Genomic DNA, 225,851 nt, shown 5'->3' with positions numbered 1-225,851 from the left:
AGGGCCGCCGCACGCTTGAGTGGCATCTCTGCCAACAACAGGTCCAGCACACGCATCGCCTCACTACTGACGGCCTGCTCCTCTTGCGCAGCGATCCAGCCGGCGACCAGCACCACGCACTCGCCGCGCTGCTGGTTGCTGTCTGCCTCGACAAAGGCCCGCAGCTCACCCAGCGGCAAGCCCTTGAGGGTTTCGAACGTCTTGGTCAACTCACGCGCGAGCAAGGCGGGACGCTCGGCGCCAAATACCTCCTCCATATCCTGCAGGCACTCAAGGATACGATGCGGCGCCTCGTAAAAGATCAGGGTGCGCGGCTCTTCCTTGACCTGGGTCAGACGCGCCCGGCGCCCCACTGCCTTGGCAGGCAAAAAACCTTCGAAAATGAAGCGATCCGATGGCAGGCCCGCCGCCGACAACGCCGCAATCAGTGCGCAGGCGCCAGGTACCGGCACCACCGCGATACCCGCTGCACGCGCCTGACGCACCAGGTGATAACCCGGATCAGAAATCAGCGGAGTGCCGGCATCGGAGATCAATGCCACGCTATCTCCAGCCAGCAAACGAGTCAGGAAGCGATTCCCCTCGTCACGCTCGTTGTGCTCATGGCAGGCCGCCAGCGGCGTATTGATGCCAAAGTGTTGCAACAATCGAATGGAGTGACGCGTGTCCTCGGCTGCAATCAACGCGACGCTACCGAGTATTTTCAGCGCTCGCGCACTCATGTCATCCAGGTTGCCGATGGGCGTGGCTACCACGTAAAGCGTGCCAGCAGTGGAAAGGGAAGCCCCTGGAGCATCAGTCACAACACACACCTGTCGTCTTGAACAAAGCGCCATTGTAGCCCGACTGACGGCAACAATGCGTAACCTGCGCGGCCTGCACATCACCCGTGACGACCTATATTGAAGGATTAACACCAGCAACATCGCGCCCCGGCCAACGCTTGGGTACAATTGCCAGTTAATTTGATCGAGTAACAGGACCATTACATGATCGCTTGCCTGCGGCTGCTCACAGCCCTTTGCCTCGCCGCCCTGCTGGCAGCCTGCGCCAGTTCGCCCTCGTCGAGCCTCGGCGAACTGCCACGCACCCCGGACGCCAGCATCGAGCAACTGCTTGAACAGGCCGCCACCAACAAGAATCCGGACGAGGCAGCCCTGCTGCGCCTGAGCGCCGCTGACCTTGCGTACCGGCAAAAAGACAACGTGCGTGCCGCGCGAATCCTCGAGCAGGTGCCGGTTGATCAACTCAAACCAGCGCAGCAAATCTTCGCCAGCACACTGAGCGCTGAGCTGGCCATGAGCCGCAACCAGCCCAAGGCTGCCCTGACTGCCCTGAGCCACCCAAGTCTGGCACGCCTGGGCGAGTTGCCCGACGAACAACAACGACGCACCCGCAGCGTGCAGGCCAGCGTCCTGGAAGCCAACGGCCAGACCCTCGCCGCCGCCCAGGCACGCGTCGACCTGGCACCGCTGCTCAGCGGTGATGTAGCCAGCGCCAACAACGACGCCATCTGGAATCTGGTCGCCGCCCTGCCCAGCGATCAATTGCAGACTGCCAGCACTGGCACCGGCACGCTCGCCGGCTGGACCAGCCTGGCCCTGGCAGTAAAAAATGCCGGCACGCTGGAGCAGCAGCAAGCAGCCATCGACAACTGGCGCAAACAGAACCCAGATCACCCAGCCGCCGTGCAATTGCCCCTGCCGCTGGTCAAGCTCAAGGAGCTGGCTAGCCAGCCACTGACCAAGATCGCCCTGCTGCTGCCACAAGAAGGCCAATTGGCCGGCGTGGCCCGTGCCCTGCGTGATGGCTTCATGGCTGCGCACTTCCAGGCTCAACAAGCCGGACAGAAGCCACCAGCAATCGAGGTATTCGACAGCTCGCGCCTGACCTCTCTGGATGACTTCTACCGTCAGGCCCAGGCAGCCGGCGCCCAATTGGTCGTAGGCCCGCTGGAAAAAAACCTGGTCAAGCAACTCGCGGCGCGCCCACAGTTGCCGATCACCACGCTTGCCTTGAACTACAGCGAAGCTGGCCAAACCGGCCCGGCCCAGTTGTTCCAGTTCGGCCTGGCCGCCGAAGACGAAGCCCGCGAAGTATCCCGCCGGGCTCGAGCCGACGGCATGGTTCGCGCTGTTGCCCTGGTACCTCGTGGCGAATGGGGTGACCGCGTCCTCAAGGCATTCCGCCAAGATTGGGAGGCCAACGGCGGCACCCTGCTGGCTGCCGAGCATATCGGTCAACCTGTGGAGCTTGCCCAGCAAATTGCAGATCTGTTCCAACTACGCCAGAGCGAAGGCCGCGCAAAAAGCCTGCAGAGCACTGTTGGCGGCAATGTTTCGGCCCAGCCTTCGCGCCGCCAGGACATCGACTTCCTGTTCCTAGCCGCGACCCCACAGCAAGGCCAGCAAATCAAGCCGACCCTGAACTTCCAGTACGCCGGTGACGTTCCGGTCTACGCCACCTCGCATCTGTACAGCGCCAGCGGTGACGTGAACCAGTACAACGACCTGAACGGTGTGCGCTTCTGCGAAACCCCTTGGCTGCTCGATACCAACAACAGCCTGCGCCAGCAGGTCGTCACGCAGTGGCCGCAAGCCGCCGGCAGCCTCGGCCGCCTGTACGCCATGGGCATCGACGCCTACAGCCTGGCGCCACGCCTGGGCCAACTCAAAGCACTGCCGGATAACCGTATCGAGGGCCTTTCCGGCAGCCTGAGCATGAACCCCAACCAGCGCATCGAGCGTCAGCTGCCATGGGCCGAGTTTTCCGGCGGACAAATCAAACGCCTGCCCGACACCCCACACTGATGCCTCACAATTCACGCCAACAAGCAGGTCAGGCCGCCGAGCGACACGCCCTTGAGTACCTTCAAGGGCAAGGCCTGAGCCTGCTGGCGCAAAACTGGCGATGCAAACGTGGCGAGCTTGATCTGGTCATGCTCGACAGCGATACAGTAGTATTCGTCGAAGTTCGCTATCGGATGCACGCGGACTTTGGCGGTGCGCTCGGCAGTATCGACGGGCGCAAGCAGGACAAACTGGTGCTAGCCGCCGAGTCTTTTCTGCACAAGGAAACCCAGTGGGCCAACTCCCCCTGCCGTTTCGATGTGATCGCCGTGCAAGGCAGAGGCCACTCGGGCCAAGCATTTCAATGGCTGAAGAACGCCTTCGAATGCTGAGCCCGCCCTGACCCAGCACGTTTACCCCCACAACTTTTTTGCTCTTTGCTTCGCGGGCCGCACAGTCATGTGCCGGGATCTTTTGTGTAGTGTCCCGACACGCCCGACCAGCCGCCCTACTTAAGGTCTTACTGATGGACATGCAATCCCGAATTCGCCAGCTTTTCCAGGCCAGCATCAACACCAAGCAACAGGCGATGGAAGTCCTTGCACCACACATCGAGCAAGCCAGTCAGGTGATGGTCAACGCCCTGCTCAACGAGGGCAAGATGCTCGCCTGTGGCAACGGCGGTTCGGCCGGCGATGCGCAGCACTTTTCCTCCGAGCTGCTCAACCGCTTCGAACGCGAGCGCCCAAGCCTGCCGGCGATTGCGTTGACCACCGACAGCTCAACCATCACCTCGATTGCCAACGACTACAGCTACAACGAAATCTTCTCCAAGCAGATTCGCGCCCTCGGCCAGCCAGGTGACGTTCTGCTGGCGATTTCGACCAGCGGTAACTCGGCGAACATTATTCAAGCGATCCAGGCCGCACATGATCGCGAAATGATTGTCGTAGCTCTGACCGGACGCGATGGTGGCGGCATGGCCTCGTTGCTGCTGCCTGAAGACGTCGAGATTCGCGTTCCGGCCAACGTCACTGCACGCATCCAAGAAGTCCACCTGCTGGCGATCCACTGCCTTTGCGATCTGATCGACAGCCAATTGTTCGGGAGTGAAGAATGACCCCTAACCGCCTCGGCCTGATGGCCCTGACCTTGTGCCTGAGCCTGACTGGCTGCAGCTCGGTCCTTACCGCCACTCGCGATACGCCGATCGAGGACGATCGCGGCACCCGCACCTTCGGCAGCAAGATCGACGACTCGCTGATCGAAACCAAGGTGGCGGTTAACGTTGCCAAGGCCAGCCCTGACCTGGACAAGAACTCGCACATCGTTGTCAGCAGCTTCAACGGCATTGTTCTGCTTGCTGGGCAAACGCCACGCGCCGACCTCAAGAGCCTCGCCGAGCAGGCTGCAGGCCAGGTCCAGCGGGTGAAAAAGGTTCACAACGAACTGCAGGTGCTGCCACCCTCCTCGTTGCTGGCGCGCAATAACGATGCTTGGCTGACCACCAAGATCAAGACTCAGATGCTTACTGACAGCAACATTCCCGGCTCACGCATCAAGGTCATTACCGAGAACGGCATCGTCTACATGCTCGGCCTACTGACCCAACAGGAAGCCACTCGTGCCACCAACCTGGTGCAGGGCGTGTCGGGCGTGCAGAAAATCGTCAAGCTGTTCGAATACATCGACTAACCACCGCGGCCTGCACGCGCAGGCCATCGCGGTTTTATTCGCGAAGGATCGCGCGACGATCCCATTTTTCTCTACACCTACCTTAGGAAGACCCCATGAAAAACGGCCTGCTGTCGACCCTACTGATCGGCGCTTTCGCTACCTTGGCCGGCTGCTCCAGTCCCAGCCTCATCACCCTCAATGATGGACGCGAGTTCCAGGCCGTGGACGCTCCACGCTACGAGCGCAGCTCCGGCTTTTACGAGTTCGAGCAACTGGATGGCAAAGTGACCCGCGTCAACAAGGACCAGGTCCGCACCATCTCGGACCTGTAAGCAGGCAGACAGAAAAAAGGCGATCCATGTGGATCGCCTTTTTTTTACTTCACAACCTTCAGACTAGGACGCCCGCTTGGCCGCGGCGGCTGACCACCTGCAGGTGGGCCATCGTCATCCGGCTCGACCGTGTCATCGTCGTCTTCATCTTCGTCAAGCAATGGTGGCTCAAGCTCGAAGACCATGCCCTGACCGTTCTCACGAGCATAAATACCGAGGATCGCACCCGCAGGCACGAACAGCGTATGGGCAACACCGCCAAAACGCCCCTCGAAGCTCACAGCGTCGTTATCCATGTGCAGATGACGTACGGCACTGGGTGAGATGTTCAAAACGATCTGACCATCACTGGCGAAGCTCTGGGGCACTTGTACTGCCGGGTACTCGGCATTGACAAGCATATGCGGGGTGCAGTCGTTGTCCACGATCCACTCATAGAGTGCACGTACCAAATAGGGGCGACTGGAGTTCATCGACAGCTCCTTAAAACCTAGCGCATTTCACGTTCAGCAGCGGACAGACTTGCCTGGAAAGCCTCACGGGCAAACTGTCGCTCCATATAATCGAGCAACGGCTTGGCCGGCCGCGGCAGTTCAATTCCCAACACCGGCAAACGCCAGAGTATGGGCAGTAGACAACAATCAACCAGACTTTGCTCCTCACTGAGGAAACAAGGCTTGTCAGCAAACAATGGTGACACACCCGTCAGGCTTTCGCGTAGCTCCTTGCGCGCCTGAGTGCGAGCGGCTTCCTTGCTGCGCGGATCGAGGATCAAATCAACTAACGCGCACCAGTCACGCTGGATGCGATGGATCAACAGGCGACTGTTGGCCCGCGCGACTGGATAGACCGGCAACAGTGGCGGATGCGGGTAACGCTCATCGAGGTATTCCATGACCACGGTTGATTCGTACAGCGCCAGGTCGCGATCGACCAGGGTCGGTACACCGCCATAGGGGTTCACTTCGACCAGCTTGGGCGGCAAGCGTCCGGGATCGACATTGATGATCTCGACGCTGACGCCCTTCTCGGCGAGAACGATGCGCACCCGATGAGAATAATGGTCAGCGGGGTCGGAGTAGCAGGCTAACCGGTTGGTCACGCCCATAGTGGTCCTCCTCGCAGATGAAATTATAGAAGCTACAAATGCAAACGCGCCCTGCGGGAACCTCCGTTATCCAGAGGCCCCCCAGGGCGCGTTCAACTACCAGAAACTACTGCGTGATCAGTGCACGTCCTTCCAGTATTCGCGCTTGAGCAAGTAGGCGAATATGAAGAAGAAGGCCAGGTACAGAAGCACGTAGGTACCGATACGCTGACTTTCCAGTTTGACCGGGTTGGCCGAGTAGGCCAGGAAGGTCACCAGATTCTTGACCTTCTCGTCGAACTGCTCTTCGGTCAGGGTACCGGATTTCGGCTCCACGGTCAGCTGGTCACATGCTTCATGGGTCAATGGCGAGCCAGTCAACGGATCGAACTGCTTCTTGCCATCGACTACGGTTTGCACCTGCTTGCAGCCAATTACCTGGTTGCCTTGCAGGCCCACCAGAACGTTAGGCATACCAACGTTGGGGAACACTTTGTTGTTCACCCCGTACGGACGCGACTTGTCCTCGTAGAAGCTGCGCAGGTAGCTGTACAGCCAGTCGGTACCACGTACGCGGGCAACCAGGGTCAGGTCAGGCGGCGCGGCGCCAAACCAGGTCTTGGCGTCGTCAGGCTTCATGCCGATCTTCATGTGGTCGCCAATTTTGGCGCCGGTGAATACCAGCTTCTCGAGCATCAGCTCGTGAGGAATACCCAAGTCGTCCGCGACGCGCTCGTAACGCTGGAACTTGGCGCTGTGGCAACCCATGCAATAGTTTGCAAAGGTGCGCGCGCCGTCCTGCATGGCGGCCTTGTCGGTCAGATCGATATCAACCTTGTCCAGTTCCAGACCGTGCTCGGCCGCGAAGGTCAACGAAGGCATCACTGCCAGAATCAATACTGCAAATAGCTTTTTCATCAGCCAGTCACCCTTTCCGGAACCGGTTTGGTCTTCTCAAGCCTGGTGTAGAACGGCATCAGAATGAAGTAGGCGAAATACAGGAAGGTGCATACCTGCGACAACAACGTACGCCCTGGGGTAGGCGCCAATACGCCCAGCACACCGAGGATCACGAACGAAATGCAGAACACCACCAGCCAGGCCTTGCTCATCCAACCCTTGTAGCGCATGGACTTGACCGGACTGCGGTCGAGCCAAGGCAGGACGAACAGCACGGCAATCGCAGCACCCATGGCGATAACGCCGAGGAGCTTGTCCGGAACCGCGCGCAGAATCGCGTAGAACGGTGTGAAGTACCAGACCGGGGCAATGTGCTCAGGGGTCTTGAAGGCGTTGGCCTGTTCGAAGTTAGGTTTCTCCAGGAAGTAACCGCCCATTTCCGGGAAGAAGAACACCACGGCACAGAACACGAACAGGAACACGACCACACCGACAATGTCCTTCACGGTGTAGTACGGATGGAATGGAATGCCATCGAGCGGCACACCGTTCTCGTCCTTGTGCTTCTTGATATCCACGCCGTCAGGGTTGTTCGAACCCACTTCGTGCAGTGCCAGGATGTGCAGCACCACCAGCCCCAGAATGACGATCGGCAGGGCTACAACATGCAAGGCGAAGAAGCGGTTCAGGGTAATACCGGAAATCAGGTAGTCACCACGGATCCACTGAGTCAGGTCATCGCCGATTACCGGAATCGCACCGAACAACGAGATGATCACCTGGGCGCCCCAGTAGGACATCTGACCCCAAGGCAGCAAGTACCCCATGAAGGCTTCGGCCATCAGCGCCAGGTAGATCAGCATGCCGAATACCCAGACCAGCTCACGAGGCTTCTGGTACGAGCCGTACAGCAGGCCGCGGAACATGTGCAGATAAACGACGATGAAGAACGCGGAAGCGCCGGTGGAGTGCAGGTAGCGCAGGATCCAGCCGTACTCGACGTCACGCATGATGTATTCGACCGAGGCAAATGCCTCTTCGGCCGAAGGCGTAAAGCTCATGGTCAGCCAGACGCCAGTGACGATCTGGTTAACCAGCACCAGCAGTGCCAGGGAGCCGAAAAAATAGAAGAAGTTGAAGTTCTTCGGAGCGTAATACTTGCTGAGATGGTCTTCCCACATCTTGGTCGCGGGGAAGCGGGCGTCAACCCAATCCATGAACTTACTCATCACGCGTTCTCCTGATCGACGCCGACAACGATGATGTCGTCCGACTCATACGAGTGCGGCGGCACTGGCAGATTGAGCGGCGCCGGCTGGGACTTGTAGACGCGGCCAGCCAGGTCGTAGTGGGAACCGTGGCATGGGCAGAAGTAACCGCCGACCCATTTGGGCCCCAGATCGACCGGAGCGACCTCGGGACGGAAGGTTGGCGAGCAGCCCAAGTGAGTGCACAGACCGACCAGCACCAGGATTTCCGGCTTGATGGCGCGGTTTTCCGGGTTGACATAGGTAGGTTGAACCGATGCCTTGGATTCAGGATCGGAGAGGTCACCAGCGATCTTCTTGAGGTTACCAAGGATCTCTTCGGTGCGGCGGACGATGAAGACCGGCTGACCGCGCCACTCAGCAATCATCTGCTGGCCTGGTTCAACCTTGGCGATATTGACCTTCACCGGTGCACCTGCGGCTTTCGCCTTGGCACTGGGGAACCATGACCCCACAAACGGGACCGCAGCCCCCACCGCTCCTGCAGCACCCACCACGGATGTGGCTGCTACGAGGAAGCGACGCCGGCCTGCATTGACGCCGTCATTGCTCATTCAGTCCTCTCCCATCAGCTTTATGGCCTGTTACAACAGGCATCTACTAAGTAATTTCTGAACTGCTAAAAATTTGCCGCATGGTAATGAAAAGACCCTTCTCTGACAAGGTGATTAGCCCGGTTCCAAGGCGCAATCCCTTGTAGCTCTTGACTTGCGTCTATGCGGCAAGTTGTCACAGTAAAGACCAACATACTTATTCAAGACATAAAAAAAGCCCGGTTCCACCAGGAACCGGGCTTTTTTTGAACGCCGAAGCGAATTAACGCTTGGAGTACTGAGGACGCTTACGTGCTTTACGCAGACCCACTTTCTTACGCTCAACTTCACGAGCGTCACGGGTAACGAAGCCAGCTTTGCGCAGAGCGCTACGCAGGGTTTCGTCGTAGTCCATCAGTGCACGGGTGATACCGTGACGGATTGCACCGGCCTGGCCGCTGACACCACCACCGATAACGGTGACGTAGATGTCGAACTTTTCGGTGGTCTCGGTCAGTTCCAGCGGCTGGCGTACTACCATGCGCGCGGTTTCACGACCGAAGAACACGTCCAGAGAACGGTTGTTGATGGAGATGTTACCGGTACCTGGACGCAGGAAAACGCGAGCGGTTGCGGTCTTGCGACGGCCAGTGCCGTAATTTTGAGTCGCCGACATAATGAACTATTCCGTTAAATCTTCAGTTCTTGGGGCTGCTGAGCAGTATGAGGGTGGGTAGCGCCCGCATAGACTTTCAGCTTACGGTACATGTCGCGACCCAGTGGGTTTTTAGGCAGCATGCCTTTAACCGCGGTCTCGATCACGCGCTCTGGGGCCTTGGCGATCAACTTCTCGAAGTTGATTTCCTTGATACCGCCCGGGAAGCCGGAGTGGGAGTAGTACATTTTGTCCGAAGCTTTGGCGCCAGTAACACGGATCTGCTCGGCGTTGATGACAACGATGTAATCGCCGGTGTCAACGTGAGGAGTGTATTCTGGTTTGTGCTTGCCACGCAGACGGCTAGCGATTTCGGTAGCCAGACGACCCAGGGTCTGACCAGCGGCGTCAACTACGAACCAGTCGCGCTTTACTGTTTCCGGTTTAGCAGTAAAAGTTTTCATTCTTTATAGCCTCAGGGGCCGCCCAGCGAAAATAAGACGGCAGATCTTACTGGATAGTGCGTACCTTGACAAGACAAGGACACAGCCGCACACGGACGCTATCGGGGGCTCGGGTCAGCGCGTCCAATATTCGGCAGGGTTCTTCTGTGAGCGGGGCATCACTCCCACACGCAGAGAGGGGCTGAATTATCCAGATTGCGGAAAAAATTTCAACCTGCTTTTATGCTTCTTTTATCAGGGAGAAGCCGATGGACTACCGCCAACTGGGTCGTACCGACCTCAATGTCAGCGCGTTGTGCCTGGGTACCATGACCTGGGGCGAGCAGAATGATCAGGCCCAAGCCTTTCTCCAGATCGAACGCGCCAAGGCGGCCGGCATCAATTTCATCGATACTGCCGAGATGTATCCGGTGCCACCGCGCCCAGAGACCTGCACCGCAACCGAGCGCTTCATCGGTAACTGGTTCAAGACGCATGGCGATCGCGCCGACTGGATCCTGGCGAGCAAGGTCGCCGGCCCCGGCAACGGCATCAGCCATATCCGTGATGGTCAGCTCAAGCACAACCGCCAGCATATCGTTGCGGCCCTGGACGCCAGCCTCAAGCGCCTGCAAACCGACTGGATCGACCTGTATCAATTGCACTGGCCGGAGCGCAGCACCAACTTCTTCGGCAAGCTGGGTTACCAGCACTTGCCACAGGATCACTTCACCCCGCTGGAAGAAACCCTGGAAGTGCTCGACGAGCAGGTAAAAGCCGGCAAGATCCGCCACATTGGCCTGTCCAACGAAACGCCATGGGGCACCATGAAGTTTCTGCAACTGGCCGAGAGCCGTGGCTGGAGCCGTGCGGTGTCGATACAAAACCCCTACAACCTGCTCAACCGCAGTTTCGAAATAGGCCTGGCGGAAATTGCCATACGCGAGCAATGCGGCTTGCTGGCCTACTCGCCACTGGCCTTCGGCATGCTTTCAGGCAAGTACGAGAACGGTGCCCGACCAGCAAACAGCCGCCTGACCCTGTTCAGTCGCTTTTCGCGCTACTCCAACCCGCAGACGGTCGCGGCCTGCAGCCGCTACGTGAAGCTTGCGCGTGACCATGGCCTGGACCCGGCGCAAATGGCCCTGGCCTTTGTTACCCGCCAGCCCTTCGTCACCAGCAACATCATTGGCGCGACCACTTTGGAGCAACTGCAAAGCAACCTGGACAGCTTTGCGCTGACGCTTTGCGATGAGTTGCTGGCAGGTATAGAAGCCATTCACCAAGATCATCCCAACCCCGCTCCCTGAGCCGCTTCACAGGTTCCCGTGCCACGCGCGGGAACCGGGGTAGACACAACGGCCAAAAAATAAGACGATCCAGCCGGTGATTGACCACTCTACCCTATAAGAATAACGAAAATGATGTTTACCCAACCTACAACGCCCTTGCGGCGCGTCAGTATCCTGGCCATCGACAACGTCTTCGCGGCGACACTCATGCAAGCCAAGGATTTCTTCCATCTGGCCAGCCTGCGCTATAGCAAGCAATTGGGCCTGGGCCTGCAACCGATGTTCGAAACCCGGCTGGTGAGCCCCGACGGCCTGCCTGCACGTAGTTTCAGTGATGTGCTGATCCCGGTTGACGGCCCGTTGGAACAAGCCGACGTGATCATCCTCCCAGCCTTCTGGGACGATTTCGAAACCCTTTGCCAGCGCTACCCCCAGGTCTTGCCATGGCTGCGCGAACAACACGCCCGTGGCGCCGTGCTCTGCGGTGAAGCGAGTGGTGTGTTCTGGCTGGCCGAGTCCGGCTTGCTCGACGGCAAGGAAGCGACCACCTACTGGCGGTTCTTCAATCAGTTTGCCGAGCGCTTCCCCAAAGTCACCCTGAATCAGGACAAGCACCTGACCGACGCCGACAACCTCTATTGTGCAGGCGGTACGACCTCGGCCTGTGACCTGTACATCTATTTGATAGAGCGATTCTGCGGCGCCAATGTGGCCCAGGCGGTCGCCCGCGACACCCTCTATGAAGTGCAGCGCAACTACACCCCAGGGCGCATCGGCTTCGGCGGACAAAAGCTGCACCAGGACTTGATCATTCTGCAGATCCAGCAATGGCTTGAAGAACACTTCGCCGACAAATTCCGCTTCGAAGACGTCGCGCGCAATCACGGCATGAGCATCCGCAACTTCATGCGCCGCTTCCAGACTGCAACCGGTGATAAACCGCTGCACTATCTGCAACGGCTACGGATCGAAACGGCCAAGGGATTGCTGTCGGGCTCGCGCAAAAGCATCAAGACCATCAGCTACGAAGTGGGCTACGACGACGCGAGCTTCTTTGCGCGACTGTTCAGGCAGCACACCGAACTTTCACCGAACCAGTATCGGCAACAGTTCGTCCAGGAAGCTGGATAACGGCTGCGAGCTTCAAGCTATAAGCGGCATGTAAGAGCAGGCGCCTGGCACAACACGCTCTTACTTGCCGCTTGCAGCTTTAGGGCTTGTGCGCGCGGGAGAGGAATTCGTGGGATTGCATTTCCAGCAGACGGCTAAGGGTACGCTGGAACTCGAAGGTCAGACGACCACCGGTGTACAGGTCCTTGAGCTCTACTTCAGCCGAGATGATCAGCTTGACGTTGCGGTCGTAGAATTCATCGACCATGTTGATGAAGCGGCGGGCGATGTCGTCGGTGGCCACACTCATCTGCTCGACGTCACTGAGCAACACGGCATGGAAAATCTTGCCTAGCTCGATGTAGTCGTTCTGGCTACGGGGGCCATCGCACAATTCACGGAAATCGAACCAGGCCACGTCGTCACAGGTACGCAGTGCGCGAATCTCGCGATTCTCGACGATCAGTACGTCGTTCTCCACCGCCTGGGTGCACTCTGGCGTCAGCGCGCGGAAGCTCTTGCGCAGGCTCTCGTGGGCAGCTTCGTCCAGGGGGAAGTGGAACAGCTCGGCCTGCTCCAGGTGACGCAAGCGATAGTCGACGCCGCTATCGACGTTGACGATTTCGGTGTTCTGCTTGATCAGGGCGATCGCTGGCAGGAAACGCGCACGCTGCAGACCATCCTTGTACAAACCATCCGGCACAATGTTGGAGGTGGCGACCAAGGTCACGCCGTTCTTGAACAGCTCCTCCATCAGGGTGCCAAGGATCATCGCGTCGGTAATGTCGGAAACGAAGAACTCGTCGAAGCAGATCACCCGCGCCTCATCGGCGAAGCGTTTGGCGATAATAGTGAGCGGGTTCTTCTCCCCCTTGAGGGTTTTCATTTCTTCATGCACGCGCTTCATGAAGCGGTGGAAGTGCGTGCGCACTTTCTGCTGGAACGGCAGCGCTTCGAAGAACGTATCGACCAGGTATGTTTTACCGCGCCCTACCCCACCCCAGAAGTACAAGCCTTTGACCGGTGCCTGCTCTTTCTTGCCAAACAACTTGCCGAACACGCCCGGCTTGTTGTTTTGCGCCGCGATCAGATCGTCGTACAGGCGCTGCAAATGACGCACGGCAGTTTCCTGCGCCGCGTCATGGAAGAATTCGGGACGTTTCAGATCTGCTTGGTATCGTTCTAGGGGCGTCATAATTCGTTAGCAAGGTAACAAAAACGGGCCGTCACTGTAGCGACGGCCCTGGAGAATGGCAATCAGACTTGCGTCAGACCGTTCAGTCCTGCTGAGGTTGCAAGGCAGCGCGCAGGCCCTCGATTGCAGCGTCGCGAGCAGCTTCGTCGGCCAGTTGCGGGCCCTCGGCAACACGCTCGCCTTCCAGCCACAGGCTAAAGCCCAGGCCTTCGCTACGCACGTCCAGTTCGCCGCCCTGCTGCAGCTGCTTGCTGACTGCGCCAGCGGTTTTGCCATCGGCGAAATTGCGCGACAGCAGCAGTTGCTCACCGTCGGCTGCCAGCAGACGGAAACGGAAACTGCCATCGTCTTCACGGAAACTGACAAAGCGCGCCGCCTTGACGGCCTTTTTCTTGGTCTGGACAACCCCCAGCTCGATACTGCGGAACGAGCGCAGGCCAACGGCCTCGCGCAGTTGCTCGAGAAATGGTGTGGCAACCTTGCGGGCTTTTTGAGCACCGGCCAGCAGAATATCTTCCAGATCTGCCGGACGGCTGATCAGTTGATGATAACGCTCGCGCGGCTCGCTCAACTGGTTGTCGAGCAGCTGGAACAGGCGTTGCTTGGCTTCACCCCACCCCAGTCCCTGCAACAACTCGCCGCGGAACACCTCGGCTTGGTCCGGCGTTGCGAATGCCTGGAACAACGTGAACAGGTGCGAGTTGTCCGGATCCTTCGCTTCGCCAGGCGCGCGGGAGTCGGTGACGATGCGCGAGATGGCATCCTTCATGTCCTTGGCGCTGGTGAACAAGGGGATGGTGTTGTCGTAGCTCTTGGACATCTTGCGTCCGTCCAGGCCAGGCAACGTCGCCACGCTTTCTTCGATCAGTGCTTCAGGCATGGCAAAGAATTCCTTGCCCTGGCCAAACAGGTGATTGAAGCGCTGGCCGATATCACGCGCCATTTCCACGTGCTGGATCTGGTCGCGACCGACCGGCACTTTGTTGGCGTTGAACATCAGGATGTCGGCAGCCATCAGTACCGGATAGCTGTACAGACCCATGCTGATACCGGCATCCGGGTCTTCACCGTTCTCCAGGTTCTTGTCCACCGACGCCTTGTAGGCGTGTGCGCGATTGAGCAGGCCTTTGGCCGCCACGCAAGTCAGCAACCAGGTCAACTCAGGAATTTCAGGAATGTCGGACTGGCGATAGAAGGTCACGCGTTCCGGGTCAAGGCCACCGGCCAGCCAGGTCGCGGCGATTTCCAGACGCGAGCGCTGAATGCGCTGCGGGTCATCGCACTTGATCAAGGCGTGGTAGTCGGCCAGGAAGTAGAACGAGTCGACACCCGGCTCACGGCTGGCGAGGATCGCCGGGCGGATGGCACCGGCGTAGTTGCCCAGGTGAGGCGTGCCCGTGGTGGTGATACCGGTAAGGATGCGCGTAGTCATGGGTAATCGCTTATCAGGCTTGTTTCAGTTCGAAAGGCGCGGCAACACCAGATCCTTGAGGTCGGTGAGCTTGCCGTGGAAAAAGTGTCCGCATTCTGCCACTTTCAGCAGCTCATGGGGGCGTGGCAGTGCATCGGACCAGGCATAGACGATCTGTGGGTCGATCACTTCGTCGGTTTCTGGCTGTATTACACTCAAGGCGCAGGCCTGTGGTAAGGCGTCGTGATCTTTCAAACGCATCACTGCCGGGGCAACCATGAACAGGTGCTTGAGCGCTGCGCCTTGCGCTTCGAGACGGCCGCCCAGGCTGGCAGCGACAAAACCACCAAAGGAAAAACCCATCAGGGTGAGCGGTAGATCAGGATGCTTTTCCCGCAGCCAGGTTGCTGCGGCCTCGGCATCATCCACTTCGCCACTGCCCATGTCGTGGCTGCCAGCACTGGCACCTACACCCCGGTAGTTGAAACGCAGGGTAATATAGCCGGCATCGCGGGCGGTGCGCTGGAGCATCGACACAACCTTGTTGGTCATGGTTCCGCCCTGAACGGGGTTCGGGTGACACAGCAGCACCACACCTCGGGCGTCGGCAACGTCCAGGTACAAAGCTTCCAATTGACCGACTGGGCCATCGATGAATACGGGGGTTTCGCGGATAAGCAAGGATAAACTCCGTGACCTCGGAAAGGGTCGACTCGTCTAGCTGAATGATTCTGTCTGAGATATTTGCGATCGTTCGCGGTATACAGCGCAGGTCCGAGCCGTTAACGTAAAGCAAAGCCGTTTATAGAGGAAGGACTCGTGGAACTCTCGCTCTTAGTTTGGTTGTTGCCGACCCTGGCCCTCGTCGTGGGCGTTGTCGTTGGTTTCCTGGTCGCGCGCTTGCTGCCCAATGCTGCGCCAAGCAGCACTCAGCGGCAGCTGGATGATATTCAGGAACGTTTCGATAGCTACCAGAATGAGGTGGTTACCCACTTCAACAGCACGGCTGCATTGGTCAAGAAACTGACCCAAAGTTACCAGGAAGTTCAGGACCATCTGGCCGATGGCGCCAACCGCCTGGCCCTGGACGAATTGACCCGTCAGCGTCTGCTGGCCTCTTTGCACTCTGAAGCGGTGCAGGCCCCTCGTGACCGCCTGACCCCACCGAAGGACACTGAAGTACCACGAGACTACGCGCCAAAGGCACCTAACTCGCCGGGCATGCTCGATGAGCACTACGGGCTAAAGCGCAACTAAGCTCAAGCCTCCGACAATGCGTGGGAGCGGAGCAATCCGCTCCCATTTTTTTTGCATCCCCCTTAGCTGTGCCAGGGCGCATCTGCTTCCCGATGACCATAGCGCTCCAGTGCTTGATCCAGCACCCCGCGTTCGATCCCACCCTGGCGTACCAGACTATGCAGACTGGCCAGGACGATACTGAAGCGATCTACTTCGAAAAAGCGCCGTAACTGCTGACGGGTATCGCTGCGTCCAAAACCATCAGTGCCCAAAGTAACGTAGGGAGCCTGTACATATTCGGCAATCAACTGCGGCCAGGCACGCACATAGTCGGTGGCGGCGATGACCGGCGCATTGCCGCGCAGGCAACGTTGCAAATGACTGGTATTTTCAGCGATCTGCCCCAACCGGCTGCTGCGCTCGATACCCCGCGCCTCACGCGCCAGCTCACTGAAGCTGGTGACGCTGAACACCTCACTTTCTACCTGCCAATCAGCAGCCAGCAACTCACTGGCGGCGATCACTTCACGCAGAATCGCGCCTGAACCCAGCAGGCGAACCTGTCCTTTGGCATCGGTCACGCGCTGCTCTAGGTAACGGTACATGCCGCGCAACACCTCTTGATGCACCTGCTCAGGCAGGGACGGCTGTGGATAGTTTTCGTTCATCAGCGCAACGTAATGGAACTCGTCTTGCTGTTCGGTGAGCATGCGCCGCGAGGCATACTCGAGAATCACCGCCAGCTCGCCGGCAAAGCACGGCTCCCAGGCCCGACAGTTGGGCACCATCGAAGCCATGACCAGGCTCGAACCGTCCTGATGCTGCAGCCCTTCGCCGCCCAGGGTCGTACGACCGGCCGTAGCCCCCAGCAACAGGCCGCGGGCACGTTGGTCGGCGGCAGCCCAGATCAGGTCGCCAACACGCTGGAAACCGAACATCGAGTAGTAGATGTACACCGGCAGCATCGGCTCGCCATGCACCGCATAGGAAGTTGCCGCCGCCACCCAGGAGGAAATCGCGCCCGCTTCGGTGATGCCCTCCTCCAGCAATTGTCCGTCCCGGGACTCCTTATAGGACAGCAGAGAGCCAGCATCTTCAGGTTCATAACACTGTCCCTGAGGTGAGTAGATGCCGATCTGGCGGAACAGGCTGGCCATGCCAAAGGTTCGCGCTTCGTCGGCAACGATAGGCACGACCCGCTGCCCCAGTTCGGGCGCCTTGAGCCAGGCACTGAGCATGCGCACAGCCGCCATGGTGGTAGACATTTCCTTGCCTTCGGCCTGCAAAGCGAAGCCACCCATGACCTGCAGCGCAGGCACCGGCACCGCAGGCACGTCACTGCGTCGCGCGGGCAAAGGCCCGCCCAGAGCAGCGCGACGCTCGCGCAAGTAACGCATTTCGGCGCTCTCATCGGCGGGGCGATAAAACTGCAACTGCTCTACCTGGCTGTCACTGAGGGGCAGGTGGAAACGATCACGAAAAGCCAGCAAGGCCTGGATATCAAGCTTCTTGGCTTGGTGCGCGGTCATCCTCGACTCGCCGGCGCTGCTCATGCCATAGCCTTTCTTGGTCTTGGCCAGAATCACGGTTGGCCGCCCCTTGCAGGCCTTGGCCGCGGCAAAAGCTGCATACAGCTTGCGAAAATCATGACCACCACGCTTGAGCGCATTGATCTCATCCGAGCTCATGTGCTCGACCAGTTTCTGCAAGCCAGGGTGTTGATTGAAAAAGTGCTCTAAGTTGTAGGCCCCATCCTTGGCCCCCAGGTTCTGAAACTGTCCATCCGGAGTGGCGGCCAGTTGACGCAGCAACACGTGCTGGGTGTCGCGGGCAAACAGCGCATCCCACTCGGTGCCCCAAAGCACCTTGATCACGTTCCACCCAGCCCCGGTGAACAAGGATTCGAGTTCCTGAATGATCTGCCCGTTGCCGCGCACGGGGCCGTCCAGCCGCTGCAGGTTACAGTTGACTACAAACGTGAGGTTATCCAGTTGCTCGCGGGCAGCCAGGGTCAGGCCAGCGATGGATTCCGGCTCGTCCATTTCACCATCGCCGAACACACCCCAGACATGCCGGGTGCTGGTATCGAGAAGTTGGCGGTGATGCAAATAGCGCATGAATCGCGCCTGGTAGATAGCATTGAGTGGGCCTATGCCCATGGACCCTGTGGGAAATTGCCAGAAGTCGGGCATGAGCCAGGGGTGTGGATATGAACACAAGCCCTTACCCGCCACCTCCTGGCGGTAGTTGGCCAATTGTTCCTCACTCAAGCGACCTTCAAGAAAAGCCCGCGCATAAATTCCAGGCGCCGAATGCGGCTGGAAGAACACCAGGTCGGCACTGCGCCGCTGCGCCCCGGATTCACCTTGAAAGAAATGCTGGAAACCCACTTCGAAGATTTCTGCCGCCGACGCATAACTGGCGATGTGCCCGCCAAGATCGCCATAGGCATGATTGGCCCGCACGACCATAGCCAGAGCGTTCCAGCGCAGGATACTGGTGATGCGCTCATCCATCTCAAGGTCACCTGGATAGGCGCCCTGATGCTCCACCGATATTGTGTTGCGATACGCCGAGAAGGGCTGGGCACCACGCTCCAACCCCAACTCACGGGCGTGCACTTCCAACTGTTCGAGTAAAAAGCGTGCTCGCTCAGGGCCACAGTGCTGCAGGGTCGAATCCAGCGCATCAAGCCACTCGGCAGTCTCGCCGGGGTCACTGTCGGCCTGCGCATCACTGTCACGGCGCTGCACGCCTTCACCGGGTACCAGGCTCATCATTGCCACCATTGCATTGACCTCATCCTTGGCGGTTCAGGCACAGGCCTTCAGGGCCTGCTCGATATCGGCCAGCAGGTCGTCGATATCCTCAAGACCAACCGACAGCCGTACCAGTCCTTCGGAGATGCCGTACTGGGCACGCTCTTGGGCGGTATAGCTGGAGTGAGTCATGCTTGCCGGGTGCTGAGCGAGGGATTCGGCATCGCCAAGGCTCACGGCGCGGCTGAACAGTTGCAGGGCATTCATGAACCGACGTCCGGCATCGATCCCTCCCTTGAGCTCGAACGCGATCATGCCGCCGGGCAAACGCATCTGCCGCTTGGCCAACTCGTATTGCGGGAAGCTGGACAGCCCGGGGTAGTTGATCAGCTCCACGGCGCAATGTGCCTGCAGATACTGCGCGACTGCCTGGGCGTTACTGCAATGGCGCTCCATGCGCAAAGTCAGGGTTTTCATCCCGCGCATCAGCAAGGCTGCATCCTGGGGTGACATCACCGCACCGGTCATGTCCTTGAGACCTTCGAGTCGAACCCGGTCCACCAGTGCCTTGCGCCCGACCACCAGGCCGGCCGTGATGTCGCCATGGCCGCTGAGGTACTTGGTAGCTGAATGCACCACCAGATCGGCACCCAGCTCCAGCGGACGCTGCAGGTACGGTGTGCAGTAGGTGTTATCCACTACTACGGTGATATCGCGCTGGTGGGCAAGCTGCGCCACTGCAGCAATATCGGCCATCTGCATGTTCGGGTTGGCCGGGGTCTCAAAATAAATCACTTTGGTCTGCGCACTGATCGCCGCCTCGACTGCCTGCAGATCCGTCATGTCGACATGTCGGACCTTGACCCCGAACTCGCCGATGCCGTGATGTAAAAAAGCAAAGGTGCAACCATACAAGGTGCGCCCGACCAGCACCTCATCACCGGGGCGAAGCAGGGTCCATAGCGTGGCCGTGATCGCGCCCATGCCCGAGGCCAGTGCCAGCCCCGCCTCTGCCCCTTCCAGAGAAGCCATGCGCTCTTCCAGCAGGGCCAGGGTAGGGTTGGAAATACGCGTATAAAAGTGCCCACCCTGCTCCCCGGCAAAACACGCCGCGCCGTACTCGACGGTAGGAAAGGCGAAGGTGGCGGTCTGGTAGACAGGCGGAACCAAAGACCCCTGATGGGCCAATGGATCGTAGCCGTGATGGATGGCGCGGGTGGCAAAACCTGAGAATTTGGTGGAGCCGCTCATGACAACAGCCTCTTGTGATTTGTTATAAGCTTATGCCACTGAGGTGCTGATTTTTTTCCAAATATGACCACTGCCAAGCAGGGTTATTAACAAAAAAACAATGAATTCAGGCCACGGAGGGCAAATCATGCCTACCGCCATCGACCGTACCGACCGCGCATTACTCGCCGCCTTGCAAGACAACGCCCGACTGACTGTTTCCGAACTGGCCGACAAGGTCGCGCTGACCACCTCGCCCTGTTGGCGGCGGGTCAAACTGCTCGAAGAGAATGGCTACATCACCGGCTATCAAGCCATCCTTTCACCCAAGGCATTGGGCTTTGGCGTAACGGCGTTCGTCAGCATCATGATGGATTCGCACTCCAAGGAGATGGCGCGCGCCTTCGAGCAGCGGCTGATGGAGATTCCAGAAATCGTCGCCTGTCACAACATTTCCGGACGCTATGACTTCCTGCTGGAAATTCTTGCACGGGACCTGGAGTCGTTCGGCGAGTTCGCCAGGGAGGTGCTGCAGACACTGCCGGGAGTGAAGGAGATCTACTCGAGTTTCTCGTTCAAGGCAGTAAAGGAGAAACGGGTGATACCGGTTTCGGAAAAACATATTTGAAAGCCGAAACGAAAGAACGGATCAACTTCATCGCATTATTAATCACTGAACGTCGCGCCTCACGCACAGACCATAATTATCCTACAAGACTATCGGACGGCAAATACACATAGAGCAATTGTGCCGAGAGATAATCTCGTATCTCTCGGCACAAGGAAATCAAGCATGAAGTACATAGTTATAGTCTTTACCGTTACGCTAGCCAGTTGCAGCAACGGAACTTTCTACCTAGCCGACCCATCCCATGAACGACAGTTCAAATGCGATATGGATCCCCACCTACAGATGTGCAATAGGAAATAATTTTAAAAATCCCACTTAAATATTTGAAAATTGAAAAGCTCTTTGTACGGCTTTGGCTTTGGCATTCGTCCTGGCACAAAGCCCCTCCTAGCCCAGCGAACCGCGCCGGTGCGTTGATCATAAATGACTAGATTCCCATCATCAGAAATTACCAAGCAGTTGTTGTACCAAAATGTCTTATCGGTCGTGTGTGTGCTTTCAGCTATCCATAACCTTCCTCTAGCAGGGTCATAGAGAAAGCCAGAATTACTCACGACAAAATGTGATATTTCACGCATTTTCTTTTTCTTTATTGTGAGACTAAATGACTGATTTCCATCTGCAGCCCAAATCGACCTACCATCTTGCTCCACTACTTTCTAGCAACACAGGCCAGAAAGCAGATTCCATGTTTGCCACTCTCCCTGAAGTCAAAAGAGCGTTGGATTACCCTTGCCCATATAACAAAAAACCCCACCGACGTGGGGTTTTTGTTCGTACGCAGTACTTAGATCGCGCCCCGCGTGCGCAGTAACTCCAACACCTGCTTGACGCCCTCTTCCAGACTGACGTTCTGAGTATCGACCACCAGGTCGGCATCCAGTGGCACGTCATACGGGAAGCTTTCGCCCGGGATGTTATCGCCGCCCGCAGCATACAAGCCTTGCGGGTCACGCTCGCGGCAGGCCATCGGTGAGGCCTGGACGTAAACGGTGAGCAAGCGCTCCTTGCCGATCAATGCCTTGGCCTGTTCACGGCCTTCGGCATCCGGGGCAACAAACGCTGCCAGGGTGAGCAAGCCCGCTTCGTTGAACTGACGCGCCACGTGAGCGGCACGACGCCAGTTCTCGGTACGCCCGGCACGGTCCTGTGGCAGACCTTTGTTCAGGTCGTGGCGCAGGTTCTGGCCATCGAGTACATACACGGCACGGCCCATGTCGAACAGCTTGCGCTCCACGGCATACGCCAGGGTGCTCTTGCCTGCGCCCGACAGGCCGCTGAACAGCACGGTGGCCGGTTGCTGGCCGAAGCGCAGGGCGCGTTCGGCGGTGTCGACGTGGGCCAGCTTGCCGTGCTGGCCAACAGTGCCGTGTGGCACCACCGGGGGCGCGATGATCATGCCGGCACCTACAGTGCCGTTGGTCAGGCGGTCGATAACGATAAAGGCGCCCGTGGTGCGGTTGCTGTCGTAGCCATCCAGCGCGATTGGCGCGTCGAGGCTGACCTTGACCTTGCCGATTTCGTTCAACTGCAGGGCGCTGGCCGCGCCCTGCTCCAGGGTGTTCACATCGACCTTGTGGGAAATGCTGGCAATCGAACCCGGCACGTAGCTGGTGGCGCGCTTGATGTCGTATTTCTTGCCCGGCAGCATCGGCTCTTCAGCCATCCATACCAGCATCGCCTCGAACTGGTCGGTCACCGGCGGGACGTTATCGGCATGCACCAGCAGGTCGCCACGGGAGATGTCGATTTCATCTTCCATGGTCAGGGTAACGGCCTGGCCAGGACCGGCGTTCTCCAGTTCACCTTCGAAGGTGACAATGGATTTGACCCGGCTGCTCTTGCCCGATGGCAGCACAACGATTTCGTCCCCCTTGTGCACGACACCACTGGCCAAGGTGCCAGCAAAGCCGCGGAAGTTCAGGTTCGGACGGTTGACGTACTGCACCGGGAAACGCAGATCGGTGAAGTTGCGGTCGGCCGCCACTTCAACGGTTTCGAGGATATCCATCAGCGCAGGGCCGGTGTACCACGGCGAACGCTCGCTGCGGTTGACCACGTTGTCACCCTTGAGCGCCGACATCGGCACGAAGTGCAGGCTGCTCGGGGCCATGTTGATCGCTTCGGCGAACTTCAGGTAGTCGGCCTTGATGCTCTCGAACACATCTTGGTCGAAGCCCTTGAGGTCCATCTTGTTCACTGCCACGACGATGTGCTTGATGCCTAACAGTGAAGCGATGTAGCTGTGACGACGGGTCTGGGTCTGCACGCCGTAGCGGGCATCGACCAGGATGATCGCCAGGTCGCACGTAGACGCACCGGTTGCCATGTTGCGGGTGTACTGCTCGTGGCCCGGTGTATCGGCAATGATGAACTTGCGTTTAGCGGTAGAGAAATAGCGGTAGGCGACATCGATAGTGATGCCCTGCTCACGCTCTGCCTGCAGACCGTCCACCAGCAATGCCAGGTCGATATCGTCACCGGTGGTGCCGACTTTCTTCGAATCGCGAGTAATGGCTTCCAGATGGTCTTCATAGATCATCTTCGAGTCGTGCAGCAGGCGCCCGATCAGGGTGCTCTTGCCGTCATCGACGTTGCCGCAGGTCAGGAAGCGCAGCAGTTCTTTACGTTCGTGCTGGGCCAGGTAAGCGAGGATGTCCTCGCTGATCAATTCGGATTGGTGGCTCATTGCGTTCAAGCTCCGAGTCGTAAGCTTCAAGCGGCAAGCTTGTCGGCATACAACTAGTCAGAAATTTTGTTGATCAACCCGCTTGGCGTTCTTCAGCAATACTTGACGGTATCAACAGCGCGGATGGGATGATCTTTGAAACCAAGATCACCCGCCCTCTCCAAGCATCTGTAGATCGCAACCGTCAACGCCTTGCTTTTCTGCCTTAAAAGTAACCTTGACGTTTTTTATCTTCCATCGAGCCTGCACCATCGTGGTCGATGACTCGGCCCTGGCGCTCGGAAGTGCGCGTCAGGAGCATTTCCTGAATGATGTCGGTCAGGCTCTCGGCCTCGGACTCGACAGCGCCCGTCAACGGGTAGCAGCCAAGGGTGCGGAAACGCACTTTCTTTTTGACGATTCGAGCCTTTTCTTCATCCGAGAGATGCTCGAGGATGCGCTCGTCGTCGATCATGATCAGGGTGCCGTTCTTCTCGATCACTTCACGCTCCGCGGCGAAGTACAGCGGCACGATCGGGATGCCTTCGAGGTAGATGTACTGCCAGATGTCCAGCTCGGTCCAGTTCGACAGCGGGAACACGCGAATCGATTCGCCTTTATTCACTTTGCCGTTGTAGACGTTCCACAGCTCCGGACGCTGGTTCTTCGGATCCCAGCGGTGCTTGCTGTCACGGAACGAGTAGACACGCTCCTTGGCCCGGGACTTTTCTTCGTCGCGGCGCGCGCCACCGAAAGCGGCATCGAAACCGTACTTGTCGAGGGCCTGCTTGAGGCCTTCGGTCTTCATGATGTCGGTGTGCTTGGCACTGCCGTGGGTGAACGGGTTGATGCCCTGGGCAATGCCGTCCGGATTCACGTGAGTGATCAGCTCCAGGCCCATTTCCTCGACCATCTTGTCGCGGAAGCTGTACATCTCCTGGAATTTCCACTGGGTGTCGACGTGCATTACCGGGAACGGCAACTTGCCCGGGAAGAAGGCTTTGCGCGCCAGATGCAGCATCACGGCCGAATCCTTGCCGATCGAGTACAGCATCACCGGGTTATCGAACTCAGCGGCCACCTCACGAATGATGTGGATGCTTTCCGCCTCCAACTGTTTCAAATGCGTCAGTTTGTCGACCATAACTACTCACGGGAAAACGATCTTATGGACGGCCAGCGGGCCGTGTTCGAGCGGGTCACTCTATCACAGCGCCCGATTATATTTAGACGCCCAACTAGATCGAAACAGTATAAGAATATACCCTCCCGTTTTAGCCTCAGATCGGGTTCGGACAGTCGATGAACAGGTGCTCCAGCGCAAAGCGCCGGGCTAAGTATTCACCCAGCGCCTGCACGCCGTAGCGCTCGGTAGCATGATGACCGGCGGCGATGAAGCTGATGCCGTTTTCCCGCGCACTGTGGAACGTCTGCTCGGACGCCTCACCACTGAGATACAGATCGACCCCGGCGGCAATTGCCTGGTCGATATAGCCCTGCCCACCGCCCGTGCACCAGCCCACCCGGCGAATGATGTGCTCGCCCTCGATCAGTAGTGGCTCGCGGCCCATGACCTCTTGGATCTTGCGGGCGAAGTCGCGCGCCGACATCGGTTCGGCCAACGAGCCGACCAGACCGACGACGCGCGGGTTTTCCGGGTCCAACGGGCCTTCGACGGTGATATCGAGCTGGCGCGCCAACTGCACGTTGTTGCCAACCTCGGGGTGCAGGTCCAGGGGCAGGTGATACGACAACAGGCTCAGGTCATTCTTGAGCAGGGTTTTCAAGCGGCGCTGCTTCATGCCGGTGATGCACGGGTTCTCGCCCTTCCAGAAATAACCGTGATGCACCAACACCAGGTCGGCATCGGCTTCGACCGCGGCATCCAGCAAAGCCTGGCTTGCAGTGACACCGCTGACGATGCGGGTGACCTGCGGACGCCCTTCGACCTGCAGGCCATTGGGGCAGTAATCCTGGATTTTTGCACTGCCAAGGTAGCGTTCGGCTTCTTCAACCAGGGTGCTCAGGGCAACAGCCATGAAAAGACTCCTCAATTCAGCAGTTCAGTGCGGCGCAAGGCCCCGTATAATGACCGCCATTATGGGCTGTCACCGGGTTTGGGGAAACCAACGGTGGTTGCCTGGGGGCCATAGGCGATATTCATCGCACATTCATTGATTTAACTGTTTGTGCACATCGTGTGCCGCAGTATCATCGCGCGCTTTCGCTCCCATGCAGTTACAGCGGCCCTCTGCCCTCTCCCAGGATTCGTTAAATGTTCAAGGCTTTGCGTTATTTTGGCTGGCCATTGCTGGTCGGCGTGCTGATCGCCCTGCTGATCATCCAGCGTTTTCCGCAATGGGTCGGCCTTCCCAGCCAGGACGTCAACCTGCAGCAGGCGCCACAAACCACGCGCATCATGCAAGGCCCGGTGTCGTACGCTGATGCCGTGAGCATCGCAGCGCCTGCGGTGGCCAACCTCTACACCACCAAAGTGGTCAACAAGACGGCCCACCCGCTGTTCGAAGACCCGCAGTTCCGCCGTTTCTTCGGTGACAACCTGCCCAAGCAACGACGCTGGGAATCAAGCTTGGGCTCGGCGGTAATCATGAGTCCGGAAGGCTACCTGCTGACCAACAACCATGTAACCTCCGGCGCCGATCAAATCGTGGTAGCGCTCAAGGACGGCCGGGAAACCCTGGCTCGGGTCATCGGCAGCGACCCGGAAACCGATCTCGCCGTGCTCAAGATCGACTTGAAAAACCTGCCATCGATCACCATCGGCCGCTCCGACAATATTCATATCGGTGACGTCGCCCTGGCCATTGGCAACCCTTTCGGCGTGGGCCAGACAGTAACCATGGGCATCATCAGTGCCACTGGCCGTAACCAGTTGGGCCTGAACAACTACGAAGACTTCATTCAGACCGACGCGGCGATCAACCCAGGCAACTCCGGCGGCGCACTGGTCGATGCCAACGGCAACCTGACCGGTATCAACACCGCGATCTTCTCCAAGTCCGGTGGCTCACAAGGCATCGGTTTTGCCATCCCGACCAAACTGGCACTGGAGGTGATGAAGTCAATCATCGAGCACGGCCAGGTAATCCGCGGCTGGCTGGGTATTGAAGTGCAACCACTGAGCCAGGAGCTGGCAGAGTCGTTCGGCATGCAAGGGCGGCCAGGCATTGTGGTCGCGGGAATCTTCCGCGACGGCCCGGCGCAAAAGGCTGGTTTGCAGTTGGGCGATGTGATTCTTAGCATCAACGGCGAACCGGCCGGTGATGGTCGTCGCTCGATGAATCAGGTGGCGAGAATCAAACCCAATGACAGGGTCGCGATCCAAGTGATGCGCAACGGCAAGGAGTTGAAACTCAACGCCGAGATCGGCCTGCGTCCACCGCCAGCACCGGCGACCAAAGAAGAACAGTAACCACCTCCGCCAGGAGCGGGCTTACCCCTCGATGCGATGCAACTGACAGCTCGCAATCGCGGGGCAGGCCCGCCTCCAACGGGGCAGGTTCGGTTAGTGCAGGATCTGGCTGAGGAACAGCTTGGTCCGCTCGTTCTGCGGCCGGTCGAAGAAGTCGTCCGGCGCCGCTTGCTCCACAATCTCGCCCTTGTCCATGAAGATCACCCGGTTCGCCACGGTCCGGGCAAAGCCCATTTCATGGGTCACGCAGAGCATGGTCATGCCATCTTCAGCCAGGCCGACCATGGTATCGAGCACTTCCTTGACCATTTCTGGATCGAGCGCCGAGGTCGGCTCGTCGAACAGCATGATCTTTGGCTTCATGCACAGCGCACGAGCAATCGCCACGCGCTGCTGCTGACCACCGGACAGTTGCCCCGGAAACTTGTTGGCCTGCTCCGGAATCCGCACCCGCTCCAGATAGTGCATGGCAATTTCCTCGGCCTTGCGCTTGGGCAGCTTGCGCACCCACATCGGCGCCAACGTGCAGTTCTGCAGGATGGTCAGGTGCGGGAACAGGTTGAAGTGCTGGAACACCATGCCGACTTCACGGCGAATCGCTTCGATCTGCTTGAGGTCGTTGGTCAGCTCGACACCATCGACCACGATGCGCCCCTGCTGGTGTTCTTCCAGGCGGTTTAGGCAGCGGATGGTGGTGGACTTGCCCGAACCCGACGGCCCGCACAGAACGATACGCTCGCCCTGGCGCACATTCAGGTTGATGTCCTTGAGCACGTGGAACTGGCCGTACCACTTGTTCACGCCCTGCATCTGAATAATGCCTTCAGGGCTCACAGGCTGTTTGATCGCTTCACTCATGGGAATACTCCTAACGCTTGTGGCCTGTGTCCAGCTTGCGCTCCAGATGCATGGAGTAGCGGGACATACCGAAACAGAAAATCCAGAAAACCAGGGCGGCGAATACATAGCCCTCGGTCGCCATGCCCAGCCAGGCAGGGTCGGCGGCAGCTTGCTTGACGCTGTTGAGCAGGTCGAACAGGCCGATAATGATCACCAGGCTGGTGTCTTTGAACAAAGCAATGAAGGTGTTGACGATGCCGGGAATCACCAGCTTGAGCGCTTGCGGCAAAATCACCAGGCCCATGGCTCGCCAGTAGCCCAGGCCCATCGCCGCAGCCGCTTCGTACTGGCCCTTGGGAATGGCCTGCAAGCCGCCGCGTACCACTTCGGCGATGTACGCCGACTGGAACAGGATGACCCCGATCATCGCCCGCAGCAGTTTGTCGAAGCTCATGCCCTCAGGCAGGAACAACGGCAGCATGACCGAAGACATGAACAGCACGGTGATCAATGGCACGCCGCGCCAGAACTCGATGAAGGTCACGCACACCACCTTCACTGCTGGCATTTTCGAACGCCGGCCCAGGGCCAGCAAAATGCCCAGTGGCAAGGCGCCGACAATGCCGACGGTGGCGATCACCAAGGTCAGCATCAAGCCGCCCCATTGACTGGTCGGTACCGTGGTCAGGCCCAGGTAACCACCATGCAACAAGGTGTAGGCAATGACTGGGTACAGCACCAGGAAGCCTATGCCATACATTGCCTTGCGTGGAAAACGCGCGATGAACAATGGTGCAGCGCCGATGACCGCCAGCCATACGGTCAGGTCGACTCGCCAGCGCAGTTCGGTCGGGTAGTAGCCGTACATGAACTGACCAAAACGCTGCTGGATGAACACCCAACAGGCGCCTTCCTTGGTGCAGTCGGCACGTGTAGTACCCACCCAGTTGGCATCGAAAATCGACCATTGCAACAGCGGCGGCACAATCAACCACACCAGGTAAAAGGCAAACAGCGTAAGCAAGGTATTGAGCCAACTGGAAAACAGGTTGGCGCGCATCCAGGCCAGTACGCCGACGGTTTTCACCGGTGGCGGCATATCAGGTTTGAAAACATGGGAAGTCATGCGCGTGTCCTCACCGCTCGATCAGCGCAATGCGCTTGTTGTACCAGTTCATCAGCAGGGAAATGCTGATGCTGATAGCCAGATAGACGCTCATGGTGATCGCGATCACCTCGATCGCCTGGCCGGTCTGGTTAAGCACAGTGCCCGCGAACAACGACACCATTTCCGGGTAGCCGATGCCTGCTGCCAACGAAGAGTTCTTCGCCAGGTTGAGGTACTGGCTGGTCAGCGGAGGAATGATGACTCGCAACGCTTGGGGAATGATCACCTTGCGCAGCGTCGGCCCTTCACGCAGCCCCAGGGAACGGGCGGCTTCGGTCTGGCCGAAGCTGACCGAGCGAATGCCCGATCGAACGATCTCGGCAATGAACGCTGCGGTGTAGATGGTCAACGCCAGGGTCAGGGCCAGCAGCTCGGGTATCAGTACCCAACCGCCGACGAAGTTGAAGCCCTTGAGCTGCGGCATCTCCCAGTGCACCGGGCTGCCGGCCAACAAAACGCTGAGTGCAGGAATACCCAAGAACAGGAACAATCCCACCCAGAACTTGTGAAACGGCTCGCCGGTGGCTTCAAAGCGTCGATTGGCCAGGCGCACCATTACCACAATGGCAATGACGGCCAGCACCAGGCTGACGACGAATGGCCAGAATCCTTCGGCCATGGCAGCACCCGGCATGTTCAAACCCCGGTTGCTGATAAAGAAGGCGTCGTTGAGGTTGATGCTTCCCCGCGGTCCCGGCAGGGTCAGGAACACCGCGAAGTACCAGAATAGAATCTGCAAAAGCGGTGGGATGTTACGGAAAGTCTCGACATACACCGTGGCCAGCTTGTTGATCATCCAGTTCGGTGACAACCGGGCCACACCGATGATGAACCCCAACACAGTCGCCAGGACAATACCGATAAAGGTCACCAGCAGCGTATTGAGCAGGCCAATGACAAATACCCGGGCATAGCTGTCCTGCTCGGTATAGGGGATCAAGTGCTGCGCGATACCGAAGCCGGCGCTGCGCTCAAGAAAATCGAAGCCCGAGGTAATGCCCCGATGCTGCAAGTTGGTCTGGGTGTTGTGAAACAGATACCAGCCCAGCCCCACTACAAAAGCGATGGTAAGGATCTGGAAAAGCCACGCACGCACACGTGGATCGTTCAGGGACAAGCCCTTGGGTGCGCCGATTTGATTTTGCATGTAATGCCCCGAAAGAAAGGGAACCGAACAACCTGCGGCAGCCGTTCACTGCCGCAGGCCGCCGCTATCAGCGCACCGGTGGAGCGTACTGAATGCCGCCGTTGTTCCACAGGGCGTTCAGGCCGCGATCGATTTGCAGTGGGGTTTCCTTGCCCAGGTTCTTCTCGAAAATTTCGCCGTAGTTACCGACCTGCTTGACGATCTGCACGACCCAATCCTTCGGCAGTTTCAGGTCTTTGCCGTACTCGCCGTCAGCGCCGAGCATACGCGCCACGTCAGGGTTCTTGGTGGACTTGGCTTCGGCTTCGACGTTCTTGGAGTTGATGCCCATTTCCTCGGCATTGAGCATGGCGAACAGGGTCCATTTGACGATGCTGAACCACTCTTCATCGCCTTTGCGAACCACTGGGCCGAGCGGTTCCTTGGAGATGGTTTCCGGCAGCACCACGTAGTCAGCAGGCGATGCCAGCTTGGAGCGCTGTGCATAGAGTTGCGATTTATCCGAGGTCAGTACGTCGCAGCGGCCGGATTCCAGCGACTTGGCGCTTTCATCGGAGGTATCGAAGGTGATCGGGGTGTACTTCAGGCCGTTGGCGCGGAAGTAGTCGGAGACGTTGAGCTCAGTAGTGGTACCGGCCTGGATGCAGATGGTTGCACCATCGAGTTCCTTGGCGCTGGATACACCGAGTTTCTTGTTGACCAGAAAACCGATGCCGTCGTAATAGGTGACACCGGCGAAGACCAGGCCCATGCCCGCATCGCGAGAGCTGGTCCAGGTGGTGTTACGCGAGAGCACATCGACTTCACCCGACTGCAGCGCAGTGAAGCGTTCCTTGGCGTTGAGCTGGCTGAATTTGACCTTTTTGGCGTCGCCGAACACGGCCGCAGCGACGGCGCGACAGACGTCTGCGTCGATGCCGACAATATTGCCCTTGGCATCAGGTACCGAAAAACCTGGCAAACCATCACTCACGCCACACTGAACGAAGCCCTTTTTCTGTACTGCGTCCAGGGTTGCACCCGCCTGTGCGAAACCACTGATACCCAGTACGGTGGCAGCGGTAACCACTGCCAGGGTGGATTTCAACATCTTCATTCAAACCTCCAGTTTGCTCTTGTTGTGTGAGCCGGGATTGCACCGCACCCTTATGAGGCGCATCCGACCCTTGTTGGCTTGTTATTGGGTCAATTGGCGCAAAGCGCTGTTCTGTGACAGCCTTGGGGACAGCTAACGGGTGTTACCGTCCAAAACGTGTAACCTCGCATCAGAAAATTCTTAGCAAAGCGCGTACCACACTGAGCAGCTAAAGCGATTCAGTAATCGTCAAGGGGAAAACTTTCAGCGTTGCGACAGGTTTTTTCCAGATTCACTCAACGCGCCTTCATTTCATGCACGCAAACAAGAGCGCGCGCACTATTTCGGAGCAGTCATGACCCATCCGCTGATTCTCGAGCCACAAAAAAACGCAGACGCTTGTGTGATCTGGTTGCACGGCCTGGGTGCCGATCGTTACGACTTCATGCCTGTGGCCGAAGCCCTGCAGGAGGTCCTGCTGACCACGCGCTTCGTGATGCCCCAGGCGCCTACCCGCCCGGTGACCATCAACGGTGGTTATGAAATGCCCAGTTGGTACGACATCAAGGCCATGACCCCGGCGCGCGCTATCGACGAGGACCAACTGGAGGCATCGGCCGAACAGGTCATCGGGTTGATCAAGGCCGAGCAGGCCAAGGGCATCGACTTGGCGCGCATCATCCTTGCCGGTTTCTCCCAAGGGGGTGCGGTGGTGCTGCACACTGCTTATATAAAGTGGCAAGAAGCGCTGGGCGGCGTAATTGCCCTGTCGACCTATGCACCGACCTTTACCCAGGAACGCCAACTGAGCGCCTGCCAGCAACGTACCCCGGCCCTGTGCCTGCACGGTATCTACGATCCGGTCGTTCAGCCGGCAATGGGACGTAGCGCTTATGAGCACCTCAAGCAGTGGGGCATCAGCGTCAGCTGGAAGGAGTACCCGATGGAACATGCAGTGCTGCCCGAGGAAATCAACGATATTGGCGTCTGGTTGATCGAACGCCTGCGGTAAAAGCGCACTTCCCTATAGTTGTCGGTGCAATCCGCTACGCCGCGCTCGTTTCTTGCATTACACTGGCCGGCGTACATTCCTTAACCAATTGATGAGATCACCGTGCTCAAAGCACTCAAGAAGATGTTCGGCAAGAGCGAGGTTGAGCAACTCGCCACCGAAACCGCTGCCCCCGTGACGCAGCCACCTGCAGCACCCAAGGCCCCCGCCCCGGCCGCCCCGCTCAAGCCCGAGGCCGCCAAACCGGCGCGCGCCGAAAAACCGGCTGAGCCCAAGCCGCGCCGTGAGCGCAAGCCAAAACCTGCAGCCTCCACCTGGAAGCTGGAAAATTTCGTTGTCGAGCCGCAAGAAGGCAAGACCCGTTTCCATGACTTCAAGCTCTCACCGGAGCTGATGCATGCCATCCACGACCTGGGATTTCCCTACTGCACGCCGATCCAGGCACAAGTGCTGGGCTATACCCTGCGTGGCAAAGACGCTATCGGCCGCGCCCAGACCGGCACCGGCAAGACTGCGGCCTTTCTGATTTCGATCATCTCCCAGTTGCAGCAGACGCCACCACCCAAAGAGCGCTACATGGGCGAGCCACGGGCCCTGATCATCGCTCCGACCCGAGAATTGGTGGTGCAGATCGCCAAGGACGCCGCAGCACTGACCAAGTACACCGGTCTGAACGTGATGACCTTCGTCGGCGGTATGGACTTCGACAAGCAACTCAAAGCCCTCGAAGCACGCCACTGCGACATCCTGGTTGCCACCCCTGGCCGTCTGCTGGACTTCAACCAGCGCGGTGAAGCCCACCTGGACATGGTCGAGGTGCTGGTGCTGGATGAAGCCGACCGTATGCTCGACATGGGTTTCATCCCCCAGGTACGACAGATCATCCGCCAGACCCCACCCAAGAGCGAACGCCAGACGCTGCTGTTCTCCGCGACCTTCACCGAAGACGTGATGAACCTGGCCAAGCAGTGGACCACCGACCCCGCCATTGTCGAGATCGAGCCGGAAAACGTTGCCAGCGAAACCGTCGAGCAGCACGTCTATGCCGTTGCCGGCAGCGACAAATACAAGCTGCTGTACAACCTGGTAACCGAGAACAAGTGGGAACGGGTAATGGTCTTCGCCAACCGCAAGGACGAAGTACGCCGCATCGAGGAACGCCTGGTGCGCGATGGCGTCAACGCCGCCCAGTTGTCGGGTGATGTACCCCAGCACAAGCGTATCAAGACCCTGGAAAACTTCCGTGAAGGACGCATTACCGTGCTGGTCGCCACCGATGTGGCCGGGCGCGGCATCCACATCGATGGCATCAGCCATGTGATCAACTTCACCCTGCCGGAAGACCCGGACGACTACGTACACCGTATCGGTCGTACCGGCCGTGCAGGCACCAATGGCGTGTCGATCAGCTTCGCTGGCGAGGATGACTCGTATCAATTGCCCGCGATCGAAGAATTGCTGGGCCGCAAGATCAGCTGCGAAATGCCGCCGACCGAGTTGCTCAAGCCGGTGCCGCGCAAGCATCACTGATCGTTGCGGCATTGAACCGCGGGGTAAGCCGCTCCTATTGAGTTAGGAGCGGCTTACCCCGCGCTGTTTTCCAGCGATCAAATGTTGATCAAATATACAAAGAGTCCATAATAGACAAAACAGTTTATATGGAGTCTCGTATGTCCGCGCCTCTCGTCATCGATCAACCGCTCGCCCGCCAACTACTCGCGCAAGTGGATGTGCCTCAGATTCTGCGCAACCTGTTCCGTGACCTGGCCGCCGGGCAAGCCGTACAGCCACCGCAACAACTGGTCGAGTTCCCAGGGGGCCAGGGCGACTTCATCAACTACGGCGGAGTACTGGCCAATGAGCGCGTGTATGGGGTCAAGACTTCACCCTACATCGTGCGCGAACAAGGCCCGCTTATTACCGCCTGGACCCTGCTGATGTCCATGGACAGTGGCCAGCCGCTGCTGCTGTGCGACGCTGGCGAACTGACGACTGCGCGCACGGCGGCCACCACGGCAGTGGCCGTCGATGCCCTGGCCACCACCAGCGCCCGGCGCCTGACCCTGATCGGCAGCGGCCCTATCGCCCGCGCCCACCTGCGCTATGTTCGCGCCCTGCGTGAATGGCAGGACATCCGCCTGTACTCACCCAGTCTGGCAAGACAAAGCGCCGAGCAGCGTCAGTCGCTGCTCGATCTCGACCCACGCCTGTGCCTCTGCGACAACCTCGAGCAGGCCGTGGACGACGCCGACGTGATCATGCTGTGCACCTCCTCGGCAACCCCGGTCCTGGATCCGACCACCCTGAACAAACCGGCGCTGATCACCTCGATCAGCACCAACGCGCTACGAGCCCATGAAGTACCACCGGCCAGCCTGGCCGGCATGGATGTGTACTGCGACTATCGGCTGACTACACCCGGCAGCGCGGGTGAAATGCGCATTGCCGCGGAGCAACATGGCTGGCAAGCCGAGGCGATCGTCGGCGATCTGGCACAACTGTTGAGCAACCAGGCCGCTACTCCAGACTATCAGCGCCATGCCTTTTTCCGCTCCATTGGCCTGGGTCTTGAAGACATCGCCGTGGCCAACGCCCTGTACCGCCTGCAGCGCGCCGACTGAGGAAACTGTCATGCAACACGCTGATTTCATCATCATCGGGGCTGGTATTGCTGGCGCGTCCACCGGTTTCTGGCTGTCCAGCCACGGCCGCGTACTCCTGCTCGAACGCGAGTCGCAGCCTGGGTATCACTCGACCGGCCGCTCGGCAGCGCTCTACACCGCGGCCTACGGCACCCCGCAAGTGCGCGCCCTGACCCTCGCCAGCCGCGCGTTTTTCGACCAGCCACCGCCAGGCTTTACCGAGCATCCGCTCTTGAGCCCACGCGGCGAAATGACCGTCGATCTGACTGGCGACCCCGAAGAGCTGCAGCGCCAGTACCTGAGCGCCAAGGCCTGCGTGCCGGACGTTGAATTGCTCAATGCCGAGCAAGCCTGCGCGCGCTTGCCGGTGCTGCGCCGCGACAAGGTTCGTGGCGCCCTGTACGACCCCAGCGCCAGCGACATCGATACCGATGCCCTGCACCAGGGTTACCTGCGCGGTATTCGCCGCCAGCAGGGTGAAGTACACAACGACTGTGAAGTCCAGCGACTGAGCCGCGGCAATGACGGCCTGTGGCAAGTGCAGACCAGTCGTGGCACCTTCAGCGCCCCCATACTGATCAACGCCGCTGGCGCCTGGGCCGACCACATCGGCATACTGGCCGGCGCACAACCGCTTGGCCTGCAACCCAAGCGTCGTGCCGCATTCATATTTGCCGGCCCCGAGGGCATCGACAGCCATGCCTGGCCGATGCTCGTCAGCCTCGACGAGTCGTTCTACATGAAACCCGATGCCGGCATGCTGCTCGGCTCGCCAGCTAATGCCGACCCGGTTGATCCCCACGATGTTCAGGCCGAAGAACTCGACATTGCCATGGGCATCTACCAGATCGAGGAAGCCACGACCCTGAGCATTCGCCGCCCCACCCGCACCTGGGCCGGGCTGCGCAGCTTCGTTGCCGACGGCGACCTGGTGGCCGGCTTCGATCCGCAGGTGCCCGGCTTGTTCTGGGTGGCAGCACAAGGCGGCTATGGTATCCAGACGTCTCCGGCGATGGGGCAGGCCAGCGCCTCCCTGGTGCGTGGTGAAGACTTGCCACAGGCCCTGACGGACTTCAACCTCAGCGCGCAGATGCTGTCCCCGCGCCGCCTGCAGGGATGACGCGCCGCCGCGATTGCGGCACACTCGCAGCGCCCTTGCCCCAAGGGCGCTGACACCGCTTGGAGCTTGCCTGAATGTCGACACCTCGCCGCGACCCTGACCTGGACAACTACCGGGCCATTGCCGATGCCATCGCCACCCTGTTTTTTCCCCATGCCGAGGTGGTACTGCACGATTTGCGCAGCCAGAAAATCGACTACATCGCCAACAACCTGTCCAAGCGCGAAGTGGGTGATGACGCGGCGCTCGAAGACATGCTCGAAACAGGCACCGACGAAACCAATATCGGTCCCTACGAGAAGCTCAATTGGGATGGGCAGAAAATCCGCTCGCTGAGCACGGTGCTGCGCAATGAAGCGGGGCGACCACTGGCGGTACTGTGCATCAACCTGAACATTTCCCTGTTCGAAAATGCCAAGGCTGCGCTCGACCTGTTCCTTTCGCCGAGCAAGCTGATAGCCCAACCCGATGCACTGTTTCGCGATGACTGGCAGGAACGTATCAACACGTTCCTCAACAATTGGTTACGCCAGCGCCAACTGAGCCTGAACCTGCTGACCCGCGATCACAAGCGCGAACTGGTCCTGGCCCTGCACGCCGAAGGCGCATTCAAGGGCAAGAGTGCAGCCAACTACGTGGCCAATGTGCTGGGGATGGGACGCGCGACGGTGTACAAACACCTGAAGGAAATCAAGGCCTGAAAAGCTCCAGGCCTTGATGCCGGCGATCAGTCGCCGTAGATATCCGACTTGAAGTACTTAGACTGGATCTTCTGGTACTCACCATTGGCGCGAATCGCGTCGATGGCACTGTTGAGCTGAGAGACCAGCTCGCCATTACCCTTGCGCACTGCGATCCCGGCACCCTCGCCAACATACTTCGGATCCTTGAGCTCCGGCCCCACGAAGGCATAGGCGGCGCCGCGCGGCATCGACAGGAAGTCGTCGAGCGGAATGGTGTCGGCGAAAATCGCATCTACGCGACCCGAAGCCAGATCCATGTAGATCTCTTCGTTGTTGCTGTAGCGCTTGATGATAATGCCCTTGGGCTCAAGCACCTCGGTGGCGTAACGGTCAGTGGTGGTGGCGCGCTGCACACCAACGGTCTTGCCCTTGAGGCTGGCGTACTGATCATCGACTTCGGCGCCCTTCTTCATGACCAGGCGCGAAGAAGTGAAATAGTACTTGTGGGTAAAGTCCACCGACTTCTTGCGCTCATCGGTAATGGTCATCGACGACAAGGCCGCGTCAATTTTCTTCACTTTCAACGATGGAATCAGACCATCGAACTCTACCTCGTTCCACACGCACTTTACCTGCATTTGCGCACACAAGGCGTTGCCGATGTCGTAGTCGAAACCGACAATTTCACCCTTGTCGTTCTTCGACGCGAAGGGAGGATATGCAGCCTCGATACCGATGCGCAGAGTTTTCTCGGCAGCGAACAGGCTACTGCTAGCCAACAGGCTCAGGGCCAGACCGCTGATCAGGGTGAGTTTTTTCATGAGGGTCTCTCTCGCTCGTTATTGGAGGTGTGTTGCAAGACAGAGGGAAAGGAATCAGGCATGCACAAGCCTGGAATTATTTTGTACTTATAATTCCATACTGGACTTTATTGTATTAAAACTCAACAGGCAAAAGCATCGCGGGGCAAGCTCATTCCCAACCAAGGTCACACGGCCTGGGGTGGTCAGCTTGGCCCGCGAGAAGCGCGACTACCAGCGCCCTGCCGCCTCTTCGTCACTCTGCTTGCCCTCGACCCAGCGCGGGCCGTCACCGGTCTGTTCTTTCTTCCAGAACGGTGCGCGGGTCTTGAGGTAATCCATGATGAAGTTGCAGGCATCGAACGCAGCCTGTCGATGGGCACTGGCGATGCCGACGAAGACTATCGGCTCACCCGGTTCAAGCGCGCCGATGCGGTGCAGCACCTCGACCTTGAGCAACGGCCAGCGTTGCTCCGCTTCGACCACGATCTTGGCCAGGGCTTTTTCGGTCATGCCCGCATAGTGCTCGAGGAACATGCCGGCCACATCCTGACCATCGTTGAAATCACGCACATAACCGACAAAGCCAACCACCGCACCGACGCCAACGTTGGCCGCGTGCATGGCATTGACTTCAACACCCGGATCAAAAGCCTGGTTCTGTACTCGAACGCTCATTTCAGCCTCCGGTCACGGGCGGAAAGAACGCCACGACATCACCCTCGGCCACCGGCTCGTCGAGTTTGCACAAGTCTTCGTTGCGCGCGCACATCAGGTTCTGCTCGGCAAGCACGGCATAGTTGCCGCCCTTGGCAACCAAGGCCTTGCGCACATCGTCCAACGTTGCAAACACGCCTTCGAGCGTTTCGCCGTCGGCCTCCAGGACTTCGCGGTAACGGGCGAAATACATCACATTGATGTTCATTGCACGTCGTCCGCCTGATAGTGGCCGCTCTTGCCGCCAAGCTTCTCCAGAACCCGCACGCCATCGATGATCATGCCGCGATCAACCGCTTTGCACATGTCATAGATCGTCAGTGCGGCGACGCTGGCAGCCGTCAGCGCTTCCATCTCAACACCAGTCTGGCCGGCCAGCTTGCAGCGGGCGACGATATAGACCGTGTCTGTACCTTCGGCACTGAGCTCGACCTTTACACTGGTAAGGAGCAACGGGTGGCACAGCGGGATCAGATCGCTGGTTTTCTTCGCGGCCTGGATACCGGCAATTCGCGCCACGGCGAAGACATCACCCTTGGGGTGCTCGCCTTCGACAATCATCTGCAGGGTTTGCGGGAGCATGCGCACCCGCGCTTCAGCCACAGCCTCACGCGAGGTCACGGCTTTTTCGGTGACGTCGACCATATTGGCGCGACCTTGGGAATCGAGATGAGTCAGCACAGCCTTCCTCCTGTTCAGGAGTAAAGAGTGTAAACCCATGGCTGTGGATATCGCAGCGAAAAAAACCGGGCGGCATGACCGCCCGGTTGTTGCAAGGGGTTACAGGTGAGCTTCGGCGTATTCGGCCAGGATAGAACGCGGCACACCCTGCAGGGTGATGTGCACGCCGTTGGGGAAGTCCTTGAATCGCTCGGTCAGGTAGGTCAGTCCCGAGCTGGTCGCGGACAGGTAAGGGGTGTCGATCTGCGCCAGGTTACCCAGGCAGATCACCTTGGAGCCAGCACCGGCACGGGTGATGATGGTTTTCATCTGATGCGGCGTGAGGTTCTGGCATTCGTCGATCAGAATCAGACTCTGCTGGAAACTGCGACCACGAATGTAGTTCAGGGATTTGAACTGCAGCGGTACCCGCTCAAGGATGTAGTCGACACTACCGTGGGTGTTTTCATCATCCATGTGCAGTGCTTCAAGGTTGTCGGTAATTGCCCCGAGCCAAGGCTCCATTTTTTCCGCTTCGGTGCCCGGCAGGAAGCCGATCTCCTGGTCCAGCCCCTGCACGCTGCGAGTTGCGATGATGCGCCGGTAGCGCTTGCTGACCATGGTTTGCTCGATGGCAGCGGCCAGCGCCAGAATGGTTTTACCCGAACCCGCAGCGCCGGTCAGGTTGACCAGGTGGATATCCGGATCCAGCAGCGCGAACAGTGCCAGGCTCTGATGGATATCCCGCGGCTTGAGGCCCCAGGCTTCCTGGTGCAGCAGTGGCTCCTGGTGCAGGTCGAGCAGTAGCAGCTCGTCTTCCTTGATGCCTTTGATCCAGCCGACAAAGCCCTGCTCGTCGATGATGAACTCGTTGATGTGCACCGCTGGCAGGTTGTCGATCATCTGTACCCGATGCCAGGTGCGACCGCGTTCCTGGCGGGTCTCGACCTTGCTGACGCGGTCCCAGAATGATCCGCTGACGCTGTGGTAGCCCTTGGAGAGCAGGGATACGTCGTCAACCAGTTGGTCAGTACTGTAGTCCTCGGCCGCGATCCCACAGGCGCGTGCCTTGAGGCGCATATTGATGTCTTTGGTTACCAGCACCACGTCCAGGTCTTTGCGGCGACTACGCAGCTCAAGCAACTGGTTGATGATGATGTTGTCGTTGAGCGTTTCCGGTAACAGCCTATTTGGCTCGTTGCGCGGGCTCATCAGAATAGACAGCAAGCCCTTGGGCCCACTCTTGCCACGCTGGATCGGTACTCCCTGTTCGACGTCAGTTGGCGAGGCATCGCCCAATGTCTGATCAATCAGGCGGATGGCCTGACGGCATTCGGCGGCGATGGTGTGCTTTCCGGTCTTGAGTTTGTCGAGCTCCTCCAGCACCGTCATCGGTATGGCGACGTGGTGCTCCTCGAAGTTGAGCAATGCGTTTGGATCGTGAATCAGTACATTGGTATCGAGCACATAAAGGATTGGCTGGTTGGAGGAATTGGTGCGTCCTTGATCATCCATACTCGGTCACCTTTGTGGAAGCCATACAACGCAATACCTGGACGGTGCTGCGCCGTGAAGTGGCCGCCGGTTCTCTCCTGGTCCGCGTCGTTACGGGTGGAGAGCTGCCCTCACATAAATGGTGCCCAATGACGCCACCTGTGATGCAGGGTTCGGCGGTCTGTCTTCTTGATACCGCAAAAACCATGACCGGAAAAAGCATTTTTACGTATTTTTGAATTTATTTTTTTTGATGACACTTAGCCCTTGGCGCGAGGTCAAAGCACCGCTAAAGTCATAAATCAGGTCGAGTAAAATTCGCCTCGCCGCCTTTTGCTGAATTGGGCACTTCTCGCCTGATATCAACTTTTTCCCGCAAAATGCCGGCAATCTTCCCAACCAATTCCACTTTGTGCGGTGTGCTTGAGCAACCAGGTCAGCGCCTCCTGCGCCTTGGGTTGAGCATCGTGAAACTGGATCACTCCGCGTCGCCAGATCAACATCAGGGTCAGCACCCGCTGAGCCGATTGCTCGGCGTTGAGCGACGTCTGATCCTGCGCATCGATGTTCCAGAGCAGCACCTGCAAGCCTTGGCTGGCGAAGAATGCCTGACTGTCGGCACGCCGCTGGCCATAGGGCGGCCTGAACAGCGGCACATATTGATCGGGCAAGTCTGCCTGGACGCGGGCCTGACTGCGCAACACCGAATCCTGCCAGTCCTGCCATTGGCCGTGAGAGCGATACTGCCAGCCCTGAATTCCCACGCATTGGCCTTTGTAGAGCGCGCGCACGTCTGCGAGCGAGGTCTTGTCACGGCGGGACTGCAAGCTGTGGCCCAACACGAAAAAGGTTGCACCGAGCTTCTGCCGGCGCAGGTAGTCGGTCAGCGAATCGGTGCCGCCACCAACGGCGCTGGGGCCTGAATCGAAAGTAAGCATGAACAGTCTGTCGTTGAGCTCATCACCATTGCGCTCAAGGTCCGAAAAGCGCTCGATTTCGCTGGGGTTCTGCGGGAACAACGCAGCTTTGCGCAACAGCTCATTCAGGTAGCGCTCATGGAACTCGCGACTGGGTTCGGCCCAACCGCCATAGAAGGAATCACCGGCCACTTCGAACTTCGCTGCCTGCTGGCGAAACTCAGTCGGGGTGTCGATGGCATAACAGAACGACGCGTCCTGATCGCAACTCTGCTGGGCCAAAGCGTAATTGCGCCACAGCTGCTGCCACAGGCGCGAACGCAGCTGATTGATCGACAGCAAATTGATCTGCTTGAGTCCCAGGCGTGCTGCAAGGCTTGGCTCGTCCAGGGCTTCACTGATTTGCAGGGCGTTGGCGAAGGCAAGAACCTCAGCCCGCGAGGCGACATCGAAAAGTGCCGGGTTATCGAGTTGCTCTGGCCAGTTCGCGCGGTCGAACGTGGTCGGCGGCACGGGCGCCGCTTGCGCGGTGACACTCAACAGTCCAGTCAGTAGTAGAAAAGCAATGCGCACAATCGGGCTCTCCGGTTTCCTCGCCGCGCACTATAGCGTCAAGCGTCGGGATGGTCTGTGGCTATCAATGTCATAGCTGGAGATCAGCGCCCTCGCCCCGTAGAATCGGCCCCACAAATTAAGGAGCCCGACCGATGCTGACGGTGATATCCCCCGCCAAGACCCTCGACTACGACACCCCGCCTGTGACCCAGCGCTACACCCAGCCGCAATACCTGGACGACTCCCAGGAGCTGATCGTACAGTTGCGCGAGCTGTCGCCAGCGCAGATCAGCGAGCTGATGCACCTGTCCGACAAACTTGCCGGCCTCAATGCCGCCCGTTTCGGTTGCTGGAACCCGGCGTTCACCCCCGAGAACGCCAAGCAGGCGCTGCTGGCCTTCAAAGGTGACGTATACACGGGGCTAGATGCCCAAAGCCTGAGCGAAGACGACTTCAGCTATGCCCAGGACCACCTGCGCATGCTCTCCGGGCTGTACGGCCTGCTGCGCCCGTTGGACCTGATGCAACCCTATCGCCTGGAAATGGGCACCAAGCTAGCCAACGCCCGCGGCAAGGACCTGTACGCCTTCTGGGGCACGCGCATCAGCGAATGGTTGAACCAGGCCCTGGCCGAACAGGGCGACGACCTGTTGCTCAATCTGGCCAGCAACGAGTACTTCAGCGCGGTCAAGCGCACGGCCCTCAAGGCGCGCATCATCAATACCGAGTTTCGCGACTTCAAGAACGGCCAGTACAAAATCATCAGCTTCTACGCCAAGAAAGCCCGAGGCATGATGAGCCGCTTCGTGATCCAGGAACGGATCAACGATCCGCAGCTGCTCAAGCAGTTTGACGTGCAAGGCTACTACTACAGTGCCGAGCAATCGAAGCCGGATAACCTGGTGTTCCTGCGCGACCATCCGGACGAATAAAACCGCGACAGGCATAGCAAGCGCTCCCACAGCAATTGTGGGGGCGTCGCCCCTCAAAAAAGCCATTAAATTGGCGCCTCAAATTTGACGGCTATTTTCCATCAACGATACCGCTCAGACCATTCGTAATTTTTTGACGTTTTTCGAAAATTATTTTTCGATGCTGGCATAAAAACATCCCTGCGCAACTTCATCCTTTGTATATAGGGACGAAACTGTCGCGTGCCATCAATATGAAAGTACTGGCACTTGAAGAATTATTTAAAAATCTTTCACGTCCGCTGAACCCTTCCCGGAACTTATGCCTGCGCATACGGCTCATACCACCCGTAACGATTTTCCATCCTGTTGTGAGAAATGACCTACACCACTGTTGGGAGAAAACCCAACAACTACCTTGAGTTTCAGTCAGGAGATCCGCGCCCGATAAATTCGTCCTAGTGGTTGATTTCAAAGGATTTATCCACTTGAAAGAGCAAGCACTGCAGTATCTGAACACAGAACTGCAATAAAGACGGCTGCATTAAAGGGCACGTCCACAACTATTGGCCACTGGCTACTAACTTCGAGTACAGGAACATTTTGTACTCCCTATTTATATGCCTGCGATCGGTGAAGTGACATCTTTTTGCCACAACTCCGTTCGCCCGGAAAACTGTTGGTTAATCAACCCGGTCTGGCTCTGAAAGTTGAGCCGGCAAGATAAACACATGAGGTGATAGCGATGCGTATCAGCATCTTTGGTTTGGGTTATGTAGGTGCAGTCTGTGCTGGCTGCCTGTCCGCACGGGGTCATGAAGTGATTGGCGTGGATGTTTCCAAGACCAAGATCGACCTGATCAACCAGGGCAAATCGCCAATTGTCGAACCCGGGCTGGAAACACTCTTGCAACAAGGCATCGACACGGGTCGCTTGCGTGGCACCACCGATTTCGCAGCGGCCATCCGCGACAGCGAACTGTCGATGATCTGCGTCGGTACGCCGAGCAAGAAAAACGGCGATCTGGGCCTGGAATACATCGAGTCGGTGTGCCGCGAAATCGGCTACGTGCTGCGCGAAAAAGCCACCCGCCACACCATCGTGGTGCGCAGCACTGTACTGCCGGGCACGGTGAAGAACGTGGTCATTCCGATTCTCGAAGATTGCTCGGGCAAGAAAGCCGGGGTCGATTTCGGCGTGGCGGTAAACCCTGAGTTCCTGCGTGAAAGTACCGCGATCAAAGACTACGACCAGCCGCCCATGACTGTAATCGGTGAACTGGACAAGGCCAGCGGCGACGTTCTGCAGTCGCTGTACGAAGAACTCGATGCGCCGATCATCCGCAAGGACATCGAAGTGGCCGAGATGATCAAGTACACCTGCAACGTCTGGCACGCCGCGAAGGTGACCTTCGCCAACGAGATCGGCAACATCGCCAAGGCCGTGGGTGTCGATGGTCGCGAAGTGATGGACGTGGTCTGCCAGGACAAGTCGCTGAACCTGTCGCAGTACTACATGCGCCCAGGTTTTGCCTTCGGAGGTTCGTGCTTGCCCAAAGACGTGCGCGCCCTCACCTACCGGGCCAGCAGCCTGGACATCAAGGCGCCGCTGCTCAACTCGTTGATGACCAGCAACGACTCGCAGGTGCAAAACGCCTTCGACATCATCGAAAGCCACGACAAGCGCAAAGTCGCCCTGCTCGGCCTGAGCTTCAAGGCCGGCACCGATGACCTGCGCGAGAGCCCGCTGGTCGAACTGGCCGAGCGCCTGATTGGCAAGGGCTACGAGTTGAACATCTACGACAGCAACGTCGAATACGCCCGCGTCCACGGAGCGAACAAGGAATACATCGAATCGAAGATTCCGCATGTCTCCTCGCTGCTCAATGCCGACTTCGACCAGGTCATCAAACACGCCGACGTCATCGTACTGGGCAACCGCGACGAGAAGTTCCGCGCCCTCGCCCAGCAAGCGCCTGAAGGCAAGCAGGTCATCGACCTGGTTGGCTTCATGAGCAAGGCCACCTCCCCGGCCACTCGCACCGAAGGTATCTGCTGGTAAACCCGGCAGGCTGCGCAGGGCCTACGGGCCCTGCACATCACCCTCCTCATCTCTGGATACGGATGCAGAACATGCAAAGGCTCAAGCACGGCCTGCTACAGGTCGCCGGTTGGCTGTTCTACGTGAGCCTGCTCATGTTGATCGCCCTGGCCTTGCCCAAGTCCATTTTCGACCCCGACTCGAAGGACTTCATTTTCCTCGTCGGCGCCGTCGGTATCTGGCGTTACTCCATGGGTGCCATTCACTTCGTGCGCGGCATGCTGTTTCTCTATGTGGTCTACCCACTGCTGCGCCGCAAGGTACGCAAGCTGGGTAGCGCCGCCGATCCATCCCATGTCTACCTGATGGTCACCAGCTTTCGCATCGATGCCTTGACCACCGCCCAGGTCTACAGCTCGGTGATCCGCGAGGCCATCGCCTGCGGCTATCCAACCACTGTGGTCTGCTCGCTGGTGGAAATGTCCGACGAACTGCTGGTGAAAAGCCTCTGGGAAAAATTCAATCCGCCCGATCGCGTCACCCTCGACTTCGTGCGCATCGCCGGTACTGGCAAGCGCGACGGCCTGGCTTACGGCTTTCGAGCCATCTCCCGCCACCTACCGGACGACAATGCGGTGGTTGCGGTGATCGATGGCGACACCGTGCTCGAAGAGGGTGTGGTACGCAAGACCGTGCCTTGGTTCAAGCTGTTCGGCAATGTCGGTGGCCTGACCACCAACGAATTCTGCGAAGTGCGTGGCGGTTACATCATGAGCGAATGGCACAAGCTGCGCTTCGCCCAACGCCACATCAACATGTGCTCGATGGCCCTGTCCAAACGCGTACTGACCATGACCGGACGCATGTCGGTGTTCCGCGCCGCCGTGGTCACCAACGCCGAGTTCATCGCCGACGTCGAGAACGACTCCTTGCAGCACTGGCGACTGGGCCGTTTCAAATTTCTGACCGGTGACGACAAGTCCAGTTGGTTCAGCCTCATGCGCCTGGGCTACGACACGTTCTACGTGCCGGATGCAGCGATCAACACGGTCGAGCACCCACCGGAAAAAAGCTTCATCAAGGCCAGCCGCAAACTCATGTACCGCTGGTACGGCAACAACTTGCGCCAGAACTCACGGGCCCTGGGCCTGGGCATTCGCCGCCTGGGGCTGTTCACCAGCGTGGTGCTGTTCGACCAGCGTGTATCGATGTGGACCAGCCTGCTCGGCCTGACCGTGGCGGTCATTGCCAGCCTCAAGTTCGGTCCGGCGTTCCTGCTGGTGTACCTGCTGTGGATCGGCATCACCCGCTTGATCCTCACTCTGATGCTGCTGTGCTCTGGCCACTCCATCGGCCCGGCCTACCCGCTGATTCTTTATTACAACCAGATCGTCGGCGCGATCATGAAGATCTACGTGTTCTTCCGCCTCGACAAGCAGTCCTGGACCCGCCAGCCCACTGCACTCAAACGCGACCTCGCCAGCTTTCAACAATGGTTCAACACCTGGTCCTCCCGGACCATGACCTTCTCGGCGGCCAGCATCTTCGTTGCTGTGCTGTTCATGGTCGTGTGAGCCGGAACCCGATTGGATTAAACAGGAACAAATTGCCATGAATACCGCCGTGAACGTCAATGTCGTGCATGAGTCCGAAGCCCAGCGCCAGCACGCCCGGGTGCGCATCCCCGCCAAGTTGCGTTACCTGGGGAGTAACCGCGAAACCCTGGAGGTGAAGGTCGACGACCTGTCCGCCGGGGGCCTGAGCTTCCATGCCAAACACCCGCTGAAAGTGGGTGAGGTACTGCGCGGCCGCTTGCAGTTCACCGTCGACAAACTCGGCCTGGCGATGGACATCGAGTTCCAGGTGCGCTCCTACGATTCCTCCAGCGGCCGCACCGGCGTGCAGTTCCAGAACCTGGAACCGCGCGATATCGCCACCTTGCGCCACATCATCACCTCGCACTTGTCGGGCGAGCTGATCACCATGGGCGACGTGCTAAGCACCCTGCAGCGCGACAACTTCACCAAGGCGCGTAAACAGAAAGACGCCAGCGGTGGCATGAGCGCCTTGGGTCGCCTGCGGGCCGTGACGTTCAGCCTCGGCGTGTTCGTGGTTGGGGTCGCCGCCTTCGGCTTTATCGCTAAATCCGTGTATGGCCTGTATTTCGTCAGTCACGCCCAGGCCGGTGTGGTCAGCGTGCCGACCACCAACGTCACCATGCCTCGCGACGGCACGGTGCAAAGCCTGATCGAAAGTGGTGGCAATGCAGTCAAGGGCGCCCCGCTCGCTTCGTTCAGCACCAGCATGCTGGACATGCTCAAAGGTCACCTGGACGACCAGCAACTGGAACCGAGCAAAGTCGAAGAGCTGTTCGGCAAACAAATGAGCGGCACCCTTACCAGCCCCTGCGATTGCGTGGTCGCCCGCCAACTGGTGGATGACGGCCAGTACGCGAGCAAAGGCCAAGTGATTTTCCAACTGATCCCGCGCACGGCCAACCCAACCATCGAGGCGCGTTTCAGCTATCGCCAGTTCGACGACGTCAAGCCAGGCACCCGGGTCAACTTCCAGATTGCAGGCGACGATCAATGGCGCAGCGGTGAAATCGTCAGCAGCACCAGCCTGAACAGCGAAGACTTGTCTTCCGACATTCGTGTGCAGATCAAGCCAGAAGGCGCACTGCCTAGCGAACTGGCCGGGCGCCCGGTAGCGGTCGACAGCGACAGTGGTCCATCGCTGGACTGGTTGATCGACAAAGCAGTGGCCCGTGGGCTCTAAGAGGATCCGCCCATGACCCTTACTCACTCCCATTGTTGTGCTGCGTTGGGCCTGGCGCTGGCCATCAGCCTGGCCGGTTGTGCAGGGTTGCCCGACCAGCGCCTGGCCAACGAAGCACTCAAGCGCGGCGACACGGCCCTGGCGGAGCAGAACTACCGGCAACTGGCCGACCTCGGTTACAGCGAAGCCCAGGTTGGCCTGGCCGATATTCAGGTAGAAACCCGCGACCCGGCCAAGCTCAAGGAAGCCGAAGCAACCTACCGCGCAGCCGCCGACATTTCGCCCCGCGCCCAGGCGCGCCTGGGTCGTCTGCTGGCCGCCAAACCGGACGCCTCTGCAGCCGAGCGCCAGGAAGCCGAAACCCTGCTCAAGAAAGCCTTCACCAACGGTGAGGGCAATACCCTGATTCCGCTGGCGATGCTCTACCTGCAATACCCACAGAGTTTTCCGAACACCAACGCCCAGCAACAGATCGATCAATGGCGCGCTGCCGGCTACCCGGAAGCGGGCCTGGCGCAGATCCTGCTGTACCGCACCCAGAACACCTACGACCAGCATCTGGACGAGGTTGAGCGGATCTGCAAAGCCGCGTTGACGGCAACCGATATCTGCTATGTCGAATTGGCAACCGTTTACCAGAAACGCGGTCAGGCCGATCAACAGGCTGCGCTGATTGAAAGTGTAAAAAGCGCCTACCAACGCGGCACGATTCCCGCCACCCGGGTCGACAGTGTGGCCCGCGTGCTGGCCGATCGCAGCCTGGGACAGACCGACGAGAAAACCGCCCAGGCGCTGCTCGAACACGTGGCTCCGGTGAACCCCGGCTCCTGGGTCAGCCTGGCACAGTTGCTCTACGACTTTCCCGAACTCGGCGACACTGACAAGTTGATGGAGTACATCGACAAGGGCCGGGCCACCGAGCAGCCTCGGGCAGAGCTTTTGCTTGGTCGCCTGTACTACGAAGGCAAGACCGTGCCGGCCGATGCACACAAGGCCGAACGCCATCTGCTCAGTGCCGCCAATGCCGGTGAAATCAGCGCTCATTACTACCTGGGCCAACTTTATCGCCGCGGCTACCTGGGCAATGTCGACCCACAGAAAGCGGTCGACCACCTGCTCACCGCCGCCCGCGGTGGCCAGCTCAGCGCCGACTACGCCCTGGCCCAGCTGTTCAGTGAAGGCCACGGCATCCGCAAGGACCTGGTCAATGCCTGGGTGTTCAGCCAACTGGCGCAGGCCAATCCCAGCGAACAGTCGCAAGCGTTGAGCGCCGAGCTCGACCAGCAACTCTCCCCAACGCAAAAAGCCCAGGCCGAGCGCCTGTTGCAGCAAGAGCGCCAGTCTCGTGGCGCCATCGGCCCAGGCGCAGGCGCCTTGGCCCTGCAAGCTGTGCAAGCACCTGAACAAGGCGAGGATTCCCTATGACACTCAATCCGTGGATGAAAGCCGGCCTGGGCCTTGGCTTCGCCGTGCTCTGGTCATGCCCGACCCTGGCCGCAATGACTGCCGAAAAGAATTTTGGTCTGGACGTGAAAATCACCGGCCAGTCCGAAGACGACCGTGACCTGGGCACCCGCTCCGGTGGTGACGTCAACGGTCTGGGCCTGGACCTGCGTCCTTGGGTCTACGGCGAACGTGGCAACTGGAGCGCCTTTGCCATGGGCCAGGCGGTAGCGGCCACCGACATCATCGAGACCGACACCCTGCGCCAGTCGGGCGATGAAGCCGAAACCGACACCGGCCGCGCAGACGGTCGCGAGGCAGACAAAAGCTACCTGGCGATGCGCGAGTTCTGGGTCGGCTACAGCGGCTTGACCGCCTACCCCGGCGAGCAACTGCGCTTCGGCCGCCAGCGCCTGCGCAACGACGACGGCATGTGGCGCGACACCAACATCGAAGCGCTGAACTGGACCTTCGACACCACTTTGCTGCGTGCCAACCTCGGCGTGGCCGAACGTTTCAGTGAATACCGCACTGACCTCACCGAGCTGGCTCCTGAAGACAAGGATCGCCTGCATGTCTATGGCGACATTGCCACGCAATGGACACCGGGACACTGGGTCGGCTTGCGTGCTCATCACACCCATGACGACGGCAACCTGAAGAGCCCGGGCGAAACGGTCGATGCACTGGACAAGACGCGCACCGGTGACCTCACCTGGTTGGGCCTTGAAGCCAACAGCGACGCCTACAACTGGCGCAATCAGAATCGCGTCAACTACTGGGGCAGCGTGACCTGGTTGAGCGGTGATCGCGACAGCCTCAACACCACCACCGTCAACGGCGAGCAAGTGGCCAGCGGCAAGCAGAGTGGCGACGTCAACGCCTGGGCCACCGACCTCGGGATCCGCTTGCGCCTTGATCCCAACTGGCAGGTCGGTGCTGCCTATGCCCGCGGCAGCGGCGGCGGTGGCAGCGACGGTTCGAGCAACTACGAGCAAACCGGCCTGGAAAGCAACCGCTCCAACTTCACTGGCACCCGCTCGCGGGTACACCGCTTCGGCGAAGCGTTTCGCGGTGAACTGGGCAACCTCCAGGCGGCCACCTTGTTCACCTCCTGGCAGTTGCGCGACGACTACGACGCCAGTTTGATCTACCACAAGTTCTGGCGTGTGGACGGCAACCAGAACATCGGCAGCAGCGGTATCAACGCGGTTGTCGAAGACAACGGCATCAACCGTCCGCTGGTCCAGGGTGAGAAAGACCTTGGTCAAGAAATGGACGTAGTGGTCACCAAGTACTTCAAGCAGGGCTTGTTGCCAGCCGCCCTCAGCCAGTCCATCGACGAACCTTCGGCGCTGGTGCGCTTGCGTGCTGGTGTATTCAAGCCGGGCGACGCCTATGGCAAGGAAGCGGACTCCTACATGCACCGCGCCTTCGTCGACGTTATCTGGCGCTTCTGATGCCTGGAGTGCACTGATATGAGCCTTCAATCGAACACCTTCCAGTGCATGCTGGCCGGCACCTTGCTGCTGGCCAGCAGCATCGCCCTGGCCAACAGCCAGGCACCGACCACGGTGGCCAAGGAACTGCAGCAGGCCAAGACATACACCGTGAGCAGCGCGCCGATCGAGCCGTTGCAGATTCCCGCGCCGACCCTGCCCGACCTCTCCGGCTACACCGCCGAAGCCGTGCAGAAAAAGCTCCAGCGCACCCACAAGGGCAAGGTCACGGTGCGGCGCATGCTGCAGGAAGACGCGCTCAAGGAGTTCATCGGTGGCGACAACAAGATGGCCGAATGGGTAGCGCGTCAACACGGCATCCCCCAGGCCATTTTTATCGATGACGGTCACGTCGACTTCACCGAGCTGAGCAAGCACGTACCCAAGCAGTACCTGACTGAAACCGCGCCCGGCGTTTACCTGGCGCGCCTGCCCATCGTGGTTGGCGCCAAGGGTGTGCTGGAGATTGACGCCAAGGTCAAGGAACTGCGCCTGTCCCAGGAAGGCGGATCATTCCTGGTCAACGACGGCAAACTGTTCGTCACCGACAGCAAGGTCACCGGCTGGCGCGAGAAGGACAATGGCCCGGCCACTTTCCGCTCCGCCAACGAATTCCGCCCGTTCCTGCTGTCGTGGGGCGGCACCGAGACTTACATCGTCAACACCCAGATGGCCAGCTTCGGCTACGCCAAAAGTAAGTCCTACGGGGTGAGCATTTCCCAGTACACGCCGAACATGGCCAAGCAGATGGGCCGCGCCGAACCCACCGGCTGGATCATTGGCTCGGAATTCAGTGACATGTGGTACGGCTTCTACTGCTACGAAACCAGCGATTTTGTGGTCAAGGACAGCACCTACCGCGACAACATCGTCTATGGCATCGACCCCCACGACCGTTCGCACCGACTGATCATCGCCGGCAACACCGTGCATGGCACCAAGAAGAAGCACGGCATCATCGTTTCCCGTGAGGTCAACGACAGTTGGATCATTAATAACAAGAGCTATGACAACAAGCTCTCGGGCGTGGTGATCGACCGTAACAGCGTCAACAACCTGATCGCCTACAACGAGATTTACCGCAACCATACCGACGGTATCACCCTGTACGAGAGTGGCGACAACCTGATCTGGGGTAACAAGCTGATCAACAACCGTCGCCACGGTATTCGCGTACGCAACAGCGTGAACATCCGCCTGTATGAAAACGTCGCCATGGCCAACGGCCTGGTGGGTGTCTATGGGCACATCAAAGATCTCTCCGACACTGACCGCGACATTGCCCTGGACCCTTTCGACACCAAGGTCTCGCTGATCGTCGTTGGTGGCGAGCTGGCGGCCAACGGCAGCGGCCCGTTGTCAATCGACTCGCCATTGAGCGTGGAACTCTACCGGGTCTCGATGCTGGCCCCGAGCAAGGCCAGCGGTATCAGTTTTTCCGGTGTACTGGGTGAACGTCAGGACGAGATCCTCGACCTGATGGTGCGCCAGCAGAAAGCCGTTTTGATCGATCCGGTCGAACGCCAGACCGAAATGGCGGATTGAGGAAGCCACGACATGACCCCACATTTGATCAAACTGCTTGGACTCAGTGCTGCGCTCATGGCGATCAGCAACGGTGCCCATGCAGACGCCGTAACGGCCCCGACCTTCAGCGCCGAGCCGTGCTGCCAGCTGTGCCCCGAGGCACACGATGCCAGCCGTTACACCACCCGCTACCAGCAGAACTTCACCACCCTGGTACAGGCTCAGGGCGACTGGCTGTTCCGTACCCGCGAAGACCTGCGCACCGAGTTCCAGACCACCCCCGCCGGCTACAAACGCCTGCAGCAAGTGCACGATGCGTTCAAGGCACGCGGTATCGAACTGGTCGTGGTTTACCAGCCGACCCGCGGCCTGGTTAACCGCAACATGCTCAATCCAGCAGAAAAAGCCGCGTTCAACTACGAGAAAGCCCTGGGCAACTACCAGGCGATGCTCACGCGCTTCAGCAAGATGGGCTACAACGTGCCCGACTTGTCGCCGCTGACCAACGAACAATTGGCCGCAGCCGACCAGGGCAAGGACTTCTATTTCCGTGGTGACCAGCACTGGACGCCGTATGGCGCCGAGCGCGCCGCGAAGATCGTGGCCGAAACCGTGCACAAGATGCCGGCCTTCGCCGATGTGCCAAAGCGCGAGTTCGAAAGCCACAAGTCCGGGCGCATGGGCAAGACCGGTACCCTGCACAACGTGGCCGGGCAACTGTGCGGCACCAGCTATGCAGTGCAATACATGGACCAGTTCACCACCGAGCCCAAAGGTGAAAGTGGCGGTGACGACCTGTTCGGCGATTCCGGCAACCCGCAGATCACCTTGGTGGGTACCAGCCACAGCGGCAAGAACTACAACTTCTCGGGTTTCCTTGAACAATACATCGGCGCCGACGTGCTCAACGTCGCCTTCCCTGGCGGTGGCCTGGAAGGCTCGATGATTCAGTACCTGGGCAGCGATGACTTCAAGAACCATCCACCGAAGATTCTTGTCTGGGAATTCTCGCCACTGTATCGCCTGGATCAGGAAACCATCTGGCGGCAGATACTCGCACTGCTCGACAACGGTTGCGAAGGCAAGCCGGCGCTGATGCACGCCAATGCCACGCTCAAACCGGGCAACAACGAACTGATGGTCAACGGCAAGGGTGGCGTGATCAAGGATCTGGTCAACGGCCGGCACCAGTTGGACATCAAGTTTGCAGACACCTCGGTAAAGGTCTTGCAGGCCAAGCTCTGGTACCTCAACGGCCGCCATGAAAACGTGAAGATCGAAAAGCCGGAGACGTCCGATACCGATGGCCGTTTTGCCTTCCAACTGCGCGAGGATGAAGACTGGGCCAGTCAGACCTTGCTGGCAGTGGAGGTCCAGGGCCCGGAAAACGGTACGCAGAAGGTCGAAGCCACACTCTGCAAACGGAGCCGCTCATGAACACACACGCCACATTCACCCACGCCCACAAGGGCCGGGCCAAGGTGCTTGCATTAGCACTGATGCTGGTCGGCCCGGCGGTGCAGGCCGCCGGCCTGGTGCCGCCCCAGGGTTACTACGCGGGTATCGAAAAACTCAAGACCGGGCCCAGCGACTACAAATGCGAAGCCATCCCCAAGCCATACACCGAAAAGCTGCAGTTTCGCAGTAAGTACGAAGGCTCGGACAAGGCCCGGGCGACCTTGAACAAAGCCTCGGAAAAAGCCTTCCGCGACTCCACCGCGAGCATTACCACGCTTGAACGCGGGGTCAGCAAGCAGGTGATGCAATACATGCGCGATGGCCGCCCACAGCAACTGGATTGCACGCTCGATTGGTTGAGCACCTGGGCACGTGCCGACGCGCTGATGTCCACCGACTACAACCACACCGGCAAGTCCATGCGCAAATGGGCACTGGGCAGCCTGAGTTCTTCCTGGCTGCAACTGAAATTCTCCAACTCCCAACCCCTGGCCGCCCACCAACAGCAAGCCGAGTTGATCGAAAAGTGGTTCGCACGCCTGGCCGATCAAGTGGTCAAGGACTGGAGCGACTTGCCGCTCGAGAAGATCAACAACCACTCCTACTGGGCCGCCTGGTCGGTCATGGCCACCGCCGTGGCGACCGACCGCCGCGACCTGTTCGACTGGTCGGTGAAGGAGTATCGGGTGGCGGCCAATCAGGTCGATGCCCAAGGCTTCTTGCCCAATGAACTGCACCGCAAGCAGCGCGCCCTGGCCTATCACAACTATGCCCTGCCGCCATTGGCGATGATCGCAAGTTTCGCCCAGGCCAACGGTGTCGATGTCCGCCCGGAAAACAACGCTGCACTCAAACGCCTGGGTGATCGAGTGCTGTCCGGGGTTAAAGACCCGAGCCCGTTCAAGAGCAAGAGCGGTGAGAAACAGGACATGGATGACCTGAAAATCGACAGCAAATACGCCTGGCTCGAACCCTGGTGCAGCCTCTACAGCTGCAATGCCGATGCGCTGAAGAAAAAACACGACATGCAACCGTTCAAAAGTTTCCGCCTTGGCGGTGACCTGACCCGGATCTACGAAAAGAAATAACGCATCACCTGTAGGAGCGGGCTTGCCCCGCGAAGCGCAAAAAATCTTGCTCCGCATCGCGAGGCAAGCCCGCTCCCACAGGGTTGGTCGATTTGGTTTCCCCGGTGATTTTTCACGGGGGGTTTGGGGGGCTGCTGCCCCGATTGTGGATAACGACAAGGAGAGATCGGGATGGTGTTCTCGTCCAACGTGTTTCTGTTCCTGTTCCTGCCGATCTTTCTCGGCTTGTACTACTTGAGCGGGCAACGCTATCGCAACGCACTGCTGCTGCTGGCCAGTTACCTGTTCTACGCCTGGTGGCGGGTGGACTTTCTGGCGCTGTTTGCCGCAGTCACCCTGTGGAATTACTGGATCGGCCTGAAAGTAGGTGCTGCCGGTGTGCGCACCAAACCGGCACAACGCTGGCTGCTGCTCGGGGTAGCCGTCGACCTGTGCATCCTGGGCTACTTCAAGTACGCCAACTTTGGCGTCGACAGCATCAACGAGATCATGACCTCGTTCGGTCTTGAGCCGTTCATCCTCACTCACGTGCTGCTGCCGATCGGTATCTCCTTCTACATTTTCGAGTCGATCAGCTACATCATCGACGTGTACCGCGGCGACACTCCGGCAACGCGCAACCTGATCGACTTTGCCGCGTTCGTGGCAATTTTCCCGCACCTGATCGCGGGTCCCGTCTTACGCTTTCGCGACCTGGCCGACCAGTTCAACCACCGTACCCACACCCTCGACAAGTTCTCCGAAGGCTGTACGCGCTTCATGCAGGGCTTTATCAAGAAGGTCTTCATTGCCGACACCCTGGCGGTGGTCGCCGACCATTGCTTCGCCCTGCAGAACCCGACCACAGGCGATGCCTGGCTCGGTGCCCTGGCCTACACCGCACAGCTTTACTTCGACTTTTCCGGCTACAGCGACATGGCCATCGGCTTGGGCCTGATGATGGGGTTCCGCTTCATGGAGAACTTCAAACAGCCCTACATCAGCCAGTCGATCACCGAGTTCTGGCGGCGCTGGCACATCAGCCTGTCGACCTGGCTGCGCGACTATCTGTACATCACCCTGGGCGGCAACCGCGGCGGCACCTTCGCCACCTATCGCAACCTGTTCCTGACCATGCTCTTGGGCGGCCTGTGGCACGGCGCCAACTTCACCTACATCATCTGGGGTGCCTGGCACGGCATGTGGCTGGCCATCGAGCGGGCCCTGGGCCTGGACACCAACCCGCAGCGATTCAACCCGATCAAATGGGCATTCACCTTCCTCCTGGTGGTGGTCGGCTGGGTGATCTTCCGTGCTGAAAACCTCAACGTGGCCGGGCGTATGTACGGCGCCATGTTCAGCTTCGGTGACTGGCAACTGTCAGAACTCAACCGCGCCAACCTCACCAGCCTGCAAGTGGCAACCCTGCTGCTGGCCTACGCCACCCTGGCGTTCTTTGGCCTACGCGACTTCTACCGCAACGCTAAGCCAACGCCCAAGGCCAGCCCGGTGGCAGTCCATGCCGACGGCAGCCTGAGCCTGGACTGGGGGCTGTACGCCACCCGCGCCCTGGTGCTGCTGCTGTTCGTCGCCTCGATCCTCAAACTCTCGGCACAAAGCTACTCGCCGTTTCTCTACTTCCAGTTCTGAGTGAGCCGACCATGACCCGATCATTACGCAAACTCTACGCCGTGTTGTTTCTCGTCCTGCTCCTGGGCCTTGGGGTGTGGTCACTGGGCGGCCTCAGCAGCTTCCAGCGCACGGCACAAATGAGCGTGCTCGACGGCAAGCTGGCCAAGGCCGCGGAAACCCATTACGACGCGCAATTTCCGCTCAAGCGCATCGGCACCAACCTCTGGGCAGCGCTGGACTTCAAACTGTTCAACGAAGGCCGTCCCGGTGTGGTGCTGGGTCGAGACAACTGGCTGTTCAGCGACGAAGAGTTCAAGCCGGTCGCCAACAGCGACCAGTTCGAACAGGAAAACCTGGCGCTGATTCGCGGCGTGCGCGACACCCTGCAACAGCATGGCGTGCAGTTGGTGCTTGCCATCGTGCCGGCCAAGGCGCGCCTGTACAGCGAGTACATCGGCGAACAGACTCCGGCCAGTCTGCACACCGACCTGTACAACGAGTTTCACGCCCAGGCCCGTCAGGCGGGCGTGTTCGCCCCCGACCTGCTGGCTGCACTGCAAAGCGCGAAAAGCCGGGGCCAGGTGTTTTTGCGCACCGACACCCACTGGACGCCGATGGGTGCCGAAGTTGTCGCCCAGCACCTGGCAGAAGCTGTCAGCCGTCAGAACCTGCTCAATGGCGAGCCGCAGCATTACGTTACCGAACAGCGCCAGAGCGCACCGTACAAAGGTGACCTGACCAACTTCTTGCCGCTCGACCCACTGTTCAGCAACTTGCTGCCACCACCGGACACCCTGCAAGCGCGCAACACTCGCCCGGCCGAAGGCGCAAGCGCGAGCGACGATGCGCTGTTCGCCGACAACGAAATCCCCGTGGCGCTGGTCGGCACCAGCTACAGCGCCAACCCCAACTGGAACTTCCTCGGCGCCCTGCAACAAGCGCTGCGCAGTGACGTGGTCAATTACGCCGAAGACGGCCATGGCCCGCTGCTGCCAATGCTCAAGTACCTGCAGGGCGGCGCCTTCAAGGACAGCGCCCCACAGGTGCTGATCTGGGAGTTCCCGGAACGCTATCTGCCAATGAAGAACGACCTCAGCGATTTCGATCCGCAGTGGATCGCCCAGCTGAAGAAAACCCGTAATGCCAATCAAGACCTGGCCCTGTCGTCCAATCGGACGGAACACTGAGAGGTAACGCACATGACCACCAAGCACCGTATTGCCAAAGCCTTTGCCCTGACCGCCGGTATGAGCCTGCTTTCACTGCAGGCCTGGGCCGGCGCCGATGCCGCCCTCTATGGCCCGAGCGCGCCGAAAGGTTCGACCTTCGTGCGCATCTACAACGCCGACAACCAAGCGGTAAGCGCCAGCGTCGGCAACACCCAGATCAACGATGTGGGCGCGCAGGCCAGTAGCGACTTCAGCTTCATGCCGCAAGGCGACTACAGCGCCAAGCTCGGTAGCCAGAGCCTGCCGGTCAAGCTCGCCTCCGATCATTACTACACCCTGGTCAACAACGCCTCGGGCAAGCCGCAACTGGTCGAGGAACCGCCGTTCAAGAACAAACAGAAATCCCTGGTACGGGTACAGAACCTCAGTGACCAGGCCCTGACCCTGAAAACCGCCGACGGCAAGACCGAAGTGGTCAAGCCGGTGGCCGCCAAGGCCCGTGGCGAGCGCGAGATCAACCCGGTCAAGGTCAGCCTGGCCCTGTATGAAGGCGACAAAAAAGTCAGCGATCTGAAGCCGGTGGCCTTGGAGCGCGGCGAAGCAGCGGTGCTTTACGTCACTGGATCCGGCAGCAACCTGTCGCCGGTCTGGGTCAAGCGCCCGGTATCGACCCGTTAATCAACTGCCTATTTCAATCTTCGGAGAACACTCATGATTCCAGTCATTCTGTCCGGTGGTAGCGGTTCGCGTCTGTGGCCCCTGTCGCGCAAGCAATTTCCTAAACAGTTTTTGGCCCTGACCGGCGAACACACCTTGTTCCAGCAAACCATCGAACGCCTGGTGTTCGAAGGCATGGACGCCCCGATGGTGGTCTGTAACAAGGACCACACTTTTATCGTCCAGGAGCAACTGAGCAGCCTGAAACTGCAAACCCAGGCCATCCTGCTTGAGCCCTTCGGGCGTAACACTGCGCCAGCGGTTGCCCTGGCAGCCATGAAACTGATCAACGAAGGCCGTGACGAGCTGATGCTGGTGCTGCCTGCCGACCACGTGATCGACGATCAGAAAGCCCTGCAACGAGCCCTGGCCCTGGCTACCGTCGCCGCAGAGCGTGGCGAAATGGTGCTGTTCGGCGTGCCGGCAACCAAGCCGGAAACCGGTTACGGCTACATCCGTTCCAGCCAGGACGCACTGCTGCCGGAAGGCGTCAGCCGGGTTGCCCAGTTCGTCGAGAAACCTGACGAAAAACGTGCCAAGGAGTTCGTCCAGGCCGGTGGCTACTTCTGGAACAGCGGCATGTTCCTGTTCCGCGCCAGCCGCTTCCTTGAAGAGCTGAAAAAGCACGACCCGGACATCTACGACACCTGCTTGTTGACGCTGGAGCGCAGCCAGGAAAACGAAGACACTCTGAACATCGATGAGGCCACGTTCGCCTGTTGCCCGGACAACTCCATCGACTATGCCGTGATGGAAAAGACCCAACGCGCCTGTGTTGTACCGCTCAGCGCCGGCTGGAGCGATGTCGGTTGCTGGTCGTCGCTGTGGGATGTGCACGAGAAAGACACCAATGGCAACGTCACCAAAGGTGATGTGGTGGTCCAGGACAGCCACAACTGCATGATCCATGGCAACGGCAAACTGGTTTCGGTGATCGGCCTTGAGAACATCGTGGTGGTCGAGACCAAGGACGCCATGATGATTGCCCACAAGGACAAGGTTCAGGGCGTAAAACAGCTGGTCAACACCCTCAACGAGCAGGGCCGCAGCGAAACCCAGAACCACTGCGAAGTGTATCGCCCGTGGGGCTCCTACGACTCGGTGGACATGGGCGGACGCTTCCAGGTCAAACACATCACGGTCAAGCCTGGTGCCTGCCTGTCGCTGCAAATGCATCACCACCGCGCCGAACACTGGATCGTGGTGTCCGGTACGGCCGAGGTGACCTGTGATGAAAACGTGTTCCTGCTGACCGAGAACCAATCGACCTACATCCCGATCGCCTCGGTCCATCGCCTGCGCAACCCGGGCAAGATCCCGCTGGAAATCATCGAAGTCCAATCGGGCAGCTACCTGGGCGAAGACGACATCGAGCGCTTCGAAGACATCTACGGTCGCTCGACACCTATCGAGCGAGGTATCTCGATCAAGACCATCGCCCAGTAAAATCATGCCCGGCTCCTATCCTTCTCAATAGGGGCCGGGCATGCCGGCGATGCTTTTGAGGGCAAGCATTTTTACGGTTAGGATAAAGGCACACCCGCATTCAAGGCTGTGTCCATGCTTATCGGCGCCCTGCTCGTCCTCACCTGGCTGGTTCTGCTGCTGCGTTACCCCGCCAAAGCCCTGCCCATTTCCGTAGCGGCCGTTTTCGGCCTCGGCCTGGTGGCGCTGTGGGTAGTCTGGCAGGATAACCGCGAAACCCGCCAACTGGCCCGGCTCGAACTGCGCCTGAGCTATGCGCCACAAACCTGCCCGGCCGACCGCCCCCTGCGCGTCGAGATGAAAAACGGCAACGAAGTACCCCTGCAAACTTTGCGCTGGCGGGTCGCCGCTTATGCCCCCGGCGATAGCGTCAACCTCAGCGAAAACACCTACAGCGCACCGCGTTACCGTGGCCCAGGCGCGTTGCAGCCTGGCGCCGAATGGAGCGACTGCCTGCCGCTGCCGGCGTTGCGCCCGGGTTATCGTCCGCAGTCTCTGGAGTTCAGGGCCGAACAACTACGCGGCAGCTTTTCCAACTAGCGTTTCCGTCTGCCAGTGAGCTGGGTATGATCGGGCTCTCTTCTTCTGCGCTGCGAAGGATCGTCCATGCCCATCGTCCTTATCACCGGTTGTTCCAGCGGCATTGGCCGCGCCCTCGCCGAACGTTTCAGAGATGCCGGTTATGAAGTCTGGGCAACGGCACGTAAAGCTGAAGATGTCTCACGTCTGGACGCTGCCGGTTTTACCGGCCGCCAGTTGGACGTCAACGATGCCCAGGCGCTGCAAGGCCTGAGCGAGGAAATTCAGGCGCTGCATGGCGGCCTCGACATGCTTATCAACAACGCAGGTTACGGCGCCATGGGTCCTTTGCTCGATGGTGGCGTCGAAGCCATGCAGCGCCAGTTCGAAACCAACGTCTTTGCCCTGGTTGGCGTCACTCGCGCGCTGTTCCCGGCGCTGCGTCGCAACAAAGGCCTGGTGGTGAACATCGGCAGTGTTTCCGGGGTTCTGGTAACCCCTTTCGCGGGTGCCTACTGCGCGTCAAAAGCTGCGGTACATGCGCTGAGCGACGCCCTGCGCCTGGAGCTGGCGCCCATGGGCATCCGGGTCATGGAAGTGCAGCCAGGCGCGATTGCCACACAGTTTGCCGACAACGCCCAGACTCAGGCCGAGCAGGTGCTGGCAGCCGACTCGCCTTGGTGGCCGCTGCGCGAACAGATCCACGCCCGCGCCCGCGCCTCGCAGGACCGCCCAACTTCAGCAGCAGTGTTCGCCCAGGGCCTGTTGGCGGCCGTGGAAAAACAGCCCACCCCATCGCTGGTACGCCTGGGCAACGGCAGTCATGCCTTGCCGCTGCTGGCCCGCTGGCTGCCGCGTTCGCTGTTGGACAACGTGTTGAAGAAGCGCTTCGGCCTCAATCGTCCGTTGTAACCGCGGCCGTCATCGCCGGGTCGAATGCTTGCCAACCGCCGCCCAAGGCCTTGTACAAACCCACCAGGGCCTGTGACACCGCGGCCGAGCTCTCGACCCACTGCTCCTCGCTGGCCAGCAAGGCGCCCTGAACACTGAGCACATTGAGAAAATCCACCGCGCCTTCGACGTATTGCTGCTGCGCCGTCTGCAAGGCAACACGGTTCTGGCGCACGGCTTCAGCCAGCAGGTCGCGGCGCAGCTGGCTGGCGTTGTACAGCCGCAGGACATCGTCGATCTCATGCCAGGCACGCAACACCACTTGTTGATAGTGCAACGCGGCTTCCTGCTGCTGGGCCTCGCGCAACTTGAGCACGCCACTCAAGCGTCCACCTTCGAATATCGGCAGGCTCAACTGCGGCCCGATGCCGAATCGGCGCGAATCCCAGCCTCCGAAATCGGACAATTGCATCGACTGAAAGCCGACATTGCCCGACAAGCGAATGCTCGGGTAGAAATCAGCCTTGGCCACACCGATGTTGGCAGTGGCGGCATGCAATTGAGCGTTGGCCTGGAGAATATCCGGGCGTCGCTGAGCCAGCTCCGAGGGCACGCCAATCGCAAAGCGCTGCTGCGGCGCCGGCATCTCGGCCGGCGCCTGCAATTGGGCCTGCAAGCTGCGCGGCGGCTCGGCGAGCAACAGGCTCAGGGCATTGATCAATTGCGCCTGGCGCTCCTCCAGTGTTGGCAGGCGCGCCTCGATCGACGCCACCTGAGCGCTGGCCTGGGCAACGTCCAGCGTGGTGGCGACACCATCACGCAAGCGCATTTGCGACAGGCGCAGGCTATGCCGCGAGACCTCGAGGTTTTCCCGGGTGACCTTCAAGTTGCTCTGTACCGCGCGCAATTGAATGTAGTTGCCGGCGGTCTCGGCCAGCAATGACAGCAGCACGCCACGCCGGTCATTCTCGGCGACTTCCACCACGGCATCAGCGGCTTCGACCTGACGGCGTACCCGGCCCCACAGATCCAGCTCCCAGCTGGCGGTCAGGTCACCTTGCCAGAGGTTGAACGCCGACTTTCCGCCTTTGCCCGAGGGATCGCTCAGACCTTGGGCGCTGTTGCGGCCACGGCTGTAACCGGCGTCCAGGTCGACCGCTGGGGTTTGCTCGGAAGCAATGCTGGTACGCAGCGCACGGCTTTGCAGCAATCGCGCGCTGGCGATCTGCAGGTCGAGGTTGCCTTGCGTGGCGCGCTCGATCAGGGCAGTGAGTTTGGCGTCGTGAAAGCTCTCCCACCAGCGTTGCTCCAGCGGCTCGGCCTGAGCCTGGCTCGGCGCTGGCATCTCCTGAAGCGCAGGCCAATGGGCCGGGGCCTTGCCCGAAGGCGCGTGAAAATCGGGGCCTAAGGTACAACCGGCGAGCAGGCTCAGCAGCAATGGGCACAAGGCGAACGCAGGTTTCATCGGGCGCTGACCTCTTCACCGACGGCGAGCTGGGCACCGGTATCAATTTTCGCCACCACCGACATGCCCACGCGCAGGCGCTGCAGCAAAGGTTGGTCGGCATCGAAAACAATCTTCACCGGAATCCGCTGCACCACCTTGGTGAAATTACCGGTGGCATTGTCCGGTTTGACTGCCGCAAAGGTCACCCCGGTGGCAGGCGCGATACTCTCGACATGCCCCTTGAGGTATTGGTCGGCAAAGGTATCGACCAGGATCTGCACCGGTTGCCCAGGCTGCACATGGGTCAGTTGGGTTTCCTGAAAATTGCCGACCACATAGGCATGCTCCAAGGGCACCACCGACAACAGCCGAGCCCCCGGATTGACATAGGCACCGACGCGCACGGCACGCTCGCCAACCATGCCCTCTATGGGGGCGACGATGCGGGTATAGGAAAGATCCAGCTGCGCTCGCTCAAGGCTTGCCCGGGCATGCTTGAGCCCACCCTCGGCGCTGTCGACCTGCGCGGTAAGGATATCCACTTGTTTGCGTGTCGCGGCCAACGCTGCTTGCGAATTGGCCAGGCGGGCACGCGCCTGATCCACTCGACTGCGCGCCTGCTGGGCGTTCTGTACGGTGCCGGCGCCCTGCTCGGCCAGACGGCTGTGACGGGTCAGCTCATGATTGGCAAACGCCAGTTCAGCCTGGTCGGCGCTTACCGCCGCCTGCGCCTGAGCGATCAGGGATGCCTGGCGTTCAAGAGTCGCCCCGGCATTGTGCTGCTGGGCGGTGGACACCAACAGTTGCGCCTGGGCCGCCGCCAGTGCGGCCTGATAATCACGGTCGTCGATCAGCGCCAGCACCTGGCCGGCCTTGACCTGCTGGTTGTCTTCAACCAGCACTTGTTTGATAAAACCCGCCACTTTCGGCGCAACCACGGTGTAATCGGCAGATACATAGGCGTCGTTGGTGCTCTGCTCGGTATCGCGGCCCAACAGCATCGGGCCGACCACACCTGCCAGCCCTGCAACCACCAACGCGGCAACAATCAAGGCGGTTTTTCGATGCGTCGTTATCGTCGTCATATCTTTCTCTCAGAACAGGCGCCTAGGCCACCGCACGCGGTGGGTAGATTCGTGTAGGCACAAAAGGAATCAGCAGGATCAGCGCCGCAGCCAGCACCGCCATGCACAGGTAAAGATCAGCCGAGGTCAGCACCAGCGCCTGTTCGTGAATGCGCTTGGCCAACCCGGGCATCTGGCTGTCGATCAACGGCGAGTTGCCCAGATTGTCGACCAGCGTGTTGGAATGAAAATGTCGGCGAACCGTGGTCAATGCCTCGAGCACGCCGGTCGCCACTACCGAAGCCAGGCCCTTGACGGTGTTGAACCAGGCCGAAGCAAACGGACCGTCCTGCGGGGTCATGCCACCAGTGGCAAGCATCAGCAAGGGCAATACCGCCATGGGTTGGCCAAAAATGTGCAGCATCTGCAGCAGATAGAAATTGTCGCGTATCCACTCACTGGTGAGCTGGCTGCCCAACGCGCTGGACAGTGCCAGCATGCCCAGGCCGGTGGCCAGAACCCAGCGACAGTCCACGGCGCGGATGTTGCACAACGCCGCGGTCAATGGCAGCGCCAGCAGTTGCGGCAAGGCCACCAACAGCATCAACGGAGCGGTCTGTGCCGGACGATAACCCTGGATCTGAGCGAGGTAGCTCGATGGGATGAGAATCGCTGCGGTCAGCACGATCAGCACACCGAACAAGGTGACCAGCGCATGGGTGAGGTTACGGGTCTTGAGCATCTGCAACTTGAAGAACGGCAACGGCTCGGACCATTCGTTGAGCATGAACAGCACCAGCAGCACCAGGCCACCGCCCAACAACCAGCAAATCAACGGCGAGCTGAACCAGCCCATGCGATCGCCCAGGGTGAGGCCGATCACCAGTGAGCAGATCGCCGGCAAACCAAGCAACAAGCCCCGCCAGTCGAACTGCTTGAAGCGCTCCAGGCGTAGCGGATCCTGCGGCAAGCCCCAGGCGACACAAACCATGGCCAATAGAGACGGCAGAATGATCTGCCAGAACGCCCACTGCCATCCGACATACTCGGTCCACAACCCTGCCAACGGCGTGCCCAGGTTCGGCCCGAAAGTGGCGGTCAGGGCATACCCGGCAAGGCCATAAACCTTGATGCCGGGGGGTAAAAAGCGCAGTGCGACACTCATCAGCATCGGCGGCAAGGCGCCCGACCCAAGCCCCTGCAGGGTGCGCAACAGCATCAGGCTGGACAGATTCGGCGCATAGGGTTGCAACAGCCCAAGCAGCGCAAAGGCACCGATCGCACAGAGGGTGAAGCGCCGCAGGGAAAACGTCGCGGCCATCCACGGCGAAAAGGCCATGGCCGACACCGACGCCGCGGCATACACCGCGATCAGCCAGGCCCCCTCATCGGCACCAATGAACATACCGCCACGAATATCGGCAAGTGACGCCTTGGTGACCATTTCGTTGAGGCCGGCACACAACACTGCCAGCAATACACCAAGCAACCCGACCACGATGCGCAGGCCGAATGCGCTCGGCGCGGCGGCTCCAGCCACAGGCGGAGGCGCGACAGCAGGGGGCAACGCAGTCAACGAACTCATTACAGACATCTCCGGGGGAACAAACTACCGGCAGAAGTCTATGAAGCGGCAATGATGACGAAAACTGACATATTGGCAGTTTACGAGTGCAGCAAACGCAATCCGCCGATCACGTCCTTTCGCTGCAGCACGCCTTGAGGGTCTGGCGCAGCCAGCGATGGGCCGGATCGTTGTCAAAGCGTGGGTGCCAGGCCTGCATCACCGTGACCCGCTCCATCGGTAACGGAATGCGGAACGAGCGCAGCGGCAAGCCCAACTTGGTCACGCTGGTGAGGATGTTGGCCGGCATCGGCAGCAACAGGTCGGACTCCGGCAGGGAAAACATTGCCGAGTGAAAACTTGGTGTGATTAGCGCTACATGGCGCTGCACCTTGTAATTGGCCAGCTCCAGATCAATCGGTCCGTTGGCACGCCCCCGGCGGGACACGCTGATTTGCGGATAGGCGGCAAAGCGCTCCGGAGTGATTTCAGCATCGAAGATCGGATGCCCCTCGCGCGCCAGGCCGACATAGATCGTGTTGAACAAGCTCTGCACCTTGATTTCCGGCCCCAGGTCAACGGTCGAGCTGACGATCAGGTCGGTGCGCCCATCACGCAGCACAGCATCGTCGTCACCGCCGCTTTCCGGAACGAAACGCAGCACGGTACGCGGTGCCTGCTCGTGCATGGTACGCAGCAATTGCGCACCGTAGAGCGCAATGAACAAGTCATTGGTGCGAATACTAAACACCCGATCCAGGGTGGCCAGCTCAACTTCCTCGCGGCTGCGAAACACCAACCCGGCCTGCTCGACCAGCGCCCGTACCTGGTCGTGCAGTGCCAGCGCACGCGGCGTCGGCACCAGCCCGCGCCCGGCGCGCACCAGAATCGGGTCACCAATTGCCTCGCGGATACGCCCCAGGGTTCGACTCATGGCCGCAGGACTCAGGTTCATGCGCCGTGCAGCGCCCACCACACTGCCCTCATCGAGCAACGCGTCGAGGGCGACCAACAGGTTCATATCCGGGATCTGCATTGCCAGGCATCCAAAGGCTGGGAAGGCCTCATGTTAACAGCTCGACAGTAGCCTTCGAGTTGCGCTGCACACAACTACACAGTGCATGCCAAGCCATTTATCCGCCCGACCCTATGGCCAACAATGACCGGCTCGCAACTTGCCCCGTGGAGCCCTGCATGCTCAGCCCCGTCCTGATTGCCATTGATGGTTCCAGCGCCTGCCAAGGACTGCTGGAACTGGCCCGACAGTACTGCCAGCCCAACCGCCACCGCCTGCATGTGCTACTGGCCATCGACGGAGCCTTCTCGCTCAGCGATGGCCCTGGGGCGATAAGCTTATACGAGCAACAGGAGTTTCCGGCCGCCACCGAAGAACAGCGCCACGCGGTTGGCGCAGTCCAACGGGCACTGAAAAGTTTGCGCGGCTTTGGCTTCGAAAGTGAAGGCAAGCTGGCTCAGGACGACCCCGTGGCGGCGATCGTCAGCGAAGCCCAGCGGCTCGATTGTGCGTTGATCCTTATGGGCCATCGCCATTTGAATCGACTGGGGCGCTTGCTGGACCCGTCGATCAGCAACAAGGTCATTGATCAAGTGAACTGCCCGGTGCTGGTGGACTCGCGCAAAGCCTGAAGAAATTCCCCCGCCCCTACAGGCTATCGACAGGATTGTTTCAGCCTGGGTCCTGCTGCGGTTTGACCACCACGGTGCAGGTGGTCCCCGCCGCCAGCAGGAAGCCTTCCGGCACTTCATCGATGTGAATCCGCACCGGCACCCGCTGGGCCAGGCGCACCCAGTTGAAGGTTGGGTTGACGTCAGCGATCAGCTCACGGCTTTCGGGGTTATCGCGGTCGTAGATGCCGCGGGAAATACTCTCCACATGGCCCTTGAGCACTTCACCGCTCATCATTTGCAGCTCAGCCTGGTCGCCCACTTTCACATGGGGCAGCTTGGTCTCTTCGAAGAAGCCGTAGACCCAGAACGAATCCTTGTCGACCACCGCCATTTTCGGCTCACCGGTCCGTGCGTAGTCACCGCGATGCACATTGAGGTTGGTGACGTAGCCATCGACTGTGGCGAGAATCGTGGTGCGTTTAAGATCCAGCTCGGCCGCTGCCAGTTGCGCCTGGGCGTGTTGATAATCGGCCAGCGCCGAGTTGGCAATGTTGCTGGCGTCGTCGCGGTTCTCGCGGGAAATCACCAGGTTGTCCATATCGGCACGCCGATGTGCGTTGACCTTGCGCATCTCCCAGGTGGCCTTGCGGGAGGCGACCAGGGCCTGGGCCTGCTTGACCGCCACTTGATAGTGTTCGGGGTCGATCTGCATCAGCACATCGCCCTTCTTCACCAACTGGTTGTCGCGCACCGGTACGTCAACGACATAGCCCGGCACATCGGCGGCCACATTGATGATATCGGCGCGTACCCGCCCGTCACGTGTCCAGGGCGTGTTCATGTAGTGCACCCACAGCTGGCGGCCGATGGCCACGGCAGCAGCCAACACGAGCAAGGTGGCGATCAGGCTGAAAAACTTTTTCATCAACAGGGGTCTCAACGGTAGAGAGTCAGGGCCATGGAACCGAACAGGCAGATAAATAGGCACAGGCGCAGCAGTGCCGGATGCCAGAAGAAGCGATAGCCGTCGTAGCTGGCGATAAACCGATCCAGGCCCCAGGCAAGCCCGGCGGCAAGCACAAACATCAGGGTCATGGTCGGCATATAGACGCCATGGAAGGCGATTTCACGGGGCATGGTGCAGTCCTTGGGCCGGAGCCATTGCGGCCAGCGGCGACTGGGGGTCGAGCAGCGAAGTACGGATGAAATGCAGGTAGCTCTGCACGCGACGCAAAGCCGAGGTGTCAAAGTGCCGGGCAAAGGGTTCGTCGGTGGCCTGCACGCGGCTGATGGCGTGGTCGACGGCGACTAGCGCCCGCTCGTGATTACTCGCGTTCGGTTGCAGGAACAACCGTGCCAGGGCACGCCCCATCACACGGATTGCCAGGCGCCAGGACTGCGACTCGGCGTAGCAAGGATGCACCGGCAAAATGGCCTGTTCCTTGCGCAGCTCGATGATCGCGTGGCCGACTTCCAGCACCAGGAACATCCAGCCCAACAACTTGCTTTGCACCTGCGGCTTGCCCACCGCCAGGCCATAGGCCTGGTGCAGCAGGTCGCGGGTGCGGCTTTCGAAGGCCGAGCCCAGGCCGCGCAGGCGGCCGCTAATGGCAAACAACACCTGGCTGCGCAGATCGAGCTCCAGCCGGCTCCACAGCCAACGGCTGTTCGGCGGCAGGATGATCGCCCCGGCAGCGGCACACACCAACATGCCGATGACCATGGCGATGTAGTCATTGATGAAGTCGTACGGGTTGTACACGGTCAGGTTATTCGGCACTGAGCCGGTGGCAAAGAAGATCAGCAAGCCCAGGCCGACACCGGCATAAGCCGGGCGTGAGGCGAGGAAAGCGCCGAGCACGAACACCGGTGCCAGCACCACGCACAACAATGCAAAGCCATCGATCCAGGGAAACACAAAGAAGGTTTCGAAAAAGCCGATAAAGGCGCCGATCAAGGTTCCGCAAGCCATCTGGAACGACATACGCTTGGGGTTCGGAGACGCGGCCGACAAGCCCACCGTGGCGGCGGCAATCAAGGTCATGATCGCACCACTGGGCCAGGCCGTGAGAATCCAGAAACTGCCCAGCACCAACAGGATGAAGGACGCACGCAGCCCCGCTGCCAGCGACACCATCCAGTCAGTCTGCGCCACATAAGGCTCGTCCCACTGCTCGCGGGCATGGTTGTGTTCGGCCAGCGAGGCATGCGTCAGGGCATAGCTGTGCAGGTCGTCGACAAAGCGGTAGAGCAACTCGTAGGCGGTGTGGAAGTCGAGCAAATCGGACTCGCTCGGCCCCGTCTCGACGTAGGCGGCGCGCATGCTGCGTACCCGCTCCGGCAAGCCTTCCTTGAAGGCCGCCAATTGCTCGGCAAGGCGCGCAGCATCGGCGTTGGTCAGCGCCCGTCCGGCATAGACATCGAGCAGCTCGGTCAACGCCTGCAGGCCCGGCTCAATAGCCGTGGTGATTTGCAGCGGACCGCGCAGACGCAGGCGCTCGAGCAATTGGTGCAGTGCATTGAAACGCGTGGTAATGGCCATGAACTCGCTATTCATGCGCCCCAACCGACCGTTGCGTCGGCGCATGTGCGGGTCTTCGAAGGCGGTGACATTGCGCAGGCTTTCCAGGCCCACGGCCTCGGCGATAAAGCGCACATTGCTGCTTTCGAAACGATCGCGCTGACTGTCACCGCGCAAACCTTCGACGACAAAGCTGGCAAACACACCAAAGCGCTGGTACAGGGCGTTGCGCATTGCCGCGCTGGCCGACTGTGGCAGGATCGCGGCGCTGACCAGTGTCGATACCAATATCCCCAAGGAAATTTCCAGCACCCGCCAAACCGCGGCCATGAACGCTCCGTCGGGGTGTTGTAGCGCCGGCAGGCCGACCATTGCCGCGGTGTAGCCCGCCAGCACAAAGCCGTAGGCGCGGAAGGTTCGATAACGCATCGCGCCCGCCGAGCACAAGCCAACCCACACCGCCAGGCTTGGCAGGAACAGTTCGGTGTTCTGCGGGAACAGCGCGATCAAGGCGACCATCATCGAGGAGCCGGCCAGGGTGCCGAGCAGGCGCCAGAAGCTCTTGGCAAAAACATGCCCACTCTGCGGCTGCATAACGATGAACACGGTGATCATCGCGGTGCGCGGCTGCGGCAGCTCCAGGCGCATGGCCAGCCACAAGGTGAGGAAAGCGGCGCTCAGGACCTTGAAAATATAGACCCAGGTGACCCCGTCGGTGCGCGCCCACTCAAAGAAGCCACGGCGCCATTCAAGGGAGCCCAGCCAGCGAAACGGCAGTGTCAGAGCGCTCATTCGGCAGAGTCCGGCTTGTCGAAGAGCGCTAGGGTCGCCGGGGTTTTCGGCGCCTGTTGTTTATCTTCGCTCGGCACATCGTTGCCGGCGCCCAGGCCACCGCCGAGGGCCGTGACCAACTCGGCGTGCGCAGTCAGGCGAGCAGCCTGGACCTGCTGCTGAATCTGCTGCTGGCGAAACAGCAAGGTTTGCGCATTGAGCACATTGAGGTAATCGGTAAGACCCCGTTGAAAGGCAATCATGGCGATGTCGTAGGTTTTCTGCGCCGAGGCCACCGACTCGGCAGCAAAGTGCTGCTGCTCTTTCATCGACTCGCGACGAATCAACTGATCGGAAACATCCTTGAGCGCCTCGACCACAGTCTGGTTGTAACGCGCCACTGCCATGTCATAACCGGCCGATGCCACACCCAACTGCGAGCGCAGACGACCGCCGTCGAACACCGGCAGGCTGATGGCCGGGCCGACGTTGTAGTTGAACTTGCGCCCGGTGAGAAATTCCAGCGCACCACCGCCTGTGGCCATGAAACCCAAACCACCGACCAGATCGACATTGGGGAAGAAGCCGGCATGGGCGACATCGATACCGCGCGCCTGGGCCGCGACCTGCCAGCGACTGGCGACCACATCTGGACGCTGGCCGACCAACTCGGCGGGCATGGCCGAGGGCAGTTTCAACGCCGCCCCGAGGGACAATTGCGGACGCTGCAATTGCGCGCCCTCCCCTGGACCTTTGCCCGCCAGTGCCGCCAGCTGGTTTCGCGCCAGGGCGATTTCTTCATGCAGGGCATCGAGCTGACGATGGGTTTCCGGCAGCGGCGTCTGCGCCTGGCTGACTTCGAAGTGCGTACCGATACCCCCGGCCAGGCGCCGTTGCGCCAGAGCCAGAATCTGCTCCTGCTGCTCAAGTTCGGCTTTGACAATGTCGTACTGGGCGAAGTGCAGGGACAGTTGGATGTACACCTTGACGATGTTGTTCTGTAGCTCCAGCTGCGCCTGGCGCAACTGCGCGGCACTCATATGGGCCATGTCCACGGCCTGTTCACTGGCATTGCGTTCGCGCCCCCACAGGTCCAGGGCGTAACTGAAGCCCAGCGCGGCATTGTTGTCCCAGGTGTTGGCCCCGGACAGTGCCCCTGGCCCGTAGAACTGGTCTTGCGGCCAATTGTGGCGCTTGAGCGTCGACTCGCCGTTCACTTGCAGTTTTTCGGCAGACTCGACCACGCCAGCCATGGCCTTGGCCTCACGCACACGCGCCGCGGCCATGGCCATGCTCGGGCTGTCGTTTACGGCCAGCGCTATCCAGCGGTCCAGTTGTGGGTCGCCATAGGCGCGCCACCACTGCTGGTCGGGCCAGTGGGCATCGCGGGCGGCCTCGCGGATCGCCTCGTCGGTGGTGAGGGTATTGGCTTGCAGCGTCTTGCTTTGCGGGGCAATGCCCCAAGTTCCGATACAGCCGCTCAAGGTCAAGCTAAGGGCACAGACACTGAGCGCATTCAGCGCTCTGATGATGCGACGCGGCACAGCTGCGAATTCCCGACATAGAAGGTGGATGACGCTTGGAGACGCAATTCTATGGGGCGGCTGTGCTGGCGATAAGCGTGTATTACTGCGAATCTTTGTTACGAAAACAGTGATAATCCGGCTTTAGTCTGAAGACCGGCCCGGCAACTTCATGTCACAATTTGTCGTCTACTTTGAGAGCGACCCATGGACACCCTGCAAAACATGCGTGCTTTTAGCTGTGTAGCCCAAGTCGGCAGCTTTACCGCCGCGGCTGTGCAACTGGATACAACCACCGCCAACGTCTCACGGGCGGTTTCCAATCTTGAAGCCCATCTGCAAACCCGCCTGCTCAACCGCACCACCCGCCGCATCGCCTTGACCGAAGCTGGCAAGCGCTACCTGATGCGCTGCGAACAGATCCTTACGTATGTCGAGGAAGCCGAAGCCGAGGCCAGCGATGCCCATGCCCGTCCGGCAGGGCAATTGAAAGTGCATTCGATGACCGGCGTCGGCCAGCATTTTGTCATCGATGCCATTGCTCGCTACCGCGAAACCCATCCGGACGTCACCTTTGACCTGACCATGGCCAACCGCGTGCCAGACTTGCTCGACGAAGGCTATGACGTCTCCATCGTGTTGGCCAGCGAGCTGCCGGACTCGGGCTTCGTGTCTCAGCGCCTGGGCATCACCTACAGCATCGTCTGCGCCTCGCCCGAGTACGTGAAACGCCACGGCGTGGCGCACAAGCCCGGCGATCTGCTCAATCATGCCTGCCTGCGCATGGTCAGCCCGGTGATTCCCCTGGAGAAGTGGCTGTTCGACGGTCCGGAAGGCCAGGAAGTGGTCAACATTACCCAGGCACCGTTCCAGGTGAACTCGGCCGACGCGATGAAAGCCGCCATCCGCAGTGGCATGGGGGTTGGTGTGTTGCCGATCTACTCGGCCATAGACGGGCTGCGTGACGGATCGCTGGTTCGGGTAATGCCCGACTACCGCCTGCAGGAATTGAACCTGTACGCGATCTACCCATCGCGCCAATACCTGGATGCGAAGATCAAGACCTGGGTCGAGTACCTGCGCAATTCGCTGCCGGAAATCCTTGCAGCCCACGAGGCCGACCTCAAGACTCACGAGTTGCTGATCGCCAACTGAAATCTTGCTGCACAGAGGCGGCGGGGAATGATAGCGTGCTACCCATTCTCCACCGCCAGCAGAGATTTCGCCGATGAAAAAGACCGTCCTTGCCTTCAGCCGTATTACCCCGGCGATGGTCGAACGCCTGCAGCAAGACTTCAACGTAATCGTCCCCAATCCCAAGCTCGGCGACATCAGCGCCCAATTCAACGAAGCCTTGCCCGAGGCCCACGGCCTGATCGGCGTCGGTCGCAAACTCGGTGAAGCGCAACTGGCCAATGCCAGCAAGCTGGAAGTGGTGTCGAGTGTGTCGGTGGGCTATGACAACTACGACCTGAACTACTTCAATCAGCGCGGCCTGGCCCTGACCAATACCCCCGACGTACTCACCGAAAGCACGGCCGACCTGGGCTTTGCCCTGCTCATGGGCTGCGCCCGCCGTATTGCCGAACTGGACGCCTGGACCAAGGCCGGGCACTGGCAGGCCACGGTCGGGCCGGCGCAGTTCGGTAGCGATGTACACGGTAAAACCTTGGGGATCGTGGGCCTCGGCAACATTGGCGCGGCAATTGCCCGGCGTGGACACTTCGGCTTCAACATGCCGATCATCTACAGCGGCAACTCGCGCAAGACGGCATTGGAACAGGAACTCGGCGCCCAGTTTCGCAGCCTTGACGAGCTGTTGGCTGAAGCCGATTTCGTCTGCCTGGTGGTGCCGCTCGGCGCCCAGACCAAGCACCTGATCAGCAGCCGTGAATTGCAATTGATGAAATCCAGCGCGTTTTTGATCAACGTGTCCCGCGGGCCGGTGGTGGATGAAGCGGCTCTGGTCGAAGCCCTGCGCGAGGGCACCATTCGCGGTGCCGGGCTGGACGTCTACGAGAAAGAACCGCTGACTGAATCAGCGCTGTTCCAACTGCCCAACGCCCTGACCCTACCGCACGTCGGCTCCGCCACGGCTGAAACCCGTGAGGCCATGGCCAACCGCGCCATCGACAACCTGCGCAGCGCCTTGCTGGGCGAACGTCCACGGGACCTGGTCAATCCGCAGGTGTGGAAATCATCCCCCAGCAACCCTTAAGCGCTAGGCCCGGGCAATACTTTACCTCAAGGCAACCGCAGCAGCGGTTGTCTTGGGCTTGGGTTTTCTGAACACCAACACGTTCCCCAGCATCACCAACACCAGACCAAACAGGGCCGGTGCCGTCCACTGGTACCCTTCGTAGAACGCCGAGACATTCAACGCCACCAACGGAAACAGCACCGTGCAGTACGCTGCCCGCTCCGGTCCCATGCGCCCGACCAAGGTCAGGTAGGCGGTAAAGCCGATAACCGACCCCGGAATCACCAAGTACATCAACGAGCCGATGTAGCGTGTATTCCACTCCATCTCGAAGGGAATTCCCTTGAGCAGGCAATACACCGCCAACATCCCGGCCCCGTAGAGCATGCCCCAGGCGTTGGTGGTCATCGGCCGCAAGCCGGCTTTCTGTTGCAGGCTCGAGAGCATATTGCCCGCCGAGAAACACAAGGTCCCCAGCAGCGCCAAGCCCAGACCGATCAGGGTTTCGGGACTAGCGGCATGCCCCGACAGCTCCGGCCAGAACAGCAGACCCAGCCCAGCCAAACCCAAGGCGCCGCCACCGAGTACATTGGCCGCGATCTTCTGGCCAAAGAACACCCGCGCGTTAAGGGCATTCCACAAGGTCGCGGTGGAGAACACCACAGCGATCAAGCCGCTGGGAATCCACTGACTGGCCGTCAAAAAACACATGAAGTTAACGCAGAACAGGCAAAAGCCTTGGGCCAGACAAATGCCGTGGCCGCGCCGGCTCATCGGTTGCAAGCGGCGGCTGAGCAGCAAAATGGCAAACAGAATCAGCCCCGCGAGGGCAAACCGATAGACAATCGATACCGGAATCGCGACAACGCCCAATTGAAGTTTCAAGGCGATCCAGGTGGTACCCCAGATCAATACGGTCAACAGGTACAACGACAGGTTCATGACAGCGCTCCTCGCATCCAGGCCTTCAGTCTCAGGCCTCTCCCCGGAGGTGCGCTTGCAGATTCTTGCGCTTTTACCGCGCGTGCTGCTGTCAGTCATTGCACAGCAGCGTAGGATGATGCCCAGAGGTATCGATCATGAACGCGTTGGATCAGCTGCAAGTCTTCAAAGCCATGCACGAATCACCCCATTCCCGCCTGGAACACAGCGCGGACCTCGGTGATGGCCTGGCTGCAGCCCTATGGAACAACCGTCACGACGCCCGCGACTACGAAGCCCCCAGCCACCACACACTGTCTTGCTATATCGCCGACGGCACCGGCACTTTCCGCCGCGATCAGCCCAGCCACAAAGGCGCGCCCGACAAGCTTTGCATCATGCCTGCAGGTTCGGCTTCACATTGGGTGGTGAATGGCTCTATTCGCCTGGCGCACCTGTATATCAGCCAGGAGCAATTCGCCCTCGGCTGCATCAGCCTACTCGACCGCGAACCCCGCGAACTGCAATTGCAGGAAGCCACGTTCCTGGACGATCCCGAGCAAGCCCAGCGCTTTCGCCAATTGATCGCGATGAACTGGGACGAACCCGGCGAACGCTTGCTGACCAGTACCCTGGCCCATGAAATTCTCGATCATGCTGTGCTCAGCCAGGTTGGCCAGCGCCACGGCCTGCGCCTTAAAGGCGGATTGGCCGCGTATCAACGGCGGCACGTAAGCGAATACATCGAAGGCCACCTGGAGCAGCCGCTGAGCCTTGGCGAACTGGCGTCGCAGTGCAATTTGTCCGAATACCACTTCGCGCGGATGTTCCGTGAGAGCTTTGGCCTTCCCCCCCATCAATACCTGCTGGCCCGACGTCTGGCCATGGCCCGGCACCTGCTGCGCTTTGGCGACTTGGCCTTGAGTGAAGTGGCCTTGCAATGCGGCTTTGCCAGCGCCAGCCATTTCAGCAATCGCTTTCGCCAAGCCGTGGGCGCAACACCTGGGGCGTACCGGGCTGCATTCAGACGCTAGGCTTTTGTCTTGAAAGTACCGGCGCAAACCCACTCGACCTATGCAATTTGCCGCGCCCGCGACTTACATCAAGCCTGCACCTTCCGACTGAACAAGTACCTAGTAAAAATGATAGGTTTTTGCCCGTTTTTCGTTGTTTTCGTAACCGTTCAGCGAAAAAAGCTCTCCTTCGCCAATTAATTTGAACCGTTGGAGAACGCTAGCGCTCAAGTTCATTGAAGCCAGGCCCTTACCGAGTAAGCGCCATCCGCTTCACCTATGAACTTGACTGTTATCTGGAGACTCACATGGGCTTGTTAAGCAAGATTATGGAAAAACTGGGCATCGGCCGCGATGACAATACCCACACCACTGCCGCCGCACCTGACGTGCAAACGCCGGCAGGCACCCCGCCGACGCCGGTACCGCCTTCCACTCCCACCTCCACTCCGACTCCCGCCTCCACAACCCCTCAGGGTTCAGCGCAGTCGACCCTTCAGCCTGTCGATGTCGGCGCCAAGCTCGACGCCTTGGCAGCGCAGCACTCAGAAACACTGAATTGGAGAACGTCGATTGTCGATCTGCTCAAGCTGCTCAACATCGACAGCAGCCTGGACAATCGCAAGGAACTGGCCAAAGAGCTCAACTACAGCGGTTCTACCGATGACTCGGCGACCATGAATGTGTGGCTGCACAAAGCGGTAATGACCAAGCTTGCAGAAAATGGCGGCCAGCTTCCCGCCGATCTGCATAACTGAAAATCGATGTGTTCAAGCGCTGCACAGTGAGAGAAAAGGAGTTTCATCATGATCAGAGACGACAATAACAGCACCGCTGTCTACCCCGAGACGCACTTGACCGCAGCTCCGCTGCTTAAACGCATTTCATGGAGTGCGATTCTCGCAGGCGTTGCTTTAGCGATGGTCGCGTCGCTGATTCTGAATCTACTGGGCACCGCCATCGGCTCTGCCTCCATCGACCCGTTGCAGGAAGCCAATCCCCTGGACGGCCTGGGCAAGGGAACGGCCATCTGGGTGGTGGTCAGCGGGATTGTTTCAGTGTTCGTCGGTGCTTGGATTGCCGGGCGCCTGGCGCAACGTGAAGGAGCATTGCACGGGCTGCTGGTGTGGGCGACCACATCATTGGTGTCCCTCTATCTTGTGTCCAGTGCTGTAAGCGGGATCGTCAGCAGCGGCCTTAACCTTGCCGGCAGTGGGCTCTCGGCTGCGGGTAGCACGATTGCCCAGGCCGCCCCGCATATCGGCAACACCGTGCAGGATCAACTGCGCCAACAAGGCATCAACTTTGATTTAAGCGATATCCAGAACGAACTCGAAACCGCCATGCGTCAAACAGGAAAACCTGAACTCAATCCGGAGAACGTAAAAAGAGAAGCACAAGCCACGGAGCAGGATGCGCAACAGACCGCAAAAAACAGCGCGCAACACCCACAGGCGGCCGATGAGCAACTCAGCGGATTGCTTGACCGTATCAAAGCCAAAGGTGAAAAGGCGTGGGATGCCGCCGATCGTGAAGCCATGGTCAACCTGATCAAGGCACGCACCGGGAAAACCGATGCTGAAGCCAACCAGATGGTCGACCAGGCCCAACAGGCCTACCAACAGGCTTACGCCAAGTATCAAGAGCTCAAGGCAGAAGCTGAGCAAAAGGCTCGCGAAGCTGCGGAAGTTGCAGCCAAGCGTATTTCCCAAGGCAGTTGGTTGTTGTTGATCACCCTGATCGTATCCGGCCTGGTAGCTGCGGGCGCCGGCATGATGGGGCGTCGCACCCAACCTGAAACCAAGGTCGTCGCTGCAGTGTAGGCAGGACGCACGATAAAAAAATGCCCCTACTCCGGGGCATTTTTTTGGTTCTTCACGGAATCCCGGGAACTGCGGAACTTGGCTCGATTGTCGATGGGCATATCCGTTTGATGTGGTGGCGCTACTGGCTGGTTTCGCCTTTACGGCGACCCACTTTTGTCGGGGCAAAAGTGGGCAAAACCCCTTGTCCCTGCATCCGGCCCTGCGCTGCGCTCCGGGTTCCCTCATTCCACCCTTGCTCCCGTGGGGACCGCGCCGAAGGGCCGTCCTGGCCCTGCGGCGCTCGCCGGCCATCCATGGCCGTCGCCCCACTACGCAAGGGTTCCATTCGGCCTACTGAAGGGACGGTTTGTGGCGTCTGCACGATTTGTGTAATTGAAAGCACAGCAACAGCAACAGCAAGGCGCTGGTGTTCAGCTTTTGATGTTGATCTGGCTCTTCATACATCGTCAGCCCAGACACCCTGGATCGTTCCTTCAGTAGGCTGAGTGCAGGTATTGCGTAGTCGGGTGCAGGCCATGGATGGCCCTCCGGTGCGGTCCCCGCGGGAGCAATGCCGGAGCGAAGGGATCCGTGCCGACGAAAATCGACCGGGCACCTAGTGAGGAAATATCAGCAGTACCGGCCCAAGCACCAGGCTCAACCCCACCAGCCCCAGCAACAAGCGTGGCTGATAGGGCAACAGAAATACCCACAGGGTCACCCCTGCCATCAACACTGCGAACAACTCCACCAGCCCCATGGCCCAGCCACTGCCCTGCACCGCCAGGTACAGTGCCAGCAGTTGCAGCAACCAGCCTGCGATGCGCAAGACGCGCAAGCGCGCGGCGCTGGGTGCGCTGCCAAGCAAGTCCTTGTAATGCTTTTCCATGGCCAGGCACAGGCAGGCAAAACCAACAAAACCAAACAGGGTAACCGCCAGCATCAGCTCACCTCGCTTTCAATCAGGTTGGCGCTCGGTGCTTTTGCAGCTTTGGGCGCACGCTTGGCCGCTACTACCGGTGGGCGCCACATTTTGGCTGCCAACCAGGCCAGGAACAGGCCACTGCCCAAGGCCGTCAGGTCGAAACCTGACATGGCCCAGTCACCCACCGAAACGGAGTGGATCAAGCCCTGGCCTGTGGTGAGCTGATTGAGCAGCGGCAAGCCGGCCCACAGCAACGCCGCCAATCCCAACTGTTCGGCCCAGGCTTTGCGGCCCGGACGCAGCGCCGCATGCAGCACCGACAACGCCCAGAGCAGGAAGAAGCTGTTCACTTCCCAATCGGCCCGGCCTTGCATACTCACCGGCAGCAAGCGGTTGGCCCAGAAGAACGCCGCAACCCCCAGTAGCAAACCGCTCATGCTGGCAATGTTCAGCACTTCCACCAGCCGCAGCTCGAAAGGTTGCGTGCCGCTCTTGGCATGCTTGAGCTGACGCTTGCCCAGCCACAGCACCAGGCCCGTACCAATAACCGCCGTGCCAGCCAGGCCGAAGAAGAAGTACAGCCAGCGCATCCAGGGACCGGCGAACATACCCATGTGCAGACCGTACATGCCGGCGGAGATCACCACGGGCGTCGACTCGGCTTTGCTACCGGACTGCAGCGTGCCGTTGACGCCATCAAAGATCCAGCTCTGGCCACGCTGGTAGGCAATACGGTCGCCCCCATGGCGGGAGAAGCGCACGCGGGCATTCTGATCACCCGCGTTCTGCACTTCGATCCAGCCCAGACGCGCGTCCGGTTGTTGCTCGCGGAACTTCTCGTAGAGCGCTGGCAACGGCATCAATGGCGCCGCGACACCGGCCACCTTGACCTGCTCGGGGGCCCCGAACAGATCATTGAAAAAGCCCCGGGTGTTGTCGCCATAGCTGGCGATGATGCTCGCCGGCATGACCAGCGACATGAAAATCACCAGGCTGCTGTAGCTGATCATCAAATGAAATGGCAGCACCAGCACACCAATGGCATTGTGGCCATCCAGCCAGGAGCGCTGGCCCTTGCCGGGGCGGAAAGTGAAGAACTCCTTGAAGATCTTCTTGTGCGTAATGATACCGGTCACCAAGCCCAGCAGCATGATGAAGGCGGCAAAGGTCGACAGCCAGCGGCCCCATGGATGAGGCATTTCCAGCTGAAAATGGAATCGGTAGAAAAAGTCGCCACCGCGTGTTTCGCGAGCCTGCACCTCGGTGCCCGTGAGCGGGTCGAGGGTTTTGTCGATAAAGCCGCGCCGCCCGGCGCCTTCTGCACGCCAGCCGACACTCAGGCCCGGCTCGCGCGCTTCAGGCAAGCGAATGAACCAACTGCCCGCATCGGGTGCATGCGTTTGCAGGTAATTCTGCGCCACAGCCAGGTTTGCCAGCGGGTCCAGGGGGCGCGCCTGTACTTCGGGCTGGGCCCAGTGATTGATCTCTTCCTTGAAGTAGGACATGGTCCCGGTGAGGAAAATCGCAAACAACAACCAGCCGAAGATCAGGCCCGTCCAGGTGTGCAACCAGGCCATGGCCTGGCGAAAGCCCTCTTTCATGAGTTTTTCATCCAATAGGCCAATCCGTTGACCGCGCCCAGAACCAAGCTCGGCACCAACACGCCCCACCAGGCTTGCCAGGCACTGCGACATGCAAAGCACCAGAGAAAGGCCACCAGGTAGAACAGGAACGACAGCATCATGCCGCTGATCACTGCCTCAGCCTTGGGGATTGGTGCCAGCAAGGTGATACAGACGCTGGCCATGGCTGCCAGCAGATATCCGCCAAACACGGCAGCCAGGCAACGTGATGTCACAGCCAGGCGATAATTCAGGGGCAGCCCGGCGGCTTTGCTTTTCATGGCATCCATCCATTGTGAAGAACCACTAATAATAATGATTTATATTCTCACAAGCAAAGCCGCTGGCAGCTTGATCAGAACGACAGGTCGACGCCAACGGTATAGCGACGACCGTCCAGCACGGTCTGATACTCCTGGTAGTCCACTTCCTTGTTGAACACGTTGTACACACCGGCCAGCAATTTCACGTTCTTGGTCACCCGATAAGTGCCACCAAGGTCGACAAAGGTGTAGGACGGAGTGCCATCAGACATGGTGGTGCGCCCCAGGTAGTCCGAGGTTTTGCCGCGATAGTTCATTCGCGCCCACGTGCCCAACTGGTCGGTCGCCTGCCAGTCCAAGGTGGCGTTGAACATGTGCCGAGGCATCTGGTTCAGCGCTTTGCCTTTCTGCGGACCACTCTTTTGCTCAGAGGCGGTAAAGGTGTAGTTGGTAGCAAGTTTGACGCTCTGGGTGATGTCCCAGTCCAGCGTTGCTTCTACGCCTTGCATCTGCGCTTCGTCGACGTTCACCCGATCACTGATGAACTTGTACGAAGTACCGCCGATCTGGCACTGGCCCGAAGCATTGCCGGTGCTGTCGGTGCAGCGGCGGGTCTCGGTGATCTTGTCTTTGAAGTCGGTGTTGAACACGGTCAGGCCAGTGGAGAAGCCTTCGAGGTTATCCCAGATGAAACCGATTTCCTGGCTCAGGCTTTTCTCCGGCTTGAGGCTAGAGTTGCCTACGATGATTGCCGGATCGCCACCGCCACCGGTGATCTGCCCCCAATCATCCACTGCCGCGCGAATGTCTGGCGAACGATAACCACTGGACACACCCCCTTTGACAGTCCAGTTCTCGGTCAGGTGATACACCCCGTACAACCGTGGCGACCAATGCGTACCGTAGTTTTCGTCACGGTCCATACGAATGCCGCCAGTCAGGGCGAAGGCTTCGGTCAAGCGCCATTCATCCTCAGCGAACAATGCCCACGACCAGCGCGTCAGTTGGTTGACGTCGGAGGCTGCAGCCAACTGGTTGCCTTCGTCACTGAGGTCTTCGTACTTGTACTGGCCACCAAAGGTGGTGATGTGCGAGTCGCTGAAATACGACATCTGCGTATTGAGCACGGTGTTTTCCAACTCCATGCGCCGACCCGGGTTCTCGATTTTCTCGCGTTGCAGGTAACTGTCGGTGGTGATGCTTTCCCAGCGGCCGGAATGGCTGATGGCGAAGTTGGTACGCTCATAATCGCTGAAACTGTCAGTGGAGCGCGCCGAACGCCCTTGGTGGGCATAGCGATCCTGTTCGGATTTGCCCGCCTCGAAGGTAATGTCGTTGTGCTCATCAGGGGTGAACGAAAGCTTGGCGGTACCGCTGTCGGTGCTCTGCTCGTTGAAGCCGTTGACGATGTGGTCTTCGTCGCGACGCGAACGCTGCCCGTAAAGCTGCAAGCCCACGAGGTTCTCGATCAACGGCCCGGAGACAAAAGCGCTGGTGCTGTTGTAGTCGCCCGAATCGGAGCGGTCCTGGAAGGTCGCTTCAGTGCGCACGCCGCCATACCAGGTCGGCGTCACTTTACGGGTGATGATGTTAATCACCCCGCCCATGGCGTCGGAGCCATACAGCGACGACATTGGCCCACGCACCACTTCGATGCGCTCGATGGCCTCAAGCGGAGGCATCCAGCCTTGTTCGATCCCGGCACCGTCGCTGTTGGGACGGGTTGCCCGCGAGTCCTGGCGCTTGCCGTCAACCAGCATCAGCGTGTACTTGGAGGCCATGCCCCGAATACTGATATCGCTGGAACTGGCGCCACCGGTAACCACGACACCCGGCACATCCTTCAGCGCGTCGGTTACGTCACGGTAAGACTTGTTCTCGATCTGCTCGCGAGTGATCACCGAAATGGACGCCGGCGCGTCCTTGATTTGCTGGGAAAAACCAGACGCGGTAACCACGACGTTTTCCAGTTCCAGGGCGTTCTGATTGGCAGCGCTGGCCTGGGCGGTGTAAATCGAGCAGAGGGAAAGAGCAAGGCAGGATCGAGTGAAAAGCGGGGACACGTGGAGCTCTCCCTGAGATATGTAAAGGTTTGGTAAAGCGTCTTAGGGAGCGAATGCTATTTATTCTCAAATGAGAGTAAAGATTATTTACGTTTTTTACACTTTCATGGGCCATTGCGCTGCCAGTCAGCAGCGGATTGCCGACCGACCCAAGAAAACACTACAATGAGAACAATTCTTATTATGTTGCGCATTCTGGCGCCGGAGAGTTCACGGTGCCCAGCGCCTCTTCCACTTCGCTTGAAGGCCTCTATCACGCCCATCACAACTGGTTGACCGGCTGGTTGCGGCGCCGTCTGGGCTGCCCGGACAATGCCGCCGACCTGGCCCAGGACACCTTTATGCGCCTGCTGCAGGCCCGGGAAACACCGGTGCTCAATGAGCCACGGGCGTTCCTCACCACCGTGGCCAAGCGGGTGTTGTGCAACCACTACCGGCGTCAAGATCTGGAGCGCGCCTACTACCAGGCACTGGCGCAGTTACCGGAAGCACTGGCGCCCTCGGAAGAACACCGGGCGATCATTTTCGAAACCCTGCTGGAGCTGGACCGTCTGCTCGATGGCCTGCCTACGCTGGTCAAGCGTGCGTTCCTGCTCGCTCAGATCGACGGCCTTGGCTACGGTGAAATTGCCGCGCAATTGAACATCTCGCTGGCCACGGTAAAGCGCTATTTGAACAAGGCAGCCATGCGCTGTTACTTCGCCCTGTGAACAGCGCACATCAGGAATTTTCGCCGCAGGTCGCCGAACAGGCTGTGCACTGGTTGATCGAGCTACAGGGCGGTGCGCTCGACCCGCGCCAGCAGCAGGCCATGCAGCAATGGCTGCAAGCCCATGAAGAGCATCGCCGTGCCTGGGAGCACATTCAGCGGGTCAACCAGCGCCTGCGCGGGTTGTCGTCACCGCTGGCCCATGCGGCATTGCAGGCACCGCGCTCGGCCAGTCGCCGGCGCGCGCTCAAGACCCTGTTGATTCTGGGCGTGGGGGGGGCTGTCGGCTTGACCGTGCAGCAGCACAATCCCCTACCGACCCTGCTTGCCGACTACCGCAGCCCGGTGGGCGAACGTCGTCGCCAGCGATTGGAAGATGGCAGCCAACTGCACCTGAACACGCGCAGCGCCGTTGATGTGCGCTTCGATGCACAACAGCGCCTGGTGCGCCTGCTCGAAGGTGAAATACAGCTCGCCGTCGCCGCAGATGCTCGCCCATTGAATTTGCTCACCGACTTCGGCCAGCTGCAGCTCGCCGAAGGTCGCTACAACCTGCGCCAGTTCCCGCGCTACAGCCAGCTCAGCGTTCACCAGGGCAGCGCCAGCCTTGCCGGCGATGTGCTCGCAGCCGGTCGTCAGGCGCGTTTCAACGGCCCGCAGTGGCAAGCCCTGCAACTGCTCGACAGCAATGCCGGGGCTTGGGTCGACGGCATGCTGCTGGCGGCGCACATGCGCCTTGGCGATTTTCTCGATGAGCTTGGCCGCTACCGACGCGGCCAACTCAACTGCGCGCCCGAGGTTGCCGAACTGCTGATTTCCGGCAGCTATCCATTGGCTGACAGCGAGCGAATTCTCGACCTGCTGGAGATCGCCCTGCCAGTGCGCGTACGGCGTTTTACCCGCTACTGGGTGACAGTCGAAGCCCGAGTCTGATTTTTTTCACATTACCTGAGCCGATTTTTCATCTCGCGTGACAGAGAAGGCAGAACCCTTTGCTTTGACCTTCTCAAGGACCCCTTGCATGCCCCTTCGCCCGAGTCCACTTGCCCACGTTCTACGCGCTTTGTTATTCGGTACAGGCCTTAGCGTTATTGCTATCCCTGCCTTGGCTGAGCAGCCCGCAGCACGCAGCTACCACATCGCGCCGATGTCGCTGGAAAACGCTCTGAACCAGTTTGGCCGAGAAAGCGGCGTACTGATCTCGTTTGGCTCGCAGGTCACCAGTGGCGTGCAGAGCCCAGGCCTTGAAGGCCAGTACAGCCCGCAGCAGGCACTCGACATCCTCCTGCAAGGCAGTGGTTTGCAAGCCCGTGCCGAAGGTGACAATGCCTTCAGTCTGCAACCACAAGCAGCGCTCGGCGCGCCGGTGGAGTTGGGCGTTTCCACCGTCGTCGGCGACTGGCTGGGCGCAGCCCAACAAGACAATGTGTTCGAACATCCCGGCGCCCGTGATGTGATCCGCCGCGAAGAATTCGAGCGCCAGGGCGCGATCACTGCCCGCGAAGTGCTCAACCGTATTCCTGGCGTCAACGCCCCGGAAAACAACGGCACCGGCAGCCATGACATGGCGTTGAACTTCGGTATCCGTGGCCTCAACCCACGCCTGGCCTCACGCTCCACGGTGCTGATGGATGGCATTCCGGTGCCCTTCGCGCCCTATGGCCAACCGCAGTTGTCGTTCGCCCCGGTCAGCATGGGCAATATGGACGCAGTGGATGTGGTGCGCGGTGGCGGCGCCGTGCGCTACGGCCCGCAGAACGTTGGCGGCATCGTCAACTTCGTGACCCGGGCGATCCCGGACGAGCCCACCGTCAAGGCCGGCTTCCAGACCCAGACCAGCCCGTCGTCCAGCCATGATGGCTTCAAAACCAGCGCCAACCTGCTTGCTGGCGGCACCAATGACAATGGCCTCGGTGGCGCCCTGCTCTACTCCGGAACCCGCGGTGGCGATTGGCGCGAACACAGCGACACGCAGATCGACGACCTGATCCTCAAAGGCAAATTGCAGCTAGACGAGGCCAACAGCCTGCACGCCATGGCCCAGTACTACGAAGGTGAAGCACAAATGCCCGGCGGCCTGAGCGTAGCCGACTACGATGCCGACCCGTACCAATCGACGCGCCTTCAGGACAAGTTCTGGGGCCGTCGCAGCATGTTCAACTTCGGCTACGACTACAAGGAAGATGCCCGGCAATTCAGCGTCAACAGCTTCTTCACCAAGACCCTGCGCAGCGGTTACCTGAACCAGGGCAGCTTCGTTTCGCTGTCGCCACGCGAGTACTGGGTGCGCGGTATCGAAACCCGCTTGTCTCAGGGCTTTGCCCTCGGCGAGAGCTGGCATGAAGTGGGCGTCGGTTATCGCTACATCAACGAAGCCGGCCACGAGCTGCGCTACCGCGAGCCGGTGGCCGCCAACCAACTGCCGACCACTGCCAGCCGCAACGACCGCGACACCCGCGGCAGCACCGAAGCCCATGCAGTTTTCCTCGATGACCGTATCGACATCGGCAAGTGGACCATCACCCCGGGCATTCGCTACGAGATGATCGACTCCGAGCAGTCGAACAAACTCAACGGCCAGCGCTATCAGGGCGACTACAACACCGCGCTACCGGCGCTGAACGTGATGTACCACCTCACCGACAGCTGGAACCTCTACGCCAATACCGAAGGCTCCTTCGGCAGCGTGCAGTACAGCCAGATGCCCAATCGCGTCAGCAGCGGCGAAGTCAAACCGGAAAAAGCCCGTACCTGGGAACTGGGTACGCGCTACGACGATGGCTTGCTGCAAGCGGAAATCGGCGCCTTCCTGATCAACTTCGATAACCAGTACGAAAGCAACCAGACCAACGATTCGGTGATCGCCCGCGGCGAGACCCGTCATCAAGGTATCGAGACCAGCGTGAAGTACGCGTTGGAGGGTTTGAATCCCGCACTGGCCGGTTTCGACGTGTATGCAACCTATGCCTTTGTCGACGCAAAAATCCGCGAAGATGGGCCGAACAAAGGCAATCGTGTGCCCTTCTCCTCTCGGCACAAAGGCACCCTCGGGATTGGCTACACGGAAGGAAAATGGAAGCTGAACCTGGACAGCACCTACCAGAGCGACCAGTTCGCCGACAACGCCAACACCGCGACGGAAAGTGGCGACGGCAGCAACGGACGCATCCCTGGCTACATGCTGTTCAGCAGCCGCGCGGCCTATGATTTTGGCCCGCAATTGTCGAACCTGAACGTTGCCGTTGGGGTGAAGAATATCTTCAATCACCAGTACTACACGCGCTCGTTCGATGACAACAACAAGGGCAAGTATGTCGGTGAACCCCGTACGGTATACCTGCAGACATCTGTCGCGTTTTGACCCAGCGCATGCAAAAGCCCGGCCGGTGCCGGGTTTTTGCAACAAGAAATTTATCTTTCAAAAGGACTTGAAAAGTTGCGCCAAGTGCCTGACCTTGTAGTCAAGAGGCGATGGTTTCCACAGGCCGAAAGGCCCCATCGATTCTCTTGCGAGCTAGCTGAATAAGGGATTGAACTATGCAAATCCAAGTCAATAGCGACAACCATATTCAAGGCAACATTCGACTGGAAGAGTGGGTCCGCAGCACCATCGAAAGCATGCTCGAACACTTTGAGGAAGATATCACCCGGGTCGAGGTTCACCTGCGAGACGAGAATGGCGACAAGCCAGGTCCGCACGACAAACGCTGCCAGATGGAGGCACGCCCAAAAGGCCATCAACCGATTTCCGTAAGCCACAAGTCTGCATCGCTCGACCAGGCTGTCGAGGGAGCAGCACTGAAGCTCAACCATGCCCTGGAGCATTTCTACGGCAAGCTACGCAGCAAACGCGCCGTCACTCAACAAACCGCCAATGAGGCCCAGAATGACGGCCTGCTACAGGAAGAATTCCTGGAAAACGAGCAAGCTCGCAGCATCAGCTGAATGACATAACGCAGACGGTAAAAAGGCGAGCCAGGGGCTCGCCTTTTTTATCGGCATTGTCTACGAGATCGACTGCATCCCTTCAGTGCCCCATCGCAGCAACAGCCACCGAGTTACTTACCCTCTTCGATTTCCTTTCCACTGGCATCGATAGCCTTGGTCGACGGGTACTGGTAAGAGGCATAACGCACCACCAGAATCGCGAACGCCAACAGCAGAATCCCACCACACACATACAGCAGACCGACATCCGGCGCCTTGTGGTGCGAGACATCGCCGATCAATAGGCGGGTCAGCGCCGTGATCGCCACATACAGCAGGAAGCGAATCGGCATGTGGTTGGTCTTGAAGTAAATCCCGACCATCGCCCCCAGCTCGAGGTAGATGAACAACAGAAGAATGTCATCAACACTGACGCCACCCTTGCTGAGCATATCGATGAAGGTCGCGACGGCTGCATAAGCGGTAATCGCACCAATGCCGAACAGGGCCAGGTAGTGAAACGCTTCGACGCAGAGATTGCCCAGCGAGTCGGCCGAGCCATGCAGGCCCTTGCGCAGTTTGTCTGCCCATTTGATGTTCACGATTGCGGTTTCCTTGATACGGCTGGGAGGATGATGCGCCACGCGCATGACGCTTTTTCTGCATGCAGTAAAAAGGCCAGGCACCCTCTCTGAGAAGGCGACCAAACGTCGCAAGGCACAGCCATTGCTGGCTGTGCCTTGCGATTGCAACCGTAGGTGGGGAAAACCGGTTATTCGAGCGCCGAGGCCGGGCCGAAGAACTCGTAGCGGCTCTGCGCCTCAGGTACGCCCAGCCCCTTGAGGTGCCCCTTGACGGTAGCCATGAAGCCTTTCGGACCGAGGAAGTAGGCGTCTACGTCACGCTCCTGTGGCAACCATGCGTTCAACTGTTCGGCAGTCAGCAGGCCGACAGCATCGGCAGGCTCGCTGACGCCATCGTCTTCGGCGTAGCAGTAGAAGCGCTTGACCTGTGGATGACGCGCCGCCAGACCATCGACCCAGTCACGGAACGCATGCACCGCACCGTTGCGCGCGCAGTGGATGAAGTGCACCAGACGACCGCTTTCCAGCGCCGCTTCGAGCATCGGCAGGGTCGGGGTAATGCCCACACCACCGCTGATCAGCACCAAAGGTTTGTCGCTGGCGCTCAAGGTGAACTCGCCCGATGGCGGGAACAGTTTGATGCTGTCGCCCACAGCCATTTGCTCATGCAGGTAATTGGAGACCTTGCCACCGGCTTCGCGCTTGACGCTGATACGGTACTGACCGGCATCGCTCAGGGCCGACAGCGAATAGTTGCGACGCTGTTCGGTGCCATCGATGATCAGTTGCAGGCCGATGTATTGACCCGGCTCGGCTTGGAGAATGGCGCCGCCATCGACCGGCGCGAAATAGAAGGAAACGATCTCGCTGCTTTCGTCGATGCGCTGCACCAACTTGAATTCCCGCGCACCGCGCCAGCCACCAGGAGCTGCTTCTTTCTGCGCATAGACATCGGCTTCGGCGCCGATGAGGATGTCAGCCAGTTGTTGGTAGGCCGCGCCCCAGGCAGCAATGACCTCGGGGGTGGCGATTTCCTTGCCGAGTACTTCTTCGATGGCGCGCAGCAGACAGCTACCCACGATCGGGTAATGTTCCGGAAGAATCTGCAAGGCCACATGCTTGTTGATGATCTGGCCGACCAAGCCACCGAGCTGTTCGAGTTGGTCGATGTGACGGGCATACATCAGTACACCATTAGCCAATGCACGTGGCTGGTCGCCGCTGGCCTGGTGGGCCTGGTTGAACAGTGGGCGCACTTCAGGGTATTCGCTGAGCATCAATTTGTAGAAGTGAGTCGTCAGTGCTTCGCCACCGCTTTCGAGCAGGGGAACAGTGGCTTTGACGATCGCACGATCCTGGGCATTAAGCATTAAGTGACTCCTGAGCCTATGGCTTCTGATGAATACGTTCGCTAATTCAGTTTTCGTGCCAACTTTTAAACCCTTTAAAATCAATGAGTTAAAAATAACAGAGTCATAAAGACCACATCTGATATATAGTCATTAAGACCAACAGGAGTCTTTATGACCGCAAAATCCCTGCTAACCGCCCTGCTGCCACTGGTCAGCGATCTGTCCCGCGACTTGCCCGAGCGCGAACGCTATCGACGTCTGCTCGAAGCCATGCGCAGCCTGTTGCCGTGCGACGCTGCCGCGCTTCTGCGCCTGGATGGTGATTGGCTGGTGCCATTGGCAGTCGATGGTTTGAGCACGGACACGCTGGGGCGACGCTTCAAGGTCAACGAACACCCGCGCTTCGAGATCATTCTCAGCCATAACGCCCCTACCCGCTTTGCCAGCGACAGCGAGCTGCCAGACCCCTACGACGGATTGGTCGAAGGCCTGCACCAGCACCTGGAAGTTCATGACTGCATGGGTTGCCCGCTGTTTGTCGACGAACAACCCTGGGGCCTGATCACCCTCGACGCACTCGACCCGGAGCAGTTCCAGCAAGTCGAACTGGACGCCCTGCAAGCCTTTGCCAGCCTGGCCGAGGCCACAGTCAATGTTGCCGAACGTATCGCACGCCTGGCGCTGCGCGCCGAGGATGAGCACGAACGCGCCGAGGTGTATCGCCAGGCCAGCGGCCAGCAGTACAAGGAACTGATCGGCCAGAGCAAACTGCACAAGCGCCTGCTGGAAGAGATCCACTTGGTCGGCAGCAGCGACCTGACCGTGCTGATTACGGGTGAAACCGGGGTCGGCAAGGAACTGGTAGCGCAGGCCATTCATCAGGCTTCGGGCCGCGCCAACAAACCGATGATCAGCCTCAACTGCGCGGCGTTACCCGACACCCTGGTAGAGAGCGAACTGTTCGGCCATGTGCGGGGTGCCTTTACCGGCGCTGTCGACGAACGACGCGGCAAATTCGAACTGGCCAACGGCGGTACGCTGTTTCTCGATGAAGTCGGTGAGCTGTCGCTGACGGTGCAAGCCAAGCTTCTGCGTGTGCTGCAGAGCGGGCAATTGCAGCGCCTGGGTTCAGACCAGGAACACCGCGTCGACGTGCGCCTGATCGCTGCCACCAATCGCGACCTGGCTGATGAAGTGCGGGCTGGCCGTTATCGTGCCGATTTCTACCACCGCCTGAGCGTTTACCCGCTAAGGGTGCCGCCGTTGCGTGAGCGTGGGCGCGATGTGTTGCTGCTCAGTGGCTACTTTCTCGAACACAATCGCTCACGCATGGGTCTGGGCAGCCTGCGCCTGAGCGCGGAGGCCCAGGCCGCCCTGCTAGCGTATGACTGGCCAGGAAATGTGCGAGAGCTCGAACACCTGATCGGGCGCTCGGCGCTCAAGGCTCTGGGCCAGCACCGTCAGCGTCCGAAAATACTTACCCTCAATGCCACGGACCTGGACCTCAAGCCCATCGAAGCAGCGCTCAGCCAGGAACAGGCGCCGCTCACCGCGACGGCTGACTTGCCGGTGGGCGACCTGCGCCAGGCTCTCGACGTTTATCAGCGCCAACTGATCCAAGCCTGCCTTGAGCGTCATCAGGGCAATTGGGCCAGCGCCGCCCGCGAGCTAGGCCTGGATCGGGCCAATCTCAGTCGCCTGGCCAAGCGCCTGGGTCTACGCTGATTTACGCAAGCCATTAAAGCCCCGGGCTGTCGGGTCGATAACCCGGCATCTCCCCCGTTCAACCTGACCTGAAGGTACCCATGGCCACGCAAAATGCCCGCGCGGACTCGTTGTCGCTGCTGCTGTTCACCCTGCGCAGCGGCAAGCTGATGGCTATCAACCTGCTCAAGGTCAGTGAAATCATTCCTTGCCCTGCGCTGACCAAACTGCCGGAGTCACATCCCCACGTCAAAGGCGTTGCTACCCTGCGTGGCAACTCGCTGTCGGTGATCGACCTGTCCAGGGCCATTGGCGAGCGGCCGCTGGAAGATCCCCAGGGCGGCTGCCTGATCGTTACCGATATCAGCCGCTCCAAGCAGGGCCTGCATGTGCAGGCGGTGAGCAAGATCGTTCATTGCCTGACCACCGACATCAAGCCACCGCCTTACGGTTCGGGCAGCAAGTCGTTCATTACTGGCGTGACCCGGGTCGACAATACCCTGGTCCAAGTGCTGGATATCGAGAAGGTCATTCACGGTATCTCCCCGCCCCCTCACGAGGTCGCGGGCAGCGAATTGAGCGCCGATGATGCAGCGGTGCTGGCCGCCACCAACATTCTGGTCGTCGACGACAGCCTGGTGGCCTTGCAGCAATCGGTGCACACCTTGCGCGGCCTCGGTATCGAATGCCACACCGCGCGCAGTGCCAAGGATGCGATCAACACCCTGCTCGAGCTGCAAGGCACCGAGCAGGAGATCAACGTGGTGGTCTCAGACATCGAGATGTCCGAAATGGATGGCTACGCCTTCACCCGCACCCTGCGCGAAACCCCGGACTTCAAGCACCTGTACGTGCTGCTGCACACCTCGCTGGACAGCGCGATGAACAGCGAAAAAGCCCGGCTCGCCGGGGCCAACGCGGTGCTGACCAAGTTCTCTTCACCGGAGCTGACCGACTGCCTGATCGTTGCGGCGCGCTCAGTAGCCTTCGAAGAGCACTGACATCAATGACAGCGCCGCCAGAACTCCGCAGCCAGGCGGCGCAAGTCTTCGGCAATCGACGCCACATCGCTGGCACTGAGATGGCTTTGCTGGCCTACCTGCACGGTTGATTCGCTGGCCTGGCGGATGGTGATGATGTTGCGGTTGATGCTCTCGCTGACCTGGCTTTGCTGCTCCACCGCCGCTGCAATCTGCAAGCTCATCTCACTGATCTGATTGACCCGCAAGCTGATACCGTCCAGCGCCGTGGCGGCGCGCCGGGCCTGATCGACACTGTGGCCAGCGTGTTCGCTGCTTTGCTGCATCACCTGCACAGCGTCGCGCGCGCCATTTTGCAGCACGCTGATCATGCGCTGAATCTCATGGGTCGATTGTGCCGTGCGCTGCGCCAAGCTGCGCACCTCATCGGCGACCACCGCAAAGCCGCGACCCTGATCACCCGCCCGGGCCGCTTCGATAGCGGCGTTGAGCGCGAGCAGGTTGGTCTGCTCGGCAATCCCACGGATCACTTCCACCACACCGGTGATCTCACTGCTGTGGCTCTGCAGGTTGTGGATAACTTCAGTGGCGGCATCCAGCGAGTTGGCCAATTCCTGAATCGCACTGCGATTGAGGTCGACCAACTGATGCCCGGCACGGGTTTCATCTTCGGCTTGATCGGCCGCTTGCGAGGCTTGCTGGGCGTTGCTGGCGACCTCGGCCACGCTGGCCGCCATCTGATTGATCGCGGTGGCGATCTGATCGGCTTCGCCCTGCTGCTCCAGGCTGGTACTGTGACTGCTTTGCAGCGACTGCGCCAACGAACCACTGTGCCCGGCCAGACGCCGCGAGGTGTCGCTGATTCGCCCAACCACCGCGCCGAGCTGGCCCTTGAGCATGCGCAGGGCAAAATCGATCTGGCCGATGCCGTCGCGACGGCCAGTGTACAACTGCTGGCTCAACGGATTGTCGGCAATCGCCTTGGCTTCAGCACACAAACGCTGGAAGGGCTTGAGCACCGCCAGGATCACCAGCGCACTCAGGCCGCTGGCCAACAACACTTGTACTGCCCCTTGCCAGGGTATCACCGGCAACAACAGGTGGCTGAGCACCGAGGCCAGCACCAACCCCAGGGTTACGCCCGCCCACAATTGCCCGCCAAGGCCGACCACCGGCAAGCGTTGCCACCAGGCCTTTCGACCGCTGCGTAAATCGCTGTAGCAGCGCTCGGCGGCTTCGACCTGCTCAGCACTTGGCTTGGTTCGGATCGACTGATACTCCACCGTTTTCCCTTCACTGGCGATGGGCGAAACGAAGGAACTGACCCAGTAGTGATCACCATTTCTACAGCGATTCTTCACCAAGCCCATCCATGACTGACCGTTCTTGAGGGTCTGCCACATCTGTTCGAATGCCTGGGGTGGCATATCGGGGTGACGCACCACATGGTGAGGACTGCCCAGCAGTTCTTCACGACTGAATCCACTGATCTTGACGAAGTCGTCATTGGCGTAGGTGATTACGCTTGAAAGGTCGGTGGTAGAAAGGATATTGGCGTCACCGGGATAATCCACATTGCGACCGGTCACAGGCATATTGCTCTTCATCGGAGGCACTCGTTGTTTTTCGGGAGAATCGGCAGGGCGTACGACTTTAGTGACAAACCGGCTGATTTCCTTGATCCAGCTCACGTATTTGGCAATTTGCCATCACTGGCTTTCAGCTAGCTGTCAGCGCTGTCAGTTAGCGGTCACGCTGCTGACCTGATCGAGCCGCTATAAATTAGGCATTGCCCTGGAATTTCACCTATGCGTATTCAGCCCCGCTCTGTTGTGATCTGCGTCGGCCTGTTGGTTCTGGCCGGGATTGGCTTTTGGTTGTTGGGTCGCTCGGGTGAAGAGAAAGTCGCTCACAGCCCCGCTATCCCGGTGCGCGTCGTTGCCGTCAAACAACAAGACGTGCCACGTTTTGCCAGCGGTATCGGCTCGGTGCTGTCACTGCACAGCGTGGTGATTCGGCCTCAGGTCGAAGGCGTATTGACCCGCCTGCTGGTCAAGGAAGGACAATGGGTCAAGCAAGGTGACTTGCTGGCTACCATCGACGACCGCGCCATTCGCGCTACCCTCGAACAAGCCAAGGCGCAATTGGGGCAAAGCCAGGCACAACTGCAGGTTGCCGGTGTCGATCTCAAGCGCTACAAGCTGCTCAGCACCGACAACGGCGTATCGCGCCAGACCCTCGATCAGCAGCAGGCACTGTTCAATCAACTGCAAGCCACGGTGCTCGGCAACCAGGCCGCTATAACCGCGGCCCAGGTGCAGTTGTCCTACACCCAGATTCTTTCGCCGGTGACCGGCAGGGTGGGTATTCGTAACGTCGATGAAGGCAATTTTTTGCGCGTGGCCGATACCCAGGGGCTGTTCAGCGTCACCCAGATCGACCCGATCGGGGTGGAGTTTTCCTTGCCGCAAAACATGCTGCCGACCTTGCAGGGGCTGCTCAAGGCGCAACCTGCCGCGGTGGTTCAGGCTTACCTGGAAGGCGATGGTGACAACAGCGGCACCTTGCTTGCCGAGGGTCACCTGACCCTGATCGACAATCAGGTAGCCGCCAACAGCGGAACCATTCGGGTCAAGGCTGAGTTCGCCAACCCCGACGCCCGCCTCTGGCCGGGACAACTGGTCACCCTGAAGCTGCAGACCGCGCTCGAGCAGAATGCATTGGTGGTACCGCCACAGGTGGTGCAACGCGGCATCGACGGCCATTACGTCTACAAACTGGTCGGCGACAAGGTCGAAAGCGTGCCGGTCACCGTGGTCTATCAGGACAGCACCCTGAACATCATTGCCGGGGTCGGCCAGGGTGACAAACTGGTCTCCGATGGTCAGTCGCGGCTCCGGCCTGGCGCCACCGTAGAAGTGGCGGCTGAAGCCGCTGCGCCAGAAGAAGTGGCTAAACGTCGGGAGCAGCCATGAAAGCCCGCGGCTCGATTTCGGCCTGGTGCATCGACCGCCCGATTGCGACCCTGCTGCTGACGTTCGCCCTGGTACTGCTCGGCGTTATCGCCTTCCCGCGCCTGCCGATTGCGCCATTGCCCGAAGCCGACTTCCCGACCATTCAGGTCTCCGCCCAACTGCCCGGCGCCAGCCCGGAAACCATGGCCTCGTCGGTGGCCACACCACTGGAAGTCCAGTTCAGCGCCATCCCCGGCATGACCCAGATGACCTCCAGCAGCGCCCTGGGATCGACCAACCTGATTCTGCAGTTCAGCCTGGAAAAAAGCATCGACACCGCTGCCCAGGAAGTTCAGGCGGCCATCAACACCGCCACCGCCCGCCTGCCCCAGGACATGCCCAGCCCGCCCACCTGGCGCAAGGTCAACCCGGCCGACAGCCCGGTACTGATCCTCACGGTCAGCTCGTCGCAGATGCCCGCCAACGAATTGAGCGACTACGCCGAAACCCTTCTGGCTCGGCAACTGAGCCAGATAAACGGCGTCGGCCTGATCAACATCACCGGGCAACTGCGCCCCGCTATCCGCGTGCAGGCCCAGCCGGAAAAACTTGCAGCGTTGGGGCTGACCCTCGCCGACCTGCGCCAGGCTATCCAACAGACCAGCCTGAACCTGGCCAAAGGTGCGCTGTATGGCGACAGCAGCGTTTCCACCCTGGCCACCAACGATCAGTTGTTTCATCCCGAAGAGTACGCACAACTTATCGTCTCTTACCGTGACGGCGCCCCGGTGCACCTGAAAGATGTCGCCAAGGTTATCAACGGCGCCGAGAACGCCTACGTCAAGGCCTGGTCCGGCGAGCAGCAGGGCCTGAACCTGGTGGTGTTCCGCCAGCCTGGCGCCAACATCGTCGAGACAGTCGACGGCATCATGGAGGCGTTGCCGCGGCTCGAACAGATGCTGCCGGCAGCGGTCGAGGTCTCGGTGCTCAATGACCGCACGCAGACCATTCGCGCGTCCCTGCATGAAGTAGAAGTAACCTTGCTGATTGCCGTAGCGCTGGTGATCGGGGTGATGGCGCTGTTTCTGCGCCAATGGTCGGCGACCTTGATTGTATCGAGCGTGCTCGCCGTATCGCTGATCGCAAGCTTTGCGCTGATGTACCTGTTCGGTTTCAGCCTCAATAACTTGACCCTGGTCGCCATTGTCATCGCCGTGGGCTTTGTGGTCGATGACGCCATCGTCGTGGTGGAGAACATTCACCGTCATCTGGAGGCCGGCGACAGCAAGCGCGAAGCGGCAATCAAGGGCTCCGGCGAAATCGGCTTTACCGTGGTCTCGATCAGTTTTTCCCTGGTGGCCGCGTTTATTCCGTTGCTGTTCATGGGCGGCGTGGTGGGTCGCTTGTTCAAGGAGTTCGCCCTCACCGCGACCTCGACCATCCTCATTTCGGTGGTGGTCTCGCTGACCCTGGCGCCGACCCTCTGCGCCCTGTTCATGGAGCGCCCCGAACACAAGGAGCAGCACAGAATTACGTTCGGTGAGCGCCTGCTGGCGTGGTACGAGCGCGTGCTGGTCAAGGCCCTGGCGCACCAACGCTTGATGATGGCGATTTTCGCCGTGACCCTGGCCCTGGCCGTAGCCGGTTACGTCGCCATCCCAAAGGGCTTTTTCCCGGTTCAGGACACCGGGTTCATTCTCGGCACCTCCGAGGGCGCTGCCGATATCTCCTATCCCGACATGATCAAAAAGCACCAGGCGCTGGCCAAGGTCATCGAGGCCGACCCGGCAGTACGCGCGTTTTCTCACGCTGTCGGGGTAACCGGCAGCAACCAGACCATCGCCAACGGCCGTTTCTGGATCGCCCTCAAGGACCGAGGTGATCGCGATGTGTCGGCCAGTGAGTTCATCGATCGCTTGCGCCCAAAACTGGCCAAGGTGCCAGGCGTGGTCCTGTACCTGCGCGCCGGCCAGGACATAAACCTGAGTTCCGGACCCACCCGCAGCCAGTATCAGTACGTGCTCAAGAGCAACGACGGCGCGGCGTTGAACGAATGGACGCAGCGCCTTACCGAGCGCCTGAAGACCAACCCGGCGTTTCGTGACCTGTCCAACGACTTGCAACTGGGTGCCAGCGTTACCCGCATCGATATCGACCGCCGCGCCGCAGCCCGTTTCGGCCTGACCACCACCGACATCGACCAGGCGCTGTATGACGCTTTCGGCCAGCGTCAGATCAGCGAATTCCAGACCGAGACCAACCAGTACAAGGTCATCCTCGAACTCGACGCCCGTCAGCGCGGCAAGGCTGAAAGCCTCAACTATTTCTACCTGCGCTCGCCACTGACCAATGAAATGGTACCGCTGTCAGTGCTGGCTAAAGTCGCGCCACCGAGCACCGGGCCATTGTCGATCAGCCACGATGGCCTATTCCCGGCCGCCAACCTGTCATTCAACCTGGCGCCCGGAGTAGCCCTGGGCGATGCCGTGCAGATCCTTGAGCGCACCCAGCGGGAACTGGGCATGCCCGATTCGATCATCGGCAACTTCCAGGGCGCGGCCCAGGCCTTCCAGAGTTCGCTGTCGAGCCAGCCCTGGCTGATCCTCGCGGCGCTGGTGGCGGTGTACATCATTCTCGGCGTGCTCTACGAGAGTTTCGTGCACCCATTGACGATTATCTCCACCCTACCCTCGGCCGGCCTTGGCGCACTGGCGCTGCTGTGGCTGACGGGGCAGGACTTCAGCATCATGGGCCTGATCGGCATTGTGCTGTTGATCGGTATCGTCAAGAAAAACGGCATCCTGCTCATCGACTTCGCCCTCGACGCCCAGCGCACTTTGGGGCTAAGCCCGGAAGAGGCGATCCACCAGGCCTGCCTGACGCGCTTTCGACCGATCATGATGACCACCCTCGCCGCCCTGCTCGGTGCCGTGCCCTTGATGTTCGGCATGGGTGCCGGCGCCGAACTGCGCCAGCCCCTGGGGATTGCCGTGGTCGGCGGCTTGCTGGTCAGCCAGGCGCTGACACTGTTCACCACGCCAATCATATACTTGGCCCTGGAGCGTCTGTTCCATCGGCGCAAGACGCCGCAAAGCGTGGCGCAGCCCACTGGCAGTTGAGAACCGATCATGCGTGTGCTGATTATTGAAGATGAAGAAAAAACCGCCGACTACCTGCACCGCGGCTTGAGCGAACAGGGCTTTACCGTGGACCTGGCCCGCGACGGTATCGATGGCCTGCACATGGCCCTGGAAGGCGACTACGCCGTGATCGTGCTCGATGTGATGCTGCCCGGCCTGGACGGTTACGGCGTACTGCGCGCCCTGCGCGTGCGCAAGCAAACCCCGGTGATCATGCTCACCGCCCGCGAGCGCGTCGAAGACCGAATTCATGGCCTGCGCGAAGGCGCCGACGATTACCTCGGCAAGCCGTTTTCGTTCCTGGAACTGGTCGCCCGCCTGCAAGCCTTGACTCGCCGCAGCAGCAGCCAGGAGCCGGTGCAGATTCAGGTCGCGGACCTGTGGGTCGATTTGCTCAGCCGCAAGGCCAGTCGTGCCGGGCAACGCCTGGACCTGACCGCCAAGGAGTTTTCCCTGCTCAGCGTACTGGCCCGGCGGCACGGCGAAATTCTCTCCAAGACAGCCATCGCCGAGTTGGTCTGGGACATCAATTTCGACAGTGATGCCAACGTCGTCGAAGTAGCGATCAAGCGCCTGCGCGCCAAGCTTGACGGGCCATTCGAAACCAAACTGCTGCACACTATCCGAGGCATGGGCTATGTTCTGGAAAACCGTGCCGACTAACTCCATCGCCCTGCGCTTGAGCGCATTGTTCACCCTGGTGGCGCTCGGCGTGTTCCTGTTGATTGGCAGCGCCCTGTACAAGCAGGTCGATCGCAGCCTGGATTTGCTGCCGGCTGCGGAACTGGAGGCGCGCTTGAGTGTGCTGGAGTCATCGCTGACGCGTTACGACACCACCGAGCACTGGGCCAAGATCACCAACAAACTCAACCTGCTCAGCGAAGAAGATCGGCGGATTCGCTTCTGGGTGGTGAGCGGCCACAGCACGTTTGAATACGGTCACCCCGATGACAACCTCCGCGCCTTCGCCCTCGGGCCGCTGGGCATGCGCGACCTGCGCCTGGCCAACAACCCTTACCCGTACAAGGTACTGGTCAGCGAGCTGCCAGCCATGGGCGCGCGGCCGTCCATGCGCTTTTTAATCGCCATCGATACCGAAGCCTTCTGGCAGACTCAACACACCTTGCTGGTGGCCATCGTCAGCCTGTCGGTGTTCGGCGTACTGCTGGCCTCGGTGCTTGGCTACTGGGTCGCGAGGGTCGGGCTGAAGCCGCTGCGCACACTATCTGCCGAAGCGCAGAAACTTGCGCCACCGCGCCTCAGCGGACGCTTGCAGCTATCGGACCTGCCACCGGAAGTGGCGCAATTCGCCAGCGCCTTCAACTCCACCCTGGAACGGGTGGACCAATCCTATACCCGCCTTGAAGCGTTCAACGCCGACGTCGCCCATGAACTGCGTTCGCCGTTGACCAACCTGATCGGCCAGACCCAGGTGGCCCTGACCCGCGGGCGCAGTGCCGAGCACTACTTTGAAGTGCTGCAGTCCAACCTGGAAGAACTTGAACGCCTGCGCACTATCATCAACGACATGCTGTTCCTGGCCAGCGCCGATCAGGGCAGCAAGGCCACGGCCCTGACCTGCTCCTCGCTGGCCGAAGAAGTGGCCGCGACCCTCGACTACCTGGACTACATCCTTGAAGACGCACAAGTGCGTGTCGAGGTCAGTGGCGATGCCCAGGCGCACATCGAAAAGGCCCAACTGCGTCGGGCGCTGATCAACCTGTTGAACAACGCCGTACAGCACACCGCCGCCCGTCAAGTCATCCAGGTGCATATCGAGCAGCAGGACGGCCAGATCAGCATTGCCGTGAGCAACCCGGGGCCGGCGATTGACCAGGAACACCTGCCGATGCTGTTCGAACGTTTCTACCGGGTGGATGCTGCGCGCAGCAGTGGTGGTGGCAACCATGGCCTGGGCCTGGCCATCGTCAAGGCCATTGCCCTGATGCATGGCGGTAGCGTGTTTGTACGCAGCCAGGCCGGGGCCAACACCTTCGGGATTGTGCTACCGGCTTGATCCAACTGCCACCCATTGGGTGGGCGCGGATTCATCCACGAAGGACTACGACGCAATCCTATCGCCGCGTTGACTATTGCTTTTAACGCAACAGTACTTCTCGAAAAAGTCACTGTTTCTTGCCTGTGTTTCCGACTAATTTAGTCGGACCTACTTAACACTTGCACCGCAAGAAGGCTGTTTCAAAATGTCCAACAGTATGGGTGTTGCCAGCGTATTCGTCCTGTCTTCCCTGTTATTGTCCCCTCTGGCCATGGCCGAGGAATCCCAGGCGTTCGTCGCTCGCAATGCACAACTTGCCGCCGTCCACGAGCAGGCTCGCGAGGCCTTCGCCGCCGAGCGTGACCAGTCGTCACAGCCCGCAGAACAGACCGCCTCCAAGGTTTCTTCGAGTGACGCAGCAGAGAGCTGATAGACCCCTCGTTTGTCTCTTTGACTCCCTTGGTAACCGCACAGGTGACTTGAGCGCCTGTGCGGTTGTCTTTCAAAGCCGCTAATGATCAGCGGCTTTTTTTTCGCGTGTCGAAAAGTGCCAGTCCGCGGGTGCGTTTGTTCATAACAAGATCACGATTCGCACAATAAAAAATTGCCTTACCGTCACCTCAAGGAGTCCACCCGGTGAACACTGCTTTACGCTTCACACCCCTCTTCGTTGCACTGGCTGCAACGATCCCTTTCAACGCCCAGGCCGATGAGGAAAAAGCCGAAGGTTTTGTCGAAGGGTCCAGCCTTAACGTGCATTCACGCAATTACTACCTGAACCGCAACCAACTGAACCGCGGCGTGCGTGACAACCGGGAATGGGGACAAGGTTTTATCGGCAAGTTCGAGTCGGGCTACACCCAGGGCACGGTCGGATTCGGCCTTGATGCCCACGCCATGCTCGGCCTGAAACTCGACGGCGGCGCCGGCACCTCCGGCAGCAGCATTCTGCCGATCAATACCCAGGGCGATAACGAGCCGGGAAAAGCCCCTGATGCGTTTTCGACCGCTGGGGCAGCGCTAAAACTCAAGGCGTTCGATACCGAGCTCAAAGCCGGCGACTTATTCTTGACCAACCCGGTAATTGCCGGTGGCGAGTCGCGCATGCTGCCGCAGACCTTCCGTGGTGTAAGCCTGACCAACAACAGCTTCAAAGGGCTGATGCTCGAAGCCGGCCAGGCCAGTTTCACCAAGCCGTACAACCAGAGTGGCCACCGGCGCATCGACACCTTCTACGGGGCCTTGCCGGATGATCGCGAAAGCCGTCACCTGAACTGGGCCGGGATGGCCTGGAGCGGTGTACCGAACCTGACATCGAGCCTGTACGCCTCCGAGCTCAAGGATATCTGGAACCAGTACTACTTCGACCTCGACTACACCTATGAAGTGAATGACCTGCTGAGCCTCAACCCTGGCCTGCACTTCTATCACACCCAGGACACCGGCCAGGCGCTGCTTGGCAACATCGACAACAACACCTACAGCCTGCACTTCACCGTGAACATCGGCTACAACAGCCTTACTGCGGTGTACCAACGGGTCAACGGCAACACCCCGTTCGACTACATCAACCAGGGCGACAGCGTGTTCCTCGACAACTCGCAAATGTACTCGGACTTCAACGGCCCCAACGAGCGCTCGTGGAAGCTCAAGTATGCCTATGACTTCGCCGGCCAGGGCATTCCCGGGCTGACTTCGGTCGTCTCCTATTCACGCGGTGAGTTGGACCTGACCAAGGTTGACCCGAACAGCGTCGGCTATGGCGAACACTGGTACAACGCCGAAGGTCAAAACGCCCAGCACTGGGAGCGGGACTTCGACTTGCAGTACGTTTTCCAGCAAGGCAACCTCAAGGACCTTTCGGTGCTGCTGCGCTGGGCCAGCCATCGTGGCAGCCAGGGCTATTCGCAGATTGACAATGACGTCGACGAATACCGGGTAATCATCGACTACCCGCTGAACGTATTCTGATACGTTGCCCGCGCTAGAGCTGGCTCTAGCCAGCTCTAGCGCGGGCTGCCGAGCAAAGCGCTTGTCCGACAATCCGCGGCACCCTAGAATATTGCCGCCGCGTAATCACGCCGCGACACTTTTGAAGGTCTTCGGCTGCTGCATCAATGACTTTGCCCTCTCGATCCAAGCGATCTGTTCTGTACAAGTCTCATCCGGAGCTGATCCTGAATCTGGGCAGTTGTTTGGCGGTGCTCGCCATAGTGAGCATTGTCAGCTACCTGGTGATGCGCGAACGCAGCAACATCGAGCAAAGCGCCGCGCGCTCGGCAAGCAACATCGTCCAACTGATCGAAAGCGACATCGTGCGCAATGTCGAACTCTACGACCTGTCGCTGCGCAGCTTGATCTGGGCAGTGAAGCAGCCGCAGCTACGCGCCTTGTCGGCCGACATGCGCCAACAGGTGTACTTCAACCAGGCCTTTACCAACTCGGCACGGGGCGACATTCTCTGGCTCGACGCCCAGGGTGATGTGACGGCCGATTCCGCCAGCGTGATACCACGCCAAGCCAATTTCGCTGACAGCAAAGTGTTCCAGGCCCATCGTCAGAATGCAGACCTGGGACTGATTATCAGCCCACCGTTCAAGGCACGCCTGGGCAATCCGGACTGGTGCATCAGCTTCAGCCGTCGCATTGACGGCGCCAACGGGGAGTTTGCCGGCATTGCCGCCGGAGCCTTGCGCCTGTCGTACTTCACCGAGCTGTTCCGGCGCCTGGACATCGGCAATGAAAGCAGCATCAGCTTGATGAACACCGACGGCGTGCTGCTGGCCCGCCAATCAAAAGTCGCCGAAGACACGCTTGTTGGCATCAACTTCTCCGACCGCCCGAATTTTCAGCGCCTGCGCGCCGACGGCAGCGGCAGCTTTACCAGCTTCTCCGCACGCACCGGCCAATCCAGGCTCTACACCTTTGCACGGGTGGCCGACCTGCCACTGATCGTGGTGGTGGCGCGTTCCAGCAATGAGGTTTTCGAGTCGTGGCGACGCACGGTGATACTGGTCGGTGTTGCCACCGGGGTGCTGTGCATCGGCATTCTTTGGCTGACCTTGCTGCTGGGCCGCGAATTGCGTCGACGTCAAAGTGCCGAGCAGGACCTGGCGGAGTTGGCAGCCACCGACAGTCTCACCGGCCTTGCCAACCGGCGTCAGCTCGATCAGGTATTGCGCCGCGAATGGGCGCGCGCCCAGCGCAACCACCGGCCATTGGCGGTGTTGATGGTCGATGTAGACCACTTCAAGGCATTCAACGAACGTCATGGTCACCAAGGCGGGGATGAAGCCCTGCGCAAGGTTGCCGATGCGATTGCCCGCAGCATTCGCCGTCCGGCAGATCTGGCAGCCCGCTACGGTGGTGAGGAGTTTCTGGTGGTGTTACCGGAAACCGAGCGCCAAGGCGCGCAGGTACTCGCAGAGCGCATACGCCGCAGCGTCGAGGCATTGCCGATGTTTGCCGAAGACACCCAACCGGTGACGGTGAGCATCGGTATTGGCTGCTACACGCCAGGCGCCCAGCAAGATCTGGCGACCTTACTGGGCAGTGCGGACGATGCGCTTTATTGTGCTAAACGCAACGGTCGCAATCGCGTTGAAACCGCAGATTAAGACTGCGCCCGAGCTCGGTCGCGCAGCGCCTTCACCTGATCATGGTTACGCTGCACACCGTGATACTGGCGCTCGACCATCGCATAGACTTCATTGCCAGGCACCATATGCAACTTGCCGAGTTTTTCCAGCGCATCCTTGTAGGCTTTAAGGGCATGGTCCTCGCCGCGCTCGACTTCGTTGAGCACTGCTTCTTCGTCCTTACCGGTTAGCGCCGACTTGATGTTTACCCAAGTACGGTGCAGGTCACCACTCACGCTGGTAGAGGTTTCCGGATCGCCATCCAAGGCGCGCACCTGATGCTGCAACTCGGAAGCGGCACTAGCGCATTCCCCAGCGCGCTGCAGGAAGTAAGTTTTGAGCTCAGGATTCTTCACATCCTCAGCGGAGGTTTTGAAGCCTTTCTCACCATCTTTGCTGTACTCGATCAGTTCGTTGAGCACCGAGATAACATCTTTATTGGTATCGGTCATGACACTGCTCCTTTGCATGAGGGAAGATGCATAGAGATAGAGCAGTGTTCGTGCCAGTCTTGATAACAAAAATAAATCTATGTTTATCAAAGGCTTATGATTAATTGAACTATCAGAACCCAAGCGTTCTGCATGAACTGGGCTTTGGCCTTCATGCAGATTGCATGTATGTTCGGGCCATCCCTTTGCAGAACTCCATGGCATGAATCCTGAAACGCTCAAACTGCTGGTTACCCGCGAAATGCCGTTCGGCAAATATAAAGGCCGGCTGATCGCCGACCTCCCCGGCCATTACCTGGCCTGGTTCGCGCGCCAGGGTTTTCCCAATGGCGAGCTTGGCGGGCTTCTGGCGCTGATGCACGAGATCGACCACAACGGTCTGGGCGATCTGCTGGTGCCCCTGCGCCGCGCCCAGCGAACCTAGACCTTGACCGGTTGCACGGCCAATTCCACCCCTTCGCTTCGTTTGAGCACGGCATAGACCACCGCCGTGAGCAGACTGCCCGCCACAATTGCCAGCAAGTACAGCAAGGCATGGTTGATGGCATTAGGGATGAGCATGACGAACAACCCGCCATGCGGCGCCATCAGTTTGCAGCCGAAGTACATCGACAACGCGCCGGTCAATGCTCCCCCGGCAATACTGGCTGGAATCACCCGCAGCGGATCTTTAGCGGCAAAGGGAATCGCCCCTTCCGAGATGAAGCACAAGCCCAATACAAAAGCCGCCTTGCCCGCTTCGCGCTCGCTCTGGGCGAACTTGCGTCGGGCAATGAAACTGGCAATGCCCAGGCCGATTGGCGGCACCATGCCAGCGGCCATGGTTGCCGCCATCGGTGCATAGCTCTGCGAGGCCAGCAGGCCGACCGAAAATGCATATGCTGCCTTATTGATCGGGCCACCCAGATCGACGCACATCATCCCGCCCAACAGCACGCCGAGCAGGATGGCATTAGTGGTGCCCATGCTGTCGAGAAAGTGCGTAAGGCCTTCGAGCATGCCCGCCACCGGTTTGCCAACCACATAGATCATCACAAGACCGGTGAACAGACTGGCCAGCAAGGGAATGATCAAAATCGGTTTGAGCGCATCCAGGCTGGTGGGTAAACGCACCCAGCGGCTGATGGCCTTGGCGCTGTAACCAGCCAGAAAGCCTGCGACGATGCCGCCGATAAAGCCGGCACCCAGGGTGCTTGCCAGCAACCCACCGATCATTCCCGGCGCCAGTCCCGGACGGTCGGCAATCGAGTAGGCGATATAGCCTGCCAGCAACGGCACCATGAGTTTGAACGCCGCCTCACCGCCGATCTGCATCAACGCAGCGGGCAAGGTGCCGGGCTCTTTAAAGGCCTCGATGCCGAACACGAAGGACAAGGCGATCAACAAACCGCCCGCCACCACCATCGGCAACATGAACGAAACCCCGGTGAGCAGATGCTTGTACACCCCGGTTTTTTCGCTGCGTGCAGCGGCACTATTGGCGCCTTGCGCCGCCGACTCCTCGCGGCCTTCGGCCAGGGCTTTGTTCAGCGTGGCCTGGGCCTGCTTCAAGGCCACGCCGGTGCCACAGCGATAAATACGCTTACCGGCAAAACGTTCGGTAGGCACCTCGATGTCTGCGGCCAACAACACCACATCTGCTTCGGCAATGGCAGCAAGCGGCAATGGGTTGCGCGCACCGACCGAGCCCTGAGTTTCCACCGTCAGTTGGTAACCCAGTTGCTGCGCCGCCTGTTGCAAGGCTTCAGCCGCCATGAAGGTGTGGGCCACGCCGGTTGGGCAGGCGGTGATGGCGACAATTTTTGCGCTGCGTTCGCCAGCCTCGGGCGGGGCATCGGCAAGCGGCTGGTAAACATCTGCCTGCTCCGCCGCCTGGCGCAAAAAGTGCTGAACATCGCTGAGCGCCTGGGCCGGGGTGCTTTGGAACAAGCGCTTTCCGGCAAAGCGTTGCAAATCCAACGGGCCACTGTTGACCACCAGCACCCAGTCTGCAGCAGCAATCACCGCTGCAGACAATTGCTGCTGCGGATTCTGTGGGTCATGCACTTCAACACTGGTGCTCCAGCCCAAACGCTGGGCAGCGGCTGCCAGCAAACGCGCACTGAGCACACTGGAAACCTGGCCGTTTGGGCAAGCGGTGACGATGGCAATGTTCATCTGCAACCCTCTTGTTGTGGCTGGCCCACACGCACGTCGCACTCCAACTGCGCCAGCTGCGCGCGGTCGTTGATGCCAAAACCGATTTGGGTTACCGCCTGGGCGGCAATCGCAGTGGCCAGGCGCAAGGTGTGTTCGCCAGTGGTTGCGCTGAGCAAGCCATGAACCATGCCCGCCAACAGTGAATCACCGGCACCGACCGTGCTGGCCACCTTGACCGTTGGCGGCACCGCGGTAAGCGCCCCGCCTGCCTGGAACCAGTTGACCCCATGCTCCCCCTGGGAAACCACAACATGCTCCACACCCTGGGCAAGCAGTTGGCCGGCCGCTGCGTGTTGCTCGGCAAAAGAGTGCACGCTGCTGCCCAGCACTTCACCCAACTCATCGGTATTGGGCTTGACCAGCCAGGGCGCACTTTTCAGCCCTTCTCGCAGGGCTTCACCGCTGCTGTCCAACGCCACCTTCAGGCCCATGGCCTTGAGCTGCGCGAGCAGTTGCTGCAGCCACTGCGGGCTGAGCCCACGCGGCAGACTGCCTGCGACCACCACGGCGTCGTGACCGGGCGCAATGTGGCTGAGCTTGCTCAGCAATTGCTCACAGGCGTGGGCATCCACCTGCGGTCCCGGACCGTTGATATCGGTGACACGACCGTCGGCTTCGACCAGCTTGATGTTGCACCGGGTTTCCCCCGGTACGCGGACAAAGCAGTCGGCAAAGCCACGCCGGGCGATCAGGCTTTCAAAAGGCTGAAGATTATCGGCCCCCAGAAAGCCGCCGACGGTAACGCTGTGGCCAAGGTCCGCCAGCACCTGCGCAACATTCAGGCCCTTGCCCGCCGCATGGCTGTGCTGGGCCTGGCTGCGGTTGACCACACCACTGTGCAGAGTCTCCAGGCTAACCGTGAGATCCAGCGCCGGGTTGAGGGTAAGGGTGAGTATCTTGGCCATTCAGTTTTTCTCCACCAACGCGCGTACGGCGCTGGCACTGCCCTGTAGCAGCGCTTGCTGGGCAAGCTGCCGGGCGTGTTCATAATTCAGTTCACGGACCTGGGCCTTGACCTCGGCAATGCTGCGCGCAGCAATGCTCAGTTCATCGACACCCAACCCCAACAACACTGCAACCGCCTGCGGGTCCGCCGCCAGCTCACCGCACACGCCCACCCACTTGCCATGGGCATGGGCGGCACGCACGGTGATGTCGATCAGTTGCAACACCGCCGGGTGCAAGCCATCGGCCTGGGCCGAAAGGCTGGGGTGACCACGGTCGATGGCCAAGGTGTATTGGGTCAGGTCGTTGGTACCAATGCTGAAGAAGTCCACCTCGCGGGCCAGCACTGGCGCCAGCAGCGCCGCCGATGGCACCTCGATCATGATGCCGACCTGCAAATCAGTGACGCTGATTTCTTCGCGCAAGCGATCGACCATCGCCTTGGCCTGTTGCCACTCTTCAAGCTGGCCGACCATCGGAAACATGATGCGCAGCGGACGATCATCAGCGGCGCGCAACAACGCCCGCAACTGACTTTCCATTACCTGCGGACGTTGCAGGGTAAGGCGAATACCGCGCACACCGAGAAACGGGTTCTCTTCCTTGGCAATCGGCCAATACGGCAACGGTTTGTCGCCGCCCACATCCAGGGTGCGCACCACCAGTGGCCGTCCCTTCAGCCCATCGAGCACCCGGCGGTACTCGGCCTCTTGCACCGCTTCATCCGGGGCTTGCTGGTGGGCCATGAAAATCAGTTCGGTGCGCAGCAGGCCGACGCCTTCGGCGCCGTGATCAACCACGGCATCAATACCTTTGCTATCGCCTATGTTGGCGAACACTTCGATGGCATGCCCATCGCGGGTGACTGCCGGCTCCAGGCGATGCTCTCGAGCCAGTTGCAAGCGCTGCTCGCGGCGTTCGCGTTCAGCCAGGGCGCGCTGCAACTCATCGGCGGGCGGCGCCACCTGCAGGCGCCCGCGCTGACCATCGAGCAACAACGTGGTGCCCGGAGCAATCAGCAACACCGCATCGCCAGCCCCGACCACCGCCGGAATGCCGAGCGCACGGGCGACAATCGCGCTATGGGCGGTGGCCCCACCACGCGCGGTAAGAATCGCGGCGACGCGGGTTGGGTCGAGACGGGCAACATCCGACGGTCCCACCTCCTCCATCACCAACACATAAGCTTGCTCTGGCACTGGCGCATCCGCTTCACCACAGAGCTGGGCCAACACCCGCCGACCAATGTCGCGCAGGTCGGCAGCACGCTCGGCTAACAAAGCATCCTGCAAGGCTTCCTGTTGACGCGCTGCAGCGTCGATCACGGCCATCCAGGCCGCTGGCGCACTCTCGCCCTGGCGCAGACGCTGATCGACTTCGTCGCTGAGTTCGGGGTCGGCAAGCATTTCCTGGTGGGTGATGAAAATTTCGCCAATGGCCTTGGCCTGGCTGCGCTGAATCAGCGCTTCGATCTCTGCATTGACCGTCGCCAGCGCCTGCTGCAAACGCTGGCGTTCAATTGGCAGCGACTCACCGCGCAGGGGATAGTCGAATTCACGCACGACCTGAATATGCGCCGGGCCACAGGCGATGCCGGGCGCAGCAGCCACGCCCTGAATCACCGCACCCGCCACAGGGGCGAGCAGTTCAGGTTCGGCCAGTGGCGCCGGCGCGGCTTCAACCACCGTCGCCAGCGCCTCGACCTCCTCACCCAAGCCTTCCTCGATAGCCGCCTGCAAAGCTGGCAGAGCATCGGCGGCGACACTGGGCTCGGCAATAATCTCCAGCACCTGACCACGTCGGGCGCCGAGGCTGAGCAACTTGCTAAGGCTCTTGGCCGACACGGCCGGCTGGCCGCTGTCGAGCACACGCAGGCGAATCTCGCCCTCAAAGGCCTTGGCCAATTGCGCCAGCACCTTGGCCGGACGCGCGTGCAAGCCATGGGCGTTGGCAAGGCCAATGCGTACGCTCGGCCAGTCGCCTGGCAACTCGCCCCCCAACACTTCCAGCACTGCACGGCTGCTGGTGGCACGGCCCAGTTCCTGACCGCGGCCTTCTATCAACAGCGAGCATAAACGCTCAAGCAACGCCTGATGCGCAGCGCCCAGGCTGGCCAGGCAAAACAGCCCCAGCAGCGGCTGGTCGCGATAACGCAGTGGTTGTTGTGGCGTAACAAACGCCAGCCCTGGCTGACGCACAGCCTGCTCGCTATGCAGCCACCACAAGCCCTCGCCCAGCGGCAGCGGCTCGACCTTGTGCAACACCCCGGCAAAGCTGCCGTTCACACATTCAGCGCGGTGCAACAAACGCGCAGCCCGCCAGACCAGTTCGTCAAAGTCTTCAGCGGGCACGCCCAGGCCAATCATTTGTGCATCCAGGGCCAGTTCCTGCGGGGCGCCTTGCAGCAACTTCAGCAGGGCCTCGGCGGAACTCGCCCGGCGCAACGCCTCGGCCAGATCGGTTTCACCCAGGGCACGGGTGAGCAGTTGCAGCAAACGCAGGTGTTCATCGGAGCGGGCGGCGATACCGATCGCCAGGTACACCCGATGGCCATCACCCCAGTCCACGCCGTCGGGAAACTGCAACAGGCGCACACCCGTGGTAAAAACCTGGTCGCGGGTTTGCGGGGTGCCGTGGGGAATCGCAATACCTTGGCCAAGAAAGGTCGAGCCCTGCGCCTCGCGGGCTTGCAGGCCCGCCAAGTAGCCCTCGGCAACCAGGCCGTCACGGACCAGGTGCTCGGCCAGAAGCTGCAGCGCCGCCGACTTATCCACAGCCGTCTGGCCCATGGATATCTGCTCCACAGTGAGCTCGAGCATGACCTTCTCCTTTACAGCACCAAATGGGTGCTGAGGTATTGTTGTGAATTTTTCAGCATAGGGCCAGTTGCTCGCGGCCCACGGCAGGCGGTGGTTCGGCAGAAAAATCGCCTGCTGAAACGTTTAATCTGCAATTGTGAGCACGTTACTCGATAATCTTCGATCAATGAAGCCCCATCTTGTCGGACAATTGCGACAATGGTCGTCTGCGCCGTGAACACAGGATCGGCGACAATTCCCGGTCAGGCTGTGCAAGCAGCCCCGGTATAACAAGGAATTTGCGGTGAAACTCAGCGATATAGCCCGTCTGGCCGGTGTGTCCGTAACCACTGCCAGCTATGTCATCAATGGCAAGGCCGAACAGCAACGTATCAGCAACAGTACGGTAGAGCGCGTGCGCGCGGTGGTTGAGGCCCATGGCTTCACGCCTAACCCGCAGGCGGCAGGCTTGCGTAGCCGTCACACCAAGACCCTGGGGTTCATCCTCCCGGACCTGGAAAACCCCAGCTACGCACGCATTGCCAAGCAACTGGAACAAGGTGCGCGGGCCAAGGGTTATCAACTGCTGATTGCCAGCAGCGACGACCAGCCAGACAGCGAGCGCCAGTTGCAGCAGCTGTTTCGCGCCCGTCGCTGCGATGCACTGTTCGTTGCCAGCTGCCTGCCGGCTGGCGACGACAGCTATCGCCAGTTGCAGGCCAAGGGCCTGCCGATTATCGCCATCGACCGTGGCCTGGACCCGGAGCACTTCTGCTCGGTGGTCAGCGATGACCGCAACGCCAGCCTGCAACTGACCCGCAGCCTGCTCGCCAGCAAGCCGGCGCACATTGCCCTGATCGGCGCCCGCCCGGAGCTGAGCGTCAGTCAGGCACGCGCAGGCGGTTTCGATGAAGCCCTGCAAGGCTTCAGCGGCAACGTCAGCCATTATCAGGGCGAAGCCTTCAGCCGCGAATGCGGCCAACGCCTGATGAACCAATTGCTCAGCGAACTGGGCGGCTTGCCCGATGCCCTGATCACCACCTCCTATGTGCTGCTGCAGGGCGTGTTCGACGTACTGCAAACGCGTCCGGCCGACTCGCGCAGCCTGCAACTGGGCACCTTTGGTGACAACCAGTTGCTCGACTTCCTGCCGCTGCCGGTCAACGCCATGGCCCAACAGCATGGGGTAATGGCTGAAACCGCACTGAAACTGGCCCTGGCCGCCGTGGAAGAAAAACAATACGAACCCGGCGTGCATGCCGTAAGTCGAACCTTCAAACAACGAATCATCAAGGCCTGACCATGCGCCTGATCGACACCCACACTCATCTGGATTTTCCAGACTTCGACCCTGACCGTACGGCGCTGTTGGCCAAGGCCAGGGCCGTGGGTGTCGAACGCATGGTGGTGCTGGGCGTGTACCAGGACAACTGGCAGCGGGTTTGGGAACTGGTCAGCAGCGACCCCAACCTGTTCGCCGCTTTCGGCCTGCACCCGGTGTACCTCGACCAGCATCGCCCGCAACACCTGCAGGAGCTGGGCGACTGGTTGAGCCGGCTGCGTGGCGAGCGCCAACTGTGCGCCGTGGGCGAATTTGGCCTGGACTACTACCTGCCCGAGCTTGATCGCGAGCGCCAGCAGCATTGGTTTGAAGCGCAACTGCAACTGGCCGTCGACTTCAACCTGCCCGCCCTGCTTCACGTGCGGCGCAGTCATGCTGCGGTGATTGCCACCCTCAAACGCTACAAACTCCAGCGCGGCGGCATCATCCATGCGTTTGCCGGCAGCGTAGAAGAGGCCCGCGAATACCACAAGCTTGGCTTCAAACTGGGCCTGGGCGGCGCCGCAACCTGGCCGCAAGCCTTGCGCCTGCACAAAGTACTGCCGCAACTGGCGCTGGAAAGCCTGGTACTGGAGACCGACGCCCCGGACATGGCCCCGGCAATGTTCGCCGGCCTACGCAACAGCCCGGAGCATTTGCCACACATCGCCGAGGCACTGGCGCAAATAATCGGCATTACGCCGGAGCGCTTGGCCGAGGTGAGCACGCGCAATGCGTGTGAGTTGTTTGGTTGGACGCAAGTCGTCTGACGCAAGGCTCTCACTTAGGCGCTGGCTTTTCGTGACGCTGGCCGGGCACCGCGCTTCTTGATAATCACCTGCTCTTGCGCGCCTTGGATCGGGGCACTGATGATTGCGCCTAAGGTCATCCTCATGCCGAAGATGCGCAAAATGCCATTGAGCGTATTGATCGTGGGATTACCCCTGTCAGTTTCCAACTGATAAAGCGCTTTCGTCGACATTTTGCACATAGTGGCAAAAGTCGCCTGATCGAGCCCGGTCACCTCGACGCGCAAGCGACGAATCGAAATCCCCAGGGTTTCCCGGCCGGTTATATTCTGCTGCGTGATGTCCTCAATCAGCCTCTGGCGTTCTTCGATCGAGATGGTTTTCATCGCAGCCCCCATTCACCTAAACGGACATCCAAATTGTTCAAAGGAATTGACTGCGCGGTACGTACACTCTCCGGCATCTCGCTGAGCAGACCAGGAAGCGCACGGAAATCCTCAGCTGCACGCCTTAATCGGCTCATCAGGTAATTCGAGTCGAGCAGGCCATCAAATGAGGCGCACACAGAGTGCCAATCAGGGGCGCCAGCGCGCTCACTCTGCCACTTTGTTACTCGAGTAACGCCTTCAGGATCAAGCACCATCGGTGCCAGGTCATAGATAGGTGCCAGTTGCAGCCGACCCTTGTGATGAAAGATCGATGTATTGCGGCCATGGTTGTCAGAGTTGCCCAAAATTCGGTTGAGCAGATCGCGACGTACGTATTCGAAAACAAGGTCTTCGATCTCATCAGCTTGCTGATTGGCTTTCCACAACTGGCACAGGCGCTTTATCACGTTTTCATGCCTCATAGCAGAGCCAGGCACGGTATTTGCGCACACTGAATAGATCGACTCCATTGCGATGCGCTCTACCTTGCCGTCCTCTACACATCTATCGAAGCGCGGCATCCAAAGACTCGGTTTCTCGGCTTCCTCCAGCGCCAACCCATTGGTTGAGACGGTATCAAGGCCCAGTGCCGCAATCGCCCGATAATAATGGAACTCGGCACGCAGGATGTCTCTGTCGCGCTCGGTGACTTTGTTGCGAGCGAACTTCACCAGCCAGTGACGATAAGCCTGGTTGTCTGCGAGCACTGCATCAGCGTGCAAACCGCCATCCACATCCTCGGTCATGAGCAACTTCGGCGCCTCTCCCTGAGCACCCGTTGCACCGCCCATTGCCGCACCTAGTTCATACGCGTATTCGAGAAAATCGTTGGATCGCTCTACGACGTTTTGCCGAGCAAAGGCTATGTCTCTGGCAGAGTCGATCAGTTCGGCCGACTCTTTGATCCGTAAATGGCCAATGGGCGCCGGCGTGCACCGTTTGAACAGGAACAACTCCATGTCCATTCCCTCAGGCTTCTCGTGCCCGAAACGCGCTTCGAGGGATCTGCGCGCCGCACCGGCGGGGACGATGTCATAGACAAATGCCGGATAGCCGACGGTGTCCGTGTTCGTCCAGCTCAACGGTAGATTCACACTTACCGCGGGCTCGAAAATGGACTCAATGCTTTCGATGAACGCCAGCAAATAGCCTTGGTCATAGGCAGCGGAGAAGCGCCCTTCAGCCACACGCGTACCATTTTGAGCGGTAAGAATCAAAGCGTCATGCCATCGTCCCTCTACGTAGGTTTGTAGAGTAAGTTGCTCTGCCATGACGCCCTCGAAAGTCGGTACTTTAGTACTGCTTAATATAGTGCACCGGCCGTTAGTCGGCAATAAAGTTCTTATTACCTCTATTTTCAATACATAATAGGTAATTTAGTGCTGATTACTAGGATTAACGTGCTCTGCTATCTGGTGTGAAGCGGCAGCAACGCCTGGCTTTACGGTGAGCCAGGAACCTTGCCGTGAGGCACGCCCATCACTGGCGGTGCACCACGACTTCGTACGATCGTATGAGCACCCGGTACTAATTCCTAAAAGCGTCTAATTGTCGCACCGCATGCCCCCGTTGACACTGGCCCGCATTCCACTAGCCAGGGGCTCACAATGAAACTAACGCTTACCCCTCCGCTGAAACCCAGCCACTGGATGTCAGCCACCGATCTGCTCGCCAACAGTACAGCCCCACTCACAGGCAACCATGACGCGGATGTCGTGATTATCGGCGGTGGTTTTGTCGGGCTGTGGACGGCCATGACCATCAAAGAGCTTGAACCGGACGCCCGCGTCATGGTGCTCGAACAGCATGTGTGCGGCGGCGGCGCTTCCGGGCGCAATGGTGGTTTCGTCATGTCATGGTGGCCGAAGATCGGCACCTTGCGCGGCTTCTGCAACAAAGAGCAAGCCTTGTTCCTCGGCAACAATGCTGAGCAAGCGATCACAGAGCTGGGTGAGTTCTGCAAACGCCACGGCATCAACGCCCATTTTCAGCAAAGCGGTTGGTTATGGACGGCAACTACTTCGCAGCATATCGACACCTGGAACGGCACCCTTGCAGCCTGCGAACGCTTGGGCGTGCAGCCTTTCGAGCGGCTTGATGCCAAGGAAGTAGCGCAGCGCACCGGGTCAGCGGTACACCTGGCCGGTGTATTCGAGCGCAGCAATGCCACGGTACAGCCCGCGTTGCTGGTCGAAGGCATGCGTCGCGTGGCGTTGACCATGGGGGTCGAGATTCACGAAGGCACGGGCGTGAGCGACATTGAACCCGGCCAACCCGCCTTGGTGAAGACCGCCCAGGCTAACCTGCGGGCCCGCTCTGTGGTGCTGGCCGTCAACGCCTGGGCGGCAACGATCCCGGCACTGGCGAAGCTGATTGTGCCGGTCAACAGCTCCATCGTGACCACCGAAGCGATGCCACAGCGTTTGGCCGACATCGGCTGGACCGGTGGCGAGGCCATCACCGACTCACAACTGATGGTGGATTACTACCGCACCACCCGCGACGGCCGTATCGCCTTCGGCAAAGGCACTGGCGCTCTGAGTTTCGGTTCAAAAATTGGCGAAGTGTTCAGCGAAGATGCCGCTAGCCTGGCGCTGACCGAGGCCGACCTGCGCCGCACCTACCCCATGCTCGGTAAAGCATCGATTGCCGCGCAATGGTCCGGCCCTATCGACAGAACATACGACAGCTTGCCGGTGTTCGGGCGCTTGAACGCCCACGACAACATTCATTACGGCATTGGCTGGAGCGGTAACGGTGTCGGCCCCAGTCGCCTGGGTGGGCGCATTCTGGCAAGCCTGGCCCTCGGCCGTGCAGACGCGTGGAGCAATTGCCCGCTGGTTGAGCGCAACTGCCGCACCTTTCCGCCCGAGCCTATCCGCTACTGGGGCGGCTCGTTGGTGCGCAACGCCGTCATCCGCAAAGAACGTTCGGAACTGGCCGGCGCTGCGCCTGCCGCCCTGGACCGCTTTCTGGCCAGCCTTGCGCCGGCCGGACTCGAAGACAAAGCCTGAGGACTTCAATCATGTCGATCGTTCGTATTGCCACCCATGCTCCGCTGACCTTTGGCGAGGCAACCGCCCTCGGCGACCCGCTGCACTCACCCGTTGCCCGGGCGCGTACCGCAGCACACCAGCAACTGCCCGACGGGCGCGGCACCACGGGGGTTTGGGAATGCAGCCCAGGCAGCTTCCGGCGCCAGGTAGCACAGGCCGAATACAGCTACATCGTTAGCGGCAGTGGCCGCTTCGCACCCGATCAAGGCGAGCCGGTGGCCTTTAGCGCCGGAGACGCCTTGTACTTCCCTGCCAATACCCAAGGCACCTGGACCATTGAGCAAACTGTTCGCAAAACCTACGTGATTCTTGAGTGAGCTGTTGACCGGCCACGCTTCCCACATACAAAACGAGGTAACAATAAGTGGGTGTACAACAACCTATCGAAGCGCCTTCGGGACTGAAGGCCCACGCCCTTGGGCGAATGGAAACCATCGGCATCATCATCGGCACGAACATCGGCGCCGGTGTGCTGAGCATGGCCTTCGCCGCGCGCAAGGTCGGCTACATACCCTTGCTGGCGTGCCTGGCCATCACCTGCCTGTTTTGCATTATCACCATGCTCTACGTGGCCGAGACCTGCCTGCGCACCCGTGAAAACAAACAACTGAGCGGCCTGTCACGAAAATACCTCGGGCCGTTCGGCGGCTGGCTGATTTTCATCGCCGTGGCCGCCAATAGCTACGGCGCGCTGATCGCCTACATGACCGGCAGCGGCAACATCCTTACCGACTTCTTCGGCCAGTTCGGCTTGAGTCGGCAAATGGGCAGCCTGATCTTCTTTGTCCCCTCAGCTTTGGTGCTGTACCTGGGCCTCAAAGCCTTGGGCGTGGCGGAAAAGCTGATCAGCGCCGGCATGGTGATGATTGTCTGCCTGCTGATTGGCGCGACGGTAATGCATGAAGACACGCAACTCATGCACCTGTGGCAGAGCCAGTGGCAGTACGTGGTACCGGTGTTCAACCTGGCGGTCTTTGTATTCGGTGCGCAGTTCCTGGTACCTGAGCTGGTGCGCGGCAACCTGGACACTCCCAAGCGCCTGCCACGTCTGATCATCGGCGGCATGCTGCTGACCTTCGTGCTGGTGGCCGCTATCCCGGCATCGGTCATTGCCCTGGTGGGCACCGAAAACCTCAGCGAGGTTGCCACCCTCAGTTGGGGCCGTTCGTTGGGCCAGTGGGCCTACTACGTTGCCAACACCTTCGCCCTGCTGGCCATGCTCACCTCGTACTGGGGCCTGGGCGGATGCCTGTTCACCAACATCTTCGATCACTTCCGTCTAGGCGATGAAAGCCATCGCGGCAAACGCCTGATGGTGCTGGCGGTGGTGGCGATTCCACCCTTCATCCTTGCCTATTCGGGTGTCAGCGGCTTCGTCAATGCGTTGTACTTCGCCGGTACCTTCGGCGGCGTGTTGATGGGCATCATTCCGGTACTGCTGCTCAATGCCGCACGCAAGCATGGCGATAAAGAACCTGCGTTCAAATGTGGCTGGTATGCTCATCCAATCATTCAGGCCGGCATCATCGTAATCTTCGCCTTTAGCGGCGTGTATGCGGTGCTGTCCGCCATCGGAATGCTACCTTCCAGCTGGTGATGACGCGACTCACGGGCCGGATGATCCCGGCCCCCTGCGTTACCCACTGGAGCAGCCTGAGCATGTCACTTCACATCCGTGACTTGATTGCCCTCCCCGAGCTCCGCTCTCACCTTTTGAGCGGAGCCGATGGCCTTGAGCGCGAAGTGCGCTGGGCTCACGTTTGCGAGTTGCCCGACCCCAGCGAATGGCTGGGAGAAGGCGATGTGCTGATGACCACCGGCCTTGGCGTTCCCGCTGAGCCCCAGGCGCAACGCGAGTATGTGCAACGGCTTGCCGACGCGGGCATCGCCGGCATGATGATTGGCGAGCACATGCAGGCGCCCGACAACCTCGATGCCCTTGCCGACTGCGCCCAGCAATTGGGTTTTCCGGTAATGCTGACCGAGTACGGCGTACCGTTCGCGGCCGTGACCCGAGCAATCATCGATGCCAACCAGAAAGAGGAATACCAGCGCCGCAGCGCGCTGGCACGGGTGTATGAAAGCGCCAGACTGAGCATCACCGGCCTGAGCCTGGCGGCATTGGTTGAGCGTTTGGAAACCGACATTCAATGTCGCCTCTATGTGCTTGTGCTCGAAACACTCCTGCCCTGGGACGAACAACTCGCTCCCCTGCCCGACACTCAGCGCACCGCGCTGCTTGCCAGCCGCCCCCGGCATGGCGAACAACAACCGATGCTGCGCCGCCACACCTTGCCGCAAGGCGAAGCGTTGAGCATTGAGCTGTCGACCGATCAGAGTTGCCTACTGGTGGTGACCGGCGATCGCTTGCCCGACTATGGCCTGTTGCATCACCTAACCGCGGTGCTTGGCCTGGAAGTACAACGCCGCCAAGCCGAGCGTGAACGCCGTTTACGACTGGGCTCGGAGTTGATAGATGACCTGCTGCACCAGCGCCTCGGCCACGAGCAGGCCAACCAGCGGCTGCACGAGCAGTTACCCGGGCTGAGCTTGAATCAAGCCGTTTTCAGCGTGGCCCGAGCACCGGGCCTGCACGGCAAAACTGAAACGCTGCTCAAGCTTCTGAACGAGCGCTTGCTGGTACGTATTCAGGGGGAAGAACTCATCCTGTTGCACGCCGATGGTTTGCAGCCGTTGCTGAGCGAGCAACTTGACCTGAACCTGGGCTCAAGCGCCCCCCTGCAAAGTTTGCAGCGCAGTGCAGAAGCGCTGCGTGAAGCCCTGCTGGCCTGCGCCCATACCCACGCCCAGCGCCGGGTGTGCTGCTTTGCAGAACTGGAAACCGACACCCCCTGGCTGCCGCGCACCCCGGACGAAGCCATGCGTGCTTTCCGCTCGGTGCTGGGCGCGCTGCATGCCTATGACCAAGCACAAGGCACTGCCCTGCTTCAGACACTGCAGGTGTTTCTCGAAGAAAACCGCTCGTGGCTGCACGCCGCCAAACGCCTGCATGTGCACAAGCAGACGCTGGTTTATCGCATCCGCCGGATTGAAACGATCAGCGGCCGATCCATGGACAGTACCGCCGACGTGGCGACATTGTGGTTTGCCCTGCAAAGCCGCTGGGTAGTGGCCGATTGATCTGCCGAACACCCCGTAACTAACAGCCAGTACGGACCCAGCCATCGACAGCATCAAAACCAGCCGCGATCATCCTCAAGCTCCGCCCGGCACTGCTTGAGCTGTGCACCATAAACCTTGGCCTGCTGCTCCACCTTGCGCGCGACCTGCATCAGCCAGGGCTTGGCGCGGTAGCTGCCGCGACTGAAACCACCACGGCCCTCGTGGTAGGCCAGGTACTGGTTATAGGTGTCCCATTTGGAAATCCCCAACTGACGCTGGGTACCTGCGGTGTACCAGCCAATGAACATGACCGCATCATCGAAGTTGTCCCGCGAGCCGCCATTGCCCGTACCAGCCTTGTACTCACCCCAGACTGGGTCCTGAGCCTGTGCATAACCATAGGCCGAGCTGACACGCCCCCACGGAATCACCCACAGCAGGTAGTCCCGCGGTGGCAGCGCATCGTGGATGTAACTGCTTTCCTGCTTCATGATCGCCATCGCCACATGTTGCGGCGTACCCCACTGCTTCTGCATCTCTAGCGAGTCTTCGTACCAGTCAGGGTATTGGCGATAGATACTGCAGAGGTTGCCCTGATCCCTTGGCGGTGCGGTAGCGCAGCCCGCCAGAATCACCAACATCAGCATGAATGCCCAAAACCGCCCTTGTTTCATCAACCGCCCCAGCAAGAAATGAGGGCTTGGTTGCCCTTCGTATATAGCGCAGAACATGAACTGAGCACGCTCCGCTGACCTCCTATGATGACCCATGCCTGGGGAGGGTCACCTGATCGACGACATTGTTTTGTAACGCCAACTCGAGCAAGAACCAGTACTGACGCACACCTGCGCTGATAACCATCATCAGCACAGGTTGCCCAAGCGTTTAGAAATCCCAACGTGTGGTAAACATCACATTACGCGGGTCACCGTAGTAAGCCGTGTTATAGAAGCCGATGTTGGTGTAGTAGTACTTGTCGAACAGGTTGTTGACGTTGACCGACGCAGACAGGTGATTGGTAACCTGATACTTGGCCATTACGTCCACCAACCAATAGGCCTCTTGGGAAAATTCCTCGTACTGGTTTTTGGGCCGGTTGTAGATGTCTTGCCAGGCTTTGCCCTGCCAGCGCGCACCGCCGCCGATGGTCAGGCGTTCAAGTGGGCCTTTGAATGTGTACGAGGTGTAAAAGCTGAGCTGGTCTTGCGGCTCCCAGGTGGAAACCTTGTCGCCATGTTCATCGCGAATGATCTTGTGGGTGTAGCCGGCCTGCGCCTGCCAGCCGGGTGCCAGTTCCCCAGACAACTCGGCTTCAAAGCCTTTGGTTTTCGCCTCGATACCGGTGTAGGCGTAACCGACAGAGGGGTTGGTGGGACTGGAGTTGTACTCGGCGTCTGCCTCAGCACGGTTGCTTTCATGCACTTCGAAATAGGCCAGGCTGGTATTGAGCCGGCCGTCGAAGAATTCACCCTTGATACCCACTTCGTAGTTTTTGCCTTCGTCCGGTTCCAGCAACTTGTTGTTGCGGTCGCGGTTATAGGTTTGCGGCATGAAGATGTCGGTGTAACTCGCGTACGCCGTGAAGTGATCATTCAGGTCGTAAGTGACACCGGCATAAGGCACCAGTTTGCCGGTTTCGGTAGAGTCGTAATCACCGGTCAATTTGTAGTTGGCGACACGGCTGCCAAGCAGAATGTTCAAGTCGTCGGTGATGTTGAAGCGGGCAGTTATATAACCCGCGGTTTGCCGGGTTGTCTGGTCGTTTACTTGGGTTGGCTCACCCCAGTCCGGCTCGGGGAAGTTGCCGTTGAAGTTCCAGAAGTCGACGACCCGATTACCGTTCACGTAGATCGGTGCGCCGTAGTCCTTGCCTTTCCAGTGCGAGTTGGAGGCCGATGCGCCGACGACCAATTCATGCTCACGGCCCATCAGGCTGAATGGGCCGCTAAGGTAGAAATCGGCAGAGTCGGCTCGGGTGGTGCCAGTGAATTTGTTGGCGTATAGCGTGGACAAGCCGGTGCTGGGAAACGGCCCCAACTGGATAGCCCCCAGCGGTGCGTGGTAACTGTTTTGCTGATGAGTGAACTGCCCCTTGGCCACCCAACCATTGGCGAAGCTGTGCTCCAGGGTCGAGAACACGCTCTGAGTGGTCTGCTCCCAACTGCTCCACTTGGCGCCGTTGTTGTAGGAGCGCGAAGCGTCGATGCGGTCGCCGTTGCGGTCATACAGCGGGCGACTGCCGGACCAGCCCGAACTGGTCGGGTCGTTGTTCTGATAATCGAAGCCCACGGTCAGCAGCGTTTCTTCGCTCAGGTCCGCTTCCAGGGTGCCAAAGTAGACGCTGGTTTTGCGCTGGTAGCGATCCATGAAGGCGTGCTTGTCTTGATACGCCATCACCGCACGACCGCGCACATTACCGCTGTCGGTCAGCGGGCCGCTGACGTCGATCTGGGAGCGATAGTTGTCCCAACTGCCCGCGCCCAAATCGATACTCGCCTTGAAATCGCGCGTTGGTTTTTTGCGCACCAAATTGATGGTTGCCCCGGGCGCTCCGGCGCCAGTCACTAACCCTGTTGCGCCCTTGAGAATTTCAACACGGTCGTAGATGGCCATGTCACTGAGCGTTTGCCCAGACGAATAGGCCGAGTTGCGCAGGGTCGGGATACCGTCGTACTGGAAATTCTCGACCGAAAAACCGCGCGCGTAGTAGTTGGTGCGCTCACTGTCGTAGGTCGATACGGTAATGCCCGGGGTGTGGCGCATAACGTCGTCGATGGAGTTGAGCGCGAAGTCGTCCATGTGCTGGCGGGTGATCACCGTAATGGACTGCGGCGTTTCCCGCGGCGTCAGCACCAGGCGCGTGGCGGTGGCAATGGTGCCCGGCGTGTACGAGCCGGTGCCTTCGGTAATAGTGCCCAACTGGTTGGAGATAACCTCGGTGGCACCCAGCTCCAACGCATCGCCGTTGGCCTTGGTGATAATCACATAACCGCCATTGCTCTGCCTTTGCGCCTGCAAGCCGCTGTTGACCAGCAAGCGTTCAAGCCCTTCCTCGACGCTGTACGTACCGTCCAATCCGCGGGTGGTGAGGTGTCGCGCCTGCTCGGTATCGAACGACAGCGTTACCCCCGCCTGCACGCCAAATTGGGTCAGGGCGTTGCCCAGCAGGCCGGCCGCAACGTGATAGGCGGTTTGGCTTTGCGCCATCGCCTGGACCGGCATCAATGCCAGAACCGGTACGCCGGTGAGAGATGCACCGAGCACCGCCATGCGCACGGCGCGCGTTAATCGGGTGGTGGCGTTTGGGGGTGGAAGGGACATGCGGTGATCCTTCTGAGTCATGACAGAAACGCGCTGTAATCGCGGCTTATGTCATTGACGGATGAGAATCAAAATCAGCCAGAACACGGCAAATTAATTTCAGCCGTGGCTTAGGCGGGCTCGATGCTGGCCCAATAACGCGTCAAATAGCGCACTTTCACCGGCAGGGTTTTGCTCAGGTTTTCCAGCACGGTATCGGTGTCATCGATACGGAACACCCCGGAAATACTCAAGCCCTCGACCGCCACGGCGCAGCGCAACACACCGGGGCGATAACGCCCCAGTTCTTCGACAAAATCCCCCAGGCGCCAGTCGTTGACACTCAGTAGGCCGTTGCGCCAGGCGCTGGAATTGGCCGGCAACGCTGTAGCCGCTTGTACGTGTTCGGTATCAAAGGTGAGCTGCTGCCCGGCCACCAACCGCACCGCGTGCTCGGGGTGATGCAACGAGCGCACCTCAACCGCCGACGCCTGCACGCAGACACGGGTTTGCCCGGCGAGTTGACGCACACTGAATTCCGTTCCCAAGGCGCGCACACTGCCATCGCCGGTATGCACAATAAACGGCCGTTGGGCGGGGTCTTTGGCAGTCTGGATGAGAATTTCGCCACGGTAGAGTGTGATCAGTCGCTGCTGAGCATCGAAGCTGATATCCACCGCTGAATCGACGTTCAGGGTGAGCTGCGAACCGTCGTCCAGACGCAAGCTGCGACGCTCCCCGGCCTTGGTCAATTGCTGGGCAAACAGTGCGCGATAAGGCACCTGCTCACTGACCAACCAAGTGCCGCCAACAGCCAAGAGCACACCGAGAATTTTCAGCACATCCCGGCGCTGCGCCTGCGCCGCCGTCAGCCCGGACAGCGCCGCGCGTGGCGACACCTGCTGCCATTGTTGTTGCAGTGCTTCCACCCTCGCCCACGCTGCAGCGTGCTGGGGGCTGGCTTGCAGCCACTCACGCCAGGCCTGGGTGCGCGCCTCGCAGGGGTTGCCGTCATTGAGCTGCACATACCAGGTGGCAGCAGCCTCGAGGGTTTGCACGTCCAGCGGCGTGCTCATGGGTTTTCGGCCAGCAACAGGCAGCGGGTCATAGCACGGATAAGATGGTTTTTCACCGTAGTGACCGACACATCGAATCGTTCAGCGGCGGCGATATAGGTGAGCCCTTCCAACTGCACCGCGAGGAATATGTCGCGGGTTCGACTGCCCAACTCATCGAGCATGGTGTCGATGGACACGAGCATTTCGATGATGCTCAGGCGGATTTCCGGAGAAACGTCCACAGGCTCGGGCTGCAGCGCCAAGGCTTGCAGATAGGCTTGCTCGATGGTGCGCCGGCGGGATTTGTCGATCAGCAGCGAACGCGCGATCGCGCTCAGGTAGCCACGCGGCTCACGGATGGGCTCAGCGTTGCGTGCGGTCATTACACGTATGAAGGTGTCTTGTGCCAGGTCGGCCGCATCGGCGGCATTGCCCAGGCGAACCCGCAACCAGCCTTTTAGCCAACTGTTGTGCTCGCTGTACAGCCGCTGGAGCGCGGTGTGATCAAGTGCCGACATGAGAATGACCGCAAGGTGTTAATGGTAATCGCTCGCATTATCTTGGCCGCTGCCTTGGTATGCAAGGATGATTTCCACCAAGGCGGAGAGTTAGCTGTAGGAAACGGTCGAGCCTTGTCGGTTAATGACGTAGTTTCGTTCATGGTTCGGAGCTGAATCTTCAGAATTTCCCGATTCCATGTAGTCCATTTCCGAATCATACTTTTGCCGCACTTGTGGCATTGCGATGGCCTTATGAGGGCTCTAGTCTCGGCGGGTCGTTGGTGTTCAACGACCGGTTTTGACAGACCGCACTCACCGAAGACATGTGCAAGCTTTATGGCGATTGTACGTGGGGCACCTTCGTGTGCGCCGAGTTCTCCGGTGTTCGGTCTGTCAACCCGCGTACAGTTGCCACCCATTTGTTTGACAGCAGATTCGTGGCGACTCCACTCACCGGGAGGCACCATGTTGAAAATCGTTCCTGATCCACCCAATGTCAACAACCAGTCTCTTGAAGACGTCCTCATCCAAATCTCCGAATACATGGTCTGCGCTCTGACCATCGCGCAACAGACAGTCCTGCTGCATTCCAGCGCCCCTGGCCAGGTGCTTACCCTGGCCACCATGCACGAAATCGAAAACGCCCAAAACCTGATCGAAGTGGCCTTGAGCAAAGTGCAGTTGAAGCATTGAGCCACGAACAGGCGAGCACCGGCTTTGTTTCGGCAAGGCTGGTTGCTTTGGGGCTGGTTGCTTTGGGGCTGGGTGTTTGGTGAGGGGGTAAACGGGACCGCGGGATGCCTACGAAATGCGGACCACCTGTTAATCAAACGCAGAGGGACGCAGGCAACCGATAGCCATGGCGACAATACTGTCGAGCAATGCTGAGGACTCCAGTTGGGTTGGCATATCTTCCAGCACCGAGCGGATCACACTGCGCAAGCCTTGTCCGAGCAGATAAGCCGCCAGGGCCGGATGCTCGGTGGTGACCTCGTGCTCGTACATCTGCAAAAGCGGCAACCAGGTCGCTTCGATGAATTCACCCGTAGTTTGGTAAGGACCGCGCCACATACCGAGGTGAAGGGCTGAGTGGTAACGCAAATGAAAGGCCTTGTTCAATTTGAACAGTCGCGTTTCAACCCGAATGATATTGGCCAGAATGTCGCGCAGCGCCGATTTTAATGGCACGCCCACCAACCTTTCGCGCACCTTCAACAGCTCCTCGGACTCCTGGTCGAGAATGCGCTCGTACAACAAGGCTACGATTGCGTCTTTGTTGGGGAAGTATTGGTAGATCGAGCCGACTGCGACCCCAGATATTTCCGCGATGCGGGCGACGGTCAGTGACTCCTCGCCGGATTCATCCAGAATCCGCAGGCACGCCTGCTCCACGGCATCCACCAGCGCGCGCGAGCGTGACTGGCTCGGGCGCTTGCGTAATGCGGGAAGCTGCCCTGCCGAAGGTGTTCGGTCCATCGTGGTTTCACCGCCCTTGTTGTTATTAGAAATCCGAGCGCTGCATTTTGAGTCGCACCAAATAATTAATAAATATTAAACAAATCAATTAGTTACTTAGTTAACTGAGCACTTCCGGAATGCGAATATCTCGACCTTGAGCACGTGAGTATGATCGTTTTCGTCGATCAGACAACGTCCAAATGCGCAGTGATGCGCTCTACAAGATCGCAAGCTGTAACCCACCGGGAGATTGCCATGCCGTCATCTTTCACCGTTCGGCCCTTGGGTTCGAACATAGGCGCCGAAGTGCTTGATCTAGATCCCGCTTCAGTATTTTTGCCGCAAACGCTGGCGGCACTTGAGGCAGCACTGGTTAAACATGAAGCCCTTGTACTGCACGTCCCACAGTTGCGACCAGAGCAACACTTAGCGATTGCCAAGCATTTTGGTGAACCTGAAGTTCATACCTTCTATCCCAACCTGGGCGATGGATTTGAACAGATCACTGTGATCGACTCCAAGCTGGGTGATCGTGCGGATATGTGGCATCACGACGAGAGTTTTCTTCCCAGCCCGCCAATCGTCACCATGACCCATGCGCAAATCTTGCCGCCGGTGGGCGGCGACACCTGCTGGATCAGCATGACCACTGCCTACGACGCTTTGTCTGAGCGCATGAAGCAGTACCTCGACGGCCTTAGTGCGTGGCATGACATGAACGGACCGATGACCACAGCGCTGCGCCAGAACGTCGTCACTCACGACCGTTACCTTGAAGTGATCAACATGAACCGTCGGCACTTGCATCCACTGGTGATCAAGCATCCGATGTCAGGTCGCAAGGCGCTGTACTTGAGCCCGACGTACACCACCCATATCGATGGCCTGACCATCCTTGAAAGCGATGCGGTTCTGGCCTACCTGCACGCCCATTGCCAACAGGTTCAATTTGGCTTTCGTCACCGCTGGACTGTCGGCGACATGGTGATCTGGGATAACCGCAGCGTGCTCCACAATGCCATCCTGGATTACCAACCGCACCAGCGCCGCATGCAGCGCGCCTCGGTATTCGCTCGCAACACCGCCAACGCGTGACTCATCAATGGTTGATCACCCTGATGTGTGGGTGGCTCAAGGGGAATACCTATGTTGCAAGACAAGCTGAACCAAGACCTGTTGGCTCGATACACACCCAAGCCGGGGCGGTATGCGCTGCTGCCTGAACTCACCCCACAACAAACACTGGCGCTGCTGTGCCGGGTGTTGTTTCGCGAGGGCTATAACGACCACATCGCCGGTCACATCACTGTTCGTCAGGACGACGGCACCTACTTGGCCAACCCATGGGAGCTTACCTGGGGAGAGGTGAGCGCCTCGGACATCGTGCGCCTCGATCACCAGGGCACGGTAATCGAAGGTGAATGGAACATCACGCCGGCCATCAACTTGCATATGGACTTGCACGCCGCACGACCGGATGTGCACGTGGTTATCCACAACCATCCGCAGTGGGGTTCGGTGTGGTCGGCGGCCGGGCGCATCCCCCCTGTCTACGACCAGACATCCGCCTTGGTTGACACCGACCCGGTGCTCTATGACGAGTATCGCGGCACGGTGGAAAACACCGAATTGGGCCGCGCCGTGGTCGGCGCACTCGGTACAAACAAATGGGCGCTGCTCGCCAACCACGGCGTACTGGTTGTGGCCAACGGCATTCGCCAGGCACATTTACGAGCGATCACATTGGAGTGGCGTAGTCGTTTGGCTTGGCATGTTGAGGCGCTGGGTGGGGGCGCGCCGTTACCTGGCCATGTGGTGGATGCAACCGGCAGGCGAACCGATACGAATGGGTTTCCGTTTTTGTGGGAGGCCATGGCGCGGGAGGAAATTCGGCGTGATCGGGGTGTTCTTGAATAAGTGTTTCTAGACCTGGAAACGGCGGCATCTACCGATGTAGATGTCGCCGGCACTCAGTACTTTCCTTGGATCGGTTTCATGCCGCTGTGTTAGGTGCCCTCCCCCCTAGTGCATGGATGACTTCCCGGAAGGTGGAGTGGTTGCTGTAGGAAATGGTCGAGACTTGTCGGTTATTGGCGTGGTTTCTTTCATGGCTTGGTGCTTAATCTTCAGAATTTCCCGATTCCATGTAGTCCATTTCCGAATCATACTTTTGCCGCACGTGTGGCATTGCGATGGCCGTATGAGGGCTCTAGTCTCGGCGGGTCGTTGGTGTTCAACGACCGGTTTTGACAGGCCGTAATTGACCTCTAGAGCACGTGCACGCGTTATGGCGGCTGTACGTGGGGCACCTTGTGTGCGCCGAGTTCTAGAGTCCTCGGTCTGTCAACCCGCGTATAGCTGCCACCCACTTGTTTGACAGCAGGTCTGTAGCAGCCCCACTAGGCTCTAGAGGTTCGCATGTTGAAAATCGTTCCAGATCCACCCGGCGCTACTAAACAGTCTCTCGAAGACATCCTCATCCAAATGTCCGAATACATGGTCTGCGCCCTGACCATCGCGCAACAAACAGTCCTGCTGCATTCCAGCGCCCCAGGGCAGGTTCTTACCCTGGCCACCATGCACGAAATCGAAAACGCCCAAAACCTGATCGAAGTGGCCTTGAGCAAGGTGCAGTTGAAGCACTGAGTTATGCACAGGCGAGCACCGGCTTTGTTTCGGCAAGGCTGGTTGTTTTCGGGGTGGGTGGTTTTCTGAGGAGAGGGATAAATGAGCGAGGCGTCGGTTGGCAGCAGTGGTTCAGGGTTTAGAACGATAGGTGTCGGGGTGTTTGGTGAGGGGGTAAGCGGCACCGCGGATGATCGACTGTTTCGGGTTGAGCCTGGGCATGATGCTGGGTTTGTTCTGGAACAGGCTGCGCTGTTGATGGGCTGTGTGGGGAAGCTGACTCAGCATGTGATGTTTGAGCAGGACGAAGCGATGCTGTGTGCTGCGCATTATTTGAGTGGGATGGCGAAGGCGCTGGTTGAAGATTTGGCGCATGGGATGGTGTAAGGATTGCTCCTATTGGAGAATTCTCCACTTACCTTGGTGCTAGCTTGCGAAGCACCTGGAATTTAATTCAATGGAGAGTGCAATGTTCTCGTCCGAGCGACTGAAAGGTATCGATGTCTTTGTCGCAGTCGCTGATTTTGGCAGCTTCACCGCTGCCGCCGAACGACTGAACCTCACAAGCTCGGCAGTAAGCAAAAGCGTGGCACGTTTGGAGAGTCGACTAGGGACTCGTCTTTTCAACCGCACGACGAGAAGTCTGGCTCTTACCGAGGCCGGTGTCGTTTTCTACAGAACGTGCGCATCCGTTTTGACGGATCTCGAAGAAGTCGAACATGCAATTATCGCCGAGAACAATGAGCCTCATGGCAGGGTACGGATCGATCTTCCGGCCTCCTTTGGGCGGCTACACGTTCTTCCCTTGATCATGGACTTTGTGCGCCTTCACCCCATGCTTCAACCGCACATCTCTTTCACTGATCGCTTCATCGATCCTGTATACGAAGGCATTGATATCGTCGTGCGCATTGGTGGCGCTGATGTTTGGCCGGCAAATCTTGGCCATCAGTATTTCGGCGCTCAGCGCTTGATGTTCTGCGCATCCCCTGAGTACCTCGAACAATATGGCACCCCGCAATGTGAGCGTGATCTCGATAACCACCATTGCGTTGGATATGGGCAAAGCGACGGCTTGGTCAGCCCATGGTTCTTTAGAGGGCGTCAGCCGGGAGAAATGGAACGCCGGACCGTCCACACGCGCATTGCAGTGGGCGATGGCGAGGGAGAAGTAGCGGCGGTACTTGCCGGCCACGGTATTGGCCAGTTACCGACGTGGCTCACTCAGCGCCACATTGAGCAGGAAACGCTCGTAGAGGTGCTACCAGATTTATCCACAGATGGTTTGCCGATGAATCTGGTCTGGTTGAAAAGTCGAGAGGGGCAACCCAAGGTTCGAGCGTTACTGGACTATCTCCTTCCCAGGTTAACGCCGCACGGCGCACAACCTACAGTACTGCCTTTAGGCTGAATGCATAACGGAGCAGTAATCGCGCACGACAATGCGCCAGCCTGACTCACAGGCGGCGCAGCGAACCAACATGCTCCAATTGCTAAGGGGCAAGCTTGCGAACGATCGGAACCAGCGCCAAAGCGATCACCGCTACTGCGGATGCCACGTAGCCTAGATATTCAACCCCAAGGCTTGGAATTGTCATACCCCCAACAATGGCACCGATACCAATGCCTGCGTTAGCTGCCGATACGTTGGTGGTGCCCGCCAGTGCCTGAGAGTGGGAAACCGAACTCATGACTCGCACCTGGCTTACAGGATAAAGAGCGGTATTGGCGATTCCCCAAAGGCCAAGAGCAACGCAGAAGATCAGTCCTGCATGTGCGAGTGGCGCAATTGCGGCCATACCAATGCTGAGCACTATCAGAAAGAGCGCAGTGGCCTTGATTGGGGACTTGTCGACGGCCTTGCCACCGATCCAATTACCGACCAGGCCAATTGCGCCAAATGCCATCAGCCACCATCCGACATGCTCCGGAGCCACACCTGTCACTCGCTCAAGGACATCGGCCAAGTAGGTGTAAGCGGTGAACATGGCTGTAAAAACCACCACCGAAAGGAACACATTGGCAAGGAAATAGGGCTCTTTGAAGATGCGTGCTTGCTTGAAAAAATCCACTTTCGCAGTACGAGCGACAGTGGGCATGTACACCGACATCGCAATCGCCATGATCAGCGACAAACCTGCCAGCAACCAAAACGCACCTCTCCAGCCAATCGCATTCGACACAACTGTGCCCACTGGAATACCGAACAGCATTGCCGCCGAGATGCCCAAGTACACTTTCGAGATAGCTTGGCCAGATCGCTGTGGGCCCGCCAGCTGTCCAGCCGTTTCACTGGCCGTTCCCCAGAAAACCGGTAGCGCTAAAGCAGGCACCACACGGGCGACAGCGAGGAGCCAAAAGCTGTCGGACACGGCCGCTAAGGCGTTTGCTGCGGCGAAGATCAGCAGGATCGAGATAAATAGTTTTTTCCGATCGAGGTGAGAAAGCGCAGCCGTCAGGGGTGGGCCAAAGATCATTACTGTGAAGGCAAATAGGGTAACCAACTGCCCTGCCACAGAGATTGAAATACCAAGATCTCTGGCAAGGGCAGGCAGCAAACCCACGATCAGAAACTCGGTCGTTACGATGAGAAAGGCCGCAGAGGCCAAGATGGCAATGCTCAGCCCAACCCCCTTCGTGGAAGAAGCGGCTTGGGTAAGGGATTCATAGGCAGACATATGCAGGTGCTCAGGTTGGTATGCCTGTCAGTCTATTGGTAATTAATTTTCCTATTTTTGGCAGTTTTTCATTGCACTAGTGACAATTTTTCAGGAATGACGGCGCTTGGTGTCATTTGAGTGGAGCAATGGGCGGATCGTGTTCGAAGTGGCTTTTAGAGGGGGGGTTCTGGCAAATAGCTCTTACTTAGGACGCCATAACGAAAAAACCCGCCAGACGGCGGGTTTTAAGGGGGGCCAGAGATTTTGGTAGCCTTCACTGGAACCTGAACTGGTGCGGAGACAGGAATCGTATCAACACGAAAGGTTCTGAATTTAATGGGTATTATTCGTCAGGGTACAACTCATTATCTCTAAAATTATCCTCAGCCTATTTCTAGGCTGCCGACCACTCCGAAAAAGCCATGCCAGGATGATGGAAGGCGCTGAAGCGTTCTGCTAACCATTCGCCAAAGCCAGGCTCAGGCTCAGGCTCTTCTGGGGATGGCAGCTATCGACCCCTACCCGTCGTTCGGGACGGGCGGCAAACGGCCAGAAGTAGCCGCTCACTCCAGGTTGGTAGATCCAAAGTGGATACCAGCGTGGAGCTAGTCGACGTAACCCGACTTTCATCGCGCAGCGTCCTAGGCTCTGTACGAAATCCCGAGAAACTGAATCGACGCCCCTCAGAAGCTGAAATTCTGTAGGTTTCCCGGCCATCTACGGAAAGGAATTCTGTGATGGCAAAACGTTACGAACTCTCGGACGAGGCCTGGGATGTTGTCTCCGATCTCTTCATCGAAACTCATAGCCGAGGGCGGCCACGTTTGAACAACCGCCTGATGCTCGATGGCGTACTCTGGGTGCTCTGCTCGGGCGCTTCGTGGCGAGATATGCCGGAGCGCTTCGGCGCATGGTCAACGGTGTATCAACGGTTTCGCGGCTGGCGAAATCAGGGGACGTTCGATCAGATGTTCAAACGCTTAAACCTGAAATTGAGTGAGCAAGGCTTGATCGACCTGCAACGCTATCTCCCGGCTGGTAGCCATGCTTGGGTGTTCGAGTAAGTCCGCCCAACCGCTACGTAGAGGTCTTTGCACGACCACGGGCACGAAGACGTGCCTCTCTGAATCGTCCGCTTGCGAAAAGCCTATCGTGCTCTGAAGAAGTACTCGCTAATCTGACATTCCAAAGATACTCAAAAGCGGCATAGTGCCCAGAATCGATGCTGTCAATTTGGAAGCGCTTACTGAAAGCATGGGAATTGGCTAGCGTGGATCTGAGTGAGTTGTAATTCGGATCCAAGAATGCCTGATAAAAAATATATTTTGCTTCATGAGCAGTCAACTGCGAAGACAAAATGCTGAAATAATACTCTTTTCTTTCCTCATCGAAGCAGTGATGCGTCACGACATCAAGGATCGTATTCAAGGTCTCCATATATCTAGACTGCCTAGACAAGGAGGCATCACATAGTTGGTAAAGAGTATACGCATAGTCATCTTTCTCTTCCAAGGTGCCGTCCATAGGAAAATCACCGGGAAGTTCTATCTTGCACTTATCCTCAAACCTCCGCTGCTTGGAAATCAGTGCATTTACGCCCTCCATGCGGACATCTGAATTGCGTTCAACCCTAACTGATATCTGGTACAGATTATCTTTGTACAAAGCAAGGATACGATAGAACGACTCTTCAAACTGCTGCTGCCTGAACGTCAGGCTTTGATTTTTAATTTCCTCTCGGGTTTCGGACAATTCTATTCTGGTAAGCTTAAGATCCTCTCGCTGCAAGAATATTGTGACTAGAAGCCCCGCGAACCCTAAGCCTGTAAACAAACTGTTCAGCATCCCGAAACTATCGCCAAAAGTACCCGCACTTGCAATAGAGTATTGATCGATAGGCCAGGTCTTGAATACTAAAAATGCGGCATATACTATGACCGTAAGTACAACGCCTCCCACGCAAAACAGTAGAACATTGCGGATATGCAGGCTTGGGGGAGCCTCTGGATTAGAATGATCATGCATATAGAAAAATCTTGACAGTGATTCCATGGTTAACCTTATCAACTGAGACTCATCCAAAAATATTGCGAGAGCTAATGTCAGGGTTCATCAGTGAGTAGCCATCACCAGCCAACCTCAGTGCTGTGATGAAACGGCCAAGACGCGCCTCCACCCACCCTCTCCGCTAGAATGCCATAGTTGTGCCTTGTGCATAAGCGCTTTTGAGATATGATGCTATGAGGTGCTGCGACCCGACACAGAAGGGTTCTGCCGCTCGCGCCAGGGAGCAGAGCTAGTGCTTGTCGGTGAATGATTTAGTTTTGGGATGGCTGGCAGGAAAATACGAATATGGACAGCAGCAAAACCCTTTTTGTGTTCCCGGATACGAACGTGTTCGTTCAATGCAAACAGCTCGGAGCATTGAACTGGAACGACTTGGGAAATTATGAAAAAATTGTTTTAATGGTCACTCGGCCAGTAATCGCTGAAGTTGACCGTCAAAAATCCGGAAGTGGAAAACTCGCCAGGCGAGCAAGACTTGCAAATGGGTTGTTTGCTAAATTCTTGCAAGAAGACCAAGTAAATATTGACACCCAAGGGAATGGCCCCACCGTATTGGTATCGCTTGGGCAAGACTTAGAACCCTCTCCCGAGCTCAATGGTGAGATGAACTATAGTCATGTCGATGACCTATTGGTAGGCATCGCTCATGCTTATCAGAAAAACACGGACGCTAAGGTCTTGTTCCTATCATATGACACTGGGCCTCTTTTGAGGGCAAAACGGGTTGGCGTTCAATTTCAGAGAGTTCCGGAAAATTGGCTTTTGACAGCCGAAAACGATGAAGACGAGCGAAAAATTCAAAACCTTGAGGCGCAATTGCGCGAGCTGACCTCCGCTGAGCCTAGGTGCAATATTTCTTTTGAAGAGGATTCTTGGACATTCAGTTATCGAAAGCACCTAGCGCTTTCGGATGGTGAAATCTCAATGCTCATGAACATGCTGATTGAAAACAATCCCATCAGGACTGACTTCAGCGCCAAGGAGCCGGAGAGACGAGGGTTAGGCGCCACTGCGTCACTCATGCCACTGTCTCGCTTTATGCTCCCGAGTCAAACAGAAATCAACAGATACAACGACAAATATGAAAAATGGATTACTGACTGCGAGAAATTATTCACAAAATTACATTTAGAGCTAGATAGGCGTGATGGAGAAATCATCGTAACCACTCTATTGAACAATGCTGGAAATCGCCCAGCCGAAGATGTTGTGGTTAGATTCAAAGTAAAGGGAGCGGAGTTTGGAATTTTGAGTCCAACTGACCTGGATGATGAGGAGGAGCCAGCTTTCACCGAAATCCCTCCACCGCCCTCCCCCCCGAAAGGCAAGCACGTTTCTCCTCTATCTCACTTCACAGACCTCGCATCACTAGGCTTTGATTCTTCGCTTTTAGCGAGTGATCGCCTATTGAATACAGATATTTTTTCGAAACACAACCGCGACGCAAACGGATTTTATTGGAAGTTTGGGAAACCGAAATCACCGACTGACAATGTGGAGTTCGAATGCAAGCAGTGGCGGCATCAGGATGGCAATGAAAGCTTCAGTTTGAGAATTGTCACCAAGGGATCTGAAAAAAATCTTCGCGGGGCCCTTCAAGTTACAGTCAGCGCCGCGAACCTACGAGCGCCAGTGAAGTCTACGAAATCCATTCAAATAGAAATTGAAGAAGTACATATTTTTGCGATTGCAAAAAACCTAATCGCACAAATTACTTCACCTACATAGGGAAAATAATTTCTTGATTGGAGCTCGGCACATCTGCTGAACCCCCGCTTCAAAAAGTGCGGCGCCTCCTCACTTTCTACTCAAGAAACGTATTATTTCTGGGGGGGAGCTCATGCTTGTGAGCCTCCCCGGAATGAGTCGAGTGAACTAGGTTCTGTATAAAAAAAAGATATCGCAAACACCGCATGGAACAAGCCAGTAAAACCATGGCGGCATAGCTTTAAGCAAGAGGATTTGGGGGTACAGTCGCTCTGAGGGGCAATTTTCCAGCATAATCGAGGCGGCGTGACGCGTAGCTCACCCGCCGAGATAACGCAGAGGCTTCAATTGCTTATGAGCAGTACAAAACAAGGGCAAACAGGAGCGCACAAGGCGCACAGCCCTCTATAAATTGGGAACGGACACAATGATGAAATACCCTGGGCACCCTACTACGCCCCCAAGTTGGTATCGCGACAGAACTCCCTCCCCCATCGAGAGTGCGTTCAGTGAAGCAGCGGCAGACCTAGCAGAGAAAATCCAGCGAGAGCACTGGTTTGGGGATAGTCAGAAGCATCATCGTTTTCGGGTTGACTTCCTGCTAGAGGACGCTCGATTGATCATTGAGCTTGACGGGCACGAATACCACTCTTCTAAGGAACAGATAGCAAAAGACACTCAAAGGCAACGCTATCTGACGCGAGCTGGCTATACCGTACTCAGGTTCACCGGGAGTGAGATCCACCAGAGCGCGGATCAATGCGTTGCCATCGTCAAGCAGACCTATCGAGAAATCCTCCAGCGAGCCCCTGCAAAATACAGGGTCATGTACGTCGACTACTCATTCTTACTAAAGCAAACTCACGCCGCAGTGCGATTTTATAAGGGCCTGTATCCTGAGAAGAGGCTTTGTGCACCTTCACTGGCAGAGCTTATCCCGCATGCAATCCAGTGGTTGCACGAAAAATCATTCATCACTGTCTATGTATTCGCCCCACCCCACTTAGAGGACGAAATAAAGGCACTGGACGCGCAGGTGCTTGAATACGAGAAAGGGGAGGTAAAATTTACTACGTTGGCGAGTGAGCTTTACTCCATTGATCTCGGAGAGCACATGCAGAGCTATGCTCACCTATTTGATGAGTTCATTTTGATTGCTGACGACCCTGTGTACGTAGATCCACTTATCGCGGTATTGCCTCGCCAGATGAGCCAGCGAGCGGTCGGCGACTATACCCACGAATACCTAGCGAACGGAAAGCTTCTTCGCCTCTGCAACGACGAAACGTCCTTCATCCCGGGAGACCTCAATCGCGTTCTCTGGCAGAACGTAGGCTACGCTATCGGGTCAGCAATGGGGCTTCATCCCTATGAGCTCTAGCTCTTTCTCTCAAGCATTCAGTTGATACAGAGTCGCGACACCAAAGAAGATAACATGGTGGTCCACCGCATTCCATCGTGTCGCTGAGGCGCCAGCTCGGCCACCTTTGGTGCCATCCTGGATGTTGATCCTGCCTAGGTCGCTAGCCTCACGGCGCAGCCGTGGCAAGTCGGCTAGGATGGCCTCACGCAAGCGCATGCCGGTGGCTCGCGCCAACAGAACGATTGCAGCGGCCCGTAGCTGGTGATCGCGGCAAAGCACATCGACAATCTGCTTAACCTGTTTGCGGTCTTGGCCCTGCGGCACCGAGTGTCGAACTCCGCTGCGCTGCATACCCAACGCCTTGCTCGGACTTGGCAGTTTCACATGCTGATCACCGCGAAGCGCTGCCATGGTCCTGTTAACGCTGGATAGCCGGTTTTGCGCGGTGCTGACGGAGAGATCACCGCGCTTAACAATGTCGCGCAGATACGCCGCGTAGTCGGCCAATACCTTTCGATCAATCTGCCGCGCATCATTGATACCGGGCCCCTGTTCTGAGCGGCACCACTTCACGAATGCCTGCCACCGATCACAGTGTGCCTTCACTGTGCCGTAGTGGCCGCCGCCGAACATGTCTTTCAGTGCCTGAGGTCCTGCGTAACTCAATTGCCTGCCGTAGCCGAAATTACGACCATCGCGTCTACCCACCAATGCCATGTCAGTCACCTCATCGTCCGATCTCCGATCCTCGTCCCACGTCATCCCGCCAAGAATGTTGAGTGTTATCAGGGATCAAGGCCCCTGCGACCTGTGGGGAATGTCCACTACGCGGGACTGGCGGCTCCTTACGTCCCAGGCTGTGTGAAAACGCCCGTGGTTGTCTAACCTTCTGGTCGTCGTGATGGTGGCGAGGACAATCATGAAGCGATTCATCGAAGGTGAGGCTCGGACGCAGGCCACATTGCTGCCGGAGTGCCTGGACGACTACATCACCGATGAAAACCCAGTGCGAGTGGTCGATGTCTTCGTCGATGAACTCGACTTGAGCGCGCTCGGTTTCGCAGGCGTCGATCCAGCAGCTACAGGTCGCCCGGCCTACCATCCAGCGACCCTGCTGAAGATCTACATCTATGGCTACCTAAACCGCATTCAGTCCAGCCGCCGGCTTGAGCGTGAAGCTGAACGCAATGTCGAGTTGATGTGGCTCACGGGGCGTCTGGCTCCAGATTTCAAAACCATCGCCGATTTCCGCAAGGACAACGGTAAAGCCATTCGCGGCGTCTGCCGTCAGTTCGTGATCCTCTGCCGTAACCTCAATCTTTTCTCTGAGTCGATCATCGCCATCGACGGCAGCAAATTCAAAGCAGTGAACAATCGCGACCGTAACTTCACTCAGGCCAAGGTGAAGGCTCGCATGCAGCAAATCGAGCAGAGCATTGAGCGCTATCTGTCAGCGATGGATTCAGCAGACCGGGCAATGCCGGAGGTGGCTGCGGCCAAGGCCGAACGGCTGAAAGAGAAGATTGAAACGCTGAAACAACAGATGCAGAAGCTCAAACACATCGAAACGCAGCTACTTCAAAGCCCAGACAAACAAATCTCTCTCACAGATCCCGATGCCCGATCAATGTCAGTTGGCGGTCGGGGTAGTGGGACCGTTGGCTATAACGTACAAACTGCCGTTGACGCCCAACACCATCTGATCATCGCGCATGAGGTGCGAATGTTGGTCATGATCGCGGGCAACTGAGCAACATGGCGAAGCAAGCACGCGATCAAATCGGTGCTGAGTCGCTGACGGTCGTTGCCGACCAGGGCTACTACACAGGCACGGAAATCGTTGCATGTGAGCAAGCTGGAATTTCGACCTTCGTACCGAAACCACTGACCTCTAGCAGCAAAGCCGAAGGTCGATTTGGTAAGCAGGATTTCCTGTACGTCTCGGAATCGAATGAGTATCGATGCCCTGCGGGAGAATTGCTGACCAAGCGCTATTCAACGTGGGAAGACGGGATGCTGATGCATGTTTATTGGTTCTCGGGCTGCCAATCCTGCGCAATGCACAAGCAATGTACGACGGGTAAAGAGCGGCGATTGAAGCGCTGGGAACACGAGGCGGTCGTTGACGCGATGCAGGTTCAACTGGAGCACGATCCAGGGAAAATGAAGGTGCGCCGCCAAACCGTTGAGCACCCATTTGGAACGCTCAAGTACTGGATGGGGGCGACCCACTTCTTGACCAAAACCCTGCCAAGGGTCAGTACCGAAATGAGCCTGCATGTGCTCGCTTACAACCTCAAGCGAATGATGAGCATCTTGGGTACCAAGGGGCTGCTCGAAGCGATCAAAAGGTGAAAAATTGCCTACTGAGGCTCCGGTTAGAATCCCACAAAGTCCCCAAGAACGACTCGTACCGGCCAGATGCCCCCTGCGAGGCCAGTTGAGCTAACCCACGTAATCCCCCGCCAGTTTTACAGACGGCCCTAGATCTCCACGCCCTTCAATACATTCAGCGCGTTTTCAAACAGCCTGGGTCGATAGCAGTCACTCGCGACCGGCAGCTCTCGACCCATTGCGGACGTTCGCGAAGGGCGGATATCGGCCAAAATCGGATAGTGATAGAAAAATAAATCTGTCGCCTTTCGATCGTCTTTTTTGGCTGTGGGTTGTCAGCAGTGGCAATTGCGGGCAACGTTGTATCGCTCGGTTATCACGACTTTGAAAATAAGGATGGATAATGAAACTCAAGGATTGGGCTCAACTCGAGGCCCTTTATAAAATCAGTCGTAAACAACCCAATAAACACATATTTAAACTCCACAATGCTCGCAAGTTATGGCCAATGTGGTCAGCGATAGGGTCAACCGCATTGCTTTTTGTGTTCGCAATGTTCGGCATCAAGAACCCTACGCTGATTCCTTACACCTACATGGCACTGGCTCCTTGGGCTCTTCTGCTCTATGTCACGCGCCTTAAAGCATTGCGCATGGTTTACCCGCAGCAGTTTGCAGATCACGCGATTGACCACCAGCCGAGCCTAGAAAGGGAAAACACCCTTTGTTATGCCTTCTTTCTGGAGGGATTGCGCAAGGAGGGCTACACGGTTGAGAAACTACGCGAGTTGTCAGCTTATGCTGGCCTGACCGGAAAACCCGCCAGGCCTGCTTTATCCCAGAACCTGAGTTTCGCCTCTCTGATCGCGCTGATGATCGCGTTGTGCACGGAAATTATTAAAGCCACGCCTTTGTTCACATGGGGCAAGGGCTCGGTGATCGTGGTGCTGGGTATGGGCGCACTGTTCTTGAACTGGCTGGTACTGGACGGTATTCGCAGCGTTTCCTATGAGCGGATGTGCATAAAACGCTATGTCGAAATGGCCGTTTTCGACTTGGCTGAACTTCTTGATAAGACCGCCGAGTTACCTGTCGAGCAGCAGCTACCGGCGGTGTTGAGCATCGCAGAACGAGACAGTAGCGTCAGCCCTGTCGCTGATTTGTCCTAGCTTTTGGCTGCGAGTTAGATGCAGTCAAAGGCTGGGTGAAGGCCGTTGGCCTTGATCCAGCCATGTATGGCACTCATACGATGAGACGTACGAAGGCATCGCTTGTCTATCGCAGGACGAAGAACCTGCGGGCGGTTCAACTGCTGCTCGGCCATGCGAAGTTGGAAAGCACCGTTCGATATTTGGGGATTGAGGTCGATGACGCTCTGGAGATGGCAGAACAGACCGAGGTTTGATCATGCATAGCGGCGGTCTAAGCCAGACCGTCGCTGACCGGCCAAGAGTGGACGGTCATCAGAGCCGATCAGTCAGCCTTATTCGCATAGGCTTCGCGAACCTTGGAGTGGCCTGAGACTACCGCTCGTAGGATTACCAGCCCTCGATGAAGCAAGTCCTCGCTCCTTTGTGGCTCAAACCAGTGGCCGTTGAATTTCCCTCCATGGAACAAGTTGTTCCTCACTCTGCACACGAGGCGCAGAACGAGTTCTGCTTGGCTCTGATGGGTGGGAAGCGTCGTCGACCAACTGAGGACTCCGTCTAAAACCACTTGTTTTTTAGGGGGATGAGTAAGGTAGTACTGGATCGCGCCTTCAGTTTCCGCATTCGGTGGCACGTCAAAAACTGCTATCACTTGTGCTGCGAAGGTGCCCCAGTCGGCCTGTGGTTTATTTGGGGAGCCCTCCAGAAGCCCAACGGCCTTGAGGCAATACTCGCAGCGTGCGAATTCACGAAAAAACGAAAAGGCAAGGAGATCCAATTCGGTAAGTGTGGTCATGTTACGGGGTCCTCGCTGTTCGCGGGTGCCTAAGGCGCTTTGTGGACGTTCGTATTGTGGTATGCCAGATAGCGGTCTCCAAGAGAGTGCCCCTCTGCTGGTCGGAGGTCGGTTTGGTTGAGAGTGCGCGCGCCGTAATCAAGCTCGGCGTGGTGATTCGGGCATACGCAGACGATGTTCTCCAATATATCAGGTCCGTTATGGGGGGCTCCCAGTGGCTGAACATGATGGGCTTCAGCGTACCGGCTCCCATCAGGCAGTATGATCGTGTGATCGCAGAGTTGGCATTGGTAGTCGTGTAGTTGCTTGACTCGCCGTGCCAGCAATGTGTCGCGAATGATCCGATAAGTTGTTACTTCTGCGCGATCAGTTGAACCTTCAATATCAACGGCCGCAGGCGGCTCTGGAACAGTCTCCTGGGGGAGAAATGGCAACCAATCGAAGCTTTTCGATTTTTCAATTTCTTCCCTCCACCAGGCAAAGTCCTCAGGCTGTCGACCAAACAACTCAAAATAGCCTTTGCCCGGCATCAATGAGCTGCGATCAATCACCAGGCCGGTGATCGCTGGTTTGCGAGTTTCATACGTCCATTCAGCAAGAGAAACGAGTCCTTGGACCTTGAGGCTTTCGCCAAATTTTTCTCGCAGCTGAGGTAGGCCAAGACGGTCGTGCACTTCCTTGTAGCCGATGAAGGTTTGCGGGTTTGCAGGCCTTACGGAGGGTAGTTTGGCTACTAGGAGCGCCAACAGCCGCTGGCCCTGAGCATCAAGAGCAGTAATGGAAGACATGTGAGCAGTCCTTCGCGCAGAATCGATATGCAACGATATCAACATTGCAGCTTACCTTGTAAAGGCCTGTGGTCGAGGTTGGTGGGATTTAGCTGCTTGGGCCGCTAGTCGGAGATTGAAAAAGCGAGCAATTGCTGCACAGTACCTATGGTACGAAAATCTAAAAAAGTGGAAATGAGGGAAGGCGGCTGCCAGCCCTCAAATGCGAATCTGATGCCTACGTCTGCTTCTGGCCGATAGCGGTCAGTAGTGAGCGACCGCTTTCGACTCATTGCTGTCATTCACCGTTTTCGTTTCATCTGTGTCTAGAAATTCTCCTGAAGCGATCAGTACGGATTGCAAAGATCCGGGCTTTTCTTATAATCGCGATTAATTCCCATTCATATCTAGAGCAGGAAGCACTCGGTGTCCTACGCGCCCCCCTCCCACCACCTTCAATCGCGAAGCGGTCCATGACCTCTACCGGGATCATGCACAGTGGTTACACAGCTGGATCCGCAGACGCCTTGGCGACAATGATCGGGCCGCTGATATTACGCAGGAAGTGCAGGACGGTGCAGGGGACGCGGCGCTTGAATCGAGCCGGCCAGATCGAGCGCCGGGTTTTGAGTTATCTGCCCCGCCCGCTTCGCACCTCGCATGATCGTGGACAGGCAGTTCTGCACACGCAGCGCAACATCCATGGTGCCGCGATCCTTGATTCGCTGAGTGACCTCAAGCAGATCGTGGGTGTCGAGTTCAGCAATAGGCCGCTGGCCGATCAGTGGAAATACGTGGGTGCGCAACCTACTCAGGACAGTCTTCGCGTGGCCCTCAGTCCAGCGCCGGGACATTTCGACATGCCACTCCAGGGCGACGGTTTCAAAGAGAAAGCTCGCCCGCTGGGCTGCGATCTTAGCCTTCTGCTTTTCTTCCATCGGATCAAGGTTGTCGAGCAACAGTGCTTTGGCCTCATCGCGCTTGGTCCTCGCAACGGCCAACGAAACGATTGGGTACTTGCCGATAATCAGCGTGCCTTCCTTGCCGTTGGGTTTGAAATACCGCAGCCGCCAAGTCTTCGAGCCACTGGGCGCGTGGAGACAGGAACCAAACATAACACATACAGACCAATGTTTACGGTAAAGCCCAACCAAAACAAACCAAACGTACCCCTAAACGTATCCCTAAAAACTGATCCACCTGATCCTGCCCCGTGGGATACACACGCGCGGCCGACTACACGGTAGGGGCAGTGGACAGTTTACCGCCTGATGGGTACCGTCCTCACCTTTCGATCGCTCCGAATGATGGGCGATGAGCTAAAGGAGATGGTTAGGTGGCTTTTCCCTCATGGTTGACGGCTGAAAGAGCACTGGGAGCCGTCAGCGCTCTACTAGTTATTTCCGTTCCTGGTGCCTATACACTTGCATTTCAGCTTCAACAAGGACGAATAGACGACCGAGATAAGCAGGTCGAATCGCGTGACAAGGAGATCGAGTCGCTGACAATGGCAAAAACATGGAATGTTCCAGATACGATCAATCGACTGTCAGATATCAGTAAATCACTGCACCAACAATTTGCCTCGATGGACGAGCTCAAGACGCTTCGCAAGGAGAACGAAGGACTGCGTGCGCAATTGGCCTCTTTAACTGAGGAGGACAAGAAGAAAGGCCTGTCGCTACAAATCTTGTCCGAGCAAAATCAAACCCTTAAGAAAAACCTTGACAAGACGATTGTTTCAGATCAGGTAATCGATCTTCAGCAAGGTCAGTCTGCACAATTGATAAAAAATAACCTCGTCATCGGGGTGGATACGGTCTACCCGGGTGGTGGTATTTACGGCCGACTGGGCAATCAGCCTGTAACTATGGGAGTGGGAGAAACCAAAGAGCTTCGCGCTCTTGGTAAAGACTGCCGCCTGACTCTCGCTAGTACCGCATACCCACGGGCATCTTTCAGTTTTTCATGCTTTTAAGAGAACACCGTAATGCCAGACGGCGTCAGGATTTTGTTTGGTGTGAGGTCGAGAACACTCGCTGGCATCGCTAAGCAGTCTTTTGATTACCACGCACCAGAACTCGTTTGGCCATTTTGGCTTTTCGTCAGTTTCTACCCCGGGGCCCCTGGTGTTTATCAGACGGTACGGGGTCGGAAACCCGCGCCGTCTTGCTAGCGGCTAACCGGTTGACGATGGTTGACAGTTGACGAGGTTGACGGCCCACGAGGAGAAGGGTCAGGAGCCAGGAGAATGATTGATTGGGTTCACCACCCAGACGGGTGTGTTCACCCGATTCACCTGTTCACTAAGCTGGGCACCCTGCAGCTAACAAAGTCCCGCGGGTTTCCAGCCCCGTATCTTGCTCCGTCTCTCAGGGTCCCCCGGCTGGTTCAAAAAACGGGAGTGCGGGGACTGCATCTGCCGCTGAAGGCACGAACGAATAGGGGCATGGGGGCGCTAGCCAACTAAGACTCTAATGAGGTGTAACAGGTGTAATACGTGTAGCGCCCATCAATAACAAATTGATTTTAAAGGACTAAATTGTGGTTACACGTCAGCCTACCCGCTGTGTTCTAGCAGTGTAACAACTGGATCGGTGTAACCATGGCGAATCGGATTTCTATGTGTAATGACCATTCAAGCCCCACAGGATGACTTGTGGAGTCCCACATTCCGGGAACAGTACGGATGCAACAGGGGCGGCCTATCCTCCGCTTTTTTGTTGCCGTACTATGTTGGGATTGATGGCATATAGCGATGTAGAGTGAAAAATGCCCAAGGCGGTAGTCATCGAGGGTCACCAGCTCGAACATGCGGTGAAGATTGCTAGGGTAAGCAGCCCCGAGAATGGCAATCGTGACGCGGCCCTGCTGCCCACATGCTTCGGCACCGGCATGACGGTGACCGAGATTTGCCGACTGCGTGTAAGCGACTACGTAAGCGAATCCGGTGAGGTACTGATCGACTCCCAGGTGCGAGTAGAGCCTGCTTACAAACATCGCGCACGATCTCTGTGCTGGACGAACAAGAAACTGACCAATGCTATTGACGCACCCATGGTCGAACGCCTGGACCGCGGCCATGGAGTTTCAGCAAGGCGTATAGCCTACCGGGCGTCGTTGTTCGTGTCGGGCCGCACCGGTGACGGGCTGAAGATCAGTGCCACACAACGTGACGGCAAGACTTACTACAGCGCTAACCAGCTGAGTCGTCTCTATATCCGCCTGTTCGCCCAAGCCGGTGGTGAGGGTGCAAGCGCCCAATCAGGGTGGCGAACATTGGCGGTGAAGCTGAAGCGCCAAGGCATCGATTTTCGACATATAAGCGAGATACTGGGAATCGAGAGCCTAGAAGCAGTAAAACGGCTGTGCGCGGGTGATCCAGCGCGGCTTGGCGACATTGTGCGGAGAATTGTTTGATGGATGTTCACGAATTGATGCCGAGCAAGACTGCCGTCAAGAATAAGCCTTTGAAGGAGCAAGCATGCTGAAAAATATTATCATCAAGGGATTTAAAAGTTATCGAGACCAGCGTTTACCTCTATCGTCCTTGACTCTAATGATAGGTGCTAATGCTTCTGGGAAAAGTAATGCTTTAGAGGCCTTCCGTTTTCTATGCTGGCTTGGCCAAGGACAGAAGTTATCGGTGTTACGCCACCGAGTAGACGATTCAGAGCAAATACTCCGTGGCCAGATTAAGGACCTTCCGTACCTCCAGGGCCAGTCATTCACACTGGGTTGTGAAACCGATGATTCGGAGTGGAATAGCTTCAATATCGAAATATCCCTGCGTGAAGATGAGTTGCATATTGTTCAAGAGAGTATTAGCTCGCCCACCCAAAGATTCCCGCTTTACCGTATCGAGCAGTCCTCTATTGGTCTGAGTACTGACGTGCGGGTTGCGTATAATAATTTCTCCACAGGCGGCAAGAAGCCACAAATCACATGCACTGACCAGATAGCCATTCTAAATCAACTCGCCAGTTCAGCATTGTTCGATTCGGGCCATAAGAAAGCACAGAAGGTGATCCCGCAAACGACTGAACACTTCCAGAGCCTACTAGCTAACACTTTGTTTCTTGATCCTGTGCCAGCCTTGATGCGCGGCGATAGTTATCCGGACAAGAAGCTCCGAGGTGACTGCTCTAATTTGTCCGGTGTGCTCTTTACGCTTTGGCAGGACGAAGGGGCCCGCCCAGCCATAATCGAATTCATCAAGAGTCTTCCTGAGCAAGACGTAAAAGATGTCAATTTTTTCGAGGATCGCCGCGGACGGGTCTCCTTGGAGCTGGTTGAAAACTTCGGTTCGGTCGAGCGTAATTGGTCAGTTGAGTTGCTCTCTGATGGTACTCTTCGGGTGCTGGCTATCGCCGCTGCCTTACTGTCTATTCCTGCGGAATCAACACTAGTTATTGAGGAAGTCGACAACGGCGTCCATCCATCGCGAGCACGCCAACTTATGAAAACCATGCGTGAGCAAGCTGAGCTACGTGGTGTGCGTCTGCTGCTCAGCACTCACAATCCCGCTTTGATGGATGCACTCCCAGACACTGCATTGGGCGATGTAGTATTTTGCTACCGTGACCCCCAGGATGGCGACAGCCGCTTGGTACGCCTCGCAGATCTGCAAGACTATGCCGGTTTAGTTTCCCAAGGGCCATTGGGGGAGTTAGTAACCAACGGCATTGTGGATCGCTTCGTGAAATCACCTATCACGGTTAAACAGAAGCGACAAAATGCATTAGATTGGCTCCGGAAAATGCAGGGTGAGTCCTAATGAGCTCAATCTGTTTAATCGACACTAGTGTATTTGTAAATATGCTGAACGTGCCTGGTCTAAATCAGGATGCCGAGCGGGTGGTAGCAGATTTCTTAGAGTATGCCGACAACAACTGCACATTTATTTTACCAATGGCCACGATCCTAGAGACCGGAAACCATATCGCTCAAAATGGCGATGGAAGACTCCGTAGACAAACAGCGCAACGCTTCTGTGACGCAGTGCGCGCCGCTTTTTCCGATGAGCCTCCCTATAGGCTTAGTGAGTTTCCCAGTACTAGAGAGGTTTTGGACTGGCTGGCGGAGTTCCCCAATAAAGCAGGTCAAAATAAGTCTGCCACCCGAACCGGTGAGGGTACTAGTTTTGGTGATCTCAGCATAATCAAAGAATACGAAAAGTGCGTAGCGCGCTTTCCTATGAGCGAGCTATTCATCTGGTCTCTAGATAGCGACCTAGCAACCTACCATCATCGACCGGGATAACAGATTCGCCAGTGAGATATCCTCGCTAGTAGCCGGCTTTTGGGAGGGAACCGAGGCCTAGCTCCCACATTGTAGTCAGCCCGCCAAATGTGCGGCCTAATCCCGTAGGACAGTAGTGAGCGGGTCCGCTCTTTAAAGCCCCAGCAGCCCCGCCCCCCCGACAAAGCATTACCTCCGCTTTGTGCGGCCTCTTAGAAGCTGGTCAGCACGAGGCTCGCCGAGGTGATGCGTCGGGCTCATTCACCAGTACTCTGATACCGGATCGCAAGCAATGCGCCTACATCTTCGTCATTGAGCAGGAACATCGGCTCGCGGCCGGTGGTATCGACAGTCGACATAATTGCAAGCCCCTCGTACAGTCCGGAAGATAGGGTGAAAACCGGCTGGCTCTGAGGTACGGAGAAATCGCCTTTATATTTGAGCCCAGCTTTCGTGTAGAACGAGCAAAGCTCCGGCGAGCAGATCAGACAAACTTCAGGGAACCCCTCAAGTACAGCGGACAGGATTTGCCGGCCGATACCCCTTCCCCGATATGGTTCGTACACGAAAATTTTATGGCAGTAAGCAGCCATTACCTTTGTCGGAAGAATGAAGACCAGTGCGTAGCCGTACAAAGTTCCATTGATGTGGCTCACAATTACCTTCAGGTGACCAGCGTGGAAACACTCCTCGAAAATCCCAACGACGTGCTTTATTGCGCGTTGGGTGTCATTCTGCGTAAAGTCCATGAACTCAAGAGCTAGATTCGGCTGAGCCGCCAAATCAGAGAGAATACCTTTAGCTTCGTTATCCAAGATTTGAGGCAAAAAGGTTGCAATCACATCTTCAGTGGGTTCGGTAAATTGGGTCATGCTGAAAGCTCGCTTCGTGCGGGCGTCAAGCCTGCAGGTGAGAGGAACGCCGGAGCCCACCTTGGCCCCAACTCAAAGCCCAGAGATTACTTCAATCCGCTCGACAGGTCAGCAGTATCCAAGCGATGAATGCGCCTTGTCGCTCCAGCATTGTAGTGGTCTAATGAAACCGGACACCCATTTAGGCGAGAATGCTCGCCAGATCGAGGTGTCAGATGACCAAACAACGCCGCTCCTTTACTCCTGAATTCAAGCGCGAGGCTGCCGACCTTGTGCTCAAACAAAACTACAGCTACATCGAAGCCAGCCGTTCACTCGGCATTGGTGAATCGGCATTGCGCCGCTGGGTTGACCAGATTCAGAAAGAACATAAAGACGTCACCCCGCAGAGCAAGGCACTGACTCCGGAACAGCAAAAAATTCAGGAGCTGAAAGCCCGGATTGCTCGGCTTGAGCGAGCGAAATCAATACTAAAAAGGCTACCACGCTCTTGATGTCGGAAGATCACGAGCGTTCGCGCTGATTGACCAGTTGAGCGCCCATGAGCCGGTTGATTGGCTGTGCAAGGTGTTTGACGTCACTCGCTCGTGTTACTACGCCCAGCGCCTGCGGCGCCGCACGCCCGATGTTGAACGGCTTCGATTGCGTAGTCGCGTCAGTGAGCTGTTCTCGCAAAGTCGTAGCTCTGCGGGCAGTCGCAGCATCCTGTCGCTGATGCGTGAAGACGGTGAGCAACTCGGTCGATCCAAAGTGCGTAGCTTGATGCGCGAGCTTGATTTAGTCAGCAAACAACCCGGCTCCCATGCCTACAAACGAGCAACAGTAGAAAGACTGAATATCCCGAACACATTGAACCGCGAGTTCGACGTGCCAGCGCCCAATCAAGTCTGGGGTGGCGATATCACCTACATTTGGGCGCAAGGAAAGTGGCATTACCTGGCTGTCGTCCTGGATTTTTGTACGCGTCGGATCGTTGGCTGGGCGCTGTCGGAAAAGCCAGACGCTGAGCTGGTGATCAAAGCGCTGGATATGGCTTACGAGCAGCGTGGCAGGCCTTCGGATCTGCTATTCCACTCAGACCAGGGATCGCAATATGCAAGCCGACTCTTTCGCCAGCGGTTGTGGCGATACCGCATGCGCCAGAGCATGAGTCGACGAGGAAACTGCTGGGACAACGCACCGATGGAGCGCGTATTTCGCAGCTTGAAAACAGAATGGATACCGACCATGGGCTATCGAACTGCGCAGGAAGCACAGCGCGATATCAGCCATTTTTTGATGCATCGCTACAACTGGATTCGGCCTCACCAATTCAACGATGGGTTGGCGCCAGCGCGGGCCGAGGAAAAACTTAACGTCGTGTCCGGGATTAGTTGACCACTACAATCCTCATACAGCGTTGCCGAAATGTCCTTGAACGACATTCCCCTTTTCCAGTTTGTCCAGAAAGTCGGCGCACCACTGCATCATGATCGTCCGCTACCATGCCAGTCTGTTTCATGACTGAGGTAACCGCCCATGGGCAAAAACGTAGGGGGTGATTGCATCCTTGCGATTGGCATCCAAGTAATCAGCCCACCACTGCACCATAAGCCTCCGCTCTTGTATGTGTTCAGCTTTGTGGATGTAGGCGGCACGCACCGTATTTCTCTCCTGATGGCTCATTTGCCGCTCAACAGCGTCCTTGCTCCATAGTCCAGACTCAACCAGTGCGGAGCAGGCCATAGTCCGAAAACCATGACCGCATACCTCTGCTTTGGTGTCATATCCCATACGCCGCAGAGCTTTACTCTCGGTGTTCTCGCTCATGGGTTTCCAGTGATTATGGTCGCCCGCAAATACCAGATCGAAGCGACCAGTAAGGTTACGAACGCTCTCCAACACCTCAACGGACTGCCGACTGAGCGGCACCAGGTGTGGGGTGCTCATCTTGGAACCTCGGTGGGAGTTCTTCACACCCTCAATAGCCGCTCGTTCGCCAGGAATCTCCCACATTAATCTGCTCATATCGATCTCTCCCCAGCGCGCGAAGCGGAGCTCACTGGAGCGGATAAATACCAACAAAGTCAGCTGCACCGCGAGCTTGGTCAATCCGCGTCCGCTGTCGGTGTCAATGCGCTGGAGGAGTTCAGGTAAGCGATCAAATGGCAGGGCCGGTCAATGTGCTGTTTTCCGAGTAGCCGTTGCACCTTGCAGATCGATTGCGGGGTTGAAATCCAAATGGCCATGCTGAACCGCCATGCGGAGGATGCCGGTCATGTACTGGCGTAGGCGTGCAGCCGTATCCAAAGTGTCCCGCTTTTCCGCCGCTTTGAGCGGTACAAGCAAATCACGGGTTTTCAGCTCCGCGACAGGACGATCGCCAAGGGTGGGCAGCAGGTGAGATTCAATCCGTCGCCAAACGGTGGAGGCATGACCAGGTGTCCACTTACGAGCGCAAGCTGCGTGCCATTCCTGTGCAAGCAAACGGAAGGTATTTGCCCGGGCGTTTGCCGCCTCCTGTTTGTCAGAACGCGCCTGTTCGATGGGGTCTTTCCCAACAGCGAGAAGCTCAAGCGCCTGAGCACTTCGCTCCCTGGCCGCTTTCAAGCCGAGCGCCGGATAATTGCCAAATGTGGCTAAACTATCACGACCATCAGGTTTGTGTACTTCAACCGCCAAGTCTTGACCCCTGATGGCTTGACCAGGAGATAGAGGCCCTTGCCATCGAATAGCTTGTAGTCCTTATCGCGTGGCTTGGCCGCGTCGCATTTGGGGTCCGCCAGGGGCAAAACCGTGCGCGCCATAGGGATACGTTTCCTTGTCGAACCGAGATATCCCTAAACATATCCCTAACTCGCGTAGATGCACAGAGACAAAACGAGACAAGCAGAAACAACAAAGCCCGCACTAGGCGGGCTTTGTTGGGTGTTTCGTAGACAGTCATAGACTTCTGGAAACTGGTCTCTGGTGCCGGAGACAGGCACCATATCTGGACTACATATCTCCGTATTCACTGGGCTCTAGCAAGGCACTCACAGACAATGTACTGATTGCTGTACTGATTGCGCTTCGCTGAGCCCCTTCAATTCGACTCCCAGTGTCGACATCGTACCGATGACCATTTGGGACATCCAGTGTCCCAAGATTGTCCCTGCCTCACTACCCATCATGGCTGCGTCAACATCCTTGGCCAGGCAAACCTTTAACAGATCAATAGTAAAGAGGGAACTCGTTGTTTTGATTCAGCGGGATGGTAATAACACCGAGTAGCGCCGTAGGAAGGCCTTGCAACCTTCCAGGGTCGTTGAACACTCGTAATTCCCCAGTTGCGTTAATTGCAATAAGTGCGGCCTTACCGTCTGATTGCGGGTTCAGTATGTAGTTACCTGTTTCAGATATCGAAGAAAACCCAAGTGGTACGGTACCAATCAACGTTCCAGAGACTGGGCAGGTGCAGTTGAAGCGAATCTGCAGAGTGCTATTCACGATTCTCCATGCCGTGATAGCCCGAACATCCGAGACGCTGTTTGTCACGCCGCCCACAAGGCTCAGGCCGGTCCATTCGTTATTCATCCGGTTCACTAACCCTTTGCTCCTGATCGAGCACCCCATAAGCGTTGCCAAGGTTTCCGCAATCATGCGATGTCCCTGAACGGTTGGGTGGGTACCGTCTGAGGTAATGTTGCGGGTGTTAAGTTCAGCCGCCGTCAGTGGTACGCCGTTTGGGGAGATTAGATTCCCCATTGGCACCAGTAGCGAACCTGGAACTGCTGCTGCAACGCGCCGGAACTGAGCCCGCAACCAGTGGGAGTTTGGTTGCCACATCAGCAGGTCAAGGATAATCAGCCTGCACTTGTATTGGTTGGCGTATTGGATCAGCCAGTCCATGCGCTGAATGACAGCGGTCTGATCAGCCCCAACAGAGAGCTGGTCGTTAGCTCCAAGTGCGAAGATCAATGCACCAGCGCCGTTGCACATTTTATCGATTACAGATTCGGCAACGTATTGGGCTTTTCGTCCGTCGCGGGAAAAGTTGTTGAGTGCGAATTGGGTGGTGTCATGGGTGTACTCCAGGCCACAGATGGCGACGGTGCCAGAGACCACGGTGATATCAATCCTGGAGCTGCCATTGGTCCAGTCGGAGATAGTCAGCGCGATTGTACGGTCAAACCCAGTTCCGGCGCCGGTAGTTGTCACGGTGGTAAGTAGCGTGCCGTCGCCGAGCTTTACGGTAAAGCTGCCTGTTTGAGTGCCATCGAACCACACACGCACCTGGCGGAATTCACTCTGAAGTCCGAATCGGACAATATCGCCAGCCTGAGACGACAGAAGTGCCCAGCCGTTAGGAAGGTGGCCTGCTGCTGCGTTTTGCAGGGCGCCCCAAAACTGACCTGGAACGAATGGCACCTGCGTTACCGTATGAATTTCTCGGCCTGTTCCGTTGGTGTCGTAGGAGGAAACAAAGCCGTAGTTGTTGCCACCATGCTCGATGTTGAGCATTCGCTGAAGAATGCGAACGAGCGCATTACGGCGGATATCGCCAACGGTATTGCCAGCCCCAGCGCCAAAGCCAATAGAGTCGCCAACGAAGTTTACAGTACGTGCGCCAGTGGCAGAGCTAGCCGAAAGCCAACTGTTGTAAGTATTCCGCAATTCCTGCATTGAGCGGTCGTATGCGCGCAGACCGGCGCCAGTTACAGCGGCATCGGTGTCAATGCCTCCCTGGGTGCTGGACGGATCAAGTGTCTTGAGGCGTCCTAGCTGGGTAGGGCTTGCTGGCAAAAGCAGCTCATCAATAGCCGCGCCGACCGTAGTCGAATCATGGCCGATACCATCCGATCCATTCGCGCCAGACAGGTCTTGAACAACATGCGAGGAGCCATCGGGATATTTATAGAAAATATTGAGAGCATTGTTTATCGGTCCGGTGATTGCACCGATCAGACCACCAACGAAAACGCTGGTCCACTTCTTGGTCGCAGCGTCCTGGCCTTGCACAGGGTCAGCAACATTCGCAATGCGGCGGTTCTCAGCATCGTAATAATCCTTACCAATTGGCCTCAGCAGAGCCCGACGCAAGATCGCAAAGCCCTGCTGTATCAGCATTGTGAGACGGTCAAAAACCGTTTCGTGCGTTTCAGCAAGGAACTTGCCCTGGTTGCGCAAATCGGTTGGCTGAACCGGGTCCATGATCCGAGAAATAGTGAGCGACGCACCAGATACGCCCAAGAATCCAGCGGCGTAGGAAGAGGTTAGCGTTCCACCGTTTTGCGACCCCGCACCGGACAGGGTGTATTGGGCTCCGGTCAAGGTTTCCGAGGTGCCGTCCTGCTTGACCAGGACAGCGTCAATGTCAGAGTTCTGCAGGAACCGGTACGGGATTGGGAATGTTGGGCCGCCGGATACGTATTCGATAACGCTATCAGTGGTCGAGACGGTCAATTTATATGCTCCAGAAATGCGAAAGCCCCGCACTTGGCGGGGCTCTCTGGTTTGCTGATGGGTTCTGCGATGGCATTAAAAAAGTCCGCTCAAGGCGGACTTCATGAATGCGGTGGCCGCTCGGCTAAAGCGCTGACAGCAAATTCGCCGCGCCTGTAAGGATCAGGAACACCGCGGCGCCGACTGCCAGAACAATGCCGGCGATGTTCGCCCCACCGGGCGTCATCTTTCCTGTCACGGCAAGCCTCTCTTTGGTAGTCTTCAACTACGTTCTCCCTATGCCACTCATGGGGTAGAAACAAAAACCCCCGGCACGTTGCGAGCGTCCGGGGGTTTTGATTTTTGGCTGGGATCAGGCCAAGCCGAGGACCAATTGCAGCCGGCCAATGGATTCATCCACGTTGTGTTGCAGGGCCGGCTTCCTGGCTTTCCAGTCGGCCAGCCCCTTGCCGTGCAGGCTGGCCAGTTGCAGGCCCTCGTCGAGCATCTTGCAGGCCTGCTCGAACTGCTGCTTCTCGGTCAGCTCACCGCGCAGCAAGGCGTCGATGTGCAGGTCGCACCAGACGGAGAAGTCCACATCGAGCCAGCGAGCGAATGCAACAGCCAACTTGGGATGCAGCCAAGTACCCTGATCGCGACCACCGCGCCGCGAGATAACCATCTTGTCGTTACCAGATTTTCCGGTATCACCAAAAAGATGACGATTCAGCGCTTTGACGTATTCCACTGTCGATGGGAGTGACAGCCAGTCGTTTGGTCGCTTTCCGAACTTCTTCGCCACATCCGTGGCATTGATCCAGCCTTCGCTGTTGAACCGCACCGCTTCGCCTTGGTACCGAAACGGAATCACGTTGTTGGTCTTGGTCATGACGTTTCCTCAAGAATGAAAAAGCCCGCTCGGGGGCGGGCTTCGGTGGGATTGGCGGCTATCAGGTTCAGTAGTTGGGGGCGCCAGGCTGATGCCGGTTAAGGCCAAGTCTGCGCTCGGCGGCCTCGTACTCGGGCTTCAAGGCAGAAAGTTCACGAACACCCAAAGCACCATCTCGGAAGTGGTCGTGCATTTCGACACCAATACGGCTGCCAAGGCCTCTCAAGCAGGTATACATGTCGTAGCGCTTGAAGATTCCGCGCAGCTGTTCAAAGTGATGGATCACAAAGAACGCGGCGTAGAGCTGGTGGTCGGTCAGCACCGTGCCGACGACTTTCTCTGGTTTGGCCAGCCACTCACCCTCCAGGGTGTAAGCGGCAATGAAGTTCCGGGCCGAGTCCAGCTGGTCGGCTGGAATGTCTTCTGCAGACCGCACACCGAATGCCGCGTGCACTTGTGACCAGATTTTTGCTATGGCCCGGCGCTGTACTGCTGCTGGTAGCGAGGAAACCTTACCCTTGACCAGCGCGCCCAGCATGTGAAAGCCATCGGTGCCGATGGTCTGGCTGATGATGGTCATGGCCTGGCCCGGACCACGATGATTTACCGCGTGGCCATCGTTCCAGTAAGCCCACAGGGCATCGTCACATTCGTTCTGGTAGGCGATCACGCCGTCGCGAATTTCGGGCCGAACCTTGCTGGCATGGATCGACATCAGCCAGCCGGCGAGCTTGCGCAGAGGAAGGCAGGCCATTTCGTACTGCTTACCGTCGGAACCAGTTGTCACCATAATGGTGATAACTGATGCAAAGCGGCCCTCCATCAGCTTGCGGTGCTGGGTCTGCCAAGCGAGGCCCATGCCCTCCACCACCGGCTTCATGGGCACGAATGGCTGCCCTTCATGCTCAATGAGCAGAAGCTTTGCCGAATGGAACGGGATGACCTGGGCTGTTGCCGTGCTATTATTCGTCACGTGAATTTCCTCCAAAGTGTTCACACTCGAAGCCCTGGTCGTTGCCGCGACCGGGGCTTCTTCGTTTCAGGAACTTGCCTGGATCTTTCCCTGCTCGCTCTCCATCGCCTCCTTCAAGACTTTGCAGATCAGCCAGTTCAGGCTGCGCTCTTCCTTTTCCGCCTTCCCGTCTAGGTATTCCTTTACCTCTGCAGGCATGCGCAGTGGGAACGGGGTGATTTTGTGTCGGCTGCTCATGGTGACTACCTCCTTGGCTTTGTGGACTCATATTAACTCAAGCCAATAGTGAGTCAAGTTAACTCATTGAGTCAATCTCACTCGTTGCGTACCCTGCGCTCAATACCACTCACGGGGTCACCATGAACGATCGGCACACCATCTCCCCTTACCCCATCCGCATGCCCGCAGAGCTTCGCGCCAGCCTTGAGCAAAGCGCCAGGGACGGATCAAGATCGCTGCATGCCGAGATCATCGCGCGCCTGGAAGAAAGCTTCCGCCCGTCTAGCGGCAAGGAGCTAACCGTGGGGGATGCCATCAATTTCCTGATGGCTTGCAGCCAGGAAACTGGGCTCCCCATTCAGGTGACCATTGGGGAAGTAGAGAAGGACGGCGAAGGCGACGATGACTGAGGCGGCTAGCGGCGACCCTCTTTAAGAGGGCCGCCCGCCTCCAGGACTGCTACTGGCTACCTGCTGCACGCATTGCGCGGATTGCCTTTCTAAGGCCATACCCCAACATCGCCAGCGCTGCGCCAGCGGCGATACGGCCCACGAATGCAGAAATTCCCATAGAGGGAATAGAGAAAATCAGTATCAACAACAGGTAAGCGACAGCTCCAAATGCTGCAGCCAAAAGCGTGGATCTGGAGAAGAACCCGCCCCCGCCGCACAGGAGTATCGCAATCGGATCAAGCATCGAAGCCAGGAACACCGCAAAAAATACGACGATGGGAACCATAAAAACTCCTTGTCTTTTTGCCGAAGATTAACGACTCCACCCCAGCGGGTCCATGTAGCTCTGCGATGGTTTGATCAGAAACTCTTGGTCGTTCTCCGTCCTGATTCTCTCCTCAGTCCTCCGTAGCGACCCGGGGTTAAGGGCTTCTTGCGCGGAAAACAGCAATAGATGGTCCAGCGCGATGCGGGTGTAGAACAGATTCAAGAAAGGTGTATTGCTGAGCGCCGTGCGCAGGGTAGAGGCTGCAGCGTCGTCTCCCGATCTCACTCTGTTCCACAACTCCACCGCGTCAGATACCAACCCCAGCGTTGGCCCGGCGGCTGTATCAAGGAATGTATTGCCGAACCTGTTGGTTTCACCGAACAGGAAATCACCAAAAATGCCAAAGCCACCGCCCTGGACCATCGCTGCCGCCCAAGTCCTGTAATCGTTGGGGTCACGCGGCTCACGCCCTTTCGCAACATCTTTGGATGCCATGGACAGATAGCCAAACGCTGTTGTCCACAGAACCAGTTGGGCCATCGCCAAACGCTCACCGTTGCCATTTCGCAATGCTGCCCATAGGTCGCGACCACCACGGTGGTTTTTACCCAGGGAAGTTGGCGTATATCCACGTCCGTAGAGCTCGCGCCCCAAGGTCTTCTGCATGTATGCAAAGGGGAAGCTCTTGAACTGTCCAACGAAGCGAGCCAGATCCCCAACAACAGTGCCTGGCTGGGTGCCCTGGTTCATGATCGAGCGGGTGCGCGCATCCGGTTCCAGCACGGCATAGGTCACCCGATCATTAACGTAGGCGCGCAAGCTACGCTCCAGGTCCTGGCGGGTTTCGCGGATCGCGCCGGCGGATACCGGGCGATTGCGTTCGGCCAGGTACTGGCCGATGCGCTCGTCGCTGATCGCTGCAATGCCGTCCGGCGTCATGTAATCACGACCGTCGGCCATGCGCATGTCCATTTCGCGCAGCAGATCCCACTTGCCCGCATCCAGGTCATATAGGCTCAGCGCGCGTTTGAAATCGGCGTTCAGCGAGCCCCAAGCCTTGCCTTTGTTTTGGGCCAGGTTGTGGGCCATCATCAGGCCGGCGCTGGCTTTGTTGGCATCGGTCCACCAGGACAGGCCGTTGAGTTTGAAAAACAGGTTCATGCCGCGAGACATTGTGCCGCCCATGGAGTCGTCGGCGGAGAAGCGGCGCATGATCTCCCCGCGCATCGAGTCAGCGTAAACGCCATAGGCAGACAGGATCTGGCGCTGCTCGGCGCTTCCCCTGCCCTTTAGCAGCCCGGCGCTCATCTCTGCCAGGCTGCCCAGGAAGTTCTGGCCTTGGTATCGCATTTCGCTGGCAGCCACCGGCAGATCTGTGAAGCTGGAAAGGAGCGCGCCCCCGAGCTTGGACAGCGACTGCCAAGCACGGACGTTGGCGGCGATTCGTGCCTGAGTGGCGTTGCCGGGAATGCGGGTCTGCCCGCTGATCTCTTTGAATCGATTTGCAACCATACCGCGAGCGGCAGTATTGAAGTTTTTGAGGGCCTGGTTATCACCTTTCTTGCGGACATCGGAGCGCAAAATATCAACAACCTTGTTCAGGTTGGCCTCTGGATTGGTACCCAGGCGTCGCATCAAGGCGGTGTTCTGCCCTGACATATCAAGCCCATTCAAGACGGATTCGCGCAGATTGCCCATCCCGAACTCCTTGTTGTAGCGAAACCAGGCCCTGCCATCCTTGAAGTGAAGGACACGTTCTTGGCTGATTTTCTTGGCAAGATTCGCAGGCCCACGAAAACCTTTGTCCGCCTTGAAATCCCGGGCCTTCAGGTGGTCGCCAGACTCCAAACCGTTGAATATGCCCTCCATGAATTCGTCAATGTCTCTGACTCCATCGAATGTCACGGGGTCAAGCTCGTCCATGATTCTGCCTTTCCATTGCTCGAAGCCCGCTCGACCAATCCGCTCGCCATCATGGCTTTGTCGCGTGACGTACCCTGGAATCTTGCCGATGCTAGCTCCGGCCCGGTTGGCATCGATCCTGGCTCCCTCTTGATACTTCTGGATGATTTGAGCGATCTCCACCACTTGCGGGTTCAGATCCTTGGTGTCCTGGCCCTTTCCAATCCGCCACAACGCATCCGCGACATCCCCGTCAGCATCCCCTTTCGCAAACAGAGCTGTCAGGTCAGATCGTTCAAGGTCTGCAAGAAGGCCTCCGACGTAGGCATTGCTCAAGGCCTTCTGCTCTGCAGCGACCGAAAGGCGTGAGCCCTGGCGCGCAAGGTTTGTCCCTACCAGTAACGATTCGACACCGAGATCTGGTCTGTCAGCAAAGTTATCCCTGACAAATGCCACTGCACGCGACCTTGCGCGGAAGTTCAGAAAGGCGTTTCTGCGCTCAATAATGGCTGCATGATGAGCTTGTCTGGCCAGTTCATCAGAGGCTCGCAACGTGGCCTGCTCAAGGCTCAACGCCCCTTCGCGAGCCATGATTTCCTTCGCCCGACCGCGCAACAGCTGGAAGATTTCTTGAATCTCTTGTGACTCCATATCACCGGCGGCCGCACGGACCGCGTCAGCGCATGGGCTAATGTCCTTCGGTAGCGTTGCCATCAACCTCTCCCCAGTTCACAGATGGCCGCGGCTCGATAGGCCTTGGCGTATTGTTCAGCCTTAGCGATCTCGACATCAGCAGTAGCCATCTCTTCTTTCAAAATCGCTTCCGCCTGGCTGCGCTGCTCATCTGGAAGTTGGTCCAGCACTTCCCGGGAAAGCGCTTCATCCTCTGCCAGTGCTGCGCGTGCCTCTTCAAGATCATCGGTTTCTTTAAGCTGGCCATCAACGCGAGCGCTTTCGGCTTGCCCTGCCAGGTCAACGCGACGGCCTTGCGGACGTTTTATGTACTCAATCGCGCTTTGTGCTTTGGCTGGATCGTCGAGCTCGAACAGCTTGGCGACATCAATGTCGCGCCCGGTCATGGCTTGTGCCACAGCAGTGCGCAATGCGCTCTCCCGGACGGTCCAGTCAGCGTCCTCTGCAGTTTCCCGAGCGGCGCGCATGGCTGCACCCAGAGGGCGCTGCTGATAGCCCTGCTTGATCTGCCTGGCTCTGGCCTGAATCTGTGGCTGCAGGCGCTCCGGAACCTGTCCGCGCTCGATCAAACCCGAGTCCCGGCGGTCCAGCTCGCCAGCCCGGTTGCGCTCCAGCATGGTGTCGATCTCGCTGGTGCGGGCGCGAATCTGCTCGCGCTCTGTGGCTATGGCATCACGGGCAGCACGCTCAGCCTGCTTTCGGCTTAGGCGCTGGCCTTGGAAATCCTTGGCGCGGTCACGGTGGGTCGCATCAAGTGCCATGTCCTGGGCCACCAGCCCAACTCGCTCAGCCTTGAGGTCAGCCACATTGCCAATGCGCTCGCGAGTCAGCGAAGGGCGGATCTCGTCCAATGCCTGCTGTTCAGCTGCTCGATATAGGGTGGTCTGGTCAGATTCAAGTTGCCTGGAAAGGCCAGTGCGCAACGCAAGATCTGGGTCATCTTCGAACAAGCGCCCAAGATCGACAGCGCGCTGCGACTCCGCGCCAGGTGCTCGAACTGCGCCGGGCTCACGGACTGCGGTTTCAACCTCAGGTAATTCGGTAGCCAGGCGCCGCCGGATAGCGTCAGACACTGCGCCACCAACCGAATGCAGGCCACCACCAAGAAGCCCGCCGAAAGCGATATTTGCCAATGTATCGGAGAGGCCATATTCAGTCTGGTCCTGCTGAGCTGCCAACAATGGAAGAGGTTCAAGAATGGCTGCACCAACAGAACCTTCCAGCGCACCGACGCCACCACGCACAGATGCACGCCCAAGCGGCGAAGCAGCGCCGGCCAGCAGTCGGGCATAGCGAGCTTCACCAACTACTGGAACGAAGGCCGACGCAATGTTGAGCGGATCAAGAAGAGAGGCAGCAACTCCAGCAGCAAGCTTTACAGGGAGCGATCCGCCGCCCGCCCGAAGCATGATCTGCTGTCGAGCCAACTGCTCGCGGTGCCGATCAATCAGGATATCCAAGGCGCCCTGCCTGATCCCTTGCTTGGGCACAAGAATATCCAGTCCTGCACTTGCCACTTGATCTAGAGCTTGGTCAGCAGTAAGCAGCGGGGAGTCTGGCTCGAGGCGGCCGGCGTTTGGCGCCAGGTACGATTCCGGACCTGCAACAACGGCGCGGCCAAGCTGTTGCTGGTTCAGCTCTTCAAGACGATATGCAGCAACCGAAGCACTGTCATTTGCTCCACCTCTAAACGCAGCCCCGAAGACATCGCCAGTGTCAGCTGGAACATCCAGTAATGTGCGCCGGTCAAGCGCAGGGACATCGCCTGCATAGATAGTCATTCGCTAACCCCCAAACCTTTAGTTCGTTGGCGTGCACGGTGGCGCTGCTGCAACCCTGCATCGGTTAGCTCATTCCATGTACGGACAATCGGTAGGCCATCTTTACCCCGCACCTGGTAACCACCCTGCATAAGCATCAGCCCGGTTTCATCTCCGTTCGTCACCCATTGACCAGAACTTTTTACTTTATCGAGCCATTGCCGAAGGTTTTCCTCCTCCGATACACCCGGAATGCCGACCAGAACAGACAAATCATCACCAGTCATTCTGTCGATCGCGGACTCGGCACCGCGCTTGATCGCTGCCGTGTTGAGAGCTCTCGGCACGCGGTATGCTTCGAAGAACTCGTACTTGTCATCGACCATTCCTTTAACAACGCGCTCGGCGGCCTTGTCAGCAGTTTCACCCTGTCGGGCATACGAAAGAGCTGTTTTGTAGGCTGCCTGATACATCGTGTTGTACGTCCTCACTCCTTCTGATTGCCCTTGCAGAGAATTGGCTAGGTTCTCCATTTTCGAGTGAACGGCAGTGGCGACGCTGTCGGCGACGCCCTTATCCAATCCTTTTTTCAGATCTTCTTCGCTGAGCTGGGCCACCGAGGCCATACGTTCAGCTGTGTCCTTTGGCAGCTTGGTAGCAATGACTTGCGCTTCGGGCGGTAGCATGTTCCCGAGCTGCTTGACAATAAGAGGGAAGCTTTTTCCCCACTGCTCTTCCTGCTGCTCAATCATGGTTGCAGCGCTATCGCCGCCCGCGACCTGGTCGTTGAACTTCGCGGCAATCTGGGAGGCAGTTGCGGCCGGCAGAAGCTGTGGCGACTGCACGCCAAGGCGCCGTTGCTCAGCAACGGCAGCTTCGGCATATGCCTGGTAGTCCTTGGGATCTCCGGTCTGCTGGGCCTTCACGAACGCATCCCTGACGGGCTGGCTGTATTGAACGGCGTAGGCCGCGGGGTCACTCTGGCGTTGCTTCGCGATGGTGTCAGCCAGGCGGCTGACATGCTGCTGGATCTCCAGGTCTTCCTTGAAGCCAGGGCCGGCCACGCCGTCATGCGTCTTATCGAACTGCTGCAAGATCTGCGGCCATTGATCCACTGGGGCGCTGTGCAGCTCCTGGGCAACTGGGGCGATAGCCTGAACTTTCTGGAATGAACTGTACGCACTGCGGGCCTGATCCTCGTTATCAAAAGACCGCCGGAAGTCTGAGAACGTCGGCACATCTCCAGGTACAAAGCCGTTGAGGGCGGCGGCATTCGCATCCTGCACGCGCGATTGCAACTCGCCACGCGCAATGGCTTGAAGCTGTCGCTGCTCAATCAGCCTGGCCCTGGCCTCGGCTTCATCGCGGCGCCTGGATGTGTCAATCCATCCGCCAACCCTGGCCTGTGAATCCGCGTCCATGATTGGCTTGTATCGATCAAACAAGGCCTGGCCAGCCTGGGTGGACTTGGTCAGTGCGTTCTGCACTACATCCGTCATCATGCCGCTTAGGGCTTTCTGCTTGTTCGCACCAAGCAGTTCCGGCGACCAACCATTGCGTTGCCCCTGCAGGTCCAAGATGCCTTCGATCTTCATCTGCGCCTGGTCAATAGCGCCGGGGACTCCGTAGTTAAGCGCAGCGTCGTTCTGCGCTGTAATTACACCTCCAGCAGAAACCCCATCCTTGTAGACCTTGATTTCCTGAAGCTCATAAGGCGACAACTGGCCTTGGATCTGCGAGCCCTGGTTCGACATGATCCTGCTGGCAATCATCTTCTGCGCAGGGGTTTTGGCGTTCTCGATGACGCTTTTGGAATAGTCGCCCCAGTCAGCCATCACGCGCTCGGTGAGGCCAATAGCGTTCTCGCCCTTCTGGCTCATGGCGCCGCTTTCAGGGTTGTACAGCCGGTTGTTCTTCCACTCAGTTGCGCCTGAGTCAGTGCTTATGGCGAACGTCTGGTTCGCTTCTTCCACCTCACGCTGATGGATCTGTTCAAAATCATTGGCCAGGTTCGACAGGCCACGTGCAAGCCCGGATGCGTCTACCGATGCCTGGGCAACCCTTGGGGCTGCAGCTACTTCCGGTGCGACACGACGTTGAAGGGTGGGGATTCTGACTGCCATGGCTAGCCTCTCTGGTACATGTTGTAAGCCTGCCCGCCGCCAGTCAGCAGCGAACCAAACGCATTGAGACGGCTAGTGCGGAAATTCGCCTTCGCCTGACGAACTTCCTCATTGCCCTGGGTGACAAGCCCCATCGCCTGCTTGTAAGCATTCACACGCAACTGACCGGCATCCTGGCGGGCAAGGTCTATGGTGCCCTGCTCGATCCGGCCGGCTGAGCCCTGCCCCACCGCCACGCCATTGGCCGCGAAACCGGTGCGCTGGCTGGCGGCCGTCTGGCGGCCCTGCTCGTTTGCCATATCGGCAGCGAAGTCGCCCTGGTTGATTACGCCGCGCGCCTGGTCGTTCAGGTAACGCTGCTGGCGATTGGCGGCCTTCACCGCGTCTTTACCCTGCTGGATCTGGGAATACGCGCTGAGTATCCCCCCGCCGGCGGCAGCTGCCGGGCCGATTACTGGTGCTGCTGCGCCCATTACAGCCCCCTCAATGTCATTGGGTGGAACAGTTCACCGTTGATCCCGTAGGGAACGGCGTCATGCATGTGGAAACCGAGCCAGCGCAGCCAGCGCAAGGCCTTGGTGTAGCGGGCATCGGTGTAATTGATCAGCACCTGGTAACGCTGGCGCATGGCAGCGACCTCACGGTCGCACTCGATCAGGAAGGAACGGTGGTGCCGGTCGATTGCCGTGGTGCTGATGAGCCATGGCACGCCGGTCTGGTCATCGATCCTGATGTCACCAAACATGGCGACCACGCGCCCATCAACCACATAGGCCAGGGGCCTCACGCTTCGCTCAACCGAGTAGCGCAACTCCTGCTCGACGGTCAGCCCACGGATGGCTTCGAACTCCAGCCGATCGGCCATGCGCGCATTGGCCACCGTCATCTCGATCAGCCGGTCATCAGCCGGCAGCATTTCAGCCACCCGACTGGACATTGGGCATGACCCCCAGAATGGTGAGCGGCAATGGGTCCGATTGGCGTATGAACAAGCGCCCGTAGTTATCCCACTGGCACTGGATCTCCATCTCGGCCCGGCCGGTCAGCAGCTCGATCGGCTCACCATAGTCCTCGTCGGCGCGCTGCTTGAACTCGTCCAGGTGGTCGGCGTCCGGGCCTGCGAAGATGCCGCGACTTTCCTGGCAGATCACCACCACCTGGTTGATGCGCTTCTTGCTGCCCAAGAAGGCCTGGTTGTTCTGCAGGGTAATGTCCAGGGTTTCGAAGTCGGCGGTGATCGGCAGACCGATGTGCGCCACCAGGGTCGGGCTGTCCAGCGTAATGGCTCCACCTGTGACTACCTGCTGCGGAATAACGTTGCCATCGCCCAGGATGCTCACGGTCTTGCCTTCCAGGTGAGCAAGGCCGCTGACCACAGATGCCGCCAGCCCCCAGCGGGTCGCAGATACGCCGCGCAGCGAATCAGGCACCACGGACTGTGGCTCTACCGTAACGACGGTTGCCGAGACAAACGCGGTGATCTTCACGGTCAGTACGTCGCCAATGGCGTATTCACTGCCCCCGCCGTACAGGATCACGCTGCGGCCAACCATGCCGGCATCAAAGGTTGAAGCGGAAACGGTCAGCGTCAGCGGGTTCGGGTATTGCCATGTGGTTCCGCCGCTCAGCACAGCGGTACCGGTGCGTCGGCCGTCATAGGTCAGCCCGCAATCCACGAAGAAAGCCCGGTCGAACCAGTAATCGCCGCTGCCGAACTTGGTCAGTTGCCGGGTGGACATGCGCTCGATGTAGCGCTTGGTGGAATCGTTGATGGTTCGCTTGACGATCAGGTACAGGGCGTCCTCGTCGTTCTCCGGTACCGAGGCCACCGACTCGACCTGCCCATCGGTGTCGTGCCAGTGCCAGGCATAGACCTGCTGATCAGGCAGGAAGGTGAAGCCCAGCAGCATGCCGTCGTTGCGAACCATCCACAGAATGCCGTTGGGCTGCAGGGTGAATGCCATGTCTTGAATGGTGAAGCCGCGCAGCAGGTGCGACGACAGCACGCTCACGTCCTGCGGCTGGAAGCCGTCCGAGACGTAGTTGTAGGCCAGCGTTGACAACTTTCCGCCGCGGGCCTGGATGTAAAGCGCCGTGTTGGCATAGATGGCCGGCGGCACGTCGCTGGTACCGAAGTAGCTCTGCTCGATGGCAGACACGTTGGCGGCAGTGACCCCGGAATCGGTCGAGCCGGTGATGGCGATCTCTGCGCCGGAGGTCATGGCCAGCAACTCGCGCAGTGATACCAGGTGGCGGATCTGGTTGACCTGGCGACTGGCGATGACGAACTCGATACCGTCATCGTCCTTGTTCGGGTCGGAATAGCCGAAGTTGTGGAAGTCGCCTGTGCGCGACATCCAGACAGTCTGCGGGTTGGCCTTGCTGGCCGCGAACACCATGCGCTGCTGGTAGTAGCCCACCACTGAAGGATTGTTGCTATCGGCGAACGGGTTGTACGCGATGGGTACGGTGTTGTCGGTTTCGGGGGTTATGTTGATGTCGGTGAAGGTAGTGCCGGTGGCCTGGCCGATGAAGCCGAACACCCCGGAAGATTTGTTCTTGTAGATGTTGTAGTGGTCGGCGCCGGCTGATGCCGTCCAGCTCAGGCTTGCCCCGGGCTTGTTGTCGAAGCTGTTCACGGTGGCCGTGTTGCTGGCGTTCGACTCGACGGAGCCCTCGGAAATGCTGCTGACAGCGGTCACCTTGTACTGATACTCGGTGGTGTCGCCAGAGCCGCCAGAGCGTGCAGATGCCGTCAGACCCGTAGGAGCGGCGATGCCTGGCTCAAACACGATGGCCGTCAAGGTCCAGTTGGTTGGGCCAAGGCGCGATAGCTCGCGGGGCGGGTGATCAGGGTGGACGATGGTAAGCACGTCGGCCGACTGGGTGAACTTGAGGTCCGCCAGCTGCGCTGCTGTATACGGCGAAACGATCTCATACGGCAGCCCCCCGCTCACAACCTGGCCACCCATGCTGATGAAGCGGATGTACAGGTTGCCGAACTCGAGGATGTAGGTCTGCTCGGTCGAGAACTGGAACGGGATCAGCCGGGACTTTGCCGCGCTGTTCTTGGTCTCGACGATGTAGCGCATGCCGGATCGGTTCTGCGCCCCGCCCTCTGGCAGCACCTGGTAGTTGCGGCAGGTCTTGAGCGCGGTGTAGTAGCGGCCCAGGTCAACCCGGGCGTAGGTGGCTGGCGACACTTCGCCAGCGCTGAAGGACGGCTGGATAACTTCAGTCATGCCCCGCGCCCCGTGATGAAGGTGGATTCGCGCTGGTACTGGGTGGTGCCCTCATTGAGCGCGGTGGCAGCGGCCTCCAGCACAGTGGCCTTGTACTGGGCGTAGCAGGCGCTGGCGGTGCCGGCGTCCTTGGCCAGCGGCCCGGCGATCTCGCTGGCCAGGTACCAGGCCAAGGCTGACACGAAGATCGGGTCGAACAGCTCAGGTGATGTGACCTTGAGCGTGTATTCCAGGGTGGCCGGGCTCACACTGGTGCTGATGAGGCGCTGGCTCGACCCGTTGACCACACGGAACGGGATGCGCGGCAGCTCTGGCATGTAGCACTCGTAGCTAACCGGGATAGCGCCATGCGGCCAGCCAGGATTGACGATTCGACGCACGCGCATGCAATCGTTCGGCACGGCGTAGGCGTACTGAAAATCTGGGTTCGGGTTGTCAGCCACCTCGGCGAGCTGGACAAAAGCCGTGGCGAAGCCCCAGTCGCAGTCGGCACGCAGCACAAAGTCACGGCTGCTCTCGTAGAACTGCTTGCAGATTCGGGCTGGCTGGCTGTTTTCCTCCAGGTCATCGATACGGGTGCCGTTACCGATGCGGAAGATGGCCATGTTGCAAATATCAATCACCGAGGACATTGAAAGCTGACTCCATGAAAAAGGGCCCCGAAGGGCCCTTGGTGGGTTGCTGACTCAGGCGTCCGGGCCGTCGTCGTCATCGTCATCGGTGTTGTCACCATCTTCACCTGCTCCGCCGTCCTGGCTGCCGGTGCCAGTGGTGGTCTCTTCAGGCTTCACGTACGGTTCGCCGCCGGCGTTCAGGCGATCAGCCTCTGCCTGGGCCTCTTCCTTGCTGGCGCCGATGAAGTCGCTGAACCACTCACCTTTGGCATCTATGACGCGCCAGCGGGTTCCACCGTTGAACTTGCCGGCGTAGCCCAGGGACTGCTTGGCCTGGCTGCCGGTGCCAGTGGTGGTCGATGCCTGGGCCTTGCCGGATGGCTTCCAGCCCTGGGGCTGCATCCATTTGCCCAGGTGGCTTTCGCTTTGGATATCGAACGGCTGGCCACCGGCCTCAGGTGGGTCTTGGATCTTCCCGCCGTAGTAGCCGCGTTCAAGTGCGATAACTTTCATGGTCGCTCCTTAAACGATGGTAAAGCCGCTGGCGTAGTAGGCGGTGTCCTGGACATCTTTGACCAGGCCAGCCCAGAACGTGCCAGCAGTGAGTGGGCCGGTGCCAACGGTGTAGTTGACGCGGAGGTAGCGACGGACGCCGCGCGGGACCGCAACGGCCACCGGGCGCTTGCCGGCTGCCATGTCGGCCAGTGCGGTGGCGCCGGAGTCGAACAGGGTGACCCAGGTGGCGTTGTCGTCACTGGTCTGCAGCTGGAAGTTGACGGTGGCAGCACCAGCAGCGGCGGCGGCAACCAGAACAGCGATGACCAGATACAGCGGCTCACCGGCGCCGATGTCGCGGCGGGTGTTTCCGTGGGTCAGCGGGCCCAGGTCGAGAACGTCGGTCGATGCCGCCGTCGCGGTGACTGTCTGGCCAGTCAAACCGCTGAACAGGTTCAGCTTGTCGGTGATCATGGGATTTCTCCGGAGAAGGGTTTGGCTGGGAAGAGCCGGTCAGATGACCGGCGACTCAGTGTTGAGCAGCGCGTCACAAGTACGGAAAGGCACGCCGCGCAGGCTGGTGATGAACTCACCGTCGTATTCCTGGATCTTGAGACGGACGTTGTTCTTGTTCATCGCCTGGATGTCCAGGCATTCGGCGATGGTGCGGTTCATGTAGAACGCGGCACGACCCATGCGCAGGTTCGGGATGCGGTGCACCGCACGCACCATCGCTTCGATCAACTTCACGGTGCTGCCGTTGGTGTCGGCCACAAGGTCGCTGATGTCGATGTTGCAAATGCGAACGGCGTAGCGCCAGTCGCGCAGGGCCGCACCGGTTTCCCACTTGTAGTGGTCGCGGTAGGCGCGGAAGACCTTGCCAGTACCGTCGTCTACCAGCTCGATGCCCATGTCGTTGTGGTCTAGACCGGCTTTCGAGCCCTTCGGGAAGATCCCGTGCACGGTCTGGTCACCCCACACCACCAGCCACACCGAGGTGTTGTCTGAGCCGGATCCTCCCATCTTGATGATGTTCTGACCGTTCTTCGCGGTGCTGTCGCTGTAACGTGGCGCCAGGCCCAGTGGCTTGGCCGGCTCCAGCGCGCTGTTGGAGTAGAACAGTGCGGTGGCCATGTCCTGGTTCATGCCCTCGATGAAGGCGGCGTTCTCGGACAGGCGGAAGGCTGCGGTGTTGCCGTTGAGGTCTGCCAGCTTCTCGTCGACAACGCCCAGGTTTTCCAGCAGCGCGCAGGTCTCGTCGACCTGAACGGTGGTGGACTTGCCACGGGCGATACCGGCGTTCAGCGCACGCCAGGTACCGGATGGCAGGCCGGTACGCATGGTGGTGCGGTGACCGGTCGCCAGGTTGCCTTCCAGCCACAGCATGTCGGTCAGGATTTCATTGGTCTGGTTCAGCATCTCGATGATGCGCGCCGGCTTGCTATCCGGATCCTGGCGCTTGGCCCAGTCGGCCAGCGTCAGCGCAGTGTTGGCGATAACGGCCATGATTTACTCCTCAGGATTTTCCGTAGAAGACTTCTTCGTTGGACTTACGGGTGGTATTGCCGGAACCGCTATGCAGCTGGCCCTCGGCCAGCTGCTGGCCGATCCGGTGGAAGAGCCGAACAACTTCGGGATGGGAGCCCAGGCCGGACTCCTTGAGCATCGTGCTCAGCTCGGGGGTACCGAACTGGGCCAGGGCTTTCTGTGCAACGCCTACGTTGGCGTCGAAGTTGGCGCCCCCAAAGGTTGCGTCCTCGCGCAGGGATTTCTCCCAGCCAGTGACCAGGCCTTGGCGCTGTTCCAGGCCGGCTTGCTCGGCAGCCAGGGCGCGCTTGGCGTCAAAGGCGACTAGCTTGTCTGCCTGCTCCTGGGTCAGGTTGAGTTCCTTGAACAGCGGGCTGACCTCGGCCAACTGCTGGTCGCTCATTGCGTAACCTTCGGGGAGCTCCTTGAAGGCGTAGGCTTCGGGCACAACGGGCTTCTGAGCCTGCTCGCCCTCGCCTTCCTGCTTTTGGCTCTGCTGCTGACCTTCCTGCTGTTGCTGCTGGCCTTGCGCAGCCTGTTCGCCGCCGAGGATGTTGCTTTGCGGCTCGGCAGAGGTCGCGGCAGCGGCTACCCCACCCCCCGGGCCGCCATCGGCGTCGGCTTCGTTCATGAGGAAGTGGCCGAGACGACCGTGGATGAAGAGGTTCATGCTTCACCCCCAGCCAGCTTGCTGCGCAGCTCATAGCCCATCAGCGACCACACCTTGGCAACGGCGTTCTCGCGGGCAATGCGCTTACCGATCTCAGCGTCGAAGTTCTGCGGGCTGGCACAAGCGCTTTCACCGGACACTGTGAAGCCGTTGCGAAGAACCAGAACGCAGAATGTCAGCAGGCGCAATGGATGGTCTGCAGGTACTGGCGGCTGCACATCGTTTGGCACTACACCTGTGGCGGCATTGATGTACCACTCACTTTCGATATTCAGTTCGATGTCAGCTGGACGGATGCGCGGAGCATTGAGTCCTTTGACCTGAATTTCTTGCTCGATTACTTTGTCGTTCATGGTCATTCCTCGCTTTTGACCGTGGTGTTTTCCGCGACCATCACCTGGTACAGGTGCGGACACAGGGTGTTGATGCGCTCCAGCAGGCTTAGGCCGTGCTGGCGGCGACCTTCGTTGAAGGCCATCGGAATTGGTTTCGGGTCGTAGACCGGGTGGAATACGCGGGCGGCCTCAAGCTGCATCCAGACCAGGCGCCGGCCCCGGGGATCAGCCATCTGCCACTTGAAGTCCAGGGCTGCCTGCTCTTGCTCCAGGCGTGCGGCGTCCTCCCGCTTCTGCAGGATCTCGGCGTCTTCGAACATTTAGGCTCCCAGCATCTGCCCCAGGACGTTATCCGGGGTGACTTCGGTTTCGGACAGGAGTTTGGCCCCCTGGATGGCGGCGCCCATGGCCTGCTGGGCTTGCTGGGCCTGTTGCTGCTGGGCGCGCTGCTCGCGGATGACGGTAACCTCGTCGGCGCCACGGACCACGGTTGGCACCACGCCAATGGCGTCGGCGTATTCCTCGATCAGTTGGTCGGAGTTGACCTTGTCCAGCACCTCAGGGAATGCCCCGGACAGATTGCCGGCCAGGGTCGCGAACCGCTCCAGGCCCAGCACGTTCTGAGACTTCTGAGCCTGAGCCAGGATCGACACGTACTCGGCCTGGATCTCGCTGTTGGCCTCGATAAGCTCTTGGGGTGGTGGTGGCAGCAACGGGTCGCCATCGATGATTCCGGCCCAGATCGGGATCGACTGACGTAGCATGATGTTGAAGGTGCGGTCGATCAGCGGGTCGAGCAACTCATCGTTGATACGCTCAAGCACCGGCCCCAGCATCAGCATCTTCTCTTCCTTTCGGGCCGCGATCTCGGTGGCGGTGCGCACGGTGTCGAGCTGGCTGACCATCAGGAACAGGTCGACGAAGAACGCTTCGTTGATCCGTCCTTCGTGCTCCTGGATCTTCGCCTGGATGGGCGACAGCCACGCCGCATTGGGCTGGTAGATCGGCGCCATCTGGTTCTGGCCGCCAACCATGGGGACGTAGGTCACGCCACCCGGAATGGTGCTGCTGGGCTGCCCACGCAGTTCGGCCGGAGCCTGCAGCGGCGGGTTTGCCCCGGTCTCGGTCATGCGGGCCGCCTGGCGCTCGTACAGCTGCAGGGCCTTCACGTCGCCGAGACAGATGCGACCAGGTCCATTGCCGTATGCATCGCCCGGAAGCGACTCCCAGCGGAAAGCCATGGCAGGGAATTCGTGGTAGCCCTTGTCCTCCAGAACCTGGTCGCCAGGCGCACCCACCTCCCAGGTCATAGCGCTAAATGGCAGGTTCTGGCTGCCTGCCCGGCCAGGGTTGGAGTTCATGTTGAGCTCTACGCGCTGGACGCACTTCACGAACTTGTCGCCGTTGTTGTTCTCGTACATCGCCTTGGATGTAGGGCAGAGCGCCTCAACTCCGAATTTCTCGGCCAGTTGATTCACAGTCCATTCGAACTCGCGGTAGATCGCATTAACCTTGCCATCCGCCCCGTTCGACAGGTAGTACTCGCCCCAGGTGAAAGCCTCGCAACGGATCACGGTGCCAGGGTGTTCATCAACCCAGATGCACCCAGTGCCGAAAGTGGCCCCCTCCTGGTAGCAGGTAGGCAGCACCTGGTACAGGTTCGAGCGCAGGAACACGTCGCGCATGCGCTGGGTGCACTCGTAGAACCACGATTTGACCGGGCCGAACTCCATGATGGCCCTGGCCACGGGAGCCAGGTTGAACCATGGGCGTGCCGGCGAGGTGATTCCGCTCATCATCCCGGACGAGGTGGTGCGACTGGCCATGGTGGCTCGGTTGTTGATGATCTTGTTATTGCGTCGATCGCCACGATTGGTGTTGTCGCACATCACTCGGGAGCGCATGGGCAGGATGAAGTCGGAGATCTCCTTTGCATTGGTATCCCAGGATGAACGCTCGTTCTTCAACGCTGACAGCCGCTTCTCGGCCAGCTTGCGTGGGCTGTCGGTGGCCATGGTTATTGCCCCAGCAAGGTCTTGGTGGCGGTCGGTGCTGCTGCCGCGTTGGCTCCGCCCAGGATGGTCGAGGAGATGCCGGCAGCCTTAGCGCGGCGGCGCTTGTCAGCGGCATTGCCCTCGGCGTCGGCGGTCGACACTTCGCTACCCTTCACCTCATCGGCGGCGGTGGTGTTGGTCTTCGGGGTGTCGAAGCTGTCGCCGAGCACTGCATCGCTCAGCCCGAGCGTTGCAACGTTGGCCGCCTGTTTGATTGCTCCGCCCATGGGATGAGTCCTCAGTTGAATGGGTCGTAATGGGATTGGTGGGTTCCGTGCATTATTGGCTTGCACTGGAACCGCTGACGCGCAAAGCGCCGCATCATGTAGGCGTATCGAGCAGCTGACAGGATGTCGTCCTGAAGCTTGACGATCCGGCCCTTCTCATCGCGGTGGTAGTTCATCTTCTCTTCGAAGAAGCCGCTGAGATGGCTGAACACCTTCCAGCGGCCGGTGGTCATGCGCTCGTACATCTGGACCAGGCCAGCTTCCACGCCTACGCCGCCCTCAGGCCATGTGGCGTGCTCCGGCAACATGTTCCAGCCCGCATCGACGTAGGCCTTCTTCTGCTCGTCGCCCGAAGACTTCTCGGACTGCAGGCCGTCACTTGGCCAGGCGGTGGGCACGTGCTGCGCCCAGGACTTGACCGATCCCCAGGCGGTGACCGGGGTGACCCTCGACTGCTTCCAGGCATGGGCGACGTAGATAACGTCCGCCTCCATGTCGATCCACAGCTGTACGTGCGCCTGCGGGTGATCCCAACCGAAGTCCGTGCCGTTGATGACCCAGAAGTGATCGGGGCATGGGAACGGCGCGCACTTGATGTCGTCGTCGCTGAAATCGAAGATCAGGCCGGTACCGAGCAATGGTTCGCCTCGCGTACGCATGTCGCGCTGCCAGGCCGGGTATGCGGCAAGTAGCTCGCGACGCGTCTTTTCGGAAAGGTGCGGTGCGTCATCCCAGGTGGCGCGCTGCATGTACTGGCCTTCGCCCGGATCATCCATGAACTTGACGACCAGTTCGGTTCGCCCGTTCTCTGGGGTGAAGGTCAGGATCCCCCGCCCGCCTCGTCCTCGGTCGCCTGTGGCTGTCCGGGTGATGACCTGCGGGTAGATCTCTTTGTCTTCGGGCTCTTCGTCGATGTGGTACCAGTCGACGCTGTCACCCATGATTGCGTGCTGACCCTGGCTGTAGGACCAGAACTGCACAGTGGCTATGTCGCCCGAGGCGTGCCGCACGCGGACTTCGCGCATCGCACCGCTGGTGCCGGTGGCAGATCGCCAATCGACAATGCGGTCGGCCGGGATCAGGCCGCCTGTCCACTGCCCTACCTGGAGACGACCAAATAGAGGCGTCTGGAGCAGGTCGCGGGTCTTCTCCATCGAGAAACCCAGCAGCCAGCACAGCGGCGCGCCCTCGAAGCGGTGGCCCTCCCAATCATCCGGATAGTCGCCCAGCAGGTGCACAGCGTCGATCGTCAGGCCGGTGCGGGTCTTGCCCACCCGGTTTGCCGCCATGAGCATGCACGAAGAGAACTCCGCGGTTGCCCTGACGAACTTAAGCTGCCATTCGTAGAGCGATTCGAACTGCAGCAAGTACTGGCGCTGCGCGTTACGCCGCTTTCGCTCCTCCAGCAGCGCAAGCAGCTCATGCTTTTCAGCCCTGGTTGCCGGAGAGCTTGGCGATACGGCGTTCAAGTTCTTCGTCCGTCATGTCCGTGAAGTTGATGTCCCCGGTGTGGTTCACCTGCTCCCGGAACGCATTGACGTTGACGTGCTTACCGATCAGCTCAAGCGCACGCAACTTGTCGTGGAACTTGACCTTGCCGGTCTTCATGTCCACTTCCTTGACCATCTGGCGCCAGATCAGGGGCCACTGCCGGACAGGCAACAGTTTGCCGTCTAGGTCGAAGATGTCAGCCAGGTCGAGCTGGTCAATCTCGGTGAGCCGCTGGAGTACGTAATCGGCATCGACCTGCAGGCGCTTGCTGCGCTCGTCCATAGCCTTGTTGATCGATTCCTGGATCTCAGACTTCTTCATGAGCTGGTAGGCCTGCTCCCTGGCCCTTGCTGCTGCATATCCGGCCCTGATAGCCGCTTGCGTTGCGTTCAGGTCGACCAGGTACTCGACGACGAAGCGCTGCTGCTTGGCGGTTAGGGCCATGGTGGATTACTCGCCGGTGGCGGCCGGGGCTACAACCTCGCCGCTGGTGGTTTCTTCAGCGCTCGGAGCGCTGGTGCTATCAGCGCTGGAGTCAGCAACAACGGCCTGCACCTGACGCATCCAGGCGAACTTGGGGAAGATCGCCACGACGACGCCCGCCGATGCGTACAGAGTCAGCCCGTTCGAGTCGAGGACGTGGGTAACAGCTTCGATGCGATGGACCTGTCCGTCAGTGTCCTTGATTTCGTACTGGGTCATTGCACTGCTCCAGGGCAGGCCGTGCGGACGTAGTCCTGCAGGGCGTTCAGTTGGCGGATGGCGTCGTCACCGTCGTTGGCGATGACGACAATTCGTTCAGCAGCCGCTGGGTCAAGTTCGGCTCGCGCTTCTGCATGATCCAGGCCGGGGGCGGAAGATCCTGCGGCACAGCTGGTGGCGAGAATTGACAGCCGGCGCTTGCCAGCAGCGACATCAGCACGAAGGCTGGCATTGGTCTGGTTCGCACGTTCGCGCTCCTGGGTGTGCTGGGTGTCAAGTTCGGCCAGCAGCTTGATGGTGTTGCGGCGGGACTCGGAGGCGGCCTCAAGGGTTTCGATCTTGCCGATGGCCTGCTCGAGCTGAGTTGTCTGACGCTCGATTTTTTGCCAGCCGGCGTACATGACGACGCCGCAAGCCAGCAGGCCTGCAATCAGATAGTTGGTCATCGGATCACCTCTTGTACCAGGTCAGCTCGAAGTAACGGGCTTCTGGCGGCACTTCCGCGATAGGCCAGCGCAGGCAATCCATGTGCTTGCGCTCTGGCCGTGTGCGGCTCAGCCGAAGCGTCTGAACCAAGTAAGCGGAGCCGGCAGCGGTGGTGATGAAGTCACCGACCGCAATGCCATCGGCTCCATCGACGTACAGCTTGCAGGGCGTGTACAGCGGCTTCCTGCTCATTGCGCGCCCATGCACTTGGCGTGGCGATTGAGCTGGCGTTGCCAGACGCCCCAGCAGCGCTTGTTGCCCGGGGTCGAGCAGTCGTAGCCGGCGGCGAACTTGTACTTGAGCAAGTCGTTGCAGGCCTGGGCGTAGTTGCCGGCCAGCAGATCGCGGCGAGGCGAGCCCGCGCGCCAGGTGCCAATCCCGTACTGGCCAACGAAGTCCATGTACAGATCGAACTCTTCCTGGTGCAGCTTCACGCCCGGCAGGCTGGCGGCGAACTGTTTCTCGGCCTGGCTGTTCAGGGTGCGGGCCAGCACCTCTGCGCGCTGGCGGGTGATGGTGTCACCCATCTTCACGGGCGTGCCGTCTTCCCACCTGGTGGAGCCGTGGCCGATGGTTGGAATGTCGCCCTTGGTGGGGATGACGGCCGTGTCGGTGAACCCTTCGTTGGCCTGCCATGCGAGGAAGCCCGAGGCGCTGAGGGTCAGCAGGCCCGCAGCGATGCGCTTACGGACGTTCAACTTCGCGCCGCTCAAGGTAGTACGAGATACGGGCAGCGCTCTCAGCAGCCTCGCGCATCTCCTGCGACTGGCGCAGGGCAATGTCACGCTGTTCCTGCCGCCAGCGGAACCATGTGTTCACCAGGAAGCCCAGCGCCGCTATCACGACGCCGGCAACGCCGATCCAATTGACCTGGGTCAGCCATCCGGCCACCCCAGTTGTCGCACCGACGAGCATGCCCTTGTTCGCCACGGAGGCGCCGACTGCTTCAACGATGCCTTCCGGTGCGTTTGTGGGCATGTGCTTACTCCTTGCTGGGGCTTTCATGTGGCCTCCAGAAACACGAAACCCCGCTCGGTGGCGGGGTCTGGAATGAAATCGTGGGCAACAAAAAACCCGCTCAATGGCGGGTTTCTTTGGTTTGGGTGCTGCTTGTCACAGTGGGTAAATCATGCCGAAACCCGCACATTTCTGTCAAGCGGGAGAAAAGCACCCCAGATTGAAGCTACTCACCGAGGAAATCTTTCCTCTCCAGAGTACGCCCTTCGCTGGCATTGGATTCTGACCGGGCGCATAGAACTGAGCCTCTTTCAGATGAATGAACTGGAAGTTTGAGTCAGGCTTATCATTAGCTGGGATTGGCTCGCCGAGGGATGTGATCATTTTTCGGACCAAGTCTTCACTCTCCCCAGCCCAAGGGCCTGCAAATTGGTTAGCGAACTCTTTGAAATATGTTTCATGGGAGATCACAGTACCAGAGACAATCCCGGCAGGCGTATGAAGGGTTATGCCAAACGTGAGACTCATATCGTTTGCCCAGCGCGCCAGATCTTGTAGAAACCAATCGATTCCTCTACCTCGCCAAGTTTTCTCAAGCTCACCTTTGGCTTTTGCATACTGCTCGATAGTAAGGCCTTCATCCTTTTGAACTTCACTTTCCATGCTGCATTCCTGATTGCTGAGTGACTATTGAGCATAACGCAGCATGAAGGCACGAAGACATCACAAGCTTGTGACCAATTATCTGAGAAATTCCATCGCCTACGCCGCCTCCCGCTCTTCACTGAGTACACGCCCAACCGGGCTCAAGCAAATACCATCAATAATCCCAGCCTGATCGAACATCAGTTGCACCAGCCAGCCCCACTGCCGGGACCAGTTTCGGCTGTCCAGTTCAAGCCCGTGATTGTCGGCCAGCCACTCCCGGAACACCCACTGGGCAGCCATCGGGTCCGGGTTAGCGCCCATGCCGCCCTGCACCATGTGCCGGTACCGGACCAGGACGCCGCGGGCAACCCACCACTCGCGGCTGTACGGCCTGCAGGTCCGCTTCTCCCCGCGCCGCTCCAGTTCCAGGTGAACGTGCCCGGCCAGCTTTGCCAGCGCCACTTCCTCCCAGTTGTTCGACACCTCGGTCGTGATGACGGGGGCATACAGGTGGTGACCGAACTGCTGGTAATCCATGGGAAGGCTGGCAATGGCATTCTGCACTCGCCCAGCCAGCGCCATGTGGGCGCACTTGCCAATGTTCTCCCAACGCTCAGGCCGGGTCTCATTCGCCACGTAACCGCGCTTACCCAGCTTCGCCCCTTCCAGGCCGTGGTGCATCACGCTGTCCCAGGGTGTGTAGTAACAATCGTGCCACGCCAAACGAGCGCTCCCGAGTTTCATACTGCCCCCTTGCGTAGTTCTGCGTAGTTCGTTGCGTTGCGGGTCACGCGGCCTCCTGCAGCTGGACAATCCGCACATGCACGCCTGGGGTTTCGCCGTAGCGCTTGCGCTTGAACACGTCCACTACCTGCACATCGTCTTTCCAGACAACGCCATTGATTGCGTCGAAGATCGCCTTCTCGACGTTATCCACATCGGGCTTCTTAATCGGGAAGATGTCGCCTGCCAGGGCCATGGCTTTCCGCTTTTTCGACATGGATTGAGGGATGCTTACGATGATCCGCATTTCGACCATGACAGCGCCCTGCAGCAGCTCGCGGCCCTGCATGACAGTTTGAGCGGCCAGCGCTACAACGCCTTCGTAGGCAACGGTCTTCTGTGGCGTGAACATGCGGGAGTGCTGCCCAACCTTGCCTATACGCGGGCGACCCTTGCCTTGCGGTTCACCAGGAACGCGGAAACTCACCGGACTCAGGTCACTCATGCTTCACCCCCGCCCATGACCATCCGGAGCGTGAGTGCGTGGCAGCCACGGCAGGTATTGCCGACCATGGCGTCGAAGCGAAACACGCGCTTGCAGCCTGCGCAGGTGGTCGGGGCGCCAGCAGGCTTGTCGGCCAGGAACTTGAAGCCAGCCGCCTGGCGGGTTTTAGAGCACTTGTCGTGACGCCCCTTGTTGCGTGGCTTGTCGCACACATCGCAGATCACGCTCATCTGCCGGACCTGAGGATCGACGCCGCGGGAGTAGCGGACATTGGGTTCGTAGTTCATGCGGGCCTCCGGATGCCCATCTTGGCCAGCAGCAGAGCGCGTGCAGCCTTTGGGTCTGTTGGTATGTTCTGTGCGGCCATCAGGTCGCGTGCTTCCTGGTGCGATGCGGCCAGTTGCACTTGGCGTGGCGTCTTGGATTCGTGGCCAATCCCCGCAGGGATCTTTCCGTCCAAGGGCTGAGCGTTCTGTGCGCGACGCTGGACGATGGCGTAGTTGCGTTCGAAGTTTTGGCGCAGGGCCTTGTCGCTGTGCTTGGCGGTACGCAGATCAAACGCGCCAGTGGCTTCGGCTGCGACCTTCACGGCTTCATGGCTGTACTTGCCGATCAGTGCCTCAGTCCAGGCTTGATCCATCGTTGGCATGCCGGGCACTTGCAGGCACATGCCGCGAAATACGTTCCCTGGAGGTGGCCAGTCGAACTCAGCTGCACGATCGATCAGCTGTTGCAGTCCACCAGCGAGCTGACGGCCAGTCAGTCCACCGAGGATCTTTGCCCAGCTGTGATCCAGGTCAGCTGATTCGCCGAAACTCGACGTCCAGCGGTGGCCGTACATCTCCGACATCTTCAACCACAGCTTGTCCAGCAGCGGCTGAGGCAGCTTGTTCTCGTTGTTGTCGCTCGGCGATTGCTGCGCGGACGCGGCCGGGTGCTGAACGATCTTGGCGCTGGTATCCACCGCTTTGCCCATCAGGTCCGTGACCCCTGGTGCGTTTCGAATTGGCGTTTGCTTTGGAAGATCCATGGGTGTACCCCCCGGCCTGGGCCTGGCGTATGTGGTGTTTCAGGTGGCTGACGAGTTGTTGCTCCCACTGGGCCTGGGTCTGCTCGCGTTCTGGGCGGACGTGCCAGTAGGTGCGGAAAGCGGCCAATATCTCCGGCGTCAGCGCATTGGCTGAAACGGAGTTGGCGAAGGCGAAGGCCTTGAAGGTTTTGAGCTCTGGCTCCCAGTCGGTCAGCGGCATGGCGAAAGCCCCGCGCGCGTTACCAGTACTAGTGCTTTTAACGGATAACGGAGGTGTGCCCACTTTCGGCGTTTCATACCCTCCGGCTTTGGATGGGTCTACTTGGTCGAAAGCCCCGGATTCATTAGGGTTTGATGGTGTTTCAGGTCTGCCCGCTTCATCTGCCCACTTGATGCCCACTTTATTTGGGGCGGACTTATCCCGTGTCGCCAGAAGCAGGGGGAAAACGAGGCGCCTTTCGGCTTGGTTTGGGCCTATCAGGCCGGCTTTTTCAAGCCATACGGCAGCGCGTCTGAGTTCTTTTTCGGAGGGATCGCCGCCTTTGATGCCCTGGTGTGGCTCGATGTACAGCTCTTCGGCGATGGACTTCCATGATACACCACGTTTCACGCCAACCAGGCCGGTGCTGTAGTCCATGAACGGACGCAAGCCGAAGACGTAGATCATCCGCGCCATGTGCGGCAGGCCGCGCAGGGCCTCTATCTCGTCAACATTGATCTGGAAGGCAGGCACGGCCTATTCCTCGTCCAGCTGGTCGACGTGCTGCACATGCTCCATCCAGCGCTTGGCCTGATGAAGGATCGCCTCGATGTCGCGCTGGTTGAAGCAGCGCATCTCCATCGGAACAATTTTCAAGTCCAACACTGACAATATCTCGGCGAACTGCTGGAACTTCTCAGGCTTCATGCGGCTGATGGTTGCCTCATCGCAACCGACTGCAAGCGCAACCGGGCCATTGCCGACCGATGCAAGCCGCTGCATGAGAACGGCCATGTTCTTGCGGGACCTTACAAGTTGGTCCTGGCTTAATTGAGTTGTAGACATGGTCAAGCCACCTTCTGATCAGCCTTCAGCTTGTTCTTGCTGATGACCTGGATCTGAAATTGGCGGATTGCTGGGATGTCTGAACCCCATTGAGTGACGGCGCTCGGGCGGATTCCCAAGGCCTCGGCAAGCTTTGTCTTGGAGCCGAAATACTTAACGGCATCGTCGATGTTCATTGCGAATCCTCGCGTGGCAATGGGCAGATTTAAGCACCCTTAAATACACTACGCAACAAGCCATCGAGATTTCCACTCACTTAAATTAAGCCAACTTAATATATCCTCATGAATAGACCAGAACGAATTGCCCGCGCCATACAGGCCAGCGGGAAGTCAAAAAGCGAAATCGCCAAGCTATGCGATGTCGCTCCATCGGCTGTGACACAGTGGATTAATGGCGAGAGCAAGACGCTGAAGGCCGAAAGCGTTTTCGCCCTGGCGAAGGCAACGGGTTACCGGGCCGAGTGGTTGACCTTTGGCACTGGGCCTGAGCGAGAAGATGCCCAGACGACTGGCGAACCTGACGAAGAGGACTACGCAGTGATTCCCCAATACACTGCCAAGGGCTCATCCGGTAATGGATACCTCAATGACCATGTAGAGATCACTGGCGGCCTGGCCTTCAAACGCGACTGGCTCAAGCGCATGTCGCTGAATGCCGAAAACCTACGAGTCATCTACAACCAGGGCGACAGCAATTGGCCGACACTGAGCGACGGCGAGGTGCTGCTTGTCGATGTGTCCCGGCGCGACCCAGGCAACGGAAACATGTACGCCCTGTACGATCCAGACAGCGAGATCATCATCAAGCGCCTGATCCGCGACCTCACTGGCGGATGGCTGATACGCTCGGACAACCAGGACAAGATGCGTTACCCGGATATGCCGATCAGCGACCAGGGCATGCAGGATGTGGAAATCATAGGTCGCGTAGTTTGGCGCGGCGGCGGAATCTAAATAGGAGCATTCTTCATGCGATGGAAGGCTTATGCAATTTTCCCAGCACTCATGGTTCTTGCTGCAAGCTCTGTCCATGCCGAGGGATTTGCCATTGCCGGGCAAGGAGCTCAGTCTTGCGGCAAGTATCTTGAACTGGAAAAGGAAGGCGACAAGCTGAACGGTCGCCTTGCGACTCTGTGGGTTCAGGGATTTCTAAGCGGGACGAATACTCAGCGCCACTGGGGTTCCGAGAGCATGAAAATTCAGCCAGACCCTGAGTCTATCCGTGCTTTTTTGACGAAGTACTGCACGGATAACCCCTTGGAGAACATCTACAGCGCCTCCATGGCTCTTGAAATGAAGCTATAGAGTTTCAGTCCAAGTACGAAGCCCGCCATAGAGCGGGCTTTTTTGTGTCAGGTCGCCCGCAAAATTCAGTGCGCTTAAAATATTTACTTAAGCACACTTGACCACGCTTTTTCAGTGCGCTTAAATTCGTTCATCCGAACAGCACACCGCTGAACGGATGGAAGCGAGCCGGCCTAACCGGTACAGGGGAAGCCTCACCCCGGGTGCGCAGCGTCGAGCACCGCATAAACGAGAGCCGACAGCATGCATGGCGTGGTCGGCTGTTGGGCTCTCAGGGCCCCCGAGATGAACCCTGGCATTTTTTGCCATGGTTCGGCCCAGCCCACCGTGGCGTGAAACGGAGGCTTGATCCACACCGCCTACCTTCGATTGGAGAAGCACCATGCCGAGGCTCACTTTGGGTGCATGGCTTTTTGTCGTTACTCCCCTCGCAGTCTTCGGCGTTTCCATGTGGTTTCTGGTGGAAGCACTGACGACCTGATTGCGCTGGTTGGCCTTCCACCGAGGGCCAGACAGGGAATCAACCGAGGAAACCACCATGTTCAACCAGACTGCCCTTCCCCTTTTCAACGAACGAGTTCGCAAGGTGCTGGAGACGCCGCCGGTTGACCTGGTGGCGACCGAAAGCGAACTCTGCTACGCCGCTGGCATGGCGGCTTATGCTCTGGCCCGTGGCGATATCGGCCATGAAGAACACAAACTGATGAACATGCGCATCGACATGGCGCGGTTCAGTGTTCTCGCCCGCACCCTGCGCCAGGAACGTATCGAACGAGTGACGCGGCAGTGACCGCCCACGATATGTGGCTCGACCCGCCCGACCTGGACGACGAGCCGGAACCCTTCGAAGACGATGCCGAACCGGACGTTTACCCGTTCGAGGCCGGCGACTGGCGCTCTGATGAGCGCTGCATCCAGCTGGAGCGCCGCTATGACCAGTAAATGCCGGGCGGTCATCGCCCCAACAATCCCCGGACTGATCAGAGCCCTGCAATCGCAGGGCTTTTTTCTGGTCACCGATCTGCCAAAGCAAATCAACATCGAGGTGCGCCGGAACATGCTTGTTGTGAGGTTTCCATGAGCGAATTCCTTCCCGCTATTGGCTCGACCGTGCGGATCGTGAAGATCGGCCTACCGATCTGGCCTGATGCTGAGCAGTTCATCGGCGCCGACTGCACGCTCTGCGCCACGTTTAAAACCGGCGATACGCTGATGGTCGCCGTGGAGCATCAAGAAGAAGGCATTTGTTGCTGCTTCCGGGCTGAAATGGTTCGAACGCCGCAGCAGGTTGAAGCAGAGCAACGGGAGGAATTTATCCGAGACGCGGTCTTCTCGACCGACTCCGCCATCCCGGTCGAAATGCGAATAGCGGCATTCGGCGAGCTGTACGACCTTGGCTACCGCGCGCCGCTTCGGCCATGACCACCATCCAACGCCGGCGCCGCGCCATCTGATCTGGCGCGGCGCCTTCAATTCCCTCCTTGGCTGGACCGGTTGGCTTGTGCTGATCGGGCTGGCTGACGCTATTACCCGACAGGAACCCCGCTCATGAGCGATCTTGCAGTCAAACAGACATTCAGCCTGGCCCCGCAGAACCTCGACGAAGCTTTGAAGTTCGCCGACTACCTGGCCAACTCCGACATCGTCCCTAAGGACTTCCAGCGCAAGCCGGCCAACATCCTGGTGGCTGTGCAGTGGGGCATGGAACTGGGCCTGCAGCCGATGCAAGCCATGCAAAGCATCGCGGTCATCAACGGTCGCCCTTCCCTTTGGGGTGACGCGGTGATCGCCTTGGCCCGCAGTTCGCCACTGTGCGAGTACATCACCGAAACCGACGACGGCGAGACCGCCACCTGCCGCGCCAAGCGCCGCGGTGAGGAAGAACAGGTCCGCACATTCAGCATGACCGACGCCAAGTTGGCCGGCCTGGCTGGTAAGTCAGGCCCCTGGAGCCAGTACCCCAAGCGGATGCGGCAGATGCGTGCTCGAGCATTCGCTTTGCGCGACGTCTTCCCCGATGTGCTGCGCGGCATGCCCGTTGCCGAGGAAGTCCAGGACATCCCAACCGAGCGCGAGCTCAACCAGGCACACGTCCGCAAGGCCGATGAGCCGAAGCAGTTGCCGGCCTACCCCGACAGCAAGCTCGACGAAAACGCGGACAAGTGGCGCGGGATGATCGCGCAGGGCCGCACCAGCCCCGAACACCTGCTGGTCAACCTCACCAGCAAGTACACCGTCACCCCTGAGCAAGAAGAGCGCATCCGCGCCTTGGCCCCCATCGAAGGAGAAGCCACCGATGCCGAGCAGGCCGGATAGAGATCAGGTGGCAGCACTTCTGGATTATGAGCCTGCCACCGGCGTTTTGACCTGGAAATCGCCTCCGCCAACCCATCCAAAGCTTCTCAATCTGCCAGCGGGATCGACCACCACGGGTTATGTGCTGGTGAAGATTGATGGTCGGAAGTACAAGGGCCACCACCTTGCATGGCTGCTTATGCATGGTGAGTGGCCAGAGAAAGAGATCGACCACCGCAACGGGCAGCCAATGGATAACCGCATCGACAACCTGCGGCTTGCCACCCCAGCACAGAACCAAGCCAACAAGGCAAGGCGCACAGGCAAGCAATTTGCCAAGGGTGTGCGCCTGCTTCCAAGCGGAAAATTCAATGCGCGGATCAAGGTGAAGGGAGTGCTTCTTAGCTTGGGCGCTTTCCCTACCGAGCTAGAAGCATCGGATGCCTACATGACCGCCGCACGTCATCACTACGGTGAATTTGCGAGGAAAGACTGATGAAAGTTCACAACGTTATCCAGGGTTCTGTGGAATGGCACGCCCTTCGCTCCAGCTACTTCACCGCTTCGGAGGCGCCCGCGATGATGGGCGCTTCGAAGTACCAAACCCGCAACGACCTGCTGGCCATGAAGAAGACCGGAATCGTTCCGGACGTCACGCCACAGCAGCAGGCCATCTTCGACCGTGGCCACGCTACCGAAGAGTTGGCCCGGCCCCTGGTCGAGGACATGATCGGTGAAGAGCTCTACCCAATCGTCGGTACCAGCGGCAACCTGCTGGCCTCGATGGACGGGGCCACGATGATGGGCGACACCCTGTTCGAGCACAAACTGTGGAACGAGAAGGTGGTTGCACAGATCCGCGCTGGCGATCTGGAGGCCCATTATTACTGGCAGCTTGAACAGCAGCTGCTTGTCAGCGGCGCCGAACGGGTCATCTTCGTGTGCTCCGATGGCACGCAGGAGAAGTTCGCTCACCTGGAATACCAGCCTGTGGCAGGTCGGCGTGAACAACTTGTAGCTGGCTGGGCCCAGTTCGAGGAAGACCTCGGCAACTTCGAAGTAAAGGAAGCCAAGGTCGAGGTTATCGGCGCTGCCCCTGATCAACTGCCGGCGCTGCGCATCGACGTAACAGGCATGGTCACCGCCAGTAACCTGGACGCCTTCAAGTCCCATGCTTTGGCTGTGATCGGCAGCATCAACACCGAGCTGTCCACTGACAAGGACTTTGCGGACGCTGATGCCACCGTTAAATGGTGCGGCGAAGTGGAAGACAAGCTCAAGGCAGCCAAGGAGCACGCCTTGAGCCAAACCGAGAGCATCGACGTGCTGTTCAAGGCGATCGATGACATCACAGCGGAAACCCGGCGCAAGCGTCTTGAGCTGGAAAATCTGGTTAAGGCACGCAAGGAAAGCATCCGTACCGATATCGTCATGGATGCGGCCAAGGCCTTGAAGGCGCACATCGACCAAATCGACGGCACCCTGGGTGGTCGCATCCGCATGCCGCGCGTTGCTGCTGACTTCGCTGGCGCAATCAAGGGCAAGAAGTCGGTTTCCAGCCTTCAGGAAGCAGCCGACGCCGAACTGGCCCGGGCGAAGATCGAGGCCAGCCGGATAGCCGACGGCATCCGCGTCAACCAGGCGACCATGAACGATCTGGCGAAGGACCATAAATTCCTGTTCCACGACTTCCAAGAGCTGGTGCTCAAGGCCAATGACGACCTGGTCCCGCTGATCAAGGTTCGAATCGACGAGCATGAAAAGGAACAGGCCGAGCTCAAGCGTCAGCAAGATGAGAAAGCGGAACAGCAACGCCAACAGGAAGAACTGCGGAAGCAACAGGCAGCAGAGCAAGTCGCGCAGCAGTCTGCTCAAGAGCCAGTGCAGGAAAAACCGGTGACGCAACAGGCCGTCGACCCTGCCCCAACTGCCACGCCGATCACCAGCGCAGCGCCAGCAGTCCAGCAATCAACCGACGACGGCCAGCGCATCAAGCTGGGCGATATCGTTGCCCGCTTGGGCTTCGCGCTTACTGCTGACTTCCTTCACACGCTTGGCTTCCTGCCAGCCGAGGTGAAGGCCGGCGCCAAGCTGTACCGCGCCAGCGACTTCCCACTCATCTGTGCCGCCCTTATCCAGCACATCCAGGCAGTTCAGGCAGAGCGAGCCGCTGCCTGATCAGGAGCGCAGCCCATGGCCAGCCAAACCGTTGAAGAGCTTTACGACCGCGTCGAAGAATTCCAATCCCTGCTTGCCGCCGCCGAGCTTCATGCCGACGGCGCTTGGGAAAACGAGTTCGTCGAAAACCTGCGGGCCCACTTCAAGCGCCACGGCCCGCGCACCCTTTTGAGCGTTCACCAGCAGAAGAAGCTGGAACAGATCGCCAAGTACTGAGGAACCCTCATGAAAGTAGAACACCGAGAAGCAATCGAACGCGCCAAGTTGCACGGCGTTGAACCCATGGTGCTGGCTCATCAGTTGATGGTGCGCGACATGGTCGAAGCCGCGCTCTTTGAGCTGCGCAACATCAAGGTGCCGTTTGGGCGCCTGGGCGAGGACGAGCAGCAAGAGGTGATCGACCGCCTCACCGAGCAGGCTGAAAAGGTCGTCTGGACGGCGGTTGGCATCATCAGTTCGCGCAGCGTGGACACCATCCCGGTGACCGTTGTAGATGCGAAGTTCAAGGCGAAGGCCATCACGGTGACCGCCGCGATTGATGCCCAAGACCCAAACCGGCATGGCCTCATCGATGTTGCCGGCAAGCTTTGCCTGCTGGTGCTGGCCCCGAATGACTACAACGAGGGTATCGATGGCATCCGCGCTGAGCGTGATCAACGGGAGCTGCCGCTGAGCGCCGGCGCCATCGCCGAAGCCATGTATCGGGACCGCCGCAACACGCCCATGCAGGAAGATGAGCCAGAGGCTCAGGCAGTTGACCTGGATCCGACACCCCAAACCGCTCCAGCCACTGGCGATGTAGCGATAAGCAAGGAGTTCGGAGACTTCGACTACGACGATGCCAAGCAACTGATCGTGCTCAAGGCCAGCGGCAAGCCCTTCAAGGCTCACTGGGTGCAGAGCCGTCTGGCCGTCAGTAGCGAACAAGCAACCACCCTCCTGCTGCGCCTGCTCGATGACCAGGTCATCACCGTAGAAACCGAAGGTGAGACGGCGCTCGACCACAGCTACAAGGTCAGCGCCACGCTGGAAGAAGTTGTGGCTTAACCGTCCCTACACCGCAGGCGCCGAAAGGCGCCTTTTTCATGTCCTGAGGAAACCTCCATGTCCAAACCTGAAATGATCACCCTTAAGTACGGCGACGCCACGATCAAGATGCCGTCGTCCCATCTGGCGAAGGTCGCAATTGCCAGCGTGTTTGCTCAGGTGCTACCGCCAGCGGCCAGCGTTCAGCCGATCGCGCAGACCGATATCCCTGCTATCGGCAAGCCTTGGCCCGGTCAGGGCGGCATCAACGGCGGACTGGTCGCAGCCCGCGGCGACGTGCCGGAGCATTACCTGATCATTGCCATCGAAGACGCTGGTAGCCATGAATGGGGGCGCCGCGGCGAAGCCTCTGGGGCTACGAGCAAAACCGATGGTTTGGCCAATAGCGCGGTCCTGCTGGAGGAAGGCAGCCATCCTGCCGCCAAGGCTGCGAGCAACTACACCGCCGACAACCATAACGACTTCTACCTACCTGCCGCTGCGGAGCTGTACCGGGGCTGGGTGAACTGCCCTGAGGTGTTCGCCCAGGACTGCTACTACTGGTCGTCTTCGCAGCGCTCCGCCTACTACGCATTCGGCTTGTACTTCGATGGTGGCCTTCAGGACAGCCGCGTCAAGGACCTCGAGCTCCGCGTCCGCCCCGTCCGCAGGTTGTTCATTTAATCCTTCATTCATTCGAACAGAGGCGCATCAGCGCCTTTTTTGTTGCCTTCAGAAAGGAACATCACATGAGCGCAGTAGAGAAATTGGCAGTACAGCTTCCCGAAATCGGCCAGCCCTTCGGTGGCGGCTTCTTCTCTGGCATCACCGTCGAGAACGGTCAGCGCTTCGCCAACATCACCGCTGGTGCCGCGCATGAACTGACCGGCGAATGGGGCGAATGCGGCGTGAAGATCGACGGCGCCGACAGCTTCACCGATAGCCGCGCCAACACGGAGGCCATGGCCGCGTCCGGCAGCGAGCTGGCACAGAAGGTCCTGGCCCTGAATATCGGCGGATTCACTGACTGGGCGATCCCAGCCCGCGACGTGCAGGAATTGCAATATCGCCACCTCAAGCCGACCAGCCGTGAAAACTACTGCTGGAACCGCGATGGTGACAACCCCAGTAGCCTGCCGGTGGGCCTGCTGTACACCAAGGAGTCGCCGACTAAGACCCTGGTGCCGGGCTTTGCTGAAGGTGAGCCAGAAGCCTTCCAGATCGACTGGTACTGGTCGTCTTCGCAGCGCTCCGCCTACAGCGCATTCTACATGCTCTTCGATGATGGCGGTCAGGACAGCAGCGGCAAGTACGGCGAGCTCCGCGTCCGCCCCGTCCGCAGGTCGCTTATTGATTAATTCGTTCATTTAATCCGGCCGCTTGCGGCCGGTTGCTGTTTGGAGGTTTTCCGCAATGGGAATGCACACCAGCCTGCCAATCCACAAGGTCGCCTTTGACCTGCTGAACTTGGCGCTCGACCTGACACGAAACATCCCGCGCGACTTCAAGACATTACTCGGCGCTAAGTTGCGTGACGAATGCCTGGAGGTAATGGTTCTGATTGGTCGGGCCAACATGGCAGCCGATAAGCGACCTGCTTTGGTGGCGCTCGTAGAACGGGTTCAGGTGATCGAGTACCTGGTGCGCGTTCTCAAGGAAAAACGCTTCATCAGTATCCCGCAACACGCATCAGCCATTGCACTAACCACGTCTATCGGCAAACAGGCCAACGCCTGGAAGCGTTCCACCCCAGCCGCGCCCGCTACCTGAGAGTTACGGCTTTCTGGTCTGTGCGAATTGAACCTGGTCGTGCCGCTGACCTTTGGTCACCGCCATGCGCACCCTGGATACCACCGGTCTAAAGCGTCCGTGTAGGTCCAGCGCAGTTTGCCCGTTGAATATTCGATAGGCCGACGTAGATAGCACGACAGGTCGCAGCGCTCCGCCAACAACGCATTCAACATGAACTTCGATGATGGCAATCAGAACAACAACGACAAGAACAACGAGCTCCGCGTCCGCCCCGTCCGCAGCTTCAACGCCCTACCCGTTCAGCGATCTGGTCCAGGCCTATTACGACTGCCGGCGTTCCAAGCGCAACAGCGCCAGTGCCCTGGCTTTCGAGATGGATCTGGAGCGGAACCTGACGGCGCTACACAGCGACCTGATAACCGGCCAATACCGGCCAGGCCGCTCAATATGTTTTGTGGTCACCCGGCCAAAGGCCCGCGAGGTGTGGGCCGCCGACTTCCGCGACCGCATCGTGCACCACCTGCTGTACAACCACATTGGCCCACGGATCGAGCGCAGCTTTATAGCGGACAGCTGCGCCTGTATCCGAGAGCGTGGCACGCTGTACGCCGCGAAGCGCCTTGAGTCGAAGATCCGCAGCCAGACGCAGAATTGGTCGAGGCCAGCCTTCTATCTGAAGTGCGACCTGGCCAACTTCTTCGTAGCCATCGACAAGCGTGTGCTGGCCGGCCAACTGTCGGCCAGGATCGTCGATCCCTGGTGGCGGGCCCTGGCTCTGCAGGTGCTAATGCACGATCCGCGCACCGACTACCAAGTTCGGAGCCCGGCGCACCTGTTCAACCGGGTTCCGCAGCACAAGCGTCTGACCGCACAGCCTGCGCATCTCGGCCTACCTATAGGCAACCTGTCGTCGCAGTTCTTCGCCAACGTCTACCTCGACGCCCTGGACCAGTTCTGCAAGCACCGGCTCGGCGTCAAGCACTACGTCCGGTACGTCGACGACTTTGTGCTGCTGCATGAATCAGCCCAACAGTTGAACGCCTGGAAGGCCGAGATCGAAGCCTTCCTACCGAAGCTGGGCGCCAGGCTCAACCCGTCGAAGACGATCCTGCAACCCATCGACCGTGGTATCGACTTTGTCGGGCATGTGATCAAGCCATGGCGGCGCACAACCCGGAAGCGGTCAGTAGCCCAGGCGATGAAGCGCACTACGCAAGTATCCACCGAGCAGCTGCGCGAGACCGCCAACAGCTACTTCGGCCTATTCACCCAGGCCAGTCACAGCCAGAAGGATCGTGCTGCGCTCGCCAATCTGGTGCTTCAGCGCGGACACGTAGTCAACGGCGAACTGACTAAGACCTACCAGAAGCGATAACCCTCAACGCCAATGAATCACGCCGCCCTCGGCGAGGAACGCCCATGTCTGCATTTCAGAAAAAACCCACTTTCGATTTCAAAACCCAGTACGGCCTGGGCCTCGACCCGCAAGATGACGAGATCGTGGTCGACTTCTTCTGCGGTGGTGGCGGCGCCGGTACCGGCCTTGAGATGGGCCTGGGTCGCCCGGTGACGGTGGCCAAGAACCACAACCCGGCGGCGATCAGCATGCACACCGCCAATCACCCGCACGCCCGGCACTACACCACCGATGTGTTCGAGGGTGATCCTGACGAAGAATGCGGCAGCCGCCCTGTAGGCTGGTTTCACATGAGCCCGGATTGCACTCATCACAGTCAGGCCGCAGGCGGTCAGCCACGCAAGCGCGAGATCCGCAACCTGTCTTGGATCGGCTTGAAGTGGGGAGGCAAGAAGAAGCCCCGGGTGATCAGCCTGGAAAACGTGAAGCAGATCCTGCAATGGGGCCCACTGGTTGCTAAGCGCGACAAAGTTACCGGCCGCGTGATGAAGCTGGACGGAACCGTAGCTGCGCCCGGCGAGTACGTCCCCGTGAACCAGCAATTCCTGATACCAAACCCAAAGCGCCGCGGCATCACCTGGCGCCGCTTTGTGCAACTGCTCGAAGGGATGGGTTACCAAGTCGAATGGCGCATCATCAAGGCCTGCGACTTCGGTGCACCGACCAGCCGGGAACGGCTGTTCATGATCGCCCGTTGCGATGGCCAGCCAATCGTCTGGCCCGAGCCAACCCACGCGCAGAAGCCTACCAAGGGTCAGCAGAAGTGGCGGACTGCCGCGGAGTGCATCGACTGGACCGTGCCGAGCAAAAGCATCTTCGGCAGGAAAAAGGACCTGGCCGCGGCCACCCTTCGCCGGGTAGCCAAGGGAATGAAGAAGTTCGTCCTCGATAACCCGCAACCTTTCATCGTGCCGATCGCGAACTGGTCCGGGGAAAGTGTGCAGTCCGCGTATGAGCCGCTTCGAACTGTCACCTCATGGCCTCGAGGCGGATCATTCGCCATGGCAAGCCCGATTATGGTCGGGGCTGGCGGTCCGATGTATGCCGGCAAGCCAGTACCATCTGATCAGCCTATCGGCACCCTAATGACCCAAAGCCATCGCGCCGTAGCCACCGCATTTATGGCCCAAGCCAATGGTGGGTTCAATACTACTCATGCAAAGGGCATGGACGAACCCATGACCACGGTCACCAATACCGGCAGCCAGCAACAACTGGTCAGCGCGAACCTGGTTCACCTGCGCGGAAACTGCGATGCGCGGGACCTGGGCCTCCCACTCCACACCATCAGCGCTGGCGGCACCCATCACGGGTTGATAACCGCCTTCATGGAACGCTCATTTGGCGCCAGCGTTGGACAGCAGCTCGATGAACCAGCGCCAACGGTGACTGCTGGTGGTGGAGGAAAGAGTTCGTTGGTTGAGCTGAAGCTATCTCCCGAGCATCAGGCAGGCGCTCTGCGCGTCGCGGCATTCCTGATCAGCTACTACGGGGCCGAGAACGTCAGCGGTGCCGACCAGCCTTCACCCACGATCACCACCAAGGACCGTCTCGCTCTGGTGACCGTCCACGTCAAAGGCACGCCGTATGTGATCGTTGATATCTGCCTGCGCATGCTGCAGCCGCACGAGCTGTACCGGGCCCAGGGCTTCCCGGCCGACTACATCATCGACAAGGGCGCCGACGGCAAGCCGTTCACCAAGACCGAGCAGGTGCATATGTGCGGCAACAGCGTCAGTCCGCCGCCGATGGCAGCGCTGGCCAGGGCCAACGATCCGTGGAAAGTTGCCGAGCAGCAGGCGGAGGCCGCATGACCGCCCTTTACCGAACCACCGAGGTGCGCCGCCCTGGCGCGCCAATGCCCTTCCTTGAGCTGAACCCGACCTGCGAGTACTGCGGCCGGCATCGCTCATGCGGTAACCACCGTGCCTGCTCGAAGAAACGACAGGCCAAACATCAAGCGGAGAGACGAGCATGAGCAACACCGAACAGATCGTCAGCGATAATCAACGTGAATGGCTGAAGACCATGGCTGACGCGATCCAGCACGCAGATGGCAAGCCTATGCCGGTAGACCCAGTTGTCGCCGACCTGCTGCGCACCCTTATCTCCCAGCCAGCCGCCCAGCACCAGGGCGAGCCGGTGGCGCTGCCTGAGCGCAAGAGCCATGTGCATCAGGGTCTATCTCATACGGATGCCAAGGCAGACGGCTGGAACGCCTGCCTCGATGAAATCGCAAAACTTGGCCCGCTCTACACCCACGCCGATCCTGGAGAGGTTGAACAGCTCCGAAGCAATCTGCGGCAATGGCTTGACGTCGATGCCGATCGGCTTGAAGTCATGGGCAGGATGCGCGCAGAGCGCGACCAGCTGCAGGCGGCCTTCAACGAGTGGGTCGACAAGAGCCAATGGGCCCGGAAAGGGGCGAAGGCTGAAGAACTTGGCAAGCACCTGGCCGACGTGATCAAGCAGCGTTTCGACCGGATGCGCGCCATCTGCGTCCATCTGCAGGCCGACCTTACGGCGCGGGATGAAGAGCTCGACCGCGCACGTGAGCTTCTGCAATCCATGGTCTACGACTACCGGACGGTTGTGCAGGCCGGGTACGACAGGATCACTGCACTTGGCAGCGATTGCGACAGCGTGACCAAAATGCTGGCCGATAACCCGAACTACCAGAAGGCGCTGGCCATGCTGCTGCCAGACCTTGAAATCCGTCCGGAAGAGCGCGGTACGCCGGAAACCGAACCTTGCTCAAGTTGCGGAACACCGGGATGGACCGGAGCCTGCAGCAAATGCGTTCCTTACTGAGGCCTTACCCATGAAACCAATTGCCGTCTTCTGGGCCTGTCTCACAGCGGCAGCCTTTGCCTTCCTCATCGGCGTAGTCCTCACCATCTACGCCACAAACCAACGAATCACGCAGGCCGATGAACAACACCCACCACCTGCTGGCGAGCAGTTCAGCGAAGGGCCGGTGCTGGCCAGGCTGCCACGCACCAACACCAACCACATCCGTTACATCTTCTGAGAGGTCACCTATGAACGCTGCAAAAATCCCGGATGACGTTGAGTTCATCAAGATCGCTGAGGTTCGACGCATCACCGGCCTTGGCACCAGCACCATCTATGAGCGGATGCTGGCCAAGGAGTTTCCAGGGCAGGTGAAGCTGGGGCCCAAGGCTGTGGCCTGGATCAAGTCCGAGGTGCAAGCCTGGGTCAAGGAGCGCATCAGCGCTTCCCGCCCTGGCTAGTCCACCATCAGGCTGTCCAGGTAGTCGGCCCATTCCTGCATCATCACCCTGCGCTGCTCCACGAACTCAGCATGGTTGTACGAATCGCCAATGTGCGAGAGCTGAGCATCGATCCACTTCTCGTTGTATCCCATCTCATTCAAGGCGGTAGAGATCGTTCCACGGATTCCGTGGCCGGTAAGCCTCCCCTTGTACCCCATCCGTGAAACGGCTGAATTGACAGTGCCATCACTTATCGGCTTGCGCGGGTCATTGCGACCCGCGATAAGCAGCCGATATCGGCCAGTCAGCTGGTGCACACGCTTTGCTTCTTCCACGGCCTGCCGCGACAGCGGGACCAGGTACGGTGGAATCTCCCCGCTTTTCGTTCGAACCCTCTTTTGCAACTGCTTGACGATCCCGGCAGGGATTGACCACAGCCCATCCTCGAAGTCGAACTGATCAACTGTTGCGCTCCGGAGCTCTATTGTCCGGACGCCGGTCAGTAACAGCAGCCGGATGGCGCTCCGAACGTACTCGGCGCACTTGAAGTCGCGCAGCACGATCAAGAACTCTTTCAGTTCATCCCGCCGCAGGTATGGGTTGTGCTGAACTGGTGGTTCAGGCTGGGCCACGATGTCCAGGTCAGCCGCTGGGTTCATGTCGAGTAAACCCTCGGCCATCCCGTACCGGAATATCTCGTTGAGCCAGGACCGGCACTTGCGGGCAGAGTTCAGGGCGCCGCGGCGTTCGACCCTGCGCATGGCCGCTAGTACATCGCCGCGCTTCACCTGGGCAATAGGCGTCTTGCCCAGCTCGGGGATCAGGTCCTTGTCCAGGTAGAAGCGCGCCTGCACTGCAGCGCCCTTGCGGGCTGCGGACCAGCGCGGCAACTTGAACTCATGCCAGCGGTTGGCCACCGCCTCAAAGGTATTTTCCTGATGTACTGCCGCTTCTGCCTTCGCTTGCCGGCGCTCGGTGCGCGGGTCAATCCCCTTGGCCACCAGCGACCTTGCCTCGTCTCGGCGCTCCCGCGCATCCCGCAAGCCTATCTCTGGATAGGTGCCCAGCGATATGCGCGCCTGCTTCCCGTGCCAGCTGAACCGGAAGTGCCAAGACTTGGTACCGCCTTCGGCGATGTACAGGAACAGGCCGTCCCCGTCCTTGAGCGTGTATGGCTTTTCTTTGGGCTTGGCCTGCCTGGCCGCTGTGTCTGTGATAGGCATTTAGTACATCACCTGAGCACTCGAATCTAGGATGTGCTGCGTAATGTACTAAAAAAGAATGGAATGTACCGGAAGAATTCGGAATATACCGGACAAAAGAAAACCGCCAAGTGGCGGTTTCTATGGGGTTTCCGGAACCTGCTGGGCCTTCCCGGAAATGTACATGGTGCCGGAGACAGGAATCGAACCTGCGACCTTCGCGTTACGAGTGCGCTGCTCTACCAACTGAGCTACACCGGCGTGGAACCAACGCTACCACTGCCGAGTCGCTTGCGCAATTCACTGTTTAATAACAGGTATTGATCACTTCTGTGCGGCGCTTTCTGCAGGTTTGCAGCCAGCCGGGGCAAGGTCTTCTTCCAGGGTGCTGGTGCAGGCCCAGCCCGCGGCCGAGCGGGTCAGGCTGAGGGTTTTGCCGGCGGCGGTGGCCGGGGCGTCGACCAGGGTGCAGACGATGCTGCCCACGCCGGTGGCTGCGGTGCCGGTGGCGGTGATGGCGCAGTTGCTGGTGGTGGCCTGGCCGCCCAGGGCGGTTACGTCGGTGATGTCTTTGCCTTGGTTGATGCGCACGTCAAAGGGGGTTTTCAAGGCGGAGATTTCCACCAGGGCAGCGGTGGCTTTGGTGCGTACCTGGTGGTTGGTGTACATGGGTAAGGCGATGGTCGCCAGGATGCCGATGATTGCTACGACGATCATCAGTTCGATCAAGGTAATGCCGCGTTGCCCTTTCATGGACGTTGTTCCTCGCAATTTCAGTTCCGGTCGGTGGCGTTCAGGGCCGGCCACCAACAGACGCGCCAGTAGGCCCGAATAGACACCTTTTGTCACCCTGCGCCGGTTATTCGTTGATGCCGGCTCGACTACTCTAGTGAGCAGCGGGCAGCTCTGCTCGCTGCACCGGTCTCGAAGCTGTTTCGGGGTTTGTGCAGGCCACGCAGCAAGGATGTCGCGATGACCGAAAAAACCTATAGCTACCACTGGCAAGGCACCACGGCACAAGGGGCGCGCATAAGCGGTGAATGCCGCGAGCGCAGCCCTGCCCTGCTGCGCGCAGGGTTACGTAAACGCGGTATTCGGCCGGTAAGGGTCGAGCGGGTGCATGCCAGGCTTTGGCGCAGGCGTAGCACATTGGGTACTGGTGAGTTGTGTCAGTTCAGTCGCCAGCTTGCCAGTTTGATGTGTTCGGGTGTGGCGCTGTTGCAGGCGCTTGAGGTGATCGCCCAAAGCAGCAGTAACGCGGCGCTGATCACTCTGATAGCAGCGCTTAAAACGGATATTGGCGCCGGCGCCAATCTGGCGGATGCCTTGCGCAAACATCCTCGTTACTTCGATGCGCTGTACTGCAATCTGGTGGCCACCGGGGAGCAGTCCGGCAGCCTGGAGAGCGTGCTCGAACACGTTGCCCGCTTGCAGGAGCAACGCCAGGCTATGGCTGCTCGGTTGAAAAAGGCCATGACCTATCCGCTGATTGTGCTGCTGACGGGGTTGGGGGTTTCCAGCTTGTTGTTGCTGGAGGTTGTGCCGCAGTTTCAGGCGATGTTCAGTGGTTTTGGTGCAGAGCTGCCGGCGTTTACGCGGGGTGTAATCGCCTTGTCTGACTGGTTGGGGCGTTACCTGGGTTGGTTGTTGCTGTCTGCGGTCGCCGGGCTATGGGGGTTGCGTCAGGCGTATCGGCGGCAACCGGGGTTTCGTCTTGGCTGTTTGCGCTTGGCGCTGAAGCTGCCGGTGCTGGGGGCGTTGTTGAGCAACGCGGCATTAGCGCGTTTTGCTCGCACGCTGTCGACGTCGTTTGCCGCCGGGGTGCCGTTGGTGGAGGCGTTAGGGCCGGTGGCCGCTGCCTGTGGCAATCCATTGTATGAGCAAGCGGTGCTGCGCCTGCGCAAGCATCTGGCCGGTGGGCAGTCGTTGAGTCGGGCGATGGCGGGCAGTGATTTGTTTCCGCGCTTGATGCAACAGATGTGCGCCATTGGCGAGACAGGCGGCACGCTGGACGATATGCTCGCCAGAGTCGCCAGCCATTATGAAAGCGCGGTCGAACGCTCGCTCGACAACCTGGCCAGCCTGCTCGAACCTATGATCGTGTTGATTCTCGGGGTGCTGGTGGGCAGCCTGGTGATCGCCATGTACCTGCCAATCTTTCAGTTGGGTAGTGTGATCTGAACATGGACTTGATGGATACGCTGGCCAGCCAGCCGCTGTTTTATCTGTGCCTTGCCCTGGTTCTGGGGCTGATTGTCGGCAGCTTTCTCAATGTGCTGGTGCATCGCTTGCCGATCATGCTGCAACAGCAATGGCAGGCGGAAGCACGCGAGGTGCTGGATTTGCCCAGCGAAGAACCGGCCGAGCGCTACGATCTGATTCTGCCCGCCTCTCACTGTCCGCACTGCGGGCATCGCATTCGCGCTTGGGAAAATATTCCGTTGCTGAGTTATTTGCTGCTGCGCGGACGCTGCAGCAGTTGCCAAAGCGCCATCGGTGTTCGCTATCCGCTGGTGGAGGTGCTGTGTGCGGCGTTGACGGTGTTCGCCGCCTGGCACCTGGGCGCGAGCATTGCCGCGTTGGCATTGATGGTGTTCAGTTGGGGGCTGTTGTCGATGAGCCTTATCGACATGCAGCACCGGCTGTTGCCCGATGCTCTGGTGCTGCCGCTGCTATGGCTTGGGCTGATCGTTAACGCGTTCGAGCTTTTCGTGCCGCTTGAAGATGCCTTGTGGGGTGCGGTCGGGGGCTACTTGAGCCTATGGTCGGTGTTCTGGCTGTTCAAGATCATCACCGGCAAGGAAGGCATGGGCTATGGCGATTTCAAGTTGCTGGCACTGATCGGCGCCTGGGGCGGCTGGCAGATTTTGCCGCTTACGCTGCTGCTGTCGTCGGTGCTGGGCGCGGTAATCGGGCTGATTATGCTGCGTTTCAAAGGCGAGAAAGCCAGCACGCCGATCCCCTTTGGTCCTTATCTGGCCATCGCGGGCTGGATCGCACTGCTCTGGGGTGGTCAAATAACCACTTCTTATCTGAAACTCTTTGGAATGTGATGACCACCGCTGCTTTCACTCCGTGGATTCTTGGCCTCACAGGCGGCATCGGCAGCGGCAAGAGCGCTGCCGCCCAGCGCTTTGTCGAACTGGGTGTGCACCTGGTGGATGCCGATCAGGCTGCGCGCTGGGTGGTGGAGCCAGGGCGTCCGGCATTGGCCAGTATTGTCGAGCGCTTCGGCCCGGGTGTGTTGCTGGAAGATGGGCAACTCGATCGCGCGGCGCTGCGCCAACTGATCTTCAGCGATCCGGAGCAACGGCGCTGGCTGGAAGCCCTGCTGCATCCGTTGATCGGTCAGGAGATTTTCAGTTACCTGGCCAAGGCTGAGTCGCCTTATGCGGTGTTCGTTTCGCCGCTGATGGTGGAGTCGGGGCAGTTTCAGCGCACCCAACGTTTGTTGGTGATCGATGCGCCGCAGGAGCTGCAAGTTCAACGCACGCTGTTGCGCGATCAAACCAGCCCCGAGCAGGTGCAGGCCATTCTCAAGGCCCAGGCCAGCCGCGAAGAGCGCCTGCGCCACGCCCACGATGTGCTGGTCAACGACCGCGACCTGACCTGGCTGCATTCGCAGGTCGACCGCCTGCACAACTTTTACCTGACTTTGCGAGGAGGCCAAGCATGAGCCAACCGATGACCGTAGAATGCCCGACCTGTGGCGCCCCTGTTGAATGGAACGCCGCCAGTACATTCCGGCCCTTCTGTTCCGATCGCTGCAAGCTGATCGATCTCGGTGCCTGGGCGGCTGAAGAGCATAAAATCCCGGTGGCCCCCGAGGCAGAAGATGAGCTGTTTTCCGGCGAACTCGACCCCCGCGCCCACCACTGATTCAACGCCCGGGGTCGTCGTCCTTCCAGGGTGCTTGCAGGTAGCGGGTGCGGTTGAAGGTTTCCAGCCACTCCGGGCAAAACACCACCAGGGCGCTGACCACCATGCCGTTGATAAAGGCTTCGGGAAAAATGATCAGCCACAGATAGCCGATAAAGTCTTCGATCCACTCCGGCATCACAAAGCGCCCGTCGATCCATAGCAAGCCCAGCCCGATCAGCAGGCACAGCAGTGCCGCCAGGGCTGCGGCGAAAAATCCCGAACAGAAGATGTACACGAAGAGGTTTTTCGGCTGCGCGCGCTCGACCAGAATGGCGCACACCTCGGTCACCAGCACCGGCAGGCCGATAAACAACAGGCCGTTGACACCCATGGCGGCAAGGTCCTGACGGCCCATCAAAATGAGCCCGACCTGGGCCAGCAGCCCGGCCACAATCGCCAACGGCCAATCCAGCAGCAAGGTGACAGCGGTCAAGCCAATGAAGTGATACGACACGCCGTTGTCGAAATCGCGGCGCACCAGCCACAGCGCGAACAACGCGAACACCGCGCCGAACAGCAAGTGCTGGCGCCGGCTGTCGGTGAACAGCTCCACCCAGCCCGTACGCGCCACCGCCCACAGCAGCAATACAACATAGCCGCCCCAACCCAGGGTCAGGCTGAGGTCAGACAGCACTTGTGCATCGATCACGGTAATGAAGCCTTCAGCAACGTCTTTGCTGGGAGTCTACACCGCTACGCAGCAGCCTGTGCCGCTTGCGCGGACGGGCTCGTCATCGCACTGGCGGGCAGCCGTGCGAGGATAGCCTCAAGCGCAACGTGTGATTTCATGTATACAAAAACAAATAATTCTGCTTACATTATTCGACGCCTACGACATCGGTAATCGCCGGTGCGTATTGCGACGGTTAATGCCATGCAACACCCACAGCAGCTCGAGCTTATCGAGCGTCACTCCCAAATGCCGCACGCCACTGACTGCGATACTTGCTCCAGTAATCGCCTCAGCAATGGGTTCGCCATTATCTCGTTCGCCAAGAACGCCGCCCAACGCCTTTTCGACCCCTTGGTTGATGCCCCCATCGAGGGCAATACCCAGGCGGGCGATTATTTGCTGATGCGCCAGGCAATTCACTGATTCGACACCGCACCGGATGCCGCGAGCGTTGCTCATGTCGCAGATCGGGTGCCGATTAAAAATCCAGCTGAAAACCAGACTCCCCACAGGAGAGGAATCCCCATGCCCAAGACTTTACTGGTCAAGAACGCCGAACTTCTGGTGACCATGGATGGCCAGCGCCGCGAAATCAAACGCGGCGGTATGTTCATCGAAGACAACGTAATCAAACAGGTCGGCCCAAGCGACGAGCTGCCGCAGCACGCCGATGTGATTTTGGACATGACCGGCAAAGTGGTCATTCCAGGCCTGGTCAACACCCACCACCACATGTACCAGAGCCTCACCCGCGTGGTGCCGGCGGCCCAGGACGGCGAGCTGTTCAATTGGCTGAACAACCTCTACCCGATCTGGGCACGACTGACGCCGGAGATGATTTCGGTGTCGACGCAAACAGCGATGGCCGAGTTGATTCTGTCGGGTTGCACCACCTCCAGCGACCACCTGTATATCTACCCCAACGGCTGCAAGCTCGACGACAGCATCCATGCCGCCGAGGAAATCGGCATGCGCTTCCACGCCGCGCGCGGCAGCATGAGCGTTGGCCGTAGCCAGGGCGGCCTGCCGCCGGATTCGGTAGTAGAGAAGGAAAGCGATATTCTCAAGGAGTCGCAGCGCCTGATCGAGGACTACCACGACGCCAGCCATGGTTCGATGCTGCGCGTAGTGGTGGCGCCCTGCTCGCCGTTTTCGGTAAGCCGTGATTTGATGCGCGAAGCCGCGGTGCTGGCGCGTAACTACGGGGTGTCGATGCACACCCACCTTGCGGAAAACGTCAACGACATCGCCTACAGCCGCGAGAAATTCGGCATGACCCCGGCCGAGTACGCCGAGGACCTGGGTTGGGTCGGCCATGACGTATGGCACGCCCACTGTGTGCAGCTAGACCAGCACGGTATCGAGTTGTTCGCCCGCACCGGCACCGGTGTAGCTCACTGCCCATGCTCGAACATGCGCCTGGCCTCGGGTATCGCGCCGATTCGCAAGATGCGCGACCACGGCGTACCGGTTGGCCTCGGCGTCGACGGTTCAGCCTCCAACGATGGCGCCAGCATGATCGGTGAAGTACGCCAGGCCCTGCTGCTGCAACGCGTTGGCTTCGGGCCCGATGCCATGACCGCACGCGAAGCGCTGGAGATCGCCACCCTGGGCGGCGCCAAGGTCCTCAACCGTAATGATATCGGTGCGCTGAGCCCAGGCATGGTAGCCGACTTCGTCGCTTTCGACCTGGGCCACCTGGCCTATGCCGGCGCGCTTCACGATCCGCTGGCGGCGCTGGTGTTCTGCACCCCCACGCACGTTGATACCAGCGTGATCAACGGCCGCGTGGTGGTCAAGGACGGACGCATCACCACCGTCGACCTGCCCCTGGTGCTGGAGCGCCACAATCAGCTGGCCCGTCAGTTGGTCAGCGGCGAGTAACCCCCTCAAGCCGTTGCGCTGCGTATGGAGTGCAACGGCTCGGCCACTGTAATTGATTCACCCCGCAAACCATCGACTGCGACTGAAACCGTGCTGTTAGACGCATCAAAATAACAAAAGCGAGCTACTCACCATGACTTCTACTGCTTCAACTCGTCCCGAAGACGAGAACCTCGGCGTGGGCGCCAACCTGGCCTACGGCCTGCAGCATGTACTGACGATGTATGGAGGAATCATTGCGGTACCCTTGATCATCGGTCAGGCGGCGGGCCTTTCCTCTGCCGAGGTTGGCCTGTTGATCGCCGCTTCGCTGTTCGCGGGCGGCTTGGCTACGTTGCTGCAGACCCTCGGTATTCCTTTCTTCGGCTGTCGCCTTCCGCTGGTTCAGGGCGTGTCGTTCGCCGGCGTGGCGACCATGGTCACGATTATTGGCGGTGATGGCACGGGCGGTTTGTCGGTGGTGTTCGGAGCGGTGATCGTGTCGTCGTTGATCGGCCTGCTGATTACGCCGCTGTTTTCGCGCATCATCAAATTCTTTCCGCCGCTGGTGACGGGCATTGTTATCACCACCATCGGCCTGACGCTGATGCCGGTTACGGCGCGCTGGGCCATGGGCGGCAACAGCCAGGCCGCAGACTTTGGCAGCACGGCGAACATTTCCCTGGCGGCATTCACGCTGGTCACCGTACTGTTGTTGAGCAAGCTGGGCAGCGCCAGCATCTCGCGCCTGTCGATCCTGCTTGCGATTGTCATCGGCACGCTGGCCGCGATGACCCTGGGCATGGCCGACTTTTCCCAGGCGCTTCAAGGCCCGTGGGTAGCAATGCCCGAGGTTCTGCACTTTGGCGCGCCGCAATTTCAAATCGCCGCCATCTTGTCGATGCTGATCGTGATTATCGTGACCATGGTCGAGACCTCGGCAGACATTCTCGCCGTGGGCGAAATCATCGACACCAAGGTCGACTCCAAACGCCTGGGTAACGGCCTGCGGGCAGACATGATTTCCAGCGCACTGGCGCCGCTGGTAGGTTCTTTCACCCAGAGTGCCTTTGCCCAGAACGTTGGCCTGGTGGCCGTGACCGGTGTGAAAAGCCGTTACGTGGTGGCGTCAGCCGGGATGATTCTGGTGACCCTCGGTTTACTGCCCGTGATGGGGCGACTGGTTGCCGCCGTTCCCACTGCTGTACTCGGTGGTGCCGGTCTGGTGTTGTTCGGTACGGTTGCAGCCAGTGGTATCCGTACGTTGGCGCAGGTGGACTATCGCAACAACATGAACCTGATCATCGTCGCCACCTCGATTGGCTTCGGCATGATTCCCATCGCCGCGCCTAGCTTCTATCAGCACTTCCCGGTGTGGTTCGAGACCATTTTCCACTCGGGCATCAGCTCGGCCGCGATCATGGCCATTCTGCTCAACCTGTTGTTCAACCATGTGCGTGCCGGCAACTCTGACCAGCAGTCGGTGTTCGTCGCCGCCAGCGAGCGCACCTTGCGCTATCGCGATATTGCCGGTCTCAACGAGGGTGATTTTTTCCGCGAGGGCAAGTTGTACGACTGCGAAGGTAAAGAGGTGCCGATTGTGGACACCGATGAGGAGCACGTCGCTGGCTCCGCGCTTGGTAAAAAACGTGTCGAGCCAGTGCACTGACCAGCACTGAAACCAGCTAGCGACGTTTCGACGTCGCTTTCGGCCTTATAGTGAATGGTTGCCAAGGGAGTCGATTACGCCAGACTTTATTCATGAAGACACAATAGAACGCTAAGCTTGTCCTCATGGATGACTCAGATTACCTGCGCCTGCTAACCATTCAGGCCGAACAAGCCAATGCGTTCTTATCCAATGCCCGTAAGTGGGAACGTGAGCGTTGGGTATGCCAACGCCTGCTGCAAGGGTTGAATATTCCTTACCGTAGCGAAGACTTCAGCCCTGCTGGGCAAGAGCCGCCCGACGTGCTGTTTCGCGATGCAGCGTTTGAAGTTTTTTTCGTGCTCGATGAAGGTCGAAGGCTCAATGATGAGTGGCGCGAGGAGCTGCAACGGCGACGCAGTGCTTTTTCCTTGAGCCAGTTGGTGCGCCGCGAAGCGCGGCCACGGCGCATCAGTGCCCAGGAGCTACTGCAGCGTTTGGCGCCGACTTTGCGCAAAAAGGCGCATAACTATCAGGAGCGTGGGCTGGATCTGAGCGAACTGGACATCATTGCTTTCGCCAGCCTCAAGCGCGAAGTGCTCGATCTGAACAGCCACTTTCCGCCGCCGACCGAATACCTTCGCCAGGGCTGGCGTTCACTCTCGCTGGTGGGACCGACCTTTGCCCGGGTGTTGTTCGCTCATCCCGATGCGCCCGATTTCTTGCGTGGCAACCTTGGCCGCAGCATTGTCTTCGACGTGGGTATCAGCCTTTGAGATGGCCCCCTGCCAACGCGCAATGGCATAAATTGCGCGGCGGTGATACAAAGCGCAATCATTCGTCATAAAGCTGCTGCGTGACTGCGCCCTGGGTCCTGTGCAAACAACTACAGTGAACCTGTAGCTTCCAATCAGTCACCAGCGTCTACCTGACGAGGCCCTCATGACCAGCCGCCTGAATCCCGAAGACCAACGTCGTGTCGATCAATACCTGCAAGCACCCCAGCATCAAGTCGAGCGCAAGCCTTTCAGGCCCTGGCTGCTCCTTTGTATGGTGGTGCTGGTGACGATTGGCCTGGGTCTGTTGAGCCGCCTTTTGAGTACCCTGGTGCTATGAGCTGCCTTGCGCTCGCCCACTACGCCCGCCCTGCGCGGCCTATCACTCAATACCCGAATTCCGTAAACCTTATGAGATATCTCCATGACTCACCGTATCGTGATTGTCGGCGGCGGCGCCGGCGGCCTGGAACTGGCGACCCGCCTGGGTAAAACCCTGGGCAAGAAGGGCAGCGCCAGCATTACCCTGGTCGACGCCAACCTGACTCACATCTGGAAGCCGTTGCTGCACGAAGTAGCCGCCGGCTCGCTGAACTCCTCGGAAGACGAACTGAACTACGTGGCCCAGGCCAAGTGGAATCATTTCCAGTTCCAGCTCGGGCGCATGAGTGGCCTGGACCGCGAGAGCAAGCAAATCCAGCTCGCCGCAACCCTCGACGAAGAGGGCCGCGAGCTGCTGCCTGCGCGCACCTTGGGTTATGACACGCTGGTGATCGCCGTAGGCAGTAACACCAACGACTTCGGCACCCTCGGGGCCGCCCAGAACTGCCTGTTTCTGGATACTCGTAAACAGGCCGAACGTTTTCATCAGCAGTTGCTCAACCATTACCTGCGCGCTCATGCCGGGGATCAGGCGAATGAAACCATCAGCGTGGCAATTGTTGGCGCTGGCGCCACGGGTGTCGAGCTGGCCGCCGAGTTGCACCATGCCGCGCACGAGCTGGCCGCCTATGGCCTGGACCGTATCCAGCCCAAGGACATGCACATCACCTTGATCGAAGCAGGCCCGCGGGTTCTGCCGGCGTTGCCGGAACGTATCAGTGTGCCGGTACACCAGACGCTGGAAAAACTCGGCGTTACCGTCATGACCAATGCGTCGGTCAGTGAAGTAACCGAGGCCGAGCTTAAAACCAGCAATGGTGATGTGATTCCGGCCAGCCTCAAAGTTTGGGCGGCGGGGATTCGGGCGCCGGGCTTCCTCAAGGATATCGATGGCCTGGAGACTAACCGGATCAATCAGCTGGTGGTTCGCCCTACCCTGCAAACAACCCTGGATGACGATATCTTTGCCTTCGGTGACTGCGCGGCATGCCCGCAGCCGGGTAGCGATCGCAACGTACCGCCACGGGCCCAGGCGGCTCACCAGCAGGCATCGATGCTGGCCAAGTCGTTGAAGGCGCGCCTGGAGGGCAAGCCCTTGCCGACCTACGCCTACCGTGATTATGGCTCGCTGGTATCGCTGTCGCGCTTCTCGGCGGTGGGTAACTTGATGGGCAATTTGACCGGCAGCGTAATGCTTGAAGGGTGGTTGGCGCGGATGTTCTATGTGTCGCTGTATCGCATGCACCAGATGGCGCTGTATGGCACCTTCCGCACCTTGATGCTGATGTTGGGGAGCCGCATTGGCCGTGGCACCGAGCCACGCCTGAAACTGCACTGATACCTGCCTGTGGGCGCCGGTCTTGCTGGCGATGGGGCTGCTGCGTGCAGCCCTATTTGATGACTCGATAGGTGCTCTGCACAAAGCCGTTCTCGAAGGTGGTGCTGCGCATGTGCTGCAGCGCCACATCTTTGCTCAGTGCTCCAAACAGCGGAATGCCGCTGCCAAGCAATACGGGGATGCGGGTGATGGTCAGTTCATCTACCCGCCCCTCACGCAAAAAGCTCTGCACAACCTGACCACCATCGAGGTACAGGCTTTTCGCGCCAGTGTCGCGCAGGTGATCTATCAGGTCGGCAATCGGTCCTGGATGAACTTCAATCCCTTGCGCCGCCCCCAGGGTGCTGCTCAGCACCACGACTCGCTTGTGCGGATACGGCCATTCGCCAAAGGTGAGGACTTTCTCATAGGTGTTACGGCCCATCACCAGGGTATCGACCGACGCCATGTAAGCGGCATAGCCATGGTCGTCGCTGGAGGTGGTGGCGACCATTAGCCAGTCCAGTTCACCGCTCTCGCGGGCAATGAAGCCATCGAGGCTGGTGGCAATGTAAACGGATGCCTTGAGGGTCATAGCGCAGCTCCCTGCAAAAGCGAAATAGTAGCAGGCAATTATTCAGGGCTGCAGAAACGAAAAAAGGGCACCTTTTTCAAGGTGCCCTTTTCTCTGAATATGGTCGGGGTAAGGGGATTCGAACTCCTGACATCCTGCTCCCAAAGCAGGCGCGCTACCGGACTGCGCTATACCCCGGTAAAAAAAAAGCACCGATTAAGGCGCCTTTTTTACGGCTGGACGCTAATGGCGTTCCAACCTTTTAAGATCCAAACCCAGCGAACCGGATTCGAAAATGGTGGGTCGTGTAGGATTCGAACCTACGACCAATTGGTTAAAAGCCAACTGCTCTACCAACTGAGCTAACGACCCAAAAATGGTCGGGGTAAGGGGATTCGAACTCCTGACATCCTGCTCCCAAAGCAGGCGCGCTACCGGACTGCGCTATACCCCGGTTTGAAATTTGGCTCCGCGACCAGGACTCGAACCTGGGACCCAATGATTAACAGTCATTTGCTCTACCGACTGAGCTATCGCGGAACTACAACTTCAAGTACTGCAATTTCGAAAACTGTATCACTACCGCTTCGAACTCTTCGACCTTGTGCATCGCTGCGTTCATGTCTCTGAGGCGCGCTATTCTACAACTTTCAAAACCCTTGTCAACCCTTAATTTGCATTCAACTTACTGATTTGCAACTTTTTTTCAGATTCCCAATTTTGCCGGAAACCTGCGGGGTGACATACAGCGGGGCGCACTTTACAAGCAGTTGAGAAAAAATGCAAAGAAAAAAAAGGCCTCGAAATCGAGGCCTTAACTTAACCCACCGAAAAATCAGGCAAAGACGATTTCTTCGCCCTCTACCTTGGCGGTGATTCCGGTGCCAGGCAGGAACTTGCCAGCCAGGATCAACTGCGCCAACGGGTTTTCGATCCAACGCTGGATGGCGCGTTTCAGAGGCCGTGCGCCGTAGACCGGGTCGTAACCGACAGCGATCAGTTTATCCAACGCTTCGTCGCTCAGCTCAAGGCTCAGGTCGCGCTCAGCCAGACGGCTGCGCAGACGGCCCAGCTGGATCTGAGTGATGCCAGCGATCTGATCTCGGCCCAGAGGCTCGAACACCACCACTTCGTCGATCCGGTTGATGAACTCGGGGCGGAAGTGTGAACCCACCGCATCCATCACTGCAGCCCGTTGCGCTTCGCGATCCCCTACCAGCTCCTGGATTTGCGACGAGCCCAGGTTGGAGGTCATCACGATCACGGTATTACGGAAATCTACCGTGCGACCGTGGCTGTCAGTCAGGCGTCCATCTTCAAGCACCTGCAGCAACACGTTGAACACATCCGGATGCGCCTTCTCGACTTCGTCGAGCAGCACAACGGCATAAGGCTTGCGCCGTACCGCTTCGGTCAGGTAACCACCTTCCTCGTAGCCGACGTAGCCTGGTGGAGCACCGATCAGGCGAGCCACGGAATGTTTCTCCATGAACTCGGACATGTCGATACGCACCATTGCCTCTTCAGTGTCGAACAGAAACTCGGCCAGCGCCTTGCACAGCTCGGTCTTACCTACCCCGGTTGGGCCGAGGAAGAGGAACGAGCCACTTGGCCGGTTCGGGTCGGACAACCCGGCACGCGAACGCCGTACCGCGTTGGAAACCGCAACCACGGCTTCTTCCTGCCCGATCACCCGTTCGTGCAACAGGCTTTCCATTTTCAGCAATTTATCCCGCTCGCCTTCAAGCATCTTGGACACAGGGATACCGGTCCACTTGGAGACGACTTCGGCAATTTCTTCTTCAGTTACCTTGTTACGCAGCAACTGGTTCTCGGCCTTGCCATGCTGGTCGACCATCTGCAGGCTGCGCTCCAGATCCGGGATAACCCCGTACTGCAGCTCGGCCATGCGGCTGAGGTCGCCTTTGCGTCGAGCGGTTTCCAGCTCTTGGCGTGACTGTTCGATTTTTTGCTGGATCTGCGCAGAGCCTTGCACTTCGGCTTTTTCCGAAGTCCAGATTTCTTCCAGATCGGCGTACTCACGTTCCAGACGGGCAATCTCTTCAGTCAGTTTTTCCAGACGTTTGAGCGCGGCCTCGTCTTCTTCTTTCTTCAGTGCCTGAGATTCAACCTTCAGTTGAATCAAACGGCGCTCCAGGCGATCGAGCACTTCAGGCTTGGAGTCGATCTCCATACGAATGCGGCTGGCCGCTTCGTCTACCAGGTCGATAGCCTTGTCCGGCAATTGCCGGTCGGTGATGTAACGATGGCTGAGCTTGGCTGCGGCAATGATTGCACCGTCGGTGATCGCCACCTTGTGGTGAACCTCGTAACGCTCCTTGAGGCCACGCAGAATGGCGATGGTGTCTTCCTCGCTCGGCTCCTCGACCAGTACTTTCTGGAAGCGCCGCTCAAGTGCTGCGTCTTTTTCGATGTACTGGCGGTACTCGTTCAAGGTTGTAGCACCGACGCAGTGCAGCTCACCCCGCGCCAGGGCGGGTTTGAGCATGTTGCCAGCGTCCATGGAGCCTTCGCCTTTACCGGCGCCGACCATGGTATGCAGCTCGTCGATGAACAGAATGATCTGCCCTTCCTGTTTGGACAGTTCATTGAGCAACCCTTTGAGGCGCTCTTCGAACTCACCGCGGAACTTGGCACCTGCAATCAACGCACCCATATCCAGCGAGAGCAGACGCTTGCCTTTAAGGCCGTCCGGCACTTCGCCATTAATGATGCGCTGGGCCAGGCCCTCGGCGATCGCGGTTTTACCCACACCAGGCTCACCGATCAGCACCGGGTTGTTTTTGGTACGACGCTGCAACACCTGTATGGTGCGGCGAATTTCGTCATCACGGCCGATCACAGGATCGAGCTTGCCGTCTTCGGCGCGCTTGGTCAGGTCGACGGTGTACTTGTCCAGGGCCTGACGCGACTCTTCAGCGTTCGGGTCGTTGACTGCCTCACCGCCACGCAGGTTGCTGATGGCATTTTCCAGGGCTTTTTTGGTTACGCCCTGGCTCAGCAGCAATTTGCCGAGCTTGCTGTTCTCGTCCATGGCGGCGAGCAGCACCAGTTCACTGGAAATGAACTGGTCGCCCTTCTGCTGGGCCAGGCGGTCAGCCTGGTTGAGCAGGCGCGCCAGGTCCTGCGACATGTTCACGTCGCCGGTAGGGTTCTGGATTTTTGGCAGTTGGTCGAGTTCGTTGCTCAATGCCTTGCGCAGGCCATTGACGTCAAAGCCCACCTGCATCAGCAACGGCTTGATCGAACCTCCTTGCTGATCGATCAACGCTTGCAGCAGGTGCGCAGGTTCGATGGCAGGATGGTCCATACCAACAGCCAGGGATTGGGAATCAGATAACGCCAGTTGTAGCTTGCTGGTCAAACGGTCTATTCGCATAAGTTACCTTCCTTTTTGGGCAGGCCGGAGCGATGGACACACCTGATGAAGATAAACCTGCCAGAGATACCCCATTAGATAAGGATGATTCTGGAGGATTCAAGCTTAGCGGGGTTGATTCAGGTCAGCGTGGAGCGAGCCAGATCAAAGAGGCAAAGCGACCGCCTTGGGGGGTTCGCCGGTAAGAATAGAAGCGCTGATCGCTGACGGTGCAGTAACCCCCGCCATACACTGCTGTTACACCACGGACAGCCAAACGCAGGCGAGCCAGCATGTAGATATCGGCCATCAGTTTATCCGCACTTGCGCCGGGCACGAAGGCCTGGGCAGTTTCCGGATGAACGGTCGTGAAGGCATCGCGCACTTCCAGACCTACTTCAAAGGCTTGCGGGCCAATAGCTGGGCCCAGCCACACCAGCACCTCTTCTGGAGGCAACGCCAGGCGATCGAGCGTGGCCTCGATGACGCCATTGGCCAGGCCACGCCAGCCCGCATGAGCAGCGGCTACCCGGGTACCGGCGCGATCACAGAACAGCAATGGCAAGCAATCGGCGGTCATCACCGTGCAGGCAACGCCTGGAGTGGCGGTCCAGCTGGCATCGGCCTCGGCAATTATGCTCGGGTCGGCATCAGCCACCACTACGCCATGCACCTGCTTGAGCCAGGCAGGCTGGATACCGAATTCGGCGGTAAGGCGCCGACGGTTCTCGGCGACCGCGTCGGGCGCATCGCCCACATGGTCGCCAAGGTTGAAGCTTTCGTATGGGGGCAGGCTAACACCCCCTGCCCGCGTAGTGACGCACGCGCGAACCCCGGCTGGCGCAGGCCAGTTGGGGATCAGCAGTTCGCGCGCCAGCTCACTCATCCGACGAACGCATCGCGGTCTTGCTTGAGCAGCGACAGCAGCCAGACGAAATCGTCTGGAAGCGGCGACTCCCACCCCATGCGCTCACCTGTTGCCGGGTGATCCAGCTCCAGGAAACGTGCATGCAGGGCCTGACGCGGGAACGTCTTGAGCGCCTCGACCATGGTGACGCTGGCCGCGGGTGGAATGCGGAAGCGTCCGCCGTAGACCGGATCGCCGACCAACGGAAAGTTCACGTGAGCCATGTGCACGCGGATCTGGTGGGTACGTCCGGTTTCCAGCTTTACCCGTACATGGGTATGGGAACGGAAGCGGTCCAGTACACGGTAATGGCTGACGGCCGGCTTGCCGCCTTCGGTCACGGCCATGCGCTGACGCTGGCCTCCATGACGACCGATAGGTGCGTTGATCTTGCCACCTGCAGTGACTACACCAATTACGATGCATTCATAGATGCGGCTGACGCTGCGACTTTGCAACTGAGTAACCAGTTGTGTCTGCGCCTGAATGGTCTTGGCCACCACCATCAGACCCGTGGTGTCTTTGTCCAGACGGTGAACAATGCCTGCACGCGGGACGTTGATGATATCCGGTACGTGGTGCAGCAAGGCATTGAGCAAGGTGCCATCGGCGTGGCCAGCAGCCGGGTGAACCACCAGCCCTGCGGGCTTGTTGATTACCAGGATGTGTTCGTCTTCATAGACGATATCCAGCTCGATATCCTGGGCCACCCACTCACCCTGGGCTTCTTGCTCGGCCTCGAGAGCCAGCATCGCGCCGCCATGGACGATATCGCGTGGACGCAGGACGGCGCCATCAACCGTCAGGCGCCCCTCCTTGATCCAGGTGGATAGGCGCGAGCGCGAGTGCTCAGCGAACAATTGGGCGGCGACTTGGTCGAGGCGTTGCCCGCCCAATTCGGACGGCACCTCTGCGCTAAGTTGAATGATCTCGGACATGCTCGAATCAGCGGGCGGCACAGCCTTTGGTTTCGACTGCGCGCTTGTGGTTAAATACGACGTCTTTTGCCCCGGGTGTTGCATCGGGGTGCTCATCATAACAGGACGGCCACGCCCAAGACAGCGGCCGTCATAGGGACGCAAGCCGCCATGCAAGTGAAACACCTGCTGCTGATCGCCATCCTCGGACTGACCGCTGCTTGTTCTTCGAAGGAAGTCGTCGACGAAAACCTGAGCGAAGCCGAGCTGTACCAGCAGGCGCAGGCCGATCTGGACAACCACAGCTATACCAGCGCCACCAGCAAGCTCAAGGCTCTGGAATCGCGCTATCCGTTCGGTCGCTATGCCGACCAGGCCCAGCTCGAGCTGATCTACGCGAACTACAAGAACGCCGAGCCCGAAGCTGCCAAGTCAGCCGCCGAGCGTTTTATTCGCTTGCACCCACAGCATCCGAACGTCGACTACGCCTACTACCTCAAGGGCCTCACCTCCTTTGACCAGGACCGTGGCCTGCTGGCGCGCTTCCTGCCGCTGGACATGACCAAGCGTGACCCGGGTGCTGCCCGCGACTCCTACAACGAGTTCGCCCAGCTCACCAGCCGCTTCCCCAACAGCCGTTACTCGCCAGACGCCAAGCAGCGCATGATCTACCTGCGCAACCTGTTGGCGGCTTACGAAATCCACGTCGCCGACTACTACCTGAGCCGCCAGGCTTATGTAGCTGCCGCCAACCGTGGTCGTTATGTAGTCGAGAACTTCCAGGAAACCCCATCGGTCGGTGACGGCCTGGCGGTGATGACCGAAGCCTATATGCGTCTGCACCTGGACGAGTTGGCCGCCACCAGCCTGGAAACCCTCAAGCTCAACTACCCGGATCACCCAAGCCTGGTGGACGGTCAGTTCGAGCCCAAGCAGGATGAAGCCGACAACCGCTCCTGGCTGTCCAAGGCCACGCTGGGCCTGATCGAAAGCGAAACGCCGCTGCCACCGGGTGAAACCCGCGCAAACCAGGACGTTATCCGCCAGTACGAAGACGCCAAGGAAGCGATTCCAGCCGACCTGCTGCCAAAAGACGGCGACGCCGTGCAGGAAGAAGAACACGAAGCGGAAGGCAATAACGACGACCGCTCCTGGTTCAGCTACATGACCTTCGGCGTGTTTGACTGATCAATCACGCAACAGATAAAGGGTGGCTCAGGCCTCCCTTTTTTTATGCCTGAGCCCTAGAATTGAAGCTCTTCATTGATAAAGCTGAACACCATGGTTCGCCTACTTTTTTGGATTGCCCTGATTGCCGCCGCTTTCTGGCTGTGGCGCAAGTTCAAGGCCAGCACTGCTGCCAGGCCTGACAACAGTCTTGAAGACCCGCTGAAAATGGTGCGCTGCGCCCATTGTGGCGTGCACCTGCCCAGCGATCGTGCCTTGCACCGGGGCTCGCAGTGGTATTGCAGCCCGGCGCATCTGGAGCAAGGGCCGGGCGCGCAACGTTAAACCTACAGCACCTGCGGTCGATCGCGGAGCAAGGCCCGCGCCTACCGAACGTTTATACCAATCGACCTACTGGCGCATAAGGCCGTGGATCGATGATCGGTTCGCGGCCCAGCAGCAGGTCGGCAAACAGTTGGCACGATGCTGGCGCCAACACCAAGCCATTGCGGTAGTGCCCGCAGTTCAACCACAGACCTTCCCAGCCCGGTACTTCACCGATGTAAGGAATACCTTCGGGTGATCCTGGACGCAATCCCGCCCAATGACCAACCGGAGTAGCCTCGGCCAACGCTGGAAGCAATTCGATAGCTGATGCCTTCAGGCTTTCCAGCGCTTCGGCGGTTGGGGTCTTGTCGTAGCCGACGTGCTCCAGGGTGCTGCCCACCAGAATGTGCCCATCGCGGCGCGGAATCGCGTAGCGGCCCTTGGCCAGGACCATGCTGGGCAGAAAATCTTCGGCGCACTTGAACAGAATCATCTGCCCTTTGACCGGCTCCACTGGCAGTTCAAGGCCCAACGGCCGCAACAGGTCACCACTCCACGCGCCAGCCGTCAGCACCACGCGATCACCGGCAACTGCACCGTCGGCGGTTTGCACGCCGGTAATTTTTTCGCCTTCGCGGATAAAGCCAGTGATTTCACAGTGCTCGCGCAGGGTTACGTTTGGCAGTGCCTGCAGCGCCGCTTTCAGCGATTTGACCAGACGCGGGTTACGCACATTGGCAACGCCCGCCATATAGATCGCCCGCTCAAAGCCCGCACCCAGTACCGGCACCGCGTCATAGGCTGCCGAAATATCCACAGCACTCAGGGGCCGCCCTTCACGCTCAGCCCAAGCCAACGCCTCGGCCTCGTCGTCCAGGTCCAGCCAGTACAGCCCAGTGGTGTGCACCTCAGGATCGACACCGGTGTTGGCGAACAGACGCTCTCCCAGCTGTGGATAAAAATCCTGCGACCAGTGCGCCAGTGCGGTTACAGCCGGACTGTAGCGCCAGGGGTAGAGCGGCGAAACGATGCCGCCACCGGCCCAGGACGACTCCTGCCCCAGTTCACCGCGATCACACAACACCACCTGTTCGACCTCTGCCGCCAGATTGAACGCCGTCAACAGGCCGATCACTCCGCCACCGACTATCACTACTTGCTTGGTCATCTATCGATCCAATTTCTGAAGTAAATCGCGAAAGGCTTCAGCCTCCCCAGCACCCGCCGTCAGTATTTTCGGCGCCTTGGGGATTGCCCCGCCTACCTGCCTGGTCAAGTTCATAGTCACCACACCGATCAGCCCTCATCAAGCCGCCGGGAAGGCGACGTGCCGAAAGGGTGAACGACTCCTTGTCGCGCATGACATGCAAACTGTAGTGAGCGGTGCCGCTCGCCAGTGAGGCCTGAAGGTCTTCGACGTCGCTGTACTGTCCTGCACGTGAATAGTGCAGCTCCAGGCGCTGCGCGCTCTCGATCAGCAGGCTGACGATTTCCGTGCGTGCGGATTTTTTCACCAGATCGGAGTAACCGGGGTAGGCAATGCTCGCAAGAATGCCGACCACAGCGATGACAATCAACAGTTCGATCAGACTCAATGCGTGCTGTTGCTTCATTTACCTGCTCCTCAATAGACCTGGCGCCAGAAGATGCGCCGCCCTGGCTGCGGTGCTGGGCCGACAGGTTGCGCAATCACACTCTCCATCACGCCGCGCACCGTGCCGAGGCGACTCACCGCGGTTACTCGATACAGGTTTGCCTCCAACCCTTGTGGCATCTGCCTGACCTTGGTACTTCGTCCCAGTGACTGGATCAGATAGAAACCACCAGTCGCCGCCTGCCAGCTCAACCCTGAACTCTCACCCTGCCCCGCATAAACCCCGCTCGAGGTGACGTTGCCAGCTTCGGGAGGTGGCAAGCAGAACGCGCACAGTGGCCATGCCTGTGTATGTAGCCTGGTCTCCCCCGACTGCAGCACCTGATGGCTCTGCTCGAAGACCTGCAAGGTGCTCAGCAAATTGCGCGACATGCGCGCCTGCTGGATCGCACTGCCCATCGCCGACAACCCAAGCAGAGCCAACAACAGCATCAGCGTCAGGCTGAGCAACAGGACGAGGCCGCGCTGCCTGGATTTCATTGCAGGCCTACCGGGTTACCCAAGGCGACGCTCATGCCATAGGTTTGCGGCCTGACGCGTTGCTGTGGGTCGGTCAAGGTCAAGCTCAGACGCACGCCTGAGATTCCCAGGGTGCTGGTTCTGAGCAGTTCAAGCTGCAACTCACTGACACCCTCGACCAGCACGCCGTTGCTCGCGGCGCTGCGCAGGCGAAGCTGGTCTGCCACCAGGCGGTACTCCTGGCGGCGGATGGGTATCGCAAACTGCCCCTCTGCCGGCTTTTTTGCGCCAGCGAGCACCATCGCATGGGTTACGCAGTCGGTGAGCAGCGTCCAGTCAGGCTCGCCGCTGGTGTATGCGCCTTCGGCGCTTATCAAACTCAGGCGCTGCAAGCGCCCCTGCGCATCACGGCTGATGTGTATCGGCTGTGCAAACGCTTGTGCAGCCAATGGGTCGATAAAATCGACAGCGTCGTAACGCAGGCAACCGAGAGCACCGGCCATGCGAATGCTTTGAGCCAATCGCTGCAAGGCCAGGCGCGCGTCCTCTTGCATTCGCGCAGCCGCCATTTGAGCCTGCCAGGACTGGCTCGCGGCGACGAACAGGCGACTGGCAGCCACTAGCAACAGCATTCCCAGGCTCAGCGCCAGCAACACCTCGAGCATGCTCAAGCCCGACTGCCTTTTCACAACCCCGTTTTCTCGCCAAGCTGCAGGCCCGCTGCCCGGGCCTGTTCCAGCAGTGCGTGCTCACCATACGCCGACTGGGTATTGCGCAAGGCACTTTCAGTGATCTGCAAGGCGCGCAGTTGCAACTCGGCTGCCGTAAACAAGCCCATCCCGAGCACTACGATTGCCAGTAATACTTCAATCAGCGTCATTCCTTGTTGCTGCCAGCCATCCATGGCCAACCTCCCGAGATTTTTCCACAGTCCCTTGCCAACCCGACTGACTGGACGCCAGCAATGCGAGCCTTGAACCTACAGCGAAGCACTTCCAGGGAGGAATGCACGGTGAGGCAACAGGGCGTAACACTGATACAAATTTTGTTCGCATCGGCCCTGCTGGGGCTGCTTACACAGCTTGGGGTTCCGGCCTACAGCGCGATGAGCGCCGGGCTACAACGGCAGATGGTCGCCACAGACCTGGCCCAAGCCTTGCGCACGGCACGCAGTGAAGCGCTGCTGCGCAATAGCGTGGTGCGCCTGCAAGCGCTGGGGTCAGACTGGAGTCAGGGCTGGAGGATGGTGGTTGAGCACGACAGCCCGCAGTTGCTGCAGCAATGGCATGGCAATGAACGCGTGATTGTTGTTGGCAACCAGCCGGTGGCCCGGCAAGTGAGCTTCAGTGGCCTGGGCGTGCCGTTACTGGACAACGGCGCCTTCCAGGCCGGGACGTTGCATGTGTGCCAACGTCCCGAAGCACTGAGTCACTATCAGGTGGTGCTGTCACGCAGCGGAAGAGTCAGCCTGCGTGATGCGCTGAGCGAACAGCCGCTTTGCGCGGCTGCCGGGTCAGATCAATGAACGCACGCGCAATTCCTTGGGCATCGAGAAAGTGATGTTCTCTTCGCGTCCATCCAGCTCTTCGGCACCCGTGGCACCCCAGGCACGCAATTGTTCGATCACGCCGCGCACCAGCACTTCAGGTGCAGAAGCACCGGCAGTGATACCAATTCGTTCGACACCTTCAAACCAGCTTTTTTGCAGGTCTTCGGCGCCGTCGATCAGGTAAGCCGGCGTTGACATGCGCTCGGCAAGCTCACGCAAACGGTTGGAGTTGGAACTGTTGGGGCTGCCCACTACCAACACCACATCGCATTCGTTGGCCAACTGCTTGACCGCATCCTGGCGGTTCTGGGTGGCGTAGCAAATGTCATCCTTGCGCGGGCCGCCGATGTTCGGGAAGCGTGCACGCAGGGCATCGATAACCCGACCGGTGTCATCCATCGACAAGGTGGTCTGGGTAACGAAAGCCAGCTTATCTGGGTCATTGACCTGCAACTGGGCGACATCTTCCTCGTCCTCGACCAGATAGATCGCACCGCCGTTGCTGGCGTCGTATTGGCCCATAGTGCCTTCGACTTCCGGATGGCCTTCGTGGCCAATCAGGATGCATTCGCGACCGTCGCGGCTGTAGCGCGCTACCTCGATATGCACCTTGGTAACCAGTGGACAGGTCGCATCGAAAACCTTCAGGCCGCGCCCTGCTGCTTCCTGGCGCACAGCCTGGGAAACACCGTGGGCACTGAAGATGACAATGACGTCATCCGGCACCTGATCCAGCTCTTCGACGAAGATCGCCCCGCGCGCGCGCAGGTCTTCGACCACGAATTTGTTGTGCACCACTTCGTGACGTACGTAAATCGGCGGGCCGAAAACCTCCAGCGCGCGATTGACGATCTCAATCGCCCGGTCCACGCCCGCGCAGAAACCGCGGGGGTTGGCGAGTTTGATTTGCATGCTCGGCTCCGGGCTCAAAGCGCTGTGACTTCGAGGATTTGCACCTCGAAGTTCAGGGTTTTGCCGGCCAGTGGATGGTTGAAGTCGATGGTCACCTGGGCGTCATCGAACGCCTTGACCACACCTGGCAGCTCAGCATTGGCAGCGTCGTTGAAGATCACCAGCAAACCTTCGGAAAGCTCCATGTCGTTGAATTGCGACCGTGGAATGATCTGTACGTTCTGCGGGTTGGGCTGACCAAAAGCGTTTTCCGGCTGAACGGTAACAGTGCGCTTGTCACCGGCCTTGAAGCCGAAGATTGCCGCTTCAAAGCCCGGCAGCAGGTTGCCGTCGCCAACTTTGAACACAGCCGGCGACTTGTCGAACGTGCTATCGACGGTGTCGCCGTTTTCCAGATGCAGTGCGAAGTGCAATTTGACTTCGGTGTTCTGGCCGATGCGGGTCTCAGTCATGGACGGGTTCTCCGGACTTCTTGCTCTTGAACATATCCAGCGCAAGCATCACCGCACCCACGGTAATGGCGCTGTCGGCCACGTTGAAGGCCGGGAAATAATAACGGTTCTGCCAGTGCACCAGGATGAAATCGACGACATGGCCCAGCACGATACGGTCATACAGGTTGCCCAGCGCGCCACCCAGCACCAGTGCCAGCGCCACGGCCAGCCAGGTCTCGTTGCGCTCCAGGCGCTTGAGCCAGACCACCAGCACTGCACTGACCACCAAGGCGATCAAGGCGAACAGCCAGCGCTGCCAGCCAGAGCTGTCGGCCAGGAAACTGAATGCTGCACCGGTGTTGTAGGCCAGGGTCCAACTGAAGTAGTCAGGAATGACCACGATCTGTTGGTACAAGCTCAGCGCGCCTTCGAAATAGAACTTGCTGGCCTGGTCAATGACCAGGACCAGCAGGCTCAACCATAGCCAGCCTAGGCGCCCGAAGCGCCCGACAGCAGGGTTAGGCATAGTGGCGCACCTCACCCTTGCCGCTGATGTTGTCAGCGCAACGGGCACAGATTTCCGGATGCTCCGGGTTCGCGCCAACGTCGGCGCGGAAGTGCCAGCAACGACCGCACTTGGTGTGCGCAGACTTGACCACTTTCAACTTCAGGCCAGGTACTTCAGTCTCGACCGCATCGGCTGGCGCCTGGACGAATGGCGCAACACTTGCGGCCGAGGTAATCAGCACGAAACGCAGTTCGTCACCCAGTTTGTCCAAGTCGGCGCTCAGGGCATCGTCGGCGAACAAGGTCACTTCGGCTTGCAGGTTGCCACCGATGGCCTTGGCTGAACGCTGGTTCTCCAGCTCTTTGTTGACCGCAGTTTTGGCGGCCATCACGCGTTCCCAGTAGGCGCGACCCAGCTCGAAACCTTCCGGCAGCTCGGTCAGACCCTGGTACCAGGTGTTGAGCATCACCGATTCGTTGCGCTCGCCTGGCAGGTACTGCCACAGTTCGTCAGCGGTGAAAGCCAGGATTGGCGCGATCCAGCGCACCAGCGCTTCGCTGATGTGGTAAAGCGCGGTCTGGCAGGAACGCCGGGCAACACTGTTGGCACCGGTGGTGTACTGACGGTCCTTGATGATGTCCAGGTAGAAGCCACCCAGCTCCTGCACACAGAAGTTGTGGATCTTCGAGTAGACGTTCCAGAAGCGGTATTCGCCATAGTGCTCTTCCAGCTCGCGCTGCAGCAACAGGGTACGGTCGACCGCCCAGCGATCCAGCGCCAGCATGTCTTCGGCCGGCAGCAGGTCACGGGCCGGGTCGAAACCGGACAAGTTGGAGAGCAGGAACCGCGCGGTGTTACGGATACGGCGGTAAGCATCGGCGCTGCGCTGCAGGATCTGCTCGGAAACAGCCATTTCACCGGAGTAGTCGGTAGCCGATACCCACAGGCGCAAAATGTCGGCACCTAGGGTGTCGTTGACCTTCTGCGGCTCGATGGTGTTACCCAACGACTTGGACATTTTGCGACCGTTCTCATCGACGGTGAAGCCGTGAGTCAGCAACTCGCGGTACGGCGCATGGTTGTCGATGGCGCAGCCGGTCAGCAGCGAGGAGTGGAACCAGCCACGGTGCTGGTCGGAACCTTCCAGGTACAGGTCGGCACGCGGGCCGGTGTCGTGACCGATGCTGTGCGAGCCACGCAGTACGTGCCAGTGAGTGGTACCGGAATCGAACCAGACGTCGAGGGTGTCGCTGATTTTGTCGTACTGACCCGCTTCTTCACCCAGCAGCTCGGCGGCGTCCAGCTTGAACCAGGCTTCGATACCCTCTTGTTCGACGCGCTTGGCAACCTCTTCCATCAGCTCGACAGTGCGCGGGTGCAGCTCACCGGTTTGCTTGTTGAGGAAGAACGGAATCGGCACACCCCAGTTACGCTGGCGCGAGATGCACCAGTCTGGACGGTTGGCGATCATCGAATGCAGGCGCGCCTGGCCCCAGGCCGGAACGAACTTGGTTTCTTCAATGGCTTTGACCGCACGCTTGCGCAGGGTGTCGCCATTGTCAGGCTGCTTGTCCATGCCGACGAACCATTGCGCCGTGGCGCGATAGATCAGCGGCGTCTTGTGGCGCCAGCAGTGCATGTAGCTGTGGCTGATGGTTTCGGTGTGCATCAGTGCACCGACTTCCGACAGCTTCTCGACGATGGCCGGGTTGGCCTTCCAGATAAACTGGCCGCCGAAGAAGTCCAGCGACGGCACATAAACGCCGTTGCTTTGCACTGGGGTCAGAATGTCGTCGTTGACCATGCCGTAGCGCTTGCAGGTAACGAAGTCGTCTTCACCGTAAGCAGGAGCCGAGTGAACCACGCCAGTACCGGCACCCAGCTCGACGTAGTCAGCCAGGTAAACCGGCGACAGGCGATCGTAGAACGGGTGGCGGAAATTGATCAGTTCCAGCGCCGAGCCTGGAGCAGTGGCGATTACCGAGCCCTGCACCGCGTAACGCTTGAGGCACGCCTCAACCAGCTCTTCTGCCAGAACCAGCAGTTTGTCGCCGATATCGACCAGGGCGTAGGTGAACTCCGGATGAACGTTCAGCGCCTGGTTGGCTGGAATGGTCCATGGCGTAGTGGTCCAGATCACAATCGCAGCGGGCTTGGCCAGCGAAGCCAGACCGAACGCAGTGGCCAGCTTGGCTTCATCGGCCACCGGGAAGGCGACGTCGATGGTTTGCGATTTCTTGTCGGCGTATTCGACCTCGGCCTCGGCCAGGGCCGAACCGCAATCGAAGCACCAGTTCACGGGCTTGAGGCCCTTGAATACGAAGCCGTGCTTGACCATCTCGGCCAGGGCGCGGATTTCACCGGCCTCGTTGGCAAAGTTCATGGTCTTGTACGGATTGTCCCAGTCACCCAGCACACCCAGACGGATGAACTCGGTCTTCTGTCCTTCGATCTGCTCGGCAGCGTATGCACGGCACAGCTCGCGGGTTTTGTCGGCAGTCAGGTGCTTGCCGTGAGTTACCTCAACCTTGTGCTCGATGGGCAGGCCGTGGCAGTCCCAACCCGGAACATAAGGGGCATCAAAACCGGACAGGGTTTTGGAGCGGACAATCATGTCCTTGAGAATTTTGTTCAGCGCATGACCGATATGAATCTTGCCGTTGGCATAGGGCGGGCCGTCGTGCAGCACGAACTTCGGGCGATCCTTACCAATTTCACGCAGCTTCTGGTACAGGCCAATGCTGTCCCAGCGCTGCAGAATCTGCGGTTCGCGCTGTGGCAGGCCGGCCTTCATCGGGAAGGCTGTGTCCGGAAGGTTTAGCGTGGCTTTATAGTCGGTCATTTCAGGCTCTTCGTTAGCGGTTGAGCGTGCCAATGGGCACGTGCGGCGGCGATATCCGCATCGATCGCCGACTTCAGCGCCTCCAGGGAGGCGAAACGCTGCTCGTCGCGCAGCTTGTGGTGGAATTCCACCGTCAGGCGCCGGCCATAAAGATCGCCGGCATAATCCAGGAGATGCACTTCCAGGTGGGCACGGCCATCACCTGAAACGGTTGGCCGCACGCCGATGTTGGCGACGCCGGGCCAAGCCTTGCCATCGAGTTCGACACTGACCAGGTAGACACCGGTCAGCGGTACGCGATGACGCTTGAGCTGTATGTTGGCGGTCGGCGTGCCCAGTTGGCGCGCCAGCTTTTGTCCATGCAACACCGTACCGGTAATGCGGTATGGACGCCCGAGCAGTCGTTCAGCCAGAGGAAAATCGGCCTTGGCCAGTGCGTCACGCACCTGCGTGCTGCTCACCCGCATGCCATCGAGTTCGACGGTTTGCGCCGCTTCAACGGTGAAGCCCTGACTCAAGCCCGCCTGTTGGAGAAACTCGAAGTCTCCGACGCGGTCGCAACCGAAGCGGAAATCGTCACCCACTTCCAGGTGCTTGACGCCCAGGCCGTCGACCAGAATGGTATCGACGAACTCGGCGGCGCTGAGTTTGCTCAAACGCTGGTTGAAAGCCAGGCACAACACCCGGTCCACGCCTTCAGCGGCCAGTAGCGCGACCTTGTCACGCAGGCGGGCCAAGCGGGCCGGCGCGGTGTCCGGGGCAAAGTACTCGCGCGGCTGCGGCTCGAAAATCACCACGCAGCTGGGTACACCCAGCTCTACCGCACGCTCACGCAGGCGCGCCAGGATTGCCTGGTGGCCACGGTGAACACCGTCGAAGTTGCCAATAGTGGCGACACAGCCCCGGTGCAGGGGGCGCAGGTTTTGAAGGCCTCGAACCAGCTGCATAACGCGCTTCTTGCTCATAAAGTGGTCGATTATAACCACACCCGGGCGCTGGTGACAGGCAGCAGCGTAACCCCGAAGCATGGAATAGAAAAAACCGACGTCTGGCCGTGTTCTCGGCTCAATGCAGTGCCTTGCGTGCAAAGTCACGCGGGCGGAAACCGAACACGAACAAACTGCCGAAATACGTCATCACACCCGCCAGAATCAGCACGCCCAGGCGCAAAAAGCGCTCCAGCATCTGCCCTTCTGCCCAGGCCGGCATGTAATGCATCCCCACCAGCAGGACTGCCGACATCAACAGCACTGCCAGTACCAGCTTGGCCAGGAACTTGGCCCAGCCTGGTTGCGGCTCGAACAGATTCTGTTGACGCAATTTCCAGTACAACAGACCGGCGTTCAGGCAGGCGCCAAGGCTGATGGCCAAGGCCAGGCCAGCGTGCTGCAGGTGCGTAATGAACGCCAGGTTGAACAGTTGGGTGCAGACCAAGGTGAATATCGCGATCTTAACCGGGGTACGAATGTTCTGCTGGGCATAAAAGCCGGGAGCCAGCACCTTCACCAGAATGATCGCCAGCAAACCGACCGAGTATGCGATCAGCGCACGCTGGGTCATGGCTGCGTCGAAGGCGGAGAACTTGCCGTACTGGAACAGCGCAACGGTCAATGGCTCGGCCAGAATCGCCATCGCCAGGGTACACGGAAGCACCAATAGGAAACACAGGCGCAGGCCCCAGTCGAGGATTCGTGAATACTCGTGGCGATCACGGTTGGCGTAGGTCTTGGCCAGGGTTGGCAGCAGGATGGTACCCAGAGCCACGCCCAGCACCCCTGAAGGCAGTTCCATCAGACGGTCGGCGTAATACATCCACGAAACCGAGCCTGCCACCAGGAACGAGGCGAAGATGGTATTGATGATCAACGAGATCTGGCTGACCGATACCCCGAGGATTGCCGGAAGCATCTGCTTGAGTACCCGCCATACCCCCGAGTCACGCAAGTTCAGGCGTGGCAGCACCAGCATGCCGATCTTCTTGAGGTGAGGCAGTTGGTACAACAGTTGTGCCAGGCCACCCGCCAGTACCCCCCAGGCCAGCGCCATGATCGGCGGGTCGAAGTACGGAGTGAGGAACAGGGTGAAGGCGATCATCGCCACGTTCAGCAGGGTTGGCACAAAAGCTGGTACCGAGAAACGGTTCCAGGTATTGAGAATGGCCCCGGCCAGCGAAGAAAGCGAGATCAGCAGTATATAAGGGAAGGTGACGCGCAGAAGGTCGGTGGTCAGTTGGTATTTGTCACCGTCGTCGACAAAGCCAGGTGCCGTGACCCATACCACCCAAGGCGCCGCCAGAATGCCCAGCGCGGTGACCAGGGCCAGCACCAGGGTCAGCAGGCCGCTGACATAGGCAATGAAGGTTCGCGTCGCCTCCTCGCCCTGCTGAGTCTTGTACTCGGCCAGAATTGGCACGAAAGCCTGGGAAAAGGCTCCCTCGGCGAATATTCGTCGCAGCAGGTTGGGCAGTTTGAAGGCGATAAAGAAGGCGTCGGTAGCGACCCCGGCACCGAACACTCGCGCCAGGATGGTATCGCGCACAAAGCCCAGCACCCGCGAAATCATGGTGATGGAGCTGACGGCGGCCAAGGATTTCAGAAGATTCATTGAAAGTTTTTTACGCCTAAAGATAAAGGGCTGTGCCGCAACGCGCGCAGTTGTGCGATACTCCGCGCCGCAACGCAAGCAGAGCAAAAGCTCCCGAGTTTACAGGTCGTACCGCAGAAGGGAATCTCTCCCTTGTTCGGAACAACCACTCAGCGGATCCATGCAAGTGCCCTTGACAACCGATCAACTCATCGGCATGATTCGCGGCCTATTTTGTTTGCTATTTACCAAGTCTTTCGAGGAGCTCGACGGTGGCCAACTCACCTTCCGCCAAAAAACGTGCAAAACAGGCTGAGAAGCGTCGCAGCCACAACGCCAGCCTGCGTTCCATGGTTCGTACCTACATCAAGAATGTGGTTAAAGCCATTGACGCAAAAGACGCCGAAAAAGCGCAAGCTGCTTACATCCTGGCTGTTCCAGTTATCGACCGTATGGCCGATAAAGGTATCATCCACAAGAACAAGGCTGCTCGCCATAAAGGCCGTCTGAATGGCCACATCAAGGCACTGAAGCTCGCTGCAGCTGCCTAAGCGACACGCTTGTTAAAAAACCGACCTTAGGGTCGGTTTTTTGTTGCCTGCGATTTGGTGTTTTCTGTTGGAGCATTAGCAACGCCCCTCCCGAACCTTCGCCAACCGCTTGCGCAGTGATAATCCTGCGCAAGCGGGGCTAACCATTGGCTACTACTTACCGATCTGAATCTTTGGCGCCCACTGCAGCCATTCCTCTTCAGACTTATCAAACAAGGCGAACGTCTGCTGCGGCCTGGCCGGATTGCCCATCTTTTCTCCATCCGGCGTGGCGAAGGCTATGCCACCCTCGATAAGCGTCTCCAGAGACTCTGTACGCACCGTAGCGCCCTTAAACAAACCAACCTCGAAGCCGAACCCACTGCTGTTCCAGAATCGGCTTCCGCTTCTTACCAACGCGGCGTAGCGCGGCTCGATAAGAATGTGGATCAACACTCGATCCGCAGTTTGGCCCAGCTCGAAACCAGTGACCTTACCTACCGGGATCTCACGATAGGTAACCGGCACCCCTGGCTTGATCGAACCCCGCCGTGGTGCACTGAGCACCAATGCCAAGCCTGCTTCACGCGCTGAGAAGTCCGGAGCCTGGGGTAGCGCATTGAACGTGGTCTGCGGCCCCAAGCTCTTCGCTGCAGGCTGCACTTCCAGGTACTGCCCCGTCACCAGGGTTTCCAGGTTTGCAGTCTTGACGATGCCCAGAGCAGGTTTGACCACCCAAAATTGCGTACCTTCACGAGCGATGCGCTCAGGCACTTCGGTAATGCGCGCCTTGAGCAGGACAGCCTGCAGGTCACGGGTCAGATCAACCTGCTCGACCTTGCCAACATCCAACCCCTTGAAGCGAATCGGCGTGCCTACCTTGAGGCCATCTGCACGCTCCACGCGAATAGTCACGGTGGTGCCACTGCGGTTGGCGGCCTCCTGGTCCGGATGCAGGCGGAAACTTGGGATACGACGCTTGAGTGGCACGTCAGGCGTTGGCGTATCGAACGCAATACCTCCCCCCATCAGACTCTGCAGCGACTCGCTCTTGATCTGCACGCCCGACAGGCCACCGGTAAGGGTGATACCGCTGGCGTTCCAGAAACGCGTCGAACCGTTGACCAGATTGGCGTACTCCTTCTCTATATGCACACCGATCAACAGGCGTTTGCTCTTTTTAGAGAACTGGTAGCTCTGCACCGAGCCAACCTTGACCTGACGGTATAGCACCGGACTACCCACCTCCAGCGAACCCAGGTTGTCACTGAACAACACCAGATGCAGACCCGGCGCTTTCAAATCGAGCGGCGGTGCTTTGGCCCGCGCTTCAAACTCGCGCTGCGGAGAGGCACCCTTCTCACCCGGGCGGATGGCAATGTAGTTACCTTTTACCAGTGCCTCCAGCCCCGTGATGCCCGCCAGGGAAATCGAGGGCTTGACCACCCAGAACTGGGTTCCGTCGACCAGATAGTCTTCGGCCAATGGATCCAGGGTCAGCTCAGCCATTGCACTGGTAAGATCGGCATCGACTTTCAGGGTTTTCAGCGAACCCACCTGAATGCCCTTATACATCACCGGGGTACGACCAGCCTGCAGTCCTTCGAAATCGGCCAGTTTGACCTTGATGCGGATACCCGCCTGTGCGGCATCGAAATCTTCGAACAGGCGGAACGGCAGATTCGGGTCGGTTGCCGGGCTGTCTTTACGGTGTTCAGGCGTCGCGAATGCAATTCCGCCGGCAACGATACTGGCCAGTGACTCACTGCGTACTTTCACCCCGGACAAATTAGCATCGATACTGATGCCGCTGGCGTTCCAGAAGCGCGTGTGTTTGCGCACCAGATCGGCATAGGCCGGCTCGATGAAGACCTTGATCTCCACCGTGCCCTGGTCATCGGCCAACCGGTAGCTTTTAACTTTACCGACCTGAATCTGCTTGTAGAACACCGGGCTATCGCGATTGAGCGAACCCAGTCGATCAGCCTTGAGGGTCAGGTGCAGGCCTGGCTCGCTATCCGAGAGCGGCGGCGCTTCATCCAACGCCTTGAAGCGCTTGCTCGGCTCCCCCTTTCCTGGACTGATTGCGATGTAGTTGCCCGACACCAGCGTCTCAAGTCCAGTGATACCCGCTAGGCTGACGCTTGGCTTGACCAGCCAGAAGCGTGTACCGCTGTTCAGGTGCGACTCGGCTTCCTTGTTCATTTCAATGGTGGCTACTACACCGGTATTGCTGCCCTCGGCATCCAGTACCAGCTCTTTGACCTTACCCACCGACATGCCCTTGAAGACAACTTCAGTCTTGTTGGCAACAATACCCTCGCCACTTTCGAAGCGAACCTGAATGCTCACCCCCGCATCGCGGTATGCCTGCCATCCAAGCCAACCGCCAATTACCAAGGCAATCAGGGGCAGTATCCATATAGCCGACCAGTTTGAAGCTGGGCGGGTTTTAGCCGTAGGCAAATCACTCATGGTCGTCATCCGACTCCGTGTTATCCCAAATCAGTCGGGGATCGAAAGTTACTGCAGCGAGCATCGTCAGGATCACCACACTGGCGAAGGCGACGGCGCCCAGATTAGCTTCGATACTGGCGATCCTGCCGAAATTCACCACCGCCACCAGAATGGCGATCACGAAGATGTCCAGCATCGACCAGCGTCCGATAAATTCAATGAAGCGATACATCAATATTCGCTGCCGCGCCGACAACGGCTGCTTACGCTGCACCGAATAAAGCAGCAGGCCAATACCCACCAATTTGAAGGTGGGCACCAGAATGCTGGCAATGAACACCACCGCCGCAATCGGCAACATGCCGAACTTAATCAGCGTAATGACACCCGACATGATGGTGTCCGGCTCGCCCTGCCCTAACGTGTTGACCGTCATGATCGGCAGTATGTTGGCCGGAACGTAGAGAATGGCCGAGGTAAGCAGCAACGCCCATGTACGGGTCAGGCTATTGGGCCTACGCGCATGCACAATTGCACCGCAGCGGGTGCAGGTTTGCGAATTACTGTCTGGCTCCTGACGATTAAGCTCGTGGCATTCACCACAAATTAAAATGCCGGCATCAATCGCACGCATGCAGATCTTCCCCCGATAACGCACTCCAGATCTGGTGAGGCGACATCACTACCTCCAACCACACCTGGATCAATAACAGACTGATAAAACAGGCAAGCCCAAGGCCGAGGCTAAGCTCTGCCAGGTCGACCAACTTGACCATCGCAACCAGCACGCCCATGAAGTACACCTCGAGCATGCCCCAATCACGCATGTGGTGATAAATCCGGTACAGCAACAAGCCATAACTGCGTCCGACGTTGAGGCGAATGCTCAATAACACCGCAAGTTGACATAGCAACTTGAGTAACGGGATGGCCATGCTGCAAAGAAACACAACGACCGCCACTTCGGGCATCCCGGTGTTGAACAGCCCCACCACGCCACTCCAGACCGTGTCGTCGGCACTCTGACCCAGTAGATGGAGTTGCATGATAGGTAGGAAATTCGCCGGTATATAGAGCAGCAACGCGGCGAGAACCAATGCCAGGCTACGCTGGACAACATTATGGCGATGAGCGAAAAGCTCGTAGCCGCAGCGCGGACAATGTGCTTTTTCATCCAGCTTTAGCGCAGGCTTGCGCATAAGCAGGTCACACTCGTGACACGCCACCAGTTGATCCAGAGGAAGGTCAACAAGTTGATGGGAATCGACAGGGTCAGACATAGTGAACTTCTGAGTCAACACAAGGCCGGTATTCTAACCGATACACGGTGCTGGGTTCGCGTGGTGAAATCAGCTAGGCGGCAGTCTTGTGGTTTACAAAGTGCAGGAATGAACTTGCCCGCCCTCGCGGGGTGTCGGGGCGAGGGTATTGCAGGGCACGCCCGCCGCCACAGTGGCGGGACTTTCGATCGCGGAAAAGACAAAACCCCTACCTGCATGCGCAGATAGGGGTTTCGGAATTTAATCTTGACGATGACCTACTCTCACATGGGGAAACCCCACACTACCATCGGCGATGCATCGTTTCACTACTGAGTTCGGGATGGGATCAGGTGGTTCCAATGCTCTATGGTCGTCAAGAAATTCTGTTGCCAGAAGGTCTTGTTCAGACACTCCAGCGAATCGGGTATGTGATGCTTGTGAGCTGCAAACTTTCGGTTCGTTTCGTCTTCACAACACCGCAATCTGGTCGTTCGACGCAAATTGCTTGGGTGTTATATGGTCAAGCCTCACGGGCAATTAGTATTGGTTAGCTCAACGCCTCACAGCGCTTACACACCCAACCTATCAACGTCGTAGTCTTCGACGGCCCTTCAGGGAGCTCAAGGCTCCAGTGAGATCTCATCTTGAGGCAAGTTTCCCGCTTAGATGCTTTCAGCGGTTATCTCTCCCGAACATAGCTACCCGGCAATGCCACTGGCGTGACAACCGGAACACCAGAGGTTCGTCCACTCCGGTCCTCTCGTACTAGGAGCAGCCCCTCTCAAATCTCAAACGTCCACGGCAGATAGGGACCGAACTGTCTCACGACGTTCTAAACCCAGCTCGCGTACCACTTTAAATGGCGAACAGCCATACCCTTGGGACCGGCTTCAGCCCCAGGATGTGATGAGCCGACATCGAGGTGCCAAACACCGCCGTCGATATGAACTCTTGGGCGGTATCAGCCTGTTATCCCCGGAGTACCTTTTATCCGTTGAGCGATGGCCCTTCCATACAGAACCACCGGATCACTAAGACCTACTTTCGTACCTGCTCGACGT

220 protein-coding genes, 5 tRNA genes, 2 rRNA genes and 7 pseudogenes (2 of these 234 cut by a window edge) are annotated in these 225,851 nt (G+C 58.9%); 107 read left to right on the top strand and 127 right to left on the bottom strand.

From position 1 onward, the window contains the following. Positions 1 to 836: the 5' portion of a 16S rRNA (cytidine(1402)-2'-O)-methyltransferase gene (gene rsmI / locus D3Z90_RS04960; protein ID WP_136474679.1), read on the bottom strand. Its footprint begins 73 nt before the window's first position; 836 of the gene's 909 nt are visible here — the first part of the coding sequence; its start codon is at positions 834 to 836; its stop codon lies off the left edge, out of view. A gap of 153 nt (positions 837 to 989) precedes the next feature. On the opposite strand from rsmI, the gene D3Z90_RS04955 reads away from it, so the two are divergent. From D3Z90_RS04955 to D3Z90_RS04935, 5 genes are all read left to right on the top strand, one after another. Continuing rightward, positions 990 to 2,810 carry a penicillin-binding protein activator gene (locus D3Z90_RS04955; RefSeq protein ID WP_136474678.1) on the top strand — a complete coding sequence of 607 codons (1,821 nt, stop codon included), beginning with the start codon at positions 990 to 992 and terminating at the stop codon, positions 2,808 to 2,810. Then, positions 2,810 to 3,181 carry a YraN family protein gene (locus tag D3Z90_RS04950; protein ID WP_136474677.1) on the top strand — a complete coding sequence of 124 codons (372 nt, stop codon included), beginning with the start codon at positions 2,810 to 2,812 and terminating at the stop codon, positions 3,179 to 3,181. The genes D3Z90_RS04955 and D3Z90_RS04950 overlap by 1 nt, the downstream gene beginning before the upstream one ends. Before the next feature lie 134 nt (positions 3,182 to 3,315). After that, a complete protein-coding gene (locus D3Z90_RS04945) occupies positions 3,316 to 3,909 on the top strand; it encodes a phosphoheptose isomerase (protein ID WP_026001179.1) in 594 nt (197 codons plus the stop codon). After that, on the top strand, positions 3,906 to 4,484 hold the full coding sequence (locus D3Z90_RS04940) for a BON domain-containing protein (RefSeq protein WP_136474676.1): 579 nt from the start codon (positions 3,906 to 3,908) through the stop codon (positions 4,482 to 4,484). Before D3Z90_RS04945 ends, D3Z90_RS04940 begins: the two co-directional genes overlap by 4 nt. A 95-nt stretch (positions 4,485 to 4,579) precedes the next feature. Further along, a complete protein-coding gene (locus tag D3Z90_RS04935) occupies positions 4,580 to 4,798 on the top strand; it encodes a YgdI/YgdR family lipoprotein (protein ID WP_136474675.1) in 219 nt (72 codons plus the stop codon). Between the two features lie 44 nt (positions 4,799 to 4,842). Here D3Z90_RS04935 and D3Z90_RS04930 read toward each other — a convergent pair whose 3' ends face one another. The 7 genes from D3Z90_RS04930 to rplM all read right to left on the bottom strand — a co-directional run bounded on the left by D3Z90_RS04930 (position 4,843) and on the right by rplM (position 9,705). Then, positions 4,843 to 5,271 carry a ClpXP protease specificity-enhancing factor gene (locus D3Z90_RS04930; RefSeq protein ID WP_136474674.1) on the bottom strand — a complete coding sequence of 143 codons (429 nt, stop codon included), beginning with the start codon at positions 5,269 to 5,271 and terminating at the stop codon, positions 4,843 to 4,845. 17 nt (positions 5,272 to 5,288) lie between these two features. Beyond that, positions 5,289 to 5,906 carry a glutathione S-transferase N-terminal domain-containing protein gene (locus D3Z90_RS04925; protein WP_136474673.1) on the bottom strand — a complete coding sequence of 206 codons (618 nt, stop codon included), beginning with the start codon at positions 5,904 to 5,906 and terminating at the stop codon, positions 5,289 to 5,291. A 117-nt stretch (positions 5,907 to 6,023) separates the two neighbouring features. Further along, on the bottom strand, positions 6,024 to 6,803 hold the full coding sequence (locus D3Z90_RS04920; RefSeq protein WP_136474672.1) for a cytochrome c1: 780 nt from the start codon (positions 6,801 to 6,803) through the stop codon (positions 6,024 to 6,026). Beyond that, a complete protein-coding gene (locus D3Z90_RS04915; RefSeq protein ID WP_136474671.1) occupies positions 6,803 to 8,014 on the bottom strand; it encodes a cytochrome bc complex cytochrome b subunit in 1,212 nt (403 codons plus the stop codon). The genes D3Z90_RS04920 and D3Z90_RS04915 overlap by 1 nt, the downstream gene beginning before the upstream one ends. Further along, positions 8,014 to 8,607 (bottom strand): ubiquinol-cytochrome c reductase iron-sulfur subunit, encoded by a 594-nt coding sequence (gene petA, locus D3Z90_RS04910; protein WP_107025092.1) that lies wholly within the window; start codon positions 8,605 to 8,607, stop codon positions 8,014 to 8,016. The genes D3Z90_RS04915 and petA overlap by 1 nt, the downstream gene beginning before the upstream one ends. Before the next feature lie 262 nt (positions 8,608 to 8,869). Continuing rightward, positions 8,870 to 9,262 carry a 30S ribosomal protein S9 gene (rpsI, locus tag D3Z90_RS04905; RefSeq protein ID WP_038607185.1) on the bottom strand — a complete coding sequence of 131 codons (393 nt, stop codon included), beginning with the start codon at positions 9,260 to 9,262 and terminating at the stop codon, positions 8,870 to 8,872. Positions 9,263 to 9,276: 14 nt separating this feature from the next. Beyond that, positions 9,277 to 9,705, bottom strand: coding sequence for a 50S ribosomal protein L13 (gene rplM / locus D3Z90_RS04900; RefSeq protein ID WP_136474670.1), 429 nt, complete (start codon positions 9,703 to 9,705; stop codon positions 9,277 to 9,279). 248 nt (positions 9,706 to 9,953) lie between these two features. Between rplM and D3Z90_RS04895 the strand changes: the two genes are divergently transcribed. Both D3Z90_RS04895 and D3Z90_RS04890 read left to right on the top strand, forming a co-directional pair. Then, the gene (locus D3Z90_RS04895; protein ID WP_136474669.1) at positions 9,954 to 10,994 is read left to right on the top strand and encodes an NADP(H)-dependent aldo-keto reductase; all 1,041 of its coding nucleotides are present in this window, start codon (positions 9,954 to 9,956) and stop codon (positions 10,992 to 10,994) included. A 213-nt stretch (positions 10,995 to 11,207) separates the two neighbouring features. Further along, positions 11,208 to 12,107, top strand: coding sequence for a GlxA family transcriptional regulator (locus tag D3Z90_RS04890; RefSeq protein WP_178084202.1), 900 nt, complete (start codon positions 11,208 to 11,210; stop codon positions 12,105 to 12,107). A gap of 79 nt (positions 12,108 to 12,186) precedes the next feature. Here the strand turns inward: D3Z90_RS04890 and zapE are convergent, their stop codons facing one another. The 3 genes from zapE to D3Z90_RS04875 all read right to left on the bottom strand — a co-directional run bounded on the left by zapE (position 12,187) and on the right by D3Z90_RS04875 (position 15,373). Further along, entirely contained in the window at positions 12,187 to 13,281 is a 1,095-nt protein-coding gene (gene zapE / locus D3Z90_RS04885) for a cell division protein ZapE (protein WP_136474668.1), read from the bottom strand. Between the two features lie 82 nt (positions 13,282 to 13,363). Further along, the gene (locus D3Z90_RS04880; protein ID WP_136474667.1) at positions 13,364 to 14,713 is read right to left on the bottom strand and encodes a tryptophan--tRNA ligase; all 1,350 of its coding nucleotides are present in this window, start codon (positions 14,711 to 14,713) and stop codon (positions 13,364 to 13,366) included. Between the two features lie 24 nt (positions 14,714 to 14,737). Beyond that, entirely contained in the window at positions 14,738 to 15,373 is a 636-nt protein-coding gene (locus D3Z90_RS04875) for an alpha/beta hydrolase (RefSeq protein WP_136474666.1), read from the bottom strand. Positions 15,374 to 15,511: 138 nt separating this feature from the next. Here D3Z90_RS04875 and D3Z90_RS04870 point away from each other — a divergent pair, with 138 nt between their 5' ends. After that, positions 15,512 to 15,949: a YhcB family protein gene (locus D3Z90_RS04870; protein WP_136474665.1), complete on the top strand. Its 438-nt coding sequence runs from the start codon at positions 15,512 to 15,514 to the stop codon at positions 15,947 to 15,949. A gap of 62 nt (positions 15,950 to 16,011) precedes the next feature. Here the strand turns inward: D3Z90_RS04870 and mdeB are convergent, their stop codons facing one another. Next, positions 16,012 to 18,708 (bottom strand): alpha-ketoglutarate dehydrogenase, encoded by a 2,697-nt coding sequence (gene mdeB / locus D3Z90_RS04865; protein WP_136474664.1) that lies wholly within the window; start codon positions 18,706 to 18,708, stop codon positions 16,012 to 16,014. A 36-nt stretch (positions 18,709 to 18,744) separates the two neighbouring features. Continuing rightward, positions 18,745 to 19,941 (bottom strand): methionine gamma-lyase, encoded by a 1,197-nt coding sequence (locus tag D3Z90_RS04860; protein ID WP_136474663.1) that lies wholly within the window; start codon positions 19,939 to 19,941, stop codon positions 18,745 to 18,747. 127 nt (positions 19,942 to 20,068) lie between these two features. On the opposite strand from D3Z90_RS04860, the gene D3Z90_RS04855 reads away from it, so the two are divergent. Further along, complete coding sequence (locus D3Z90_RS04855; protein WP_136474662.1) at positions 20,069 to 20,548, top strand: Lrp/AsnC family transcriptional regulator; 480 nt, start codon at positions 20,069 to 20,071, stop codon at positions 20,546 to 20,548. Positions 20,549 to 21,338: 790 nt separating this feature from the next. Here the strand turns inward: D3Z90_RS04855 and cysN are convergent. The 3 genes from cysN to D3Z90_RS04840 all read right to left on the bottom strand — a co-directional run bounded on the left by cysN (position 21,339) and on the right by D3Z90_RS04840 (position 25,258). After that, positions 21,339 to 23,240, bottom strand: a complete 1,902-nt coding sequence (gene cysN / locus D3Z90_RS04850) for a sulfate adenylyltransferase subunit CysN (RefSeq protein WP_136474661.1) — start codon at positions 23,238 to 23,240, stop codon at positions 21,339 to 21,341. 205 nt (positions 23,241 to 23,445) lie between these two features. Next, on the bottom strand, positions 23,446 to 24,363 hold the full coding sequence (gene cysD / locus D3Z90_RS04845; RefSeq protein WP_136474660.1) for a sulfate adenylyltransferase subunit CysD: 918 nt from the start codon (positions 24,361 to 24,363) through the stop codon (positions 23,446 to 23,448). 136 nt (positions 24,364 to 24,499) lie between these two features. Next, positions 24,500 to 25,258 carry a Nif3-like dinuclear metal center hexameric protein gene (locus D3Z90_RS04840; RefSeq protein ID WP_136474659.1) on the bottom strand — a complete coding sequence of 253 codons (759 nt, stop codon included), beginning with the start codon at positions 25,256 to 25,258 and terminating at the stop codon, positions 24,500 to 24,502. Positions 25,259 to 25,494: 236 nt separating this feature from the next. On the opposite strand from D3Z90_RS04840, the gene algW reads away from it, so the two are divergent. Further along, a complete protein-coding gene (gene algW / locus D3Z90_RS04835) occupies positions 25,495 to 26,652 on the top strand; it encodes a Do family serine endopeptidase AlgW (protein ID WP_136474658.1) in 1,158 nt (385 codons plus the stop codon). Between the two features lie 93 nt (positions 26,653 to 26,745). Here algW and D3Z90_RS04830 read toward each other — a convergent pair whose 3' ends face one another. The 4 genes from D3Z90_RS04830 to D3Z90_RS04815 all read right to left on the bottom strand — a co-directional run bounded on the left by D3Z90_RS04830 (position 26,746) and on the right by D3Z90_RS04815 (position 30,903). Beyond that, complete coding sequence (locus D3Z90_RS04830; RefSeq protein WP_136474657.1) at positions 26,746 to 27,510, bottom strand: amino acid ABC transporter ATP-binding protein; 765 nt, start codon at positions 27,508 to 27,510, stop codon at positions 26,746 to 26,748. A 10-nt stretch (positions 27,511 to 27,520) separates the two neighbouring features. Beyond that, positions 27,521 to 28,618, bottom strand: coding sequence for an amino acid ABC transporter permease (locus D3Z90_RS04825; protein ID WP_136474656.1), 1,098 nt, complete (start codon positions 28,616 to 28,618; stop codon positions 27,521 to 27,523). A gap of 10 nt (positions 28,619 to 28,628) precedes the next feature. Then, positions 28,629 to 29,807, bottom strand: a complete 1,179-nt coding sequence (locus D3Z90_RS04820; protein WP_136474655.1) for an amino acid ABC transporter permease — start codon at positions 29,805 to 29,807, stop codon at positions 28,629 to 28,631. Between the two features lie 67 nt (positions 29,808 to 29,874). After that, a complete protein-coding gene (locus D3Z90_RS04815) occupies positions 29,875 to 30,903 on the bottom strand; it encodes an amino acid ABC transporter substrate-binding protein (protein WP_136474654.1) in 1,029 nt (342 codons plus the stop codon). A gap of 334 nt (positions 30,904 to 31,237) precedes the next feature. Between D3Z90_RS04815 and D3Z90_RS04810 the strand changes: the two genes are divergently transcribed. The 5 genes from D3Z90_RS04810 to D3Z90_RS04790 all read left to right on the top strand — a co-directional run bounded on the left by D3Z90_RS04810 (position 31,238) and on the right by D3Z90_RS04790 (position 36,357). After that, positions 31,238 to 31,894 carry an alpha/beta hydrolase gene (locus D3Z90_RS04810; protein WP_136474653.1) on the top strand — a complete coding sequence of 219 codons (657 nt, stop codon included), beginning with the start codon at positions 31,238 to 31,240 and terminating at the stop codon, positions 31,892 to 31,894. Between the two features lie 102 nt (positions 31,895 to 31,996). After that, complete coding sequence (gene rhlB / locus D3Z90_RS04805) at positions 31,997 to 33,424, top strand: ATP-dependent RNA helicase RhlB (RefSeq protein ID WP_136474652.1); 1,428 nt, start codon at positions 31,997 to 31,999, stop codon at positions 33,422 to 33,424. 140 nt (positions 33,425 to 33,564) lie between these two features. Continuing rightward, complete coding sequence (locus D3Z90_RS04800) at positions 33,565 to 34,515, top strand: ornithine cyclodeaminase family protein (protein ID WP_136474651.1); 951 nt, start codon at positions 33,565 to 33,567, stop codon at positions 34,513 to 34,515. Between the two features lie 10 nt (positions 34,516 to 34,525). After that, a complete protein-coding gene (locus D3Z90_RS04795) occupies positions 34,526 to 35,656 on the top strand; it encodes an FAD-binding oxidoreductase (protein ID WP_136474650.1) in 1,131 nt (376 codons plus the stop codon). A gap of 74 nt (positions 35,657 to 35,730) precedes the next feature. Further along, positions 35,731 to 36,357: a transcriptional regulator gene (locus D3Z90_RS04790; RefSeq protein WP_136474649.1), complete on the top strand. Its 627-nt coding sequence runs from the start codon at positions 35,731 to 35,733 to the stop codon at positions 36,355 to 36,357. Between the two features lie 26 nt (positions 36,358 to 36,383). Here D3Z90_RS04790 and D3Z90_RS04785 read toward each other — a convergent pair whose 3' ends face one another. The 6 genes from D3Z90_RS04785 to D3Z90_RS04760 all read right to left on the bottom strand — a co-directional run bounded on the left by D3Z90_RS04785 (position 36,384) and on the right by D3Z90_RS04760 (position 41,500). Then, positions 36,384 to 37,160: an ABC transporter substrate-binding protein gene (locus D3Z90_RS04785; protein ID WP_136474648.1), complete on the bottom strand. Its 777-nt coding sequence runs from the start codon at positions 37,158 to 37,160 to the stop codon at positions 36,384 to 36,386. Positions 37,161 to 37,370: 210 nt separating this feature from the next. After that, complete coding sequence (gene moaE, locus D3Z90_RS04780) at positions 37,371 to 37,817, bottom strand: molybdopterin synthase catalytic subunit MoaE (RefSeq protein ID WP_136474647.1); 447 nt, start codon at positions 37,815 to 37,817, stop codon at positions 37,371 to 37,373. A 1-nt stretch (position 37,818) separates the two neighbouring features. Continuing rightward, positions 37,819 to 38,064, bottom strand: coding sequence for a MoaD/ThiS family protein (locus D3Z90_RS04775; protein WP_136474646.1), 246 nt, complete (start codon positions 38,062 to 38,064; stop codon positions 37,819 to 37,821). Next, positions 38,061 to 38,537, bottom strand: coding sequence for a cyclic pyranopterin monophosphate synthase MoaC (gene moaC, locus D3Z90_RS04770; RefSeq protein WP_136474645.1), 477 nt, complete (start codon positions 38,535 to 38,537; stop codon positions 38,061 to 38,063). Before moaC ends, D3Z90_RS04775 begins: the two co-directional genes overlap by 4 nt. A gap of 99 nt (positions 38,538 to 38,636) precedes the next feature. Further along, on the bottom strand, positions 38,637 to 40,031 hold the full coding sequence (locus D3Z90_RS04765; RefSeq protein ID WP_136474644.1) for a PhoH family protein: 1,395 nt from the start codon (positions 40,029 to 40,031) through the stop codon (positions 38,637 to 38,639). Between the two features lie 341 nt (positions 40,032 to 40,372). Beyond that, on the bottom strand, positions 40,373 to 41,500 hold the full coding sequence (locus D3Z90_RS04760) for a polysaccharide deacetylase family protein (protein WP_136474643.1): 1,128 nt from the start codon (positions 41,498 to 41,500) through the stop codon (positions 40,373 to 40,375). A 134-nt stretch (positions 41,501 to 41,634) separates the two neighbouring features. Between D3Z90_RS04760 and yaaA the strand changes: the two genes are divergently transcribed. The 15 genes from yaaA to D3Z90_RS04685 all read left to right on the top strand — a co-directional run bounded on the left by yaaA (position 41,635) and on the right by D3Z90_RS04685 (position 60,640). After that, positions 41,635 to 42,414 (top strand): peroxide stress protein YaaA, encoded by a 780-nt coding sequence (yaaA, locus tag D3Z90_RS04755; RefSeq protein WP_136474642.1) that lies wholly within the window; start codon positions 41,635 to 41,637, stop codon positions 42,412 to 42,414. A gap of 724 nt (positions 42,415 to 43,138) precedes the next feature. Next, the gene (locus D3Z90_RS04750) at positions 43,139 to 44,455 is read left to right on the top strand and encodes a nucleotide sugar dehydrogenase (RefSeq protein WP_136474641.1); all 1,317 of its coding nucleotides are present in this window, start codon (positions 43,139 to 43,141) and stop codon (positions 44,453 to 44,455) included. 62 nt (positions 44,456 to 44,517) lie between these two features. Beyond that, on the top strand, positions 44,518 to 46,008 hold the full coding sequence (alg8, locus tag D3Z90_RS04745) for a mannuronan synthase (RefSeq protein ID WP_371922247.1): 1,491 nt from the start codon (positions 44,518 to 44,520) through the stop codon (positions 46,006 to 46,008). Positions 46,009 to 46,045: 37 nt separating this feature from the next. Beyond that, complete coding sequence (locus D3Z90_RS04740; RefSeq protein WP_136474639.1) at positions 46,046 to 47,212, top strand: alginate biosynthesis protein Alg44; 1,167 nt, start codon at positions 46,046 to 46,048, stop codon at positions 47,210 to 47,212. Between the two features lie 12 nt (positions 47,213 to 47,224). Further along, positions 47,225 to 48,637 (top strand): alginate biosynthesis TPR repeat lipoprotein AlgK, encoded by a 1,413-nt coding sequence (gene algK / locus D3Z90_RS04735; RefSeq protein WP_136474638.1) that lies wholly within the window; start codon positions 47,225 to 47,227, stop codon positions 48,635 to 48,637. Next, a complete protein-coding gene (locus D3Z90_RS04730; RefSeq protein WP_136474637.1) occupies positions 48,634 to 50,115 on the top strand; it encodes an alginate export family protein in 1,482 nt (493 codons plus the stop codon). The genes algK and D3Z90_RS04730 overlap by 4 nt, the downstream gene beginning before the upstream one ends. A gap of 18 nt (positions 50,116 to 50,133) precedes the next feature. Next, positions 50,134 to 51,699, top strand: coding sequence for a mannuronan 5-epimerase AlgG (gene algG / locus D3Z90_RS04725; protein WP_136474636.1), 1,566 nt, complete (start codon positions 50,134 to 50,136; stop codon positions 51,697 to 51,699). Positions 51,700 to 51,711: 12 nt separating this feature from the next. Further along, positions 51,712 to 53,118: an alginate O-acetyltransferase gene (locus tag D3Z90_RS04720; protein WP_136474635.1), complete on the top strand. Its 1,407-nt coding sequence runs from the start codon at positions 51,712 to 51,714 to the stop codon at positions 53,116 to 53,118. Beyond that, on the top strand, positions 53,115 to 54,227 hold the full coding sequence (locus D3Z90_RS04715) for a mannuronate-specific alginate lyase (RefSeq protein ID WP_136474634.1): 1,113 nt from the start codon (positions 53,115 to 53,117) through the stop codon (positions 54,225 to 54,227). The genes D3Z90_RS04720 and D3Z90_RS04715 overlap by 4 nt, the downstream gene beginning before the upstream one ends. A gap of 171 nt (positions 54,228 to 54,398) precedes the next feature. Next, the gene (locus D3Z90_RS04710) at positions 54,399 to 55,856 is read left to right on the top strand and encodes an MBOAT family protein (protein WP_136474633.1); all 1,458 of its coding nucleotides are present in this window, start codon (positions 54,399 to 54,401) and stop codon (positions 55,854 to 55,856) included. Positions 55,857 to 55,867: 11 nt separating this feature from the next. Further along, on the top strand, positions 55,868 to 57,025 hold the full coding sequence (locus D3Z90_RS04705; RefSeq protein ID WP_136474632.1) for an alginate O-acetyltransferase: 1,158 nt from the start codon (positions 55,868 to 55,870) through the stop codon (positions 57,023 to 57,025). Between the two features lie 12 nt (positions 57,026 to 57,037). Continuing rightward, positions 57,038 to 57,685, top strand: a complete 648-nt coding sequence (locus D3Z90_RS04700) for an alginate O-acetyltransferase AlgF (protein ID WP_136474631.1) — start codon at positions 57,038 to 57,040, stop codon at positions 57,683 to 57,685. 33 nt (positions 57,686 to 57,718) lie between these two features. Continuing rightward, positions 57,719 to 59,170, top strand: a complete 1,452-nt coding sequence (locus tag D3Z90_RS04695) for a mannose-1-phosphate guanylyltransferase/mannose-6-phosphate isomerase (protein WP_136474630.1) — start codon at positions 57,719 to 57,721, stop codon at positions 59,168 to 59,170. Positions 59,171 to 59,284: 114 nt separating this feature from the next. Beyond that, positions 59,285 to 59,749, top strand: coding sequence for a multidrug transporter (locus D3Z90_RS04690; protein WP_136474629.1), 465 nt, complete (start codon positions 59,285 to 59,287; stop codon positions 59,747 to 59,749). Positions 59,750 to 59,815: 66 nt separating this feature from the next. Next, positions 59,816 to 60,640, top strand: a complete 825-nt coding sequence (locus D3Z90_RS04685) for an SDR family oxidoreductase (RefSeq protein WP_136474628.1) — start codon at positions 59,816 to 59,818, stop codon at positions 60,638 to 60,640. Here the strand turns inward: D3Z90_RS04685 and D3Z90_RS04680 are convergent. The 4 genes from D3Z90_RS04680 to D3Z90_RS04665 form a co-directional block, all read right to left on the bottom strand. Continuing rightward, positions 60,624 to 62,084, bottom strand: a complete 1,461-nt coding sequence (locus D3Z90_RS04680) for an efflux transporter outer membrane subunit (RefSeq protein WP_136474627.1) — start codon at positions 62,082 to 62,084, stop codon at positions 60,624 to 60,626. The genes D3Z90_RS04685 and D3Z90_RS04680 overlap by 17 nt on opposite strands. After that, positions 62,081 to 63,142: an HlyD family secretion protein gene (locus D3Z90_RS04675; protein WP_136478879.1), complete on the bottom strand. Its 1,062-nt coding sequence runs from the start codon at positions 63,140 to 63,142 to the stop codon at positions 62,081 to 62,083. Before D3Z90_RS04675 ends, D3Z90_RS04680 begins: the two co-directional genes overlap by 4 nt. Before the next feature lie 31 nt (positions 63,143 to 63,173). After that, positions 63,174 to 64,715 carry an MFS transporter gene (locus D3Z90_RS04670; protein WP_136474626.1) on the bottom strand — a complete coding sequence of 514 codons (1,542 nt, stop codon included), beginning with the start codon at positions 64,713 to 64,715 and terminating at the stop codon, positions 63,174 to 63,176. A 109-nt stretch (positions 64,716 to 64,824) separates the two neighbouring features. Next, a complete protein-coding gene (locus D3Z90_RS04665; protein ID WP_136474625.1) occupies positions 64,825 to 65,730 on the bottom strand; it encodes a LysR family transcriptional regulator in 906 nt (301 codons plus the stop codon). A 158-nt stretch (positions 65,731 to 65,888) separates the two neighbouring features. On the opposite strand from D3Z90_RS04665, the gene D3Z90_RS04660 reads away from it, so the two are divergent. Next, a complete protein-coding gene (locus tag D3Z90_RS04660) occupies positions 65,889 to 66,341 on the top strand; it encodes a universal stress protein (RefSeq protein ID WP_136474624.1) in 453 nt (150 codons plus the stop codon). Between the two features lie 40 nt (positions 66,342 to 66,381). Here D3Z90_RS04660 and D3Z90_RS04655 read toward each other — a convergent pair whose 3' ends face one another. Genes D3Z90_RS04655 through D3Z90_RS04640 form a run of 4 tightly spaced genes read right to left on the bottom strand, consistent with a single transcriptional unit; the run spans position 66,382 to position 71,159 of the window. After that, positions 66,382 to 67,248, bottom strand: coding sequence for an HlyD family secretion protein (locus D3Z90_RS04655; protein WP_136474623.1), 867 nt, complete (start codon positions 67,246 to 67,248; stop codon positions 66,382 to 66,384). An 11-nt stretch (positions 67,249 to 67,259) separates the two neighbouring features. Beyond that, positions 67,260 to 67,460: a DUF1656 domain-containing protein gene (locus D3Z90_RS04650; protein WP_136474622.1), complete on the bottom strand. Its 201-nt coding sequence runs from the start codon at positions 67,458 to 67,460 to the stop codon at positions 67,260 to 67,262. Continuing rightward, positions 67,450 to 69,636, bottom strand: a complete 2,187-nt coding sequence (locus D3Z90_RS04645; RefSeq protein ID WP_136474621.1) for an FUSC family protein — start codon at positions 69,634 to 69,636, stop codon at positions 67,450 to 67,452. Before D3Z90_RS04645 ends, D3Z90_RS04650 begins: the two co-directional genes overlap by 11 nt. After that, complete coding sequence (locus D3Z90_RS04640; protein WP_136474620.1) at positions 69,633 to 71,159, bottom strand: efflux transporter outer membrane subunit; 1,527 nt, start codon at positions 71,157 to 71,159, stop codon at positions 69,633 to 69,635. The genes D3Z90_RS04645 and D3Z90_RS04640 overlap by 4 nt, the downstream gene beginning before the upstream one ends. Before the next feature lie 186 nt (positions 71,160 to 71,345). Between D3Z90_RS04640 and D3Z90_RS04635 the strand changes: the two genes are divergently transcribed. Together D3Z90_RS04635 and D3Z90_RS04630 are read left to right on the top strand one after the other, a co-directional pair. Continuing rightward, positions 71,346 to 72,293 carry a LysR family transcriptional regulator gene (locus D3Z90_RS04635; protein WP_136474619.1) on the top strand — a complete coding sequence of 316 codons (948 nt, stop codon included), beginning with the start codon at positions 71,346 to 71,348 and terminating at the stop codon, positions 72,291 to 72,293. Between the two features lie 73 nt (positions 72,294 to 72,366). Then, positions 72,367 to 73,356 (top strand): D-glycerate dehydrogenase, encoded by a 990-nt coding sequence (locus tag D3Z90_RS04630; RefSeq protein WP_136474618.1) that lies wholly within the window; start codon positions 72,367 to 72,369, stop codon positions 73,354 to 73,356. Positions 73,357 to 73,377: 21 nt separating this feature from the next. Here the strand turns inward: D3Z90_RS04630 and D3Z90_RS04625 are convergent, their stop codons facing one another. Then, positions 73,378 to 74,280 carry a DMT family transporter gene (locus D3Z90_RS04625; protein WP_136474617.1) on the bottom strand — a complete coding sequence of 301 codons (903 nt, stop codon included), beginning with the start codon at positions 74,278 to 74,280 and terminating at the stop codon, positions 73,378 to 73,380. Positions 74,281 to 74,417: 137 nt separating this feature from the next. Between D3Z90_RS04625 and D3Z90_RS04620 the strand changes: the two genes are divergently transcribed. The 3 genes from D3Z90_RS04620 to D3Z90_RS04610 all read left to right on the top strand — a co-directional run bounded on the left by D3Z90_RS04620 (position 74,418) and on the right by D3Z90_RS04610 (position 77,095). After that, on the top strand, positions 74,418 to 75,293 hold the full coding sequence (locus D3Z90_RS04620) for an AraC family transcriptional regulator (RefSeq protein ID WP_136474616.1): 876 nt from the start codon (positions 74,418 to 74,420) through the stop codon (positions 75,291 to 75,293). Between the two features lie 287 nt (positions 75,294 to 75,580). Next, positions 75,581 to 76,030: a DUF3597 domain-containing protein gene (locus D3Z90_RS04615; RefSeq protein WP_136474615.1), complete on the top strand. Its 450-nt coding sequence runs from the start codon at positions 75,581 to 75,583 to the stop codon at positions 76,028 to 76,030. A 48-nt stretch (positions 76,031 to 76,078) separates the two neighbouring features. After that, the gene (locus tag D3Z90_RS04610; protein ID WP_136474614.1) at positions 76,079 to 77,095 is read left to right on the top strand and encodes a YrzE family protein; all 1,017 of its coding nucleotides are present in this window, start codon (positions 76,079 to 76,081) and stop codon (positions 77,093 to 77,095) included. 598 nt (positions 77,096 to 77,693) lie between these two features. Here D3Z90_RS04610 and D3Z90_RS04605 read toward each other — a convergent pair. The 4 genes from D3Z90_RS04605 to D3Z90_RS04590 form a co-directional block, all read right to left on the bottom strand. Beyond that, positions 77,694 to 78,020 carry a DUF3325 domain-containing protein gene (locus D3Z90_RS04605; protein WP_136474613.1) on the bottom strand — a complete coding sequence of 109 codons (327 nt, stop codon included), beginning with the start codon at positions 78,018 to 78,020 and terminating at the stop codon, positions 77,694 to 77,696. After that, positions 78,020 to 79,603, bottom strand: a complete 1,584-nt coding sequence (locus D3Z90_RS04600; protein ID WP_136474612.1) for a PepSY domain-containing protein — start codon at positions 79,601 to 79,603, stop codon at positions 78,020 to 78,022. The genes D3Z90_RS04605 and D3Z90_RS04600 overlap by 1 nt, the downstream gene beginning before the upstream one ends. Then, positions 79,600 to 79,905 (bottom strand): DUF3649 domain-containing protein, encoded by a 306-nt coding sequence (locus D3Z90_RS04595; RefSeq protein WP_136474611.1) that lies wholly within the window; start codon positions 79,903 to 79,905, stop codon positions 79,600 to 79,602. The genes D3Z90_RS04600 and D3Z90_RS04595 overlap by 4 nt, the downstream gene beginning before the upstream one ends. A gap of 74 nt (positions 79,906 to 79,979) precedes the next feature. Then, positions 79,980 to 81,950 (bottom strand): ligand-gated channel protein, encoded by a 1,971-nt coding sequence (locus tag D3Z90_RS04590; protein WP_136474610.1) that lies wholly within the window; start codon positions 81,948 to 81,950, stop codon positions 79,980 to 79,982. A 215-nt stretch (positions 81,951 to 82,165) separates the two neighbouring features. Between D3Z90_RS04590 and D3Z90_RS04585 the strand changes: the two genes are divergently transcribed. From D3Z90_RS04585 to D3Z90_RS04570, 4 genes are all read left to right on the top strand, one after another. Further along, positions 82,166 to 82,660, top strand: coding sequence for a sigma-70 family RNA polymerase sigma factor (locus D3Z90_RS04585; RefSeq protein WP_136474609.1), 495 nt, complete (start codon positions 82,166 to 82,168; stop codon positions 82,658 to 82,660). Further along, on the top strand, positions 82,657 to 83,592 hold the full coding sequence (locus D3Z90_RS04580) for a FecR domain-containing protein (protein ID WP_136474608.1): 936 nt from the start codon (positions 82,657 to 82,659) through the stop codon (positions 83,590 to 83,592). Before D3Z90_RS04585 ends, D3Z90_RS04580 begins: the two co-directional genes overlap by 4 nt. Before the next feature lie 88 nt (positions 83,593 to 83,680). Further along, positions 83,681 to 86,020, top strand: coding sequence for a TonB-dependent Fe(3+) dicitrate receptor FecA (gene fecA / locus D3Z90_RS04575; protein WP_136474607.1), 2,340 nt, complete (start codon positions 83,681 to 83,683; stop codon positions 86,018 to 86,020). A gap of 176 nt (positions 86,021 to 86,196) precedes the next feature. Next, positions 86,197 to 86,604, top strand: a complete 408-nt coding sequence (locus D3Z90_RS04570; protein WP_136474606.1) for an HPF/RaiA family ribosome-associated protein — start codon at positions 86,197 to 86,199, stop codon at positions 86,602 to 86,604. 113 nt (positions 86,605 to 86,717) lie between these two features. Here D3Z90_RS04570 and D3Z90_RS04565 read toward each other — a convergent pair whose 3' ends face one another. Together D3Z90_RS04565 and hmpA are read right to left on the bottom strand one after the other, a co-directional pair. Next, positions 86,718 to 87,188 (bottom strand): phosphate-starvation-inducible protein PsiE, encoded by a 471-nt coding sequence (locus D3Z90_RS04565; RefSeq protein WP_136474605.1) that lies wholly within the window; start codon positions 87,186 to 87,188, stop codon positions 86,718 to 86,720. 170 nt (positions 87,189 to 87,358) lie between these two features. Continuing rightward, positions 87,359 to 88,540 carry an NO-inducible flavohemoprotein gene (hmpA, locus tag D3Z90_RS04560; RefSeq protein ID WP_136474604.1) on the bottom strand — a complete coding sequence of 394 codons (1,182 nt, stop codon included), beginning with the start codon at positions 88,538 to 88,540 and terminating at the stop codon, positions 87,359 to 87,361. Positions 88,541 to 88,693: 153 nt separating this feature from the next. Here hmpA and norR point away from each other — a divergent pair, with 153 nt between their 5' ends. Next, positions 88,694 to 90,247, top strand: coding sequence for a nitric oxide reductase transcriptional regulator NorR (gene norR, locus D3Z90_RS04555; RefSeq protein WP_136474603.1), 1,554 nt, complete (start codon positions 88,694 to 88,696; stop codon positions 90,245 to 90,247). Positions 90,248 to 90,327: 80 nt separating this feature from the next. Continuing rightward, positions 90,328 to 91,227 carry a chemotaxis protein gene (locus D3Z90_RS04550; RefSeq protein ID WP_136474602.1) on the top strand — a complete coding sequence of 300 codons (900 nt, stop codon included), beginning with the start codon at positions 90,328 to 90,330 and terminating at the stop codon, positions 91,225 to 91,227. Between the two features lie 2 nt (positions 91,228 to 91,229). On the opposite strand, the gene D3Z90_RS04545 is transcribed toward D3Z90_RS04550, so the two are convergent. Both D3Z90_RS04545 and D3Z90_RS27275 read right to left on the bottom strand, forming a co-directional pair. Then, positions 91,230 to 92,318 (bottom strand): methyl-accepting chemotaxis protein, encoded by a 1,089-nt coding sequence (locus D3Z90_RS04545; RefSeq protein WP_371922306.1) that lies wholly within the window; start codon positions 92,316 to 92,318, stop codon positions 91,230 to 91,232. Between the two features lie 213 nt (positions 92,319 to 92,531). Next, positions 92,532 to 92,801 (bottom strand): annotated as a pseudogene (locus D3Z90_RS27275) (PAS domain-containing protein); the annotation flags it as partial. 213 nt (positions 92,802 to 93,014) lie between these two features. On the opposite strand from D3Z90_RS27275, the gene D3Z90_RS04540 reads away from it, so the two are divergent. The 7 genes from D3Z90_RS04540 (at position 93,015) to D3Z90_RS04510 (ending at position 102,916) form a co-directional block, all read left to right on the top strand. Next, entirely contained in the window at positions 93,015 to 94,181 is a 1,167-nt protein-coding gene (locus D3Z90_RS04540) for an efflux RND transporter periplasmic adaptor subunit (protein ID WP_136474600.1), read from the top strand. Continuing rightward, entirely contained in the window at positions 94,178 to 97,279 is a 3,102-nt protein-coding gene (locus D3Z90_RS04535) for a multidrug efflux RND transporter permease subunit (RefSeq protein WP_136474599.1), read from the top strand. Before D3Z90_RS04540 ends, D3Z90_RS04535 begins: the two co-directional genes overlap by 4 nt. A gap of 9 nt (positions 97,280 to 97,288) precedes the next feature. Next, positions 97,289 to 97,963: a heavy metal response regulator transcription factor gene (locus tag D3Z90_RS04530; RefSeq protein ID WP_136474598.1), complete on the top strand. Its 675-nt coding sequence runs from the start codon at positions 97,289 to 97,291 to the stop codon at positions 97,961 to 97,963. After that, on the top strand, positions 97,938 to 99,317 hold the full coding sequence (locus tag D3Z90_RS04525) for a heavy metal sensor histidine kinase (protein WP_136474597.1): 1,380 nt from the start codon (positions 97,938 to 97,940) through the stop codon (positions 99,315 to 99,317). The genes D3Z90_RS04530 and D3Z90_RS04525 overlap by 26 nt, the downstream gene beginning before the upstream one ends. A 187-nt stretch (positions 99,318 to 99,504) precedes the next feature. After that, entirely contained in the window at positions 99,505 to 99,729 is a 225-nt protein-coding gene (locus D3Z90_RS04520; RefSeq protein ID WP_136474596.1) for a hypothetical protein, read from the top strand. Positions 99,730 to 99,935: 206 nt separating this feature from the next. Beyond that, positions 99,936 to 101,270, top strand: a complete 1,335-nt coding sequence (locus D3Z90_RS04515; RefSeq protein WP_136474595.1) for an OprD family porin — start codon at positions 99,936 to 99,938, stop codon at positions 101,268 to 101,270. Between the two features lie 152 nt (positions 101,271 to 101,422). Then, entirely contained in the window at positions 101,423 to 102,916 is a 1,494-nt protein-coding gene (locus D3Z90_RS04510; RefSeq protein ID WP_136478878.1) for a diguanylate cyclase, read from the top strand. Here D3Z90_RS04510 and D3Z90_RS04505 read toward each other — a convergent pair. After that, positions 102,913 to 103,389 (bottom strand): PA2169 family four-helix-bundle protein, encoded by a 477-nt coding sequence (locus tag D3Z90_RS04505; RefSeq protein ID WP_136474594.1) that lies wholly within the window; start codon positions 103,387 to 103,389, stop codon positions 102,913 to 102,915. The genes D3Z90_RS04510 and D3Z90_RS04505 overlap by 4 nt on opposite strands. A 202-nt stretch (positions 103,390 to 103,591) precedes the next feature. Here D3Z90_RS04505 and D3Z90_RS04500 point away from each other — a divergent pair, with 202 nt between their 5' ends. Beyond that, positions 103,592 to 103,813, top strand: coding sequence for a DUF3820 family protein (locus tag D3Z90_RS04500; RefSeq protein ID WP_136474593.1), 222 nt, complete (start codon positions 103,592 to 103,594; stop codon positions 103,811 to 103,813). Here D3Z90_RS04500 and D3Z90_RS04495 read toward each other — a convergent pair. Genes D3Z90_RS04495 through ptsP form a run of 3 tightly spaced genes read right to left on the bottom strand, consistent with a single transcriptional unit; the run spans position 103,810 to position 109,352 of the window. Next, positions 103,810 to 105,546, bottom strand: coding sequence for a PTS fructose-like transporter subunit IIB (locus D3Z90_RS04495; protein ID WP_136474592.1), 1,737 nt, complete (start codon positions 105,544 to 105,546; stop codon positions 103,810 to 103,812). The genes D3Z90_RS04500 and D3Z90_RS04495 overlap by 4 nt on opposite strands. Then, the gene (pfkB, locus tag D3Z90_RS04490) at positions 105,543 to 106,493 is read right to left on the bottom strand and encodes a 1-phosphofructokinase (RefSeq protein ID WP_136474591.1); all 951 of its coding nucleotides are present in this window, start codon (positions 106,491 to 106,493) and stop codon (positions 105,543 to 105,545) included. The genes D3Z90_RS04495 and pfkB overlap by 4 nt, the downstream gene beginning before the upstream one ends. Continuing rightward, entirely contained in the window at positions 106,494 to 109,352 is a 2,859-nt protein-coding gene (gene ptsP, locus D3Z90_RS04485; RefSeq protein ID WP_136474590.1) for a phosphoenolpyruvate--protein phosphotransferase, read from the bottom strand. Positions 109,353 to 109,635: 283 nt separating this feature from the next. Between ptsP and cra the strand changes: the two genes are divergently transcribed. Beyond that, positions 109,636 to 110,631, top strand: a complete 996-nt coding sequence (cra, locus tag D3Z90_RS04480) for a catabolite repressor/activator (protein WP_136474589.1) — start codon at positions 109,636 to 109,638, stop codon at positions 110,629 to 110,631. 2 nt (positions 110,632 to 110,633) lie between these two features. Beyond that, positions 110,634 to 111,422 (top strand): TatD family hydrolase, encoded by a 789-nt coding sequence (locus tag D3Z90_RS04475; protein ID WP_136474588.1) that lies wholly within the window; start codon positions 110,634 to 110,636, stop codon positions 111,420 to 111,422. A gap of 14 nt (positions 111,423 to 111,436) precedes the next feature. On the opposite strand, the gene D3Z90_RS04470 is transcribed toward D3Z90_RS04475, so the two are convergent. Together D3Z90_RS04470 and D3Z90_RS04465 are read right to left on the bottom strand one after the other, a co-directional pair. Beyond that, positions 111,437 to 111,787, bottom strand: a complete 351-nt coding sequence (locus D3Z90_RS04470) for a helix-turn-helix domain-containing protein (protein WP_136474587.1) — start codon at positions 111,785 to 111,787, stop codon at positions 111,437 to 111,439. Beyond that, positions 111,784 to 113,100 (bottom strand): type II toxin-antitoxin system HipA family toxin, encoded by a 1,317-nt coding sequence (locus tag D3Z90_RS04465; RefSeq protein WP_136474586.1) that lies wholly within the window; start codon positions 113,098 to 113,100, stop codon positions 111,784 to 111,786. The genes D3Z90_RS04470 and D3Z90_RS04465 overlap by 4 nt, the downstream gene beginning before the upstream one ends. Positions 113,101 to 113,436: 336 nt before the next feature. On the opposite strand from D3Z90_RS04465, the gene D3Z90_RS04460 reads away from it, so the two are divergent. From D3Z90_RS04460 to D3Z90_RS04445, 4 genes are all read left to right on the top strand, one after another. Then, positions 113,437 to 114,843 carry an FAD-binding oxidoreductase gene (locus tag D3Z90_RS04460; RefSeq protein ID WP_136474585.1) on the top strand — a complete coding sequence of 469 codons (1,407 nt, stop codon included), beginning with the start codon at positions 113,437 to 113,439 and terminating at the stop codon, positions 114,841 to 114,843. Positions 114,844 to 114,854: 11 nt separating this feature from the next. Further along, positions 114,855 to 115,202 carry a cupin domain-containing protein gene (locus tag D3Z90_RS04455; protein WP_136474584.1) on the top strand — a complete coding sequence of 116 codons (348 nt, stop codon included), beginning with the start codon at positions 114,855 to 114,857 and terminating at the stop codon, positions 115,200 to 115,202. Between the two features lie 107 nt (positions 115,203 to 115,309). Further along, positions 115,310 to 116,482 carry an aromatic amino acid transport family protein gene (locus D3Z90_RS04450; protein ID WP_371922305.1) on the top strand — a complete coding sequence of 391 codons (1,173 nt, stop codon included), beginning with the start codon at positions 115,310 to 115,312 and terminating at the stop codon, positions 116,480 to 116,482. A 62-nt stretch (positions 116,483 to 116,544) separates the two neighbouring features. Beyond that, on the top strand, positions 116,545 to 118,026 hold the full coding sequence (locus tag D3Z90_RS04445; protein WP_136474582.1) for a PucR family transcriptional regulator: 1,482 nt from the start codon (positions 116,545 to 116,547) through the stop codon (positions 118,024 to 118,026). A gap of 53 nt (positions 118,027 to 118,079) precedes the next feature. On the opposite strand, the gene D3Z90_RS04440 is transcribed toward D3Z90_RS04445, so the two are convergent. The 4 genes from D3Z90_RS04440 to D3Z90_RS04425 all read right to left on the bottom strand — a co-directional run bounded on the left by D3Z90_RS04440 (position 118,080) and on the right by D3Z90_RS04425 (position 122,884). Beyond that, a complete protein-coding gene (locus tag D3Z90_RS04440; RefSeq protein WP_136474581.1) occupies positions 118,080 to 118,682 on the bottom strand; it encodes a hypothetical protein in 603 nt (200 codons plus the stop codon). 211 nt (positions 118,683 to 118,893) lie between these two features. Continuing rightward, the gene (locus D3Z90_RS04435) at positions 118,894 to 121,329 is read right to left on the bottom strand and encodes a TonB-dependent siderophore receptor (protein WP_136474580.1); all 2,436 of its coding nucleotides are present in this window, start codon (positions 121,327 to 121,329) and stop codon (positions 118,894 to 118,896) included. 110 nt (positions 121,330 to 121,439) lie between these two features. Further along, positions 121,440 to 122,372: a FecR domain-containing protein gene (locus D3Z90_RS04430; RefSeq protein ID WP_136478877.1), complete on the bottom strand. Its 933-nt coding sequence runs from the start codon at positions 122,370 to 122,372 to the stop codon at positions 121,440 to 121,442. 8 nt (positions 122,373 to 122,380) lie between these two features. Further along, positions 122,381 to 122,884 carry a sigma-70 family RNA polymerase sigma factor gene (locus tag D3Z90_RS04425; RefSeq protein WP_136474579.1) on the bottom strand — a complete coding sequence of 168 codons (504 nt, stop codon included), beginning with the start codon at positions 122,882 to 122,884 and terminating at the stop codon, positions 122,381 to 122,383. A 447-nt stretch (positions 122,885 to 123,331) separates the two neighbouring features. Between D3Z90_RS04425 and D3Z90_RS04420 the strand changes: the two genes are divergently transcribed. Next, positions 123,332 to 123,559 (top strand): hypothetical protein, encoded by a 228-nt coding sequence (locus tag D3Z90_RS04420; RefSeq protein WP_136474578.1) that lies wholly within the window; start codon positions 123,332 to 123,334, stop codon positions 123,557 to 123,559. A gap of 129 nt (positions 123,560 to 123,688) precedes the next feature. Here the strand turns inward: D3Z90_RS04420 and D3Z90_RS04415 are convergent, their stop codons facing one another. After that, entirely contained in the window at positions 123,689 to 124,342 is a 654-nt protein-coding gene (locus D3Z90_RS04415; RefSeq protein WP_136474577.1) for a TetR/AcrR family transcriptional regulator, read from the bottom strand. A gap of 237 nt (positions 124,343 to 124,579) precedes the next feature. On the opposite strand from D3Z90_RS04415, the gene D3Z90_RS04410 reads away from it, so the two are divergent. From D3Z90_RS04410 to D3Z90_RS04390, 5 genes are all read left to right on the top strand, one after another. After that, the gene (locus D3Z90_RS04410) at positions 124,580 to 125,419 is read left to right on the top strand and encodes a TauD/TfdA family dioxygenase (RefSeq protein WP_136474576.1); all 840 of its coding nucleotides are present in this window, start codon (positions 124,580 to 124,582) and stop codon (positions 125,417 to 125,419) included. A 51-nt stretch (positions 125,420 to 125,470) separates the two neighbouring features. Beyond that, positions 125,471 to 126,241: a class II aldolase/adducin family protein gene (locus D3Z90_RS04405; protein WP_136474575.1), complete on the top strand. Its 771-nt coding sequence runs from the start codon at positions 125,471 to 125,473 to the stop codon at positions 126,239 to 126,241. 501 nt (positions 126,242 to 126,742) lie between these two features. Beyond that, on the top strand, positions 126,743 to 126,970 hold the full coding sequence (locus D3Z90_RS04400) for a hypothetical protein (RefSeq protein ID WP_136474574.1): 228 nt from the start codon (positions 126,743 to 126,745) through the stop codon (positions 126,968 to 126,970). An 81-nt stretch (positions 126,971 to 127,051) separates the two neighbouring features. Then, complete coding sequence (locus D3Z90_RS04395) at positions 127,052 to 127,336, top strand: DUF3077 domain-containing protein (protein WP_136474573.1); 285 nt, start codon at positions 127,052 to 127,054, stop codon at positions 127,334 to 127,336. Between the two features lie 82 nt (positions 127,337 to 127,418). Beyond that, positions 127,419 to 128,360 carry a LysR substrate-binding domain-containing protein gene (locus D3Z90_RS04390; RefSeq protein ID WP_136474572.1) on the top strand — a complete coding sequence of 314 codons (942 nt, stop codon included), beginning with the start codon at positions 127,419 to 127,421 and terminating at the stop codon, positions 128,358 to 128,360. Between the two features lie 82 nt (positions 128,361 to 128,442). Here D3Z90_RS04390 and D3Z90_RS04385 read toward each other — a convergent pair whose 3' ends face one another. Continuing rightward, positions 128,443 to 129,627, bottom strand: coding sequence for an MFS transporter (locus D3Z90_RS04385; protein ID WP_136474571.1), 1,185 nt, complete (start codon positions 129,625 to 129,627; stop codon positions 128,443 to 128,445). Positions 129,628 to 130,346: 719 nt separating this feature from the next. Here D3Z90_RS04385 and D3Z90_RS04380 point away from each other — a divergent pair. Further along, positions 130,347 to 130,640 (top strand): annotated as a pseudogene (locus tag D3Z90_RS04380) (transposase); the annotation flags it as partial. A 46-nt stretch (positions 130,641 to 130,686) separates the two neighbouring features. Here D3Z90_RS04380 and D3Z90_RS04375 read toward each other — a convergent pair. Further along, entirely contained in the window at positions 130,687 to 131,661 is a 975-nt protein-coding gene (locus D3Z90_RS04375) for a hypothetical protein (RefSeq protein ID WP_136474570.1), read from the bottom strand. A 300-nt stretch (positions 131,662 to 131,961) separates the two neighbouring features. Between D3Z90_RS04375 and D3Z90_RS04370 the strand changes: the two genes are divergently transcribed. After that, positions 131,962 to 133,404, top strand: coding sequence for a PIN domain-containing protein (locus D3Z90_RS04370; RefSeq protein ID WP_136474569.1), 1,443 nt, complete (start codon positions 131,962 to 131,964; stop codon positions 133,402 to 133,404). Positions 133,405 to 133,810: 406 nt separating this feature from the next. Next, positions 133,811 to 134,764: an endonuclease domain-containing protein gene (locus tag D3Z90_RS04365; protein ID WP_305956106.1), complete on the top strand. Its 954-nt coding sequence runs from the start codon at positions 133,811 to 133,813 to the stop codon at positions 134,762 to 134,764. Between the two features lie 51 nt (positions 134,765 to 134,815). Here the strand turns inward: D3Z90_RS04365 and D3Z90_RS04360 are convergent. Next, positions 134,816 to 135,463, bottom strand: a pseudogene (locus D3Z90_RS04360) (integrase); the annotation flags it as partial. 202 nt (positions 135,464 to 135,665) lie between these two features. On the opposite strand from D3Z90_RS04360, the pseudogene D3Z90_RS04355 reads away from it, so the two are divergent. From D3Z90_RS04355 to D3Z90_RS04345, 3 genes and pseudogenes are all read left to right on the top strand, one after another. Beyond that, a pseudogene (locus D3Z90_RS04355) lies at positions 135,666 to 137,101 on the top strand (IS1182 family transposase). A 382-nt stretch (positions 137,102 to 137,483) separates the two neighbouring features. Further along, entirely contained in the window at positions 137,484 to 138,248 is a 765-nt protein-coding gene (locus D3Z90_RS04350; protein WP_136474568.1) for a hypothetical protein, read from the top strand. Between the two features lie 23 nt (positions 138,249 to 138,271). After that, positions 138,272 to 138,484, top strand: a pseudogene (locus D3Z90_RS04345) (tyrosine-type recombinase/integrase); the annotation flags it as partial. A 68-nt stretch (positions 138,485 to 138,552) separates the two neighbouring features. Here D3Z90_RS04345 and D3Z90_RS04340 read toward each other — a convergent pair. The 3 genes and pseudogenes from D3Z90_RS04340 to D3Z90_RS04325 all read right to left on the bottom strand — a co-directional run. After that, the gene (locus tag D3Z90_RS04340) at positions 138,553 to 139,023 is read right to left on the bottom strand and encodes a hypothetical protein (protein ID WP_136474567.1); all 471 of its coding nucleotides are present in this window, start codon (positions 139,021 to 139,023) and stop codon (positions 138,553 to 138,555) included. 29 nt (positions 139,024 to 139,052) lie between these two features. Further along, the gene (locus D3Z90_RS04335) at positions 139,053 to 139,811 is read right to left on the bottom strand and encodes an HNH endonuclease (protein ID WP_136474566.1); all 759 of its coding nucleotides are present in this window, start codon (positions 139,809 to 139,811) and stop codon (positions 139,053 to 139,055) included. 539 nt (positions 139,812 to 140,350) lie between these two features. Beyond that, positions 140,351 to 140,881: pseudogene (locus D3Z90_RS04325) on the bottom strand (tyrosine-type recombinase/integrase); the annotation flags it as partial. 245 nt (positions 140,882 to 141,126) lie between these two features. Between D3Z90_RS04325 and D3Z90_RS04320 the strand changes: the two are divergent. The 4 genes from D3Z90_RS04320 to D3Z90_RS04305 all read left to right on the top strand — a co-directional run bounded on the left by D3Z90_RS04320 (position 141,127) and on the right by D3Z90_RS04305 (position 145,052). Beyond that, positions 141,127 to 141,768 carry a hypothetical protein gene (locus D3Z90_RS04320; RefSeq protein ID WP_136474565.1) on the top strand — a complete coding sequence of 214 codons (642 nt, stop codon included), beginning with the start codon at positions 141,127 to 141,129 and terminating at the stop codon, positions 141,766 to 141,768. Between the two features lie 794 nt (positions 141,769 to 142,562). Further along, entirely contained in the window at positions 142,563 to 143,210 is a 648-nt protein-coding gene (locus D3Z90_RS04315; RefSeq protein WP_136474564.1) for a tyrosine-type recombinase/integrase, read from the top strand. Positions 143,211 to 143,274: 64 nt separating this feature from the next. Continuing rightward, a complete protein-coding gene (locus D3Z90_RS04310) occupies positions 143,275 to 144,567 on the top strand; it encodes an AAA family ATPase (RefSeq protein WP_136474563.1) in 1,293 nt (430 codons plus the stop codon). Further along, positions 144,567 to 145,052: a hypothetical protein gene (locus tag D3Z90_RS04305; protein ID WP_136474562.1), complete on the top strand. Its 486-nt coding sequence runs from the start codon at positions 144,567 to 144,569 to the stop codon at positions 145,050 to 145,052. Before D3Z90_RS04310 ends, D3Z90_RS04305 begins: the two co-directional genes overlap by 1 nt. A gap of 236 nt (positions 145,053 to 145,288) precedes the next feature. Here D3Z90_RS04305 and D3Z90_RS04300 read toward each other — a convergent pair whose 3' ends face one another. Continuing rightward, positions 145,289 to 145,903, bottom strand: a complete 615-nt coding sequence (locus tag D3Z90_RS04300; protein ID WP_136474561.1) for a GNAT family N-acetyltransferase — start codon at positions 145,901 to 145,903, stop codon at positions 145,289 to 145,291. A gap of 215 nt (positions 145,904 to 146,118) precedes the next feature. Between D3Z90_RS04300 and D3Z90_RS04290 the strand changes: the two genes are divergently transcribed. Continuing rightward, a protein-coding gene (locus tag D3Z90_RS04290) for an IS3 family transposase (RefSeq protein WP_136474559.1) occupies positions 146,119 to 147,280 on the top strand; the annotation gives its coding sequence in 2 pieces (ribosomal slippage) (positions 146,119 to 146,378 and positions 146,377 to 147,280; 1,164 coding nt in all). A 120-nt stretch (positions 147,281 to 147,400) separates the two neighbouring features. Here the strand turns inward: D3Z90_RS04290 and D3Z90_RS04285 are convergent. From D3Z90_RS04285 to D3Z90_RS04265, 6 genes and pseudogenes are all read right to left on the bottom strand, one after another. Beyond that, positions 147,401 to 148,689, bottom strand: a pseudogene (locus D3Z90_RS04285) (tyrosine-type recombinase/integrase). A 406-nt stretch (positions 148,690 to 149,095) separates the two neighbouring features. Continuing rightward, entirely contained in the window at positions 149,096 to 151,327 is a 2,232-nt protein-coding gene (locus tag D3Z90_RS04280; RefSeq protein WP_136474558.1) for a hypothetical protein, read from the bottom strand. Between the two features lie 124 nt (positions 151,328 to 151,451). Beyond that, on the bottom strand, positions 151,452 to 151,592 hold the full coding sequence (locus D3Z90_RS26740; protein ID WP_168198434.1) for a hypothetical protein: 141 nt from the start codon (positions 151,590 to 151,592) through the stop codon (positions 151,452 to 151,454). An 87-nt stretch (positions 151,593 to 151,679) separates the two neighbouring features. Then, positions 151,680 to 152,195 (bottom strand): KilA-N domain-containing protein, encoded by a 516-nt coding sequence (locus D3Z90_RS04275; protein ID WP_136474557.1) that lies wholly within the window; start codon positions 152,193 to 152,195, stop codon positions 151,680 to 151,682. Between the two features lie 67 nt (positions 152,196 to 152,262). Beyond that, the gene (locus D3Z90_RS04270) at positions 152,263 to 153,192 is read right to left on the bottom strand and encodes a phage antirepressor N-terminal domain-containing protein (RefSeq protein ID WP_256658325.1); all 930 of its coding nucleotides are present in this window, start codon (positions 153,190 to 153,192) and stop codon (positions 152,263 to 152,265) included. Between the two features lie 42 nt (positions 153,193 to 153,234). After that, positions 153,235 to 153,405 carry an Arc family DNA-binding protein gene (locus tag D3Z90_RS04265; protein ID WP_136474556.1) on the bottom strand — a complete coding sequence of 57 codons (171 nt, stop codon included), beginning with the start codon at positions 153,403 to 153,405 and terminating at the stop codon, positions 153,235 to 153,237. Between the two features lie 122 nt (positions 153,406 to 153,527). Here D3Z90_RS04265 and D3Z90_RS04260 point away from each other — a divergent pair, with 122 nt between their 5' ends. Beyond that, positions 153,528 to 153,797 (top strand): Arc family DNA-binding protein, encoded by a 270-nt coding sequence (locus D3Z90_RS04260; RefSeq protein WP_136474555.1) that lies wholly within the window; start codon positions 153,528 to 153,530, stop codon positions 153,795 to 153,797. A gap of 49 nt (positions 153,798 to 153,846) precedes the next feature. Here the strand turns inward: D3Z90_RS04260 and D3Z90_RS04255 are convergent, their stop codons facing one another. The 3 genes from D3Z90_RS04255 to D3Z90_RS04245 are packed head-to-tail and all read right to left on the bottom strand — an operon-like array spanning position 153,847 to position 157,775. After that, positions 153,847 to 154,125 carry a hypothetical protein gene (locus D3Z90_RS04255; RefSeq protein ID WP_136474554.1) on the bottom strand — a complete coding sequence of 93 codons (279 nt, stop codon included), beginning with the start codon at positions 154,123 to 154,125 and terminating at the stop codon, positions 153,847 to 153,849. A gap of 27 nt (positions 154,126 to 154,152) precedes the next feature. Continuing rightward, positions 154,153 to 156,723 carry a hypothetical protein gene (locus tag D3Z90_RS04250; protein ID WP_136474553.1) on the bottom strand — a complete coding sequence of 857 codons (2,571 nt, stop codon included), beginning with the start codon at positions 156,721 to 156,723 and terminating at the stop codon, positions 154,153 to 154,155. After that, the gene (locus D3Z90_RS04245; protein WP_256658324.1) at positions 156,723 to 157,775 is read right to left on the bottom strand and encodes a hypothetical protein; all 1,053 of its coding nucleotides are present in this window, start codon (positions 157,773 to 157,775) and stop codon (positions 156,723 to 156,725) included. The genes D3Z90_RS04250 and D3Z90_RS04245 overlap by 1 nt, the downstream gene beginning before the upstream one ends. Positions 157,776 to 157,790: 15 nt before the next feature. Here D3Z90_RS04245 and D3Z90_RS26915 point away from each other — a divergent pair, with 15 nt between their 5' ends. Then, entirely contained in the window at positions 157,791 to 158,228 is a 438-nt protein-coding gene (locus D3Z90_RS26915) for a hypothetical protein (RefSeq protein ID WP_218571418.1), read from the top strand. A gap of 251 nt (positions 158,229 to 158,479) precedes the next feature. Here D3Z90_RS26915 and D3Z90_RS04240 read toward each other — a convergent pair whose 3' ends face one another. The 28 genes from D3Z90_RS04240 to D3Z90_RS04105 all read right to left on the bottom strand — a co-directional run bounded on the left by D3Z90_RS04240 (position 158,480) and on the right by D3Z90_RS04105 (position 177,512). Next, positions 158,480 to 160,585, bottom strand: a complete 2,106-nt coding sequence (locus D3Z90_RS04240; RefSeq protein ID WP_136474552.1) for a hypothetical protein — start codon at positions 160,583 to 160,585, stop codon at positions 158,480 to 158,482. A 2-nt stretch (positions 160,586 to 160,587) separates the two neighbouring features. After that, a complete protein-coding gene (locus tag D3Z90_RS04235; protein ID WP_136474551.1) occupies positions 160,588 to 161,058 on the bottom strand; it encodes a hypothetical protein in 471 nt (156 codons plus the stop codon). Continuing rightward, a complete protein-coding gene (locus D3Z90_RS04230) occupies positions 161,058 to 161,501 on the bottom strand; it encodes a hypothetical protein (protein ID WP_256658323.1) in 444 nt (147 codons plus the stop codon). The genes D3Z90_RS04235 and D3Z90_RS04230 overlap by 1 nt, the downstream gene beginning before the upstream one ends. A gap of 1 nt (position 161,502) precedes the next feature. Next, positions 161,503 to 163,827 carry a hypothetical protein gene (locus D3Z90_RS04225; RefSeq protein WP_136474549.1) on the bottom strand — a complete coding sequence of 775 codons (2,325 nt, stop codon included), beginning with the start codon at positions 163,825 to 163,827 and terminating at the stop codon, positions 161,503 to 161,505. Further along, positions 163,824 to 164,459, bottom strand: coding sequence for a hypothetical protein (locus D3Z90_RS04220; RefSeq protein ID WP_136474548.1), 636 nt, complete (start codon positions 164,457 to 164,459; stop codon positions 163,824 to 163,826). Before D3Z90_RS04220 ends, D3Z90_RS04225 begins: the two co-directional genes overlap by 4 nt. 54 nt (positions 164,460 to 164,513) lie before the next feature. Next, positions 164,514 to 164,954, bottom strand: coding sequence for a hypothetical protein (locus tag D3Z90_RS04215; RefSeq protein WP_136474547.1), 441 nt, complete (start codon positions 164,952 to 164,954; stop codon positions 164,514 to 164,516). A 9-nt stretch (positions 164,955 to 164,963) separates the two neighbouring features. After that, complete coding sequence (locus tag D3Z90_RS04210; RefSeq protein ID WP_136474546.1) at positions 164,964 to 165,410, bottom strand: Bbp16 family capsid cement protein; 447 nt, start codon at positions 165,408 to 165,410, stop codon at positions 164,964 to 164,966. Between the two features lie 39 nt (positions 165,411 to 165,449). Continuing rightward, positions 165,450 to 166,442, bottom strand: coding sequence for a major capsid protein (locus tag D3Z90_RS04205; protein WP_136474545.1), 993 nt, complete (start codon positions 166,440 to 166,442; stop codon positions 165,450 to 165,452). A gap of 10 nt (positions 166,443 to 166,452) precedes the next feature. Continuing rightward, on the bottom strand, positions 166,453 to 167,133 hold the full coding sequence (locus tag D3Z90_RS04200; RefSeq protein WP_136474544.1) for a hypothetical protein: 681 nt from the start codon (positions 167,131 to 167,133) through the stop codon (positions 166,453 to 166,455). Further along, the gene (locus tag D3Z90_RS04195; RefSeq protein WP_136474543.1) at positions 167,130 to 167,486 is read right to left on the bottom strand and encodes a Gp49 family protein; all 357 of its coding nucleotides are present in this window, start codon (positions 167,484 to 167,486) and stop codon (positions 167,130 to 167,132) included. The genes D3Z90_RS04200 and D3Z90_RS04195 overlap by 4 nt, the downstream gene beginning before the upstream one ends. 2 nt (positions 167,487 to 167,488) lie before the next feature. Then, positions 167,489 to 167,788 (bottom strand): hypothetical protein, encoded by a 300-nt coding sequence (locus D3Z90_RS04190; protein WP_136474542.1) that lies wholly within the window; start codon positions 167,786 to 167,788, stop codon positions 167,489 to 167,491. Further along, positions 167,789 to 169,483: a portal protein gene (locus D3Z90_RS04185; protein ID WP_136474541.1), complete on the bottom strand. Its 1,695-nt coding sequence runs from the start codon at positions 169,481 to 169,483 to the stop codon at positions 167,789 to 167,791. A 2-nt stretch (positions 169,484 to 169,485) separates the two neighbouring features. Then, positions 169,486 to 169,749: a hypothetical protein gene (locus tag D3Z90_RS04180; RefSeq protein WP_136474540.1), complete on the bottom strand. Its 264-nt coding sequence runs from the start codon at positions 169,747 to 169,749 to the stop codon at positions 169,486 to 169,488. An 11-nt stretch (positions 169,750 to 169,760) separates the two neighbouring features. Next, entirely contained in the window at positions 169,761 to 171,218 is a 1,458-nt protein-coding gene (locus tag D3Z90_RS04175) for a terminase large subunit domain-containing protein (protein ID WP_136474539.1), read from the bottom strand. Further along, positions 171,178 to 171,684 carry a terminase small subunit gene (locus D3Z90_RS04170; RefSeq protein ID WP_136474538.1) on the bottom strand — a complete coding sequence of 169 codons (507 nt, stop codon included), beginning with the start codon at positions 171,682 to 171,684 and terminating at the stop codon, positions 171,178 to 171,180. The genes D3Z90_RS04175 and D3Z90_RS04170 overlap by 41 nt, the downstream gene beginning before the upstream one ends. Positions 171,685 to 171,690: 6 nt before the next feature. Then, positions 171,691 to 171,942: a hypothetical protein gene (locus D3Z90_RS04165; protein ID WP_136474537.1), complete on the bottom strand. Its 252-nt coding sequence runs from the start codon at positions 171,940 to 171,942 to the stop codon at positions 171,691 to 171,693. After that, entirely contained in the window at positions 171,939 to 172,388 is a 450-nt protein-coding gene (locus D3Z90_RS04160; protein ID WP_136474536.1) for a lysis system i-spanin subunit Rz, read from the bottom strand. Before D3Z90_RS04160 ends, D3Z90_RS04165 begins: the two co-directional genes overlap by 4 nt. A gap of 4 nt (positions 172,389 to 172,392) precedes the next feature. After that, the gene (locus D3Z90_RS04155; protein WP_136474535.1) at positions 172,393 to 172,620 is read right to left on the bottom strand and encodes a hypothetical protein; all 228 of its coding nucleotides are present in this window, start codon (positions 172,618 to 172,620) and stop codon (positions 172,393 to 172,395) included. Beyond that, positions 172,617 to 173,126 (bottom strand): glycoside hydrolase family protein, encoded by a 510-nt coding sequence (locus tag D3Z90_RS04150; protein ID WP_136474534.1) that lies wholly within the window; start codon positions 173,124 to 173,126, stop codon positions 172,617 to 172,619. The genes D3Z90_RS04155 and D3Z90_RS04150 overlap by 4 nt, the downstream gene beginning before the upstream one ends. Beyond that, positions 173,113 to 173,406 (bottom strand): holin, encoded by a 294-nt coding sequence (locus D3Z90_RS04145; protein ID WP_136474533.1) that lies wholly within the window; start codon positions 173,404 to 173,406, stop codon positions 173,113 to 173,115. Before D3Z90_RS04145 ends, D3Z90_RS04150 begins: the two co-directional genes overlap by 14 nt. A 174-nt stretch (positions 173,407 to 173,580) precedes the next feature. Next, positions 173,581 to 174,048 (bottom strand): gas vesicle accessory protein GvpU, encoded by a 468-nt coding sequence (gene gvpU, locus D3Z90_RS04140; RefSeq protein ID WP_136474532.1) that lies wholly within the window; start codon positions 174,046 to 174,048, stop codon positions 173,581 to 173,583. Positions 174,049 to 174,147: 99 nt separating this feature from the next. Further along, positions 174,148 to 174,777, bottom strand: coding sequence for a hypothetical protein (locus D3Z90_RS04135; protein ID WP_136474531.1), 630 nt, complete (start codon positions 174,775 to 174,777; stop codon positions 174,148 to 174,150). A gap of 43 nt (positions 174,778 to 174,820) precedes the next feature. Next, the gene (locus tag D3Z90_RS04130) at positions 174,821 to 175,261 is read right to left on the bottom strand and encodes a RusA family crossover junction endodeoxyribonuclease (RefSeq protein WP_136474530.1); all 441 of its coding nucleotides are present in this window, start codon (positions 175,259 to 175,261) and stop codon (positions 174,821 to 174,823) included. Next, on the bottom strand, positions 175,258 to 175,548 hold the full coding sequence (locus tag D3Z90_RS04125) for a hypothetical protein (protein WP_136474529.1): 291 nt from the start codon (positions 175,546 to 175,548) through the stop codon (positions 175,258 to 175,260). The genes D3Z90_RS04130 and D3Z90_RS04125 overlap by 4 nt, the downstream gene beginning before the upstream one ends. Continuing rightward, positions 175,545 to 176,102, bottom strand: a complete 558-nt coding sequence (locus D3Z90_RS04120; RefSeq protein WP_256658322.1) for a hypothetical protein — start codon at positions 176,100 to 176,102, stop codon at positions 175,545 to 175,547. Before D3Z90_RS04120 ends, D3Z90_RS04125 begins: the two co-directional genes overlap by 4 nt. Further along, on the bottom strand, positions 176,059 to 177,024 hold the full coding sequence (locus D3Z90_RS04115; protein WP_136474527.1) for a DnaT-like ssDNA-binding domain-containing protein: 966 nt from the start codon (positions 177,022 to 177,024) through the stop codon (positions 176,059 to 176,061). Before D3Z90_RS04115 ends, D3Z90_RS04120 begins: the two co-directional genes overlap by 44 nt. Before the next feature lie 3 nt (positions 177,025 to 177,027). After that, a complete protein-coding gene (locus tag D3Z90_RS04110) occupies positions 177,028 to 177,285 on the bottom strand; it encodes a CII family transcriptional regulator (RefSeq protein WP_256658321.1) in 258 nt (85 codons plus the stop codon). A gap of 53 nt (positions 177,286 to 177,338) precedes the next feature. Beyond that, entirely contained in the window at positions 177,339 to 177,512 is a 174-nt protein-coding gene (locus tag D3Z90_RS04105) for a Cro/CI family transcriptional regulator (protein ID WP_136474525.1), read from the bottom strand. Positions 177,513 to 177,620: 108 nt separating this feature from the next. Here D3Z90_RS04105 and D3Z90_RS04100 point away from each other — a divergent pair, with 108 nt between their 5' ends. The 19 genes from D3Z90_RS04100 to D3Z90_RS04020 all read left to right on the top strand — a co-directional run bounded on the left by D3Z90_RS04100 (position 177,621) and on the right by D3Z90_RS04020 (position 190,565). Then, positions 177,621 to 178,292 (top strand): S24 family peptidase, encoded by a 672-nt coding sequence (locus tag D3Z90_RS04100; RefSeq protein ID WP_136474524.1) that lies wholly within the window; start codon positions 177,621 to 177,623, stop codon positions 178,290 to 178,292. Between the two features lie 15 nt (positions 178,293 to 178,307). Continuing rightward, positions 178,308 to 178,643, top strand: a complete 336-nt coding sequence (locus D3Z90_RS04095; protein ID WP_136474523.1) for a hypothetical protein — start codon at positions 178,308 to 178,310, stop codon at positions 178,641 to 178,643. 538 nt (positions 178,644 to 179,181) lie between these two features. After that, positions 179,182 to 179,433, top strand: coding sequence for a hypothetical protein (locus D3Z90_RS04090; RefSeq protein WP_136474522.1), 252 nt, complete (start codon positions 179,182 to 179,184; stop codon positions 179,431 to 179,433). Then, complete coding sequence (locus D3Z90_RS26735; protein WP_168198433.1) at positions 179,430 to 179,585, top strand: hypothetical protein; 156 nt, start codon at positions 179,430 to 179,432, stop codon at positions 179,583 to 179,585. The genes D3Z90_RS04090 and D3Z90_RS26735 overlap by 4 nt, the downstream gene beginning before the upstream one ends. Continuing rightward, positions 179,575 to 179,724 carry a hypothetical protein gene (locus D3Z90_RS26730; protein WP_168198432.1) on the top strand — a complete coding sequence of 50 codons (150 nt, stop codon included), beginning with the start codon at positions 179,575 to 179,577 and terminating at the stop codon, positions 179,722 to 179,724. Before D3Z90_RS26735 ends, D3Z90_RS26730 begins: the two co-directional genes overlap by 11 nt. Beyond that, entirely contained in the window at positions 179,721 to 180,065 is a 345-nt protein-coding gene (locus D3Z90_RS04085; protein ID WP_136474521.1) for a hypothetical protein, read from the top strand. The genes D3Z90_RS26730 and D3Z90_RS04085 overlap by 4 nt, the downstream gene beginning before the upstream one ends. A gap of 126 nt (positions 180,066 to 180,191) precedes the next feature. Then, a complete protein-coding gene (locus D3Z90_RS04080) occupies positions 180,192 to 180,959 on the top strand; it encodes a hypothetical protein (protein ID WP_136474520.1) in 768 nt (255 codons plus the stop codon). Between the two features lie 7 nt (positions 180,960 to 180,966). Next, on the top strand, positions 180,967 to 181,434 hold the full coding sequence (locus D3Z90_RS04075) for an HNH endonuclease (RefSeq protein ID WP_168198431.1): 468 nt from the start codon (positions 180,967 to 180,969) through the stop codon (positions 181,432 to 181,434). Beyond that, positions 181,434 to 183,116, top strand: a complete 1,683-nt coding sequence (locus D3Z90_RS04070; protein WP_136474518.1) for a YqaJ viral recombinase family protein — start codon at positions 181,434 to 181,436, stop codon at positions 183,114 to 183,116. The genes D3Z90_RS04075 and D3Z90_RS04070 overlap by 1 nt, the downstream gene beginning before the upstream one ends. Before the next feature lie 15 nt (positions 183,117 to 183,131). After that, the gene (locus D3Z90_RS04065) at positions 183,132 to 183,332 is read left to right on the top strand and encodes a hypothetical protein (RefSeq protein ID WP_136474517.1); all 201 of its coding nucleotides are present in this window, start codon (positions 183,132 to 183,134) and stop codon (positions 183,330 to 183,332) included. 9 nt (positions 183,333 to 183,341) lie between these two features. Next, positions 183,342 to 184,163: a DNA translocase FtsK gene (locus D3Z90_RS26725; RefSeq protein WP_168198430.1), complete on the top strand. Its 822-nt coding sequence runs from the start codon at positions 183,342 to 183,344 to the stop codon at positions 184,161 to 184,163. A gap of 57 nt (positions 184,164 to 184,220) precedes the next feature. After that, positions 184,221 to 184,826, top strand: coding sequence for a DUF1566 domain-containing protein (locus D3Z90_RS04055; protein WP_136474516.1), 606 nt, complete (start codon positions 184,221 to 184,223; stop codon positions 184,824 to 184,826). 65 nt (positions 184,827 to 184,891) lie between these two features. Then, positions 184,892 to 185,500 carry a DUF1566 domain-containing protein gene (locus D3Z90_RS04050; protein WP_136474515.1) on the top strand — a complete coding sequence of 203 codons (609 nt, stop codon included), beginning with the start codon at positions 184,892 to 184,894 and terminating at the stop codon, positions 185,498 to 185,500. 55 nt (positions 185,501 to 185,555) lie between these two features. Next, on the top strand, positions 185,556 to 185,912 hold the full coding sequence (locus D3Z90_RS04045; protein WP_136474514.1) for a four helix bundle protein: 357 nt from the start codon (positions 185,556 to 185,558) through the stop codon (positions 185,910 to 185,912). Between the two features lie 202 nt (positions 185,913 to 186,114). Next, a complete protein-coding gene (locus tag D3Z90_RS04040) occupies positions 186,115 to 187,269 on the top strand; it encodes an RNA-directed DNA polymerase (RefSeq protein WP_136474513.1) in 1,155 nt (384 codons plus the stop codon). A gap of 44 nt (positions 187,270 to 187,313) precedes the next feature. Then, positions 187,314 to 189,125 carry a DNA cytosine methyltransferase gene (locus tag D3Z90_RS04035; RefSeq protein WP_136474512.1) on the top strand — a complete coding sequence of 604 codons (1,812 nt, stop codon included), beginning with the start codon at positions 187,314 to 187,316 and terminating at the stop codon, positions 189,123 to 189,125. Between the two features lie 160 nt (positions 189,126 to 189,285). Further along, positions 189,286 to 190,122, top strand: a complete 837-nt coding sequence (locus D3Z90_RS04030; RefSeq protein WP_136474511.1) for an erythromycin esterase family protein — start codon at positions 189,286 to 189,288, stop codon at positions 190,120 to 190,122. A 10-nt stretch (positions 190,123 to 190,132) separates the two neighbouring features. Beyond that, entirely contained in the window at positions 190,133 to 190,342 is a 210-nt protein-coding gene (locus tag D3Z90_RS04025) for a hypothetical protein (protein ID WP_136474510.1), read from the top strand. A 10-nt stretch (positions 190,343 to 190,352) separates the two neighbouring features. Next, complete coding sequence (locus tag D3Z90_RS04020; protein WP_136474509.1) at positions 190,353 to 190,565, top strand: AlpA family transcriptional regulator; 213 nt, start codon at positions 190,353 to 190,355, stop codon at positions 190,563 to 190,565. On the opposite strand, the gene D3Z90_RS04015 is transcribed toward D3Z90_RS04020, so the two are convergent. The 3 genes from D3Z90_RS04015 to D3Z90_RS04005 form a co-directional block, all read right to left on the bottom strand. Further along, positions 190,562 to 191,770, bottom strand: a complete 1,209-nt coding sequence (locus D3Z90_RS04015; protein ID WP_136474508.1) for an integrase arm-type DNA-binding domain-containing protein — start codon at positions 191,768 to 191,770, stop codon at positions 190,562 to 190,564. The two genes, D3Z90_RS04020 and D3Z90_RS04015, sit on opposite strands and share 4 nt — an antisense overlap. A gap of 164 nt (positions 191,771 to 191,934) precedes the next feature. Next, positions 191,935 to 192,010: transfer RNA gene (locus tag D3Z90_RS04010), tRNA-Thr, on the bottom strand. 63 nt (positions 192,011 to 192,073) lie between these two features. Continuing rightward, positions 192,074 to 192,502: a pilin gene (locus D3Z90_RS04005; RefSeq protein ID WP_136474507.1), complete on the bottom strand. Its 429-nt coding sequence runs from the start codon at positions 192,500 to 192,502 to the stop codon at positions 192,074 to 192,076. 219 nt (positions 192,503 to 192,721) lie between these two features. On the opposite strand from D3Z90_RS04005, the gene D3Z90_RS04000 reads away from it, so the two are divergent. The 4 genes from D3Z90_RS04000 to yacG are packed head-to-tail and all read left to right on the top strand — an operon-like array spanning position 192,722 to position 195,628. After that, the gene (locus D3Z90_RS04000; RefSeq protein WP_136474506.1) at positions 192,722 to 193,930 is read left to right on the top strand and encodes a type II secretion system F family protein; all 1,209 of its coding nucleotides are present in this window, start codon (positions 192,722 to 192,724) and stop codon (positions 193,928 to 193,930) included. 2 nt (positions 193,931 to 193,932) lie between these two features. Then, the gene (locus D3Z90_RS03995; protein ID WP_136474505.1) at positions 193,933 to 194,802 is read left to right on the top strand and encodes an A24 family peptidase; all 870 of its coding nucleotides are present in this window, start codon (positions 193,933 to 193,935) and stop codon (positions 194,800 to 194,802) included. After that, positions 194,802 to 195,425 carry a dephospho-CoA kinase gene (gene coaE / locus D3Z90_RS03990; protein ID WP_136474504.1) on the top strand — a complete coding sequence of 208 codons (624 nt, stop codon included), beginning with the start codon at positions 194,802 to 194,804 and terminating at the stop codon, positions 195,423 to 195,425. Before D3Z90_RS03995 ends, coaE begins: the two co-directional genes overlap by 1 nt. Next, positions 195,422 to 195,628 carry a DNA gyrase inhibitor YacG gene (gene yacG / locus D3Z90_RS03985; RefSeq protein ID WP_136474503.1) on the top strand — a complete coding sequence of 69 codons (207 nt, stop codon included), beginning with the start codon at positions 195,422 to 195,424 and terminating at the stop codon, positions 195,626 to 195,628. The genes coaE and yacG overlap by 4 nt, the downstream gene beginning before the upstream one ends. A 1-nt stretch (position 195,629) precedes the next feature. On the opposite strand, the gene D3Z90_RS03980 is transcribed toward yacG, so the two are convergent. Then, complete coding sequence (locus tag D3Z90_RS03980) at positions 195,630 to 196,319, bottom strand: energy-coupling factor ABC transporter permease (RefSeq protein ID WP_136474502.1); 690 nt, start codon at positions 196,317 to 196,319, stop codon at positions 195,630 to 195,632. Between the two features lie 180 nt (positions 196,320 to 196,499). Further along, positions 196,500 to 196,802 (bottom strand): hypothetical protein, encoded by a 303-nt coding sequence (locus D3Z90_RS03975; RefSeq protein WP_136474501.1) that lies wholly within the window; start codon positions 196,800 to 196,802, stop codon positions 196,500 to 196,502. A gap of 66 nt (positions 196,803 to 196,868) precedes the next feature. Here D3Z90_RS03975 and D3Z90_RS03970 point away from each other — a divergent pair, with 66 nt between their 5' ends. From D3Z90_RS03970 to D3Z90_RS03950, 5 genes are all read left to right on the top strand, one after another. Then, positions 196,869 to 198,227, top strand: a complete 1,359-nt coding sequence (locus tag D3Z90_RS03970) for an 8-oxoguanine deaminase (RefSeq protein WP_136474500.1) — start codon at positions 196,869 to 196,871, stop codon at positions 198,225 to 198,227. Between the two features lie 133 nt (positions 198,228 to 198,360). Then, positions 198,361 to 199,875, top strand: coding sequence for a nucleobase:cation symporter-2 family protein (locus tag D3Z90_RS03965; RefSeq protein ID WP_136474499.1), 1,515 nt, complete (start codon positions 198,361 to 198,363; stop codon positions 199,873 to 199,875). A 125-nt stretch (positions 199,876 to 200,000) separates the two neighbouring features. Beyond that, positions 200,001 to 200,630, top strand: a complete 630-nt coding sequence (locus D3Z90_RS03960) for a DUF1780 domain-containing protein (RefSeq protein ID WP_136474498.1) — start codon at positions 200,001 to 200,003, stop codon at positions 200,628 to 200,630. A gap of 166 nt (positions 200,631 to 200,796) precedes the next feature. Then, on the top strand, positions 200,797 to 200,970 hold the full coding sequence (locus D3Z90_RS03955; protein WP_136474497.1) for a DUF3094 family protein: 174 nt from the start codon (positions 200,797 to 200,799) through the stop codon (positions 200,968 to 200,970). 84 nt (positions 200,971 to 201,054) lie between these two features. Beyond that, entirely contained in the window at positions 201,055 to 202,350 is a 1,296-nt protein-coding gene (locus D3Z90_RS03950; RefSeq protein WP_136474496.1) for an NAD(P)/FAD-dependent oxidoreductase, read from the top strand. Between the two features lie 52 nt (positions 202,351 to 202,402). On the opposite strand, the gene D3Z90_RS03945 is transcribed toward D3Z90_RS03950, so the two are convergent. The 8 genes from D3Z90_RS03945 to rluD form a co-directional block, all read right to left on the bottom strand. Beyond that, positions 202,403 to 202,924 (bottom strand): dihydrofolate reductase family protein, encoded by a 522-nt coding sequence (locus D3Z90_RS03945; RefSeq protein WP_136474495.1) that lies wholly within the window; start codon positions 202,922 to 202,924, stop codon positions 202,403 to 202,405. A gap of 100 nt (positions 202,925 to 203,024) precedes the next feature. Continuing rightward, positions 203,025 to 203,101: transfer RNA gene (locus tag D3Z90_RS03940), tRNA-Pro, on the bottom strand. A gap of 98 nt (positions 203,102 to 203,199) precedes the next feature. Then, positions 203,200 to 203,275, bottom strand: a tRNA-Lys gene (locus D3Z90_RS03935). 5 nt (positions 203,276 to 203,280) lie between these two features. Beyond that, positions 203,281 to 203,357 (bottom strand) — tRNA-Pro (locus D3Z90_RS03930). Positions 203,358 to 203,367: 10 nt separating this feature from the next. Continuing rightward, a tRNA-Asn gene (locus tag D3Z90_RS03925) sits at positions 203,368 to 203,443 on the bottom strand. Between the two features lie 295 nt (positions 203,444 to 203,738). After that, positions 203,739 to 206,303 (bottom strand): ATP-dependent chaperone ClpB, encoded by a 2,565-nt coding sequence (gene clpB / locus D3Z90_RS03920; RefSeq protein ID WP_136474494.1) that lies wholly within the window; start codon positions 206,301 to 206,303, stop codon positions 203,739 to 203,741. A gap of 124 nt (positions 206,304 to 206,427) precedes the next feature. After that, the gene (gene pgeF / locus D3Z90_RS03915; protein WP_136474493.1) at positions 206,428 to 207,168 is read right to left on the bottom strand and encodes a peptidoglycan editing factor PgeF; all 741 of its coding nucleotides are present in this window, start codon (positions 207,166 to 207,168) and stop codon (positions 206,428 to 206,430) included. Then, positions 207,165 to 208,127 carry a 23S rRNA pseudouridine(1911/1915/1917) synthase RluD gene (gene rluD / locus D3Z90_RS03910; protein ID WP_136474492.1) on the bottom strand — a complete coding sequence of 321 codons (963 nt, stop codon included), beginning with the start codon at positions 208,125 to 208,127 and terminating at the stop codon, positions 207,165 to 207,167. The genes pgeF and rluD overlap by 4 nt, the downstream gene beginning before the upstream one ends. A gap of 150 nt (positions 208,128 to 208,277) precedes the next feature. On the opposite strand from rluD, the gene D3Z90_RS03905 reads away from it, so the two are divergent. Together D3Z90_RS03905 and D3Z90_RS03900 are read left to right on the top strand one after the other, a co-directional pair. Beyond that, complete coding sequence (locus D3Z90_RS03905; protein WP_136474491.1) at positions 208,278 to 209,294, top strand: outer membrane protein assembly factor BamD; 1,017 nt, start codon at positions 208,278 to 208,280, stop codon at positions 209,292 to 209,294. A 93-nt stretch (positions 209,295 to 209,387) separates the two neighbouring features. Further along, positions 209,388 to 209,618 (top strand): PP0621 family protein, encoded by a 231-nt coding sequence (locus tag D3Z90_RS03900; RefSeq protein WP_136474490.1) that lies wholly within the window; start codon positions 209,388 to 209,390, stop codon positions 209,616 to 209,618. A 52-nt stretch (positions 209,619 to 209,670) separates the two neighbouring features. Here the strand turns inward: D3Z90_RS03900 and thiO are convergent, their stop codons facing one another. Genes thiO through D3Z90_RS03875 form a run of 5 tightly spaced genes read right to left on the bottom strand, consistent with a single transcriptional unit; the run spans position 209,671 to position 212,617 of the window. Next, the gene (thiO, locus tag D3Z90_RS03895; RefSeq protein ID WP_136474489.1) at positions 209,671 to 210,768 is read right to left on the bottom strand and encodes a glycine oxidase ThiO; all 1,098 of its coding nucleotides are present in this window, start codon (positions 210,766 to 210,768) and stop codon (positions 209,671 to 209,673) included. 37 nt (positions 210,769 to 210,805) lie between these two features. Beyond that, positions 210,806 to 211,213: a type IV pilin protein gene (locus D3Z90_RS03890; protein WP_136474488.1), complete on the bottom strand. Its 408-nt coding sequence runs from the start codon at positions 211,211 to 211,213 to the stop codon at positions 210,806 to 210,808. Positions 211,214 to 211,224: 11 nt separating this feature from the next. Continuing rightward, positions 211,225 to 211,734, bottom strand: coding sequence for a hypothetical protein (locus D3Z90_RS03885; RefSeq protein WP_136474487.1), 510 nt, complete (start codon positions 211,732 to 211,734; stop codon positions 211,225 to 211,227). Next, on the bottom strand, positions 211,731 to 212,402 hold the full coding sequence (locus tag D3Z90_RS03880) for a PilW family protein (protein WP_136474486.1): 672 nt from the start codon (positions 212,400 to 212,402) through the stop codon (positions 211,731 to 211,733). The genes D3Z90_RS03885 and D3Z90_RS03880 overlap by 4 nt, the downstream gene beginning before the upstream one ends. Then, complete coding sequence (locus D3Z90_RS03875) at positions 212,399 to 212,617, bottom strand: prepilin-type N-terminal cleavage/methylation domain-containing protein (protein ID WP_136474485.1); 219 nt, start codon at positions 212,615 to 212,617, stop codon at positions 212,399 to 212,401. Before D3Z90_RS03875 ends, D3Z90_RS03880 begins: the two co-directional genes overlap by 4 nt. 141 nt (positions 212,618 to 212,758) lie before the next feature. Between D3Z90_RS03875 and D3Z90_RS03870 the strand changes: the two genes are divergently transcribed. Continuing rightward, positions 212,759 to 213,238, top strand: a complete 480-nt coding sequence (locus D3Z90_RS03870) for a GspH/FimT family protein (RefSeq protein WP_256658320.1) — start codon at positions 212,759 to 212,761, stop codon at positions 213,236 to 213,238. On the opposite strand, the gene ispH is transcribed toward D3Z90_RS03870, so the two are convergent. From ispH to murJ, 6 genes are all read right to left on the bottom strand, one after another. Continuing rightward, positions 213,227 to 214,174, bottom strand: a complete 948-nt coding sequence (gene ispH, locus D3Z90_RS03865; RefSeq protein ID WP_136474484.1) for a 4-hydroxy-3-methylbut-2-enyl diphosphate reductase — start codon at positions 214,172 to 214,174, stop codon at positions 213,227 to 213,229. The genes D3Z90_RS03870 and ispH overlap by 12 nt on opposite strands. A 14-nt stretch (positions 214,175 to 214,188) precedes the next feature. After that, complete coding sequence (gene fkpB / locus D3Z90_RS03860) at positions 214,189 to 214,626, bottom strand: FKBP-type peptidyl-prolyl cis-trans isomerase (RefSeq protein ID WP_136474483.1); 438 nt, start codon at positions 214,624 to 214,626, stop codon at positions 214,189 to 214,191. Next, a complete protein-coding gene (lspA, locus tag D3Z90_RS03855) occupies positions 214,619 to 215,134 on the bottom strand; it encodes a signal peptidase II (RefSeq protein ID WP_136474482.1) in 516 nt (171 codons plus the stop codon). Before lspA ends, fkpB begins: the two co-directional genes overlap by 8 nt. After that, positions 215,127 to 217,958, bottom strand: coding sequence for an isoleucine--tRNA ligase (gene ileS, locus D3Z90_RS03850; RefSeq protein WP_136474481.1), 2,832 nt, complete (start codon positions 217,956 to 217,958; stop codon positions 215,127 to 215,129). The genes lspA and ileS overlap by 8 nt, the downstream gene beginning before the upstream one ends. Next, positions 217,955 to 218,905 carry a bifunctional riboflavin kinase/FAD synthetase gene (gene ribF, locus D3Z90_RS03845; RefSeq protein ID WP_168198429.1) on the bottom strand — a complete coding sequence of 317 codons (951 nt, stop codon included), beginning with the start codon at positions 218,903 to 218,905 and terminating at the stop codon, positions 217,955 to 217,957. The genes ileS and ribF overlap by 4 nt, the downstream gene beginning before the upstream one ends. Positions 218,906 to 219,023: 118 nt before the next feature. After that, entirely contained in the window at positions 219,024 to 220,562 is a 1,539-nt protein-coding gene (gene murJ / locus D3Z90_RS03840; RefSeq protein ID WP_136474479.1) for a murein biosynthesis integral membrane protein MurJ, read from the bottom strand. A gap of 251 nt (positions 220,563 to 220,813) precedes the next feature. Between murJ and rpsT the strand changes: the two genes are divergently transcribed. After that, a complete protein-coding gene (rpsT, locus tag D3Z90_RS03830; protein WP_136474478.1) occupies positions 220,814 to 221,092 on the top strand; it encodes a 30S ribosomal protein S20 in 279 nt (92 codons plus the stop codon). A 153-nt stretch (positions 221,093 to 221,245) separates the two neighbouring features. On the opposite strand, the gene D3Z90_RS03825 is transcribed toward rpsT, so the two are convergent. From D3Z90_RS03825 to D3Z90_RS03805, 5 genes are all read right to left on the bottom strand, one after another. Continuing rightward, positions 221,246 to 223,546 carry a PqiB family protein gene (locus tag D3Z90_RS03825; RefSeq protein ID WP_136474477.1) on the bottom strand — a complete coding sequence of 767 codons (2,301 nt, stop codon included), beginning with the start codon at positions 223,544 to 223,546 and terminating at the stop codon, positions 221,246 to 221,248. Then, entirely contained in the window at positions 223,539 to 224,162 is a 624-nt protein-coding gene (locus D3Z90_RS03820) for a paraquat-inducible protein A (protein WP_136474476.1), read from the bottom strand. Before D3Z90_RS03820 ends, D3Z90_RS03825 begins: the two co-directional genes overlap by 8 nt. Further along, complete coding sequence (locus tag D3Z90_RS03815; protein WP_136474475.1) at positions 224,149 to 224,808, bottom strand: paraquat-inducible protein A; 660 nt, start codon at positions 224,806 to 224,808, stop codon at positions 224,149 to 224,151. Before D3Z90_RS03815 ends, D3Z90_RS03820 begins: the two co-directional genes overlap by 14 nt. A 244-nt stretch (positions 224,809 to 225,052) precedes the next feature. After that, positions 225,053 to 225,168, bottom strand: a 5S ribosomal RNA gene (gene rrf / locus D3Z90_RS03810). 138 nt (positions 225,169 to 225,306) lie between these two features. Beyond that, positions 225,307 to 225,851: ribosomal RNA gene (locus D3Z90_RS03805) — 23S ribosomal RNA — on the bottom strand; it runs 2,345 nt beyond the window's last position.

Source organism: Pseudomonas sp. DG56-2 (assembly GCF_004803755.1).
Lineage (GTDB): Bacteria > Pseudomonadota > Gammaproteobacteria > Pseudomonadales > Pseudomonadaceae > Aquipseudomonas > Aquipseudomonas auratipiscis.
Note: the sequence above shows the minus strand (reverse complement) of the source record. Positions and strands in the feature narration are given on the sequence as shown.

Bases quoted from the DNA above. Each gene is read 5' to 3' on its own strand.
- D3Z90_RS04955 (WP_136474678.1), top strand. From the start codon at position 990: ATGATCGCTTGCCTGCGGCTGCTCACAGCCCTTTGCCTCGCCGCCCTG.
- D3Z90_RS04950 (WP_136474677.1), top strand. From the start codon at position 2,810: ATGCCTCACAATTCACGCCAACAAGCAGGTCAGGCCGCCGAGCGACAC.
- D3Z90_RS04945 (WP_026001179.1), top strand. From the start codon at position 3,316: ATGGACATGCAATCCCGAATTCGCCAGCTTTTCCAGGCCAGCATCAAC.
- D3Z90_RS04940 (WP_136474676.1), top strand. From the start codon at position 3,906: ATGACCCCTAACCGCCTCGGCCTGATGGCCCTGACCTTGTGCCTGAGC.
- D3Z90_RS04935 (WP_136474675.1), top strand. From the start codon at position 4,580: ATGAAAAACGGCCTGCTGTCGACCCTACTGATCGGCGCTTTCGCTACC.
- D3Z90_RS04930 (WP_136474674.1), bottom strand. From the start codon at position 5,271: ATGAACTCCAGTCGCCCCTATTTGGTACGTGCACTCTATGAGTGGATC.
- D3Z90_RS04925 (WP_136474673.1), bottom strand. From the start codon at position 5,906: ATGGGCGTGACCAACCGGTTAGCCTGCTACTCCGACCCCGCTGACCAT.
- D3Z90_RS04920 (WP_136474672.1), bottom strand. From the start codon at position 6,803: ATGAAAAAGCTATTTGCAGTATTGATTCTGGCAGTGATGCCTTCGTTG.
- D3Z90_RS04915 (WP_136474671.1), bottom strand. From the start codon at position 8,014: ATGAGTAAGTTCATGGATTGGGTTGACGCCCGCTTCCCCGCGACCAAG.
- petA (WP_107025092.1), bottom strand. From the start codon at position 8,607: ATGAGCAATGACGGCGTCAATGCAGGCCGGCGTCGCTTCCTCGTAGCA.
- rpsI (WP_038607185.1), bottom strand. From the start codon at position 9,262: ATGTCGGCGACTCAAAATTACGGCACTGGCCGTCGCAAGACCGCAACC.
- rplM (WP_136474670.1), bottom strand. From the start codon at position 9,705: ATGAAAACTTTTACTGCTAAACCGGAAACAGTAAAGCGCGACTGGTTC.
- D3Z90_RS04895 (WP_136474669.1), top strand. From the start codon at position 9,954: ATGGACTACCGCCAACTGGGTCGTACCGACCTCAATGTCAGCGCGTTG.
- zapE (WP_136474668.1), bottom strand. From the start codon at position 13,281: ATGACGCCCCTAGAACGATACCAAGCAGATCTGAAACGTCCCGAATTC.
- D3Z90_RS04880 (WP_136474667.1), bottom strand. From the start codon at position 14,713: ATGACTACGCGCATCCTTACCGGTATCACCACCACGGGCACGCCTCAC.
- mdeB (WP_136474664.1), bottom strand. From the start codon at position 18,708: ATGAGCCTGGTACCCGGTGAAGGCGTGCAGCGCCGTGACAGTGATGCG.
- D3Z90_RS04860 (WP_136474663.1), bottom strand. From the start codon at position 19,941: ATGAGCGGCTCCACCAAATTCTCAGGTTTTGCCACCCGCGCCATCCAT.
- D3Z90_RS04855 (WP_136474662.1), top strand. From the start codon at position 20,069: ATGCCTACCGCCATCGACCGTACCGACCGCGCATTACTCGCCGCCTTG.
- cysN (WP_136474661.1), bottom strand. From the start codon at position 23,240: ATGAGCCACCAATCCGAATTGATCAGCGAGGACATCCTCGCTTACCTG.
- cysD (WP_136474660.1), bottom strand. From the start codon at position 24,363: ATGGTCGACAAACTGACGCATTTGAAACAGTTGGAGGCGGAAAGCATC.
- D3Z90_RS04840 (WP_136474659.1), bottom strand. From the start codon at position 25,258: ATGGCTGTTGCCCTGAGCACCCTGGTTGAAGAAGCCGAACGCTACCTT.
- algW (WP_136474658.1), top strand. From the start codon at position 25,495: ATGTTCAAGGCTTTGCGTTATTTTGGCTGGCCATTGCTGGTCGGCGTG.
- D3Z90_RS04830 (WP_136474657.1), bottom strand. From the start codon at position 27,510: ATGAGTGAAGCGATCAAACAGCCTGTGAGCCCTGAAGGCATTATTCAG.
- D3Z90_RS04825 (WP_136474656.1), bottom strand. From the start codon at position 28,618: ATGACTTCCCATGTTTTCAAACCTGATATGCCGCCACCGGTGAAAACC.
- D3Z90_RS04820 (WP_136474655.1), bottom strand. From the start codon at position 29,807: ATGCAAAATCAAATCGGCGCACCCAAGGGCTTGTCCCTGAACGATCCA.
- D3Z90_RS04815 (WP_136474654.1), bottom strand. From the start codon at position 30,903: ATGAAGATGTTGAAATCCACCCTGGCAGTGGTTACCGCTGCCACCGTA.
- D3Z90_RS04810 (WP_136474653.1), top strand. From the start codon at position 31,238: ATGACCCATCCGCTGATTCTCGAGCCACAAAAAAACGCAGACGCTTGT.
- D3Z90_RS04800 (WP_136474651.1), top strand. From the start codon at position 33,565: ATGTCCGCGCCTCTCGTCATCGATCAACCGCTCGCCCGCCAACTACTC.
- D3Z90_RS04795 (WP_136474650.1), top strand. From the start codon at position 34,526: ATGCAACACGCTGATTTCATCATCATCGGGGCTGGTATTGCTGGCGCG.
- D3Z90_RS04790 (WP_136474649.1), top strand. From the start codon at position 35,731: ATGTCGACACCTCGCCGCGACCCTGACCTGGACAACTACCGGGCCATT.
- D3Z90_RS04785 (WP_136474648.1), bottom strand. From the start codon at position 37,160: ATGAAAAAACTCACCCTGATCAGCGGTCTGGCCCTGAGCCTGTTGGCT.
- moaE (WP_136474647.1), bottom strand. From the start codon at position 37,817: ATGAGCGTTCGAGTACAGAACCAGGCTTTTGATCCGGGTGTTGAAGTC.
- D3Z90_RS04775 (WP_136474646.1), bottom strand. From the start codon at position 38,064: ATGAACATCAATGTGATGTATTTCGCCCGTTACCGCGAAGTCCTGGAG.
- D3Z90_RS04765 (WP_136474644.1), bottom strand. From the start codon at position 40,031: ATGGATGATCAAGGACGCACCAATTCCTCCAACCAGCCAATCCTTTAT.
- yaaA (WP_136474642.1), top strand. From the start codon at position 41,635: ATGCTGACGGTGATATCCCCCGCCAAGACCCTCGACTACGACACCCCG.
- D3Z90_RS04750 (WP_136474641.1), top strand. From the start codon at position 43,139: ATGCGTATCAGCATCTTTGGTTTGGGTTATGTAGGTGCAGTCTGTGCT.
- alg8 (WP_371922247.1), top strand. From the start codon at position 44,518: ATGCAGAACATGCAAAGGCTCAAGCACGGCCTGCTACAGGTCGCCGGT.
- D3Z90_RS04740 (WP_136474639.1), top strand. From the start codon at position 46,046: ATGAATACCGCCGTGAACGTCAATGTCGTGCATGAGTCCGAAGCCCAG.
- algK (WP_136474638.1), top strand. From the start codon at position 47,225: ATGACCCTTACTCACTCCCATTGTTGTGCTGCGTTGGGCCTGGCGCTG.
- D3Z90_RS04730 (WP_136474637.1), top strand. From the start codon at position 48,634: ATGACACTCAATCCGTGGATGAAAGCCGGCCTGGGCCTTGGCTTCGCC.
- algG (WP_136474636.1), top strand. From the start codon at position 50,134: ATGAGCCTTCAATCGAACACCTTCCAGTGCATGCTGGCCGGCACCTTG.
- D3Z90_RS04720 (WP_136474635.1), top strand. From the start codon at position 51,712: ATGACCCCACATTTGATCAAACTGCTTGGACTCAGTGCTGCGCTCATG.
- D3Z90_RS04715 (WP_136474634.1), top strand. From the start codon at position 53,115: ATGAACACACACGCCACATTCACCCACGCCCACAAGGGCCGGGCCAAG.
- D3Z90_RS04710 (WP_136474633.1), top strand. From the start codon at position 54,399: ATGGTGTTCTCGTCCAACGTGTTTCTGTTCCTGTTCCTGCCGATCTTT.
- D3Z90_RS04705 (WP_136474632.1), top strand. From the start codon at position 55,868: ATGACCCGATCATTACGCAAACTCTACGCCGTGTTGTTTCTCGTCCTG.
- D3Z90_RS04700 (WP_136474631.1), top strand. From the start codon at position 57,038: ATGACCACCAAGCACCGTATTGCCAAAGCCTTTGCCCTGACCGCCGGT.
- D3Z90_RS04695 (WP_136474630.1), top strand. From the start codon at position 57,719: ATGATTCCAGTCATTCTGTCCGGTGGTAGCGGTTCGCGTCTGTGGCCC.
- D3Z90_RS04690 (WP_136474629.1), top strand. From the start codon at position 59,285: ATGCTTATCGGCGCCCTGCTCGTCCTCACCTGGCTGGTTCTGCTGCTG.
- D3Z90_RS04685 (WP_136474628.1), top strand. From the start codon at position 59,816: ATGCCCATCGTCCTTATCACCGGTTGTTCCAGCGGCATTGGCCGCGCC.
- D3Z90_RS04680 (WP_136474627.1), bottom strand. From the start codon at position 62,084: ATGAAACCTGCGTTCGCCTTGTGCCCATTGCTGCTGAGCCTGCTCGCC.
- D3Z90_RS04670 (WP_136474626.1), bottom strand. From the start codon at position 64,715: ATGAGTTCGTTGACTGCGTTGCCCCCTGCTGTCGCGCCTCCGCCTGTG.
- D3Z90_RS04665 (WP_136474625.1), bottom strand. From the start codon at position 65,730: ATGCAGATCCCGGATATGAACCTGTTGGTCGCCCTCGACGCGTTGCTC.
- D3Z90_RS04660 (WP_136474624.1), top strand. From the start codon at position 65,889: ATGCTCAGCCCCGTCCTGATTGCCATTGATGGTTCCAGCGCCTGCCAA.
- D3Z90_RS04655 (WP_136474623.1), bottom strand. From the start codon at position 67,248: ATGAAAAAGTTTTTCAGCCTGATCGCCACCTTGCTCGTGTTGGCTGCT.
- D3Z90_RS04650 (WP_136474622.1), bottom strand. From the start codon at position 67,460: ATGCCCCGTGAAATCGCCTTCCATGGCGTCTATATGCCGACCATGACC.
- D3Z90_RS04645 (WP_136474621.1), bottom strand. From the start codon at position 69,636: ATGAGCGCTCTGACACTGCCGTTTCGCTGGCTGGGCTCCCTTGAATGG.
- D3Z90_RS04635 (WP_136474619.1), top strand. From the start codon at position 71,346: ATGGACACCCTGCAAAACATGCGTGCTTTTAGCTGTGTAGCCCAAGTC.
- D3Z90_RS04630 (WP_136474618.1), top strand. From the start codon at position 72,367: ATGAAAAAGACCGTCCTTGCCTTCAGCCGTATTACCCCGGCGATGGTC.
- D3Z90_RS04625 (WP_136474617.1), bottom strand. From the start codon at position 74,280: ATGAACCTGTCGTTGTACCTGTTGACCGTATTGATCTGGGGTACCACC.
- D3Z90_RS04620 (WP_136474616.1), top strand. From the start codon at position 74,418: ATGAACGCGTTGGATCAGCTGCAAGTCTTCAAAGCCATGCACGAATCA.
- D3Z90_RS04615 (WP_136474615.1), top strand. From the start codon at position 75,581: ATGGGCTTGTTAAGCAAGATTATGGAAAAACTGGGCATCGGCCGCGAT.
- D3Z90_RS04610 (WP_136474614.1), top strand. From the start codon at position 76,079: ATGATCAGAGACGACAATAACAGCACCGCTGTCTACCCCGAGACGCAC.
- D3Z90_RS04605 (WP_136474613.1), bottom strand. From the start codon at position 78,020: ATGCTGGCGGTTACCCTGTTTGGTTTTGTTGGTTTTGCCTGCCTGTGC.
- D3Z90_RS04600 (WP_136474612.1), bottom strand. From the start codon at position 79,603: ATGAAAGAGGGCTTTCGCCAGGCCATGGCCTGGTTGCACACCTGGACG.
- D3Z90_RS04595 (WP_136474611.1), bottom strand. From the start codon at position 79,905: ATGAAAAGCAAAGCCGCCGGGCTGCCCCTGAATTATCGCCTGGCTGTG.
- fecA (WP_136474607.1), top strand. From the start codon at position 83,681: ATGCCCCTTCGCCCGAGTCCACTTGCCCACGTTCTACGCGCTTTGTTA.
- D3Z90_RS04570 (WP_136474606.1), top strand. From the start codon at position 86,197: ATGCAAATCCAAGTCAATAGCGACAACCATATTCAAGGCAACATTCGA.
- hmpA (WP_136474604.1), bottom strand. From the start codon at position 88,540: ATGCTTAATGCCCAGGATCGTGCGATCGTCAAAGCCACTGTTCCCCTG.
- norR (WP_136474603.1), top strand. From the start codon at position 88,694: ATGACCGCAAAATCCCTGCTAACCGCCCTGCTGCCACTGGTCAGCGAT.
- D3Z90_RS04550 (WP_136474602.1), top strand. From the start codon at position 90,328: ATGGCCACGCAAAATGCCCGCGCGGACTCGTTGTCGCTGCTGCTGTTC.
- D3Z90_RS04540 (WP_136474600.1), top strand. From the start codon at position 93,015: ATGCGTATTCAGCCCCGCTCTGTTGTGATCTGCGTCGGCCTGTTGGTT.
- D3Z90_RS04535 (WP_136474599.1), top strand. From the start codon at position 94,178: ATGAAAGCCCGCGGCTCGATTTCGGCCTGGTGCATCGACCGCCCGATT.
- D3Z90_RS04530 (WP_136474598.1), top strand. From the start codon at position 97,289: ATGCGTGTGCTGATTATTGAAGATGAAGAAAAAACCGCCGACTACCTG.
- D3Z90_RS04525 (WP_136474597.1), top strand. From the start codon at position 97,938: ATGTTCTGGAAAACCGTGCCGACTAACTCCATCGCCCTGCGCTTGAGC.
- D3Z90_RS04520 (WP_136474596.1), top strand. From the start codon at position 99,505: ATGTCCAACAGTATGGGTGTTGCCAGCGTATTCGTCCTGTCTTCCCTG.
- D3Z90_RS04505 (WP_136474594.1), bottom strand. From the start codon at position 103,389: ATGACCGATACCAATAAAGATGTTATCTCGGTGCTCAACGAACTGATC.
- D3Z90_RS04500 (WP_136474593.1), top strand. From the start codon at position 103,592: ATGAATCCTGAAACGCTCAAACTGCTGGTTACCCGCGAAATGCCGTTC.
- D3Z90_RS04495 (WP_136474592.1), bottom strand. From the start codon at position 105,546: ATGAACATTGCCATCGTCACCGCTTGCCCAAACGGCCAGGTTTCCAGT.
- pfkB (WP_136474591.1), bottom strand. From the start codon at position 106,493: ATGGCCAAGATACTCACCCTTACCCTCAACCCGGCGCTGGATCTCACG.
- ptsP (WP_136474590.1), bottom strand. From the start codon at position 109,352: ATGCTCGAGCTCACTGTGGAGCAGATATCCATGGGCCAGACGGCTGTG.
- D3Z90_RS04475 (WP_136474588.1), top strand. From the start codon at position 110,634: ATGCGCCTGATCGACACCCACACTCATCTGGATTTTCCAGACTTCGAC.
- D3Z90_RS04470 (WP_136474587.1), bottom strand. From the start codon at position 111,787: ATGAAAACCATCTCGATCGAAGAACGCCAGAGGCTGATTGAGGACATC.
- D3Z90_RS04465 (WP_136474586.1), bottom strand. From the start codon at position 113,100: ATGGCAGAGCAACTTACTCTACAAACCTACGTAGAGGGACGATGGCAT.
- D3Z90_RS04460 (WP_136474585.1), top strand. From the start codon at position 113,437: ATGAAACTAACGCTTACCCCTCCGCTGAAACCCAGCCACTGGATGTCA.
- D3Z90_RS04455 (WP_136474584.1), top strand. From the start codon at position 114,855: ATGTCGATCGTTCGTATTGCCACCCATGCTCCGCTGACCTTTGGCGAG.
- D3Z90_RS04450 (WP_371922305.1), top strand. From the start codon at position 115,310: ATGGAAACCATCGGCATCATCATCGGCACGAACATCGGCGCCGGTGTG.
- D3Z90_RS04445 (WP_136474582.1), top strand. From the start codon at position 116,545: ATGTCACTTCACATCCGTGACTTGATTGCCCTCCCCGAGCTCCGCTCT.
- D3Z90_RS04440 (WP_136474581.1), bottom strand. From the start codon at position 118,682: ATGAAACAAGGGCGGTTTTGGGCATTCATGCTGATGTTGGTGATTCTG.
- D3Z90_RS04435 (WP_136474580.1), bottom strand. From the start codon at position 121,329: ATGTCCCTTCCACCCCCAAACGCCACCACCCGATTAACGCGCGCCGTG.
- D3Z90_RS04425 (WP_136474579.1), bottom strand. From the start codon at position 122,884: ATGTCGGCACTTGATCACACCGCGCTCCAGCGGCTGTACAGCGAGCAC.
- D3Z90_RS04420 (WP_136474578.1), top strand. From the start codon at position 123,332: ATGTTGAAAATCGTTCCTGATCCACCCAATGTCAACAACCAGTCTCTT.
- D3Z90_RS04415 (WP_136474577.1), bottom strand. From the start codon at position 124,342: ATGGACCGAACACCTTCGGCAGGGCAGCTTCCCGCATTACGCAAGCGC.
- D3Z90_RS04410 (WP_136474576.1), top strand. From the start codon at position 124,580: ATGCCGTCATCTTTCACCGTTCGGCCCTTGGGTTCGAACATAGGCGCC.
- D3Z90_RS04405 (WP_136474575.1), top strand. From the start codon at position 125,471: ATGTTGCAAGACAAGCTGAACCAAGACCTGTTGGCTCGATACACACCC.
- D3Z90_RS04400 (WP_136474574.1), top strand. From the start codon at position 126,743: ATGTTGAAAATCGTTCCAGATCCACCCGGCGCTACTAAACAGTCTCTC.
- D3Z90_RS04395 (WP_136474573.1), top strand. From the start codon at position 127,052: ATGAGCGAGGCGTCGGTTGGCAGCAGTGGTTCAGGGTTTAGAACGATA.
- D3Z90_RS04390 (WP_136474572.1), top strand. From the start codon at position 127,419: ATGTTCTCGTCCGAGCGACTGAAAGGTATCGATGTCTTTGTCGCAGTC.
- D3Z90_RS04385 (WP_136474571.1), bottom strand. From the start codon at position 129,627: ATGTCTGCCTATGAATCCCTTACCCAAGCCGCTTCTTCCACGAAGGGG.
- D3Z90_RS04375 (WP_136474570.1), bottom strand. From the start codon at position 131,661: ATGGAATCACTGTCAAGATTTTTCTATATGCATGATCATTCTAATCCA.
- D3Z90_RS04370 (WP_136474569.1), top strand. From the start codon at position 131,962: ATGGACAGCAGCAAAACCCTTTTTGTGTTCCCGGATACGAACGTGTTC.
- D3Z90_RS04365 (WP_305956106.1), top strand. From the start codon at position 133,811: ATGATGAAATACCCTGGGCACCCTACTACGCCCCCAAGTTGGTATCGC.
- D3Z90_RS04350 (WP_136474568.1), top strand. From the start codon at position 137,484: ATGAAACTCAAGGATTGGGCTCAACTCGAGGCCCTTTATAAAATCAGT.
- D3Z90_RS04340 (WP_136474567.1), bottom strand. From the start codon at position 139,023: ATGACCACACTTACCGAATTGGATCTCCTTGCCTTTTCGTTTTTTCGT.
- D3Z90_RS04335 (WP_136474566.1), bottom strand. From the start codon at position 139,811: ATGTCTTCCATTACTGCTCTTGATGCTCAGGGCCAGCGGCTGTTGGCG.
- D3Z90_RS04315 (WP_136474564.1), top strand. From the start codon at position 142,563: ATGCCCAAGGCGGTAGTCATCGAGGGTCACCAGCTCGAACATGCGGTG.
- D3Z90_RS04310 (WP_136474563.1), top strand. From the start codon at position 143,275: ATGCTGAAAAATATTATCATCAAGGGATTTAAAAGTTATCGAGACCAG.
- D3Z90_RS04305 (WP_136474562.1), top strand. From the start codon at position 144,567: ATGAGCTCAATCTGTTTAATCGACACTAGTGTATTTGTAAATATGCTG.
- D3Z90_RS04300 (WP_136474561.1), bottom strand. From the start codon at position 145,903: ATGACCCAATTTACCGAACCCACTGAAGATGTGATTGCAACCTTTTTG.
- D3Z90_RS04275 (WP_136474557.1), bottom strand. From the start codon at position 152,195: ATGACCAAGACCAACAACGTGATTCCGTTTCGGTACCAAGGCGAAGCG.
- D3Z90_RS04265 (WP_136474556.1), bottom strand. From the start codon at position 153,405: ATGAGCAGCCGACACAAAATCACCCCGTTCCCACTGCGCATGCCTGCA.
- D3Z90_RS04260 (WP_136474555.1), top strand. From the start codon at position 153,528: ATGAACGATCGGCACACCATCTCCCCTTACCCCATCCGCATGCCCGCA.
- D3Z90_RS04255 (WP_136474554.1), bottom strand. From the start codon at position 154,125: ATGGTTCCCATCGTCGTATTTTTTGCGGTGTTCCTGGCTTCGATGCTT.
- D3Z90_RS04250 (WP_136474553.1), bottom strand. From the start codon at position 156,723: ATGGCAACGCTACCGAAGGACATTAGCCCATGCGCTGACGCGGTCCGT.
- D3Z90_RS26915 (WP_218571418.1), top strand. From the start codon at position 157,791: ATGCAGGCCACCACCAAGAAGCCCGCCGAAAGCGATATTTGCCAATGT.
- D3Z90_RS04240 (WP_136474552.1), bottom strand. From the start codon at position 160,585: ATGGCAGTCAGAATCCCCACCCTTCAACGTCGTGTCGCACCGGAAGTA.
- D3Z90_RS04235 (WP_136474551.1), bottom strand. From the start codon at position 161,058: ATGGGCGCAGCAGCACCAGTAATCGGCCCGGCAGCTGCCGCCGGCGGG.
- D3Z90_RS04230 (WP_256658323.1), bottom strand. From the start codon at position 161,501: ATGCTGCCGGCTGATGACCGGCTGATCGAGATGACGGTGGCCAATGCG.
- D3Z90_RS04225 (WP_136474549.1), bottom strand. From the start codon at position 163,827: ATGACTGAAGTTATCCAGCCGTCCTTCAGCGCTGGCGAAGTGTCGCCA.
- D3Z90_RS04220 (WP_136474548.1), bottom strand. From the start codon at position 164,459: ATGTCCTCGGTGATTGATATTTGCAACATGGCCATCTTCCGCATCGGT.
- D3Z90_RS04215 (WP_136474547.1), bottom strand. From the start codon at position 164,954: ATGAAAGTTATCGCACTTGAACGCGGCTACTACGGCGGGAAGATCCAA.
- D3Z90_RS04210 (WP_136474546.1), bottom strand. From the start codon at position 165,410: ATGATCACCGACAAGCTGAACCTGTTCAGCGGTTTGACTGGCCAGACA.
- D3Z90_RS04205 (WP_136474545.1), bottom strand. From the start codon at position 166,442: ATGGCCGTTATCGCCAACACTGCGCTGACGCTGGCCGACTGGGCCAAG.
- D3Z90_RS04200 (WP_136474544.1), bottom strand. From the start codon at position 167,133: ATGAACCTCTTCATCCACGGTCGTCTCGGCCACTTCCTCATGAACGAA.
- D3Z90_RS04195 (WP_136474543.1), bottom strand. From the start codon at position 167,486: ATGAACGACAAAGTAATCGAGCAAGAAATTCAGGTCAAAGGACTCAAT.
- D3Z90_RS04190 (WP_136474542.1), bottom strand. From the start codon at position 167,788: ATGTTCGAAGACGCCGAGATCCTGCAGAAGCGGGAGGACGCCGCACGC.
- D3Z90_RS04185 (WP_136474541.1), bottom strand. From the start codon at position 169,483: ATGGCCACCGACAGCCCACGCAAGCTGGCCGAGAAGCGGCTGTCAGCG.
- D3Z90_RS04180 (WP_136474540.1), bottom strand. From the start codon at position 169,749: ATGGGCGGAGCAATCAAACAGGCGGCCAACGTTGCAACGCTCGGGCTG.
- D3Z90_RS04170 (WP_136474538.1), bottom strand. From the start codon at position 171,684: ATGGCCCTAACCGCCAAGCAGCAGCGCTTCGTCGTCGAGTACCTGGTC.
- D3Z90_RS04165 (WP_136474537.1), bottom strand. From the start codon at position 171,942: ATGACCCAGTACGAAATCAAGGACACTGACGGACAGGTCCATCGCATC.
- D3Z90_RS04160 (WP_136474536.1), bottom strand. From the start codon at position 172,388: ATGACCAACTATCTGATTGCAGGCCTGCTGGCTTGCGGCGTCGTCATG.
- D3Z90_RS04155 (WP_136474535.1), bottom strand. From the start codon at position 172,620: ATGAGCAGGAAGCCGCTGTACACGCCCTGCAAGCTGTACGTCGATGGA.
- D3Z90_RS04145 (WP_136474533.1), bottom strand. From the start codon at position 173,406: ATGCCCACAAACGCACCGGAAGGCATCGTTGAAGCAGTCGGCGCCTCC.
- gvpU (WP_136474532.1), bottom strand. From the start codon at position 174,048: ATGGAAAGTGAAGTTCAAAAGGATGAAGGCCTTACTATCGAGCAGTAT.
- D3Z90_RS04135 (WP_136474531.1), bottom strand. From the start codon at position 174,777: ATGAAACTCGGGAGCGCTCGTTTGGCGTGGCACGATTGTTACTACACA.
- D3Z90_RS04130 (WP_136474530.1), bottom strand. From the start codon at position 175,261: ATGAGTGACCTGAGTCCGGTGAGTTTCCGCGTTCCTGGTGAACCGCAA.
- D3Z90_RS04125 (WP_136474529.1), bottom strand. From the start codon at position 175,548: ATGAACTACGAACCCAATGTCCGCTACTCCCGCGGCGTCGATCCTCAG.
- D3Z90_RS04120 (WP_256658322.1), bottom strand. From the start codon at position 176,102: ATGTACGGCCACCGCTGGACGTCGAGTTTCGGCGAATCAGCTGACCTG.
- D3Z90_RS04110 (WP_256658321.1), bottom strand. From the start codon at position 177,285: ATGGCCGTTCTCATGCAGCGGCTTGCATCGGTCGGCAATGGCCCGGTT.
- D3Z90_RS04105 (WP_136474525.1), bottom strand. From the start codon at position 177,512: ATGAACATCGACGATGCCGTTAAGTATTTCGGCTCCAAGACAAAGCTT.
- D3Z90_RS04100 (WP_136474524.1), top strand. From the start codon at position 177,621: ATGAATAGACCAGAACGAATTGCCCGCGCCATACAGGCCAGCGGGAAG.
- D3Z90_RS04095 (WP_136474523.1), top strand. From the start codon at position 178,308: ATGCGATGGAAGGCTTATGCAATTTTCCCAGCACTCATGGTTCTTGCT.
- D3Z90_RS04090 (WP_136474522.1), top strand. From the start codon at position 179,182: ATGTTCAACCAGACTGCCCTTCCCCTTTTCAACGAACGAGTTCGCAAG.
- D3Z90_RS26730 (WP_168198432.1), top strand. From the start codon at position 179,575: ATGACCAGTAAATGCCGGGCGGTCATCGCCCCAACAATCCCCGGACTG.
- D3Z90_RS04085 (WP_136474521.1), top strand. From the start codon at position 179,721: ATGAGCGAATTCCTTCCCGCTATTGGCTCGACCGTGCGGATCGTGAAG.
- D3Z90_RS04080 (WP_136474520.1), top strand. From the start codon at position 180,192: ATGAGCGATCTTGCAGTCAAACAGACATTCAGCCTGGCCCCGCAGAAC.
- D3Z90_RS04070 (WP_136474518.1), top strand. From the start codon at position 181,434: ATGAAAGTTCACAACGTTATCCAGGGTTCTGTGGAATGGCACGCCCTT.
- D3Z90_RS04065 (WP_136474517.1), top strand. From the start codon at position 183,132: ATGGCCAGCCAAACCGTTGAAGAGCTTTACGACCGCGTCGAAGAATTC.
- D3Z90_RS26725 (WP_168198430.1), top strand. From the start codon at position 183,342: ATGAAAGTAGAACACCGAGAAGCAATCGAACGCGCCAAGTTGCACGGC.
- D3Z90_RS04055 (WP_136474516.1), top strand. From the start codon at position 184,221: ATGTCCAAACCTGAAATGATCACCCTTAAGTACGGCGACGCCACGATC.
- D3Z90_RS04050 (WP_136474515.1), top strand. From the start codon at position 184,892: ATGAGCGCAGTAGAGAAATTGGCAGTACAGCTTCCCGAAATCGGCCAG.
- D3Z90_RS04045 (WP_136474514.1), top strand. From the start codon at position 185,556: ATGGGAATGCACACCAGCCTGCCAATCCACAAGGTCGCCTTTGACCTG.
- D3Z90_RS04040 (WP_136474513.1), top strand. From the start codon at position 186,115: ATGATGGCAATCAGAACAACAACGACAAGAACAACGAGCTCCGCGTCC.
- D3Z90_RS04035 (WP_136474512.1), top strand. From the start codon at position 187,314: ATGTCTGCATTTCAGAAAAAACCCACTTTCGATTTCAAAACCCAGTAC.
- D3Z90_RS04030 (WP_136474511.1), top strand. From the start codon at position 189,286: ATGAGCAACACCGAACAGATCGTCAGCGATAATCAACGTGAATGGCTG.
- D3Z90_RS04025 (WP_136474510.1), top strand. From the start codon at position 190,133: ATGAAACCAATTGCCGTCTTCTGGGCCTGTCTCACAGCGGCAGCCTTT.
- D3Z90_RS04020 (WP_136474509.1), top strand. From the start codon at position 190,353: ATGAACGCTGCAAAAATCCCGGATGACGTTGAGTTCATCAAGATCGCT.
- D3Z90_RS04015 (WP_136474508.1), bottom strand. From the start codon at position 191,770: ATGCCTATCACAGACACAGCGGCCAGGCAGGCCAAGCCCAAAGAAAAG.
- D3Z90_RS04005 (WP_136474507.1), bottom strand. From the start codon at position 192,502: ATGAAAGGGCAACGCGGCATTACCTTGATCGAACTGATGATCGTCGTA.
- D3Z90_RS04000 (WP_136474506.1), top strand. From the start codon at position 192,722: ATGACCGAAAAAACCTATAGCTACCACTGGCAAGGCACCACGGCACAA.
- D3Z90_RS03995 (WP_136474505.1), top strand. From the start codon at position 193,933: ATGGACTTGATGGATACGCTGGCCAGCCAGCCGCTGTTTTATCTGTGC.
- coaE (WP_136474504.1), top strand. From the start codon at position 194,802: ATGACCACCGCTGCTTTCACTCCGTGGATTCTTGGCCTCACAGGCGGC.
- yacG (WP_136474503.1), top strand. From the start codon at position 195,422: ATGAGCCAACCGATGACCGTAGAATGCCCGACCTGTGGCGCCCCTGTT.
- D3Z90_RS03975 (WP_136474501.1), bottom strand. From the start codon at position 196,802: ATGAGCAACGCTCGCGGCATCCGGTGCGGTGTCGAATCAGTGAATTGC.
- D3Z90_RS03970 (WP_136474500.1), top strand. From the start codon at position 196,869: ATGCCCAAGACTTTACTGGTCAAGAACGCCGAACTTCTGGTGACCATG.
- D3Z90_RS03965 (WP_136474499.1), top strand. From the start codon at position 198,361: ATGACTTCTACTGCTTCAACTCGTCCCGAAGACGAGAACCTCGGCGTG.
- D3Z90_RS03960 (WP_136474498.1), top strand. From the start codon at position 200,001: ATGGATGACTCAGATTACCTGCGCCTGCTAACCATTCAGGCCGAACAA.
- D3Z90_RS03955 (WP_136474497.1), top strand. From the start codon at position 200,797: ATGACCAGCCGCCTGAATCCCGAAGACCAACGTCGTGTCGATCAATAC.
- D3Z90_RS03950 (WP_136474496.1), top strand. From the start codon at position 201,055: ATGACTCACCGTATCGTGATTGTCGGCGGCGGCGCCGGCGGCCTGGAA.
- D3Z90_RS03945 (WP_136474495.1), bottom strand. From the start codon at position 202,924: ATGACCCTCAAGGCATCCGTTTACATTGCCACCAGCCTCGATGGCTTC.
- clpB (WP_136474494.1), bottom strand. From the start codon at position 206,303: ATGCGAATAGACCGTTTGACCAGCAAGCTACAACTGGCGTTATCTGAT.
- pgeF (WP_136474493.1), bottom strand. From the start codon at position 207,168: ATGAGTGAGCTGGCGCGCGAACTGCTGATCCCCAACTGGCCTGCGCCA.
- rluD (WP_136474492.1), bottom strand. From the start codon at position 208,127: ATGTCCGAGATCATTCAACTTAGCGCAGAGGTGCCGTCCGAATTGGGC.
- D3Z90_RS03905 (WP_136474491.1), top strand. From the start codon at position 208,278: ATGCAAGTGAAACACCTGCTGCTGATCGCCATCCTCGGACTGACCGCT.
- D3Z90_RS03900 (WP_136474490.1), top strand. From the start codon at position 209,388: ATGGTTCGCCTACTTTTTTGGATTGCCCTGATTGCCGCCGCTTTCTGG.
- thiO (WP_136474489.1), bottom strand. From the start codon at position 210,768: ATGACCAAGCAAGTAGTGATAGTCGGTGGCGGAGTGATCGGCCTGTTG.
- D3Z90_RS03890 (WP_136474488.1), bottom strand. From the start codon at position 211,213: ATGAAGCAACAGCACGCATTGAGTCTGATCGAACTGTTGATTGTCATC.
- D3Z90_RS03885 (WP_136474487.1), bottom strand. From the start codon at position 211,734: ATGAAATCCAGGCAGCGCGGCCTCGTCCTGTTGCTCAGCCTGACGCTG.
- D3Z90_RS03875 (WP_136474485.1), bottom strand. From the start codon at position 212,617: ATGGATGGCTGGCAGCAACAAGGAATGACGCTGATTGAAGTATTACTG.
- ispH (WP_136474484.1), bottom strand. From the start codon at position 214,174: ATGCAAATCAAACTCGCCAACCCCCGCGGTTTCTGCGCGGGCGTGGAC.
- fkpB (WP_136474483.1), bottom strand. From the start codon at position 214,626: ATGACTGAGACCCGCATCGGCCAGAACACCGAAGTCAAATTGCACTTC.
- lspA (WP_136474482.1), bottom strand. From the start codon at position 215,134: ATGCCTAACCCTGCTGTCGGGCGCTTCGGGCGCCTAGGCTGGCTATGG.
- ileS (WP_136474481.1), bottom strand. From the start codon at position 217,958: ATGACCGACTATAAAGCCACGCTAAACCTTCCGGACACAGCCTTCCCG.
- ribF (WP_168198429.1), bottom strand. From the start codon at position 218,905: ATGCAGCTGGTTCGAGGCCTTCAAAACCTGCGCCCCCTGCACCGGGGC.
- murJ (WP_136474479.1), bottom strand. From the start codon at position 220,562: ATGAATCTTCTGAAATCCTTGGCCGCCGTCAGCTCCATCACCATGATT.
- D3Z90_RS03825 (WP_136474477.1), bottom strand. From the start codon at position 223,546: ATGAGTGATTTGCCTACGGCTAAAACCCGCCCAGCTTCAAACTGGTCG.
- D3Z90_RS03820 (WP_136474476.1), bottom strand. From the start codon at position 224,162: ATGCGTGCGATTGATGCCGGCATTTTAATTTGTGGTGAATGCCACGAG.
- D3Z90_RS03815 (WP_136474475.1), bottom strand. From the start codon at position 224,808: ATGTCTGACCCTGTCGATTCCCATCAACTTGTTGACCTTCCTCTGGAT.